Below are 223622 nucleotides of genomic sequence, written 5' to 3' on the forward strand. Positions count from 1 at the left end.
GCCACGCAAAAGGCCCGCGCACTGCGGGCCTTTTTTATTCTGCACAGGGTTTCCGCTGCAGGAGCGACAGCCAAGGTGGCTTTTGTAGGATGGGTGGAGCGCAGCGATACCCATGCTGTCGGCGCGCGATGTTTGATGGGTATCGCTTCGCTCCACACCTCCTACGAGGCGCTACAACGGCGTTCTAGGCAACAGGAAGCCGTACCGAGCCGGAAACATCGCGACAAATTCCCGCCTTCAGTTTCCCCTTTCGCCGCCGATAGCCTCTGACGCACGAAGATGCGTCCCGACAATTGCGCCTCGCCTCTGCACACTCGTTCTTGCCAGCCACGGGCCGTCGATCCCGTGGCGACGCCTGCCTGGAGTTTTCGACATGTACGATTGGCTAGTGGTACAGCTGGGACGCCTGAACGTCAGCCTGAAACTGGTGGTGGGCTTCGGCATCCTCCTCTTCCTCACCCTGCTGGTGCTGCTCAGCGGCCTGCACAGCCTGGATAACCAGGCCGAGCGCGGCGAGCAGATGGCGACCATCACCGAACTCAACGACCTCAGCCAACAGGCCAACCTCGCGCGCCTGCAGTTCGAGCTGGGCGGCGATCGCAGCCAGGCCGAGCGCGTCGAAGAGCACAGCACGAAGCTGCTGGAGCTGATCGAGCAGCGCCTGAAAGACAGCGATATCGACGCCAGGCAGCTGGCAGCAGCGCGCCAGGCCGTCGGCGAGTACCGCGAAGCCTTCAGCGCGCTGACCCGCGCCGTCGACCAGCGCACACAGGCCCGCGGCACCCTGGTGGGCAGCGCGCAGAGCGCCCTGCAGGCCTTCGAGGCGCTGGACAAGCAACTCTTCGAGCTGCTCGCCGAACAACCCGGCGACGCCCCGTTGCTGCATGGCGCACAGGCCGTCGGCCAGCTGCACCAGCAACTGCTGGTGGTGCGCTATCAGGTACGTGGCTATGTCTTCGAACAATCCGCCAGCGCCGAACAGGCCGCGTTCGCCGCCTTCGACAAGCTGCGCGACACCGGCACAGCCCTGCAGAGCCAACTGCCAGCCATCGCCGCCGACGGCCTGGGTACCGCGCTCAAGGACCTGCAGAACTACCGCAGCGGCATCGAGCATTTCCGCGAAGGGGTGAACGCCACCCAGCAGGCCCGCAAGGCGCTGAGCGGCGCCAGCGATGCATTGCTCGCCGCAGCCGACCGCCTCTACGACGACACCCTGGCGCGCAACGACGCCGAGACCGCTGCCGCCAAGACCCGGCAGATCCTCATCGCCGTGCTCGCCCTGGCCTTTGGCTTCCTCTCCGGCTGGGCCATCAACCGCCAGATCGTCCGCCCGCTGCACGAGGCCCTGGAGCTGGCCGAGCGCATTGCCCAGGGCGACCTCTCCCAGGGGCTGTCGCGCGACCTCAACCTGCAGCGCAGCGACGAGCTGGGCCAGTTGCAGCGGGTGATGCTGCGCATGCGCGAGAGCCTGGCGCAGCTGCTCGGCCACATCGGCGGCAGCGTCAGCCAGCTGGCCACCGCCGCCGACGAACTCTCCGCGGTCACCGAGCAGACCCGCGCCGGGGTGAACAGCCAGCGCGTGGAAACCGAGCAGGTTGCCAGCGCCATCCATGAAATGGCCGCCACCGTGCAGGAAGTCGCGCGCAACGCCGAACAGGCTTCCGCCGCCGCCCAGCAAGCCGACCAGCAGGCCCGCGAGGGCGACCGGGTGGTGCAGGACGCAGTCAACCAGATCGACCGCCTGGCCACCGAGGTGGATCGCTCCGCCGAGGCCATGGAACTGCTGCGCAAGGAGAGCGAGAAGATCGGCAGCGTGCTGGACGTGATCAAGTCGGTGGCCGAGCAGACCAACCTGCTGGCGCTCAACGCCGCCATCGAGGCCGCCCGCGCCGGCGAGGCCGGGCGTGGATTTGCCGTGGTCGCCGATGAGGTGCGCGGCCTGGCCCAGCGCACGCAGTCTTCCACCGCCGAGATCGAGGGCCTGATCGCCGGCCTGCAGCGCGGCGCCCAGGAAGCAGTGACGCGCATGGACGACAGCCGCCGCCTGACCGGCAGCTCGGTGGAACTGACCCGCCGTGCCGGCGAGGCGCTGGGCGTGATCGCCCGCACCGTGGCCGACATCCAGGGCATGAACCTGCAGATCGCCTCCGCCGCCGAGGAGCAGAGCAGCGTTGCCGAGGAGATCAACCGCAGCGTGGTGCAGGTGCGCGAGATCGCCGACCAGTCCGCCGCCGCCAGCGAGCAGACAGCCAGCTCCAGCACCGAGCTGGCGCGCCTGGGCAACGAGCTGCAACTGCAGGTGGGCCGCTTCCGCCTGTGAGGCGCCAGTCGGTCGGTGCGCCCGCGCCGACCGACAACGGCAGGACAGTTGTCATGCGCATGGCGTAGGATCGGTCACTCGCCAACTAGGGAGAGTGACCATGCGCCCGCTGACCATCGATATCGACGAACTGGCCTTCGCGCTCGATACCCAGGGTATCGATCACTACCTCGATCTGTTCAGTGGCCAGGTGCTGCTGATCCCCGAAGAAGACCCGGACCCGGAGCTGGCCGAGTTGCTGCACCGCGAGCCGGAGCGCCTGCTGCCCATCGAGCCGCTGAGCAGTGGCCAGTCGCTGGAGCTGATGCGCGACTTCCTCCGCGAAGTGCCCGAACCCCACGCCTATTCCGCCCTGGCCAACGCCATCGAGGGGCGCAAACCGTTCAAGGCCTTCCGCCACGTGCTGATGGGTTACCCGGAGCTGCTACAGGCCTGGTACGTCTACCAGGGCGAGCGCCTGCGCGAATGCGCGCTGGACTGGCTCGCCGACAACCAGATCCAGCCGGCGGGGCGCAGCTCCGGCGCTTACCTGTAGAGCCGCCTCGAACACCGGCACAACCCGTAGGGCGCATAACGGCTCGGCGTTATCCGCCGCCAACACGGCGGATAACACGTCCCGAGTTATGCGCCCTACGAGGCAACCAGTTCCACACCAACAAAAACGCCGCCCCGAAGGGCGGCGTTCTCGTTTCCAGCCGGTAAGGATCAGCCTTTCGGCGCCTCGCTGGAGATCGGCCTGGCTTGCGCCGCCGTGGCCTGCCAGCCGCCGCCGAGGGCCTTGTACAGGTTGACCTCGCTGGTCAGTTGGTTGAGGCGGTCGGTGATCAGCTGCTGCTGGGCACTGAACAGCGAGCGCTGCGCGTCGAGCACGGTGAGGTAGTTGTCCACACCGGTGCGGTAGCGCTTGTCGGCCAGGCGGTAGTACTCGCTGGTGGCGTCCACCAGCGAGCGCTGCGCCTGCAGTTGCTCGTTGAAGGTGCCGCGCGCGGCGAGGCCGTCGGCGACCTCGGAGAAGGCCGTCTGAATGGCTTTCTCGTACTGCGCCACGTTGATGTCCTTCTGCACCTTGGCCAGGTCCAGGCTCGCCTGCAGGCTGCCGGCGTTGAAGATCGGCAAGGTGATCGAGGGCTTGAACAGCCAGCTGCCGGAGCCGCCGTCGAACAGGCCGGACAGGTCCGGGCTGAGGCTGCCGGCGTTGGCGGTGAGGCTGATGTTCGGGAAGAACGCCGCCCGCGCCGCGCCGATGTTGGCGTTGGCCGCCTTGAGCTGGTGCTCCGCCTGGAGGATGTCCGGGCGGCGCTGCAGCAGGTCGGAAGGCAGGCCCGCCGGCACGGTGGCCAGCAGCTCGTCGGACAACTGGCGGCCCTGGGGCAGGTCGCCCGGCAGACCAGAACCCAGCAGCAGGACCAGCGCGTTCTGGTCCTGCGCGACCAGACGGGTGTACTGCGCCAGGGTCGCCCGCGCGCTTTCCACCGAGGTCTGCGACTGGCGCAGGTCCAGGGCCGAGGCGACGCCCACTTCGTAGCTGCGCTTGGTCAGGTCGTAGCTCTTCTGGTAGGTGGCCAGGGTGTTGCGGGTCAGCTCCAGCTGGGCCTGGTCGGCGCGCAGCGTCAGGTAGGCGTTGGCGACGTTGGCCACCAGGCTGGTCTGGGTGCTGCGACGGGCCTCTTCGCTGGCGAAGTAGGTTTCCAGCGCCTGGTCACGCAGGGCGCGCAGGCGGCCGAACAGGTCGAGCTCCCAGGAAGTCACGCCCAGGGTGGCGCCGTACTGGCTGCTAATCATCGAGCTGCCGGTGGTCGACAGGTCGGCCGGCAGGCGCTGGCGCGAGCCGGTGATGCCGGCGTCCACCGCCGGGAACAGATCGGCCCGCTGGATGCGGTACTGCGCCCGGTAGGCTTCGATGTTCAGCGCGGCGACGCGCAGGTCACGGTTGTTTTCCAGCGACACTTCGACCAGTCGCTGCAGTTGCGGGTCCTTGAAGAACTCGCGCCAGCCGATGTCGGCGCCGGCGGTAGCCGGCTGCCCCGCATCGTAGGCATCGCCCTGCGGATAAGCCGCGGCCACGGGCGCCTCGGGGCGCTCGTAGTCGGGGATCAGCGAGCAGCCGGACAACACGCCGGCTGCTATGGCGAGGGACAGTAAGGACTTTCTCATATCAATGCCCCTTCTCGGTGGATTCCTGTTCCTTGGACGCGGCGTCCTTGAACAGGGTACTGACCACCACGTAGAACAACGGCACCCAGAAGATCGCAAGGACGGTCGCGGTGACCATGCCGCCGATCACGCCGGTACCGATCGCATGCTGGCTGCCGGAGCCGGCGCCAGTGGAAATCGCCAGCGGCACCACGCCGAGAATGAACGCCAGGGAGGTCATGACGATCGGGCGCAGACGCATCCGGCAGGCCTCGATGGCCGCCTCGACGATGCCCTTGCCCTGCTCGTGCAGTTCCTTGGCGAATTCGACGATCAGGATCGCGTTCTTCGCCGACAGGCCGATGGTCGTCAACAGACCCACCTGGAAGAACACGTCGTTGGACAGGCCGCGCATGGACGTCGCCAGCAGTGCACCGATGACGCCCAGCGGCACCACCAGCATCACCGAGAACGGAATCGACCAGCTCTCGTACAGCGCCGCCAGGCAGAGGAACACCACGATCAGCGACAGGGCATAGAGCGCGGGAGCCTGCGAGCCGGACAGGCGTTCCTCGTAGGACAGACCGGTCCAGGCATAGCCGACGCCCTTGGGCAGTTGCTTGACGATGTCCTCGACCGCCGCCATGGCCTCACCGGTGGAACGGCCCGGGGCAGGTTCACCGAGGACTTCCATGGCCGGCACGCCGTTGTAGCGCGCCAGCTTCGGCGAGCCATAGCTCCACTCGCCGGTGGCGAAGGCGCTGAACGGCACCATCTCGCCGGAGCTGTTGCGCACGTACCACTTGTCCAGGTCTTCCGGGCTCATCCGCGCGTTCGGGCGGCCTTGCAGGTAGACCTTCTTCACCCGACCACGGTCGATGAAGTCGTTGACGTAGTTCGAACCCCAGGCGATGGAGATGGTGCTGTTGATGTCCGCCAGGGAGACGCCCAGCGCACTGGCCTTCTCGTCGTCGATCAGCAGCTTGTACTGCGGCTCGTCGTTCAGGCCGTTGGGACGCACGCGCTGCAGTACCGGGTTCTGTGCGGCAAGACCAAGGAACTGGTTGCGCGCCTGCATCAGCACTTCGTGGCCGACGCCGGCCTGGTCCTGGAGGAAGATGTCGAAGCCCACGGCGTTACCCAGTTCGAGTACTGCCGGCGGGGCGAAGGCGAACACCATCGCGTCCTTGAAGCTGAAGAAGTGCTGCTGCGCGCGCTGGGCCAGCGCGAACACGCTGTTCTCCGCGCCCGGACGCTCTTCCCAGGGCTTGAGCATGATGAACGCCATGCCCGAGCTCTGTCCACGGCCGGCGAAGTTGAAGCCGGTCACGGTGAATACCGAGTTCACCGAGCTGCTTTCCTTGTCCAGCAGGTACTCGCGCATGGAGTCCACCACCACCTGGGTGCGCTCGGCGGACGAACCGGCCGGGGTCTGCACCTGGGCGAACAGCACGCCCTGGTCCTCGTCGGGGAGGAACGCAGTGGGGATGCGGGTGAACAGGAAGACCATGCCGCCGAGGATCAGCACGTACATCAGCAGGTACGGCACGCGGTGCTTGAGGATCGAGGTGACGCCGCGCTCGTAGCCGTGGGTGGTGGAGAGGAACGCACGGTTGAACCAGCCGAAGAAGCCGCGCTTGTGCTCGCCGTGGTCGCCCTTCTCGATGGGCTTGAGCATGGTGGCGCAGAGCGCCGGGGTCAGCACCAGGGCCACCAGCACCGACAGGGCCATGGCCGAGACGATGGTGATGGAGAACTGGCGGTAGATCACCCCGGTGGAGCCGCCGAAGAACGCCATCGGCAGGAATACCGCCGAGAGCACCAGGGCGATACCCACCAGCGCACCCTGGATCTGGCCCATGGACTTGCGCGCCGCCTCGCGGGGCGACAGGCCTTCCTCGGCCATCACCCGCTCGACGTTTTCCACCACCACGATGGCGTCGTCCACCAACAGGCCGATCGCCAGCACCATGCCGAACATGGTCAGGGTGTTGATCGAGAAGCCGAAGGCGGCGAGTACGCCGAAGGTGCCCAGCAGGACCACCGGCACGGCGATCGTCGGGATCAGCGTGGCGCGGAAGTTCTGCAGGAACAGGTACATCACCAGGAACACCAGCAGGATCGCTTCGCCCAGGGTCTTCACCACCTCATGGATCGAGGCGGAAACCACCGGGGTGGTATCGTACGGGTAGACGATCTTCATGCCCTGCGGGAAGAACGGCTCCAGCGTGGCCAGGGTGGCGCGGATCGACTTGGCGGTGTCCAGCGCGTTGGCGCCGGTGGCCAGCTTGATTGCGATACCCGAGGCCGGCTTGCCGTTGAACTGGGCATTGATGCTGTAGTCCTGGCCGCCCAGGGCGACATCGGCGACGTCCTTCAGGCGGACCTGGGAGCCGTCGGCGTTGACCTTGAGCAGGATGTCCTTGAACTGCTCGGCGCTCTGCAGGCGGGTCTTGCCGATGATGGTGGCGTTGAGCTGCTGCCCCTTCACCGCAGGCAGGCCGCCCAGCTGGCCGGAGGAGATCTGCACGTTCTGCGCCTGGATCGCCGTCTTCACGTCGCCCGGGGTCATCTGGAAGCTGTTGAGCTTCGCCGGGTCCAGCCAGATGCGCATGGCGTACTGCGAACCGAACACCTGGAAGTCGCCCACGCCAGCGGTCCGCGACAGCGGGTCCTGGATGTTGGAGACGATGTAGTTCGACAGGTCTTCCTTGGTCATGCTGCCGTCTTCGGAGACGACGCCGACCACCATCAGGAAGTTCTTCACCGCCTTGGTCACGCGGATGCCCTGCTGCTGCACTTCCTGCGGCAGGAGCGGCGTGGCCAGCTGCAGCTTGTTCTGCACCTGAACCTGGGCGATGTCAGGGCTGGTGCCCTGGTCGAAGGTCACGGTGATGGTCATGCTGCCGTCGGAGTTGGACTCCGAGGAGATGTAGCGCAGATGGTCGAGACCATTCATCTGCTGCTCGATGACCTGCACCACGGTGTCCTGCACCGTCTCGGCGGAGGCGCCCGGGTAGCTCACCTGGATGGCGATGGCCGGCGGTGCAATGGCCGGGTACTGGTTCACCGGCAACTTGAGGATCGACAGACCGCCCGCCAGCATGATCACCAGGGCGATCACCCAGGCGAAGATGGGCCGGTCAATGAAAAACTTCGACATTACGAATCCCCTTGATTAACCCTGCTTGGCCGGTTGAGCGGCGGCGGGCTTGTCGGCGGCACCGGCGGTGGGCGCCACGTTCTTCGCGGGTACGGCCTTGGCCTGGGCGCCCGGCTGGACGTACTGCAGGCCTTCGGTGATCAGGCGGTCGCCGGCCTTCAGGCCATCGCTGACCAGCCAGTAGGCACCGACGGTGCGGTCGGCCTTGATGGTGCGCAGCTCGACCTTGTCCTCGGCATTGAGCACCAGCGCAGTCGCCATGCCACGGAAGTCACGGGTCACGCCTTGCTGCGGCGCCAGGATGGCCTGCTTCTTGATGCCCTCTTCCAGCTGCGCATGGACGAACATGCCCGGCAACAGCTCCTTGTTCGGGTTGGGGAAGATGGCGCGCACGGTCACCGAGCCGGTGCCCTGGTCAACCGAGACCTCGGAGAACTCCAGCTTGCCCTCGACGGGGTATTCGGAGCCGTCTTCCAGGTACAGCTTGACCTTGGCGGCGTTGTCGCCGGCCTTCTCCAGCTGCCCGGCGGCCAGCTCGCGGCGCAGGCGGATCAGCGAAGTGGAGGATTGGGTGACGTCGACGTAGATCGGGTCCAGCTGCTGCACGGTGGCCAGCGCGGTGCTCTGGCCGTTCTGCACCAGGGCGCCTTCGGTCACGCTGGAGCGGCCGATACGGCCGGAGATCGGCGAGTAGACCTTGGTGTAGCGCACGTTGATCTGGGCGCTGTCGACGGTGGCCTTGGCCTGCAGGTAGGCGGCCTGGGCGTCGGCGTACTGCTGCTTGCTCACCGCCTCGTCCTTGACCAGTTCCTTGTAGCGCTCGGCCTGCTGCTGGGTGGACACCAGGTTGGCCTGGGCGCTCTGCAGCGTCGCCTGATAGGTGGCCGGGTCGATCTGGTACAGCTGCTGGCCTTCCTTGACGTCGCTACCTTCCTTGAACAGGCGCTTGAGGATGATGCCGTTCACCTGCGGGCGAACTTCGGCAATGCGATACGCGGTAGTACGGCCCGGCAGTTCGGTGCTCAGGGTGACTTCCTGCGGCTGCAGGGTCACTACACCGACCTCGGGGATCTGCTTCTCCTGCGGGGCCTGGGCTTTGTCGCAGCCGGCAAGAGTGGCCATGGCGACGAGCAGGGCCGGGACCAGGGCGCGCATGGCTGGCTTTCGTTGCATATCGTTGTCCTCGTGAGCAAAGCATCCGGTTTGGCTGTGGGCTTGCCGGTCCGGAAAAGCTGGCAAAAATACTTACATTCAGCTGTGTTTGTAAACGTCCGAAAGCCCTGAGGGAAACCTACTGAAACGTTTTAGCCTTTGGCTGATAACGCAGTAGGTTTCCCGCAAGGCAGTCGCGGCGATGAACAAAGTTGATAACATCAACTAAAATACGAAAAAATGGTTGAGCCGATCAACCTGATTTACACAAGACTTACCGTGACCGAGCCGATGACCCACAACGTGAATCCCGACCTGCCACAGACTCTGATGAAGGTCCTCGACCACTTGCGCGAGAGCCTCCAGGACCAACTGTGCGCGGAGGGCATCGACCTCACGCCACCGGACATCCGCCTGCTCGAGCTGATCGGCGCCGATGCCGGCCAGAGCCTGCAGAGCCTCGGCCGCAAGATGTGCCGCGACAAGGCACTGGTGACCCGCAAGATCCGTGAGATGGAGACGCTGGGTCTGGTGCGTCGCGAGCGCAACCCGGGTGACCAGCGCAGCTTCCAGCTGTTCCTGACCGAGGCCGGGAGCCGTGTCGACGAGCGTACCCAGGCCATCCTTGCACGTACCCATGACAGTCTGTTCGCACCGCTGGACGACGAGGAGCAACGCACCCTCACCCAGCTCCTGCGGCAGTGCCTGCAGGGTCACGCGGACTGACAGCACAAACGAAAACGCCGGCATTCGCCGGCGTTTTCGCAATTCTGCGTCTTACTGACGCACCCCTTCTACCGACAGGGTCAGCTCGACTTCCTGGGAAGCCGGGCCAAGATCGCGCTGGATGTTGAAGTCCTTCAGCTTGAGGGTGGTGGTGCCGAGGAAGCCGGCACGGTAGCCGCCCCACGGGTCATCGCCCTGGCCGATCAGTTCAGCCTTGATGGTGACCGGCTTGGTCACGCCGTTCAGGGTCAGGTTGCCGGTGATCTCGGCATTCTTGCCATCGGCCTTCACGCCGGTGGATTCGAAGGTCGCGGTCGGGTTCTTCGAGACGTTCAGGAAGTCCGCGCTGCGCAGGTGCTTGTCACGCTCGGCGTGATTGGAGTTCACGCTGTTGGTGTTGATGGTCACCTTGACCTTGTCGGCGGACGGGTTCTTCTCGTCGAAGGTGAAGGCACCGTCGAAGTCGTCGAAGCGGCCGTACAGCCAGCTGTAACCCAGGTGCTTGATGCGGAACTCGATGAAGGCGTGCTGGCCTTCCTTGTCGATCTTGTAGTCCGCGGCCATGGCCTGGCCAGCGGAGAACAGGGCGGTACCCAGCGCCAGAGCGGCGAACGTCTTCTTCAGCATTGAAGCAATCTCCCTTTGAGGTGAGGTGTTATTTCGCGGCACGACCGAGCATGCGGACCAGCGTCTCATCACGGTCGAAGAAATGGTGTTTGAACGCCGCCAGGGCGTGCAGCACGGCCAGTACAACCAGGGTCCAGGCCAGGTACAGGTGAATGGCGCCGGCGATGTCGGCCTGGTCGGTGATGCCGCTCAGGGTGGCGGGCACGTCGAACCAGCCGAACACGCTGATGGGTTTGCCTTCGGCGGTGGAGATCAGGTAGCCGGCGATGATCACCGCGAACAGCAGCGCGTAGAGCGCCAGGTGGCCGAGCCTGGTGGCCAGGCGGGTCATCTGGCCATGGTTGGCCGGGGTCGGTGGCGCCGGGCTGATGAAGCGCCAGAGCACGCGCACGATCAGGGCGATAGCCAGGAGGATGCCGATGCTTTTGTGGATTTCCGGAGCGCGGTGGTACCAGGTGTCGTAGTAGTCCAGCTCGCGCATCCACAGGCCCAGGCCGAACAGGCCGAAGACCACCAGCGCACTGCCCCAGTGCAGGAACAGGCTGACCAGTCCGTAGCGAGCGGGGGAATTACGCCATTGCATCGATCGACATCCTTGAAAACGGGAATTCAAGACTAGCGGTTAATCCATCGAAGAAAAGCAGAAAAATCTGCTTTGAAACATCGACTGACAAGATAGGTCCGAGTCTGAAACGCCCGTCCCAGAGCCAGAAACGACAATGCCGGCTTTCGCCGGCATTGTCGGGGTGGAGCAGGTTCGGTCAGAACGGCAGCCAGGACATGATGCCCTTCTTCTCGCCCTTGGCATCGGCCGGCTTGTCGCTGGCGGCCGGCTTGTTGTCAGCCACCAGGGACGCGCCTTCGAGCACCGGCGTCTTGCCGGCGTAGAGGTCGCGGACCTGGCTGGCGGCACGCTTGCCGCTGCGCAGGGCGCCTTCGATGGTGCCCGGGTAGAGCGCATCGGTGTGCTCGCCGGCGAAGGCCACGCGGGACACCGGGGTCTCCCACACACGCCAGAAGCGGCTGATCTGGCCCGGACCGAAGGCCAGGTAGGAACCGCCGGTGCCGGCGTCGGTGCTGTAGCGACGCATTTCGTAGCCGTCGTAGGCGCCGCGCATCTTCGGGTAGTACTTGTTCATGCGGATCAGCACCTGCTCGGAGAGCTGGCGGTCGCCGAAGGCCTGCATCACGCGGGCGTTGTCGCCGGACAGGTTGATCAGCACGTTGGCGCCGCCCTTGGTCGCGGGCTCGACCCAGATCATGCCCAGGCCCTGGTCGCTGTAGATCTCGCCGGACAGGCGCGACTTGTCGTCCCACACCGGGCGCTTGAACTTCATCAGGATCTGGTCACGCCAGCCGTAGTTGGTGCCCTTGAGGGCCGCCAGCTGCTTTTCGTTCAGGCCCGGGGTCAGGGTGATGTTGCCCAGGGCGCGCAGCGGCACGGCCAGCACCAGGTAGTCGGCGGTGTAGCCGGTGGCGCCGACCTTGACGGTCACGCCGTCCTTGTCCTGGCTGATCGAGGTGACCTTGGCGTTGGTCTTGATGGTCTTGATCTGCTTGACGAAGGCCTGGGCCAGCACCTGGCTGCCGCCGGGCAGACGCGACGCGCGCAGGTCACGGTCGTCGACGCCGCGGTACACACGGCCCTGCTGGGCGAGGTAGAGCAGCGACAGGCGCGACGGTTCGTCGTAGTGCGAACGGATGCGCTGGTTGACCAGCAGGCGCGCGGTCGGCGACAGGTTCAGCTTGTCCAGCCAGCGCGCGGCGGTGAGCTGGTCGAGGGCGAACAGGGTCTTGTTCGCCAGCGGGTTGAGCGGGTCGTCGATGGAGGCGGACAGCTCGTTCAGGGACTTCTCGAAGCGCTCGAGGTCCGCGGCGACGGCCGGCATCTTGGCCTTCAGGTCGGCGCTGGTGTAGTAGACGCCGTCGATCAGGTAGCTCGGGGTACGGACGAATTCCGGCGCCGGCACCGAATTCACCTTCAGGGTTTCCAGGTAGCCGTTGAGGGTCGGCTGGACCTTCTTGTTGCCGATCCACTCGCTGGTGGCCAGGCCCGAACGACCGCCCACCTGCGGCTTGGCTTCCAGCAGGGTGACCTGCCAGCCCGCCTGCTGCAGCTCGTAGGCTGCGGAAAGACCAGCAAGACCGCCGCCGACCACGATGGCGGTCGGTTGTTTGTCCTTGCCCAGCGCCACTACGCTGAACACCCCCAGAGCAAGCAACGCGGCAGCGCGCAGCCATCCCATTTTCATCGCCAGACTTCCCCGAATCGGTGCAAAGGCGCGAAGCATACGTGAGCGCCCGAATGCCGAATAGCCGTGTTGGTCGGCTGCCCACCGCATGTGTCGTAGGACGTGTCCTTGTTCATCTCAGGAGCATTGAATAGGCTTGCCCGATCCGGGCGAGTCGACCGTCTGACGAGCCATTATTTAAAGGAGCAGACCATGGGCCTGAACGCCGAGTGGATGCAGCGCGATCTCGAGGTGCTGTGGCACCCCTGCACCCAGATGAAAGACCACGAGCGCCTGCCGGTGATCCCGATCCGCCGCGGCGAGGGCATCTGGCTGGAGGACTTCGAAGGCAAGCGCTACATGGACGCGGTCAGCTCCTGGTGGGTCAATGTCTTTGGCCATGCCAACCCGCGCATCAACCAGCGCATCAAGGACCAGGTGGACCAGCTGGAGCACGTGATCCTCGCCGGTTTCAGCCACCAGCCTGTGATCGAGTTGTCCGAGCGCCTGCTGCGCCTGGCGCCGGCCGGTTTCTCCCGGGTGTTCTACGCCGACAGCGGCTCGGCCGGCATCGAAGTGGCGCTGAAGATGAGCTACCACTACTGGCACAACCTCGGCCAGCCGGAAAAGAAGCGCTTCATCACCCTGACCAACAGCTACCACGGCGAAACCGTGGCGGCGATGTCGGTGGGCGACGTCGCGCTGTTCACCGAGACCTACAAGTCGCTGCTGATGGACACCATCAAGGTGCCGACCCCCGACTGCTACCTGCGCCCCGAAGGCGTGAGCTGGGAAGAACACTCGCGGACGATGTTCGCCGCCATGGAGCAGGCGCTGGAGCAGCACCATAAAGAAGTCGCGGCGGTGATCGTCGAGCCGCTGGTGCAGGGCGCCGGCGGCATGCGCATGTACCACCCGGTCTACCTCAAGCTGCTTCGCGAGGCCTGCGACCGCTACGGCGTACACCTGATCCACGACGAGATCGCCGTGGGCTTCGGCCGCACCGGCACGATGTTCGCCTGCGAGCAGGCCGGCATCACCCCGGACTTCCTCGTGCTGTCCAAGGCGCTGACCGGCGGCTACCTGGCGATGAGCGCGGTGCTCACCACCGACAAGGTCTACCAGGCCTTCTACGACGACTACGCCACCCTGCGCGCCTTCCTCCACTCGCACACCTACACCGGCAACCCGCTGGCCTGCGCCGCCGCCCTGGCGACCCTGGACATCTTCGAGCAGGACAACGTCATCGAGGCCAACAAGGCCCTGGCGGCAAAAATGGCCAGCGCCACCGCGCACCTGGCCGACCATCCACACGTCTCGGAAATCCGCCAGACCGGCATGATCCTCGCCATCGAGATGGTCCAGGACAAGGCCAGCAAGACGCCCTACCCGTGGCAGGAGCGCCGCGGCCTGAAGGTCTTCCAGCATGGCCTGGAGCGCGGTGCGCTGCTGCGTCCGCTGGGCAGCGTGGTGTACTTCCTGCCGCCGTACATCATCACCCCCGAGCAGATCGACTTCCTCGCCGAGGTCGCCAGCGAAGGCATCGACATCGCCACCCGCGACAGCGTGAGCGTGGCGGTCAGCGAACGCTTCCCCGAGCATCGCGATCCGGGCTGAAAGCGGCGGCAGGCTTCAGGCCATAGGCTGCAGGCGATACACTAGCCAGCCTGTAGCCCTTAGCCTGCCGCCTGTAGCCCAAAAAATGCGCCTCTCCCGCTTCTTCATCGACGCCCCGCTCTCCCTCGGCCAGCACGAGCTGCCCGAAGCCCAGGCCCACTACATCGGCCGCGTGCTCCGGCACACGGCCGGCGACGCCGTGCAGCTGTTCGACGGCTCCGGCCACGAATACCTGGGCGAACTGATCGAGGTCGGCAAGAAGAACGTCCGCGTGGAACTGCGCGAAGCCTTCGACGGCCAGGCCGAATCGCCGCTGCACATCCATCTGGGCCAGGGCCTGTCCCGCGGCGAGCGCATGGACTGGGCGATCCAGAAAGCCACCGAACTGGGCGCCAGCGAGATCACCCCGATCGTCAGCGAACGCTGCGAAGTGCGCCTGAAGGACGAACGCGCCGACAAGCGCATGGCCCACTGGCGCCAGGTGGCGATCAGCGCCTGCGAGCAATGCGGCCGCTCAGTGCTGCCGGTGCTCAACGCGCCGGTCACCCTCGGCGAATGGCTGGAGAGCTGCCAAGCACAGCTCAAGCTGGTGCTGCACCCGGTCGCCGAACCACTGACCAGTCATGACAAGCCATCCAGCCTGGCTTTCCTGATCGGCCCGGAAGGCGGCTTGAGCGATGCGGAAGTGGAACAGGCCAAGGGCGCCGGATTCCATGCCGCGCGACTGGGGCCGCGCGTGCTGCGTACCGAGACCGCTCCGGTGGTGGCATTGAGCGTGGCGCAGCAGCTTTGGGGTGATTTCTAACCGCTTCGGCGACTCAGACGCCCCGTAACGCCAACCCCGCCAGCACCAGCAGTACCACCCCGCATAGCGCATGGCTGACCCGGTGCCAGCGCGGCGAAGCGTTGCGCCGCAGCCAGTCCACCAGTGCCGCGCAGAGGAAGCAGCAGAGCACCGAGGCGGTCATGAAGCCGGCGAAGAACACCAGCGAATCGGCCAGCGACGGCACGCCGTTCACCAGCCCGGCCATGGCGCCGCCCAGCGCGCCCCAGTAGACGATGTTCTTCGGATTCGACAGCGACAGCATGGCCCCGGACGCAAAAGCCCCGGCATTGTGCTCACCGCTGTCGCCCTCCTCCATCACGCCAACCTGGCGAGCATCCATCAGGCTCTGCACACCCAGCCAGGCCAGATAGGCAGCGCTGGCCAGGGTCAGGGGCAGGCGCAAGGTCTCGTGGCCCAGCAGCAGCGCCAGCCCGGTGAGGCCGATCAGCGCCCACACCGCGTCGCCGATCAGCGAGCCGAACTGCACCAGCAGCGCCGGGCGGAAGCCGCCTTTCAGGCCGCGGCGCAGGGTTTCGGCGAGGACCGCGCCGGGGGACAGGCAGAAGACGATGCCGAACAGCAGCGCGGCGAAGAACAGGGTCATGGATCAGCTCTCGAACAGGTGGGCAATGGCGCGATTCTGCCTGGGCGGCTGCGGCCGGACTTGAACCGGATTGCTCAGCGCAGGGCGCGCTGGAAATTGCCCGGTGACACGCCATAGGCCGCACGGAAGTGCCGGTTCAGGTGGCTCTGGTCGGCGAAGCCGAGTTCCTGAGCCACTTCCGTGGCCGGCCGCCCCGCGCGCAGCAAGGCCTGGGCGCGCCGGGTGCGCAGTTGCATGGCCCACTGCCGGGGGCTCAGGCCGACCTGTTTCTGGAAGCTGCGCAGCAGGTGGAAGCGCGACAGACCGAGGTAGGCAGCCATTTCGTCGAGGCTGGGTTGTCGCGCCAGATCGGCGGCCAGCCAGTCCTGCAGGTCGGCAATCCGCCCACCGCCATCCAGACTCTCGTGCGGCAGGCGCACGCCCATGGCGCGGGCGATCTTCGCCAGCAGCAGCGTCAGGCGCTCTTCGCCGTGCTGGCGAACGAAGGCATCCTCGCCCAGCACGCGCTCGACGGCGTCGGCCATGGCAGCGGCCAGTGCGGGAAGGCGGTCGGTGGGGCGTTCGAACTCCAGGCGCTGCAGACCCAGAATCGCGGCCAGTTGGTCCGGTGCAACGTAGAGGCTGACGAATTGCCAGGGCTGCTCCTGGTCGACGCCGCCGCCCTGGATCTGTCCGGGGTTGTAGGTGGTGATGGCGCCGGGGCCGGCGTCGAAGGTGCGGCCATCCAGCCATACGCGCTCTTCGCCGCGCAGGTTGGCGCTGATGACGAATTCGTCGTGGCTGTGGCGCTCGAAACTGTGGCCGCCGAGGGTGGCGCCGGCGACCTCGAAGCCGGGGTTGTCCCCCAGCTGGGCAAGGCGCAGGCCACCGGTCATGGCGGGCTCAGATCAGTCCGGAGTCGGCCAGCTTCTGCTCCAGCGCGGCCAGGTCGGGGATGCGCGCCTGGGCGTCGCCCAGGTCAACCGCGTCCAACTCCAGCGGCGCCAGCGGCACGTCGGCGCGCTTGAGGTCGCTGCCAACCTTCATCGAACGTGGGATGCCCTGCACCAGCAGGGCGAAGAATTTCACGTTGGGTCGCCCGCCCAGGGCGTTGACCACGATCACCCGCGCGCCGGGGCTGACTTCGGCCTGGCCGTCGGAGGCCGCCTCGAAGGACAGCAGCGGCAGGCGCAGGTCGCGCCAGGCCACCTGGCCCAGGTACCAGGACGGCAGGCCGTCCACCGGGTGCGGGGCACGGTAGGTGATCAGCTCGGCCACCGCCACGTTGGGCAGCAGCAGGTTGCGGTCGGCCAGTGGCACCAGCAGCGCGGTCAGGCTGCCGGGGGCGGCGCTGGCCGCGGCACCCTTGGCAACAGCACCATTGGCAACGCCGGCATTGGCGACGGGAAGATCACTCATCGGTCCGATCTCACTGCGTGACTACGCCGACGCATTGCTCGGCGAGGTGATTGACCAGCGCCGCCGCGAGTTCGCGCGGGTCGCCGGAAAGGGTGCTGTAGCCGCCTTCGCGCAGGCTGTCGGGCATGCTCGAACAGGCGCAGCTGTCGGCGCGCTGGGTCCAGATCGGCGCGCCCTGGCGGCGCACGTAGGCCGCGGCGGCGCTGCCGTCGCTGCACATGCCGCTGAACACGATCACGCCACAACGATCGCCGTACTGTTGGGCGAGGTTGAGCATCATCTGGTCGATGGACGGGCTGTAGGGCTCCGGCCAGCTGCGATCTTCCACGCGCATGCGCGCCGAGCCGTCGAAGCCCAGTTCGCGGGAGATCGGCACCACCACGACTTCGCCGCAGCGCACCGGGTCGCCGTCGCGCACGGTGTTGACGTGCCACTGGCTGTGGCGGCCGACCGCTTGCGGCAGGTTGGCCTCGAAGGATGCGTCGATGTGCTGGGCGTACAGGAAGCCCACCGGCAGGCCGCCGGGCAGCGCATCGAGGAAAGTCTTCACCGCTGCCGGGCCGCCCAGCGAGGCGGCCAGCAGCCAGGCCTGCGCCGCCGGTTCACCGGCCTTGAGCGGGGAGGCCGCGAGGTCATCGGGCAGCGTCACGCGGGTCGGGCGCTGCGCTTCGTCGAGCAGCGCAGCCAGGCTGCGGCCGACGCCGGCGCTGGGGTCGCCCACCAGCTTGCGCAGCTTGGAGACCAGCCGGCGCTCCCAGCGCGGGTAATGTTCGGAATGCCGCTCCGGTGCGTGGCCTTCGCCGAACAGTACGGGCACCCGCGACTGCTCCAGCAGGTTGTCCACCAACGGCGAATCTTCCTGCTGCGCCAGGTCCACCAGCCACAGGTCGGTCTCGCAGGCTTCCAGCTGCTCGCTTTCAAGGCGCGCCGGGTCGGCGTTGAGCACCACCTGGTAGCCATGGCCGGCCAGGGCCTGCGCCAGCACGTGGCGCTGCAAGGAGGTATCGGCAATCACCGCAATCCGCGGCGTGCTCTGCTCAGACATGGGCCTTCACCAGCTTGTGGATGTTCTCCAGCAGCTCGGATTCCTGGTACGGCTTGCCCAGGTACTGGTTGACGCCGATGGCCAGGGCACGGTCGCGGTGCTTCTCGCCGGTACGGGAGGTAATCATGATGATCGGCAGGTCCTTCAGCTGTTCATCGTGGCGCACCAGGGTGGCCACCTCGAAGCCGTCCATGCGCGGCATCTCGATGTCCAGCAGCATGATGTCGGGCTTGTGTTCCTGCAGCTGGGCGATGGCGTCCACCCCGTCCTTGGCGGTGAGCACGTTCATGCCGTTGCGCTCGAGCAGGCGGCTGGTGACCTTGCGCACGGTGACCGAGTCGTCCACCACCATGACCAGTGTCGGGCGCTGGTGCTCGATCTCCGCGGCGGCCGGGCCGGCCAGCTGGCGGCGCGGGGCGTGCTGGACATGCTGCGCATGGAGCACACGGATGGTCGCCAGCAGGTCGAGAATCACCACCACGCGACCGTCACCGAGGATGGTCGCACCGGAGATGCCGCTGACGCCGGCGAACTGCGCACCGAGGCTCTTCACCACGATCTCGCGCGAGCCCGCCAGGGCATCCACCTGCACTGCCACTGCGTGGTCAGCCGAGCGCACGAGGATCACCGGCAACGGCAGCGACTGCCCGACCAGCTTGGGATGCTGGCCGTTGTTCAGCAGGTCGCCCAGGTATTTCAGTTCATAGCTCTGGCCGGCGTACTCGAAGCTCGGCGCGGCGCCGGTCTCGTCGGCGGCAGCCTGCTCGTAGAGGGCTTCGAGCTCGTACGGGGAGACCCGCACGATACCTTCGATGGTGTTCAGCGGCAGGGCGTAGAGGTCTTCGCCGGAGAGCACCATCAGCGCGCGGTTCACCGACACGGTGAACGGCAGGCGAATGTCGAAGCGGGTGCCTTCGCCGACGCTGGAGTGGATGCTCATGGAGCCGCCGAGCTGCTTCACCTCGGAGTTCACCACGTCCATGCCCACGCCACGGCCGGAAATCTGCGTGACCTTCTCGGCGGTACTGAAGCCGGCCTCGAGGATGAACTGCAGCACCTCGTGGTCGTTCAGCTCGCTGTCGTCGGTCATCAGGCCGCGTTCGATGGCTTTGCGGCGCACCGCGTCCAGGCGGATGCCGGCGCCGTCGTCGGCGAGGGTCAGGAGGATGTCGCCACCCTCGCGGCCCAGGGTCAGGCGGATGGTGCCCTGCTCGGCCTTGCCGGCGATGCGGCGCGCCTCGCCGGACTCGATGCCGTGGTCGACCGCGTTGCGCAGCATGTGCTCCAGCGGCGCGACGATGCGTTCGAGCACGGTACGGTCCATCTCGCCTTCGGCGTTGCTGACCACGAACTCGACCTGCTTGCCCAGCTCGCTCGCCACCTGACGGACGATCCGGCGCAGGCGTGGCACCAGGCGGTCGAAGGGCACCATGCGGGTGCGCATCAGGCCTTCCTGCAGCTCGGTGTTGACCCGCGCCTGTTGCAGCAGCAGGGTCTCGGCGTCGCGGTTCTTGGCGGCCAGGGTTTCCTTGAGGTCGAACAGGTCGGAAGCGGACTCGAACAGTGCACGCGACAGCTGCTGCAGCTGCGAGTAGCGGTCCATTTCCAGCGGGTCGAATTCTTCGTAGCCGGCGCGCTCGGCGTCGGCCTGGTGGCGCGAAAGGATCTGCGCCTGGGTTTCGGTATCGAGGCGGCGCAGCTGGTCGCGAACCCGCTCGATGGTGGCGTCCATCTCGCCCAGGGTCGAACCGACGTCGCTCACCTGCTGCTCGACGCGACCACGGAAGATCGAGGTCTCACCGGCGAGGTTGACCAGGCCTTCGAGCAGTTGCGCGGGCACCTTCACCAGTTCCTGCGGCGCGCGACGCGCAGCGGCTTCCTGGGCGGCTTCCTGGGCACGGCGGACGAAGGGCAGCACCACCGGCGCATCGCTGCGCTGCGGTACGGCCGCGGCCATGATGGCTTCCGGCAGTGCCGGCAGGTTCAGCGGGGCCGGCGGTTCGGCAATCGGCTCCTCGGCGAGGTCTTCCTGCTGGCCTTCGACGCTCTCGACTTCACCCAGGTGCAGGCGCAGCTGGTCGACTTCGGCCTGCAGGCCCTCGAAGCCGGACTGCGCATCCATCAACAGGCTTTCCGGCCAGGGCGCGCCCTGCTGCTGGGCTTCGCCCAGGTGCTGTTCGAGGTCGTGGGCCAGGTCGCCCAGGCTGGTCTGGCCAGCCAGGCGCGCACCGCCCTTGAGGGTGTGGAGAATGCGCAGCAGCTCGTCGAGCGCGCCGTTCTCGCGCTCGGCGTCCCAGCGACCCAGCGCCTGTTCCATGGCTTCGAGCAGGTCGTCGGCCTCTTCCAGGAAGATATCCAGGATGTCGGCTTCCGGGCCTTCCGGCGCGGCATGGGCGGAGCTGATCGCGTGCAGGCTGACGCTACTGGGGATGCTCAGTTGTTCTTCGGGGTTGGCACGAAATCGGTGGATCGCGTCGATCAGCGATTCACCTCCCGGAATCCGGCGATGCTGCTGGACCGCCTCGAGCATCTCGGCGAGACGGTCGTGGCAGCGCTGCAGCAGCTCGAAGAGTGTCGGGCTGGCGCGCAGGCGTCCGCCGCAGAGGCCTTCGTAGAGGAATTCCAGTTCGTGGGAGAGATCGCCGATGGGGCGGATCTCGGCCATCCGCGCGCCGCCCTTGAGGGTGTGCAGGTCGCGTTGCAGCGCTTCCAGCTCGACGCTGTTGTCGGGGTTTTCCATCCAGCGGTGCAGGGCACCGGAGGAGCTTTCGAGGATGTCGAAACCTTCCTCGAGGAAGATTTCCACCAGTTCCTGGTCGCGGTCTTCGTCCAGCTCGTACTCGCTGTCCTGGACGCCAGAGGCTTCAGGAGCAACTGCGGCCGGCTGCGCTTCGGCAACTTCAGCCTCGGCGGCTTCGAGGAAGGCCTGCAGGTCGAGATCCTGCGCCGTGACTTCCAGCTCCGGCTCGGCGCCCGCGTCGGCAGCAATGCTTTCCGGCTCGATGGCTTCGAGCTCGATGCTGTCGAGCTCGATGTTTTCCAGATCACTGGCTTCAGGATCAGCCGTTTCGATGCCTTCAGCAGCTTCGGCTTCCGGCGCCACCTCGGCGGGCAGCTCCAGCTCGATGGCGTCTTCGATGACCGGCGGCAGTTCGAGGGTTTCGTCCTGCTCGGCCACGGCGTCCTGCTGCACAGCCAGGGCCTGCGGCTGGTTCAGGCCGGCGGCCGGGTTCTGGCGGAAGGTGCGGATGGTCTGCACCAGGTCGGCCGGGTCGGTCAGCGCCTGGCCGGCCTGCAACTGGTCGAGCTGGGTCGCCAGACGGTCGTGGCAGGTACGCAGCAGGTCACCCAGCGGCTGGCTGTGCTGGAAGCGATGGTCCAGCAGGCCTTCGTAGAGCGATTCGAGTTCGTGGGACAGGTCACCGATCTCGCGGATTTCCGCCATGCGCGCGCCACCCTTGAGGGTGTGCAGGTCGCGCTGCAGGGTCGAGAGCGCAGCAAGGCCTTCGGGCGAGGCCAGCCACTGGTCCAGCGCCTGGCCGGCGTTATCCAGGATATCGACCGCCTCTTCGAGGAAGATCGCCACCATTTCCTCGTCCAGCGCCCGCGGCGGTTGCTGCGGGGCGGGATGGGCATGCGGGGTCTCGGCGGTGATGACGTCATCGTCGTCATCATCGGCGGCGCCGCGCGGGGCGCCGTCATTGTCGTTGCGCGCCGACCAGCCCAGGCCGTCGGGCAGGTTGTCGTCGTCCACCGGGCGGCCGCCCAGGAGGAACTCCTCGTCCTCGGCCGGGAAGTCCTCGGCGGTGAGGCTTTCCAGGTCGACGAACTCGATGTCCGAATCGTCCTGCTGGTCGTTCGCAGGCTCTTGCGCTGCGACGACCGGAGCGTCCAGCAAGCGATGCAGCGCTTCGACCTGTTCCGGGCGGGCGCTGACCTGCAGGGCCGCAGCCACCTGGTCCATCATGCCGATCAGCGCCTCGTGGGCAGTTTCGGCGGCGGAGAAGAAGGCATCGCCGGTTTCCAGGCGCCCCTGGCGCACGGCGCCGTAGACCGCCAGCAGCGCATCGGCGAGTTCCGCCATCTGCGGCAGCTCGGCCATCTGCGCGCCACGGCTGAGGGTTTCCAGCTCGTCGTAGAGGGCGCCCAGTTCGTGGCGCTCCTGCGGGTGTTCACGCCAGCGGCGCAGCAGGTCCTCGGCGTCGAGCAGGATGTCCATGCCCTCGGCGAGGAACATGCCGATCATCTGCGGGTCGTTGCCGCTGCCCTCGCCGCTTTCACCGCGACGCTTGGCCTCGGCGGCCTCCAGGCGTTCCTGATGGATCTGCGCGATGCGCGCCAGCAGCTCCGGGCTGCCCTCGATGGGCGCCAGCGGGCGGCCTTCGACGAGCTGGTCGAGACCGACGCGGAACAGGCCTTCAGCGGCGTGCAGCAGCTCGGCCTCGCGCAGGTCCACCTGCAACAGGTTGGTCTTGAATTCCTTGACCAGCCGCTCCAGCGGCGTGGCGATTTCGGCGATCGGCAGGATGCCGGCCATGTGTGCGCTGCCCTTGAGCGTGTGCAGGGCGCGCTGCAGGTCGTCGGTCACCGGCTGCGGCAGCTGTTGCGCGCAATCGGCGAGGAAGCCGACCAGGGTTTCCAGATGGGCTTCGGCTTCGTTGCGGAAGATCTCCAGCAACTGCGGGTCGAGGCTTTCGTCGAGGCCCTCGTTGGCCGCTTGCGCAGCGATTTCCTCGACATCCGCCAGCTCGGGGGTGATGTCCTCGACCTGCGGCGCCGACTCCGGCAGCCCGCCACTCGGCGGCGGCACCGGCTGTCCTTTGGCCAGGGCGTGGGCGGTGGCGGCAAGACGGTCGACATCGTCGCGCTGGCGCTGGGCGCTGGCGGCGTACTCATCGATCAGTTCAGGCATCAGCGCGACGACATCCTGGACCACCAGTTGCACTGCCGGCGAGTCGGTGATGCTGCGATCCAGCACGCGATTGAGCAGGTTCTCGATGGACCAGGCCAGTTCGCCAATCACCAGGGCGCGGACCATCCGGCCACTGCCCTTGAGGGTGTGGAAGGCTCGGCGAATCTCGGTCAGCGACTCGCGGCCGTCGGCGCTCCCCAGCCAGGTCGGCAGGTGTTCGCCAATGGTTTCCAGCACTTCACCGGCTTCCTCGATGAAGACTTCGCGCAGCTCTTCGTCGATCGGTTCTTCGTCGGCGGGCGGCGGCAGCAGGCTGGGCGGCACGTCCTGGGCGGGCGGGTTGATCGCCTGGACCGGGGCAGCCATGACTTCAGCCAGGGACAGCGGCTTGGTCGGTGCCTCGGCGACCGGCTCGGGCTCGGCCGGCGGGCTGGGCAGCTCGACTTCCGGCAGGTCCAGGTCGGCGATGTTCTCGTCGCTCCAGGCTTCGGCCTGGAAGGCGGGCGTTTCGGCTTCGGCCAGCGACTCCAGCGGTTCGAGCTGCAGCGGCGCGTCGAGGCTGAGGTCGACGCCGGCGTCCAGCGCGGTCGGCTCGCTCAGCTCGCCCAGAGTCCAGTTGTCATCGCTGACCAGCGCGACTTGCGCGGTGGACGGCTCATCAGTGGCCGGTTGGGCGTCGAAGCTCAGGTCGTCCAGGGATTCCAGGGTCGCCAGCGGCGCGGGTTCGAGCGCTTCCAGGCTGGCGAAGTTTTCGTCCAGATCCAGGGAAGGCGCAGGCGACTCGGCAGCCGGCTGGGTCAGGTCGACGCTGAACCAGTCTTCCTCGGCGGGCTTCTCGCCAGCCGGGGTGAGCGCTTCCATGTCCCAGCTCAGCTCGTCCACCGGGGCCGGAGCGGCCTCCAGCGACGGCAGGCTGGCGAAGTCTTCGACCAGCTCCGGGGTTGCCGGGGTTTCGCTCGGCGCGGTGGACAGGCCCAGGGCTTCCCAGGACTGCTCGGCAACGACGGCCTCCGCCGGAGCCGGCTCGTCGAAGCGCGGCGCCTCGGCCAGCGCAGCGGTGTCGTCCAGGCTCCAGCTCAGTTCATCGGCCAGCGGCTGCGCGGGAGCTTCTTCCAGCGTTTCGAGGCTGAACTCGATGCTGTCGGCCTTGTGGCTGTCGTCCAGCGACCAGCCTTCGTCGGCCAGGGTGGTGTCGGTGATCGGTGCAGCCGGCTCCAGTTCGATGTCCCAGCTGAGGCTTTCCGGCTCCAGCGAGGCGGTCGGCGCGCTCGGTTCGGTAGAGGCGGCCAGCGGCTCGACCTCGTCCAGGGTCCAGGCGCCCAGCTCAGCGACGGGCTCGGCGGCAGGCAGGCCGGAGTCCAGTTCCAGGGGCTCGAAGGTGAAGCTGGAATCGGCTTCGCCGGCAGCTTGGGCTTGCGGCTCGAGAGGGACGTCGAAGTCGGCCAGCAGCGCGGGCTCTTCCACGGCAGCAGGTTCGACGACCGGCTCCAGGGATTCGAACGTGAAGCTCTCTGCGTTTTCGACGGCGGGTTGTGGCGCGTCGAAGTCCGCCAGGTCGAGGGTCGGTTCTTCTACCGGGGCCGGCTGCTCAACAGGGGCCAGTTCTTCCGAAGGAGCGACCTCTTCCAGAGAAGCAAGGGGGGCAGGCTGTTCGAACGACGGCTCTTCGAGCGGGGCGGCCTCGAAGCCGGACGGCTCGAAGCTGTCGGCGATTTCCACCGGCGCGGCCAGTTCCGGGACTTCCTCCACGGGCACCGCTTCGGTCGGCTCGGCCAGCGGCTGGGCGGCCAGCACGTCGATCTCGTCGAGTGGATTGTCCAGCGGAGCAGGCGCGAAGGCGCTCGGCTCGGCGTCGAGGATCGACGGACGCGGCTTGAGCGAGTAGCCCAGGCTGTCCAGGCTCTCCTCGGCCACGTCGAGGATCATGTCGCCCTGGGTGTTGTGGTCTTCCGACAGGCGCTCGAGGTAGTACTCGACGCTGGTGATGGCGTCGGCCAGGGTGTCCAGGCTGTGCCAGTCCGGCACGGCCTGGCGCACCAGCAGTTGTTCCTGGATGTAGCGATTGCAGTTTTCCAGCAATTTCGCCGCACGCTCCTGGGAGATCATCGCCAGTCCACCGCGAACCTGCGTCAGCAGTTCCGGCACGCGGGCCAGGTGCTCGTGGTTCCACTGCGAGGCGATGAACTCGATGATCGCGTCCTTGGCCAGTTCCAGGCCGTTGCGCGCTTCCTTGATCACCACCTGGTGGATCTGCTCGACATCGGTGGTCGGCAGGACGTTCTCTTCGCGGCCCGGCTCTTCGCTCGGGCCGACCATGCCGGCCAGGGTGGCCTCGACATACAGCAGCGCACCGGCGACATCCATCAGGGTGGCGTCGTTGGGCTGGCGCTGGCCGTGGGCGAGCGCGCTGACCACATCGATCTGGTCGAGGATGACCTTGCGCGGCTGGCCGAAGCCCAGCACGGCGAGGGTGTCGGCGATCTGCTTGAGCGGCGCCAGCAGGCTGCCCAGCTCGTTCACGCCGCTGCGGTCGCTGCGCACGAAGAGGTCGAGGCTGTCCTTGACCCGCACCAGCTCTTCGCACAGCGCGCCAACGACGGAGCGCATGGCGTCGCGGTCGGGGCCGGCGAGACGGGCACGCTCCTCGTCCACCAGGGCTGCGCCCGGCAGGGCGTCGTCCAGGCGGTACTCGTCCTTCACCGCACGCACGCGCGGCGACTGGTCCGAGGCCTTGGCCACGTAGAACAGCAGGTTCTTGATCAGCTCGTCGGGCGCCGGCTGGTTCATGGCGTCGGCGCCCTGGTCGACCAGACGTTTGAACTCGCGGTCGACCTGGCGCAGCAGGTTACGCACCGAGGTGCCGTTGGCGATGCTGCCGTTGGCCAGGCCTTCGATCATCGCCGAGGCGATCACCCACAGACGGCCCAGCGGGGCGTCCTTGCACAGGGATTCGAGGCGGGCGAAGACGCGCGCCAGGTAGCCCAGGTTGGTCGGCAGGTCCTGGTTGCGGATAACGCCGACCAGGGCGACCTGCAGCATCTGCCGCAGCTTGCGCAGCAGCGCCGGCAGTTCGGCGGTGCGCAGGCGCGCCAGGGCGTCCACCGGCAATACCGGGGATTCGCGGGACAGGTCGGGGGAGAACAGGCTGGTTTCCGACAGCAGCTTCTCGCCACGGGCGGTGCGCAGGTCGTTGAGCAGCGGCAGCACCACCAGCGGCAGGTCGCGGCGGGCGCTCTGGATGCGTTCCAGGTAGGCCGGCAGCTGCAGGATGGCCTGCATCAGCACTTCCAGCGCTTCGCTCTGGCTGGAAGTCGTGCCGTCGATCAGCGCCTGGGTCAGGTACTCCATTTCTTCGGCGAGCAGGGCTGCGCCGTAGAACTCCACCATCTGCAGAGTGCCACGCACCTGGTGGATATAGGCCAGGCAAAAGCCCATCCGCGTCGGGTCCTGGGGATTCTCGACGTAGGATTCGAGGGCCTGCCGCGCCTGCTTGAGCGTTTCGGCAATCTCGCCTTTTACCCATTCCAGGGCGACATAATCGTGCCGATCACCCATAGCCACTCCACTCATGTGTCTGTGTCATCCCTTCCGGGTAAAGGCCAGAACGCGCTCATCGGCGACCGGTTCGAGCAGCGGGTGGTGCCAATCGGCGACCTCGCCCACTCCGATCACCAGCAGTCCCCCAGGCGCCAGCCGCTCGGCCAGGCGATTGAGGATTTCCCGCCGCCGCCAGCGGCGGAAATAGATCAGCAGGTTCTGGCAAAAAATCACGTCCATGCCGGACATTGGCGCCTTGGCCAGTTCCAGCACATTCAGCCGCGCGCAACAGACGCGCCCGGCGAGATCGGGTATCACTGCGTATCGACCGTCATCCTGCGCGCTGAAGTAGCGCGTGGCCAGTTCCGGGTCGATATCCGCAAGCTTGCGTGCCGCATACGTGGCCTCGCGCGCCCGGTTGAGGGCATTGAGGCTGATGTCGGTGCCGGTCACGCCATACAGCGGCGCAAGACCTGCGTCTTCCAGTACCTTGGCGGCCACCATGGCGAGGGAGTAAGGCTCCTCGCCGCTGGAACAGCCGACGCTCCACAAGGCCAGCGGCCGGCTCGGGCCGACCTGTTCGAGGCGCTGGAGCAGAAAGCTTTCCAGCACGTCGAAGGATGCCTTGTGGCGAAAGAAACGGGTTTCCTGAACGGTGAGGCGGTCCAGCAGGTTCGACCACTCGACGGCGCCGCGCGGGCCATCGGTGACCTGGCGGTAATAGGTGCCGTAGTCGGCAATGCCCAGTTCGCGCATCCGCGCGCCCAGGCTGGTCTGCAGGAAGGCCCGGCGCTGCTCGTTGACGACAACGCCGGTGCGGTCTTCCAACAGTGCCTGCCAGTCGCGGAAGTCCGCTGCCGACATGTCGGCCAACGGCTGCAACGACCAGACGCCACTTGCCTGCATGTCGCGCCCCTCGCTCAAGATCGTCGTGCGCTACCCGGCTAAGAGCAGCGCACCTCCTCTGCTCAGGCCTGTTCGGCGGTGTCCGGCAGTTTGAAGCCGGATACGGAGTGGCGCATCTCGCCGGCCATCTTGGCCAGGTTACCAATGCTGCGCGCGGTAGCGGTGGTACCGGCAGAGGTCTGCGAGGTGATCTCCTGGATCACGTTCATGGTGTTGGAAATGTGGCCGGCGGAGGAGGCCTGCTGACGGGCGGCGTTGGAGATGTTCTGGATCAACGCTGCCAGGGTCTTGGATACCTTCTCGATCTCTTCCAGGGACACACCGGCGTCCTGCGCCAGACGGGCACCACGGACCACCTCGGAGGTGGTCTGTTCCATCGAGATCACCGCTTCGTTGGTGTCGGTCTGAATGGTCTTCACCAGCGCCTCGATCTGCTTGGTCGCAGCGGAGGAACGTTCCGCCAGGCGCTGTACTTCGTCCGCTACCACGGCGAAGCCGCGGCCCGCGTCGCCCGCCATGGACGCCTGGATCGCGGCGTTCAGTGCGAGGATGTTGGTCTGGTCGGCAATGTCGTTGATCAGGCTTACGATGTCACCGATCTCCTGGGACGATTCACCGAGGCGCTTGATCCGCTTCGAGGTGTCCTGGATCTGCTCACGGATGTTGTCCATGCCGGTGATGGTGTTGTGCACCACTTCGTTGCCCTTGTTGGCGATGGCTACGGAACGTTCCGCTACCGCCGAGGACTCGGAGGCGTTCGCCGATACCTGGTCAATGGACACGGCCATTTCGTTGATCGCGGCGGAGGCGCCGGCGATTTCCTGGGCCTGGTGCTCGGAAGCCTCGGCCAAGTGCATGGCGGTGGCCTGGGTTTCCTGGGCGGCGGCGGCCACCTGCACGGCTGTCAGGTTGATGGTTTCCACCAGCTCGCGGAGCTGGTCGATGGAGTAGTTGATGGAGTCCGCGATCGCACCGGTGAAGTCCTCGGTTACCGTCGCGGCCACCGTCAGGTCACCGTCGGCGAGGTCGGCGATTTCGTCGAGCAGTCGCAGAATCGCCGCCTGGTTACGTTCGTTCTTCTCGGCGGTCTCGGCCAGTCGGCGGTTGGTTTCACGCACCATCACCAGGCCGATGAGGATGATCGCGCCCAGGGCGATGATACCCAGCGCGGCGCTGGCGACCTGGTTGAACACACGGCCTTCGGCCAGGTTCTCGAAGCCGGCGGCGAGGCTGGAAGCCTTGTCCAGCAGGGTCTGCGAGCCACCGAAGATGGTGTTGGCGGCTTCACGAACCTGGAACAGTTCCGGGGAGGTCTCGAGGATCTCGTCCACCGAGCCGGAAACGAATTCGAACAGCTCGGCGATCTCGTTGAGGCGGTCCACCGCTTCGGCGTTGGTCACCTTGGAGATGCTCATCGCCGCATTGCCTTCCTTCATGCCCTTGAGTACGCGGCCGAAGAGGCTGGCGTCACGGCCGAAGCTGTCGGCAGCCTGCACGGAGTTCTCGTCACCGGCGAGCACCTTGTTCACCGAGCCGAGGATACGTTCGGCCAGCAGCGACTGGCGCTGGGCTACCGCGACCTGGTCGGCCGGGGCGCCGTTTTCCAGCAGGATGTCGACGACCTCTTCGTATTCCACCTGCAGCTGCGGGATGGTTTCGGCGAGGGTCGCGGCTACCTGGTGCAGGGACAGTACGGTCTGTTCGCTGGCGAGGATGGAGTCGGCGTTCTTGCGCAGGGTGTCCCAGTCCTTCTGCACATCCGCCATCTGCGGTTGTACCGAATCCGGGCTCGGCGGCAGGCCGGTGCTCTCGTCACCCTTGGAGAGGATGTTCCAGCGCTTCTCGAAGTCGTTGCGCGCTTCTTTCAGCAGCTTGAACGCCTCCGCCTTGCCCGCCGCGGCTTCCGTGGCGTTCTTGGCGATACGCTGGGACAGCACGCGCAGTTCACCGGCATGGCCGATGTACTGCTTGTCGTGGTTCGCCTGGGTGTTGAGGTAAGCGAAGTTGGCGAACAGCAAGACGATCGCCACGATCAGGACCACGAAGAGTCCGAGGATCAGCGAGCTGCTACGCGCACCCGAAAAAAGACTGCCTGCCTTTATATTTTTCATATTCGGCCCCCGCCTGGACCCACCACGATTACGAATTCCATGTCACAACAAGGGCCGGCAATGCCGGCCCAACCGGTCAAACTCTAGCTGGCGACGTCCAGGAACCCCGGGTGCTGAGCCAGCGCATGCGGGCTGAACACGAGCCAGGGTTGCTCCCGATGGAAGACGCCATGGATAAAGGGCTGCAGGACCGCTTCGAGGGGCGGCAGCTGCTCGGAGAAGGTGTCCACCGGGAAGTGCTGCATGCCGAACACCTCATCGACGATGAGGCCGGCGAAGACTTCCTGGTATTCCACGACGAGCACACGCCGTTGCTTGCGCAGAGGCGAAAGCTCCGCGCCGAGGAAACCGCACAGGTCCATGATCGGCAACAGGCGGCCGCGCACGTTGGCGACCCCCTTCACCCAGTCACGGACACCGGGCAGCAGTGTGTAGCGCGGCTCATGAAGAACCTCGCCGACCTCCCCCATGGGCGCCACGAACAGGCGCCCAGCCATGCGAAAGCCGATGCCGTTCCAGCTCTGCACCACCTCGCGCTGCGCGGGCAGACCCGCGGCCAGCTGACGACAGCGCTGATCGATCTGGACGAGAACCTCGAAAGGACTCTGGACTTCCGCCATGCCGGCCCTGGCCTTCTCTAATAATTATGTTCAGGTGTGCAGGTACGGCTGTATCAGCCGGCCAGCACCGAATTGATGGTCTTGAGCAGTGTTTCTTCGTCCACCGGTTTGGTCAGGTAGTCGCGAGCGCCCTGGCGCTTGCCCCAGACCTTGTCGGTCTCCTGATCCTTGGTGGTGACGATGATCACCGGAATCGCGCTGGTTTCCGGGTCCTTGGACAGCTGACGGGTCGCCTGGAAGCCGTTCAGGCCGGGCATGACGATGTCCATCAGGACGACGTCGGGCTTTTCCTGGCGAGCCAGGGCCACGCCATCGGCGCCATTTTCGGCCTTGAGTACCTGGTGCGAGTGCTTTTCCAGCATCGCGGTCAGCTTGTACATCTCGGTCGGCGAGTCATCAACAATCAGAATTCGAGCCATTGTGGTCCCCATACGGAATAGGCGTCACCGGCGCTTGCGCCGGACTTCAGGAAGCGTGCTCCACCGGGGTGAAGTCGGGCACATGGGTCTTGATCGCGCCGAGCAGTTCTTCCTTGCTGAAAGGCTTGGTGAGGTACTGATCGGAACCGACGATGCGACCCTTGGCCTTGTCGAACAGGCCGTCCTTGGAGGACAGCATGATCACCGGCGTGGATTTGAATGCACTGTTGTTCTTGATCAGGGCGCAGGTCTGATAGCCATCCAGGCGCGGCATCATGATGTCGACGAAGATGATGCTCGGATGGGTATCGGCGATCTTGGCCAGCGCGTCGAAGCCGTCGATGGCTGTAATGACATCGCAGCCGACTTTCTTCAGCAGGGTTTCAGCCGTGCGACGAATCGTCTTGGAATCGTCGATCACCATTACTTTCAAACCGTCGGAATGCTGTTCCATGTTCGCCCTTACCATCTCGGTGAGTCGTTTTTCCGCTTTTTATTTCAGTGCGCAAGCGCCCTGCCACCGTCGGGCTGCGACCCAATCGTGGGAACCTTTTACCACAATCGTCAGAATCTTTACCACGCCCAGCAAATTCAGGCCATAAGACCCCGAACGCGCAGGCTTTTTCCTTGACCGAGCGCACATCCAGCGCCACCCTGAGCGTCCATTTTCAGCCTTTGCGGCGCTGCCTCGAGTCGCAGCCCCAAGCCGACGAATTCCCCCAGGAGGACATCCCATGAGCGTACGCCTCGGGATCGTGATGGACCCCATCGCGCAGATCAGTTTCAAGAAGGACAGCTCGCTGGCCATGTTGCTGGCCGCCCAGGCCCGTGGCTGGCAGCTCTTCTATATGGAACAGCAGGATCTTTACCAGAAAGAGAACGTCGCCCGCGGTCGCATGCGTCCGCTCAAGGTGTTCTACGACCCAGCCCACTGGTTCGAACTGGAAGACGAAGTCGACCAGCCGCTGTCGGACCTGGACGTGATCCTGATGCGCAAGGATCCGCCCTTCGACAACGAGTTCGTCTACTCCACCTACCTGCTGGAACAGGCCGAAACCGCCGGCACGCTCATCGTCAACAAGCCGCAGAGCCTGCGTGACTGCAACGAGAAGTACTTCGCCACGCTGTTCCCGCAGTGCGCGCCGCCGACAGTGGTGAGTCGCCGGTCCGACATTCTCCGCGAATTCGCCGCGGAGCATCGTGACATCATTCTCAAACCCCTGGATGGCATGGGCGGATCGATGATCTTCCGCCACCGCGAAGGCGACCCGAACCTCTCGGTGATCCTCGAGACCCTGACCCGCCACGGCCAGGAGCAGGTCATGGCGCAGCGCTACCTGCCGGCCATCAAGGATGGCGACAAGCGCATCCTGATGATCGACGGCGAGCCGGTGGAATACTGCCTGGCGCGCATTCCCGCCCAGGGCGAGACCCGTGGCAACCTCGCCGCCGGCGGCCGTGGCGTGGCCCAGCCGCTGACCGAACGCGACCGCTGGATCGCCGCCCAGGTCGGCCCGGAACTGCGCAAGCGCGGCCTGCTGTTCGTCGGCCTGGACGTGATCGGCGAGAACCTCACCGAGATCAACGTCACCAGCCCGACCTGCATCCGCGAGATCGATGCGGCCTACGACACGCGCATCGGTGAGAGACTGATGGCAGTCATCGACGAAAAGCTCAAGGCGCGCAGTGCGTCATAGACTTTTATAAGCCTCGTCGGCAGACTTCCGCCCCACCCTGGCCCGTGCGATCCGCAATGAACGCTGCAACCCATCAAGACTTCCCCGTGTCCTCCGGCGTACGTCCGGCGGACCGTCTGGGTTTCACCCTGTTCGTTGCGGCCATCCTGCACGTGGCCGTGCTGCTGGGCGTGGGCTTCACCATGCCCTCGCCCAGCCAGCTGAGCAAGACGCTGGAAATCACCCTGGCCAGCTTCAAGAGCGACAAGGCGCCCGAGAAGGCCGACTACCTCGCCCAGATGAACCAGCAGGGCAGCGGCACCCTGGAACACAAGGCGATCCCCAAGACCACCGAGCAGGCGCCGTTCCAGGACACCGAAGTCAAGAAGGTCTCTCCGCCGGCCACCCCGCGCCAGGCCAAGAGCCCCGAAGCACCCAAGGCCGCCGTCGCCACCCGCACCCCGCGCCCGGACAAGGTGCAGACCAAGCAGCAGACGCCCAAGGCCGAGACCGTCGCCAAGCCTGCTCCGCAGTTCGACTCCGCCCAGCTCTCGGCGGAAATCTCCAGCCTCGAAGCCGACCTCGCCCGCGACCAGCAGGCCTACGCCAAGCGTCCGCGCATCCACCGCCTGAGCGCCGCCTCGACCATGCGCGACAAGGGCGCCTGGTACAAGGAAGAGTGGCGCAAGAAGATCGAACGCATCGGCAACCTCAACTACCCCGACGAAGCCCGTCGCCAACGCATCTACGGCAGTCTGCGGCTGCTGGTGTCGATCAACCGCGACGGCTCGCTGTATGAGGTGCAGGTCCTGGAATCCTCCGGACAGCCGACGCTCGACCAGGCCGCCCAGCGCATCGTGCGCCTGGCCGCACCTTTCGCGCCCTTCTCCGGCGACCTGAACGACATCGACCGCCTGGAAATCATCCGCACCTGGCGCTTCGAGCGCGGCGACCGCCTGTCCAGCAACTGAGCCAGCGCGCCCGAAGCGTCTGCTGACGCTTTCAAGTCTTGTCCCTTTGGCCCCCAGGCCTGAAACTAGCCGGCATGAAAAGCACAGCCGCCAGCTACCTCAAGCACCACTTCCTGATCGCCATGCCACACATGGCGGACTCCAATTTCGCCCAGACGGTGACCTACCTCGTGGAACACAACGAGCAGGGCGCCATGGGCCTGATCATCAATCGCCCCAGTGGCCTGAGCCTCGCCGACGTGCTCGAACAACTGCGCCCGGACGAACTGCCGCCGGTGCGCTGCCAGGGCGTGACCATCTATAGCGGCGGCCCGGTGCAGACTGACCGCGGCTTCGTCCTGCACCCCACCGGGCGCAGCTACCAGGCCACCCTGGAGCTGGGCGAGTTGTCGCTGTCCACCTCCCAGGACGTGCTGTTCGCCATCGCCGACGGCAGCGGCCCGGCGCAACACCTGATCACCCTCGGCTATGCAGGCTGGGAGGCCGGCCAACTGGAAGCCGAACTCGCCGACAACGCCTGGCTGACCTGCCCCGCGGACCCGGCGGTGCTCTTCGAGGTGCCGGCCGAGCAGCGCCTGTCGGCGGCCGCCGAGCGCCTGGGGGTCAACCTCAGCCTGCTCACCGCCCAGGCCGGGCACGCCTGATGACCAGCAAACCCCTGCGCCTGCTCCTGGGTTTCGACTACGGCACCAAGCAGATCGGCGTCGCCGTCGGCCAGGCCATCACCGGCCAGGCCCGCGAACTGTGCGTGCTCAAGGCACAGAACGGCGTGCCGGACTGGAACCGCGTCGAAGCCCTGATCAAGGAATGGCAGCCCGACGCCATCGTCGTCGGCCTGCCGCTGAACATGGACGGCACCCCCAGCGACATGAGCGAGCGCGCCGAGAAATTCGCCCGCCGCCTGCACGGCCGCTACAACCTGCCGGTACACACCCACGACGAACGCCTGACCACCTACGCCGCCAAGGGCGAGCGCCTGGCCCAGGGCCAGCGCGACGGATACCGCGAGCGCCCGGTGGACGCCCTGGCCGCCGCCCTGCTGCTGGAGGGCTGGCTGGCCGACAACGCCCCCGCCTGACCCGAGGCCGGCTCCCTTGACCTGAAGCAGCGCCAGGGGAGCGAAAGCCACTAAGCTTGCCGGACCACTCCTTCCCGGAACGGTCCGCCCCGATGGCCGCCCGCGCCGGGTGGCCTCGCCAACCGAACCGGAGACGTCATGACCCTGCCCAGCCCCGCCGAACTCATCCCCCGCATGGCTACCGACCTGCGCAACTACCTCGCGCAGCGCGGGATCGACTCGCCGCGCTTCGTCGGCATCCACACTGGCGGCATCTGGGTCGCCCAGGAACTGCTCAAGGCACTGGGCAGCGACGAGATCCTCGGCATCCTCGACGTCTCCTTCTACCGCGACGATTTCAGCCGCAGCGGCCTGCACCCGCAGGTCCGTCCGTCGGAACTGCCCTTCGAGATCGACGGCCAGCACCTGGTGCTGGTGGACGACGTGCTGATGAGCGGCCGGACCATCCGCGCCGCGCTCAACGAGCTGTTCGACTACGGCCGCCCGGCCAGCGTGACCCTGGTCAGCCTGGTGGACCTGAACAAGCGCGAGCTGCCCATTCGCCCGGATATCGTCGGCGAAACCCTGTCCCTGGCACCCAACGAGCGGGTAAAATTGCGCGGTCCCGCACCACTCGTCCTCGAGCGCACGCTTCTCAGCACCGCGCTGTAACTCCGCGCGCCCGGACCTCCACCCCCAACTTTCAGGGCCTGCCACATGCCGACCGACGCCAAGCGCCCGCTGCAGCTCAACGACCTGGGCCAGCTGCGCCACTTCCTCTCGCTCGACGGGTTGTCCCGCGAACTGCTGACTGAAATCCTCGACACCGCCGATTCCTTCCTCGAAGTCGGCGCCCGCGCGGTGAAGAAAGTCCCGCTGCTGCGCGGCAAGACCGTGTGCAACGTGTTCTTCGAGAACTCCACGCGCACCCGCACCACCTTCGAACTGGCCGCCCAGCGCCTGTCCGCCGACGTCATCTCGCTGAACGTGTCGACCTCCTCGACCAGCAAGGGCGAGACGCTCACCGACACCCTGCGCAACCTCGAGGCCATGGCCGCCGACATGTTCGTCGTGCGCCACAGCGACTCGGGCGCCGCGCACTTCATCGCCGAGCACGTCAGCCCCAACGTCGCCGTGATCAACGGCGGCGACGGCCGCCACGGCCACCCGACCCAGGGCATGCTCGACATGCTCACCATCCGTCGCCACAAGGGCAGCTTCGAGAACCTCTCGGTGGCCATCGTCGGCGACATCCTGCACTCGCGGGTGGCGCGCTCCGACATGCTGGCGCTGAAGACCCTCGGCTGCCCGGACATCCGCGTCATCGCCCCGCGCACCCTGCTGCCGGTGGGCCTGGAAGACCAGTACGGGGTGAAGGTGTTCACCGACGCCAACGAAGGCCTGAAGGACGTCGACGTGGTGATCATGCTGCGCCTGCAGCGCGAGCGCATGGCCGGCGGCCTGCTGCCCAGCGAAGGCGAGTTCTTCAAGCTCTACGGCCTGACCCAGAAGCGCCTGAAGCTGGCCAAGCCCGACGCCATCGTCATGCACCCCGGCCCGATCAACCGCGGCGTGGAGATCGATTCCGCCGTGGCTGACGGCGAACAGTCGGTGATCCTCAACCAGGTCACCTACGGCATCGCCATCCGCATGGCCGTGCTGTCCATGGCCATGAGCGGCCAGAACGCCCAACGCCAGCTGGAACAGGAGGACGCGCAATGACCGTCAGCATTCGTGGCGCCCACCTGATCGACCCGGCCAGCGGCCTGGACAAGGTCTGCGACCTGCACATCGAGGCCGGCCGCATCGTCGCCATCGGCGACGCCCCCGAAGGCTTCCACGCCGCCCAGGAAATCGACGCCGCCGGCCTGACCGCCGCGCCCGGCCTGGTGGACCTGAGCGTCGCCCTGCGCGAGCCGGGCTACAGCCGCAAGGGCAGCATCGAAAGCGAAACCCGCGCCGCCGCTGCCGGTGGCGTCACCAGCCTGTGTTTCCCGCCGCAGACCAAGCCGGTGCTGGACACCTCCGCCGTCGCCGAGCTGATCCTCGACCGCGCCCGCGAAGCCGGCAACGCCAAGGTCTTCCCCATCGGTGCGCTGACCAAAGGGCTCGCCGGTGAGCAACTGTCCGAGCTGGTCGCCCTGCGCGACGCCGGCTGTGTGGCCTTCACCAACGGCCTGGCGCCGATGGCGAGCAACCGCGTGCTGCTGCGTTCGCTGGAATACGCGGCGACCTTCGACCTGACCGTGGTGTTCACCTCCCAGGACGCCGAACTGGCGGCCGACGGCATCGCCCACGAAGGCCCGACCGCCAGCTTCCGCGGCCTGGCCGGCATCCCGGAAACCGCCGAGACCGTGGCCCTGGCCCGCAACCTGCTGCTGGTGGAGCAGTCCGGCGTGCGTGCGCACTTCAGCCAGCTGACCAGCGCCCGTGGCGTCGAGATGATCGCCCAGGCCCAGGCCCGTGGCCTGCCGGTCACCGCCGATGTGGCGCTGTACCAGCTGATCCTCACCGACGAGGCACTGGCGGACTTCTCCAGCCTGTACCACGTGCAACCGCCGCTGCGCTCGCGCAAGGACCGCGACGCCCTGCGCGAAGCGGTGAAGAGCGGCGTGATCCAGGCCATCGCCAGCCACCACCAGCCCCACGAGGCGGACGCCAAGAACGCACCGTTCGCCGCGACCGACCCGGGCATCAGCAGTGTCGAACTGCTGCTGCCGCTGGCCATGACCCTGGTGCAGGACGGCCTGCTCGACCTGCCGACCCTGCTCGCGCGCCTCTCCAGCGGCCCGGCCGCCGCCCTGCGCCTGCCGGCCGGCAAGCTGGCCATCGGCGCGGCAGCGGACGTGGTGCTGTTCGAAGCCGACGGCCAGACCCTGGCCGGCGAGACCTGGCACTCCCGTGGCCAGAACTGCCCGTTCCTCGGCCACTGCCTGCCGGGCGTGGTGCGCTGCACCCTGGTGGACGGACATATCGTCCACGCGGTGTAACGCTCCGCCGTCCCATGCAAAAGCCCGCCGATTGGCGGGCTTTTTCTTTTCATACGGCGAATCCCGTGCAGGAGCGCGCCATGCGCGCTATCGCGGGCATGGCGCGCTCCTACAGGGTGCTGCAAGTGATGGGTATCGCTGCGCTCCACACCATCCTACAAATGCGTCTCGTGCTTCAGATCATCGCCAAAGCCTTGGCCAGATCGGCGCGCAGGTCTTCTACATCCTCTACCCCCACCGACAGGCGAATCAGCGAATCGCCGATCCCCAGCGCCGCGCGGTTCTCCGGCGGGATGCTGGCGTGGGTCATGATCGCCGGGTGCTCGATCAGGCTTTCCACGCCGCCCAGGCTTTCCGCCAGGGCGAACAGCTGGACGTTCTCCAGGAAGCGCCGCGAGCCGGCGAGGTCGGTGTCCAGGTCCAGCGAGATCATCCCGCCGAAGCCCTTCATCTGCGTACGCGCCAGTTCATGCTGCGGGTGTGACGGCAGGCCGGGGTAATAGACGCGCTTCACCTGAGGTTGCTGTTCCAGCCATTTCGCCAGGTCCAGTGCATTGGCGCAGTGGCGCTCCATGCGCAGGGCCAGGGTCTTCACTCCGCGCAGGGTGAGGAAGGCGTCGAACGGGCCGGCGATGGCGCCCACCGAGTTCTGCAGGAAGCCCAGGCGTTCGGCGAGGTCGGGGTTGTCGCCGACGATGGCGATGCCGCCGATGACGTCGGAGTGGCCATTGAGGTACTTGGTGGTGGAGTGCACGACGATGTCGAAGCCCAGGTCCAGCGGACGCTGCACGTAAGGGCTGGCGAAAGTGTTGTCAGCCACGCAGAGGATGCCGCGCTCGCGGCAGGTGCGGGCGATGGCGGCCAGGTCGGTCAGGCGCAGCAGCGGGTTGCTCGGGGTTTCCACCCAGACCATGCGCGTCTTGTCGGTCAGCGCCGCTTCCAGGGCGCCGGGCTGGGCCAGGTCGGCGAAGTGGAAGTCGTGCCCGGCGCTGCGCCGGCGCACCCGCTCGAACAGGCGGAAGGTGCCGCCGTAGAGGTCGTTGCCGGAGACGATGTGCGAGCCGGCGTCGAGCAGTTCCAGCACCGCCGAGATCGCCGCCAGTCCCGAGGCGAAGGCGAACGCCTTGCTGCCGCCCTCCAGGTCCGCCACGCAGCGCTCCAGCGCCCAGCGCGTGGGGTTGTGCGAGCGGCCGTAGTCGAGCCCCTTGTGCACGCCGGGGCTTTCCTGGCGGTAGGTCGAGTTGGCGTAGATCGGCGGCATGATCGCCCCGGTGGACGGGTCCGGCTCCTGCCCGGCGTGGATCACGCGGGTGGCGAAACCGAGGCGGTCGTCGTGCTGGCTCATGCGAGGGTCCTCCGCAAATGGTTGAGCAGGTCGAATCTTGTGATCAGGCCGTGGAAGCCCGAGGCGTCGGCGATGATGGCCACCAGGCCGCGGCCGAGCACGGCTTCCAGTTCGCCGAGGCTGGCACCGGGGGCCAGGGTTTCCGGAGCGTCGCTCATGGCGCTGGAGACTTCGCAACGGTAGTGCGCCGGGTCGTCATGCACGCCCATGAGGATGTCGGACTCGTCGATCACGCCGACCAGGCGCTTGCCGTCGAGCACGGGGAGCTGGGAGATGTCCGCCAGGCGCATGCGCTGGAAGGCGGTGAGCAGGGTGTCGCCGGGGCCGACACTGACCACCCGCCCTTCTTCGAAACGCCGCGCGATGATGTCGCGCAGGTCGCCGTAGCGCTTGCGCTGCAGCAGGCCCTGGTCGGTCATCCACTGGTCGTTGTAGATCTTCGACAGGTAGCGCGTGCCGGTGTCGCAGACCAGGCTGACCACGCGCTTGGGTTCCTTCTGCTCGCGGCAGAAGCGCAGCGCGGCGGCCAGCAGCGTGCCGGTGGACGAACCGGCGGCGATGCCTTCGTTGCGCAGCAGCTCGCGGGCGGTGGCGAAGCTTTCCTCGTCACTGATCGAGTAGGCATGGCGCACGCTGGAGAGGTCGGCAATCGACGGCACGAAGTCTTCGCCGATGCCCTCGACCGCCCAGGAGCCGGGCGTGCCGATGGCACCGGAGCGCGAGTACTCGGCCATGATCGAGCCCACCGGGTCGGCCAGGACCATTTCCAGCTCGGGCTGGACCTTCTGGAAGAAGCGCGTGAGCCCGGTCAGCGTGCCGGCGGAGCCGACACCGACCACCACGGCGTCGAGGTCATGGCCGGTCTGCGCCCAGATTTCCGGGCCGGTGCCGGTCTCGTGGGCCAGCGGGTTGGCGGGGTTGTTGAACTGGTCGGCGAAGAAGGCGTCGGGCAGGTCTTTCGCCAGCCGCGCGGCGACGTCCTGGTAATACTCGGGATGGCCCTTGCCGACGTCGGAGCGGGTGATGTGCACCTCGGCGCCCATGGCGCGCAGGTGCAGGACCTTCTCGGTGGACATCTTGTCCGGCACCACCAGCACTACCCGGTAGCCCTTGGCGCGGCCGACCAGTGCCAGGCCCAGGCCGGTGTTGCCGGCGGTGGCTTCGACGATCACGCCACCGGGCCTGAGCCGGCCGTCACGCTCGGCGGCCTCGATCATGGCGACGCCGATGCGATCCTTGATGGAGCCGCCGGGGTTCTGCGATTCAAGCTTGAGGAACAGGGTGCAGGGTCCGGTATCGAAGCGCGTCACGCGGACCATGGGGGTATTGCCGATCAGGTCGAGTACGGCAGGGCGGGATTCGTTGCTCATGGCAGCCACTCCTTCTGCGGCGCCACGGGGATCGCCCGGCGGCGCCTGCTACTGTCCTCCTGACCTTAGGCGGGAGGCACAGGTCGCGCCAGGTGGCGCGACGAAAGACGGCGAGGCAGAAGGTGTGCGAAAGGTGCGGCATTACCTGAAGGATTGCTCCGGATCAGATTCGCTGCGGCCCGTTGCGCTCGGAAATCTGGCTGTTCAGCGTCCAGAAGTCATACAGCACGCCGATGAAGAACAGCCCGCCGGTGAACAGGTAGAGGATGCCTGTGAGCCACTTGCCCATGTACATGCGGTGCACGCCGAACACGCCGAGGAAAGTCAGCAGGATCCAGGCGACGTTATAGTCCACGCCGCCGGAGCGGTAACGCTGGTCCGCCGCGTCATCCATGGAGGGAATGAGGAACAGGTCGATGATCCAGCCGATGAAGAACAGGCCGAGGGTGAAGAACCAGATGGTGCCGGTGATCGGCCGGCCGTAGTAGAAGCGGTGCGAGCCGGTGAAGCCGAAGATCCACAGCAGGTAGCCGATGACCTTGCTGTGGGTGTCAGGGTTGGCGGACATGCCTTTCTCCCGTTGCGTTACAAGGTCATCAGCATAAACGAAAAGCCCGCACGGGGCGGGCTTCTCAAGGAGCAGGATCAGCGGAAACGGCGGTTGGGATCGTCTTCGCTCATCTCCAGGGTCAGGCCCTGGGTCATGGTGGTCAGGTGGTCGGCGTCGGTCTCCGAACCCAGCTTGATCATCAGGCGCAGGTCGTTCGCCGAGTCGGCGTAGGCCAGCGCATCTTCGTAGGTGATCTCGCCCTGGGTGTAGAGCTGGTACAGCGCCTGGTCGAAGGTCTGCATGCCCTGCTCGGTGGAGCGCTTCATCAGCGGCTTGAGCTCGTGGACCTCGCCCTTGCGGATCAGGTCGGCGGCCAGCGGGGTGTTCAGCAGGACCTCGATCACCGCGCGGCGGCCCTTGCCGTCCGGGGTGGGCACCAGTTGCTGGGCGACGATGGCCTTGAGGTTGAGCGACAGGTCCATCCACACCTGGCCATGCCGGTCGGCCGGGAAGAAGTGAATGATCCGCTCCAGCGCCTGGTTGGCGTTGTTGGCGTGCAGGGTCGCCAGGCACAGGTGGCCGGTTTCGGCGAAGGCCACGGCGTGGTCCATGGTCTCGCGCGAGCGCACCTCGCCGATCATGATCACGTCCGGCGCCTGGCGCAGGGTGTTCTTCAGGGCCACCTCGAAGGTATCGGTATCCAGACCCACTTCACGCTGGGTGACGATGCAGCCCTGGTGCTGGTGGATGTACTCGATGGGGTCTTCGATGGAGATGATGTGGCCGGTGGAGTTCTTGTTGCGGTAGCCGATCATCGCCGCCAGCGAGGTGGACTTACCGGTACCGGTGGCACCGACGAAGATCACCAGGCCGCGCTTGGTCATCGCCAGCTTCTTGAGGATTTCCGGCAGCTTCAGGTCGTCGATGGTCGGGATGTTGGTCTCGATGCGGCGCAGCACCATACCCACCAGGTTGCGCTGGTAGAAGGCGCTGACACGGAAGCGGCCGACGCCACGGGCACTGATCGCGAAGTTGCACTCGTGGTTCTCGGCGAAGTCGCGGCGCTGCTGCTCGTTCATCACCGACAGCACGGTCTCGCGGGTCTGCTCCGGCGACAGGGCGGTCTTGGTGACCGGCAGTACCTTGCCGTTGACCTTCATCGAAGGCGGCACGCCCGCCGTGATGAACAGGTCGGAGGCTCCCTTTTCCACCATCAGGCGCAACAGCTTCTCGAATTCCATGATCTTTCTCGCCGAGTTCACGCTGACTACGACAGGGCTGTCGGATCACGAAGCGGGTGCGTGTGGCGCGCTCCGTGCGCCGGGCCGCAAGGGCCCGGTGGGATTTAGAAGTTTTCCGGGATCTTGGCTTTTTCTTTCGCCGCGTCGCGGGTCACCAAGCCCTTGGCGACCAGGCCCTTGAGGCACATGTCGAGGGTCTGCATGCCGATCGCGCCGCCGGTCTGGATGGCGGAGTACATCTGCGCGACCTTGTCCTCGCGGATCAGGTTCCGGATCGCCGGGGTGCCAATCATGATCTCGTGGGCCGCAACACGACCGCCGCCGATCTTCTTCAGCAGGGTCTGGGAAATCACCGCCTGCAGGGATTCGGAGAGCATGGAGCGGACCATGGATTTCTCCTCGGCGGGGAACACGTCGACGATACGGTCGATGGTCTTGGCCGCGGAGGTGGTGTGCAGGGTGCCGAAGACCAGGTGGCCGGTTTCCGCGGCGGTCAGCGCCAGGCGGATGGTCTCCAGGTCGCGCATCTCACCCACCAGGATGATGTCCGGGTCTTCACGCAGTGCCGAGCGCAGGGCCTCGTTGAAGCCCAGGGTGTCACGGTGCACTTCGCGCTGGTTGACCAGGCACTTCTTCGATTCGTGGACGAATTCGATCGGGTCTTCGACGGTGAGGATGTGGCTGTACTTGGTGTTGTTCAGGTAGTCGAGCATCGCCGCCAGCGAGGTGGACTTGCCCGAACCGGTCGGGCCGGTCACCAGGACCAGGCCGCGCGGCACGTCGGAGACGCGCTTGAACACTTCGCCCATCCCCAGGTCTTCCATGGTCAGTACCTTGGAGGGAATGGTCCGGAACACGGCGCCGGCGCCGCGGTTCTGGTTGAAGGCGTTGACCCGGAAGCGGGCGACGCCCGGCACTTCGAAGGAGAAGTCGGTTTCCAGGAACTCTTCGTAATCCTTGCGCTGCTTGTCGTTCATGATGTCGTAGATCAGCGCGTGAACCTGCTTGTGCTCCAGCGGCGGCAGGTTGATGCGGCGAACATCGCCGTCGACGCGGATCATCGGCGGCAGGCCGGCCGAGAGGTGCAGGTCCGAAGCGCCCTGCTTGGCGCTGAAGGCGAGCAGCTCGGTAATATCCATGGGACTCCCCAATCAAGAGCAAGCAGGTAGAATGCCGCAGAACACGCAGCAGCCGGGCGGAAAAGCGACGGTAATGTCCACGATAGCAGAGAATATTGCAAAGGTTCGCGTACGAATCCGTGAGGCGGAACAAGCGAAAAATCGCACGCCTGACTCGGTGCAGTTGCTTGCCGTGAGCAAGACCAAACCCGCCGCCGCGATCCGCGAAGCGTTTGCCTGCGGCCTGGCCGATTTCGGCGAGAACTACCTGCAGGAAGCGCTGCTCAAGCAGGCCGAACTGGCCGACCTGCCGCTGACCTGGCATTTCATCGGCCCCATCCAGTCGAACAAGACCCGGCCGATCGCCGAGCACTTCGACTGGGTGCATTCGGTGGACCGCCTGAAGGTCGCCCAGCGCCTCTCCGAGCAGCGCCCGGCGAACCTGCCGCCGCTGAACGTGCTGTTGCAGGTGAATGTCAGCGGCGAGGACAGCAAGTCCGGCTGCTCCCCTGCCGAGCTGCCCGCCCTCGCCCAGGCGGTTGCGCAACTGCCCCACCTGAAACTGCGCGGCCTGATGGCCATCCCCGAACCCACCGAGGACATTGCCGCGCAGCACGCCGCGTTCGCCCGCCTGCGCGAGCTGATGCAAGCCCTGAATCTCGGCCTGGACACCCTGTCCATGGGCATGAGCCACGACCTCGAAGCCGCCATCGGTGAAGGCGCCACCTGGGTGCGGATCGGTACCGCCCTGTTCGGCGCCCGCGACTACGGCGCCTCCCACTGAATAAAGGAAGCGACTCCATGAGCAGCACCCGCATTGCCTTCATCGGCGCCGGCAACATGGCCGCCAGTCTCATCGGTGGCCTGCGCGCCAAGGGCGTCGCCGCGAGCGACATCCGCGCCAGCGATCCGGGCGCCGAGCAGCGCGCGAAGATCGCCGCCGAGCACGGCATCGAAGTGGTCGGCGACAACGCCAGCGCCGTGGCCGGTGCCGATGTGGTGGTCCTGGCGGTCAAGCCGCAGGTCATGAAGGACGTCTGCCTGGCGCTGGCGCCGTCGCTGAGCGAGAACGCACTGATCGTCTCCATCGCCGCCGGCATCCCCTGCGCCAGCCTCGAACGCTGGCTGGGCGAGGTGAACGGCCAACCGCGCGCCATCGTCCGCTGCATGCCCAACACCCCGGCGCTGGTCGGCCTGGGTGCCAGCGGCCTGTACCCCAACGCCAGCGTCAGCGCCGCCCAGCGCGAGCAGGCGGAGCAACTGCTGAGCGCCGTGGGCATCGCCCTGTGGCTCGACGAGGAGCGCCAGATCGACGCGGTCACCGCCGTCTCCGGCAGCGGCCCTGCCTACTTCTTCCTGCTGATGGAAGCCATGACCACCGCCGGTGAGAAGCTCGGCCTGTCCCGCGAAGTCGCCGGCCAACTGGCCCGCCAGACCGCCTTGGGCGCCGCACAGATGGCCACCACCAGCGATGTCGACCCGGCCGAACTGCGCCGTCGTGTGACCTCGCCCAAGGGCACCACCGAAGCGGCCATCAGCACCTTCCAGGCCAACGGTTTCGAGGCGCTGGTGGAGAAGGCAGTCGGCGCCGCCGATCACCGCTCCGCCGAGCTGGCCGAACAACTGGGCCGCTGATTGCGATGACGCACCCCGCCCGGCGACCAGGGAAGGTCGCACTGCCCCTCGCTGTCTGCTTCCTGCTGGCCGGCACCGCCGCTCAGGCCGCGCAATGCCCGGTTGCCGCGCCCATCGACGAGGCCCCGCGAGCTGCCTATCAGGCCATGCAGCAAGCCATGGCAAGCGGTTTCACCGACGACGCCGACAACACCGTCACGCCAGCGCTCAGCCAGGCCATCGAGCATTACAAACAGACGCTGGCCGACGCCTTCGACGCTCACCTGGCCTGCGCCCAGGCCGCGCCGGACCTCGACGCCCTGCAGGCCGATCTGCGCCAGCGCCTGCTGCCCGCACCGAAGCCGGCCAGCGAAGACGAAGTGGCGCTGCCCGACCAGAACGAGATCGTCGTCAGCCTGAGCGACAGCCCAACCCCGCTGCTGCTGGTCAGTGGCGGCTTCGCCATTCCCTGCGGCAGCGACAACGTCCTGCGTGGTTACCGCCGCGAAGGCGATGCCTGGGTGCGTGCACTGGACTGGCAGAGCGGCCCCTACAAAGACATCTCCGGCGCCTACGGCGACCTGTACCTGTACGAGCGCCTGTCCAGCGGCGACATTGCACTGATGCACGGCACGCCCTGGTGCACTTCGCGCTGGAGCCACCTGGCAGTGGAAGTGATACGCCCGGCCACGGCCGACCAGGCCCAGCGCACCCTGCTGCACAACGAGCACGACTACGTCCGCGATGAACACGAAGTGAAACTCAAGGCCCGCCCCGACGGCTTCGAGTGGCGCGCCGAGGTCGGCAGCCTGGACGGCGACCTGCTGACCCGACCGGGCATCTTCCGCTTCCGCCAGGACGGTGAAGCCTTCCAGCGCATCCAGCCCGCCGCGTCCAATGGCCGCGGTTTTGTGGATGAATGGTTGCGGGTGGACGCCACTCTTGCCCGTGCCTGGACGGACCCGGCCGGAGCCGATACTGCGCTGACCGCGCGCGAAGAACTCATCGAGCTGAACAAGCGCACCGGCGTCACCCTGGCCTACACCGCCGTGCGCGGCTGCAAGAAAGACCCGGCGCGCTTCCAGGTGGACATCGAGCTGGACAGCCCGCAGCCCCTGGCCGAAGGCAACCAGCGCTATGTCAGCATCCGCCAGGAATCCAATGGTTTCGCCCTGCTGGGCCTGAGCCGAACCGCCGACCCCGACTGCAACGGCCGCGATCTGATGGCCAGGCGGGGTTGAATTTGCACGTGACGAAACACACTTACACGCGACCGGCGACGATGAATTCCCTACAGTATGGCGTTACAGCGCCGTCGTTGACCGACCGCCCGATTCGCCCGGCCCTGCGCGCCGGCGCCCAACGCTCACCAAGGACCGCCCAATGACCGGACTTTCCACAGCCGCCATCTATGTGATCCAGACACTTGGCAGCCTGTACCTGCTGATCGTGCTGCTGCGCTTCATCCTGCAACTGGTCCGCGCCGACTTCTACAACCCGCTCAGTCAGTTCATCGTGCGCGCCACCAAGCCGCTGCTGAACCCGCTGCGCCGCGTCATCCCCGGCTTCGGCGGCATCGACTTCGCCTCGCTGGTGCTGGCGATCCTGGTCCAGCTGGTGCTGATGGTCATCACCCTGACCCTGATGGGCTACGGCGTCGGCGGCTACATCCTGCAGCTGCTGGTGTGGTCGATCATCGCGGTGACCTCGCTGTTCCTGAAGATCTTCTTCTTCGCCCTGATCATCAGCGTGATCCTCTCCTGGGTCGCTCCGGGCAGCTACAACCCCGGCGCCCAGCTGGTGAACCAGATCTGCGAGCCCTTCCTGGCACCCTTCCGCAAGCTGCTGCCGAACCTCGGCGGGCTGGATATCTCGCCGATATTCGCGTTCATCGCGCTGAAGCTGATCGACATGCTGGTGATCGGCAACCTGGCCGCGATGACCGGGATGCCGCAGATCCTTTCGCCCTTCATGTAAGCAGGCATGCCGTTCTATCACTGGGACGGCGAGGACCTGATCCTCGACTGCCACCTGCAGCCCAAGGCGAGCCGCGACGAGTTCGCCGGGCTGCACGGTGAGCGCCTGAAGATCCGCCTCACCGCGCCACCAGTCGAAGGCAAGGCCAACGCCCACCTGCTGGCCTTCCTCGGCAAGGCCTTCGGCGTACCGAAAAGCGCGGTGAAGCTGGAAAGCGGCGAACTGAACCGCCAGAAGCGCGTGCGCATTCCCCGTCCGACGAAACTTCCGGCAGAACTCGGGATAGCCGCTCAGTAACCTTGGCCGACCTTACGCGTAGGAATGTGCTGTAGGCCAATTGCTATTCCTACGCCCCGACGCATAATCCACGCCATCCATTCCCCGCGCAGGACGCGCCAGCCCAAGGAACGCCCGGATGAGCATGGAACGTCTCAGTCAGCAGATCGATGCCTACGTCACCTGGAAGCGCGAGCTGGTCCGCGAGATCACCCGCTATCGCAGCTGGCTGGAGCGCGCCCGGCTGAATACCCCGGAAATCGAGAACCGTCTCGAACGCACCCTGCGCCTGCTGCGCGTCGACCACATCACCCTGGCCTTCGTCGGCGAGTACTCGCGCGGCAAGACCGAGCTGATCAACAGCCTGTTCTTCGCCGGGTTCGGCCGCCGCATGCTGCCGTCCCAGGCCGGGCGCACCACCATGTGCCCCACCGAGCTGTTCTTCGACCCACGTTCCGAGCGCCCGTACATCCGCCTGCTGCCCATCGAGACCCGCGTCGCCGATGCCAGCGTCGCGCAGTTCAAGCGCATCCCGCGGCACTGGGTGAACATCCCGCTGGATACCTCCGACCCGGCGAACATGGCCGAGGCCTTCGCCCAGGTCGCCAAGACCAAGCCGCTGCCGGTGGAACAGGCGATCCAGCTGGGCTTCCACCCGGACATGCTCGAAGCCACCGACAAGCCCGGCATCGTGCTGGTGCCGGCGTGGCGCCACGCGCTGGTCAACTTCGACCATCCGCTGCTGCGCCAGGGCCTGCGCATCCTCGACACCCCCGGCCTCAACGCCCTGGGCAGTGAGCCGGAGCTGACCCTGTCGATGCTGCCCAGCGCGCAATCGATCCTCTTCCTGCTGGCCGCCGATACCGGCGTCAGCGCTTCCGACATGGCGATCTGGCAGGACCACGTGCGCCAGCTCGGCGAGGACGGCCATACCACCCTTTATGCGGTGCTGAACAAGATCGACGTACTCTGGGACGACCTGGCCGGCGAGGCCTTCGTGCAGAACGCCATCCGCCACATCCAGGACACCACCGCGCGCCAGCTGGGCATCGCCCGCGAGGACGTGCTGCCGCTGTCGGCCAAGCAGGCGCTGCTGGCCAAGGTACGCGGCGACCGCGAACTGCTCGCGCGCAGCCAGATGGAGTCCCTGGAGGACCTGCTCTGCGAGCGCATCGTCGCGCAGAAGGAACGTCTGCTGGAAACCGCCGTGGTCGGCCAGGTGCTGGCGCTGGTCAACAACAGCCAGCACAGCCTGCGCGTGCGCCTGGACAAGGTGAAGGAGCAGCAGGCGCTGCTCAACGACCAGCAGCAGGACAGCGGCCAGCTGCTGTTCGAGCTGACCGCGCGGACCAAGGACGACCACAACCTGCACCACAAGCGCCTGCTCAGCCTGAAGACCAACCAGCGCCTGCTGCGCCACCAGGGCGAGCAGCTGCGCGAGGCAGTACGCGCCGAGCGCCTGGAACAGCACCTGAAGAAGGTCCACGACAAGCTGCGCGGCAGCTGGACCACGGTCGGTATCCACCAGGCCATCCTGCAGTTCTTCCGTACCGTGGAAGGCGACCTGGTCGCCCTCGGCCACGAAGCCGAAACCGCCAACCGCATGGTCGCGGCCATCTACCAGCGGCACAACGAGGAAAACCCGCTCAACGCCCTGGACGCCCCGCAGTTCCGCGTCCAGCGCTACCTGCGCGACCTGGCCAAGCTGCAGGAGAAGGCCGACCGCTTCCGCCTGCACCTCAAGACCCTGCTCACCGAGCAGCGCCTGCTGACCCGGCGCTTCTTCGCCACCGTCGCCCAGGAAGTCATCGGCCTGCACCAGCGCCTGCGCGAGGAAGCCGAGCAATGGGCCGCCGACGCCCTGATGCCGCTGATGCAGTACAGCCTGGAACACAAGCAGATGCTGGAAACCCACATGCTGCGCCTCAAGGCCCTGGCCCAGGAAACCCAGCAGGCGCGGCAGCGCTCGCTGCTGCTGGGGCGCTATACCGAGGAGCTGGAACAGCAGCTCACCGAGGCCACCGACATCCTCCGCCAACTGCGCCGCCCGGCGCCGCTGCAACGCCAGGCCAAGGTCGTCACCCTGCCCACCTCGCAGCGCGCCTGAACCCCGCGCAGCTCAATCGGAGGGTGCTGTCTTTTCGCTGTAATACTGACGCCGATTCAACAAAGCCGTTAGGAATCGGCTGAATAGGCAGCATCCAACCCATCTGCTCCCATGCAGGCTCCTTTTCAGACAAGGAAGCCTGCCATGCTCAGTTCACTCAGCGATCTCTACGAGGGTCTGAAGGACGAATACCGGCGCTGGCGCTATGGGCCGCCGCCCCCGCAGAACTCCCGGCAACAGCCGCCAGCCTCTCGCCCTGCTGCGCCCCCGCCGGTCCCTGTTCCACCAACGGCAGCACCAGCTCCTGCGCCGGCTGCCCAGACTCCATCGCCGCTGAAGAACTGGAGCTACCCCTTCAAGGTACAAACCGGAGGCCAGGAAGCCCCCATCTCCCAGCTCACCCACATGTCGAAAGCGCTGGCGGGCTTCTATCCGCTGGGCATCAACGGCATGTGGCATGGCGGCGTGCACTTTGATGCAGGCACCGCCAGCGCGCTCGATCAGAGCCACGTCAGTTGCCTGGCCGATGGCGAGGTGGTGGCCTACCGGATACCCACCGTCACCCCGAAGACCACCTACCACAAAGGCCACGACGACACCGTCTCCCTGCCCTTCGCCAGCGGCTTCGTACTGGTCCGCCACCGCTTGCAAGCCCCCGCGATCGAAGGCGCGACAAAGCCGCCACCCAGCCTGGTTTTCTACAGCCTCTACATGCACCTGGAGGACTGGGCGAGTTACCAGGCCGACGCGGCGAAGGCCCGTCCGGTGTTCTGGGCCGCCAGTTCCTATCGGGTAAAGAACGATGTGGCTGACCCCGGCCCCATCGGCCTCACCGTGCACGACAAGCCCAGTCCAAAGGGAGCCATCGTGAGCGTCCTGCCACGCGGCACCCGCGTGACCATCGGTGGCTCCGCCCCCTCGCACGGCTACGTGAAACTGGTGAGTGCGGAAGGCATCGAACTACCAGCGCTCGGCCCGCAACACGGAACGGCCCGCGGCTATGTCCGCCTTGATGCACTGGACACGGCCACAGGGGCCTACCGCGTCAAGGACAACGCCCTGGGCCAGAAACCTGGCGACCAGCTCAATATCCACGCCACGGCAGCGGCCACCAGCAAAGTCACCGGCACACTGGCACGCGGCACCGAACTGGTCGTCAGTGGTGACGGCGCCTACCGCAAGCTGGAAGCCGTGATCCCCCAGGGCCTGGAAGGCGACGGACACACCGAAGTGCCTGAACTGCCCGCCTACGGTGGTGACTATGGGCACCAGGCCCCGGAGGGTTATGTACGCTTTGCCGCACTGGCCCCCCTCATCGCGCCACTGCAACGGGACTCGGTCGCCCTTCCGGACCCGCCGATCCCGATCAAGGCCGGCCAGTTGATAGGGCACATCGGCGTCTACCACGACATGAAGAAATCCGAGGAGCGCAAACTCCACCTGGAAGTCTTTACCGCCCAGGACATGGTCAAGTTCCTCGCCGACAGCCGCGACTGGGCACGGCAACTGCCGGAGAGCGAGCGAACCTGGCTCAAACTGGCCAAGGGCACTCGCGTCATCAGCCACCAGGACAGCTACAAGAAGGCCACACCACCCACTCTGCAGGATGCCGGCAAAGACAGTGCCGACGACCTGCTGATTCCCAGAAGCCTGCTGGATGGCCTGCGCGCCGAATGGAAAATCCAGCTCCCCGCCGCAGGTGAACAAAAGGCCCGCAACTGGTATCGCCTGGATGGCCTGCTCAACGACGACACCGGCAACCTCATCGACGGCTGGGTCTGCGAGGAAGTGGGCGTCACCCCGTGGGTCAGTCCCTGGGCCTGGGAAGGCTACGACATCATCGTCAACGTCAATCCCCTCGAAGAGGGCATGGCCTACTTCAAGCAACTGCACTCCGACCTTGGGCTCCAGGCCATGGCCGACCGCTGGGACAAAGGCCCCCTGCAGACGCGCCTGTACGACATCATCGGCACCGGCCCCGACAACAAGCTGACGGCCGCCAAGATAAAAAGAGCCCTGGAAATCCCCGCCCGCGCGCAGTCCATCGCGCAACTGGTCATCCAGTATGAAAGCGAATGGCGCTACACCGCGAAAAGAATGGAGCCGCTGGACAAACTGCTGGGCCACACCCGCACCGAGCCGATACTGAACTGGATTGCGGAGAAGGGGCGCAGGAAGGCGCTGGGTTTCTGGGATGACGTGTGGGGGAAGGTGGGATTGCCGGAGGCGGCCAAGGTTTATCACTTGCACCCAACTGGGTTTGTTTGTTGGTTGAAAAGAGTCTGCCCAAAAGACTGCACGACAGAGACTTATGAACTTGACACAACGAAAGGAACATATAGGGTCACAAAAGAATCATTCGAATACATATTGAAAACTGAAGGCTTCAGAGAAAAACCATATGTCCCTGGCGGCGCTAGCGGGGTAACAATTGGGTATGGGTATGATCTCGGCCAGCAAAAAACCGAGCAGGTTCGTATTGACTTATCTGGAATATACTCTGACACCGAAATTGATCAACTTGTAGCAGTTATTGGAAAACAAGGAGATAACGCAAGATCTGTAGTAGGTTCGCTTTCGGGTATAACCATAAGCAAACCAAGAGCTTTGGAACTTGCTCTAAAAATGAAAAAGCGATATGCACAACTCGTTGTAGAGGCATATCCCCAGTCGATTAATTTGCATCCGCACTGCCAAGGGGCTCTACTGTCACTGGTAATTAACAGAGGCAACTCGCTTGATAAGCCTGACTTGGAGTCGCGACTAGAAATGGCACAAATAGCTGACGATCTGAATATTGAAAAATACGAATTGATACCTTCTAGGCTAAGGTCGATGAAAAGGCTATGGATTGGAAAGCCTGGGATGGGTGGATTGATTACACGTCGGGAGGCTGAGGCAAAATTATTTGAGAGGGGTTTAAAATGCGATTGTTAGCAGCAACGCTTTTCTCTTTTTTATTTCCAGCAACGCGCTATCCAAGGAGGCATGCGAACCTAAGTCAACTGTATCTAGCGACATCTTTTCATGCCTAGATGAGTACTACAAGAAAATAGATAAAGAGCTCAATACTCAATACTCAATACTCAATACTCAATACTCAATACTCAATACTCAATACTCAATATAAGAGAGCACAGACCGACTTGGACATCAAGGGTCTGACCGATGTAGAGAAGGAATGGATAAAATTTAGGGACTTGAACTGTGACTATATTTATAGATCATATTCCCCCGGGGCGGAAAGCGGGATGGAAAAGATGAGTTGCCTTATCTCTCTGAGCTCGGCCAGAGAGAGCGAGATCGCATACATGAGATCAGGAGTCTTGAATGACGGATTTAATACTGCCCTATACATTTCCGAGGAAATCTCCGAAGAAGTTAGAGGGTATTTTATTGACCAAGTAAAACGTAGGTATAACCTCCCAGATAACGGAGTGTATTTTGAAAAAATTGCCGCCTATCTGAATCACTTCATGGTGAAAATTTCGAGCTCTGCATGACAAGGATGAAATTTCAAAATCATATTAGATAAAATATCATACTTAACCAACACCTTGGAAAAGCACTTCACCAACAGAATGAAAAATATAATTATAAGAACCGCCATGAAGTATATAAAATCAAGCAGCAATAATAAAAACTGCGAAAAATCGAGCAAGACACTCAGCACCAAGAAAAGCACAACTAGACTTGATGGCAAGAAATACATCTTGCCAACTAACACGATACCCCCAAGAGCCCTATAAAATTATTCCCACCCATAAATTGAAATGCCCCCTTCTTCGTGGACTACCCCCCCAACCCTTGCCGCTACGGGCGGCGCTCTTTAGACTGGCCGTCCTTTTTTATTCATGAGCTGGGTCGATGCCAACAGTCTTCCCCGAAGATTCCGTCGGTCTGGTCACCCCCCAGACGCTGCAGTTCGACGAACCGCTGCCCCTGGCCTGCGGCAAGACCCTGCCCGAATACCAGCTGGTGATCGAGACCTACGGCGAGCTGAACGCCACGGCGAGCAACGCCGTGCTGATCTGCCACGCCCTTTCCGGCCATCACCACGCCGCCGGCTACCACAGCGAGGATGAGCGCAAGCCGGGCTGGTGGGACAGCTGCATCGGTCCGGGCAAGCCCATCGACACCCGCAAGTTCTTCGTCGTCGCGCTGAACAACCTGGGCGGCTGCAACGGCTCCACCGGGCCGACCAGCCTCAACCCTGCCACCGGCAAGACCTACGGCGCAGACTTCCCGGTGGTCACAGTGGAAGACTGGGTCAACAGCCAGGCACGCCTGGCCGACCGCCTCGGCATCCACAGCTGGGCCGCCATCGTCGGAGGCAGCCTGGGCGGCATGCAGGCGCTGCAGTGGACCATCAGCTACCCCGAGCGCGTGCGCCATTGCCTGTGCATCGCCAGCGCACCCAAACTGTCGGCGCAGAACATCGCCTTCAACGAAGTCGCCCGCCAGGCCATCCTCTCGGACCCGGAGTTCTTCGGCGGCCACTTCCAGGAACACGACGTGATTCCCAAGCGCGGCCTGCGCCTGGCGCGGATGGTCGGGCACATCACCTACCTCTCCGATGACGCCATGGGCGCCAAGTTCGGCCGCGACATGAAGTCGGAGAAGCTCAACTACGACCTGCACAGCGTCGAGTTCCAGGTGGAAAGCTACCTGCGCTACCAGGGCGAGGAGTTCTCCACCCGCTTCGACGCCAACACCTACCTGCTGATGACCAAGGCGCTGGACTACTTCGACCCGGCCGCCGCCAACGGCGACGACCTGGCGCGCACCCTCGCGGGGGTGAAGGCGGACTTCTGCCTGATGTCCTTCACCACCGACTGGCGCTTTTCCCCGGCACGCTCGCGGGAAATCGTCGACGCGCTGCTGGCGGCGAAGAAGAACGTCAGCTACCTGGAAATCGACGCACCGCAAGGCCACGACGCCTTCCTGATGCCGATTCCGCGCTACCTGCAAGCCTTCAGCGGTTACATGCACCGCATCAGCGTATAAGGACCACCATGCGCGCCGACCTGGAAATCATCCAAGACTGGATCCCCGCCGGCAGCCGCGTGCTCGACCTGGGCTGCGGCGATGGCGAGCTGCTCGCCTGGCTGCGCGACCACAAGCAGGTCGGCGGCTACGGCCTGGAGATCGACTCCGACAAGATCGCCAAATGCATCGAACGCGGTGTCAATGTCATCGAACAGGACCTGGACAAGGGCCTGGGCAACTTTGCCAGCGACAGCTTCGACGTGGTGGTGATGACCCAGTCGCTGCAGGCCCTGCGCTACCCGGACAAGGTGCTGGCGGAGATGCTGCGCGTGGGCAAGACCTGCATCATCACCTTCCCCAACTTCGGTCACTGGCGCTGCCGCTGGTACCTCGCGCGCAATGGCCGCATGCCGGTGTCGGAGTTCCTTCCGTACACTTGGTACAACACGCCGAACATCCACTTCTGCACCTTCCGCGACTTCGAGGCGCTCTGCCACGAGCAGCACGCGAAGGTGCTCGACCGTCTGGCGGTAGACCACGAGCACCAGCATGGCTGGGCCTCGCGAATCTGGCCTAATCTGTTGGGTGAGATCGGCATCTACCGGATCAGCGGCGCTGGCGTGCAAGACCACCGCATCGCCGTCTGATCGCGGCTATCTGATAGAGCCCGGGAGAAACATCATGCGCCGCCTGCTTACCTTCCTCGCCTGCCTGGTCCTCGCCGTGCCCGCCTTCGCCGAACAGGTGAAGCGCCTGGGTGATCTGCAGGTGCACTACAGCGTGTTCAATTCCAGCTTCCTCCAGCCCAATGTCGCGCAAGCGGTGGGCGTGGTACGCAGCAAGGCCCAGGGCGTAGTCAACATCGTGCCGCTGGACGCCAGCGGCAAGCCGGCCAACGTCACCGTCGCCGGCTCCGCGAAGAACCTGATGGGACAGACCGTCCCCCTGACCTTCAAGCGTGTGGTCGAGGAAGGCGCCGTCTACAACCTGGCGCAGTTCCCCATCGAAGGCCGCGAAACCCTGACCTTCTCCATCCAGGTCCAGTCCGGAAACGAAGCCCCGCAAAGCTTCGATTTCATGCAGGAAATCTTCCCAGACGAATGATCAAGCTCGAACAACTGGTGCTGGCCAGTCACAACGCCGGCAAGCTCAAGGAACTCCAGGCCATGCTCGGAGCCCACGTGAAGGTGCGCTCCATCGGCGAGTTCAGCGACGTGGAACCGGAAGAGACCGGCCTCTCGTTCGTCGAGAACGCCATCCTCAAGGCCCGCAATGCCGCGCGCATCTCCGGCCTGCCGGCGCTGGCCGACGACTCGGGCCTGGCGGTGGACTTCCTTGGCGGTGCGCCGGGCATCTATTCCGCGCGCTACGCCAACGGCAAGGGTGACGCGGCGAACAACGCCAAGCTGCTGGATGCCCTGAAGAACGTGCCCGACGAGCAACGCGGCGCCCAGTTCGTCAGCGTGCTGGCCCTGGTCCGCCACGCCGACGACCCGCTGCCGATCCTCTGCGAAGGTCTCTGGCACGGCAGCATCCTGCGCGAAGCCCGCGGCGAACACGGCTTCGGCTACGACCCGCTGTTCTGGGTGCCGGAAGCCGAGTGCTCCAGCGCCGAGCTGGCGCCCGAGCGCAAGAATCAGATCAGCCACCGCGCCCGCGCGATGGCCCTGCTGAAGCAGCGGTTGGGACTATGACCAAGGCTTCAGGCGACAGGCTTCAGGCCACAGGCAAAAGCCCCCACCTGCAGCCTGCGGCCTGCAGCCTGCAGCTTCCGCCGCTCTCGGCGTACGTGCATATCCCCTGGTGCGTGCGCAAATGCCCCTACTGCGACTTCAACTCCCACGCTGCTGGCCCAGAGCTGCCCGAGGACGCCTACGTCGAGGCGCTGCTGGCTGACCTGACGGCAGATCAGGGCTATGTGTACGGCCGCAAGCTGACCTCGATCTTCTTCGGCGGCGGCACGCCCAGCCTGTTCTCGGCCAAGGCGCTGGGCCGCATCCTCGCAGGCCTGGAGCGACAGGTCGGGTTCGAGAGCGACATCGAGATCACCCTGGAGGCCAACCCCGGCACCTTCGAGCAGGCCAAGTTCGCCGACTACCGGGCGCTGGGCATCAACCGCCTGTCCATCGGCATCCAGAGCTTCCAGGCCGAGAAACTCAAGGCACTGGGCCGCATCCACGATGGTGACGAAGCAGTACGCGCCGCCGAAATGGCCCGCCGCGCCGGCTTCGACAACTTCAACCTGGACCTGATGCACGGCCTGCCGGAGCAGAGCGTCGCCGACGCCCTGGCCGACCTGCAGCAGGCCGTCGACCTGGCGCCGACGCACCTGTCCTGGTACCAGCTGACCATGGAGCCGAACACGGTGTTCTGGAGCCAGCCGCCGGAGCTGCCCGAGGATGACCAGCTGTGGGAAATCCAGGAAGCCGGCCAGGCGCTGCTCGCCCAGGCGGGCTACGCCCAGTACGAAACCTCGGCCTATGCCCGTGACGGCAAGCGCGCGCGGCACAACCTGAACTACTGGACCTTCGGCGACTTCCTCGGCATCGGCGCCGGCGCCCACGCCAAGCTGAGCACGCCGCAAGGCCGCATCCTGCGCACCTGGAAGACCCGCCTGCCGAAGGACTACCTGAACCCGGAGAAACCCTTCCAGGCCGGCGAGCGCGACCTGGAAGCGGACGACCTGCCCTTCGAATTCATGATGAATGCCCTGCGCCTCACCGACGGCGTACCGGCGGCGACCTTTGCCAAGCGCACCGGCCTACCGCTGACCGCCATCGAGGAAGCCTGCCGCCAGGCACGCCAGGACGGCCTGCTGGTGAACGACCCGCAGCGCCTGGCTCCGACCGAACGCGGCCAGCTGTTCCTCAACGATCTGCTACAGCGCTTCCTGCCTTGAGAATGCGTCGGGCGACGCTGCCGTCGCCCGCCGTGTACACTCCCCGGCGACTCTGAATCCCAAGGAGCCCCAATGGACTTCGCGCTCGACCTGATTGCCAACGTCTCCCGCTGGTGCCGCGGCCACCTGTCCGACATCGCCCTGGCGATCATGGCGACCGTGCTGGTGCTGTTCGGCCCGGCGATCAACGCCTGGGTACAGCAACGCATCGGCAGCCTGAACTTCGTCTTCCGCACCCTGCTGTTCGTGCTGATCTGCGCCGTCGGCTATGGCCTGGCGATGGTCTTCGTCACCCCGTGGCTGGCCAAGGGCCTGGGTTATTTCAACAACTACACCCTGGCCCCCGTCCTGCTGCTAGTGTTCTTCGTGATTGGCATGATCGCCGACCGCAGTTGACCTGCGTTCCTCCGGCGGTTGGCCACCCATCCGCCGGAGGACACATGAAGCCGATCAAGCATCTCTACCTGCACTTCTCCGATGGCCAGCGCCTGGCGCTGCGCTTCCCGCAACAGAGCGACGACCCCGCCGAAGTGGCCCGCGGCATCCGCAAGCAGATGGAGTCGCCGGTAATCAGCATCGAGGTGGACGGCGACCTGCTGATCATCCCGCGCACCAGCATCAAGTACCTGCAGATCAGCCCGGCGCCAATGCGCATGCCGGAGACCACCGTGCTGGGGGCGGAGTTGATCGAGTAGAAGGCCTGCGTCTGCGCAGGAGCGGATTCATCCGCGATCGGGTCGGTACGGTGCCAACTGACAGCACCGCCTTTCAGGCGGTTCGCGGGCATGGCCCGCGACTCGCTGAACCAGCAGCGACATTCCACACTGCACAAACACAAAGGCCGCCTCGCGGCGGCCTCTGCTGGACTCAGTTACCCTCGCGGCGCAACGCCTGCGGAGTGAAGTCGCGCGGCCCCAGCGGGACCTTGAAGTCGTACATCGGCTCGTTGTTGTCCAGGCCGTCGACGAAGTAGCGCGCCCCTTCGAAGTCGTACAGCGCTTCCAGGGTGCTGAGCACCATGGGCACGTCGTAGTAGTTGATCGGGTGCACTTCCTGGGCGCGGATCAGCTTGCCGTCGGCGTTGTAGATGTCCGAGGCGAGGATCTGCCAGCTGTCTTCATCCAGGTAGAAGCGGCGCTTGGCGAACGGATGGCCCATGCCCTTGCGCAGGGTCGCCTCGACCACCCAGACGCGGTGCGGCTCGTAGCGCAGCAGCTCGGGGTTGAGGGTCTTGGTCCTGAGGATGTCGGCGTAGGGGATGCCCTTCTGGTGCACCGCGTAGCTGTTGTACGGCACCAGCATCTCGCGCTTGCCCAGCAGCTGCCACTCGTAGTGGTCCGGCGCGCCGTTGTAGACGTCCACGGTGTCGGCGGTGGCCAGGCCGTTGGTGTCGGGCTGCAGGGTGTCGTAGGCCAGGCTCGGCAGGCGGCGCACGCGACGCTCGCCGCTGTTGAAGCGCCAGGCCTTGCGGATCGACAGCACCTGGTCGATGGTCTCCTGCACCACCAGCGCAGAGCCGGCGAGCTTGGCCGGGGCGACGATGTTGTACTTGTAGTAGAACAGCGTGTTGTTCAGGTCCTGCGGGGTCATGCCCTCGCGACCGTAGTTGAAGTACACGTAGCGGTCGAGCTTGAGCAGGTTGTAGCTGCCGCTGGCGAGCACGGCGGCCTGGTTGGTCACCATGTGAATCTGCTCGCCACGGTAGCGCATGATGTGGTTCCAGATGGCTTCCAGGCCGGTCTTCGGCATCGGGAACGGCACACCGGCGGCGGCGCCCTGCACGCCGTTGCCGTCGGCGATCAGTTCGGCGTTCTCGGCATTGAAGCGGGTGGCGTCATAGATGCGCTGGGGCAAGGATGCACTGCGGCGGCTGGGGAAGACGCGCAGGTAGTAGTCCGGGTTCTCCTGCAGCAGCGCCTGGGTGCCGGGAGTGAGCAGCGCCTGGTACTGCGCCAGGTTCTTGCTGTCGATCTTGTACTGCACGGCATCGGTGGCGTACGGATCGAGGTGGTGGGTGCCGGGCTGGTAGCCCGCCGGGGCGCTGGTGATGCCACCGGTCCACGCGGGGATGGTGCCACTGGCATTGCCGGCCATTTCCGCCCCCATCGGCGTCAGGTCGCGACCCAGTCGAGCGGCCTCGGTGGCATCGACTTTCGCCTGCGCCGGCAGGACCCACACCCCCGCCATCAGCAGTACAGCAAGTTTCTTCAACACAGCAGACTCCTTTGCGACGGACTCCTGTCCATCACTCTTATTTTCGTCCGCGGCGGATGCCGCTTTTTATTCAGGAGGTGAGGGTGGCCTTTGCGGCCTGCCGGGTGGTCCCGGTCTATAGGCTGTTCATCCGTGAAAAAGGCCTGCTGCGCAGGCCTTTTTCCGCTGAATCAGTCGACACGCTCGAACTTCAGGTCCCAGACGCCATGCCCGAGTCGCTCCCCGCGACGTTCGAACTTGGTGACCGGACGCTCTTCCGGGCGCGGCACATAGGTATTGTCCGCCGAAAGGTTGCGATAGCCGGGTGCGGCATTCATCACTTCCAGCATGTGCTCGGCATATTGTTCCCAGTCAGTGGCCATGTGCAGCACGCCGCCGACCTTCAGCTTCTGCCGTACCAGCTCGGCCCAGGCCGGCTGCACGATACGACGCTTGTGGTGGCGCGACTTGTGCCACGGGTCCGGGAAGAACAACAGCAGACGGTCGAGGCTGGCATCGGCCACGCAATCGCGCAGCACTTCGATGGCGTCGCAGCTGTAGACGCGGATGTTGCTCAGTTCCTGGGTCAACATGCCGTTGAGCAGTGCGCCGACGCCCGGACGGTGCACCTCCACGCCGATGAAGTCCTGCTCCGGCGCGGCAGCGGCCATCTCCAGGGTGGCGTGGCCCATACCGAAGCCGATCTCGAAGGTACGCGGCGCCTGGCGCCCGAACACCTGGTCGAAGTCCCGCGCGCCGTCGGCCAGTTCCAGGCCGTACTTCGGCCAACCCTGGTCGAGGCCGCGTTGCTGGCCTTCGGTCATGCGCCCGGCGCGCATCACGAAGCTCTTGATGGCGCGCATCGGACGGTTGTCGGCGTCGGGCTGGTTCTCGGGCTGATTCTCGGGAATGTCACTCATGACTCGGACCTTGCGGGTAAATGCACGCGCGGGCCGGCTGCCTTCGGCATACCGGCCCGCGCGTCGGAATGGAAATACTTAGTTGATCAGGCCCGTCATCGGCGACGACGCGCTCGCGTACAGCTTGCGCGGCATGCGGCCGGCCAGGTAGGCCAGGCGGCCGGCGACGATGGCGTGCTTCATGGCCTCGGCCATCATCACCGGGTTCTGCGCGTGGGCGATGGCGGTGTTCATCAGCACGGCTTCGCAACCCAGTTCCATGGCGATGGTGGCGTCGGAGGCGGTGCCCACGCCGGCATCCACCAGCACCGGAACGGTGGCTTCTTCGAGGATGATGCGCAGGTTGTAGGGGTTGCAGATGCCCAGGCCAGAGCCGATCAGGCCGGCCAGCGGCATCACCGCGATGCAGCCGATCTCGGCCAGTTGGCGGGCAATGATCGGGTCGTCGCTGGTGTACACCATGACGTCGAAGCCGTCCTTGACCAGCACTTCGGCGGCCTTGAGGGTTTCGACGACGTTGGGGAAGAGGGTCTTCTGGTCGGCCAGGACTTCCAGCTTGACCAGGTTGTGGCCATCGAGCAGCTCGCGGGCCAGGCGGCAGGTACGTACGGCCTCGACGGCGTCGTAGCAGCCGGCGGTGTTCGGCAGGATGGTGTAGCGATCCGGCGGGATCACGTCCAGCAGGTTCGGTTCGCCCGGGTTCTGGCCGATGTTGGTGCGGCGCACGGCAACCGTGACGATCTCGGCGCCCGAGGCCTCGATGGCGACACGGGTCTCCTCGAGGTCCTTGTATTTTCCGGTGCCGACCAGCAGGCGGGAATTGTAGGTACGGCCAGCCAGGGTGAAGGGCTTGTCGACCGGCAGGTTGGAGTTGGTTTGGCTCATCGGATCACTCCTGAAGGAAAGGCGGGCGGGGCCTGAAAGTCTGGGAGGCGGCTGCTAGCCGCCGCCGATGGCATGCACCACTTCCACCTGGTCGCCTTCGCTCAGGGCGGTGGCGGCGTGCTGGCTGCGCGGCACGATGTCCTGGTTGAGCTCGACCGCGACACGCTTGCCGGTGAGGTCGAGACGCTCGAGCAGGTTGGCGACGCTGTGGCCGTCGGGCAGCTCGAAGGGTTCGCCGTTCAACTGAATACGCATGGGCGGGACGGTCGTTGCTGGAGGGGGTCGCATTCTAGCCCGATCGCGCCGGATGACCAAGGTTCCGGAGTGCCGCACTCGGGCTTTTCTGACGCTCGGGTCAACCCAGCCGGAAGGCCGCCACCAGCAGCAGCGCCCAGCCGATCAGGAAGAACAGCCCGCCGATCGGGGTGATGATGCCCACGCCGAGGCCGGCCAGGGTCAGCAGGTAGAGGCTGCCGGAAAACAGCAGGATGCCGACGGTGAAGGCCCAGCCGGCAAGGCTGACCAGGGTGCCGCCGATATGCGCCGAGAGCAGCGCCACGCCGAACAGCGCCAGGGCATGCAGCATCTGGTAATGCACGCCGGTCTGGAACACCGCCAGGTACTCCGGGGTGAGCTTGCTCTTCAGGCCGTGGGCAGCGAAGGCGCCGAGGGCGACACCGGTGAAACCGAAGAAGGCGGCGAGTATCAGGAAAGTACGCAGCATCGGAAAGCTCCAGACAGGTGAGTGCCGCTATAATGGCCCGCTCATCCGCCCAGTCAAAGCCTCGCATGCGCAACGTCCTCCGCCGCCTGTTCAAGATCGCGCTCTGGTTCGTCGCCATCAGCGTGGCGCTGGTCATCATCCTGCGCTGGGTACCGCCGCCGGGCACCATGGTCATGATCGAGCGCAAGGTCGAGTCCTGGTTCAACGGCCAGCCCATCGACCTGCAGCGCAGCTGGCGCTCCTGGGACGAGCTGCCGGACAGCCTCAAGCTCTCGGTGATCGCCAGCGAAGACCAGAAGTTCGCCGAACACCACGGCTTCGACGTGCCGGCGATCCAGAAGGCCCTGGCGCACAACGAGCAGGGCGGCAGGGTCCGCGGCGGCAGCACCATCAGCCAGCAGGTGGCGAAGAACGTCTTCCTCTGGACCGGCCGCAGTTGGGTACGCAAGGGCTTCGAGGCATGGTTCACCCTGCTGATCGAGACCTTCTGGTCCAAGCAGCGGATTCTCGAGGTCTACCTCAACAGCGTGGAGTGGGACGCCGGCGTATTCGGCGCCCAGGCCGCTGCCCAGCACCACTTCGGCGTCGACGCCAAGCGCCTGTCGCAACAGCAGGCCAGCCTGCTGGCGGCCGTGCTGCCCAACCCGCGCAAGTGGAGCGCCGGCAAGCCCGGCCCCTACGTGCGCCAGCGCGCCTCCTGGATCCGCCAGCAGATGTGGCAGCTGGGTGGCAGCGATTATCTCGGGCGCCTTTAAGGCGCCTCGCTGGTCTTGAGGGTATTGCGCGGCACCACCCGCACCCACTGCAGGGTGCCGTCGCGATGCAGCAGGGTCATGCCCTTCTCTGGATAGACCCAGGCCTCGCCGCCATCCACCTGCAGGCGCAGTCGCGGATCGCCCAGGCTCACCGCCAGGCGACCGACCGCCAGGTCTTCCTGCGGCGCCAGCGCCAGCTCGGAGACCGGCTTGTTGCCCAACTGGCCCATCAGCTCGGCGCTCAGCGGCTGGTCCTTGCTGGTCGGCTGCATGCCGGTGGCCTTGGCCAGGCTGGCATGCTCGGCGTCGCTCAGGGCCAGCTCCGCCTCGACGTGCCAGGGCCCCTCTTCCGTCACCAGCTTGCCGCGGTAATGCAGTTGCGGGCCGTCCTGGCTGGCAGTCAGCCACAGCTCGCCGGGCTGCTGGCCCTGCAGATCGTTCAGGGTCAGCTTGTCGTCGGCCAGCGGCTCGAAGACCTTTTCCTTCCAGTCGTTGAACCACTGCGGCGGCTTGGGCGGCGCCGACGTGCGGGCGACCCAGGAACCGAGGCCGAAGGCCAGCAGGGCGATGACCAGGAAGAACATCCCGTGGACGGGACGCAGGCGCGGCATGGGACTCTCCAGACGCTGAAGGCGGGCAGAAAAAAACCGCACCAGGGTGCGGTTCGCGACTCGCAGGGCGCGTCGAAGCCGGTCAGGCTTCGATGCGACCCTTGAGCTTGTTCATCGCGTTCTTTTCCAGCTGACGGATCCGCTCGGCGGACACGTTGTACTTGGCCGCAAGGTCGTGCAGGGTCGCCTTCTCCTCGGCCAGCCAACGCTGGTAGAGGATGTCGCGGCTGCGGTCGTCCAGGCCTTCCAGCGCCTCGTGCAGGCTGGCGGTGGAGCTGTCGCTCCAGTCCGCTTCCTCCAGCTGGCGCGCCGGGTCGTAACGATGGTCTTCCAGATAATGCGCCGGGGACTGGTAGGCGCTCTCGTCGTCGGCATCCGCCGCCGGGTCGAAGGCCATGTCCTGCCCGGTGAGACGGCTTTCCATCTCGCGGACTTCGCGGGCCTCGACACCGAGGGTTTCCGCGACGCGGTGCACTTCGTCATTGCTCAGCCAGGCCAGCTTCTTCTTCTGGCTGCGCAGGTTGAAGAACAGCTTGCGCTGCGCCTTGGTGGTCGCGACTTTCACGATCCGCCAGTTGCGCAGGATGAACTCATGGATTTCCGCCTTGATCCAGTGGACGGCGAACGACACCAGGCGCACACCCATTTCCGGGTTGAAGCGCTTCACGGCCTTCATCAGGCCGACGTTGCCTTCCTGGATCAGATCGGCCTGGGCCAGGCCGTACCCGGAATAACTCCGGGCGATATGCACGACGAAGCGCAGGTGCGCCAGAACCATTTGCCGTGCCGCTTCCAGATCTTGCTGGTAGAAGAGGCGTTCGGCCAGTTCGCGCTCCTGCTCCGGCGTCAGCAGCGGAATGCTGTTCACCGAGTGCACATAGGCTTCCAGGTTCGCACCGGGAGCCAGGGCATATACAGGTTGCAGAGAAGTGGTCATGCGAATCCTCCGATTCACGAAACTCGCGCAGTGTAGCACTGCGAAATCTGACTGCAAGCGGGTGTAAAAGTTCCTTTACACCCGCTTAACCCCTGCAAAATCAGGGGGTTTCAGCGCGGTGCCAGCTCGCGCAGGTGGCGCGCCACGGCCAGCCAGGCACCGATCCAGCCCAGCAGCACGGCACCAATAGTGAGCGACAGGCCGTCGTCGACCGGTACGCCCGCCAGCCCGAAATCACTGCCGTACAGCCCGGCCAGGTTGACCACGGAGCTGTTCAGCCAGTCCAGGCCGAAGGCCAGCAGGGCCCAGGACAGGATGCCCGCGCCCAGGCCGTACAACGCGCCCATATAGAGGAAGGGGCGACGCACGTAACCGTCCGTCCCGCCGACCAGCTTGATGACTTCGATTTCGTTACGGCGGTTTTCGATGTGCAGGCGGATGGTGTTGCCGATCACCAGCAACAGGGTCAGCACCAGCAGGAGGGTCAGGCCGAAGACGAAGCGGTCGCCCAGCTTGAGGATCGCCGACAGCCGCTCGACCCAGACCAGGTCCAGCTGCGCCTGTTGTACACCCGGCAGCTCCGACAACCTTTGACGCAAGGCATCCAGCTGGGCCTTGTCGATCTGCTTGGGCGTCACCGAGATGACCGCCGGCAGCGGGTTGTCAGGCAATTCCTTCAGCGCCTCGCCGAGACCGGACTGTTCCTGCAGCTCTTTCAGCGCATCGTCGCGACTGATCAGCTGCGCCTCGATCACATCGGGCATTTTCTCGATCTGTTCGCGCAGGTCCTGGCCCTGGGCCTCGCTGGCCTTCAGGTCGAGGAACAGGGAAATCTGTGCGGCGCGCTGCCAGGAGCCACCGAGGCGCTCGACGTTGTTCAGCAGCAGCGACAGGCCCATGGGCAGGCTCAGGGTGATGCCCATCACCAGGCAGGTGAAGAAGCTGCCGAAGGGGTGGCTGACCAGGCGGTGCAGACTGTCCATCAGGCTGGCGCGGTGGTTTTCCGCGTAGGCCGAGAGGGACGCGCTGTGGTCCTGGTGTTCGTTGTCTTCCGGGCGCTCGCGGGTGTTGCGCGTCGGGGTGCCTTCTTCGTCGCCGCGGGGCAGGTCATTGGCGCTCATCAGGCGTTCTCCTCACGATCAGCGATGATCCGGCCACGCTGCAGGGTGATCATCCGGTGGCGCATGCGCGCGATCAGTGCCAGGTCATGGCTGGCGATCAGCACGGTGGTGCCCAGGCGGTTGATGTCTTCGAACACGGACATGATTTCCGAGGCCAGGCGCGGGTCGAGGTTGCCGGTGGGTTCGTCGGCGAGCAGCAGGGCCGGACGGTGCACCACCGCGCGGGCGATGCCGACGCGCTGCTGCTGCCCGGTGGAGAGGTCGGACGGACGGTCCTCGGCCTTCTCCTTGAGGTTCACCCGGTCCAGCGCCGCTTCGACGCGGTAGGCGATGTCCGCCTTGGGCAGGCCGAGGATCTGCATCGGCAGGGCGACGTTCTCGAACACGCTGCGGTCATCGAGCAGCTGGTGGTTCTGGAATACCACGCCGATCTGCCGGCGCAGGAAGGGAATCTGCGCGGTGGAGATGCGCGAGACGTCCTGCCCGCCGAGCAGCAGCTTGCCGGAAGTGGGTCGCTCCATCGCCAGGATCAGGCGCAGCAGGGTGCTCTTGCCCGCACCGGAGTGGCCGGTGACGAACATGATCTCGCCGCGCGGCACGCGGAACGAAATCTCGTGCAGGCCGACGTGGCCGTTGGGATAGCGTTTGCCAACCTGCTCGAAACGGATCATGCGATTTCCCGGGTCTCGAAGAGTGCACGGACGAAAGCATCGGCTTCGAAGGTTCGAAGATCGTCGATCCCTTCGCCGACACCGATGTAGCGGATCGGCAGGCCGAACTGCTTGGCCAGGGCGAAGATCACCCCACCCTTGGCGGTGCCGTCCAGTTTGGTCAGGGCCAGGCCGGTGAGTTCCACGGCGTTGTTGAACTGCTTGGCCTGGTTGATGGCGTTCTGCCCGGTGCCGGCATCCAGCACCAGCAGGACTTCGTGGGGAGCCGTCTCGTCCAGCTTGCCGATCACGCGGCGCACCTTCTTCAGCTCTTCCATCAGGTTGTCCTTGGTGTGCAGGCGGCCGGCCGTGTCGGCGATCAGCACGTCCACGCCGCGGGCCTTGGCAGCCTGCACGGCGTCGAAGATCACCGAGGCGGAATCCGCGCCGGTGTGCTGGGCGATCACGGCGATATTGTTGCGCTCGCCCCAGACCTGCAGCTGCTCGACAGCGGCGGCGCGGAAGGTGTCGCCGGCGGCCAGCATGACTTTCTTGCCATCGAGCTGCAGCTTCTTCGCCAGCTTGCCGATGGTGGTGGTCTTGCCGACGCCGTTCACGCCGACCACGAGGATCACGTAGGGCTGCTTGTCGCGGGGGATGGTCAGCGGCTGCTCGACGGGGCGCAGCAGGCCGGCCAGCTCTTCCTGCAGGGCCTTGTACAGCGCTTCGCTGTCGGCCAGTTCCTTGCGCGCGACGCGCTTGGTCAGGTTCTGCACGATGGTGGTGGTGGCCTCGACGCCGACGTCGGCGGTCAGCAGGCGGGTCTCGATCTCGTCGAGCAGGTCGTCGTCGATGGCCTTCTTGCCCAGGAACAGGCTGGCCATGCCTTCGCCGAGGCTGGCGCTGGTCTTCGACAGGCCCTGCTTGAGGCGGGCGAAGAAGCCAATCTTGGCCGGTTCGCTGGCAGCAGGCCTGGCCTGCGGCTCGGATTCGGGCTGCGGAGCAGGCTCGGGTTCCGGCTGGGCGACCACGACGGGCGCTTCGGCAACGGGTTCGGGCTGAACGGGAGCGGCGACCGGCGCGGACTCTACCGGCTGCGCAACCACTGGCGCCTCGACCGGCTGGGCGACGGGCTGCGGCATTTCGGCAACGACTGGCGCAATGGGTTGCGGCTCAGATTGCGGCACGGGCACCGGCTCAGCTTGCAAGGCAGGCTGCGCCAGCGGCTCGACCGGCACGCTGGCGGGCACTACGTCGATCACGGGTTCGGGCGTCGGCTGGGCGTGCGCGACCACCGGCTCGGCCTGGACGGCGGGAGCCTGCTCGGGAGCGGGAGCCGGTTCAGCGGCAACAGGCTGTTCAGCCTGGGACTCGGCTTGCTCGGCGGGTTGTTCCTCGGCCTGGGGCTTCTTGCGCCACCAGCCGAACAGACCCTTCTTCTCCCCGGCTGGCGGGGCCTTCTTGTCGTCGTTGGAACCAAACATGTAGGGATCGAATCTCTAGGGGGCGCCACACAGGCAGGCAACAAAGAGCCAGGCAGAAAAAAGCCTCGAAACAGCTTTGAGTAGCCCTGAACGTGGCCGCCCGGAAAACGGATGGGTATCCTAGCATCTCCTCGCCCGCCGGGGTTAAGAGGCTGGCCGCCAGCCTGCATAGACCCCGCGGACAGCCCGAAAGGTTCAGTCCACGATGAAAACCCTTGCACGCCGCCATGCCGGCCTGCTGCTTGGCTCCCTGTTGCTGCCGCTGATGGCCAGCGCCGCGGAACCACAGCCCACCCACGAATACACCCTGGACAACGGCCTGAAGGTCGTCGTCCGCGAGGACCACCGCGCCCCCGTGGTGGTCTCCCAGCTCTGGTACAAGGTCGGCTCCAGCTACGAGACGCCCGGCCTCACCGGACTCTCCCACGCCCTGGAACACATGATGTTCAAGGGCAGCCGCAAACTCGGCCCCGGCCAGGCGTCGCTGGTGCTGCGCGACCTCGGCGCGGAAGAGAACGCCTTCACCACCGACGACTACACCGCCTATTACCAGGTGCTGGCCCGCGACCGCCTGCCGGTGGCGCTGGAGCTGGAAGCCGACCGCATGGCGCACCTCGCCCTGCCGGCCGACCAGTTCAAGAGCGAGATCGAGGTGATCAAGGAAGAACGCCGCCTGCGCACCGAGGACAAGCCCAGCGCGCTGGCCTTCGAGCGCTTCAAGGCCGCCGCCTACCCCGCCAGCGGCTATCGCACGCCGACCATCGGCTGGATGGCCGACCTGCAGCGCATGACCATCGACGACCTGCGTCACTGGTACCAGGCCTGGTACGCGCCGAACAACGCCACCCTGGTGGTGGTTGGCGACGTCAGCGGCGACGAGGTGAAGGCCCTGGCCGAGAAGTACTTCGGCGAGATTCCCAAGCGCGAGCTGCCCGCCGCGCGCAAACCGCTGGAACTGGCCGAGCCGGGCGAGCGCCGCCTCAAACTGCATGTGCGCACCCAACTGCCCAGCCTGATCATGGGCTTCAACGTGCCGACCCTGGGCAGCAGCGATGATTCCAAACAGATCAACGCCCTGCGCCTGATTTCGGCGATCCTCGACGGCGGCTACAGCGCGCGCCTTTCCGCGCGCCTGGAGCGCGGCGAGGAAATCGTCGCCGGCGCCTCGGCCTCCTACGACGCCTTCTCCCGTGGCGATGGCCTGTTCTTCCTTTCCGCCACGCCCAACGTGCAGACCGGCAAGACCCTCGACCAGGTCGAGTCCGCGCTGTGGAAGCAGCTGGAAGAGCTGAAGAACAACCCGCCGAGCAAGGAAGAGCTGGAGCGCGTGCGCGCCCAGGTCATCGCCGGGCTGGTCTACGAGCGCGACTCCATCGCCGGGCAAGCCAGCACCATCGGCGAGCTGGAAAGCGTCGGCCTCGGCTGGCGCCTGGCGGACAAGGACCTGGAAGCCATCCAGGCGGTCACCGCCGAAGACATCCAGCAAGCCGCCCGCACCTATTTCACCCGCTCCCGCCTGACCCTCGCCCAGGTCCTGCCGGAAGTCGCCACCGACAAGGAGCCGAGCCATGAGTGAACGCAATGGCCTGCGCTACGGCCTGGTCGGGCTGATCGTCATCGCGCTGATCGCCGGACTGGTGCTGTTCGTTTCCCGCCCCGCCGCCGAAACGGCGACAGCGGCGCCCGCCCCCACGCCAGTACCTGCACAGTCGACTGCCGCCGAAGCGGCCGCGCCCACCGGCCTGCAATCGCTGGCCGAAGCCGCCGGCAAGGCGCCCAGCCACCGCAAGCTGAACATCCAGCAATGGCAGACCGCCGAAGGCGCCCGCGTGCTCTTCGTCGAAGCCCATGAGCTGCCGATGTTCGACCTGCGCCTGACCTTCGCCGCCGGCAGCAGCCAGGATGGCGATGCCTACGGCCTGGCCATGCTGACCAACGCCATGCTCAACGAAGGCGTGCCCGGCAAGGACACCAGCGCCATCGCCGCCGGCTTCGACGACCTGGGCGCCAATTTCGGCAACGGTTCCTACCGCGACATGGCAGTGGCCAGCCTGCGCAGCCTGAGCGAGCCGACCAAGCGCGACGCCGCCCTGGCGCTGTTCGACCAGGTGATCGGCCAGCCGACCTTCCCCGAGGACGCCCTGGCGCGCATCAAGAACCAGGTCATGGCCGGCTTCGAGTACCAGAAGCAGAACCCCGGCAAGCTGGCGGGCCTGGAACTGTTCAAGCGACTCTATGGCGACCATCCCTACGCCCACTCCAGCGACGGCAACGAAAAGTCGGTGCCGAAGATCAGCGTCGCCCAGCTGCGCGCCTTCCACCAGAAGGCCTACGCCGCCGGCAACGTGGTCATCGCACTGGTCGGCGACCTGACCCGCGAGCAGGCCGAAGCCATCGCCGGCAGCGTCTCCAGGTCCCTGCCCAAGGGCCCCGCCCTGCCGGCGCCGGGCGAGCCGCAGATGCCCAAGGCCGGCGTCACCCACATCGAGTTCCCGTCCAAGCAGACCCAGCTGATGCTGGCGCAGCTGGGCATCACCCGTAACGACCCGGACTACGCCGCACTCTACCTGGGCAACCAGATCCTCGGCGGCGGCGGCTTCGGCACCCGCCTGATGGACCAGGTGCGCGAGAAGCGCGGGCTGACCTATGGCGTGTACTCCGGCTTCACCGGCATGCAGTCGCGCGGGCCGTTCACCATCGGCCTGCAGACCCGCGCCGAGATGAGCGAAGGCACCCTCAAGCTGGTCCAGGACATCGTCCGCGACTACCTCGACAAGGGCCCGACGCAGAAGGAACTCGACGACGCCAAGCGCGAGCTGGCCGGCAGCTTCCCGCTGTCCACCGCGAGCAACGCCGACATCGTCGGCCAGCTGGGCGCCATCGGCTTCTACAACCTGCCGCTGGATTACCTGGAAACCTTCCTCAGCCAGGTCCAAGGCCTGAGCGTGGAACAGGTGAAGCAGGCCATGCGCCGTCACCTCGACCCGGATGCCTTCGTCATCGTCACCGCCGGCCCCACCGTGCCGCAGCAACCGCTGCCGCCGCCCACCGACAAGCCCGCCGCACAACCTGCCGGCGTACCGGAGCACTGATGAGCAAACGACCCGGCGGCGCCCCGCGCGCCGCACAGAAGCCCCACGGCGGCCAGGGCCAGCTGCGCATCATCGGCGGCGAATGGCGCAGCCGGCGCTTCGCCTTCCCCGACGGCCCGGGCCTGCGTCCGACGCCCGACCGGGTGCGCGAAACCCTGTTCAACTGGCTCGCGCCCTACGTCCCCGGCGCCCGCGTGCTCGACCCCTTCGCCGGCAGCGGCGCGCTGTTCCTCGAAGCGCTGTCCCGCGGCGCCAGCGCGGGCCTCGCGCTGGACACCAACGGCGAAGCGGTGGCCGCCCTGCGCGGCACCCTCGACACCTTGAAGTGCGCCACCGGCCAACTGGTGATGACCGATGCCCTGCGCTACCTGGACAACCAGGCGGCGCAGCCTTTCGACCTGGTCTTCCTCGACCCGCCGTTCCACCAGGACCTGCTGCAGAACGCCTGCCGCCTGCTGGAAGAGCGCGGCTGGCTGGCCAGGGACGCCTGGGTCTACACCGAAAGCGAAGCCGTGCCCTCCAGCCTCGGCCTGCCGGGCAACTGGCGGCTGCACCGGGAGAAGAAGGCGGGCTCGGTGCATTACGCGCTGTGGCAGCGGGAAGCTTGACGGATGCCGGACGTCCTCCGCGAACACCTGCTGGCGCTGGAAGAGCGCTGTTTCGAACAGTCCGCCAGCGACTGGGCCGGCGACATTGCACTGCCCGCCGAGCTGGAACGCTTCTACCGTGAGGTCGGTCCTTACGACTGCACCCTGGACACCGCCGGCAACCCGTTCTTCATTCCCTCGCTGGCGAAGCTGTGGAAACAGCAGGCCGGCTACCGCTGGCACGGCCTGACCGGCGAGCGGCTGGCAGGATGGAGCGAGGACTGGATCGTGGTAGCGGACCAGGGCGCCGATCCCTTCATCTTCGAGAGCTCCAGCGGCCGCATCCTCTTCGACCAGCACGGAGGTCCCTGGGACCCCGCACCGATGTTCGATGACCTCTGGCAGATGACCGCCTGCCTTGCCACTTTCGCCCGAGTGTGGCGCGGCGCAGGCGATGACATCTTCGCCGAGGATTACAGCGTCAACCCGCTGTACCGCCGCGAGCTGATCGACGAGCTGACGCCGCTGCTCGGCGACGCCCGCCGCGCGCAGGACCTGGCTGACGAGTTCGGCTGGTAGCGAGCCTTACTGGCTCGCCGGCTCCGCCGCATCGACTGCCTCTGCTGCGTCGGCCGCGCTGGCTTCCACGACCTCCGGCTCAGGCGAGGCGTTATCCACAGCGCGATTGGCATGCCGGCGATCCGGCGCGCCGGAGCAATCGGCAGTGCCGGACAGCTCGCCATCCAGCGCGGCGTGGCTCCAGCTTTCCAGGCGGGTATACCAGGCCGCGTCCTCGGCCGTCTTCAGCCAGGCGATGGCTTCCGCGTCCTGCTGCTGTGCGGCCTTTTCCAGCCAGAGCCGCGCCTGCAACTTGTTCATCCCCGCGCCGGCGCCGTTCCAATAGGCCTCGCCGACCTTGAACTGGGCGCGGGCGCTGCCCCGAGTCGCCGCCTTGCAGAACCACTGGAAGGCCTTTTCGCGGCTGGCGGCGTAGCGGTCCAGCAGGGCGGCTTCTTCGTCGCTGGCGGCGTCGTAGACTCCCTGCGAATCGTCCAGGTAGAACCAGCCCAGGTTGGTCTCCGCGTCTTCGCTGCCGGCCTTGGCCGCGCGCTCGAACCAGGTGCCGGCCTTGATCCGGTCCTTGTCGACGCCTTCGCCGCTCCAGTAGAGAACGCCCATCTCGTTCTGTGCGCCGGCATCGCCCTGCTCAGCCGCCCTGGCGAACCAGCGCGCGGCTTCGGCCTTGTCCTGCGGACCACCGTCGCCGTCGCGATAGAGCATGGCCAGCTGGATCTGCGCGCGGGCCAAGCCGGCCTCGGCAGCCTTGCCCCACCATTTGCGCGCACCGGCGTAGTTCTGGTGCTGATAGAAGTAGGCACCGAGATTGAACAGGGCCTGCGGCTCGCCCGTCTTCGTGGCCTGGTGCAGGCGGGTGAATTCCGCGAACAGCTCTTCGGCACGTGGATCACTCTGCTCGGTGCTGGACACCTCATCGCTGAAATCTGAAGAAGCGCCATCGGACCATGCCAGGGACGGCAAGGCCAGAGAGAGCGCAGACAGAAACAGCCAACGGCTGAACATAGGGGACAATCCTCATGTCGATTGAATCGGTCGGCCGTCCAGGGCCGACTCCTTGATAATGAAGGCTCAGCAGCCCTCAGATGGACTTGCCGACATCGACGGTGCTGGTGCGCACCAGTTCCACGCCGTCGACCACCATCTTCCATTGGCTACCGTCCTGATAGGGTGGTTTCGAGACCTTGAAGTGCGTATCGAAGGGACCGAAGCCCACGGTGAAGCCGTCGGCTTCGTAGCTCTTGATCGGTGCCTCGATGGACCTCGACGTGCTGCCCGCCACCCGTTTGTAGGCGACGCGGCCATCCGCCGTCACCAGCAGGCTCATCTGCGGCGCGGTCCACAGGCCGACGTAGGAGCGGTGCTCCTGCGGCACCGGTTCGCCGCACGCGGCCAGCCACACCAGCAGGCTCAACGCCGCGATTTTCTTCCACATTACATCCCCTCCTTTGCGTGGGTTTTCCTGACGACGGAGGCATGAGGCATCCATCGCACGGCCGACTTGGCGTTACTATCACGATTCGTCGGCCCCATTCGATCCGTGATGACTATACCCTCCCCGTTCAAACCCGCCTGGTGGCTACCCGGCCCGCACCTGCAAACCCTGTATGGCTCGCTCGCACGCAAGGCGCCCAGCCTCGAGCGCACGCGCGAGCGCCTGTGGCTGGAGGATGGCGACTTCATCGACCTCGACTGGCACGGCCCGCACGAGGCGGATGCGCCGCTGGTGCTGGCGCTGCACGGGCTGACTGGCTCGTCGTCCTCGCACTACATCCTCGGCGTGCAGCAGCAGCTGGCGGCGCAAGGATGGGCCAGCGTCGCGCTGAACTGGCGCGGCTGCTCGGGCGAGTCGAACCTGCTGCCGCGCGGCTATCACTCGGGCGTCAGCGAAGACCTCGCCTCGGTGGTCGCCCACGTCCGCGCCAAGCGGCCGATGGCGCCGCTCTACGCAGTGGGCTATTCGCTGGGCGGCAACGTATTGCTCAAGTACCTGGGCGAAGCCTCGGACAGCTGCCCGCTGAAAGGCGCGGTAGCGGTGTCGGTACCCTTCCGCCTGGACCAGTGCGCCGACCGCATCGGCATCGGTTTCTCCAGGGTCTACCAGGCGCACTTCATGCGCGAGCTGGTGGCCTACGTGCAGACCAAGCGCCAGGCCTTCGCCGCCGGCGGCCACGCGGAAAACCTCGCCGCGCTGGAACGCCTCGGGCCGCTGGACGGCATGCGCACCTTCTGGGACTTCGACGACCGGGTGACTGCGCCCCTGCACGGTTTCGCCGACGTGCACGATTACTACCGGCGCGCCTCCAGCCGCTATTACCTGGGCGGTATCCGCGTGCCGACGCTGATCATCCAGTCCAGCGACGATCCGTTCATCCACGCCCACAGCGTGCCGCAGCTGGACGAGCTGTCGGCTTCGACGCAGATGGAGTTGCTGCCCCATGGCGGCCATGTCGGCTTCATCGGCGGCTCGCCCGGGCGCCCGGACTATTACCTGGAGCGGCGCATCCCGCAGTGGCTGCGCGAACGGCGGGAAGCCTGACTGCGCTGGGTCAGCCCCTGGACGCGGGAATGAGGCAGACTGAAGGTGCACCAGGAAGGAAACGCCAGAAAGGAGCGCCGCCATGCACGACACGCCGCTGACGATTCTGCACAACGAACCGCTGAGCGATGCTCAGTGCGTCGGCATCGCCACGCTGTACCGCGCGGTGGGCTGGGGCTCGCCCGGCACCACGGCGGAACTGCGCGATCTCTACGAGTTTTCCAGCTACTTCCTGCTGGCCATGGACGGTGATCAGGTACTCGGCCTGCTGCGCGCGGAAAGCGAAACGGCGCAGACTACCTGGCTGGCGGAAATCGCCGTGCTGCCGGGCTTCCAGTCCCGCGGGATCGGCCTTGCGCTGATGGCGCGCTTCCTCGCCGACCACCCGAACCGCACGCTCTACACCGATGCCACCGAGGGCGTGGAGGAGTTCTTCCTGCGCCATGGCATCGCCCTGCGCCGGCCACGGGTGCCGGGGCCCCGCCAGGTGGATGCCTGACCGAGCAGCCGGCGGATAACGCTGGCGCGTTATGCGCCCTACGTAACGGTTGAGCGTAAGGCGGATAACCGTTCACGGTTATCCGCCGTCTGAAGATCAGTCTTCCAGCGGCACGTACAAGCGGTCGAACACCGCCGCCACGGCTTCGCGGAACGCCGGGGCGATGTGTCCGCTTTCCAGCGCCAGCACCTGATAGATGCCCCGGCGCATCAGAACCTCGCTGAGGTCATTGGCCACTTCACGGGTGGTGCACAGGTAACGCACCCAGGAGGTGAGGATGATCCAGGCGTTGAGGGTCAGGGCCTCGAGCTGGGGTTCGTCCATCTGCAGGATGCCGGCGTCGACGAAGCCCCGGTAGATCGCCTTGGCGTTGTCCATCGCGCGGCGGGCGAAGGCGCGGTAGCCGGCGGCCAGTTCCGGATCGGAATCCAGCAGGTGTTCCAGGTCGCGGTGCAGGAAGCGGTAGTGCCACATCGCGGCGAGCAGCGCTTCCAGATAGAAGGTCTTGTCCTCCACCGTCAGCGCGCGCCCCTCGGGCAGGTGCAGGAACTGGTCGACGTGGCTTTCGTACTCGGCGAACAGCTGGGCGATGATCACCTGCTTGTTGCGGTAGTGGTAGTACAGGTTGCCCGGCGAGATACCCAGGTGCGCGGCGATGTGATTGGTGGTGACGCTGCGCTCGCCCTGGGCATTGAACAGCTCAAGGCTGGCCTGGGCGATGCGGTCACGGGTGTTGATGCGTGGTGCCATTGCCAAAACTCGTCGAAGCGGATTGCGCGGACGCAAAGGTACACCGATTGCTACCACCTGACACAACTGTCGGGCTTGCCCAACTTTTCGTTGGCTGGGCCCGGCGGCGCGGAACCGGCATGCTGATTGACACTCTAGAGCAATTGCTCTAAAAAACCAGCGACAGCATAAAAACGCGAGGCATCCGGGATTCCTGTGCGAATCATCCGAGAGCCTCCCCACCACGCTTGCGCCAGGAGCCCGTCATGGTTGCCGATATCGCCTACCTGCAGCAGACCCAGCAGCAGATCAGTCAGCTGGAAACCCTTCTCGAACGCCAGCGCCAGGCGTACCGCGCCAACCCGATGCCCGACGCCGGCCAGCGCATCCAGTGGCTGAAAAGCCTCGCCAACCTGCTGGTGACCGAGCAGAAGGCGATCATCGATGCGATCAGCAGTGACTTCAGCAACCGCTCCGCCGACGAGACCCTGCTCGCCGAAGTGATGCCCAGCCTGCACGGCGTGCACTACGCGACCAAGCGCGTGAAGAAGTGGATGAAACCGTCGCGCCGCAGCGTCGGCATGCAGTTCATGCCGGCCTCGGCCAAGGTCATCTACCAGCCGCTGGGTGTGGTCGGCGTGATCGTGCCATGGAACTACCCGCTGTTCCTCGCCATCGGCCCGCTGACCGGAGCGCTGGCCGCCGGCAACCGGGTGATGATCAAGATGAGCGAATCCACCCCGGAATCTGCCCGCGTGCTGAAAGAGCTGCTGGGCAAGGTATTCCCCGAAGACCTGGTCGCCGTGGTGCAAGGTGAAGTGGATGTGGGCGTGGCCTTCTCCAAGCTGCCTTTCGACCACCTGCTGTTCACCGGCGCCACCAGCGTTGGCAAGCACGTGATGCGCGCCGCGGCCGAGAACCTCACCCCGGTCACCCTGGAGCTGGGCGGCAAGTCGCCGGCCATCGTTTCCACCAGCGTGCCGATGAAGGACGCCGCCGAGCGCATCGCCTTCGGCAAGTCGCTCAACGCCGGCCAGACCTGCGTGGCGCCGGACTATGTGCTGGTGCCGCAGAACCGCGTCGAAGAGTTCGTCGAGAGCTACCGCCAGGTGGTCCAGGGCTTCTTCCCGAAACTGGAGAACAACCCCGACTACACCGCGATCATCAACGAGCGCCAGCTGTCGCGCCTGAACAGCTACCTCGCCGACGCCCAGGCCCGCGGCGCCACCGTCGTGCCGCTGTTCCCGCAGGCCCAGGGCCGCCGCCTGCCCCAGGCGCTGGTGCTGAACGTGACCGACGAGATGAAGATCATGCAGGAAGAGATCTTCGGCCCGCTGCTGCCGGTGATCCCCTACCAGAACCTCGACCAGGCGCTCAGCTACATCAACGAGCGCGACCGCCCGCTGGCGCTGTACTACTTCGGCTATGACAAGCGCGAGCAGGACCACGTACTGGCCCAGACCCATTCGGGCGGCGTGTGCCTGAACGATACCCTGCTGCACGTTGCCCAGGACGACATGCCCTTCGGCGGCGTCGGCCCGTCCGGCATGGGCCACTACCACGGCCACGAAGGCTTCCTGACCTTCTCCAAGGCCAAGGGCGTGTTCAGCAAGCCGCGCTTCAACGCCGCGCGGGTGATCTACCCGCCCTACGGCAAGGCGCTGCAGAAGCTGGTCTACAAGCTGTTCATCCGCTGACCAGCCCTTTCCACCACAGGTGCCCTCTACACAGGTGACAGAACAAGAATGACAGACACCTCCCTGAGCGCGCCGGGACTCTCCCGGCGCGGCGTGCTCAAGATCGGCCTGCTGGGCGGGGCCTTCCTCGCCACGGCGGGCGTCACCGCCAGCCTGAGCGGCTGTTCGGCCAGCACCCCGGCCAACGGGTTCGCCGTGCTGCGCGATTCCGACATGCCCTTCCTGCGTGCGCTGATCCCGGTGATGCTGGCCGGCGCCGTGCCCGCCGAGCGCATGGCCGAGGCCGTCAAGGGCACCATCGAGAGCCTGGACAACAGCCTCAACCACCTCTCTCCGGAGATGCTCAAGCTCACCGTGCAGCTGTTCGACGTGCTCGCCCTGCCGGTCACCCGCGGGCCGCTCACCGGCATCTGGGGCAGCTGGGACAACGCCAGCGCGGACGACGTGAAGAACTTCCTGCAGCGCTGGCAGAACAGCTTCATCTCCCTGCTGAAGATGGGCCACAGCTCGCTGCTGCAACTGGTGATGATGGCCTGGTACGGCCGCACGGAATCCTGGGGCCACTGCGGCTATCCCGGACCGCCGAAGATCTGATGTCACCAGAACAACAAGAATTCGCCTGAGAGATTTCCGATGCCCGTACCCGATCTGTTCGCCGAGGGCCTGGCCCGCGGCTGGAAAGTCCACAACGGCTCGCGCCTGGACAAGGACCTGACCCTGGAAGCCGATGTCGTCATCGTCGGCACCGGCGCCGGTGGCGGCACCACTGCCGAAGCCCTGAGCGCCGCCGGCTACAAGGTGCTGCTGGTGGAAGAAGGTCCGCTCAAGACCAGCACCGATTTCAAGATGCAGGAGTCCGACGCCTACCCCAGCCTCTACCAGGAAGGCATCGGCCGCATGAGTAAGGATGGCGCCATCACCATCCTGCAGGGCCGCGCCGTGGGTGGCACCACCCTGGTCAACTGGACCTCCAGCTTCCGCACGCCGGAGCCGACCCTGGAACACTGGGCCAAGGAACATGGCGTGAAGGGCCACAGCGTCGCCGAGATGGCGCCCTGGTTCGAGAAGATGGAGCAGCGCCTGGGCGTCGCGCCCTGGATCATGCCGCCCAATGCCAACAACGACGTGATCCGCAACGGCTGCGAGAAGCTCGGCCTGCACTGGAAGGTCATCCCGCGCAACGTCCGTGGCTGCTGGAACATCGGTTACTGCGGGATGGGCTGCCCGACCAACGCCAAGCAGTCGATGCTGGTAACCACCATCCCGGCGACCCTGGAAAAGGGCGGCGAGTTGCTGTTCCTCGCCCGCGCCGACCGCCTGCTGCACGACGGCAACAAGGTCAGTGGCCTGGAATGCTCGGCCATGGACGAGCGCTGCGTCGCCCCCACCGGCCGCAAGATCACCATCAAGGCGCGTCACTACGTGCTCTCCGGCGGCGGCATCAATACCCCGGCGATCCTCCTGCGCTCCAAGGCGCCGGACCCGAATGGCCGCGTCGGCCAGCGCACCTTCCTGCACACGGTGAACTTCAGCGCCGCCCTGTTCGACGAGGTCATCAACCCCTTCTACGGCGCGCCGCAGTCGATCTATTCCGATCACTTCCAGTGGGACGATGGCGCTACCGGGCGCATGTCCTACAAGCTCGAAGTCCCGCCACTGCAACCGGCGCTCAGCGCCACCCTGCTCGGCCGCTTCGGCGAGGACAACGCGCTGCGCATGGAGCAGCTGCCGCACACCAACGTGATCCTGGCGCTGATGCGCGACGGCTTCCATCCGGACAGCGCGGTGGGCTCGGTCAGCCTGCGCGGCGACGACACCCCGGTGCTCGACTACCAGATGACCGACTACACCTGGGACGGCATCCGCCGCGCCTTCCACACCATGGCCGACATCCAGTTCGCCGCCGGCGCCAAGGCTGTGCTGCCGCTGCATGCCGATGCCGACTATGTGAAGAGCGCCAAGGAAGCCCACGCGCTGATCGACGGCCTGAGCCTGGAGCTCTACCGCACCCGTCTGGGCAGCGCCCACGTGATGGGCGGTTGCGCCATGGGCGAGGATTCGAAGCAGTCGGTGTGCGACAGCCTCGGCCGCCACCATCAGCTGGAGAACCTGTCGATCCACGACGGCTCGCTGTTCCCCACCAGCATCGGCGCCAACCCGCAGCTCTCGGTCTACGGCCTCACCGCACAACTCGCGGACGCCCTGGCCAAGCGCCTGGGCAAGGCCTGACGCGCAACCCGAGCGCCCATGCCGACACCTGCGCTTCCGGAGGGCGCATTACGCGCCAGCGTCATCCGCCGCAGGTTGGCCGGCGGATAACCCGTTCCGGGTTATCCGCCCTACGAAACAGAGCAGCATCAGGCAAGACAGCACGCGCAGGCTCTGGCACGGGGCCTGCGCGTGACTCACCGGTCTCTCGCCGGTTATCTCAGGTAGTCCGTTCACAGAAGCACTACCAAGGTCGCTTGGCCCCACGGACATGCTGCGTTACCATCCGCCCGCTATTGCACCAGCCTGCCAACAAGAGCCGACCAGGACGCCGCGATGAATCGAGTGTTGTACCCGGGTACCTTCGACCCCATCACCAAAGGCCATGCCGATCTGGTCGAACGCGCCTCGCGACTGTTCGACCAGGTGATCATTGCCGTCGCCGCCAGCCCCAAGAAGAATCCCCTGTTCCCGCTGGAACAGCGCGTAGAGCTGGCCCGCCAGGTCACCTCGCACTTGCCCAACGTGGAAGTCGTCGGTTTCTCGACGCTGCTCGCCCATTTCGCCAAGGAACAGAACGCCAACATCCTGCTGCGCGGCCTGCGCGCGGTGTCGGACTTCGAGTACGAGTTCCAGCTGGCCAACATGAACCGCCAACTCGCACCCGACCTGGAAAGCATGTTCCTCACGCCGTCGGAGAAGTACTCCTTCATCTCCTCCACCCTGGTGCGCGAGATCGCGGCACTGGGCGGCGACATCACCAAGTTCGTGCATCCCGCGGTGGCCAGCGCCCTGGCCGAGCGCTTCAAGCGCTGACCGCGCAACCGCCAAGGACGGCGGTTTCCGTCTGCTGACTCCCCTTCGCGTGCACTAAACGCGCCGATACGGCACAATTTCACTATTGTTGCTACCGATCGCCATGGCTGCCGTCATGGTTGGAGTTGTTCGATGTCCCTGAAAATCACTGACGATTGCATCAACTGCGACGTCTGCGAACCCGAGTGCCCCAATGCCGCGATCTCCCAGGGCGAGGAGATCTACGTCATCGACCCGAACCTGTGCACCGAGTGCGTCGGCCACTATGACGAACCGCAGTGCCAGCAGGTCTGCCCGGTCGACTGCATCCCCCTCGACGAAAGCAACGTCGAGAGCAAGGATCAGCTGATGGAAAAGTACAAGAAGCTCACCGGCAAAGCCTGACTTCGCGCGTTTCGACACTTTTTCATTGAGTTCTCACAAACCCGGGGCGTTGTGGATTGTCTATCCTCCACCTTCGCCCCGTTTGGTTTTCCAGCCGGCCCTGCCGGCGGTTCGTGAGATGCCATGTCCCTGTTGAACTCCCGCTCCCGCGCCTCCCTGCTTGGCTTATGCAGCCTCCTGCTGCTGAGCTTCGCCCTGCACGCCGCGGAACATCCCGCCCAGGCCAGCGTCGCCAGCGCACACCCATCGGCCACCGTGGCCGGCCTGGAGACCCTCGCCGACGGCGGTAACGCCTTCGACGCCGCCGTGGCCATCGCCGCCGCGCTGGCGGTGGTCGAACCCTACGGCTCGGGTCTGGGCGGCGGCGGTTTCTTCCTGCTGCGCAAGGCCGGCAGTCCGCCGACCTACCACTTCATCGATGCCCGCGAGCGCGCCCCGCTGGCCGCCCACGCGCGGATGTACGAGCGCAACGGCAAGGTCGACCCGCAACTGTCGCTCAACGGCCCGCTGGCCGCCGGCATCCCCGGCCTGCCCGCCGCCCTGGCGGACATCAGCAGCCGCTACGGCCGCAAGACCCTGGCGAACAACCTCGTGCCGGCGATCCGCCTGGCCACCGATGGCGTGTCCATCGACCGCGTCTACATCGACCGTGCCTCCTGGCGGCTCGACGCGATGCGCAAGGACCGCGAAACCGCGCGCATCTTCCTCGACCAGGGCAACCTGCCCGAGGAATACAGCCTGATGCGCCAGCCGCAGCTGGCCAATACCCTGGAGAAGCTGGCGCGCTACGGCCGCATCGGTTTCTACGAAGGCGAAACCGCCGAGAAACTGGTCGAAGGTGTGCGCGCCGCCGGCGGTGTGTGGAGCCTGGAAGACCTTGCCAGCTACCGTACCGTCGAACGCCAGGCGCTGCACTACCCGCTGGCCGACGGCCGCGAACTGATCAGCGCCCCACCGCCCTCCGCCGGCGGCGTCGCCCTGGCGCAAAGCCTGGGCATGCTGCAGCAATTGCCGTGGCAGAAGGCCGAACCGGTGCAGCGCGTGCATTACGTGGTGGAAGCCCTGCGCCGCGCCTACCGTGACCGCGGCCTGCTGGGCGACCCGGACCGCGTCGCCAACCCGGTCAACCAACTGCTCGCGCCGGACTACCTGAAGCGCCTGGCCGCCGGTATCGACCCGCAGCGCGCCACGCCCAGCTCCTCCCTGCCGCCAGCACCCGCCTGGCGCGAAGGCGACCACACCACCCACTTCGTGGTGATGGATGCCGACGGCAATGCCGTGGCCGCCACGCTCTCGGTCAACCTGCCGTTCGGCGCAGCCTTCACCGTGCCGGGTACCGGCGTGTTGCTCAATGACGAGATGGACGACTTCGCCACCGACGTCAGCGGCGCCAATGCCTACCAGTTGGCTGGCAGCCAGGCCAACGCGGTGGCCGCCGGCAAGCGCCCACTGTCGAGCATGAGCCCGAGCTTCATCGAAAGTCCCACCGAGCTGGCCGCCTTCGGCACGCCCGGCGGCAGCCGGATTCCCAGCATGGTGCTGCTGGCGATGCTGGACTACCTGGACGGCAAACCGGTGCAGCGCTGGGTGTCCTCGCCGCGCTACCACCACCAGTTCCTGCCCGACGTGATCGAGCATGAACCGCGCGCCTTCACCGCCGCCGAAATGACCGACCTGCAACGCCGTGGCTACACCCTCAAGGATGTCGGCCGCGCCTACGGCAACCAGCAGGTGCTGCTGTGGAACAAGAAGTCCGGCGAAGTGCAGTCCGCCAGCGACCCGCGCGGCATTGGTCTTGCGACCGAGCTGGCGGCGCCGCTGCGCTGATCAGGGCAGGATAAGAGCCGGAGCGTCTTCTTCGCGGGCATCGAACAGGCCATGTTCGGTGCCCAGTTGCAGCACGTTGCGCAGGCTCTGGATGATCCGGCTGACGTAGCCCAGATCGTTCATCAGCGAGCTCATTTGCAGGCCGTCCAGCTCCTGTCGGCGCACCGCCGCGAACAGGCGCTGGCGGAACGCCGCGTCGAACTCCGCAGCGCTCTCGTCAAGCAATTGCAGGCGCGCTACCAGAGCCTCTTCCGGCAGGTCGCCACCGAGCAGCGATCCCAACGCACGCACTTCCCGCAACATGCCGATCAGATGCCGGCGCAGTTCGACGTAGGTATCGCGCAGCGCCGAAGGCTCGCCGTGCAGTGCCTGGCCGAGGTTCTTCTGCAGGTGCTTGGCGTCCTTCACCGCGTCCACCAGCTGCAGCGCCACCACCTGGCAGGACAGCCAGAAGCGCTGGTGCTCCTCGTCCAGCGGCACTTCCAGGCGGCTCATGAAGCTCAGCAGGTCGCCATACACACCCTTGATATGGCGCTGGTAAAGCACCTCCGCGGCCAGCGCATGGCGATCCGGCGCAGCCTGCAGCTGGCTTTCATTAACCCGCGGCTGGTTGAGCATCTCCACCGGCAGGTACAGCGCGTGGCAGATCACCTCGATGCTCAGGCGCCCCAGGTGGCGCAACTCCTGCAGCACCGCGCTGGCGGCTGCATCGGCGGAATCCAGCGCGCGCTCATTGAGGTAGCGCGCATGGGTGCGTTCGATGGTGGGCAGTGCCGGCGCCATGTCGGTGATCAGCACCGCCGGCTCCTCGACCTCCGGCAGCCAGCGCACCAGCGCATTGGCCAATGCGCCCTGGATCGGCCAGAACAGCACCACGCCCATGCCGTTGAACAGGGTGTGGAACAGCGCCAGCTGGATCATCGGGTTGTCCGCCAGCCCCACCGGCGTCACCAGCCAGTGCACCAGCCAGGTCAGTGGCGCGAGCAGGAGGAACGCCAGCACCCCGGTCACCACGTTGAACAGCACGTGCGCCAGCGCCAATCGCTGCCCGCTGCGGTTGCCGCCCAGGGAGCCGACGAAGGCCGTGGTGACGCTGCTGCCAACGTTGGAGCCGATGGCGATCGCCAGGCTCTGGCCCAGCTCAAGCTGGCCACCGGCGAGGGCGGCAAGCGTCAGCATCAGGGTCGCGTGACTGGACTGCAGCACCACGGTGATGAGGATGCCGAAAGTGACGAACAGCAGCGCGCCGAGCATGCCCTCCGAGCGCAGTTCGCTCATGTCCATGGCGTCGCCGAAGCTGCCGAAGCCATCCTTGATCTGGTCGATGCCCAGGAAGATGAAGGCGATACCCAGCAGGATGCGCCCGGCGGCCTTGCTCTTGGCGCCGTTGAAGCCCATCAGCACGCCGAACACCAGCAAGGGCAGCGCCAGGGGACTCAGGCTGAGGTTCTGCCCGGCCAGCGCCAGCAACCAGATGCCGCTGGTGGCGCCGAGGTTGGCGCCAAAAAGAATGGCGATGCCACCGGCCAGCTGGATCAGCCCGGTGCTGATGAAGGCGATGGTGAGCAGGGAAACCAGGGTGGAGGATTGCAGCAGGAAGGTACCGAACAGCCCGAACAGCAGGCTCTTGCCGCGAGTCGCGGTGCTCTTCTCCAACCAGCGCTCAAGCTGGCTGCCGGCGAGGTCACGCAGGCCTTCTTCAAGGCACTGCATGCCGAACAGGAACAGCGCCAGGCCCGCCCCCAACTGCAGCAGACCAGCGCTGGACCAGAAGGTGTAGCCCAGGATGACGGCGACCAGCAGCAGAAGCAGCGGACGCAGGTGCTTCTTCAGGCCACTCAGCTTCATGGGCTACCTACGGGACTTACCCGGCAAGCCGGGCTGGCGAGGCGGACACGCCGCCCCGGAGCAGGACGACGGATCAGTCCTTCTTGTAGCCGCTGGTGGTGCAGCCCAGGCAGCGCACGAAGGCGGCCTTGCCCGGATCGACGACCAGCGCCTTGCCCGCTTCGCCGATGTTGCCGCCGGCCGCGCTGAACGGCAGGGTCACCACGAAGGCCGCAGCGCCCACTACGGTCGCGCCGATCAGCAGCGGACGCGCGATCAGCAGGTCGCCAATCATGGAGTAGAACGGCGGGGCGGAGACGACGTAGGTCGGGTCGCCGCTGACATTGCTCACTTCTTCCTGAGCAACGGCCGGCAACACCGAGAATGCACAGACCAGGGCCATTGCAGTGGCGGCGGTGCGGAACACGTTCATGGAGGGAAGTCCTTTTTTGTGTAGTTGGGCAGGCAGACTGCCATAACTATAACAGCGCTCCGTGACTTGTCGCGTGACAGCCTTCAATCGCCGAAGAATGCGTATTCAGGCTTCTTCGGCACGAAAGGCCGGTAGAAGGCCAGCATGCGGCGCAGGTCGGCGGGTTCGTCGCCGGTGGGCCAGAACGGCTCGCCGATGACGATGCGCCGGCCGGGGTAATCCAGCGCCGCCAGCACGATGGGCACGCCCGCGCCACGGGCGATGTGATAGAAGCCCATTTTCCAGCGCTCGACCTTCTTGCGCGTGCCCTCCGGGGAGAGGATCAGCATCATCTCGCGGTTGTCTGCGAAGGCCTGGATCGCCTGGTCCACGGTGTTCAGCTTGAGGTGGCGCTGGATCGGGATGCCGCCCCAGCGGCGCATCAGGCCGCCGAAGGGTGTGCGGAAGATAGTGTGCTTGCCGAACCAGCGGGCGTTCAGGCGCAGCACGAACTTGACCGCCAGGAACAGGATGAAGTCCCAGTTGGACGTGTGGTGTGCGCCGATCACCACGAACTTGTCGAGTTTGGGCAGCGCACCTTCGATACGCCAGCCGGCCAGGCGCAGCATGCTGTGGCCGAGTGCTTCGGCGAACGGGTTGCGGGGCAGATAGTTGCCGGACATGAATCACCTGAAGGCCCCTCGTCGGGGGCCTTTGTTGTTATGGCGGAGGGAGGATCGGGCAGATCGGGGCGGCAGCTTAACGGCCGCCCCAGGGCCTCAGCGTTGGCAGCGCGGACAGTAGACGCTGGCGCGCTGGCCGAGACGCACTTCGCGCAGGGTCGAACCGCAGACCTTGCACGGCTCGCCTCCGCGCCCGTAGGCGAAGAGCTCCTGCTGGAAGTAGCCGGGCTGGCCATCGCCGCCGACGAAATCGCGCAGCGTGGTGCCGCCGCGCTCGATGGCAATGGCGAGGATGCGCTTGATTTCCTGGGCGAGCTTCACGTAACGCGCTCGCGAAATGGTTCCGGCCTCGCGGCGTGGGTCGATGCCGGCGGCGAACAGCGCCTCGGTGGCGTAGATGTTGCCCACGCCGACCACCACCGCGTTGTCCATGATGAAGGGCTTCACCGCCATGCTGCGGTTGCGCGACAGCTGGAACAGGCGCTCCCCCTCGAAGGCATCGGTCAGCGGTTCCGGGCCCAGGTTGCGCAGCAGTTCGTGCTCCAGCGGCGTCAGGCTCCAGAGCAAAGCACCGAAGCGACGCGGGTCGGTGTAGCGCAGCGCCATGCCCGATTCCAGCTCGATGTCCACATGCTCGTGGCGCGCTGCCGGCGTGCCGCATTCCACCAGGCGCAGGTTGCCGGACATGCCCAGGTGGCTGATCAGCGTGCCCACCTCGGCATTGAGCAACAGGTACTTGGCGCGCCGCTCCACCTTCACGATGCGCTGTCCGGACAGGCGAACGTCCAGGTCCTCGGGGATCGGCCAGCGCAGGCGGCGCTCGCGGACGATCACGCGGCTGACGCGCTGGCCTTCGAGGTGGGGCGCGATGCCCCGGCGGGTGGTTTCGACTTCAGGTAATTCGGGCATGGATGACGATATCTGAGGGACTTTTACGTAGGAGCGAGCTTGCTCGCGAACCGCCCGGCAAGTAAATGCCGGGCGTACGCCTACCGGATGAAACGCAGGTCAGTCCAGCGCGCGCGCCAGCTGGATCAAGTCTGCGCGCCACGGTGCCGCCTTGGGCAGAGCCAGGAAGGACTCGTTGAGCAGACTCTCCCGCGCTTCATAGGTGAAGGGCTCGCCGCGCACGTCCAGCACTTCTCCGCCAGCGCCTTCCAGCACGCCCTGGGCCGCGGCGGTATCCCACTGGCTGGTCGGCGCCAGGCGCGGGTAGCAGTCCGCCGAGCCTTCGGCGAGCAGGCAGAACTTCAGCGAGCTGCCGATGCTGGCCAGGTTCAGGTTGCCGAAGCGCTGCGCCAGGCCGGCCAGCAGCTTTTCCTGCTGCGGGCTGGAGTGGCGCTTGCTGGCCACCACGGTGAAGACGTCGTCCGGCTCGGTGCGCACTTCGATGGCTTCGGGCTCGTCGCCGCGGTCCTCGCACCAGGCGCCCAGGCCAGCACCGCCGTAGTAGCAGCGGCCGCTGGCCGGTATGCCGACAACGCCGAAGACCACCCGGCCGTGCTCGATCAGCGCGACGTTGACGGTGAATTCGTCACTGCCGGAGATGAACTCCTTGGTGCCGTCCAGAGGGTCCACCAGCCACCAGCGATTCCACTGGGCGCGCTGCTCGAAGGGGATGTTGCAATCTTCCTCGGACAGCACCGGCACATCCGGCGCCAGCGCGCGCAGGCCGTCGGCCAGTACGCGGTGGGCAGCCAGGTCGGCGGCGGTCACTGGCGACTCGTCGGCCTTGCTCTGGACATCCAGGTCGCCCTGCCAGAACGGCAGGATCACATCGCCAGCCTTGTGCACCAGGTCGATCACGGCAGGCAGAAAAGCATTCATCACGGCTGGAATTCCCCTCGTTGGGTCAGCAGGTCACGTACCAGGTAGAGCGCGGCCAGCGCCCGTCCTTCACTGAACTGGGCATTCTGGGCGAGGCTGGAAAGCTCGCGCAGGCTGATCTTGTCCACGCCCATCGGCTCGGGCTCGTCGCCGGGCAGCGTTTCCTCGTAGAGGTCGCGGGCCAGCACCACCTGGATGCGCTGACTCATGTAGCCGGGGGACAGCGACAGTTCGGTGATGTATTCGAGCTGGCGGGCGCCATAGCCGGCCTCCTCCTTCAGCTCGCGGTTGGCGGCGTCGAGGATGTCCTCGCCCGGCTCCACCAGGCCCTTGGGCAGCGACAGCTGGTACTCGTCGACCCCGGCGCAGTATTCCTCGACCAGCACGGCGTGTTCGGCATCGAGCATGGCGATCACCATCACTGCACCGTAGCCCTGTCCCTTGCCCACCAGGCGCTCGTAGGTACGCTCGACGCCATTGGAGAAGCGCAGCTGCAGCTCCTCGACGGCGAACAGCCGGCTTCTGGCAACGATCTCTCGGGCGAGGACCGTGGGTTTCTGACGCATGGGGCGACTCCTGGGGGTGGCCGGGTCGGCTATGATAACCCGCCTTTTCCGATTCTCCGTGTCAGATATCGCGCCGATTCCGTCCACCGGCGGCGCAATTGCGACACCCTTTTGCGAAAGCCCAGCATGCCACGCCTGCCCTGGAACCAGATCGACACCGTCCTGCTCGACATGGACGGCACCCTGCTCGATCTGCATTTCGATAATCACTTCTGGCTCGAACACCTGCCGCAACGCTACGCCGAGCACCACGGCATCAGCCGTGCCGAGGCCGACGCCGAGCTGCTGCCGCTGTTCCGCGACAACGCAGGCCTGCTCAACTGGTACTGCCTGGACTTCTGGAGCCGCGAGCTCAAGCTGTCGATCCTCGACCTCAAGCACGAGGTCGCCGACCTCATTGCCCTGCGCCCGGACGCTGACCTATTCCTCGCCGAACTGCGTCGCCACGGCAAGCGCGCGGTGCTGATCACCAATGCCCACCGCGATTCGCTGTCGCTGAAGCTGCAGCGGGTGGAGCTGTCGCCCTGGTTCGACCGGCTGATCAGCTCCCACGACTACGGCTTCCCCAAGGAAGACCAGCAGTTCTGGCAGGCGCTGCAGGCGGACGTCGGTTTCGATCCGGCGCGCAGCCTGTTCATCGACGACAGCCTGCCGATCCTGCGCGCGGCGCGAACCTTCGGCGTCGCCCAGTTGCTGGCGGTGCGCCAGCCGGACAGCCGCCAGGGGCCGAAGGACACCGAGGAATTCGCCGCCCAGGAAGACTACCGGACGCTGCTCGAAGGGTTGTGAATCGCCGGGCTGCAGAAACAGCGAGCCCGGCGCTGGGCCGGGCTCTCTGGCTTTACTCCGGAATCCGCAGCACCTGGCCGGGATAGATCTTGTCCGGATGGCTGAGCATCGGCTTGTTCGCCTCGAATATCTTCATATAGGCGTTGGCGTTGCCGTACTCGGCCTTGGCGATGGCGCTCAGGGTATCGCCCTTCTTCACGGTGACGAAGCGCGCCTCGGCAGCAGGAGCCGCAGAAGCGGCGACGGTGATGTGGTCTTCCACACCGGAAACCCCCGCGACGTTGCCCAGGGTGAGGAGGATCTTTTCCTTCTCTTCCTGGCTGGCCACTTCACCGGTGGCGATTACCTTGTCGCCCTCGACGCTGACCTGGATGTTCGGGTTGCCCAGGCCAACCTTGGCAATGTGGTCCTTGAGCGATTCGGCGGCTTGCGCCTCCTGGCCCACAATGCTTTCCCACAGCTTCTCGCCGGCTTCCTTCACGAACGCAAAAATGCCCATTTCCAACCTCCCTACGGTTACAGTGACAGGCGGCCGGCATTGGGCAGACCGCGCGCCCCTGGAGTCTAGACGGCGACTTCCGCAGCGCCTGACGGAAAAGTCCTAATCCATCCCCGACCCGACAGAACGCCCCCGGAGCCTTCCCGCCGATGGACATCAAGCAGCTGAAATTCCTCTGCGCCCTGGACGAGACCCGGCACTTCGGCCAGGCGGCGGCGCGCTGCCATGTCACCCAGCCGACCCTGTCCATGCGCGTGCGCAGCCTGGAGGAAGAGCTGGGCCTGGAACTGGTGCGCCGTGGGCAGCGTTTCGAGGGTTTCACCGAGGCCGGCGAACGCGTACTGGCCTGGGCCCGCAGCCTGCTGGCGGCCCACGACGGGCTCTACGCCGAAGCGGCCGCGTGCCGGGGCCAACTGGTCGGCACCCTGCGCCTGGGCCTGGTGCCATTGGCGGGGTTCGACCCCATGCGGCTGATCGAGCTGTTCGCCCAGCGCCACCCGGAACTGCGCTTCCAACTGTTCGCCCTGAGCTCGGAAAATATCCTCGAAGGCCTCGGCCGCAACCAGCTGGACCTCGGCCTGTCGTACCTGGATCGCCTCGACCGCGAACACTTCGAAAGCCTCGAACTGGCCGCCACGCGCATGGGTTTGCTGCACGACCGCCGGCACTTCCAGATCGACAGCCCGACCCTGAGCTGGGATGCCCTGGCGGAGCTGCCGCTGGGCCTGCTTTCGGCCGGCATGCACTTCCGCCAGTCCATTGACCACGGCTTCCGCAGCCGCGGCCTGACCCCCCAGGCACGCCTGGAGACCGACGCCGTGCACCAATTGGTGCAGGCCGTGGAGCGCGGGCTGTGTTGCGCGATCATGCCGTTGGGCAGCGGGCTGGATACCCAGGGCGAGCACTTCGTCCTCACCCCGATAGAGGACGCGCGCACGCTGTCGCCGCTGGGCCTGATCCTGCGCCGCAGCGAGCCGCGCTCGGCGCTGGCCGAAGCCTGCTTCCGCGAAGCCGCGGCTCTGCTGGGCGGTTCCGAAAGCGACCGATAAACGCCATCTATCACTACATCGACAGCAGCCATTAGACGCTGCCCCGGCATAGGCATAGGCTGGTCGCATTACTAGAACCACAGGGCTCAGCCCATGCCTTGCCTGATCACCCGCCCGGCCAGCGCCGCGGTCCGGGATGCCGTCGTGCCTGCCGACGGCTACAGCTATGCCGAACTCACCCCGGAGGGCGACACCGGTCGCGCCGTGCTGGCCGGGGAAGTCGCCCTGGCGATTGCCTACAACGGGCTCAGCCAGGCCGTCATGATGGTCTCGCCGAACGACCTGGAAGACTTCGCCTACGGTTTCAGCCTCGGCGCCGGCCTCATCGACTCCATCGACGACATCTATGACGTGCGCCTGACGCCCCATGGCGACGCCATCGCGGCCGAGCTGCAAGTCAGCAACCGTGCCTTCTGGGCCCTCAAGGACCAGCGCCGGCAACTGGCCGGCAATACCGGCTGCGGCCTGTGCGGCGTCGAGGCGCTGGACCAGGCGCTGCCCGGCCTGCCGGTGCTGCCCTCGGCACCGCTGCCACCCGCCGCGCACTTCGAACACCTGCGTGAGCGGGTCAACGCCGTCCAGGAGATCGGCCGCCGCAGCGGCGCCCTGCACGCCGCACTGTTCGTCGATGCCGCCGGCGAGATTCGCCTGTGCCGCGAGGACATCGGCCGCCACAACGCCCTCGACAAGCTGATCGGCGCGCTCAAGCGCCAGCGCCTGGACCTGGCCGGCGGTTTCGCCGTGGTCACCAGCCGCTGCAGCCTGGAACTTATCCACAAGGCCGTGCGAGCCGGGTTGTCGACCCTGGTCAGCCTCTCCGCACCGACCGCACTAACCGTGCAGTGGGCCCGCGAGCACAACCTGAACCTGATCCACCTGCCGCACCGCAGCGCGCCGCGCATCTACAGCCCGGCTCCGCCAGCCGCCTGAACGCCCGCATTCGAAGATAAAGAGACCCCATGAGCCTGCAGCAAGAGAATCCCCGCTACCAACCCTACAAGGGCGCAGCCGCCGGCTGGGGCGCGCTCATCAGCGTCACGCGCTTCTGGCTGGACAGCAAGCAGCCGTTCAAGAACCTGCGTGCACTGCTCAAGACCAACCAGAACGGCGGCTTCGACTGCCCCGGTTGCGCCTGGGGCGACTCGCCGGAAGACGGCCGGGTGAAATTCTGCGAGAACGGCGCCAAGGCGGTGAACTGGGAAGCCACCAAACGCCGCGTCGACCCGGCCTTCTTCGCCCGCCACAGCGTCAGCTCGCTGCGCGAGCAGAGCGACTACTGGCTCGAGTACCAGGGCCGCCTGACCGACCCGATGCGCTACGACCCGGCCACCGACCGCTACCAGCCGATCACCTGGGACGATGCCTTCGCCCTGATCGCCAGGCACCTGAATGCGCTGGAAAGCCCTGACCAGGCCGAGTTCTACACCTCTGGCCGGGCGAGCAACGAGGCCGCGTACCTTTATCAGCTGTTCGTCCGCGCTTTCGGCACCAACAACTTCCCCGACTGCTCGAACATGTGCCACGAGGCCAGCGGCGTCGCCCTGGGCCAGAGCGTCGGTGTCGGCAAGGGCAGCGTGACCTTCGACGACTTCGAGCATGCCGACGCGATCTTCGTCTTCGGCCAGAACCCCGGCACCAACCACCCGCGCATGCTCGAACCGCTGCGCGAGGCGGTAAAACGCGGCGCCCAGGTCGTCGCCTTCAACCCGCTGAAGGAGCGCGGCCTGGAACGCTTCCAGCATCCGCAACACGCGCTGGAAATGCTCACCAACGGCTCCGAGCCGCTGAACACCGCGTTCTTCCGCCCGGCCCTGGGCGGCGACATGGCCGCCGTGCGCGGCATGGCCAAGTTCCTCCTGCAATGGGAACGCGAAGCCCAGGCCAAGGGCGAGCCGGCGGTGTTCGACCATGAATTCATCGCCGAGCACACCCAGGGCGTCGACGCCTACCTAGCCGCCGTGGACGACACCAGCTGGGATCACATCGTCCAGCAGTCGGGCCTGAGCCTCGAGGAGATCGAGCAGGCCGCGATCATGTACCGCCGCGCCGAACGCGTGATCGTCTGCTGGGCCATGGGCATCACCCAGCACCACCACTCGGTGCCGACCATCCAGGAACTGGTCAGCCTGCAACTGCTGCGCGGCAACGTCGGCCGCCCCGGCGCCGGCCTGTGCCCGGTGCGCGGCCACAGCAACGTGCAGGGCGACCGCACCATGGGCATCAACGACCGCCCGCCGGCCGCGTTGCTCGACGCCATCGAGCGCCGCTTCCAGTTCAAGGTGCCGCGCGAGAACGGCCACAACACCGTCGAGGCGATCAACGCCATGCTCGATGGACAGTCGAAGGTGTTCATCGGCCTGGGCGGCAACTTCGCCCAGGCGACCCCGGACAGCCCGCGCACCCACAGCGCCCTGCAGAGCTGCGCGCTGACCGTGCAGATCAGCACCAAGCTCAACCGCAGCCACCTCACCGTGGGCGGCGACGCGCTGATCCTGCCGTGCCTGGGCCGCACCGACATCGACCGTCAGGCCGACGGCCCGCAGGCGGTGACCGTGGAAGATTCCTTCAGCATGATCCACGCGTCCTTTGGCCAGCTGGAGCCGTCGTCGAAGCAGATGCGTTCCGAGCCCGCCATCATCGCCGGCATCGCCAAGGCCACCCTGGGCAACCACCCGGTGGACTGGGACGCGATGATCGCCAACTACGACCGCATCCGCGACCTGATCGCCGATACCATTCCCGGCTTCAGCGACTTCAATCGCCGCGTGGCCAATCCCGGCGGCTTCCACCTGGGCAACTCGGCCGGTTCGCGGCGCTGGAACACCGCCAGCGGCAAGGCCAACTTCCACCACCATCCGCTGCCGGCCGACCTGGTCCACGCGAAGATCCGCGAGACCGGCCAGGAGCCGCACCTGATCCTGCAGACGCTGCGTTCCCACGACCAGTACAACACCACCATCTATGGCCTGGACGACCGCTACCGCGGCGTGCGCGGTCATCGCGAGGTGGTGTTCGCCAACGAGGCCGACATCCGCCGCCTGGGCTTCGAGCCCGGCGAGAAGGTAGACATGGTGTCGCTCTGGTCCGATGGCGTGGATCGCCGCGTCAGCGGTTTCACCCTCCTGGCCTACGACATCCCCGCCGGCCAGGCCGCGGCCTATTACCCGGAAACCAATCCGCTGGTGCCGCTGGACAGCCACGGCGTGGGCAGCCACACGCCGACCTCGAAGTTCGTCGCCATCCGCTTCGAGAAGGCGCGGCCGAGCCTGCGGATCGTTTGACGACCTGACGCTTCGATACTCCTTGCAGGAGCGCCCCATGGGCGCGATCGCGGGCATGGCCCGCTCCTACAAGGGGACTTCGTGCGCGCAGCAGAAGGCCATCCTGCGAAAAATCCGCTGGATTTGCGTCACATCAGAAAGGGATGAAAGGTAAACTCGGAAGGGCCAGGGCATTTCCCGTGAAAAGCCATCATTTCAATGGCAATTTGTGAGAAAAACACCTCACAAATGGAACCCTGGAATAACACTCAGACCGCCCGAAATCGAAAAAGTTCTGACCATAAATCAAATACTTGCAATATTTGATGAAAGTCGTGTTACTCGTCGGAACCCCCTTGTCAGAGCCTTCGCACGACCCGAGGATCGCTTCCAACATCCCCACAGAGAGATCCTCTCTATGAAGTACTCCTCGATGCTCCTGTTGTCTCTTGCGCTGGTCGGTGGCACCGCCTACGCGGACGGCGACACCCGTGCCGGCGTCGGTGGCGCCCTGGGCGGGGTATTGGGTTCGGTCATCGGCCAGTCGGTCGGTGGCAGCACCGGCGCCGCCATTGGTAGTGGTCTGGGCGGTGCGGCCGGTGGCGCGGTCGGTGCCCGCCACGGCAACAAGACAGAAGCCGCTATCGGTGGCGGCCTGGGCGCTGCCGGCGGCCAGGTGATCGGCAACAAGATGGGTGGTACCACCGGCGGCCTGATCGGCGCGGCCCTGGGTGGCGGCGCCGGCGGCGCACTGGGCAACCACTACGCCGACAACAACCGCGACGACGATGATGACGATTACCGTCACGGCTACCGTCGTGCCCGTTACGACGACCATCGCCACTATGATCGCCGCTGGCACGACAACGGTCGCCATCGTGGCTGGTACAAGCACAAGCACCACCGTCGCGACTGGGATTGACCCGCGGTAGCTCTAACCGCGATCAGTCCACGGAAACGACGACTGACAGCCGGGCCTGATTGCCCGGCTGTTTTGTGTGCGGGACAATTCTCCCGATAATTCCTACTTTCAGGTTCGCAACATGCGTAAGACTCTTTCTGTTCTGGCACTGGCTCTGCTGGCCAGCCACGCCGTGGCCGATGACACCAAGACCGCCATTGGCGGCGGTATCGGTGGCGCCCTCGGCAACGTGGTCGGCGGCGCCCTGGGCGGCTCCACCGGTGCGGCCATCGGTGCTGGCGTAGGCGGTGCGGCTGGCGGCGCGATGGGCGCGAAGAACGGCAACAAGACCGAGGCGGCCATCGGCGGCGGCCTGGGCGCAGCCGGCGGCTCGGTCATCGGCAACAAGGTCGGTGGCTCCACCGGCGGCGCCATCGGCGCGGGCCTGGGTGGTGCAGCCGGCGGCGCACTGGGCAACCACCTGGCCGACGATAACGACGATGACCACCACAGTGGCAGCAAGAGCCATCACAAGGGCAAAGGCCACTACAAGCACAAACACAAGCATCACGACGACTGACGGATGCCATTGTGAAAAAGCCCGCCTATTGGCGGGCTTTTTCGTTCAGGCCTTCAGCTTCAGGCGCAGGCTGGCAAACAGGACAACAGCGCGCCCAGCTCGGCCGGCGGACGTCGCTCGACGCGCCGGTACTCACCACCATCCGGGGTACGCGTGAGCCAACCGCCGTCCACCAGCGCCCTTCGCAGCAGGAGGTGGTCGCCCAGACATTCCTGGGCGCGCAGCCGTTCGTTGAGCTCCTTCTCGCTCCAGCGCTGCCGTGCCGGCAGTCGCGACCACAGCACCCAGAGGCAGGCCTCGCGGTGGCTGTGCTTCTTCGGCCAGCGCTGCAGGCAGCCGGCGTCATCGAAGTAGCGCCGCCATTGCTCGACGCGGCGAAAATCCACCACGGCTTCAGGCTCGGCTTCGCGGGCCAGTCGCGTCTGCGCCTGATGACTGGCGCGCAACGCCTGGTAGTTGCGGAAGCCCACCGCGCGGGCGAGCAGGTTGAGCAGTTCGACATGACCGGGGCGCTCGGGCGATTCGTCGAGCTGGCGCGCCAGCGATTTCGCCAGCGCGGAGATGTCGGGGGCGTGATAGGGCAAGCGTTGCCTGGACACAGTGCAATCCTCGTTGCGTGCCAAGACCTCGCGCGGGAGGTTATCGGGGGTCGCCATTCCGATGCGGCACTGGGGAAAGTGTGTCGGATCGTCAAACATGCGGGGAACCGCGCGGCAGGTTTAGCGCTCTCCATACGGAGGCGGCGACGCCTGGGTGAACTGCCGACCGGCCGCCAGCATAGGCCGGACGCGCCGCCCGGGACAAGCCCCGTGTCATCCCGCGAGCCTGGTATAGGCTTGCCGGGGAGGGATCACTGCCGACAAGGAGTTACTCGTGAAAGCTCTTGCTGCCGCCGGACTGCTGCTGACGCTCTGCGCCGCGCAGCCCGCGTACGCCGGGGACTGGCAGGTCTGCCAGCTGGAAGTGGAAATCACCGGAGCGCTCAAGCTGCCCGTGCGCGGGCTGGAAGGCCGGGTCGCTTCGGCCAAGCCGCGCTCGGCGGGCACCCAGTGCCCGAGCCCGGGCGAGGTCATCGCCTTCGAACCGGAAAGCGCCGACTGGCAGAGCCGCATCCCGCGCCAGCACTGGCCTGCGGCCGGGCAACGGGTGTGGATGCGCTACCAGTACCTGGACGGCATCTGCAAGGGCGACGGCAACAGCCGGCCCTGCCGCATCGAGCATTATCCGATGGGCTGGTGAGACGTCCGCCCCTAGAGGTCAGCCTCGAACCAGCACTTCCATCGCCTCGCGCAGCGGCGCCGGAATCGACACCGGCCGGTTGCTCGCCCGATCCACGAACACATGCACGAACTTGCCCGCCGCGCAGGCCAGTTCATCGCCCTCGCGGAAGATCGCCAGTTCGTACTGCACCGAGCTGTTGCCCAGCTTGCCGACCCGCAGGCCGACCTCGATGCGCTCGGGGAAGGCCACCGGCGCGAAGTAGTCGCAGCTCGAACTGACCACGAAGCCCACCACGTCGCCGTCGTGGATATCCAGGCCGCCGCGCTCGATCAGGTAGGTATTCACCGCCGTGTCGAAGAAGCCGTAGTAGGTCACGTTGTTCACGTGGCCGTAGATGTCGTTGTCGTGCCAGCGCGTGGTGATCGGCTGGAAGTGCGCGTAGTCGGCGCGGCTGGGGTGCTGTTCGCTCATCGGGTTCTCAGAAGGCGGCTCGGTAGATGGCCAGCGCGTCGCTCTCGCTGACTTCGCGGGGATTATTCACCAGCAGGCGCTGCTGCAACATCGCATCGGCGGCCAGGCGCGGCAGGCTGTCCTCCGGCACGCCGGCATCGCGCAGGCGCGACGGCAGGCCGCTGCGCGGGCTGAGGTCGGCCAGCTCGGCAATGAACTGCTCGGTGCGGTCGGCATCGCTGCGCAGGCGCTCGCCCAGCAGCAGCGGCGCCAGCTCGGCATAGAGCGGGCCGGCGTTGGGCGCATTGAAGCGGATCACCTCGGGCAGGACCAGCGCATTGCTCAGGCCGTGCGGAATATGGAAGTGCCCGCCCAGCGGGTAGGCCAGCGCGTGCACGGCGGCTACCGGGGCGTTGGCGAAGGCCTGCCCGGCCAGGCACGCGCCCAGCAGCATGGCCTGGCGCGCCTCGCGGTTGCGGCCGTTGTGCACCGCTTCGTCGAGGTTCAGCGCCAGCAGGCGCAGGGCCTCGCGGGCCAGCAGGTCGGACAGCGGGTTCTTCTTCAGCTTGCTGGTGTACGCCTCGATGGCGTGAACCATGGCGTCGATGCCGGTGGCGGCGGTGACCGCTGACGGCAGGCCGAGGGTGAGGTCGGCGTCGAGCACGGCCAGGTCCGGCAGCAGGTAGGGGCTGACGACGCCCATCTTGGTGGTCTCGCCGGTGGTGACGATGGCGATCGGCGTCACTTCCGAGCCGGTGCCGGCGGTGGTCGGCACCTGGATCAGCGGCAGGCGCGGGCCACGGGCGTTGCCGACGCCGAAGACATCCTTAAGGCCTTGTGTCGCCAGCGGGTGCGCCAGCAACGCCACCAGCTTGGCAACGTCCATCGAGCTGCCGCCGCCGAAGCCGACCACCAGCTGCGCGGCCATCCGGCGCGCCTGGTCAGAGGCTTCCAGCACGATGCTTTCCGGTGGGTCGGCCAGCACCTGGTCGAAGACTTCCACTGCCACGCCGGCTGCGGCGAAGCCTGGCAGCACGCCGTCGAGCATGTTCAGGCGGGTGATGCCGGGGTCGGTGACGATGAGCACGCGCTGGGCGCCGCGCTCGCGGCAGAGTTCACCCAGGCGGGCGGCGGAGCCACTTTCGCAGAGGATCTGCGCGGTGGTGGCGAAGCTGAAAGGCTGCATGACGGTCCCCGGTCTTGTCGTTGTAGTGCGGAAAATCCGTAGGCCACCGTTCGGCGGCCAGCCGGGGGAGCATAGCAATGGGACGCAGCCTCATGAAACCTTGTACCGCCAGGCGAAACAGTTATTCACCGAGTGAATGGTTTTGCCATGGATCACCGGGCCCTGCAGGAGCGAGCATCCCACTGACTCTTGGCGGGGCAGAAACAAAAAGGCCGGCATTGCGCCGGCCTTTTCTTCATCGAGGACAGGTCAGACAGCGACCGGTGCCTTGATGTGCGGGTGAGCTTCGTAGCCGACCAGCTCGAAGTCCTCGAAGCGGAAGTCGAACAGGTCCTTCACCTCGGGGTTGATCTTCATGGTGGGCAACGGCAGCGGCTGGCGGGTCAGCTGCAGGTCGGTCTGCTCCAGGTGGTTGGCGTACAGGTGGCAGTCGCCGCCGGTCCAGATGAATTCGCCGGGCTGCAGCCCGGCGACCTGCGCGACCATCAGGGTCAGCAGCGCGTAGCTGGCAATGTTGAAGGGCACGCCGAGGAAGATGTCGGCCGAACGCTGGTACAGCTGGCAGCTGAGCTTGCCGTCGGCCACATAGAACTGGAACAGCGCGTGGCACGGCGGCAGGGCCATTTCGTCGATCAGCGCGGGGTTCCACGCGGAGACGATCAGGCGGCGCGAATCCGGGTTGTTCTTCAGCATCTGCATCAGGTTGGCGATCTGGTCAATGTGGCGACCGTCCGGCGCCGGCCAGGAGCGCCACTGGTAGCCGTAGACCGGGCCCAGGTCGCCGTTCTCGTCGGCCCACTCGTCCCAGATCGAAACGCCGTTTTCCTTCAGGTAGGCGATGTTGGTCGAACCTTTGAGGAACCACAGCAGCTCATGGATGATCGATTTGAGGTGGCACTTCTTGGTGGTCACCAGCGGGAAGCCTTCGGCGAGGTCGAAACGCATCTGGTGGCCGAACACGCTGTAGGTGCCGGTGCCGGTGCGGTCGCTCTTGAAGGTGCCGTGTTCGCGCACGTGGCGCATGAGGTCGAGGTACTGTTTCATCGCTGCGGTTTCACCCAAAAGCCGGTCGGTGAGGCTCTGCGGCGCGGCTCCGGGGTGGGCCGCCGGCAGGAGCAATCGCCCGGCAGAATCTGAACAAGCGGCAATACTAAGGGCCTGGGCAAGGTATCGCCACCCTGGCCGACCAATACCCGATTCAAGCGGCGACAGACCGCGCTCCCCAACCGTTCGCCTGTTGCAAGAGAGGTCGTCATGTCCGAGGCACAGCTGCCCGCCTTCCCCCTTTCTCGTCGCCGCCTGCTGGCGGTGGCCTGCGCCAGCGCCGCCCTCGGCGGTGTGCTGCTCAGCCCCGCCGCGCGCACCTGGGCCGCGCTGACGCCTCAGGCCGAGAAGGAGCTGGAAAGCTTCATGACCCTGTCCCAGCGCCTCACCGGGCGCAGCAACCTCGACCCGCGCATCGGCCAGCGCCTGTTCCAGGCCCTGGCGCAGCGCGACACCGCGCTCAAGCAGAGCCTGGCCGAGCTGCTCGAGCGCCTGGGCGACGCCCCGGACAGCTGGAACGAGCGCCAGCAGTGGCTGGCCCGGCAGATCCTCGGCGGCTGGTACCTGGGGCAGGTCGGCGATGACACCAGCGCCACGGTCGTCACCTACGAGCAGGCGCTGATGTTCCGCGCGGTGGACGACGTGCTGGTGATCCGCAGCTACTGCCCGAACAAGCCGGGCTTCTGGGCGGCGCAGCCTACCGAGCGGGGGGCATGAGCATGGCCGAGACGCAACGCGCGGATTTCGTGGTGGTCGGCTCCGGAGTGGCCGGCGCCCTGGTCGCCCATCAGCTGGCGCTGGCCGGCAAGGACGTACTGATCCTGGAAGCCGGCCCGCGCATGGGCCGCTGGGAGATCGTCGAGCGCTTCCGCAACCAGGCGGACAAATCCGACAACCAGGCGCCCTACCCGTCCAGCGCGCACGCGCCGCATCCGCAGTTCAAGCCGGACAACCACTACCTCATCCAGAAGGGCGAACACCCCTACGACGTGCAGTACATCCGCGCCGTGGGCGGCACCACCTGGCACTGGGCGGCGTCCGCCTGGCGCTTCCTGCCCAACGACTTCAAGCTGCTCAGCCTCTACGGCGTGGGCCGCGACTGGCCCATCGAGTACGCCGAGCTGGAGCCCTGGTACCAACGCGCCGAGGAGGAGCTGGGCGTCTGGGGCCCCGGCGATGAAGAGCTCGACTCGCCCCGCAGCCAACCCTACCCGATGCCGCCGCTGCCATTGTCGTGGAACGAGCAGCGCATCAAGACCCTGCTCAACGCCAACGGCTACCGTGTGGTCACCGAGCCGGTGGCGCGCAACAGCCGCCCCTACGATGGCCGGCCGACCTGCTGCGGCAACAACAACTGCATGCCGATCTGCCCCATCGGCGCCATGTACAACGGCATCGTCCACGTCGAGAAGGCCGAGGCCGCTGGCGCGCGGCTGATCGACAACGCCGTGGTGTTCAAGCTGGAGAAAGGCGACGGCGGCCAGATAGTCGCAGCGCTGTACAAGGACCCGCAGGGCAACGAAATGCGGGTCGAAGCCGACACCTTCATCCTCGCCGCCAACGGCATCGAAACACCCAAGCTGATGCTGATGTCCGCGGTTGGCAACAGTTCGGATATGGTCGGCCGCAACCTCATGGACCACCCCGGCACCGCCGTGCAGTTCTACGCCGACGAGAAGCTCTGGCCTGGCCGTGGGCCGCAGGAGATGACCTCCATGGTGGGCTTCCGCGACGGCGCCTTCCGCAGCGAGTACGCGTCGAAGAAGATCCACCTGTCCAACCTCTCGCGCACCGACCAGGTGGCCGCCGAACTGATCCGCCACGGGCCGCTGCTGCTGGGCCATGACCTGGAGGCGAAGATCCGCGACCGCGCCGCGCGTTTCGTGCGCTTCGACAGCTTCCACGAAATCCTCCCACATCCGCAGAACCGCATCGTGCCCAGCGCCACCGAGCGCGACGCGGCGGGCATCCCAAAGCCCGAGTTCACCTATGCGATGGACGACTACGTGCGCAAGAGCGCGGTGCACACCCGCGAGGTGTACGCCCACGCGGCCAAGCTGCTGGGCGGCGAGGAGGTCAGGTACGACGACAGCTTCGCCAACAACAACCACATCACCGGCACCGTGCTGATGGGCGCGGACCCGAAGGACTCGGTAGTGGATGCCCAGTGCCGCAGCCACGACCACCCCAACCTGTTCATCGCCAGCAGCGGCGTGATGCCCACCGTCGGCTCGGTGAACTGCACCCTGACCATCGCCGCCCTGGCCCTGCGCCTGGCCGAACACCTGAAGCGGGAGGCCAAGGCATGAAACCTCTCCTGCTGCTCGCCCTGCTGGCCGCACCGCTGGCCACCCATGCCGCCAAGGCCCTCGACCCGGCGCCGGCGGAGTTGCTGCAACGTGGCGAATACCTCGCCCGCGCCGGCGACTGCGCGGCCTGCCACACCGCGCCGGGCGGCAAGCCCTTCGCCGGCGGCCTGCCGCTGGCCACGCCACTGGGTGCGGTGTACTCCACCAACATCACCCCCGACCCGAAGACCGGCATCGGCAGCTACAGCTACGACGACTTCGCCCGTGCCGTGCGCGAAGGCGTGGCCAAGGGCGGCACGCGGCTCTATCCGGCGATGCCCTACACCGCCTATTCGAAGATCACCGACGAGGACATGAAGGCGCTCTACGCCTGGTTCCTCGAAGGCGGCGTACAGGCGGTCGCGCAGCCCAACCAGGATTCCGACATCACCTGGCCGCTGGACATGCGTTGGCCGCTGGCGATCTGGAACCTGCTGTTCCACGACGATGCGGTCTACCAGAACAACCCGAAGCAGAGCCCGGCCTGGAACCGTGGCGCCTATCTGGTCCAGGGCCTGGCCCACTGCGGCACCTGCCACACGCCGCGCGGCTTGGCGTTCCAGGAGAAGGCCACGGACGAGCGCGGCACCGGCTTCCTCGCCGGCGCCGCACTGGGCGGCTGGTATGCCTTCAACATCACCCCCGACACCCACAGCGGCATCGGCGGCTGGAGCGACGCGGAGATCGTGCAGTACCTCAAGACCGGTCGCGTACCGGGCAAGGCGCAGGCCGCCGGCCCCATGGCTGAGGCGGTGGAGCACAGCTTCCAGTACATGACCGACGCCGACCTGCAGGCCATCGCCAGCTACCTGCGCAGCGTCCCGGAGGTCAGCGATGGCGAACGCAAGGCGCGCTTCGCCTGGGGCCAACCGGCGGACGATCTGGTCACCCTGCGCGGCCAGGAATTCGCTGCGCAAAAGCACGATGACGGCGCGCGCCTCTACCTGGGCAACTGCGCCAGCTGCCATTCCTGGAGCGGCGAGGGGGTGAAGGACGGCTACTACCCGATGCTGCTGAAAAACAGCGCGGTGGGTGCCCTGCAGCCGGACAACCTGGTGCAGGTGGTGCTCGGCGGCGTGCATCGCAAGGTGGGCAACGACGACGTGTTCATGCCCGGCTTTGCCGGCACGCTGAACGACGAGCAGATCGCCACCCTGGTGAACTACCTGACCGCGCAGTTCGGCAATCCCGACGTGAAGGTCGATAGCGCAAGGGTCGCCGAGATTCGTCAGCCCTGACCCCCGACGTAGTGGCGGGCCGCCAGCCACCAGAAATGAGGCCCGCCCGCGTTGACAGCTCCCACCGGCTCGCGGAAGCTCCTGTACCCACGGAGTTGCCGCGGAACAACGGATGTCCATGCGCCACAAGACCAAGAAGCCTCGCACCGTCTCTGCCCCCGCTCCCGCCGCCGCGCAGCCCGAAGGATTGCGTCGCGCCTGGCTCGCCGTCGTCGTCGGGGCACTGCTCCTGGCTACCATCGGGGCGTGGATCTGGGCCGAACAGGACAACGGCGTCCAACTGCCCAGCGGCCACCCAGCGATTCCGGCCAGCACGGCGAAGCCCGCTGCGCCGACACCGGCGGTACAAACCGCGACGCTGGTGGATGAAGCCACCTGCAGCGGCTGCCACCAGTCGCAGATCAAGGACTGGCAGGGCTCCCATCACCAGCAGGCGATGAAACCGGCCACCGAAGGCAACGTCCTGGGCGACTTCGCCAATGTCACCTTCAAGGGCGAGACCGAGACCAGCCGCTTCTTCCGCAAGGACGGCGAGTACTGGGTCAACACCCCCGGCGCCGACGGCAAGCCGGCGGATTTCAAGGTCGCCTACACCTTCGGATTCGAACCGCTGCAGCAGTATCTGCTGGCGTATCCGGGTGGCCGCCTGCAGGCCCTCGGCGTCGCCTGGGATAGCCGCAAGCACCAGTGGTTCCAGCTGATGCCAGGCCAGCGCATCGACTTCAAGGACGAGCTGCACTGGACCCGCCCCGCGCAGAACGCCAACTTCATGTGCGTCGAGTGCCACACCACCGGTTTCAAGCGCAATTACGATGCGAAGACCGACAGCTTCGCCAGCCACTGGAACAGCCTTGGCGTCGGCTGCCAGGCCTGCCACGGCCCGGCGTCCAAGCACCTGGAATGGGCACAGAAGCCCGACGGCAACGCCGCCAGGGGCTTCGATGTGCCGCTGCAGAACGCCAGCCAGAGCACCATCGTCGAGACCTGCGCACGCTGCCACGCCCGCCGCGCGCCACTGGGCGACGGCTACCAGAACAACCACCGTTTCATGGACGACTACCTGCCCAGCACCCTGACCCGCGAGCTCTACGAGATCGACGGCAAGATCAAGGACGAGGTCTTCGAGTGGGGCTCCTTCACCCAGAGCAAGATGTTCGCCAAAGGCGTGCAGTGCACCGACTGCCACAACCCCCACAGCGGCGAGCTGAAAGCGCCGGGCAACGGCGTCTGCCTGCAGTGCCACAACACCGCCGGCAAGGCAGTGCGTCCGCAGATCGACGGCAAGGGCCTGCAGGCGAAGAACTACGACTCCCCCGAGCACACCCACCACCAGCCCGGCACCCCTGGCGCGCAGTGCACGTCCTGCCACATGCCGGGGCGCTACTACATGGTCAACGACTACCGCCACGACCATGGCTTCACCTTGCCCAACCCAGCGCATGCGCGGCACATCGGCGCACCGGATGCCTGCCTGGCCTGCCACAAGGACACCCCGGCGAAGAAGATCAGCGACCAGTTCCGCCAGTGGTACGCCAGCGAACTGCCGGCCAAGGCCAACGCCTCCAGCAATCCCGTCCCGCGCTATGACGACACCCTGTGGAAAGCCCGAAATGGCATGCCCGGTGCCTCCCGCGCCCTGCATCTGCTGCTGGCCGACGCCAGCCTGCCGGCGATCCGTCGCGCCACGCTGATCGCCGAGCTGCCCAGCTATCCCAGCCAGCGTTCGCTGGAACTGGCCGCGCTGGCCCTGAAGGATGCCGACCCGCAGGTACGTACCGCCGCCATCAACGTGCTCCTGCCGCTCGCCAACGGCCCGCAGCAGGCCATGGTGCTGCCGACCCTGCTGGCGCCGCTGCTGTCCGATCCGATCCGCGCCGTCCGCATCGCCGCCGCCTGGCAACTGGCGCAGCTGCCACCACAGGCCCGCTCCGGTCTCGACGCCGCGCTGGACAAAGGCCTGGGCGAATACGAGGCGGTGCAGAACGACCTGAGCGAACGCGCCGAGGCGAACCTCAACCTCGCCATGCTCTACCAGCGCACCAACCGGCCGGAAAAGGTGGAGCCCGCCCTGCGCGCCGCCATTGCCCGCAACCCGGCATTCCTGCCGGCCACGGTCACCCTGATCCAGTGGCTGGAGGCCAACGGGCGCCAGGCGGACGCTCGCCAGCTGCTCGACGAAGCCCTGCGCCAGAACCCGGCATCCGGGCTGCTGCACCACGTCAACGGCCTCGCCCTGATCCGCCAGGGGCAACGCCCGCAGGCCCTGAAAGAGCTGCGCGAAGCAGTACGCCTGGCCCCGGACGACGACCAGCTCCGCTATGTCCTGGCCATTGCCCTGCATGACAGCGGGGATGCCGACGGCGCCAGCCACGAGCTGGAGATCCTGCTGCAGAAACACCCGGCCAACCGCGCGGCACGCCTGGTGCTGCTCGACTACCTGCGTGAGTCCGGGCAGTTCCAGAAGGTGCAGCAACTTACGGCAGAGCTGGAGCAGCAGAACCCGGACGACCCCTCGCTCAAGCGCGAGTGATCGTCCGGCGACAGATAGCGCTGAAGACAGGCAGCTCCGACGACAGACATTTCCGACGATAGGATGGAACCGCGGAATATTCCGATGCTCTGAGTGGCGCGCAATCACTCAAGGAACCATCATGCGTCGCCGTTCTGTCCCTGCTGTCGTAGCCCTCACCCTGCTCCCCCTCACCTGTGCCATGGCCGAAGATCGCGACTTCTGGCGCTCGGTCCTGACCTCCGGCGCCACCACCGCCTCGAGCTACCTGACCAGCCGTGACGACCACAAGCTGATCGGCCCGGCCCAGGACGACGCCGCCAGCTTCATCGCCACCGATGGCGCTATCCGTGGCCCCTACCTGGAAGCCACGCTGCAGCAGATGCGCAGCGCCGACCCTGCCCTGGCGCAAGCCAGCGATGCCGAGCTGGCCTCGGCAATCCTCGCCGCCCAGCGCTGATCGAAACGGCCTGCGCGAGCGACCGCTCGCGCAGGCCGTCACCGGAAAGTTGGAACTCCCGCCAGTCGCCGCGCCTCTCACCAGTACACGGACCTTGCGGAGGTGTACCCGATGCGTACCGCGAAACTGGCCACGGCCTTTGCCCTGATCGCCCTGCCCGTTGCCTCGGCCATGGCCGACGGCGACTTCTGGCGCGACGTCATCTCGTCCGGCGCCACCACGGCGTCGACCTACCTGACCTTCAAGCACGACAAGCTGATCGTCGCCGCCCAGGACGATGCGAGCGCCTTCGTCGCCAGTGACGGCGCCATCCGCGGCCCCTACCTGGAAGCCGCCCTCACCCGCCTGCGCAGCGACGACGCCGCGCTGCAGGACCACAGCGATATGGAACTGGCCAACGCCATCCTCGTCCGCCGCGATGACGCACCCGCCCAGTGACACCCACCGGCGTGGCCCATGGCGCTCGCCGCGGGCCACGCCAAGTGGTGCGGGCTGTGTTCTACTGACACTCCGCCTACGACACGGAGTGTCCCATGAACGATCCCATCCAGCCGTTGAAGATCACCCTGATCCTGCTGATCGTCAGTGAAGGTTTCTGGCTGCTCAGCCGCCTGCTCAGCGTGGTCGGCCTCGAGATCTACTCGCTGCTGCCCTCGGCCGTCTACAACCTGATCGGCATGCTCAGCAACGTACTGATGATCCTGCTGTTCGTGTTCCTGATCCGCCTGATCGGCCGCTTGCAGCTCAAGCCCTGAGTCCCGCCGCAGGCACCAGCGCCCCTCTCGAAAACGCGCCTGCCGCGAGCGCCACGTTGCGCCGTCGAACGGCACGCAGCGGATTCAACCTGTAGGAGCGGGCCACGCCCGCGATCGCGCACATGGCGCGCTCCTACAGGGAAGCTCGGCGCAAGGGTTTTCGCGCGGAAATACCCGACAGCCTCGCAGTTCCTGAAAGCCACGCCACCGATGCGGTAATGCCGCTGCGGGATGCTTGGGAAGCCCCCTACACTGCCGCGGCGTTGCGGTCCTACGAGCCCACTGCTTAGCGTTTCGCCCTGCCACAGCGTCATCGTGGCCAGGCGTAGAAACCTGACTTCTAGTTACTGTCGCAATAGCAGGGGCAATCCGGCACCACTTCGGTGCCGGGTTCGCTTTGCTGTCTATGGCGGGCCGTGCGAGGCGGACTTCGGTCCGGCCGGTCTTTGGTAACTAGAGCCGGTTTTCTACCCTTGCACGGTCCGCCTCCCTCCTTCGGCAGTTTCGGGCGGCGGCTTCTTGATTCAGCAAGGAGCTCCAGCATGAACCTTTCGATTTCCCCGGCCGATGACGGCCTGATCCCGACTTCCTTCATCCGCTATAACCGCCAGCTACGTGCCCTGCTGATCGAGCAGCAGGCGTGGTTCGTCGCGCGGGACCTCGGCAAGCTGCTCAGCTACAAGATCACCGGGCCCTTCCTCAAGCGCCTGGACGGCGACCAGCACCGCCATGAGCGCCTCGCTGGCTACTCCCAGCCGGAACTGCTGATCAGTGAAAGCGGCCTCTATGCCCTGCTGCTGGTCTACTGCTACCACCCGGAGAACCGCAGCCTGCGCCAGTGGCTGACCAACGAAGTGGTGCCCACCCTGCGTGACCAGTTCAACCACGACGCCCGCCTGCCGCGCCGCCGGATGCAGCAGTTGCTCGGCGAGGCGCTGCCGGTGATGGACTGGCAGGGCAACCTCTGGCTGCGTTGGCGCGACGCCATTGGCCTGATGGAAAGCCACCTGCGTACCTGACCCGCTTTGTAGGATGGGTGGAGCGTAGCGATACCCATGCTGTCGGCGCACGGAAGCTGATGGGTATCGCTGCGCTCCACACCATCCTACGTCGTGCCCTCGGCAGGCTCTGGTAGGGCGCATAACGCGCCAGCGTTATCCGCCGTGGCGCTTCCGGCGGATTACCCGTTCCGGGTTATCCGCCCTACGGCTCTGGGATTCGCTTCGACCTGCCCCGTCGCGTAGGAGCGAGGGGGACGCCTTCGTTATTGCTCGCGAACCCGCCCAGCGCCTGCGCCGCCGGGAACTCCATTCGCGAGCAAGCTCGCTTCTGGGAAAAGCCCAATGAAAAAGCCGCCCGAAGGCGGCTTTTTCAGTTCAGCGCACGTTCACTTCGGCGCACTGATCACTCGCGGTAGTCATCCACCGGCACGCAGGCGCAGAACAGGTTGCGGTCGCCGTAGACGTTGTCCACGCGGTTCACCGCCGGCCAGTACTTGAAGGCGCGGGTGTGCTCGGTCGGGGTCACCGCTTCGGCGATCTGGTAGGGGCGGTCCCACAGCCCGGTGACGTCCGCCAGGGTGTGCGGCGCGCGCTTGAGCGGGTTGTCCTCGGCCGGCCATTCGCCGGTCTCGACCTTGGCGATTTCCGCACGGATCGACAGCATCGCCTCGATGAAGCGGTCCAGCTCGTGCTTGGACTCGCTTTCGGTGGGCTCCACCATCAGCGTGCCGGGCACCGGGAAGGACATGGTCGGCGCGTGGAAGCCGTAGTCCATCAGGCGCTTGGCCACGTCTTCCTCGCTGATCCCGGTCTGCGCCTTGAGCGGGCGCAGGTCGAGGATGCACTCGTGGGCGACGCGCTCGTTGCGGCCACGGTAGAGCACCGGGAAGGCGCCATCGAGCTGCTGGGCCAGGTAGTTGGCATTGAGGATCGCCACTTCGGTGGCGTCGGCCAGCTGCGGGCCCATCATGGCGATGTACATCCAGCTGATCGGCAGGATGCTCGCGCTGCCCCAGGGCGCGGCGCTCACCGCGCCGTTCAGCGGGTTCGGGCCTTCGATGCGGATCACCGGGTGGTTGGCGACGAAGGGCGCGAGGTGCTTCTTCACGCCGATCGGCCCCATGCCCGGGCCGCCACCGCCGTGGGGAATGCAGAAGGTCTTGTGCAGGTTCATGTGCGACACGTCGGCGCCGATGTCCGCCGGGCGCGCCAGGCCGACCTGGGCGTTGAGGTTGGCGCCGTCCATGTAGACCTGGCCGCCGTGGCTGTGGATGACCTCGCAGATTTCGCGGATGCCTTCCTCGTACACGCCGTGGGTCGACGGGTAGGTGATCATCAGGCAGGACAGCTGCTCGCCGGCTTCGGCCGCCTTGCGCTTGAGGTCCTCCAGGTCGACGTTGCCGCCCTTGTCGCACTCGACGATGACCACGCGCATGCTCGCCATGATCGCCGAGGCCGGGTTGGTGCCGTGGGCCGAGGACGGGATCAGGCAGATGTTGCGGTGCGCATCGCCACGGCTCTCGTGGTACTTGCGGATCGCCAGCAGGCCGGCGTACTCGCCCTGGGCGCCGGAGTTGGGCTGCATGCAGATGGCGTCGAAGCCGGTGATCGCGCACAGCCAGCTTTCCAGCTCCTCGATCATCAGCCGGTAGCCCTCGGCCTGCTCGCGCGGCACGAAGGGATGCAGGCTGGCGAATTCCGGCCAGGTGATCGGGATCATCTCGCTGGTGGCGTTGAGCTTCATGGTGCAGGAGCCCAGCGGGATCATCGACTGGTTCAGCGCCAGGTCCTTGCCCTCGAGCTGGCGCAGGTAGCGCAGCATCTCGGTTTCGCTGTGGTGGCGATTGAACACCGGATGGCTCAGGTAGTCGCTGCTGCGCTGCAGGGCGGCGGGGATGCCGTCGGCAACCTTGCCGGCATCGAGCTGGGCGACGTCCAGGCCATGGCCGGCACCCAGCAGGATGTCGAACAGGCTGGCGAGGGTAGCGGCGCTGGTGGTCTCGTCCAGGCTCACGCCCAGGCGGTCTTCGCCAACGATACGCAGGTTCACGCGGGCGGCGCGGGCGCGCTCGAGGATGGCCTGCTGCTGGGCGCCGACATCCAGGGTCAGGGTGTCGAAGAAGTGCTGGTTAACCCGCTTCAGGCCCTTGGCGGCGAGGCCGGCGGCCAGCATGGAGGTCAGGCGGTGTACGCGCTGGGCGATGCGCTTGAGGCCCTGCGGGCCGTGGTACACGGCGTACAGGCTGGCGATGTTGGCCAGCAGCACCTGCGAGGTGCAGACGTTGGAGTTGGCCTTCTCGCGGCGGATGTGCTGCTCGCGGGTCTGCAGCGCCATGCGCAGCGCGGTGTTACCACGGGCGTCCTTGGACACACCGATGATGCGGCCAGGCATGGCGCGCTTGTAATCGTCGCGGCAGGCGAAGAACGCCGCGTGCGGGCCGCCGTAGCCCATGGGCACGCCGAAGCGCTGGGCGCTGCCCAGGACCACGTCGGCGCCCAGCTCGCCCGGCGGGGTGAGCAGCAGCAGCGCGAGCAGGTCGCTGGCGACGCAGGCGATGGCCTGTTGGGCGTGCAGCGCGTCGATCACCGCGCGCAGGTCACGGATTTCGCCACGGGTGTCCGGATATTGCAGCAGCGCGCCGAACACGGTGTGCTGGCCGAGGTTGTCCACCTCGTCGACCACCACGTCGAAGCCGAAGGCTTCGGCACGGGTCTGCACCACGGAGATGGTCTGCGGGTGGCAATGCACGTCGACGAAGAACAGGTTGCTCTTGGCCTTGGCCACGCGCTTGGCCAGGGCCATCGCTTCGGCGGCGGCGGTGGCCTCGTCGAGCAGCGAGGCGCTGGCGAGGTCCAGGCCGGTGAGGTCGATGGTCATCTGCTGGAAGTTCAGCAGGGATTCGAGACGACCCTGGGCGATCTCCGGCTGGTACGGGGTGTAGGCGGTGTACCAGCCCGGGTTCTCCAGCACGTTGCGCAGGATCACTGTCGGGGTCAGGGTGCCGTAGTAGCCGGTACCGATCAGGCTGGTCCACAGCTCGTTCTTGCCCGCATACCCCTTCAGCTTGGCCAGCGCGCCCTGTTCGTCGAGGGCGGTCGGCAGGTCCAGCGGCCGGTTCAGGCGAATCGCCGGCGGCACCGTCTGCACGATCAGGTCGTCGCGGTTGCCGAGCCCGAGGGTGTCGAGCATGGCTTGCTGCTCGGCGGCGTCGGGGCCCAGGTGGCGGGCGAGGAAGGCATCAGGCTGGTGCAGCTGGGAAAGCGAAGGGGTGTTCGACATGGCCACGGTCTCGAAAGGTCGGTCCGTAAAAAAGAACAGGCCCCGACGAGTCGAGGCCTGTGTTTACAGCAGTGTCTTACGCGTCGGCGTCGCTGGCAGCGCGGTAGCCGGCGGCGTCGAGGAGCTTGTCCAGCTCGGCCGGGTTGCTCGGCTTGAGCTTGAAGAACCAGGAACCGTACGGGTCGTTGTTCACTTCTTCGGGGGTGTCGGCCAGCACGTCGTTGACGGCGATGACTTCGCCGCCCACCGGGGCGTAGATGTCCGAAGCGGCTTTCACCGACTCGACGACACCGGCTTCCTGGCCGGCGGCGAGGGTCTTGCCCACTTCCGGCAGTTCGACGAAGACCACGTCGCCCAGGGCTTCCTGGGCATGGTCGGAGATGCCCACGGTCACGGTACCGTCGGCTTCCAGGCGCGCCCACTCGTGGCTGGCGGCGTAACGCAGGTCGGCGGGGATATTGCTCATCTTGTTGTTCCTCGAGGACTGGGCGACGGGCGGCGATGCCGCCCTCTTCTAAGTTAGATCATGCAATTTAGATCAGGGCTTTGCCATGACGCACGAAATTCGGCTGAACGACGCGAACCGGGTACCACTTGCCACGGATTTCCACTTCGGCGCGGTCACCGGTGGCCGCCGGCACGCGGGCCAGGGCGATGGACTTGCCGAGCGTGGGGGAGAAACTTCCGCTGGTGATCTCGCCGTCGCCGACGCCGGCAACGCGAACCACCTGGTGGGCGCGCAGCACGCCGCGCTCCTCCAGCACCAGGCCGACCAGCTTGGGCGCATCACCGGCAGCCTTCTGCGCTTCCAGGGCTTTGCGGCCGATGAAGTCGCGGTCTTCGGGTTCCCAGGCAATGGTCCAGCCCATGTTGGCGGCCAGCGGGGTGACGTCTTCGTCCATGTCCTGGCCGTAGAGGTTCATCCCGGCTTCCAGGCGCAGGGTATCGCGTGCGCCCAGGCCCGCCGGGGAGATACCGGCGCCGACCAGGTCGTTGAGGAAGCCTTGCGCCTCAACGGCCGGCAGCATGATTTCCAGGCCGTCTTCGCCGGTATAGCCGGTGCGGGCGATGAACCAGTCACCGTCGGCCTTGCCCTGGAAGGGCTTGAGTTCGCGGATCAGCGCGGCGCGCGAGGGGGTGACCAGTTCGGCGGTCTTGTCGCGGGCGTTGGGGCCCTGCACGGCGAGCATCGCGAGGTCCGCGCGCTCGGTCAGGGTGACGTCGAAGCCTTCGGTGTGGGCCTGCATCCAGGCCATGTCCTTGTCGCGGGTGGAGGCGTTGACCACCACGCGATAGCCGTACACGCCGAGGTAGACGATCAGGTCGTCGACCACCCCGCCGCGTTCGTTGAGCATGCCGCTGTACAGCGCCTTGCCCGGAACCTGCAGTCGTTCGACGTCGTTGGCCAGGAGTCGCTGCAGGTATTCCTTGGCCTGCGGACCGGTGACGTCGACCACGGTCATGTGGGAAACGTCGAACACGCCGCAATCGCGACGTACCTGGTGGTGCTCTTCGACTTGCGAACCGTAGTGCAACGGCATGTCCCAACCGCCGAAATCGACGATCTTGGCGCCGAGGGCGACGTGCAAATCATAGAGCGGCGTGCGCTGTCCCATGGGTGTTCTCCTTCCGGGCGAGGCGGGTGCGGAGCGCGAGTACGGCCCGCACGAAACGCGCGCATTGTAGTCGCATGGCAGGACTCTGGACAGCTTGTCCGACGGCCGATTCTCAGGGCCGCGAAGAACCGCTCTGGCGCGCGGAGCGACGGATCAGGCCGATCACCGGGAACAGGCCCACCAGCACCAGCGTCAGCGCAGGCAGCGCCGCGCGCGCCCACTCGCCCTCGCTGGTCATCTCGAAAACGCGCACGGCCAGGGTGTCCCAGCCGAACGGGCGCATGAGCAAGGTCGCCGGCATCTCCTTGAGGACGTCGACGAACACCAGCAGCGCAGCGCTCAGCGCACCCGGCAGCAGCAGCGGCAGATAGACGCGCAGGAACAGGCCGGCGCCGCCGACACCCAGGCTGCGGGACGCTTCCGGTAACGACGGGCGAATCCTGGCGAGCGCGCCTTCCAGCGGGTTGTAGGCAACCGCCATGAAACGGATCAGGTAGGCCACCAGCAACGCCCCGAGACTGCCCAGCAGCAGCGGCTTGCCGGCGCCGCCCAGGGCGCCGGAGAGCGGGATCACCGCGTGATTGTCCAGCCAGCTGAAGGCCAGCATGATCGCCACCGCCAGCACCGAGCCGGGCAGCGCATAGCCGAGGTTGGAAATACCCACCGCCGAGCGCACCGCCGGCGTCGGCGACAGGCGCCGGGCGAAAGCCAGCAGCAGCGCCACGGCCACCGTCAGTACCGCCGCGAAGCCGCCCAGGTAGAGGCTGTGCAGGATCAGGCCCCAGTAGCGCTCATCGAGGTCGAAGCGACCCTTCTGCCAGACCCAGACCACCAGCTGCAGCACCGGGATGACGAAGGCGCAGGCGAACACCAGCAGGCACCAGGCGCTGGCGGCGAAGGCCTTCCAGCCGTGCAGCCGGTACAGCGCCGCGCCGCGCGGACGCTCGTTGGGCACGCTGCTGCGGCCACGGCTGTAGCGCTCGCCGAGCAGCACCAGCATGACGAACAGCAACAGCAGGCTGGCCAGCTGGGTGGCGCTGGAGAGACTGTAGAAGCCGTACCAGGTCTTGTAGACAGCCGTGGTGAAGGTATCGAAGTTGAACACCGACACAGTGCCGAAATCCGCCAGGGTCTCCATGATCGCCAGCGCCAGCCCGGCGCCGATGGCCGGCCGGGCCATCGGCAGGGCGACGCGCCAGAAGGCCGCCAGCGGCGACAACCCGAGCACCCGCGCCGCTTCCATGAGCCCGCGTCCCTGGGCGAGGAAGGCGGTTCGCGCGAGCAGGTAGACATACGGATAGAAGACCAGCACCAGCACCGTGATCACGCCGCCGGTGGAGCGTACGCGGGGCAGCCGCAGGCCGCTGCCGAACCACTCGCGCAGCAGCGTCTGCACGGGGCCGGAGAAGTCCAGCAGACCGACGAAGACAAACGCCAGCACATAGGCAGGCACCGCGAAGGGCAACATCAGCGCCCAGTCCAGCCAGCGCCGGCCGGGGAATTCGCAGAGGCTGGTGAGCCAGGCCAGGCTGACGCCCAGCACGGTCACGCCAACGCCCACGCCGGCCACCAGCACCAGGGTATTGCCCAGCAGGCGCGTCATCTGGGTTTCCCACAGGTGCGACCAGATTTCGCGGTCGATCTGGGCCCAGCTCAGCAGCAGGACGCTGATGGGCAGCAGGACCAGGGCGGCTACGGCGAAAGTGATGGGGTACCAGCGGTTGGCGCGCATGCGTTGGGTGTTTCCAGAACATCAGGGGGTCGTGGGAAGTGCCGCCGGGCTGCCGTCGGAAATTTCCCTCATTGAAATCGAATTCGCCCGATCCTCACCTGGCAGGGATAAAGCGCAAGGTACAGCGGTCGAATCGGCCACTCTGCCACCGCCGTCCCCAAGGAAAAAGTCCCATGTCGTCACTCTGCCGCCTGTCCGGCCTGCTGCTGTTGCCGCTCTGCAGCCTGGCCCTGGCCGACGAACCCACCCCTGTCGAATCCTGCCTGGCCATGGCCATCGGCAAGGTCGCCGCGGACCCGCAGCTGCAGGAGCGCTGGCAGCAGACCTGGATCGAGCCAGGCTCGATCCGCGAGGAAGCCTATGAAGGCTCGGTCGACGGTCAGACGGCGAGCAAGCGGCTGGTCGCGCAACTGCGTCGGGGCGAGCAGTCCGACGGCGAATTCATCTGCCTGCTGAGCGGCGAGGGCAAGGCACTCTCCGTCAGCCATTCGGACGATGCCGGCGCCCGTTGAGGCGCCGGATTCCGGTCAGTTCCAGCCGGCGCGATCCATCAGCTTGATCGCTTCGGCCTGACGCTTGCCGGCGATTTCCACCGGGATGCTGTCGGCCTTGAACTCACCCCAGGCCGCCACTTCCTGCGACGGCGCCACTTTCGGGTTGGCCGGGAATTCCTGGTTGATGCCGGCGAACAGCGACTGGGCGTCCGGCCCGGTCATCCACTCCACCAGCTTCTTCGCGGCTTCCGGGTGCGGCGCGTGCTTGGTCAGGCCGATGCCCGACAGGTTGACGTGCACGCCACGGTCGCCCTGGTTCGGCCAGAACAGCTTCACCGGCAGCTGCGGATTGTCCTTGTGCATACGGCCGTAGTAGTAGGTGTTGACGATGCCGACGTCGCACTGGCCGGCGGCGATGGCCTGCAGCAGCGCGTTGTCGTCGGAGAACACGTCGGTCGCCAGGTTGTTCACCCAGCCCTTGAGGATTTCCTCGGTCTTTTCGGCGCCATGGGTCTCGATCAGGGTCGCGGTCAACGACTGGTTGTAGACCTTCTTCGCGGTGCGCAGGCACAGGCGGCCTTCCCACTTCGCATCGGCCAGCTCTTCGTAGGTCGACAGTTCCTCGGGCTTCACCCGCTGGGTCGAATAGGCGATGGTCCGTGCGCGCAGCGACAGGCCGGTCCAGCTGTCGGTGCCGGAGCGATACTGCGGCGGGATGTTGGCATCCAGGGTCGGCGAATCGAAAGGCTGCAGGATGCCCATCTTCTCGGCCTGCCAGAGGTTCCCGGCATCCACGGTGAGCAGCAGGTCGGCCGGGGTGTTGGCGCCTTCGGCCTTGATCCGCGCCATCAGCGGCGCTTCCTTGTCGGTGATGAACTTGATCTTCACCCCGGTCTTCTCGGTGTAGGCGTCGAACACCGGCTTGATCAGCTCGTCGATGCGCGAGGAGTAGACCACCACTTCGTCGGCGGCCTGGGCGGTGCTACCGAGGGCGGCCAGCAGGAGGGTGGCGAGAAGACCTTTGCGCGCGAGCATGGGCGTGTCCTTTACGGGAAAGATATCCCTCAAATGATAAGGAACCTCATTTGCTAACGAGCCGCGCGTTTGTGTCGGGGTGTTTCGATGGGGTGCGGTTTGGGGTCGCGGGCGCCCTGATCACACCCGCGCCAGATTCGGCAAGTCCCCCGACAGCCCCAGCGCCTGGCGCACGAACACGCCCTTGGCCTCATGGTGCTTGTCCACCAGGCGCAGCCCGGCGTTGCGCAACCAGCGCACCGCCAGCGGGTCGGCCTGGAACAGGCGCTGGAAGCCTTCCATCGCCGCCATCATCGCCAGGTTGTGCGGCATACGGCGACGTTCGTAGCGGCTCAGCACACGTTCCTCGGCAATGTTCTCGCCACGGGCGTGGGCATGCTCGATCACCTCGGCGAGCACCGCGGCATCCAGGAAGCCCAGGTTCACGCCCTGCCCGGCCAGCGGGTGGATGGTGTGCGCGGCGTCGCCGATCAGCACCAGCCCCGGCTCCACGTAGCGCTTGGCGTGGCGCTGGCGCAGCGGGATGCACAGGCGGCGGTCGGCATGCTCGATGGCGCCCAGGCGCTGCTCGAAGGCGAGGCCCAGAGCCTTGCAGAAGCCTTCGTCGTCCAGCGCCATGAGCTTTTCCGCCTGCTCCGGGGTGGTCGACCAGACGATCGAGCACCAGTGTGCGTCGCCTTCCTTCGCCAGCGGCAGGAAGGCCAGCGGGCCGTCGTCGGTGAAACGCTGCCAGGCGGTGGCCTGGTGCGGCTTCTCACAGCGCACGCTGGTGACGATGGCGTGGTGCAGGTAATCCCACTCGCGGGTGGCGCAGCCGGCCAGGCGGCGTACCGCGGAGTTGGCGCCGTCGGCGGCAACCACCAGGGGTGTACGGATTTCGCGGCCGTCGGAAAGGCTCAGCAGCCAGTCGTCGCCGGAGTGGCGCAGCTGCTCCAGGCGCGCATTGGGCAGCAGGCCGAGGGCGGAGTCATGCAGACGCTCCAGCAGGGCGTCCTGTACCACGCGGTTTTCGACGATGTGGCCGAGCATCTCGGCATGCACGCTGGCGGCGCTGAAGTGGATCTGCCCGGTCCCCGAGCCGTCCCACACCTGCATCTCGCAGTAGGGCTCGGCGCGCCGTGCGGCGATGCCGTCCCAGGCATGCAGGCGCTGGAGGATGCGCCGGCTGGCCTCGGACAGCGCACTGACGCGCGGTTCGAAGGGCGCTTCGCGGTCGAACGGCTTGACGCTCAGCGGCGAGCCGTCGAGCAGCAGGATATCCAGCCCGCTGCCTTCCAGGGCCAGGGCCAGCGCGCTGCCGACCATTCCCGCCCCGACGATAACCAGATCCGCGTGCATGTGCGTTCCTTCTTCAGCGGCCCGCGCAGCACCTGCGCGGGCATCGAAATTCAAGCGGCCTGCCGCGCGCGCGGCTTGAGCCGGACGTACAGGGTCTTCTGCACCCGCGCCACCAGGGTGCCTTCGCCGTCACGCACTTCGGCGTGCAGGCGCGGCAGGTATTTCTCGCCCGTGGCGGTCTGCTCGCGGATGTCGTCGAGCAGGTGCTGGTCGATACGGAAATCGGCATACACCGGCCCTTTGCCGGGGCTGACGAATTCGATGTTGGCCGCCTTGTCCCAGACGATGTAGTCGCGCCCCAGGTTCTCCATCAGCATCAGCATGAAGAACGGGTCGGTCATGCTGTACAGGCTGCCGCCGAACTGCGTGCCGACGTAATTGCGGTTGAACAGGTTCAGGCCCATCTTCACGCGGATCTCGCGGAAATCCGCGCTGATGTGGCGCACTCGCACTCCGGCGCCGAGGTAAGGCGGGTAGAGGTTCAGGCCAATGCGCAGCAGGCGGGCGCGGTGCGGACTCTTGCGTGCTTGCATCGACTCAGACCGGTCGGGCGCCCAGGCCCATGGCCTGGCGGGCGAACCAGCGCTTGGCCGGTGGCAGCAGGTCGAGGCCGAGCAGGCCGATGTTGCGGCCGGTGGCCAGCAACGGCTGGGCATTGGAGAACAGGCGGGTGACGCGGTCGGAGAAACCGACAGTCATCTGCTGGTCCAGGCGCTGGCCATCCAGGTAGCGCTGCAGCACGGCGAAATCGCCCGGCGCGGCCTCTTCCTGCAACAGGCAATCGCTCAGGGCCTTGGCATCGCGCAGCGACAGGTTGAAGCCCTGCCCGGCAATCGGGTGCAGGCTGTGGGCGGCATTGCCCAGCACGACGAGGTGCGGGCGAATCTGCTCGTCGGCCTCGGTCAGGCTCAGCGGGTAGCCATAGCGCACGCCAACCTGGCGCAAGGTGCCCAGGCGATAGCCAAAGGCGTCCTGCAGTTCGGCCAGGAAGGCCGCGTCGGACAGCTCGCGCAGGCGCTCGGCGTCACGGCCGTTACGGGTCCAGACCAGCGCGCAGCGGTTTTCCGGTAGCGGCAGCAGGGCCAGCGGGCCGTTTTCGGTGAAGCGTTCGAAGGCCTGCCCGCGATGGGCCTCGGACGGGCTGATGTTGGCGATCAGCGCGGTCTGCCCGTAGGACGAGGAGCGCACGTTGATGCCCAGCTGCTCGCGCAGCCCGGAGCGGCCGCCGTCGGCCAGCACGGCGAGGTCGCAGTCGAGCTGCGAGTCGTCGTCCAGGGTCAGGCGGTAGCCGTCGCCCAGTGCATCCATCCGGCGCACTTCGGCCGGGCAGCGCCAGCTCACCACTTCCGGATCGAGCGCATGCCACAGGCACTGGCCGAGCCAGGCGTTCTCCACCACGTAGCCGAGAGCGGGAACGCCCTCTTCCACCGCCGTCAGGCGCGCGGCGCCGAAGCGGCCGCGGTCGGAGACGTGGATCTGGGTGATGGGTTCGGCGCGCTGCGATATCTGTTGCCAGAGCCCCAGGCGCTCGTAGATCTGCCGGCTGCCGAAGGACAGCGCCGAGGAACGCGCGTCATAGCTGGGCTGGTAGGCATCGCCGGGGGCGAAGGGCTCGATCAGCACGATCTGCCAGCCACGCGCGCGGGCGCCGGCCTGGAGGATCAGTGCAAGGCTTGCGCCGACGAGTCCGCCACCGATGATGGCCAGTTGCGTACGTTGCATGTCAGGCGGCCTGGGCCTTGGCCTCGGCCATCAGCGCTTCGATCTCGGCGACGGTTTTCGGCACGCCATTGGTCAGCACTTCGCAGCCGGTCTTGGTCACGACCACATCGTCCTCGATGCGCACGCCGATGCCGCGCCACTTCTTCGGCACGTCGGTGTTGTCCGGGGAGATGTAGATGCCCGGCTCGACGGTCATCGCCATGCCCGGTTCGAGCACGCGCCATTCGCCGCCGACGCGGTACTCGCCGACATCGTGCACGTCCATGCCCAGCCAGTGGCCGGCACGGTGCATGTAGAAGGCCTTGTAGGCTTCGCGCTCGATCAGCTCGTCGACGTCGCCCTTGAGCAGGCCCAGCTCCACCAGGCCAGCGGTGATGACCCGCACGGTGGCCTCGTGGGCTTCGTTCCAGTGGCGGCCCGGAGCGATGTAGCCGAAGGCCGCCATGTTGGCATCCAGCACCAGCTGGTAGATGGCCTTCTGCTCGGGGCTGAAGGTGCCGCTGGCGGGGAAGGTGCGGGTGATGTCGCTGGCGTAGCAGTCGATCTCGCAGCCGGCGTCAATCAGGATCAGGTCGCCGTCCTTGATCTGCGCGTCGTTCTCCCGGTAGTGCAGGATGCAGGCGTTGCGGCCGGTGGCGACGATGGAGCCGTAGGCCGGCATCTTCGCGCCGCCCAGGCGGAAGGCGTATTCCAGCTCGGCTTCCAGGTGGAACTCGTAGAGGCCCGGACGGCAGGCCTGCATGGCGCGGATGTGCGCACCGGCGGAGACTTCCGCGGCATAGCGCATCACCTTCACCTCGCCGGCGCTCTTGTACAGGCGCTGGTCGTGCAGCAGGTGGTCGAGGGCGACGAACTCGTTCGGCGGCTGCGCACCCTGGCGCGCCTTGGAGCGGATCACGTTGATCCAGTCCATCAGCCGGCGGTCGAATTCCTGGTTGGCGCCCAGCGCGTAGTACACGCGGTCGCGGCCCTCGATCAGGCCGGGAAGGATGTCGTCGATATCGCCGATGGGGAAGGCGTCGTCGGCGCCAAAGGTGCCGATGGCACCGTCCTGGCCGGCGCGCAGGCCGTCCCAGAGTTCACGCTCCGGATCGCGCTCGCGGCAGAACAGCACGTACTCGCCATGCTCGCGGCCGGGGATCAGCGCCATCACCGCTTCCGGCTCGGGGAAGCCGGTGAGGTACTGGAAATCGCTGTCCTGGCGGTAGACGTGCTCGACGTCGCGGTTGCGGATGTACATCGGCGCCGCCGGGAGAATGGCGATGCTGTTGGGTTCCATCTGCGCCATCAGCGCCTTGCGACGACGGGCGTATTCCGACTTGGCGATACGGATCATGCGCGACCTCAATGCAGGGAGGGTTTCTCGGCCGGTGCCGGCACCTTGCCGAATTCGGAGAACAGCAGCAGCGGGGCGACGCGCAGGTACTCCTGCACTTCCATGTAGTCGGCCTCGCCGTCTTCGGATTCTTCCAGCTGGCCGCCGACCTGGGCGATGGCGGCGATGTCCTGCAGCACTTCGTCGGCTTCGTCGGACAGGCTGGGGGAACGCAGCGCCAGGCCGAAGCCGGCGAGGAAGCCCTGGCACCACTGGCCCAGGGCCACGGCGCGCTCGGCCAGCGGCGCATCGTCATTGGGCAGCATCAGCACCACGGCCATCTCGCCCTGGCTGAAATCCTGCTGGACCATGCCCAGCAGGCCGCCCAAGGCCGCGCCCAGGCGCTCGCCCGGCTCGCCGCCGAGCAGTTCACCGGCGGCCTGCAGCCATTCGCCCTGGTCGAAACCAGACCCGGCGCAGACGCGGCCGAGCAGGTGGCCGTGCAGTTCGGCGGGGGAAATGGGCAGGGCGGCCTCGGCGAGCAGGGCGGCGAAGGCGGTATAGGCGGAGCTGGAAGTGGACATGATCGAACCCGGGTGACGGCTAGGCGCCATCAGGCGCCGCGCATAGAATATGGTCCGTTATCCTAGCACCGGCGCACACCGCAAGACCATGTGACGACGCGCCGGGCAGCCGTGCGTTGACCCACCCCCACGGCAGTCCTATATAGTTCTCGATTACTTAAGCAACTCCCAAGCGAGAGCCCATGGAAGACGCCGACCTGCACGCGCTGATCGCCAAGTTCGACCTGCTGCTCCAGCGCCTGGAACAGCTAAAGGCCGAGAACCGGCTGCTGCGGGCGAACGAGAAAAGCTGGCGGGAAGAACGCGCCCATCTGATCGAGAAGAACGATTTGGCTCGGCAGAAGGTCGAAGCGATGATTTTGCGTCTTAAAGCCCTGGAGCAGGACTCATGAGCCAGTCGAATACCCTGAACGTCCAAATCCTCGACAAGGAGTACTGCATCGCGTGCCCTGCGGACGAGCGCGTCAACCTGGAAAGCGCCGCGCGCTATCTGGACAGCAAGATGCGCGAGATCCGTTCCAGCGGCAAAGTGATAGGTGCCGACCGTGTCGCGGTGATGGCGGCCCTGAACATCACCCACGACCTGCTGCACAAGCAGGAGCGCGTCGAGCACGACAGCGGCTCCACCCGTGAGCGCGTGCGCGAACTGCTCGAGCGCGTGGATCGCGCCCTGACCACAGACACCCCTACCACCGATAAAGACCAGGGTGAAGTCTGACCAGGGAAATTTCCTTGGGGTATAATCGCCTCGCTCCCTGGTGTGTTTGCCAGTCGGTGATGTCCCTGAGCCGATAATTGCAACAACGGGGGTTGCCAGTTGGGCTGGTGTGCATGTCCGCACGACGGAAAGCCTTAAAGCCTACTGCAACCACCACCTTGAACTCTCGGGTTCAAGGGCTAACCCGACAGCGGCATGTCCGGGGAGCTTTACCCTTCCATGATTCACTCCGATGGTCTTTCCCGCCCTGTCCTGCGCCGCCAGCTGCGCCAGGCCAGACGCGCGCTCACTCCCCTTCAGCAACGCCTCGCCGCCCAGGCCCTGTATCGCCAGCTCGCGCAGCATCCGCTGTTCCGCCGGGCGAAGCACATTGCCCTGTACTTGCCGGCTGACGGCGAAATCGACCCGCGCCCGTTGATGAAGGCTGCGCAGAAGCGCGGCAAGGCGACCTACCTGCCGGTGCTCTCCGACTGGCCGCGCACGCACATGACCTTTCAGCAGGTAGGCATCGGCGAGCGCTGGGTACGCAACCGCTTCAACATCGCCGAACCGCAGGCCGACCGCGGGCGCCAGCGCCCCGCCTGGGCGCTGGACCTGCTGCTGCTACCGCTGGTCGGTTTTGACCCGCAGGGCGGCCGCCTGGGGATGGGCAAGGGCTTTTACGACCGGACCCTGGCCTACCTGGGCATGCGCAAAAATTGGCAGAAACCGACGCTATTGGGCCTGGCGCACGAGTGCCAGAAGGTCGACAAGCTGGAGCTGGCGAGCTGGGATGTGCCACTGATGGGCATAGTGACGGACGGCGGCTGGTATGGCCGTCTCGCGACGGCATCGCGTTCCTTGCGATAACCGTGGCGGCAGCAATCCCCTGGATCAGGGCTGCTGGGTGACCTGCACCGGGGCGTTGCCCTGGCGTTGTTCCCACAGGCTCTGGGTGTAACCGGTAGTGACGACACCCAGACCGAAAAGTATTACCAACACCCACAAAAGATCAGGCTTGCGTTTCATCGATTGCCTCCCCCTTCCAGGCAAACTGTCAACGATGGCCGGCGGTGGTTTTTTTATCCGTCCGGCAGGCCAAGCTAAAAACGGCGGCATTCTCCGACAATGAAAAGCTTCTCGCAATTCTGACGCCAACCGATCGTCGGAGGAGCAGTCGCCCCCAAAACTTCCGGCACTTTCAGGCAATGTTCATGCCGGTATTCCTACATCTTCTTCCTACAATTTGTTTCCGGCGAGCCGGCAGCTTGTCGCAGGGAAACGCCTGCCCACCTACCCTTAGCCAAATCAGAAAAGATCATTACCCGCCACGCACAAGGAGACCCTCGCGGATGGCACGCGCTTACTGGCTGATGAAATCCGAGCCCGACGAACTCTCGATCCACGACCTGCAGCGCCTGAAAACCGCGCGCTGGGACGGCGTGCGCAATTACCAGGCACGCAACTTCATGCGCAGCATGCAGCCGGGCGACCTGTTCTTCTTCTACCACTCCAGTTGCCCCGAGCCGGGCATCGCCGGCATCGCGCAGATCGACGGCGAGCCCTACCCCGACCCGACCGCGCTCGACCCGAAAAGCCACTATCACGACCCCAAGGCCAGCGACGAGAAGAACCCCTGGACGGCCCGCGACGTGAGCTTCGTCGAGGCCTTTCGCTCGGTGCTGCCGCTGGGCACGCTCAAGGCGCAGGCTGGATTGGAAGAATTGCCCCTGGTGCAAAAGGGCAGCCGCCTGTCGGTGATGCCGGTCACTGCCGAACAGTGGGCGATCGTCGTCGGCCTGGCGCACAAGTAGAGGCACTGTGCTATTAGGTTACTGAAGCCCCCGGAATTCGCCGCATGCACCGCCTTCAGTCCTCACTAGCTTCCTACCTCGGGCTTGGCGGTCTGCTCTGCGTGCTCCTGCTTGCCAGTGCCTGGCTGGGTGAAGAACTGGCGAGCAGCGAGCGGCAGCGCGTACAGGAGCGCCTGACCTACCAGGGGCGCAGCCTCGCGCACCAGCTGGAAGCCAACCTCCACGAGCAGGTCCAGGGCCTGGACCTGCTCGCCCAGCTGTGGACCCACCACGGCCGCATGCCCCGCGCGGAATGGGAGCTGGACGCGCGCTTCTACGTGCGCAGCTTCCCCGGCTACCAGTCGATCCAGTGGGCCGACCCGGAGCTGCGTATCCGCTGGCTGGAGCCCCTGCAGGGCAACGAGGCGGCGCTGAACTTCCGGCTTTCCCCGCAGCACCCCAACTACGCGACGGCGATGTCCGCCCGCGACAGCGGCAAGCCACGCCTGAGCGACAGCGTGGAGCTGGTCCAGGGCGGGCGCGGCTTCGTGCTCTACACCCCGGTTTACCTGCGCGATGCCAACAACCAGCTGCAGTTCGACGGCTTCATGCAGGGCGTCTTCCGCGTCGGCCCGCTGATGGACAACCTGCTCAGGCAAGCGGACAACCACCTGTTCAGCGTGCGCCTGCTCGAGCACGGCCGGCCACTCTACGTGCGCGACCAGCCCGCCGGCGATGCCGAACAGACCCTGCAGGTGCCGCTACGACTGCTCAACAACCGCAGCTTCGAGCTGGAGCTCAGCCCCACTCCGGCTCTCGTGCAATCACTGTCCACGCCGTTGCCGATGGTGGTGTTCGGCAGCGGCGTGGCCATCAGCCTGCTGCTGGTGGCGGCGCTGTTCCTCGCCCGCGAGAACGCCCGCCGAGCCACCGCGCTGAGCGCCAGCAACCAGTTGCTCAGCCAGGAAGCGGAGCAACGCCAGTCGGTGGAAGCACATCTGCGCGACAGCCGCGAACGGCTACAACTGGCGCTGGACCTCACCGACTCCAGCCGTGACGCGCTGTTCATCTTCGACCTGCAACAGCGCGAGCTGCTGCACATGAACCGCGCCACCTACAACGGCCTGGGCTACAGCGCCGAGGAGTTCCGCCACCTGCTGCGCGATGACCCGGAGCGGCTGATCCCCGGCTTCCACGCCTGGCTCCAGCTGGTGCAGCAGGCGCATCGGTTGAACCTGTCGATGATCTTCCAGCGCGAGATGCAGCGCCGCGACGGCAGCCTGCAGCCGGCGGAGATCAACACCCAGCTGATCCACCAGGGCGACCGCGACTACCTGATCGCCGTGGCCCGCGACAACAGCGAGCGCCTGCAACTGGAAGCGCAGCTGCACAAGCTCTCGCAGCAGGACGGCCTCACCGGCCTGTTCAACCGCCGCTATTTCGACCGCCAGCTGCAGAGCGAATGGCGCCGCCTGCGCCGCGCCGACGCGCCGCTGGCGGTACTGATGCTCGACGTCGACCATTTCAAGCGCTTCAACGACTGCCTCGGCCACCTGGCCGGCGACGATGCGCTACGGCGCCTCGCCAGCTGCCTGCAGGAGTGCCTGCAACGCGAAGGCGATGTGGCTTGCCGGTATGGTGGCGAAGAGTTCGTCATCATCCTCACCGACACCGGGCTGGAAGGCGCCAGTCATGTCGCCGCGCGCGTCCACCAGCGCGTGGCCCAGATGGGCATCGCGCACCCGTCCGCTGAGCTGGGACGACTGACCGTGAGTATCGGCCTGGCCATCGCCACGCCGGGGCAGGACGCCGAGCCGGATCAGTTGATCGCCCAGGCTGACCAGGCGCTCTACGCGGCCAAGCACAAGGGCCGCAACCAGACGTGCGTGTGGCCGGTGGATATGGCCGAGCGCACGCTTTCCTGACCCCTCAGGCCCGGCATGGACTCTCCACTGTAGGAGCGTGTCAGGCCATCTGCCCGATGGTCCGACGGAAGCGCCAGAGCGCGCCGAAGAAGAAAGCCGCACCGATCCCGACGATGGCCAGCAATTGCGGCCAGACGATCGACAGGTCCGCGCCGCGATAGAGGATCGCCTGGGCCAGGCTGACGAAGTGCGTGGTCGGCGCTGCCAGCATGATGTTCTGCACCAGCTCCGGCATGCTCTCGCGCGGCGTGGTGCCGCCGGAAAGAATCTGCAGCGGCATCAGGGTGAGGATCACCAGCAACCCAAGTTGCGGCATCGAGCGGGCCACGGTGCCGATGAAGATGCCCATGGAGGTGGTGGCGAACAGGTGCAGCGCCGCGCCCAGCAGGAACAGCCCCACCGAACCGCTGATCGGAACGTCCAGCCAGCCGCGCACCACCAGTTGCAGCGAGATCGCCGCCGCCACCAGCACCACGGTGCCCATGGACCAGACCTTGGCCATCATGATCTCGAACGCGGTCAGCGGCATCACCAGCAGGTGTTCCACCGTGCCGTGCTCGCGCTCGCGGATCAGCGCGGCGCCGGTGAGGATGATCGACAGCATGGTGATCTGGTTGATCACCTCCATCACCGCGCCGAACCAGGCCTGGGTCAGGTTCGGGTTGAATTCCATACGCACCGCCAGCTCCGCCGGCATAGCCGCCTCGGCGCGGTAACGGCTGACGAATTCACTGACCTCGGTGCCGACGATGTTCTGGATGTAGCCGGCGCCGGAGAAGGCCTGGCCGGTCTGCGTAGCATCGACGTTGACCTGGATCGCCGGCTGCCGCCCGGCCAGCACGTCGCGCTGGAAGTCCGGCGGGATGTCCAGGGTGAAGGTGTACAGGCCGACGTCCATGCCGCGGTCCATCTGCGCGTGGCCGATCATTTCCGGCACTTGGAAATACGGCGGCTGGAAGGCGTTGACGATGCGCGAGGAGAGCTGCGACTGGTCCTCGTCGACGATGGCGATCGGCGCGTGGTGCAGGGTTTCCGGCACGCCGGTGGCCGAGCTGTAGACGCCCAGGGTGAAGGCCCAGGCAATCAGGATCAGCATTGCGTAGTCGCGGCCCAGGCTGCGGAATTCCTTGATGCCGAGGTTGAAGATGTTCGCCAGCTTGTTCATCTCAGACCTCCTGCTTCTTCAGGCAGGCCACGCTGAGCAGCGTCAGCACCACCACAATCGCCAGCAACGGCAGGTAGTAGACCCACAGGTCGGCAAAACCCAGCGCCTTGGAGAAGGCGCCTCGGCTGACGATCAGGAAGTGCGAGGTCGGGTAGAGCTGGCCGATCACCGCTGCCGCACCTTCGAGCGACGACACCGGATGGATCAGCCCGGAGAACTGGATCGCCGGGATCATGGTGGCGATCGCGGTACCGAACACCGCAGCGATCTGGCTCTTCATGAAGGTCGAGAGCAACAGGCCCAGGCCGGTGCTGGTCACCACGTAGAGGAACGCGCCCACCAGCAGGGCCAGGAAACTGCCCTTGAGCGGCACCTGGAACAGCAGCACGGCCATGGCCAGCATCAGCACGAAGTTGATCATGCCCATGCCGATGTAGGGCAGCTGCTTGCCGAGCAGGAACTCCAGGCGCGTGACCGGGGTGACGTAGAGGTTGGTGATCGAGCCCAGCTCCTTCTCGCGCACCACGCCCAGGGCGGTAAGCATCGCCGGAATCATGATCAGCAGCAGCGGGATCACCGCCGGCACCATGGCCTTGAGGCTCTCCACGTCCGGGTTGTAGCGGAAGCGCACCTCGGTGCTCGCCGCCGCGCTGGCGGCGCTGCTGCCACTCTGCCGCGCGAGGTCGGCCAGGTAGCTGGCGTGCAGCCCCTGCACATAGCCGAGCACGGTGTTGGCGCGGGTCGGCATGGCGCCGTCGATCCACACGCCTATGGCCGGGTCGGCGCCGCGCTTCAAGTCACGGCCGAAATTCGGTGGGATCTCCACGGCCAGGCTGATGTCACCGCTGCGCAGGCGCCGCTCCAGCTCCTCGGGGTTCTGGATCGGCGCCTTCTCGATGAAGTAGCGCGAGCCGGAAATGTTCAGCGCATAGGCCTGGCTGGTGGTGGTCTGGTCGCGGTCGAGCACCGCGTAGGTGAGGTCCTCGACGTCCATGTTGATGCCGTAGCCGATGATGAACATCAGCAGCGCGGTGCCCACCAGCGCCAGGGTCAGGCGGATCGGGTCGCGGCGCAGTTCCATGGCCTCGCGGCGTGCATAGCTGAACAGGCGCAACCAGCTGAAGCGGTCGCTGCCCTTGTAGCGGGCGGACTCGGCGGGCTGCTCGGGAGCCGGCGTGGCGTCGGCCACCGGGGCGCTGCCGGCGGCCTCTTCCAGGTAGGCGATGAAGGTGGCTTCCAGGGTCGGCAGGCCACGCTTGTCGATCAAGCCCTGCGGTGTATCGCTGTCGAGCACCTTGCCTGCATGCATCAGCGAGATGCGGTCGCAGCGCTCGGCCTCGTTCATGAAGTGGGTGGAGATGAAGATGGTCACGCCGTCGTTGCGCGACAGCTCCACCATCAGCTCCCAGAAACCGTCGCGGGCCACCGGGTCGACGCCCGAGGTGGGCTCGTCGAGGATCAGGATTTCCGGTTTGTGGATCACCGCCACGGCCAGCGACAAGCGCTGGCGGATGCCCAGCGGCAGGCTGTCGGGCAGCTCGCCCTTGACCTTGCCCAGGTCGAAGCGCTGGAGCATCTCCTCGACGCGCGGGCCGATCTGCTCATGCGGGATGTGAAACAGCTTGGCGTGCAGTTCGAGGTTCTGCAGCACCGTCAGCTCGGCGTACAGCGAGAAGGCCTGGGACATGTAGCCGACGCGCCGACGGGTCTCCATGTCATTGGCGTTCACCGGCTGGCCGAACAGCGCGCAGGTACCCTCGCTGGCGGGCAGCAGGCCGGTGAGCATCTTCATGGTGGTGGACTTGCCGCAGCCGTTGGAGCCGAGGAAGCCGAAGATTTCCCCGCGCTCGATGCGGAAGCTGACGCGGTCCACCGCGACGAAATCGCCGAAGCGGCAGGTCAGCCCTTCGGCCTCGATGGCGATCTGCGGCGCGCCGTCAGGCTGCGGCCGCGGTGGAATCACCAGCTTGTGGTGACCGGCGCGCTTGCTCTCGGGCAACAACGCGATGAAGGCTTCTTCGAGATTCTGCGTACCGGTGTGCGCGCGCAATTCGGCGGGCGTGCCAGTGGCGAGCACCTTGCCGTCGTCCATCGCCACCAGGTGGTCGAAGCGCTCGGCCTCCTCCATGTAGGCGGTAGCCACCAGTACGCTCATGCCTTCGCGGCCAGCACGGATGCGCGCGATCAGCTCCCAGAACTGGTTGCGCGACAGCGGGTCGACGCCGGTGGTGGGCTCGTCGAGGATCAGCAGGTCAGGGTCGTGGATCAACGCGCAGCACAGCCCGAGCTTCTGCTTCATGCCGCCGGAGAGCTTGCCCGCCGGGCGCTCGGCGAAGGGCGCAAGGCCGGTGCTGTGCAGCAGGTCGGCGATGCGCCGCTCGCGCTCGGCCTTGTCGTGGCCGAACAGGCGGCCGAAGAAATCGACGTTCTCGAACACCGAGAGCGTCGGATAGAGGTTCTTGCCCAGGCCCTGCGGCATGTAGGCGATGCGCGGGCACACGGCGCGGCGGTGGCGCGCATCGCGCATGTCGCCGCCGAGCACCTGGATTTCGCCGTCCTGCATCTTCCGCGCACCGGCCAGCAGCGCCAGCAGGCTGGACTTGCCGACGCCGTCCGGGCCGATCAGGCCGACCATGCGGTTGGCCGGGATTTCCAGGGTGACGTCGTCCACTGCGCGGGTCTCGCCGTAGCGCAGCGAGACGCCAGCCAGACGGGCCACGCAGTCGGCGGCGTTCATTGCGGGACCTTGATCTGCAGCTCAGCCGGCCACTGCACCTGCGGGTCGAGACGCAGGTAGGCCATGCCCGGCACGCCGGTCTTCACGTAGGTGATGTACTTCTCCAGCAGGCCCGGATCGAGGCGCGCCTTGACCCGGAACATCAGCTTTTCGCGCTCGTTGGCGGTCTCCACGGTCTTGGGCGTGAACTGCGCGACGCTGGCGACGTAGGACACCTTGGCCGGGATCACGTACTCGGGCACGGCGTCGATCACCAGGTGCACTTCCTGGCCCAGAGCGACCTTGCCGGCCTGGCCCGAGGGCAGGAAGAAGGTCATGTAGACGTCGGCCAGGTCGACCATGTTGAGCAGCTTACCGCCGGCCGCCAGCACTTCGCCCGGCTGCGCCACGCGATACTGCACGCGGCCGTTGCGCGGGGCCTTGAGCAGGCTGTCGTCGATATCTGCCTGCAGGCGCTCGACGCTCGCGGTGGCAGCCTCTATGGCCGACTGCGCCTCGATCACCTGGGAGCGCGCGGCGGAGATGCCGGCCTGCGCCGAGACCACCTGCGAGCGAGCCGCGGCCAGCGCCGCCTGGGCGCTTTGCTGGGTGGCGCGGTCGTCGTCCAGTTGCTGTTGCGGCAGGGCGTTGCGCTTGACCAGCTGTTCGGTGCGGGTGAAGCGCTTCTGCGCGGCGGTGAGCTCCGCCTGGCGTTGCGCGACTATGGCTTCGGCGGTGGATTTCTCGCTGGTGCGCTGGGCCACCAGGGATTGTGCGGTGAGCTGGGCGTTCTGCGCCCGCCGCACTTCCGCCTGGGCCTGGGCGAGCTGGGCCTGGAGCACCTGGGTGTCCATCTTCGCCACCACGTCGCCGGCCTTCACGAAGTCGCCTTCGTCCACCAGGATTTCCGCCACGCGGCCGGGCAGCTTGGTGGCCACGTCGACTTCGGTGGCCTCGATGCGCCCATTGCCACTGGCGAAACCTTCGGGCAGCCCCGTCGGCTTGAACGTCTGCCAGGCCAGCGCGGCGAGCACGGCCACCACGAGCACCGCGAGACCGCGGGTGCGCCAGCTTTTTGCCTTTCCTGTCATCCGATTTCCCCTTTGTCCAGGCGCTCGAATTCGAGCGGATCATGAGGGGATGTTCGGCGACCAGCGGCAAACGGGGTTTGATTCAGGTCAGGCGTGCGCCGGAAATTTCCTACGCGCCTTGTGAGGCGGGGCTTTCAGCCCGGCATTGCGGCGAGCAGCCGCAGCCGGGTGTCGCTTGGCCTGCATGAGGCGCACTCATGCAGGCGCAGCCCGGAGGAGATCAGGGCTGGACGATCAGGTTGTTGAACAGCAGGTCGTCCACCAGCGGCTTGCCCTCCTCCTGCTGGAGGGCGGTCTGCACCTGCTTGAGGGCTTCCTGGCGCAGTTTCTCCTTGCCGTCGACGCTGCCGAGGGAGTCGTCGGTCTGCTGGGCGAACAGCATAACCAACTGGTTGCGGATCAGCGGCTCGTGGTGTTCGACCTTCTCGGAGGCCTCCTTGCCGGTGACCTTCAGCGCGATGTCGGCCTTGAAGTACTTCAGGCGCGGACCGCTGCCATAGTTGCCCACCAGCGCCGGGGTGAGGTCGATGAATACGGGCTTGTTGGCGTCTTCCGGCTTGGCTTCCTCGGATTCGGAAGCCATGACGAAGGTACTGAAGGAAAAGGCCAGCAACAGGGCGAGGAAAGCTCTCAAGGCGGTGTCTCCGGATTCGATGGGCAAAGGATAGCCACACTCGCGCCGCCGCCCAAGCTATATCGGGGCATAAGCCCAGGCCATGGTGATTTGCCCCCTGTGCCCGCGCTCCTACACTGGCCCTCTACTCACAAAGAAGAACCTCCAACGGAGTACGTCCTCATGAAAGCCGTGCTGTGCAAAGCCTTCGGCCCCGCCGAAACCCTGGTGCTGGAAGACATCGCCAGCCCCGAGCCGAAGAAGAACGAAGTCCTGCTGCAGGTCCATGCCGCCGGGGTGAACTTCCCCGACACCCTGATCATCGAGGGCAAGTACCAGTTCAAGCCGCCCTTCCCGTTCTCCCCGGGTGGCGAGGCGGCCGGCGTGGTCGGCGCGGTCGGTGAGAAAGTCAGCCATGTGAAACCCGGCGACCGCGTGATGGCGCTGACCGGCTGGGGCAGCTTCGCCGAGGAAGTGGCGGTGCCCGGCTACAGCGTGATGCCGATCCCCGACGGCATGGACTTCGCCAGCGCCGCCGCCTTCGGCATGACCTACGGCACCTCCATGCACGCGCTCAAACAGCGCGCCAACCTGCAGCCGGGCGAGACCCTGCTGGTGCTCGGCGCCTCCGGCGGCGTGGGCCTGGCCGCCGTTGAGATCGGCAAGGCCATGGGCGCCAAGGTCATCGCCGCCGCCAGCAGCGAAGCCAAGCTCGAAGTGGCCAAGGCCGCCGGCGCCGACGTGCTGATCAACTACAGCGAAGGCAGCCTGAAGGACAAGCTCAAGGAACTCACCGGCGGCCAGGGCGTGGACGTGATCTACGACCCGGTGGGCGGCGACCTGTTCGAGGAAGCCTTCCGCTCCATCGCCTGGAACGGCCGCATGCTGGTGGTCGGCTTCGCCAGCGGCACCATCCCGTCGCTGCCAGCCAACCTCACCCTGCTCAAGGGCGCCTCGCTGGTTGGCGTGTTCTGGGGCTCCTTCGCCCAGCGCCAGCCGCAGGACAACGCGGCGAACTTCCAGCAGCTGTTCGCCTGGTTCGCCGAAGGCAAGATCAAGCCGCTGGTGTCCCAGACCTACCCGCTGGAACAGGCGGCCGACGCGATCAACCACCTGGGCCAGCGCAAGGCGGTCGGCAAGGTGGTGGTGACTGTTCGCTGATTGCTTGCCGCGACATGAAAAAGCCCCGCTGATGCGGGGCTTTTTCATTCCGGCGCAGACCTGCAGGTACGCGCCATGCGCGCGATCGCGGGCATGGCCCACTCCTACAAGGGGATACCGGCGTTGAGCTGTTCGCGAGCGCCATAGGGCGGATAACCCGGAGCGGGTTATCCGCCCTACCAGAGTCTGCCGGGAGGCACGCCATCCTACGCAAGAACGCCCTGCGCGCGATCGCAGGCATGGCTTGCTCCTACAGTGCGACTTCTGCGATCAGGAATACAACGCCTTGAACTGCTCGCGCAGCACATTCTTCTGCACCTTGCCCATCACGTTGCGCGGCAGCGCGTCGACCACCATCACCCGCTTGGGCTGCTTGAAGCGCGCCAGCTTGCCGTCCAGCGCGGCAAGCACCTGCGCCTCGCTTGGCGCCTGGCCCTTGCTGGCCACCAGCACGGCGGTCACACCCTCGCCGAAGTCCGGGTGCGGCACGCCGATCACCGCCGATTCGGCCACGCCGGGCAAGGTGTCGAGGATTTCCTCCAGCTCCTTGGGGTACACGTTGAAGCCGCCGCTGATGATCATGTCCTTGTTGCGGCCGACGATCTGCACGTAGCCGCGGTCATCGATGAAGCCGATGTCGCCGGTCATGAAGAAGCCGTCCGCGCGCAGTTCCTCGGCGGTCTTCTCCGGCATCCGCCAGTAGCCCTGGAACACGTTCGGCCCGCGCACTTCGATCATCCCCGGCTCGCCCTGGGGCAGCAGGCTCGGCTCGGCCTGGCCCGGATCGGTGATGCGCAGCTCGACGCCCGGCAGCGGGAAGCCGACTGTGCCGGCGATGCGCTGGCCGTCCAGCGGGTTGGAGGTGTTCATGCCGGTCTCGGTCATGCCGTAGCGCTCAAGGATGGCCATGCCGGTGCGCTCGGAGAACGCCTTGTGGGTCTCGGCGGTGAGCGGCGCAGAGCCGGAGATGAACAGGCGCATGTGCGCCACCGCCTCGCGGGTCAGGCCGGGCTGGTCGAGCAGGCGCGTGTAGAAGGTCGGCACGCCCATCAGCAGGTTCACCTGGGGCAGCAGCTTGAGCATCTGCGCCGCGTCGAACTTGCTCAGGAAAAGCATCGAGCCGCCGGCCATCAGCAGGGTGTTACAGGCCACGAACAGGCCATGGATATGGAAGATCGGCAGCGCATGGAGCAGCCAGTCCTCGCTGGTGATGTTCCAGTAGTCCACCAGCGCGCGGGCGTTGGAGACCAGGTTGCCGTGGCTGATCATCGCACCCTTGGAACGCCCGGTGGTGCCGGAGGTGTAGAGGATCGCGGCGAGATCGGAAGCAGCACGCTCGACGTCGACGAACCGCCCCGGCTTGCCATGCACCTTGGCCATCAGCGAGCCGTCGCCGGCATCGCCGAGGGTTTCCACGTGGGCCACGCCGCTGACTTTCGCCAGCTCCCGGGCCTGGGCCTCGAAGGCCGGCGCACAGACGAACAGCGAGGGCTCGGCATCATCGAGGAAGTAGCGCAGCTCCTCGCCGGTGTAGCCGCTGTTGAGCGGCAGGTAGACCGCGCCGACGCGCAGCACGGCGAGGTACAGCATCACCGTCTCGGGGCTCTTGTCGACCTGCACGGCGACGCGGTCGCCCGGCTGTACGCCGAGTTCCACCAGCGCGTGGGCGAACTGCGAGGTGCTGCGCAGCATGTCGGCGTAGCTGTAGCCGCCGCCATCCGGGGTACGGATGAACGGCTTGGAAAGGTCGCTGGGCAGGTGTTTGCCGACTTCGGCGAAAAGGCTCTGGTTCATGGTGAGGTCCTAGCGTTTTGTTTTCGCCGACAGGGTGGCCAGTTTGCGCACCTCGGGTGAGGCGGTGACCGCGCCCTGGTTGGCGTAGGCTTCGTGGTTCTTTTCGATCTGGCGCAGTTCGTAGCGGTAATTGACCATCAGCCCGGCGGCCTGGCGCAGGCCGCTGGCGGAGAGGTCGCCGCGCCAGTTCAGACGTTCCAGGCGCGCGCCGTTGCCCAGGTGGAAGCGCGCCACCGGGTCCAGCGGGAAACCCGCGCCGTTGCGGGCATGCAGGAAGTATTCGGCGGCCAGCGCCAGCATCGGTTGCTCCGTGCGTGGCGGCGGCGCGGCGTCGGGCTTGAGTGCCTTGAGCAGCTCGGCGGCTGTCGCGCCCAGCTGCGGGTCCTCCCCCAGGCTGTCGAGCCAGCGGCGGAAGCCGGGCACCGGCGACAGGGTGACGAACTGGCGCAGGCCGGGAATCTCCCGCGCCAGCTCCTCCACCACCTGCTTGATCAGGAAGTTGCCGAAGGAGATGCCGCGCAGGCCGTCCTGGCAGTTGCTGATGGAATAGAACACCGCGGTATCGGGCTCGTCTGCCGACGCATCAGCCGGCTTGCCCTCCGGACTCTTTGTTTCCAGGATCTCTGCAATCGCACCCGGCATGGCGCGGGTCAGCGCCACCTCGACGAAGATCAGCGGCTCATCGGCCAGGGCCGGGTGGAAGAAGGCGAAGCAGCGGCGGTCGGCCGGCTGCAGGCGGCTGCGCAGGTCGTCCCAGTCCTTGATGGCGTGGACGGCCTCGTACCTGATGATCTTTTCCAGGATCGACGCCGGGGTCGACCAGTCAATGCGCCGCAGTACCAGGAAGCCGCGGTTGAACCAGGACGCCAGCAGGTGCTGCAGGTCGTGGTCCACGGCTGCCAGCTCCGGATTGGCTTTGAGCTCCTGCAACAGCAGGCGGCGCATGGCGATCAGCTCGGCGGTGCCGCCGGGTGCCTGGTTGAGGCGGCGGAACAGCTCCTGGCGCGGCGGTTCGCTGGCTTCGAACAATGCCGTGGTGTTGGCCGACGACGGCTCGTCGAGGTAGCGCTGGCAGGCTTGCGCCAGCGCATCGTGGGGTGGTGCGAAATCCTTCAGCAGGGTGTCGAAGAAGGCCTTCTGCTGGTCATGCGGACAATCCCGGTAGGCGCACAGGACCTGCTGCGCCAGGGCCACGCCCGAGGCTTCGCCGTGGCTGGAGATCAGCTTGTGGCAAGCCTGCGCCAGCGCCTGGGCATTGCCCGGCGCCGGCTCGCGCGACTCGAGCAATTGCCGGCCGCGCTCGGTGATGCTTTGCAGCAGTTCCTGGAAGAAGCTGATATTCATGCGTCCCCCTCAGCTTGTGGATAACGGAGTTACACCCCCGCCAGCATGGGCGGCGGGCAGCGCTGATACCAGCGCGAGGCCTGCTCGTAGGCGTGGGCCAGTTGCAGCACGGCCATGTCGGCCTGGTGCCTGCCGATGATCTGGATACCCATGGGCAGGCCCTGCTCATTGAAGCCCACCGGCACGTTGGCCGCCGGGCAACCGGACAGGGTGGCCGGGATCACCACTTCCATCCAGCGGTGGTAGGTGTCCATGGCCTTGCCGGCGATTTCCTTTGGCCAGTCCCAGGTCTTGTCGAACGGGAAGACCTGGGCGCTGGGCAGCAACAGGTAGTCGTAGCGCTCGAACAGTCGGCTGATCGCACGGTACCAGTCGCTGCGTGCGGCGGAGGCGCGGAACACGTCCATGGCGGAGAGCTTCAGGCCGTTCTCCACTTCCCAGATCGCCTCGGGCTTGAGCAGCTCGCGCTTGGCCGGGTCGGTGTAGGCCGCGCCGAGGGAGCCGGCGACCATCCAGTGGCGCAGGGTACGCCAGGTGTCCCAGAGGCGCTCGGGCGAGAAGCCCATGGCGGTCTCCTCGACGTGGCAGCCGATGGCTTCGAAGTCGGCGAAGGACTGGCGGCACAGCTCCAGCACGCCCTTCTCCATGGGCAGGTGGCCGCCCAGGTCGCCCAACCAGCCCAGGCGCGCGCCCTTGAAGTCGCGTTCCAGCCGGCCGGCGAACTGCTCGCCGCTCTCGGCGATGGACAGCGGCGCACGGGCATCGCCGCCGGCCTGTACCGACAGCAGCAGCGCCACGTCGCGGACGCTGCGGCCCATGGGGCCTTCGTAGCCCATCTGGTCGATGAACAGGTCGGCGCTGTCGTCGAAGGGCACGCGGCCCTGGGAGGGACGGAAACCGATGATGTTGTTGAAGGCCGCCGGGTTGCGCAGCGAGCCCATCATGTCGCTGCCGTCGGCCACCGGGACCATCTGCAGCGCCAGGGCCGCCGCTGCGCCACCGCTGCTGCCGCCGGCGGTGCGCTCGGGCGCGTAGGCGCAGCCGGTGGCACCGAAGATCGGGTTGTAGCTGTGGGAGCCGAGGCCGAATTCGGGGGTGTTGGTCTTGCCGATGATGATCGCGCCGGCCGCCTTGATGCGCTCGACCATGATGCCGTCGCGCTCGGGCAGGTAGTCGCGGAACAGCGGCGAGCCTAGGGTAGTGCGGATGCCCTGGGTCAGCGACAGGTCCTTCACCGCATGGGGCAGGCCGTGCATCCAGCCACGGTATTCGCCACGGGCCAGGTCGGCGTCGCGCTGGTCGGCTTCGGCCAGCAAGAGATCGTCCGGCTGCTGGCTGACGATGGCGTTGACCGCCGGGTTGTAGCGCTCGATCTGCTCGAGGTGCGCCTGCATCACTTCACGGCAGGAAACTTCGCGCAGGCGGATGCGCTGGGCCAGTTCGTGGGCCTGGAGCTGGACGAGTTCGTTTTGCTTGTTGTTCTGGCTCATGGAACGAGGCCTTTTTCATCAGGATTTCCCGCAACGGGAAGGTTCGGTCGGGTTCAACGACCCCATCAGCGGATGGGGCTTGTAGCGAATATCGTGTTCGCCGGGCCGCACGCTGCCGGCACGTCCACGAAGGTGGACGCGAGCAGCGTCGGTCGGCGGCTTTCCCGGTCGGGGATCAGCGCATCAGGTTGGTCCAGATACGGTCGGCCAGGCGGATCGCGCCTTCGCCACAGGTCTTGCTGAACACCACCTTGGTGCCCTCGGGGATGTGCAGTTCCGGCGCATCCTTCAGGCTGGCATCGAGGAAGGGTTCAACGCCCTTGATCGGGCTCTGGTGCTTGAGGAAGTTCTGGGTCATCGCCGAGTTCTCCGGCTGGCTCAGGAAGGCGATGAACTTCTTCGCGTTCTCCGGGTGCTTGGCGCCGGCCGGGATCACCAGGTTGTCCACCCAGGCCATCACGCCCTCTTTCGGGTAGAGGTACTTCAGGCTGGACTTCATCTCACGCGCGCGCATCGACGAGCCGCCCCAGAACATCGACATGTCGACTTCGCCCGAGGCCAGGTTCTCGCGGATCGAACCGGCCTTGGAGCTGTAGGTCTTCACGAAGGGCTTCTGGGTCTTCAGCAGGGTCAGCACCTGTTGCATCTGCTTGGGGTCCTCGCTGCACAGCGGGATGCCCAGGTAGAGGCTGGCGGTGTCGATCACCTCGCTCGCCGAGTCGAACATGTTGATCCTGCCCTGCAGCTCCGCCGGCGGGGTGAACAGCACCGAGTAGCTGTCGGCCGGGCCGCTGTACTTGGCGCTGTCCAGCACCACGCTGGTGGTGCCCCAGATGAAGGGCACGGCGTAGGCGCCTTCCGGGTCCCAGGTGGGCTTCTTCAGGTTGTCCTCGACGTTGGCGTAGTAAGGCTGGCTGGCCGGGTCGAAGCGCTCCAGCAGCTTCTCCTGGATCAGGATCGGCACGAACTGGTGCGAGGGAATGGCCACGTCGTAGCCGGTGCCGCCCTGCTTGAGCTTGGCCAGCAGCGTTTCGTTGGAGTCGTAGGAATCCACGGTCACCTTGATGCCGGTTTCCTTCTCGAACTTCTCGAGGATCTGCGGGGTGAAATAGCCACTCCAGCTCACCACGTTCAGTTGTTCGGCGGCGTTCGCGCTTGCCACCAGGCCCATGGCCAGCGAGGCCCCTACAGCAGCGATCAGTTTGCTCATCTTCTACTCCGGTATGTGGGCTCAGGCCTTCTTCTTGCCGAGCAGGTAGGACAGGGTTACGAACAGCACGGAAACGCCGAGGATCAGGGTCGACACCGCGTTCACATCAGGCGTCACGCCCATGCGCAGCAGGCCGAAGATGAAGATCGGCAAGGTGGTGGTGCCGGCCTGGGAGACCATCATCGAGATCACGAAGTTATCCAGCGAGACGATGAAGGCCAGCATCAGCCCGGAGAAAATCCCCGGCATCAGCAGCGGCAGGGTCACCTTGCGGAAGGTCCGCCAGGGGCCGGCGTAGAGGTCGGCGGCGGCCTGCTCCAGAGACAGGTCCATGTCGTTCAGGCGGGCACGGATCGGCAGGTAGGCGAACGGGATGCAGAACACCGTGTGGGCGATGATCAGGTTGCCGTAGCCCAGCGACAGGCCGAGGGTGGAGAACAGCGCCAGGGTGGCGACGCCGACGACGATTTCGGGCAGCACCAGCGGCAGCATGATCGCCCCCATGGACAGCCGCAGGCCCTTGAACTTGGCCCCGCGCGAGGTGCCCAGCGCGGCCAGGGTGGCGATCACCGTGGCAATCACGCTGGCGCAGACCGCGATCAGCAGGCTGTTGCCGGCGGCCTGGCGCAGCGCCTGGTTGGCGAAGGCGCTGCGGTACCAGTCGAGGCTGAAGCCGGTCCACACGGTGGCGGACTGGTTGGCGTTGAACGAGAGCACCACCAGCACCACGATGGGCGCGTAGAGGTACAGGTAGAACAGGAAGCTCAGCGCGCCGAAGCCACGAAAATCCTGCACACCCAGACGGCGTTTGGTCAGCAGCGAGAGCATCATTCACCTCCCCGGGCGATGCGCAGGCGCTCGGCGCGCATCGCGTAGAACATCAGCACCAGCATCACGGCTCCCATCAGCACCAGCGACAGCGCCGCGCCGAAGGGCCAGTTCCGCGAGTCGCTGAACTGCCGGAAGATCAGGTTGCCAAGCATCATCTTGGTGCCGCCGCCGAGCAGTTCGGGGGCGATCATCGCGCCCAGGCACGGCACGAAGGTGAGGATGGCGCCGGCCAGGATGCCCGGACGGGCAATCGGCAGGACCACCTTGCGCAGGGTACGGATGCGTCCGGCATAGAGGTCCTGGGCCGCTTCGAGCAGGCGCATGTCCATCTTTTCCAGGGTGGCGTAGATCGGCAGCACGACGAAGGGCGCGTAGGTGTAGACCAGGCCCAGCAGCACGGCGCCGTCGGTGTAGAGCAGGTTCAGCGGCTGGTGGATGATGCCGAGGCTCATCAGCGTGCCGTTGACCACGCCAGTGCCGCGCAGCAGCAGGATCCAGGCGTAGGTGCGGATCAGCAGGTTGGCCCAGAACGGCACGGTGATCAGGAAGATCAGCAGGCCGCGACGGTGCGCCGGCTGCATCGCCAGCCACACCGCCACCGGGAAGCCCACCAGCAGGGTGATGACGGTGGTCGCCGCAGCAATGCCGATGGAGCGCAGGGCGATCATCACGTAGGAGTCGGCAAAGGCCAGGCTGTCGTCGAGTTGGCGCTCGAACAGCAGCGAGACATAGGCGTCGATGCTGAAGTGCGGGTTCACCCCACCGTAGGGGTTGGCCTGCATCAGCGAGTAACCGACCACGATGAAGATCGGCACGATCAGGAACAGCCCGATGGAAACCAGCGCGGGCGACACGCCGAGGAAGCTGCGCAGCGCCTGGCGCCGCTCCAGCGAATTGCCAGCGGTTGTGGATAACCGGTTCATGCTCACCTCCGCTCAGTCCACCAGGACGCTGGCGCTGCCTTTTTCGAACAGCAGCCCGGCGCGTTGCCCGGCTGCCAGACGCCCGCGTTGCCCGGCGCTGTTGGGCGCACGGACTGTCAGGCGGGTGCCGTCGGCAAGGCTGACCTGGTACTGCAGGTCAGTGCCCAGGTAGATCTGCTGGACGACGGTGCAGGGCGTGGCGGACGGGGTGTCCTCGGCCACCAGCTGCAGGCGCTCGGGGCGGATAGACAGGGTGACTTCGGCGCCGACCTTCAGGCCTTCGCGGGCCGGAGCCTCGATCAGCTGGTCACCGGGGATGCGGTACTGCGCGCAATCACCGGCGAAGTTCTCGACCCGCGCCGGGAGGAAGTTGGTCTCGCCGATGAAGTCGGCGACGAAGCGGTTGCGCGGGTTTTCGTAGATGTCGTCCGGGCGGCCGACCTGCTGCACCTCGCCCTCGGAGAGCACGGCGATGCGGTCGGACATGGTCAGGGCCTCTTCCTGGTCATGGGTGACGAAGATGAAGGTGATGCCGGTCTTGGACTGGATCGCCTTGAGCTCTTCGCGCATGGCCTGGCGCAGCTTGAGGTCGAGTGCGGACAACGGCTCGTCGAGCAGCAGCACCTTGGGGTGCGGCGCCAGCGCGCGGGCCAGGGCGACGCGCTGTTGCTGACCGCCGGAGAGCTGGGTCGGTTTGCGCTGGGCGAAGCGCTCCATCTGCACCAGGGCAAGCATCTCGCGGACGCGCTCGGCGACCTGCGCCTTGCTCATGCGCTGGCCCATCGGGTGGGATTCCAGGCCGAAGGCGAGGTTCTCGGCGATGGTCATGTGCGGGAACAGCGCGTAGTGCTGGAACACGGTGTTCACCGGGCGCTCGAAGGGCGGCCGGTCGGCGATGTTCTCGCCGTAGAGCTGGATTTCCCCGGAGGTGGGGAATTCGAAGCCGGCGATCATCCGCAGCAGGGTGGTCTTGCCGCAGCCCGAGGGGCCGAGCAGGGTGAAGAATTCGTTGTCGCGGATGTCCAGGTCGACGCATTTCAGAGCGACGGGACCGCTCGCCGGGTCGCCGTAGACCTTGCGCACGGAGCGGATGGAGACCGCCGCCGTCTGCAGGCTGTGCAGGGCACTCATGGTGAAACCTCCGTACCTTCCCTTCCGCCACCAGCAGGCGGTCGGGGGATCTTGTAGTTGTTCTGGCAGGACTAGAGACGCTGGGGTGCAGCGCTGGTCTTGGGTCAGGCCCAAGTTGTGATGTTGTTGAGGCGGATATTCGAAGAAAGGTGGTTGAGCGGAAAGCTCAATTTTCTTACATTCGATATTAAATAATTTAACAGCTAAAAAGCTGATACCCCCGAGGCCTCGCCATGTCCATCCAGCGTCTTCCGCCGCTCAATGCCGTCCGCGCCTTCGAGGCCGCCGCCCGGCTGGGCAGCTATGTCGCCGCCTCGAAAGACCTGCATGTGACGCAGCCGGCCATCGGCCGTCACGTGAAGCTGCTGGAAGACTGGCTCGGCGTGCAGCTGTTCGAGCGCACCCCGCGCGGGGTGAGCCTGACGTCAGCCGGGCAGCGCTACTACGCGAAGATATCCACCGCCCTGCAGCAGATCGCCGACGCCGGCCACGAGCTGGCCCCCGGCGGCACCGCGCGCTGGCTGAAGATCCTGGTGGTGCCGGCCTTTGCCAAGCGCTGGCTGATGCCGCGCCTGGAAACCCTGCGCCAGCAGCGCCCCGGCCTGAAGGTAGCGGTGGAACCCAACCCGACTTTCACTGAAGTGGACGGCAAAAGCGCCGATCTGGGGATCGTCTACGGGCTTCCTGGCGTCTATCCGCAGTGCCACAGCACCCTGGTGCGACCGGCGGTTTTCCCGGTGTGCTCGCCCTCCTACCTCGAAGAGCACGGCCCGCTGAGCAGCGTGCACGAACTGGCGCAGCACAAGCTGATCCACGTCGACGATGGCGAATGGTGGAACCTCTGGCTGTCCACCATCGGGCTGGACCTGCGGGTGAACTCCGACGTGCTCTACGTCAGCAACGACCACGCGCTGTCCATGGCCGAGGCCGGCCACGGCATCGCCCTGGCCAACCTGGTGCTGGTGAAGCACCAGCTGGCCGCCGGCACGCTGGTGCGGCCGCTACCCGAGGAGGTGCCGCTGGAGAGCTACCAGCTGCTGCTGCCCACCGGCGCGGTGAGCGCCGATGTGGCCTGGTTCGAGGATTGGATTCGCGCGGCGTTGCAGGAAGAATTCTCGCCACATGCCACCCACGAGACTGAGTCGACTGAATAGCTAGGCGGAGTGCCGAAGACAGTGCGACTAGCACGGCGAGTCGCTCCAACGACGCTGGACAGTTGAATCAGCCTCGTGGGGCGTAGGCGAAGACGTCCGCACGCATCTGGTGCGGGTCCATGCCCGCCGCCACCAGCGCATCCAGGGTGCCGTAGACCATCGCCGGCGAGCCGCTGGCGTAGACACGCAGGCCAGACAGCTCGGCGAAGTCCTCGCACACAGCCTCATGCAGCAGGCCGCAGCGCCCCTGCCAGCCGCACAGGTCGCTGACGATCCTGTGCAGGTGCAGGTTGGGTACGCTTTCCCACTGCTCCCAGTGCGGCAGCTCGTAGAAGTCTTCCGGGCGCCGCACGCCCCAGTACAGGTGTACCGGGTGGGCGAAACCAGTCGCGCGGCAGAATTCGATCAGGCTGTGCATCTGCGCCATGCCGGTGCCGGCGGCGATCAGCACCAGCGGGCCGTCCGGCAGATCGGCCAGGTGCGCGTCGCCGAAGGGCATCTGCACGCGGGCAAAGCGGTCGCGCTGCAACTGGGTCAGCAGGTCGATAGCGCTGTTCTCGCGGGCCAGGATGTGCAGCTCCAGGTCACGCCCTTCCTGCGGCGCGGAGGCCAGGGAGAAGGCCGCCGGGTCGCTGCCTTCGCGCTCGATCAGCACGTACTGCCCGGCGTGGTAGCGCGGCGGCTTGCCGGCCGGGGCACGCAGGCGCACGCGCCAGACGTCGCCGCCCACCGGCTCGCAGAGGCTCAGCTGGCAGGACAGCTTGCGCACCGGCAGTTCGCCGGGGGCCAGCACACCGTCCCAGTGCAGCACGCAGTCTTCCAGCGGCTCGGCCAGGCAGGTGAAGAGCTCGCCGTGGTCGCGCACCTCGCCGTCCTGGCGTACGCGGCCTTCCACCAGCAGCGCCGCGCAGATATGGCAGTTGCCGTTGCGGCAACTCTGCGGGCACTCGTAGCCCAGGCGCCGCGCACCGTCGAGGATACGTTCCCCGGGCCGCAGCTCAAGCTGGGCGCCGGAGGGTTGCAAGGTCACTTTCAAGCGCTGTTCTCGTTCTTATACAGATTGGAGCTGCTGTCGCCGGTTGCGCCGTAGGATGGCGTGGAGCGAAGCGATACCCATCATTCCCGACAGCATGGGTATCGCCTGGGCTCCACCCATCCTACGCCTCAGTGTTTCCCACAAACCGCAGTGAACCGGATTGCGCGGGAGTCAATCGATGCCCAAGCTCGCCCAGATTTCGTCGACGCGGCGGGTCACCGCCGGGTCCTTCTCGATCACCCGACCCCATTCGCGGCTGGTCTCGCCCGGCCACTTGTGGGTGGCATCCAGGCCCATCTTCGAGCCCAGGCCGGAGATCGGCGAGGCAAAGTCCAGGTAGTCGATCGGGGTGTTGTCGATCATCACCGTGTCACGCTTGGGGTCCATGCGCGTGGTGATGGCCCAGATCACGTCGTTCCAGTCGCGGGCGTTGATGTCGTCGTCGGTGACGATAACGAACTTGGTGTACATGAACTGTCGCAGGAACGACCAGACACCCAGCATCACGCGCTTGGCGTGGCCGGGGTACTGCTTCTTCATGGTCACCACCGCCATGCGGTAGGAGCAGCCTTCGGGCGGCAGGTAGAAGTCGGTGATCTCGGGGAACTGCTTCTGCAGGATCGGCACGAAGACTTCGTTCAGCGCCACGCCGAGGATCGCCGGCTCATCCGGCGGGCGGCCGGTGTAGGTGCTGTGGTAGATCGGTTTCTGCCGGCGGGTGATGCGCTCGACGGTGAACACCGGGAAGCGGTCCACCTCGTTGTAGTAGCCGGTGTGGTCGCCGTACGGGCCTTCATCGGCCATCTCGCCGGGATGGATCACCCCTTCGAGGACGATCTCGGCGCTGGCCGGCACCTGCAGGTCGTTGCCGATGCACTTGACCAGCTCGGTCTTGTGGCCGCGCAGCAGGCCGGCGAAGGCATATTCGGAGAGGTTGTCCGGCACCGGAGTGACGGCGCCGAGGATGGTCGCCGGGTCCGCACCGAGGGCCACAGCCACCGGATAGGGCTGGCCGGGGTGCTTCTGGCACCACTCGCGGAAGTCCAGCGCACCACCGCGGTGGCTGAGCCAGCGCATGATGACCTTGTTGCGGCCGATCACCTGCTGACGGTAGATGCCCAGGTTCTGCCGTTCCTTGTTCGGCCCGCGGGTGACCGTCAGGCCCCAGGTGATCAGCGGCGCGACGTCGCCGGGCCAGCAGGTCTGCACCGGCAACTTCGACAGGTCGACGTCGTCGCCCTCCTCGATCACTTCCTGGCACGGCGCGTCCCGCAGGACCTTGGGCGCCATGTTGATGACCTTCTTGAAGATCGGCAGCTTGGACCAGGCGTCCTTCAGCCCCTTGGGCGGCTCGGGCTCCTTGAGGAAGGCCAGCAGCCTGCCGATCTCGCGCAGTTCGGAGACGTCCTCGGCGCCCATGCCCAGGGCCACGCGCTCGGGCGTGCCGAACAGGTTACCGAGTACGGGGATGTCATAGCCGGTGGGCTTTTCGAACAGCAGGGCCGGGCCCTTGGCGCGCAGGGTGCGGTCGCACACCTCGGTCATTTCCAGCACCGGGGATACCGGCGCCTGGATGCGCTTGAGCTGTCCGCGCTGCTCCAGGGCAGCGATGAACTCGCGCAGGTCGCGATACTGCATGAGGATCTCGATGGCGGCAGGATGATGCGACAGTCTACCGCCTATCAGCGCCTTGCAGAAACACGAAGGCCGGGTTTCCCCGGCCTCGTTGGTCTCGCAGAGCGCTTACTTGCTGCGCTTCATGGAGTCGAAGAACTCGTCGTTGGTCTTCGTCTGGCGCAGCTTGTCGAGGAGGAATTCCACGGCGGCGATCTCGTCCATCGGGTGGAGGATCTTGCGCAGGATCCACATGCGCTGCAGCTCTTCCTCACCGGTGAGCAGCTCTTCGCGACGGGTGCCGGAGCGATTGATGTTGATCGCCGGGAACACGCGTTTTTCCGAGATGCGACGGTCGAGGATGAGTTCCGAGTTACCGGTACCCTTGAATTCCTCGTAGATCACTTCGTCCATCTTCGAGCCGGTTTCGATCAGCGCGGTGGCGAGGATGGTCAGCGAACCGCCTTCCTCGATGTTGCGCGCGGCGCCGAAGAAGCGCTTGGGCTTTTCCAGGGCATGGGCGTCGACACCACCGGTGAGCACCTTGCCGGAGCTGGGGATCACGGTGTTGTAGGCACGAGCCAGACGGGTGATGGAGTCCAGCAGGATGATCACGTCCTTCTTGTGCTCGACCAGGCGCTTGGCCTTCTCGATCACCATCTCGGCAACCTGCACGTGGCGGGTCGGCGGTTCGTCGAAGGTGGAGGCGACCACTTCGCCGCGCACGGTGCGCTGCATCTCGGTCACTTCTTCCGGGCGCTCGTCGATCAGCAGGACGATCAGGTGGCACTCGGGGTTGTTGCGGGTGATGTTCGAGGCGATGTTCTGCAGCATGATGGTCTTGCCCGCTTTCGGCGGGGCGACGATCAGGCCGCGCTGGCCCTTGCCGATCGGCGAACAGAGGTCGATCACACGGCCGGTGAGGTCCTCGGTGGAGCCGTTGCCGGCTTCCATGGTCAGGCGCTTGGTCGGGAACAGCGGCGTCAGGTTCTCGAAGAGAATCTTGTTCTTCGCGTTCTCCGGACGATCGAAGTTGATCGAGTCGACTTTCAGCAGGGCGAAGTAACGCTCGCCTTCCTTCGGCGGCCGAATCTTGCCGATGATGGTATCGCCCGTGCGCAGGTTGAAGCGACGGATCTGGCTGGGCGAGACGTAGATGTCATCCGGGCCGGCCAGGTACGAGGAATCGGCGGAGCGCAGGAAGCCGAAGCCATCCTGGAGAATCTCCAGCACGCCGTCACCGGAGATTTCCTCACCGCTTTTCGCATGCTTCTTCAGCAGCGCGAAGATGATGTCCTGTTTGCGCGAACGGGCCATGTTTTCCAGGCCCATGGCATCGGACATTTCCAGCAATTCGGCAATCGGCTTTTGCTTGAGTTCGGTCAGATTCATAGAAGGGACGTAAATACGCTGAAAGGGGAAAAGGGAACAAGCGTGATGCTTGAAGAGCCGCGCCGTAGATGACGGACAGGATCGCTTGGAATTCGAATGGGAAGTGCGTCGGCGACGGCTTGCAGGGGACAACGAAATAATCGTTGTGCGCCCGAATTTAACACCCGAGTTTCGGAGCGTCTAGGGGCAATAACGAAAAAACCCCGCACATTGGCGGGGTTTTTCGGGCTTCTTCGACTTAGATGTTGCTGTCGAGGAAGGCAGCCAGCTGCGACTTGGACAGTGCGCCGACCTTGGTCGCTTCGACGTTGCCGCCCTTGAACAGCATCAGGGTCGGAATGCCACGCACGCCGTACTTCGGCGGGGTGTCCTGGTTCTCGTCGATGTTCAGCTTGCAGACTTTCAGCTTGCCCTGATAGTCCTTGGCGATCTCGTCGAGTACCGGGGCGATCATCTTGCACGGGCCGCACCATTCGGCCCAGTAGTCGACCAGCACGGGACTATCGGACTTCAGTACGTCCTGCTCGAAGCTGGCATCGGTAACATTGACGATATGTTCGCTCATGTATTCTCTCCGTCAATCGGATGCGAAAAAGTGTCCGCCATCATATCCCGCCTCGGCCCACACCGAAAGGCGCAGCCGATTGAGTGTATCTATCGCTGCCGCGGTGACTTCTGATCGGTGACAACCCCTTCATTGGCACTACCTGCCTAAAATGGCAGGATGTCTCCCGTATTTATCCGGACCCGCCCCTATGCCCCATACCCCTGCCAAGACCTTTCCGATGATCGCGGCCATTGACCTTGGCTCGAACAGTTTCCACATGGTCCTGGCGAAGGCCGATCACGGCGAGATCCGCATCCTCGAGCGATTGGGCGAGAAGGTCCAGCTGGCCGCGGGCATCGGCGAGGACCGCATGCTCACCGCGGAAGCCATGCAGCGCGGCTACGACTGCCTGAAGCAGTTCGCCCAGTTCATCAATGGCATGCCGCCGGGTTCGGTTCGAGTGGTGGGCACCAACGCCCTGCGCGAAGCGCGCAACCGTGCCGAATTCATCCGCGAAGCCGACCAGATCCTCGGCCACCCGGTAGAAGTCATCTCCGGCCGTGAAGAAGCGCGCCTGATCTATCTGGGCGTGTCCCACACCCTGCCGGACAACCCCGGCAAGCGCCTGGTGGTCGACATCGGCGGCGGCAGCACCGAGTTCATCATAGGCCAGCAGTTCGAATCGCAACTGCGCGAGAGCCTGCAGATGGGCTGCGTGAGCTTCACCCAGCGCTACTTCAAGGACGGCAAGATCACCCCGGCGCGCTACGCCCAGGCCTACACCTCGGCCCGCCTGGAGCTGATGAGCATCGAGAACAGCCTGCGCCGCCTGGGTTGGGACGAGGCCGTCGGCGCCTCCGGCACCATCCGTGCGATCTGCCTGGCGATCCAGGCCGGCGGCCACGGCAACGGCGAGATCAACCCCGAAGGCCTGGCCTGGCTCAAGCGCAAGATGTTCAAGCTGGGCGAGGTCGAGAAGCTCGACATCGACGGCATCAAGCCGGACCGCCGACCGATCTTCCCGGCCGGCATGGCGATCCTCGAGGCGCTGTTCGACGCCCTCGAGCTGACCCGCATGACCCACTCCGAAGGCGCCCTGCGCGAAGGCGTGCTCTACGACCTGCTGGGCCGCCACCACCACGAGGACGTCCGCGAGCGCACCATCGGCGCACTCATGGAGCGCTACCACGTCGATCCGGAACAGGCCGCGCGCGTCGAGGCCAAGGCGCTAGAATCCCTGGACCAGGTTTCCAAGGCCTGGGACCTGAACGACGAGGGCCACCGCGAGCTGCTGATGTGGGCCGCGCGCGTCCACGAGTTGGGCCTGGACATCGCCCACTACCACTACCACAAGCACGGTGCCTACCTGCTGGAGCACTCGGACCTGGCCGGCTTCTCGCGCCTGGACCAGCTGACCCTGGCCCTGCTGGTGCGCGGCCACCGCCGCAACATCCCGGTGGACAAGTTCAACGAGCTGGGCGACGAGGGCGACAAGCTGATCCGCCTGTGCATCGTGCTGCGCTTCGCCATCCTCTTCCACCACATCCGTGGCACACAGGAAATGCCAGCCGTGGCCCTGAAGGCTTCCGGCAAGTCGCTGGACGTGCGCTTCCCGGACGGCTGGCTGGCCGCCAACCCGCTGACCCAGGCGGACTTCGAGCAGGAAGCCGAATGGCTCAAGCGCGTGGGCTATTCGCTCAGCGTGAGCTGATCTCCCCCGCGACAGACGAAGGCCCCGGCGCTTGCGCGCCGGGGCCTTTGCATTTCCAGGCATGACCTGCAGGAGCGGGCCATGCCCGCGAAATCCCGTGCGGCGGAATCCGCTCTCCACGTTGACGATCGAGCGCGGCCCGCTCCTACAGTTTGAGTTCGGTGCCAGACGTAGGGCGGATAGCGCTTGCGCGTCATGCGCTCTACCAGAACCTCCGCTGCTCCTGCGAAAGCTCAGCCATGAAAAAGCCCTGCCAAGGCAGGGCTTCTTTATGCAACGACGGCGGATCAGCGAACGCTGATCACCGGCGTGCACAGGCGCTCCAGCAGGGTCGCCTGGGCGTTGCGGGCGTTCTGGTTGCCGCTGGGGCTCTGGCGCACGTAGCTGCCGTCGGACTGCAGCACCCAGGCCTGGGTGTTGTCGCTCAGGTAGGACTCCAGCTCCTTCTTCACGCGCAGCACGAGCTTCTTGCCTTCCACCGGGAAGCAGGTCTCCACGCGCATGTCGAGGTTGCGCTCCATCCAGTCGGCGCTGGAGAGATAGAGCTTCTCCTCGCCGCCGTTGAGGAAGTAGTAGATCCGGCTGTGCTCCAGGAAGCGGCCGATGATCGAGCGCACCTGGATGTTGTGCGACACGCCCGGCACTCCCGGACGCAGGCAACACATGCCGCGCACCACCAGGTCGATCTTCACGCCGGCCTGGCTGGCCTTGTACAGCGCGCGGATGACCTTGGCGTCGGTCAGCGAGTTGACCTTGGCCATGATGTGCGCCGGCTTGCCTTCGGCAGCCTGGGCGGCCTCGCGGTTGATCATCTCCAGCAGGTTCTTCTTCAGGGTGAAGGGCGCGTGCAGGAGCTTCTTCATGCGCAGGGTCTTGCCCATGCCGATCAGCTGGTTGAACAGCTTGTGCAGGTCCTCGCAGAGCGCCACGTCGGCGGTCAGCAGGCTGTAGTCGGTGTACAGGCGGGCATTGCCGGCGTGGTAGTTGCCGGTGCCCAGGTGCGCGTAACGGCGCAGCTCGCCGTCCTCGCGACGCAGGATGAGCATCATCTTGGCGTGGGTCTTGAAGCCGACCACGCCGTAGATCACCACCGCGCCGGCCTGCTGCAGGCGGCTGGCCAGTTGCAGGTTGGATTCTTCGTCGAAGCGCGCCCGCAGCTCGATCACCACGGTGACTTCCTTGCCGTTACGCGCGGCTTCCACCAGTGCGTCGACGATCTCCGAGTTGGCCCCGGAGCGGTACAGCGTCTGCTTGATCGCCAGCACGCTGGGGTCCTTGGCGGCCTGGCGCAACAGGTCGACCACCGGGGTGAAGGACTCGAACGGGTGCATCAGCAGCACGTCGAGCTTGCCCAGCACGTTGAACAGGTTTTCCTTCTTCTGCAGCAGCTTGGGGATCGCCGGGGTGAACGGCGGGGACTGCAGCTCCGGATGACTGGCCAGACCGGTGACGCTGAACAGGCGGGTCAGGTTGACCGGCCCGCTGACGCGGTACAGCTCGGTCTCGGACAGGCCGAACTGCTTGAGCAGGTAGTTGGACAGCGGCACCGGGCAGGTATCCACCACCTCCAGACGCACCGCATCGCCGTAGCGGCGCGAGAACAGCTCGCCACGCAGTGCGCGGGCCAGGTCCTCGACGTCCTCGGCATCCACCGAGAGGTCGGCGTTACGGGTCAGGCGGAACTGGTAGCAGCCCTTCACCTTCATGCCGTGGAACAGGTCGTCGGCGTGGGCGTGGATCATCGACGAGAGGAACACGTAGTTGTCGCCAGGGCCGGCGACTTCTTCGGGCAGGCGGATGATCCGCGGCAGCGAGCGCGGCGCCGGGATGATCGCAAGGCCGGAGTCGCGGCCGAAGGCGTCCAGGCCTTCGAGCTCGACCATGAAGTTCAGGCTCTTGTTCACCAGCAGCGGGAACGGGTGGGTCGGGTCGAGGCCGATCGGGGTGACGATGGGCGCGATCTCGTCGCGGAAGAAGCGACGGACCCAGGCCTTGATCTTCGGCGTCCAGTAGCGGCGGCGGATGAAGCGGATGTCGTGCTTGGCCAGCTCCGGCAACAGGATGTCGTTGAGGATGCTGTACTGGCGGGCGACCTGCTCGTGCACCTGCTCGCTGATGCGCGCCAGCGCCTGGTGCGGCAACAGGCCGTCGGCGCCGGCCTGTTCACGGGCGAAGGTGATCTGCTTCTTCAGGCCGGCAACACGGATCTCGAAGAATTCGTCGAGGTTGCTGGAGAAGATCAACAGGAACTTCAGGCGTTCCAGCAGCGGGTAGGACTCGTCCAGCGCCTGTTCCAGCACGCGGATGTTGAACTGCAGCTGCGAGAGCTCGCGATGAATATAGAGGGCACTGTCGTCCACGTTGATCGCTGGCACCGCCGGCTCGGCGGGTGGCGGCGTCGCCTCGGCGACCTCCTCCACGACGACTTCGGTGATTTCAGCGGTGGTGTCAGCTTCGATAACTTCGGTTTCGCTAATGCCTTCGGTATTCATCGCTCGTCTCATCGACGGGGGTCAGCCCGCACTTTTGATTTTTTTCAATTGTTGCGCCGCGCGCTTGGCGAAGTAGGTCAGGATGCCATCTGCGCCCGCGCGTTTGAAGGCCAGCAGCGATTCGAGGATCACCGCATCGCTGAGCCAGCCGTTGTTGATCGCGGCCATGTGCATCGCGTACTCGCCGCTGACCTGGTAGACAAAGGTCGGCGCGCGGAATTCGTCCTTGGCCCGGCGAACGATGTCGAGATACGGCATGCCCGGCTTGACCATGATCATGTCGGCACCCTCGGCGAGGTCAGCGTAGATCTCGTGCAGCGCTTCGTCGCTGTTGGCCGGGTCCATCTGGTAGGTGGCCTTGTTGCCCTTGCCCAGGTTGGCGGCGGAGCCGACGGCGTCGCGGAACGGGCCGTAGTAGGCGCTGGCGTACTTGGCCGAGTAGGCCATGATGCGGGTGTTGATGTGGCCGGTGGATTCCAGGGCCTCGCGGATCGCGCCGATACGGCCGTCCATCATGTCCGAGGGAGCCACGACCTGGGCGCCGGCCTCGGCGTGGGAAAGCGCCTGCTTGACCAGCACATCAACGGAAATGTCGTTCAGGACGTAGCCATCCTCGTCGAGGATGCCGTCCTGGCCGTGGCTGGTGAACGGGTCCAGCGCCACGTCGGTGATGATGCCCAGCTCCGGGAAGCGCTCGCGCAGGGCGCGGGTGGCGCGCTGGGCGATGCCGTCGGGATTGAAGGCTTCGGCGCCATCGAGGGATTTCTTCTCCAGCGGGGTTACCGGGAACAGCGCCAGCGCGGGGATGCCCAGCTCTACCAGCTCTTCGGCTTCCTTGAGCAGCAGGTCGATGGACATGCGCTCCACACCCGGCATCGAGGGCACCGCTTCACGCTGGTTCTTGCCGTCGAGGACGAACACCGGAAGGATCAGGTCGTTGGTGGTCAGGACGTTTTCGCGCACCAGACGGCGGGAAAATTCGTCACGACGGTTGCGACGCAGACGAGTGAAGGGGAAGGCACGATCGGCGGGAATGAAGCTCACGGCGTACTCCAGGGCCTGATACAGCAGGCACAGTCTGACAGTTATAGCCCTGAATTATGACCGATTGGTAACAACCGGTAACAGTGACCCTTGGTCGCGGCATCCTGCCGCAGCGGCAAGCCGCCGCTCTGCACCGGCACAGGCTTGTTCCAGGTCAGTTGTGCGGAGTGGGGTGCCTTCCCTGCGGACGACAACCGAGTTAGGCTTCGCGTTCATTTCGCTGCGTTGCCTCGATAATGCTCCAACAATTCCTGCAGGATTTCGGCTACTTCGCGCTGTTTCTCGGCACGTTCTTCGAGGGTGAGACCATTCTGGTCCTGGCCGGCTTCCTGGCATTCCGCGGCTACATGCAGCTGGAGTACGTCATCGCGGTGGCTTTCTTCGGCAGTTACGCCGGTGACCAGCTCTGGTATTTCCTCGGCCGCCGCCACGGTCGCAAGCTGCTTGCGCGCAAACCGCGCTGGCAGAAGATGGGCGACAAGGCCCTGGAACACGTACGCAAGCATCCCGACCTGTGGGTGCTGAGCTTCCGCTTCGTCTACGGCCTGCGCACCGTGATGCCGGTGGCCATCGGCCTGTCCGGCTACCCGCCGGCACGCTACCTGCTGCTCAACGGCATCGGCGCCATAGTCTGGGCCACTGTGCTGGGCAGCGCTGCCTTCTACTTCGGCAGCGTGCTGGAAGGCGTACTGGGCAACATCAAGAAGTACGAACTCATGGTCCTCGGTGGCCTCGTGGTGATCGGCCTGCTGTTCTGGCTGCGTCGCCGCTTCAAGGCCAGCAAGACCGACTGAGCACCCCGGCCGATCAGGCCACCTGCGGCAGGCGCTCGGCGCGCCGCAGGCCCAGCAGACCGATCAGGCTGAGCAGCGAGTAGACCGCCAGCGCCCAGGGCGCCCACTGCGGCAGCTCGATCCCTCCCCATAGCACCATGGCCGCCACTGCCGGCACGTTCAGCGCCAATCGCAGCAGTTCCAGGCGCAGCGCCCAGCTACGGTTCTCCAGCCAGCAGCCGATGGCGTAGAGCCCGAAAGCCATCCAGCTCCAGCCAATCACCAGCGGCAGTACCTGCCAGTGCTCGCCGACACCCAGCAACCAGGTGCCGACCACCACGTAGATGGCAAACTGCAGCCCGGCGTACCACTGCCGGCCACGCGTCAGCGGCACCTCGAACTTGCGGAAGGACGCCAGGTCCGGCTTGGCCATGGGGTAGCGCTGGGCAACGTCCGCGGGACGCCAGCCGGTACGCATGAACCAGATGCGCAGCTTGTCCCAGGTACTGCCGGCGCGGCGCGCATCGTTCCACAGGTGCGCGTAGACCTGCAGGTTGGCCCAGAGCGGGTTCCAGCTGGCCAGCGGCACGGTCACGCCAAATACCACCGGCTCCTCGTCCAGCTCCTCCTGGAAGGTGCCGAACAGGCGGTCCCAGACGATGAACACGCCGCCGTAGTTGCGATCCATGTAGACCGGGTTCTGCGCGTGGTGCACGCGGTGGTTGGACGGGGTGATGAAGATCCACTCGAACCAGCCCAGCTTGGGGATGTGCCGGGTGTGCACCCAGAACTGGTAGAGCAGGTTCAGCGCGCCGACCGTGAGGAACACCAGCGGCGGCACGCCGGCGATGGCCATGGGCAGGTAGAAGATCCAGCCGAAGATGAAGCCGGTACTGGTCTGCCGCAGCGCGGTGGAGAGGTTGTAGTCCTCGCTCTGGTGGTGCACCGAGTGGGCAGCCCAGAGCACGTTGCGCTCGTGGCCCAGGCGGTGGTTCCAGTAGTAGCAGAAGTCGTAGAAGACGAAGGCGAACACCCAGACCCAGAGGTTCTGCGTGGACATCTCGAAAAGCGCCAGGTGCTGCCAGGCGATGGCGTAGGTGAGCACCGCCAGGCCCTTGGTCAGCAGGCCGCTGGTGGTGGACAGCACACCGGCGCTGAGGCTGTTCAGCGCATCGCTCAGACGGTAGGTGCGCATGCCACGCCAGCGGTCGGCGAGCAACTCGATGGCAATCAGGAGGAAAAAGAAGGGTACGGCGAAGAGGATGTAGTTCATGGCGTGGCCGAGTCGTTATGCTTATGGGAAGGCCCAGATTCGTTGATCCTAGCCTCTACCTCCGCGCCGGCCCCGACCGCCGGCGCCAAGCCGGGCGGCATATCGCGACATGCCCGGCATCCTCGAACAGGAGCAGTCCATGCAGAAGAAAGTTGCCGTCATCCTCTCCGGCTGCGGCGTCTACGACGGCGCCGAGATCCACGAAAGCGTGATCACCCTGCTGCGTCTTTCCCAGCGCGGCGCCAAGGTGCAGTGCTTCGCCCCGAACATCGCCCAGCACCATGTGCTGAACCACCTCACCGGCGAGGAAATGGCCGAGAGCCGCAACGTGCTGGTGGAATCCGCGCGCATCGCCCGTGGCGAGGTGAAGGACGTGCGCGAAGCCAAGGTGGAAGATTTCGACGCACTGATCGTGCCCGGCGGCTTCGGCGCGGCGAAGAACCTCAGCGACTTCGCCTTCAAGGGCGACCAATGCGAAGTACAGCCGGACGTACTGGCCCTGGCCAAGGCCTTCGCCGCGGCGAAAAAGCCGGTTGGCCTGCTCTGCATCGCCCCGGCCCTGGCCGCGCGCATCTATGGCGCCGGCGTGGAATGCACCATCGGCACCGACGAAGGCACCGCCCAGGCGCTGACCAGCATGGGCGCCAAGCACATCGACTGCGCCGTGGAAGACATCGTAGAGGACAAGGACCACAAGCTGGTCACCACCCCGGCCTACATGCTCGCGCAATCCATCGCCGAAGCCGCCAGCGGCATCAACAAGGCGGTCGACCGGGTGCTGGAGCTGGCCTGAGCGGTACGCTGAACGCAAAACGCCCGGCAATGCCGGGCGTTTTCGTTTTGTGCCAGATCAGCCCTTGCGGCTCTCCGCCTCGCGCAGCAGGCGCGTCAGCAGCCGGTCCAGGCCGTTGGCGAAGGCCTGGCGGTCCTTGTCGCCGTAGGGCGCCTGCCCTCCCCCCACCTGCCCCTGTTCGCGCAGGTCGGTGAACAGGTTGCGCACGGCCAGGCGCTCGCCCATGTTCTTCTCGTCGAACTCGCGGCCACGCGGGTCCAGCGCATCGACGCCCTTCTTCACCAGCCGGTCGGCCAGCGGCACGTCGCTGCAGATCACCAGGTCGCCGGGCTCGGCCTGCTCCACCAGGTAATCGTCGGCGGCGTCCATCCCGCTGGGCACCACTATCAGGCTGACGCAGGCGAACGGCGGCTTGGCCACGGGCTGGCCGGCGACCATCACCACCTCGAGCTTGCGCTTGAGGGCGAACTTGGCCACCAGCTCCTTGGCCGCGCGCGGGCAGGCGTCGGCATCGATCCAGATACGCATATTCGGAAAACCAATCTCCAGAAAGCACGACGGCCAGTATCGCACTGGCCGTCGTGTATCGCTCAGCTATCGCCTCAGGACGAGGCGATCTCGGCGGCCTTGCGGCGCTCGGAGAAGTAGCTGCGTCCGTAGAGCACGGCCACCGCCACCAGTGCCACGGCCTGGGCCGACAGCGAGTAGGCGTCGGCCTTGATGCCGAGCCAGTCGAAGTCGAAGAAGGGCACCGGGCGGGTACCGATCACGCCGGCTTCCTGCAGGGCGACCACGCCGTGGCCGGCGAAGACCACCGACAGGGCGCACAGCAGCGCAGCGTTGACGGTGAAGAACAGCTTCAGCGGCAGCTTCGCCGAGCCACGCAGGATCACGAAGGCGATGGCGATCAGGATCACCACGGCGGTGCCCGCACCAGCGATCACTGCGTTGTGACCGGCCGGGCCGGCCTGCAGCCAGAGGGTCTCGTAGAACAGGATGACCTCGAACAGCTCGCGGTAGACCGAGAAGAACGCCAGCACCGCGAAGCCGAAGCGGCCACCGCCGCCCACCAGGCTGCTGCGGATGTAGTCCTGCCAGGCGGCGGCGTGGCGGCGGTCGTGCATCCACACGCCGAGCCAGAGCACCATCACGCAGGCGAACAGCGAGGTGAAGCCTTCCATCAGCTCGCGCTGGGCACCGCCGATGTCGATGACGTAGGCGGCGACTGCCCAGGTAGCGAAGCCGGCAACGAAGGCCAGGCCCCAGCCGATGTGGACGCCGCGCACGGCCTTCTCCTGCCCGGTGTTGCGCAGGAAGGCGAGGATCGCGGCCAGCACCAGGATCGCTTCCACGCCTTCGCGCAGGAGGATCAGCAGGGCCGAGACGAAGCTGATAGAGGTGCTTAGCGAGTCGCCGCTCAGGGCCTTGGCGGCGTCCGCCAGCTTGGCCTTGGCCAGTGCCAGCTGCTGAGCCACTTCGGCTTCCGGCAGGCCGTCACGCAGCGCCTGACGGTAGGCCATCAGCTGCTTCTCGGTGGCCTTGCGCAGGTCGGCGTCGACGTTGTCCAGCGAGCTTTCCACCAGCTCGAAGCCTTCCAGGTAGGCCGCCACGGACAGGTCGTAAGCCTGATCGTGATCGCCGGAGCGGTACACGGCGAAGCTCTTGTCCAGGGTCGCGGAGGTGTAGTCGATCTGCTGCGCCGGACCACGGTGCTCCAGCGGCGGGTGGGCACGCAGGGCACGGAAGCTCTCGGCCGCCGCCTCGCCATCGCGCTCGGCGACATCGGCCGGGGTCTGGGTCGAGAGGGTCGCCAGCGGGTAGGCGTGGGCCGGATCGGCCTTGGCCTGACCGGCACTGAGGCCGGCGATATAGGACGCCAGGTCCCAGCGCTGACGCTCGTCGAGCTGGTCGGCGAAGGCCGGCATGTCGGTGCCGGAAACACCCAGGCCGATGACGTTGCGCAGGTCATACAGACTCAGCTGGTCGAGGCGCGCGCGGTCGGTCAGGTTGGCCGGCGGCGGCTCCAGGCCGATGCCCGCCGGTCCGTCGCCCTTGCCAGCGTCACCGTGGCAGATCGAGCACTGCTGGGTGTAGATCTCGGCGGCGCGGGTCGGGTCCGGGGTGATCGAAGGGGTCTGCACCACCTGGTAGATATCGGCGACGCGCGCCTCCAGATGACGGGCCTGCTGGGCGACCTGCTTGCCGGGGAGGCGCTGCTCGATGGCCTGCTTGAGGCTGGCGGCGTCCTTTTCCAGGTCGGCGCGTTCGGGGGCGGCCGGCAGGGTGACGATCAGCGCCTGCAGATTGCCGACGAACTCCAGCTGCTCCTTGTATTCGCTCTCGTCCACGACCTTGCCGTCGGTGACGGTGGCCGGGTAGTCGGCAGCGAGATAGCTGAGCAGGTGAAGGGCTTGGGAGGGGTCGACAGCCGTGTCGGCGTGAGCTCCAAGGCTGAAGAGACCGACCAGCGGCAACAGCCAGACGAAAAGTTTGGAGGGGCGCATACGGAAAGGTAAATGAGAATGAAAGAGGTTAAATTGTCACCTCAGGTTTCCGTCTATGCAAGGACAAATGTCCCGCAGAGTTGCGTCCGAAGCGCTCATGAGGGCGCTCCGGAGCCAGGAAATCCCCCTCAGGCCGGTGCGCGGCGGACGGTGGCGAGCAGTGCGGCGGCGCCCACGAAGAGGGTCGCGAAAGTCCGATTCATCACCCGCTGCTGGCGTTGCGAGCGCAGGGCGCGCAGTACGCGCGCGGCCAGGCCGGTGTAGCCGGCCATGACGATCAGGTCCACGGTGATCATGGTGGCGCCCATGATCACGTACTGGATCGCCATCGGACGGTGCGGGTCGACGAACTGCGGCAGCACCGCGAGCATGAAGATCACCGCCTTGGGGTTGCTGGCGTTGACCAGGAAGCCGCGCAGCACCAGGGTCAGCGGCCGGCCGATAGGGCGCTCGCCGCTCGCTGCCATCACCTGCGGGGCAGCGGTCCACTGGCGGTACGCGAGGTAGACCAGGTACACCACGCCGAACCACTTGATCGCACTGAACGCCACTGCCGAGGCCGAGAGCAGCGCGCCGACGCCTGCAGCGACGATCGCGATCTGCAGCGCCAGGCCGATCTGCAAGCCCAGGGCATTCCAGTAACCACGCCAGAAGCCGTATTGCAGCCCGCAGGACATCGAGGCAATGGCCCCGGCGCCGGGCGACAGGCTGATCACCCAGCAGGCGATGAAGAAGGCGAACCAGGTACTGGCGAGCATTGCTGACCTCACGGCGCCAGGCAGGCGCAATAATTTGTTACGGGGAGCCAGTGTGCCTCAGTCGCGCCGACTCGCCCAGCCTGGCCGACGAAGGTCGGATGACCGTCGCCGGAGCGCCAAACAGAAAGCCCGGCACTGGGCCGGGCTTTTTCGTTTCACGACAGACCGATCAGCTCGGGATGTCCTTGCGCAGCTTCACCGGCTCCTCGCCGCGCTTGCGCGCCAGGGCGCCGCGCAGGCGGATGTTGATCGCCTCCACTGCCAGCGAGAAGGCCATGGCGAAGTACACGTAGCCCTTGGGCACATGGATCTCGAAGGCTTCGGCGATCAGCACGGTGCCGACCACGATGAGGAACGACAGCGCGAGCATCTTCAGCGACGGGTGCTTCTCGATGAAGGCGCTGATGGTGCCGGCCGACAGCATCATCACGCCGACCGAGATGACGATGGCCGCGACCATCACCGGTACGTGCTGCACCAGGCCCACGGCGGTGATCACCGAGTCCAGCGAGAAGACGATGTCGATGATCGCGATCTGGATGATGATGCCCATGAAGCCGCGGGACTTGCCGCCTTGCTGGCCGCCCTCTTCCGCACCTTCGAGGCTGTGGAAGATTTCCATGGTGCTCTTGAACAGCAGGAACAGGCCACCGAAGAACAGGATCAGGTCGCGCCCGGAGATGCCGTGGTCGAACACCGTGAACAGGTCGGCCGTCAGGCGCATCACCCAGGTGATCGACAGCAGCAGCAGGATACGCGTGCCCATCGCCAGCGCCAGGCCGAAGAAACGCGCCTTGGGTTGCTGGGCGGGCGGCAGGCGGCCAACCAGGATCGAGATGAAGATGATGTTGTCGATGCCCAGTACGATTTCCAGGGCAGTCAGGGTCAGAAAGGCAACCCAGATCTCAGGGCTAGTGAGCCATTCCATAGTGGGGATGTCCGTTGGGGGTCAAGGGGTCAGGGGGTGGTGGGGAAATTCGGGCCGCGCCAGCGGCGGATGGCCTTCTGGAAGAACAGGTTGTTCGGCACTTGCAGCAGCGCGCCAGGGGTGCCGTCCTCGGCGACTTCCTCCAGGGTGGTGTAGAGCAGGTTGATTGCGATCACCCGGCCCTTCACGCCGGGCTTGTCGGCGGACTCGATGACGTCCACGCGATCGCCCAGGCGGAACGGGCCCATGGTGAAGATCATCAGCGCGCAGAACAGGTTGGAGAGCACGCTCCAGATGGCGAAGAAGGCCACCGCCGCAACGGCGGCGAAGCCGGTCAGCGCAGCCCAGAGCACATCGGCGGAAACGCCCAGGCGCTCCAGCACCAGCATTACCGCCGAGCCCATGATCAGCCAGCGCAGGCCGCCGCGCAGCGGCAGCAGCAGCTCCGGCGGCATCGGGTAGCGTTCACCCAGGCGACTGACGGCGCGCGTCACCACGCGCTGCACCAGCCACGCCAGCAGCAGGACGAGGATGATCTGCCCGCCGCGCAGCAGCGGTTCGCTCCACGCCACCAGCAGGTTCACATCGTCCATCACTCGCTGGCCTCGAGCTGGCGCTGCAGCTCTTCGAGGGTTTCCAGGGCCATCAGCCAGGACTCTTCCAGCTCGCTCTCGCGACCCTTCAGGGTCGCCTGGCGGGCCAGCAGATCGCGCAGTTCATCCTTGCGCGAAGACTCGTAGAGCGCGCTGTCGCCCAGGCGCTGCTCCAGCTCGGCGAGTTGCTCATGGACCTTGCCCAGCTCCTTCTCCAGCTTGTCCGCCTCGCGCTTGTGCGGGGCGAGCTGCTGGCGCAGGGCCGCGGCGGCCTGGCGCTGGGCGCGCTTGTCAGTCTTGTCGCCAGCGGGAGCGGCGGGCGACGACGGCGCCTGCCGCGCGCGGAAATCCACCAGCCAGCGGGCGTAGTCTTCGAGATCGCCATCGAACTCCTGGATGCGCCCGTCGGCCACCAGCAGGAACTCGTCGGTGGTGCTCTTGAGCAGGTGCCGATCGTGCGACACCACCACCACGGCGCCGGAGAATTCCTGCAGCGCCAGGGTCAGCGCCAGGCGCATTTCCAGGTCGAGGTGGTTGGTCGGTTCGTCGAGCAGCAGCAGGTTGGGCTTCTGCCAGGCGATCAGAGCCAGGGCCAGGCGTGCCTTCTCGCCACCGGAGAAATTCAGCACCGGCTCGTCACAACGCTCGCCACGGAAGTCGAAGCCCCCGAGGAAGTCACGCAGGGTCTGCTCGCGCTCGGCCGGCGCGATGCGCGCCAGGTGCAGCAGCGGGCTGGCCTTGGGGTCCAGCGAGTCGAGCTGGTGCTGGGCGAAGTAGCCGATGGCGAGGTTCTCGCCACGGGCAAGCTCACCGGACAGCAGCGACAGGTCGCCGGACAGGGTCTTGATCAGGGTCGACTTGCCCGCGCCGTTGGGGCCGAGAAGGCCGATGCGTGCGCCGGGCACCAGTTGCAGCTTGACCTTTTCCAACACGGTCTTGTCGCCGTAACCCAGGCGAGCTTCGGAGAGATTCAACAGCGGGCTGGAAATCTTGTCGGACTCGCGGAAGGCAAAGTCGAACGGCGAATCGACGTGGGCCGGCGCCAGTTCCTCCAAGCGCTCCAGCGCCTTGATCCGGCTCTGCGCCTGGCGGGCCTTGGTGGCCTGGGCGCGGAAGCGGGCAATGTACTTTTCCATGTGGGCGCGTTGCGCCTGCTGCTTCTCGTACGCCTGTTGCTGCTGGGCGAGGCGTTCGGCGCGGGTACGCTCGAAGGCCGAGTAGCCGCCACGGTACAGGGTCAGCTTGCGCTGTTCGAGGTGGGCAATGTTGTCCACCACGGCGTCGAGGAAGTCGCGGTCGTGGGAGATCAGCAGGAGCGTGCCCGGATAGCCCTTGAGCCACTCTTCCAGCCAGAGAATGGCGTCGAGGTCGAGGTGGTTGGTGGGCTCGTCGAGCAGCAGCAGTTCGGACGGGCACATCAGCGCCTGCGCCAGGTTCAGGCGCATCCGCCAGCCACCGGAGAAGTCGCCGACACGGCGGTCCATCTGCTCGGAGGTAAAGCCCAGGCCGGCCAGCAGCTTGCGCGCGCGGGCGTCGGCGGTGTATCCGTCGGCGCTGTCCAGCTCGCTGTGCAAGCGCGCCAGGGCAGTGCCATCGTGGGCGTCTTCCGCCGCGGCGAGGTCCGCCTGGATCTTGCGCAGGTGCACGTCGCCGTCGAGCACGTAGTCGACGGCGAGGCGGTCGAGGGTATCGACCTCCTGGCGCATGTGCGCGATGCGCCAGTCCGCGGGCAGGTAGCAGTCGCCGGCGTCCTGGCCGAGCTGGCCGCGCAGCAGGGCGAACAGGCTCGACTTGCCGGCGCCGTTGGCGCCGATCAGGCCGACTTTCTGTCCGGCGTGCAGGGTGAGTTCGGCACCTTCCAGCAAGCGCTGGGGGCCACGCTGTAGCGTAAGATTTTGTAGTCGAATCATGGCGGCGGAGTTTATCAGCTTCGCCTGGCAATCGCTGTGGGTGCTCTATGTCTGATGATGTCTGGTCGTATGCACTGAAACTCTACGCCCGCCCTGGGGTTGAGGCGGCTTGCCTGGCCCTGCAGGAAGGCGGCGCGGACGTCTGTCTGCTGCTCGCTGCGGCGTGGCTGGGCAGCACTGGAGTGGCCTTCGAAGCGTCGCGAATGAGCGAGCTGGAAAGCACGGCGCAGGGATGGCGCGAAGAGGTGGTTGTGCCGTTGCGCTCGCTGCGTCAGCGCTGGCGGGAATCGGCGAAGCAGGATGCTCAGCTGGAGCCATTGCGCGAGCGAATCAAGCAGCTCGAACTGGAAGCGGAACAGGTGCTGCTGGGGAGGCTGGAGATGGTGGCGCAGGGTTGGCCACGGGGTGAAGCGGAGGATCTGGCGCGCTGGCTGGAAGCCGCGGCAGGCAAAGCGGGCGGCTTGCGCCGCGATGCGCGGGAAACCCTGCGCACCGCGGCGAGCCTCTCCTGAGCCTTAGGAAGCGCTGGAGGAGTTGCTGCTGGCCGGAGCAGCCGGTGCCGGAGTGGCGCTGGCAACCGGGGTAGCGGCCGGAGTGCTCGGCTGGGCAGCCGGTGCGCTCGGGGCAGCCGGAGCGGCCGGTTTGGCAGCGACGGCAGGCTTGGCCGCAGCCGGTTTGGCTGCAGGCTTGGCGGCCGGTTTTGCGGCCGGCTTGGCTGCGGCTTTCACGGCCGGTTTGGCAGCCGGTTTAGCGGCGGGTTTGGCAGCCGGCTTAGCAGCGGCAGCGGGCTTCGCGGCAGGCTTGGCAGCCGGTTTGGCGGCAGCGGCAGGCTTGGCAGCAGCAGGCTTGGCGGCCGGCTTCGCGGCGGGTTTGGCAGCGGCTTTCGCAGCAGGCTTCGCAGCCGGTTTAGCGGCGGGCTTGGCGGCAGCGGCAGCAGGCTTGGCAGCGGGTTTGGCCGCCGGCTTGGCGGCGGCTTTCGCAGCAGGCTTCGCAGCCGGTTTAGCGGCGGGCTTGACAGCGGCGGGCTTGGCGGCAGCAGTCTTGGCGGCCGGCTTGGCTGCAGGTTTTGCTGCGGGCTTGGCGGCCGGTTTGGCGGCAGCCTTGGCAGCCGGTTTGGCGGCGGGTTTGGCGGCCGGCTTGGCAGCAGCTTTCGCGACAGCAGGCTTGGCAGCGGCAACCTTGGCGGCCGGCTTCGCAGCAGGCTTGGCGGCAGCTTTCACGGCGGGCTTGGCAGCCGGTTTGGCAGCGGGTTTAGCGGCCGGTCTGGCGGCAGCCTTGGCGACCGGTTTGGCAGCGGCGGCAGCCGGCTTGCGGGTAGCGAGGGATTTGCCAGCGGCTTCCTTCACCTTGGTCACGCCCTGGGCGAGCTTGAGGCTCTCCTGCACATCGCGCTTGAGGTTGGCGATGTAGGCACGGGTTTCAGTCTGGCGGGTCTTCAGAACATCCAGCACGCCATCGAGCTCAGCGATGCTCGACTTGGCCTTGGCCTGCGCCTTCGCCTTGCCGGCCTTGGTCGCGTCCTGCAGCTTGGTGCGTGCGTTGTGCAGCTTCTCCTGAGCCTTGCCGCGTTGTTTCTCGAGCTTGGCGAGCAGCTTTTCGGAATCGACGAGCGCCTGCTTGCAGGCACCTTCGAGGTGTTCGATCAGACTGTTGGACAACTGGTGCAGCAGGTGCAGAGGGGTAGTGACGGGTTTCTTGTTGGCCGACATGACGTGCCTCCTGGCGGACGTGGTTGCGCCCATACTAGCCCCGCTGATGGCCTCTCGCCAATGTCCCTATGGTGCTGCAGGCCGCAGCAGGCATTGGCTTCAGGGGTTTTCAGCAGTGCGCGAAGGCGCGTTTTTTCACTCCCTCAATGACGCTGGCCCACGCACTTGGTTCCGTTGGCGCAATCGGCCAGGCAGCGCAAACGCCCGTGGCGCGGGCGTTTGAGGGTGAAAAATAAATTTTCAGAGCTGGCCGAAAACGCCCGTCGCAGAGCCTTTCGCGCAACACGCAGCAGTACCGAGGAAGGCGGACTGGCAGTCGTTCGAGGCGCGTCGGCACGACGCGAGAATCACCGTCGCAGCACTGTGGAAATGCTCTTGCGAGCACCCGCTCGCAGTCACCGTTGCGGCCCATTTTCAGCAGCGATTCATCCCGCGAAAAAGACGGCGAGAGCACCGCTGCAAGCTGCCGAACGGCGCGAGTTTTTCAGCGTTGCGCGCTCAGAGTGCGAGGCTCGAAACAGCGCGGACAGAGTCACACTCCTGCGTGACCTGAAGCTCCGTCCCCGATCGGCATGAACGCCACGAACCCGCCACAAACGAAAACGGCGCGAGTGCTTCAAGCGCTCGCGCCGTTGTCGGAGGTCCCTTCGCTCAGGCCGTAACGGCTTTCTGCTCGTGGGAGTTGTGCAGCACTTCGATCAGGCAGTCTTCCAGTTCGAAGCGTTCGTGCAGTTGCTGGCGCAGGTTTTTCAGTTCGCTGGTCAGGCAGGTGCCTTCACGGCAATCGCCGTTGTCGCAGCGGTCGTTGAAGTTGAGCGCGTTGGCGGTGATGGTTTCCAGCCGCGGGTAGATCTGCTTGGCCAGTTCCAGGCCGCGCGTATCGCCGAAGGCCTGCGCCTCGTTCATCAGTTGTTCGTAGACTTCGAAGTGTCCCGCCGACACGTAGTCGAGCAGGAGCTGGCAGAAGCTCTGGAGGTTTTCGGCGTTGGTTTTCGGCGCCTGGACACCGTCCAGGGAATCGAATGCCCGGACCAACTCATGTCGATCCCGCAACCAGCGGTCGATCAGCTGGTGTACGCCTCCCCAACGTTCCTGGGCATTACGGCAGCTCTCGAGCATGTTGTCCTCACTTCCCTTTCGCCGTCCCGGCTAGGTCCGCCCCGGGACAATATTCTGTCGATTCTCGACGTCCGCGATGTATGAAGCTTGTTCGGCGGCGGCTTTCCGACGGAGTGGAAAACCAGAGTATGCCCGCCCGTTATCGCCTTCAAGACACCGGCAACGGGAAAATTCATACGAGCGTTTAATCGACAGACCGCGACGCCTCTGGCCTGCGCCGAAGAGGCGCAGGCCATGGCAAATTGAGATGCGACGCTCAGCCGCGGCGGCGGAAGAACTGCACGATGGCGAACAGGGCGAAGCCGATGAAGGCCAGCAGGCTCCACTCCGCAATGCTCATGCCGAGCAGCGTCCAGGTGACTTCGGCGCAGTCGGCCGAACCGTGGAACATGGTGTAGAGGATCTGCGTGTAGGGCATGCTCTCGAGCATGAAATCCAGCGGCGGCAGGCAGGACGGCAGCTGGTCCGGCGGCAGGGTCTGCAGCCAGAGCTGACGGCCCGCGGTGCCGGCACCGCCCAGGGCACTGAGCAGGATCAGCAGCGAGTACACACGCGGGGCACGGCCGTGCAGCGCGGCGATCAGCGAGAACAGACCGCAGCCGGCGAAGAAGATGCGCTGCAGGATGCACAGCGGGCAGGGCTCCAGCCCGACCACGTACTGCAGGTAGAAGCCGGTACCGAGCAAGGCGACACAGGCGAGGAAGGCAAGGAAGAACAGGGAACGAGGGCTGGCCAGGTTCATGGCGGCTCCGCTGAAAAGCGCTGTTGCACGAAAGGCCGCTACGGTAGTGGAAACACGGCGATCAGTTCAAGGCGAGTGTCTAGACTGGCCGTGGCACTCATCCGGGAATTCCTGCCATGCGTCGTCATTTCCTACTTTGCTCGCTGCTTTCCCTGACATCAGCACCGGCCATTGCCGCCATCGATCTCAGCCATATCCGGGTCCCAGATGGTTTTCACATCAGCCTGCTCACCGACCAGGTGCCGGGCGCCCGCGCCATGGCCTGGGGCGACAAGGGTACGCTGTTCGTGGGCAGCCGGTCCGGCGACAAGGTCTATGCGGTGACGCCCGACGGTAAGGCCAGAAGCATCGGCGAGGGTTTGCAGATGCCCGTGGGCGTGACCTTCCACAAGGGCGACCTGTATGTGTCGTCGATCAACCGCATCGTCGTGCTGCGTGACATCGAAGCGCACCTCGACGCGCCTCCCAAGGCCGAGGAACTGCCGGCACAATTTCCGAAGGAGACGGCGCACGGTTGGAAATTCATCGCCTTCGGTCCGGACGACAAGCTCTACGTACCAGTCGGCGCCCCCTGCAACATCTGCCGCCCGGACCGCGAGCAGTACGCCAACCTGCAGCGCATGAACGCCGACGGCAGCGCGCGGGAAATAGTCGCCTACGGCATCCGCAACACGGTCGGCTTCACCTGGCATCCCCAGACGAAGCAGCTGTGGTTCACCGACAACGGACGCGACATGCTCGGAGACGACAAGCCCGATGACGAACTGAACAAGGTCAGCACGACGGGCGAGGACTTCGGCTATCCCGACTGCCACCAGGGCGACATCGCCGATCCCGAAGAGGGCAGGAAACCCTGCTCCGCCTTCACTCCGCCAGTGGCCAGGCTGGGCCCGCACGTGGCCGCACTGGGGCTGCGTTTCTATACCGGCGAGCAGTTCCCCGCCGAGTACCGCAACAACCTGTTCATCGCCGAGCACGGCTCCTGGAATCGCACGCAGAAGATCGGCTACCGCGTGGCGCGGATCGAGCTCAACGAGGACGGCACGCTGAAGCGCCAGAGCGTGTTCGCCGAAGGCTGGCTCGACAAGGATGGCGGGGTCAACGGCAGGCCGGCAGACGTGCTGGTTGCGCCGGACGGCTCGCTGCTGGTCAGCGATGACCAGAACGGCGCGATCTACCGCATCCGCTACGGCAAACCCTGAACATGAAAACGGCGCCCTTGGGCGCCGTTTTCACTTCCAGCAACGCGATCAGGCGCGCACGGCCACCGGCAACGAAACCGGCGGCGCCAGAAGGCCAAGACCTTCCTGGAACAGCTGGTTGCTGCGCTCCACCTCACCCAGCTGCGCCAGCAGGCGCGCCAGTTCGGCGCAGGTTTCCGCGCTGCGCTGGCGGGCCAGGCTGGCTTCCAGGTACTCGCGCGCCTTGCCCCACAGCTTGTTCTGCAGGCTCAGGCGGCCGAGGGTCAGCAGCAGCTCCGGGTCGTCGCCATGCTGCTTCAGCCAGCCTTCGGCGGTCTTCAGCTGGTGCGCACCATCACGGCCACGGGCGCGGCCATAGAGGTGTACCAGGCGACTGTCGTAGCCTTCCTTGAGCGCCTTGCGCAGCACGTCCTCGGCCTCTTCCGGCGCGCCCAGGCGCAGCAGCTGTTCGGCGTAGGCGGCCACCAGCGGCGGCTGCGCGCGAAGGTTGGAGGGCACGTTCTGCCAGCGCTGGGTCAGCGGCTGCAGGCTGCTTTCGCCCTGGCCGAGGCCCTGCTCGCCCGCCTCGCCCAGCGCGGCCATCCAGGTGCGGCGCTCCAGGTCCGCCAGCTCGGCGTTCTGCAGCACACGCTCCTTGCGAAGCTCGGGCAGCAGCACGCACAGCGCCTGCCAGTCGTGGAGGCTGACGTAGAGCTGCTGGAGCAGGCGCAGCACGGTCGGATGACGCGGGTGATCCTGATGCAGCTTGTCCAGCACCACGCGGGCGCGGGTGAAGTCGCCGCGGTTGATCAGCAGCTGGGCACGGGTCAGCCCCACCGCCAGCTCGGTGCCGGGCTCGCGCTCCTGGGCGCGGTCCAGCAGTTCGTCGCACTCTTCGGTCTTGCCCAGCTCATTGGCCGCGCGGGCGGCGCCCAGGTAATGCGGCAGCGGGCGATCGCTCAGCTCGGCGGCGCGACGCAGGTGACGCAGCGCCTGCGCCCAGTGGCCTTCGGCAAGATCACGCTGGCCGTGTTCCTCGGCCAGTTGCGAGCGACGGCGACGGTTGAAGCGCGACCAGGGATTCACCACGCGCCCGGACACGCCCAGCAGGCGCAACACCAGGCGCACGACGAGGTAGATCACCCAGAGCACCACCAGCAGCGCGAGGAAGGTCCACAGGCTGGATTCGTAACGGAAGCTCTTGTAGGCGATCAGCACGTAGCCGGACTGCTCGGCGATGGCCAGCCCGACCAGGGTGGCCGCCAGGACCACGGCGAGGATCAGGACATAGACGCGGCTCATGGCTGGGTCCCCGCGTCCGGCGCCACCGCCTCCTGCTGCTGCACCGCATTCTCGCGGCGCGACAGGTAGGCCTGCAGCGAACTCAGGGCCGGGCCGAGGTCCGGCGTCTGCACGGTGACGGCCTGACCGCTGAGCTCATCCAGTCGCGCAACCAGCGCGCGGCTGTCGGCGAGGTCGGCGTTGAAGAAGTCGCCGACTATCTGTTTGGCCTGCTTGAGCGCCTGCTCGTAGACGTCCTGCTTGCCGTTCAGGGCGGCCCACTGCGCCTGTTCCAGGGCAAGGCTCAGGGCGAGGCGGACGCGGTCGAGCTGCTGCCCGGAGAGCAGCGGGCGGATATCCTGCCCGGCATTGAAGTCGATACGCACGTATTGCGAGACGCGGTCCCACCACTCGCTCCAGCGGTCGTTGCCGTCGCTCCAGGCGGTGTTCGGCCCAATGCCGGTCTCGGACGACTTGAAAGCGGGGTTCAGCGGTTGCAGTTGCGCAGCCTGGTCGCGCAGCGCGCCCAACTGCAGGAACAGCCCGGTGCGGTCCGGACGCGGTAGCGCGCGCAGCGCTTCGAGGCTCTTGGCCAGTTGCGCCCGCGCGGCGAAGGCGCCCGGATCATTGTTCACACGAAGGATGTCGTCGGCGCCCTGGACCAGTTCGGTGGCGCTGTCGATGTCCTGCAGTGCGGAGAGACGCAGCGCTGCCAGACGCAACAGATGCTCGGACTCAGCCAGGCGCCACTGCTGGCGACTCTGCCCCAGGACCTGCTTGACCTGCTTGGCCAGCTGCTGCTGGTCGCCCTGCAGCTCCACCACGAGGCGGCGGCGGGCTTCGAGCTCGTCGGGGTTGGGCAGGGTATCCAGGCGCTTGTTCAGCTCCGCGTTGGCGTTCTGTACGCCCTGCGCCTGGGCGCGGGCATCTTCCAGTTGCGCGGCACGCTGCTGCTCGGCGCCCTTGAGCTGCTGGACCTGCCAGACACCCCAGCCACCGGCTGCGAGGCCGGCGGCGCCGACCAGCAGGGCCAGAAGGGCGATGCCCGTGCCGCCCTTGCGCGGGGCCGGCGCGATGGCCGGACTGGACGATGTTGGTGAAGTCTCTTGGGGAGTGACGGCTTCGCTCACAGATCCATCCTTCGCTCGGAAATTGTTCTAGTCGGCGCTTCTCAACGCTTCCATTAATGCCGCCGGGCTTGCGCCCCGGCAATCGATTACTTGCAGCGCCCCCATCTCCCGCGCCTGCTCAGCCACCCGCGGGCTGGGCACGAACAACGGCATGGCACTGACTTGCGGCCAATCCGCCGCCGCCAGCTGGCGCAGGTGCTCAAGCCCCTGCCCACTACTGACCGCGATGGCGTTCAAACGCTCCCCCTGGATTCGCCGCAGCAGTTCGCCCGGAGGGTAAGCCGGCATTTCGCGCCGGTAGAGTTCCAGATAGTCGACCACCACGCCTTGGCCGCGCAGGCGCTCGGCGAGGAATTCTCGGCCACTCTCGCCGCGCATGATCAGCACCTTCGGATCATGCACCTGCAGGGCCTGCTCGAACTCCGGCAGGGCCAGCAGGGCTTCGCTGTCGTCGCCGTCCTGCGGGCAGACCACATCCAGACCGTAGTCTTCGAGGATAGCCGCCGTGGCGGCGCCGACGGTGAACCAGCGCTGGGTCAGCGGCGGCTGCGGCCAGTAGCGGTCGAGCCGCTCCAGGCCCAGGCGCGCCGCGGGCTTGCTGACCACGATAACCGCGCAGTAGCGGTCCAGGTCAAGGATCAGGCTGCGCTCGACGGGTGTCTCTTCGCGTGGCGTGATCGCCAGCAAGGGCAGGCAGTCGCCGTGGATGCCGTGTTCGGCGAGGGTAGCGGCGAGCGCCGCGCAATCCTCTTCGGGACGGGTCAGCAGCAGCCGCCAGCGGCTCACGGGTGACCGGCCTCGCCGTAGACTGCGTCGAGGATTTCCTGGGCGCCCTGGCCCAGCAGGTCTTCCGCGACCTTCACGCCGAGGGTTTCGGCGTCGGCGAAGGGCGCGCGAGCTTCGGCGCGCAGCAGTTCGGTGCCGTCGGGCTGGCCAACCAGGCCCCGCAGCCACAGCTGGTCGCCTTCGAGGATCGCGTAGCAGGCGATGGGCACCTGGCAGCCGCCATTGAGGCGCTTGTTCAGCGCGCGCTCGGCGGTGACGCGCAGGGCAGTCTCGCGGTGATGCAGCGATTGCAGCAGGGCGTGGATTTCCGCGTCGGCGGTACGGCACTCGATACCCACTGCGCCCTGGCCGCCGGCCGGCAGGCTGGCCTCGACGCTGATCGAGGAACGGATGCGGTCTTCGAAACCGAGGCGGATCAGGCCGGCGGCAGCGAGGATGATCGCGTCGTACTCACCGGCGTCGAGTTTGGCCAGGCGGGTGTTGACGTTGCCGCGCAGGAAGCGGATCTGCAGGTCCGGGCGGCTGGCCAGCAGCTGGGCCTGGCGGCGCAGGCTGGAGGTGCCGACCACGCTACCGGCGGGCAGGTCATCGAGGCTTGCGTAGGTATTGGAGACGAAGGCGTCGCGCGGGTCTTCACGTTCGCAGATGCAGTACAGGCCCAGGCCTTCGGGGAAGTCCATCGGCACGTCCTTCATGGAGTGCACGGCGATGTCCGCTTCGTTGTCCAGCAGGGCGGTTTCCAGTTCCTTGACGAACAGGCCCTTGCCGCCGATTTTCGCCAGCGGCGCGTCCAGCAGCTTGTCGCCGCGGCTGGTCATCGGCAGGAGGGTCACGGTCAGGCCGGGGTGGGCCTGTTCCAGGCGGGCCTTGACGTATTCGGCCTGCCAGAGTGCCAGGGCGCTCTGGCGCGTGGCGATACGGATTTCGCGAGACATGGGCATTTCCAGGCAAAGGAAGCGTGCAAGAAAGTGCCCGCATGATAACAGCTCACGCAAACGAAAAGCCCGGGGGCCGCCCCCCGGGCTTCAGGCGCTGCGGCACTGTGTCGCTACAGGTTATGCATGAGTCGCCGGACACCAGCGACATGGCGGCGGCTGACGGTCAGCGCGTCGCCGTTGAGTCCTTTCAGGTACAGCTGGAAGTGCCCCAGCGGGGTGCGCTGCAGGCGCTCGATACGCTCGCGGGAGACCAGCGCGTTGCGGTGGATGCGCACGAAGCGGTCACCGAACTCGTCCTCCAGCGCCTTCAGCGGTTCGTCCAGCAGCACTTCGCCGCCCGCGTGGCGCAGGGTCACGTACTTGTGGTCGGCGATGAAGAAGATCACGTCTTCCAGTGGAATCAGCTCGATCCCCTTGCGGGTCCGCGCGCTGATGTGGCTGCGCGGGCCGGGGCCACCGGCGGCCGGGGGCTTGGTCAGCGCCGCGAGCTGCACGCGGTTGGGCCGCGAGGCTTTCTTCAGGGCGTCGGCCAGGTCCTCGCTGCGGACCGGCTTGACCAGGTAGCCGACCGCACTGACCTGGAACGCCTCCAGGGCGAATTCATCATGGGCGGTACAGAAGATCACCGCCGGCGGGGCTTCGCGCTCGCACAGCTTGGCGGCCACCTGAAGCCCGTCCAGGCCGGGCATGCGGATATCCAGCAGGACGATATCCGGCTTCAGGCTGTCGATCAGCGTCAGCGCTTCTTCGCCGTTGCTGGCGGATGGCTCGAGGACGCGATAGCCGTCCAGTTGCCCCACCAGCCGGGCCAGGCGCTCTCGCGCCAGGGGTTCGTCATCGACGATCAGGACATTCATAAGCTCAGGCTTCCTGCATGAGACGCGCACATGGATAGCGTAGACAGGTGAAGTGCCGTCCGTCACGGCGCTCGACGGTGAGACTAGCTTTTGGCCCGAAAAGTGCCGCAAGTCGCGCTGCAATATTCTGCAGGGCCTGCTTGGTCCCCTTCGTGGGCAGCGTCTCGGTCGATTCGTCGTACGGGTTGCTCACGCAGAGCTGGAACACACCGTCACGGTAGTCCGCCTCAACTTTCACCAGACCGCCTTCGATGCGCGGCTGGATGCCATAAATCAATGAGTTCTCGAGCAACGGCTGCAGTGTCAGCTGGGGAATCGGCACGCCGTCGGGCACGCCGCTCACCTGCCAGTCCATCTGCAACCGGTCGCCAAGACGGAACTGCTCAATGGAAAGATAGCGTCTGGCCAGCTCAAGTTCCTCTCCCCAGGAAATTAATGTTCCAGGTTTGGCCAGGCTGGCGCGAAAAAGGTCCGAAAGATTCAGCACCGCCAGCTCGGCCTTGCCCGGATCAATCTCGATCAGGCTGGCGATGCTGTTGAGGCTGTTGAACAGGAAGTGCGGACGGATCCTCGCCTGCAGCGATTCGATCCGCGCCCGCAACTCAGCCTGCTGCTGCCGTCGCCATTGGCTCTGGAGATAGAAATAGCGTAGCAACAGCGTGGACATGATGAGCGCAATCAATGCATGGCGCAGATAGAGATTGACCTCGCCGGTGCGGCTCATGGGGCCGCCAAGGGAGAAATAATCCGCCACCCAGGTGCAGCCCAGCGTCAGCAGGACCACCAGCGCACAACTGAGCAGGCCGGAGAACCACGCCGGCCAGCGCGCCATGAACGGCCTTAGCTGGCACAACAGGCCGGCCGAGAGCAACACGATCCACTGCACGAACAGCGAGGACAGGGCCAGGCGCACCCAGTTGAAGCTGGGTGTCATCGGCTCGGCGAGCACCAGTACGAGCACCAGCAACTCGGCGAGCAGCACCAGGCTGAACAGCGCTTCGGGCTGGCAGAGTTCGGGAATGAAGTAGTCTTCGTTGGGCGCCGGCTTGTCGCCGGTCTTCGTCAGTCTGGGCATCGACGCAGTTTCCGTAAGCGCCTGCACGGCGGCAAGCGCCGCGTGCGACCAAAAGCCAGGAATTGTCGGGCAGCGCAAAGATCGGCACGGGGCCCGCGACGATTCACCGCCACTCCCCCGCCGCAACCCGCCAAAGCGCCGCCGGTTTTGTCCTTCAGCCTGCTATTATCGTCGCACTTTGCCCTTCATGCAGGCCGCGCGCCGCGCCTGCCCGTTTCAGCGAGAGAGATCCATGAGCGTAGAGAAGACCAACCAGTCCTGGGGCGGCCGTTTCAGCGAGCCCGTCGATGCCTTTGTCGCCCGCTTCACCGCTTCCGTCGACTTCGACAAGCGCCTCTATCGCCACGACATCATGGGCTCCATGGCCCACGCCACCATGCTGGCCAAGGTCGGCGTGCTGAGCGACGCCGAGCGCGACACCATCATCGACGGCCTCAAGCAGATCCAGAGCGAGATCGAAGCCGGCACCTTCGACTGGCGCGTCGACCTGGAAGACGTGCACATGAACATCGAGGCGCGTCTGACCGACCGCATCGGCGTCACCGGCAAGAAACTGCACACCGGCCGTTCGCGCAACGACCAGGTCGCCACCGACATCCGCCTGTGGCTGCGTGACGAGATCGACCTGATCCTCGCCGAGATCACCCGCCTGCAGCAGGGCCTGCTGGGCCTGGCGGAAGCCGAGGCCGACACCATCATGCCCGGCTTCACCCACCTGCAGACCGCGCAGCCGGTGACCTTCGGCCACCACCTGCTGGCCTGGTTCGAAATGCTCAGCCGCGACTACGAGCGCCTGGTGGACTGCCGCAAGCGCGCCAACCGCATGCCCCTGGGCAGCGCCGCGCTGGCAGGCACCACTTACCCAATCGACCGGACCATCACCTGCGAACTGCTGGGATTCGAAGCGATCTCCGGCAACTCGCTGGACGGCGTGTCCGACCGTGACTTCGCCATCGAATTCTGCGCCGCCGCCTCGATCGCGATGATGCACCTGTCGCGCTACTCCGAAGAGCTGGTGCTCTGGACCAGCGCCCAGTTCCAGTTCATCGACCTGCCCGACCGCTTCTGCACCGGCTCCTCGATCATGCCGCAGAAGAAGAACCCGGACGTCCCGGAGCTGGTGCGTGGCAAGTCCGGCCGCGTGTTCGGCCACCTCGCCGGCCTGCTGACCCTGATGAAGGGCCAGCCGCTGGCCTACAACAAGGACAACCAGGAAGACAAGGAACCGCTGTTCGACGCCGCCGACACCCTGCGCGACAGCCTGCGCGCCTTCGCCGACATGGTTCCGGCGATCAAGCCCAAGCGCGAGATCATGCGCGAAGCGGCCCGCCGCGGCTTCTCCACCGCCACTGACCTCGCCGACTACCTGGTGCGCCGTGGCCTGCCGTTCCGTGATTGCCACGAGATCGTCGGCCACGCCGTGAAGTACGGCGTAGACAGCGGCAAGGACCTGGCCGAGATGAGCCTGGACGAGCTGCGTCAGTTCAGCGACCAGATCGACGACGACGTGTTCGCCGTGCTGACCCTGGAAGGCTCGGTGAACGCCCGCGACCACATCGGCGGCACCGCGCCGAACCAGGTCCGCGCTGCCGTCGCTCGCGGCCGGGAACTGCTGGCCACGCGCTGAGCACAGCGCGTTCATGCACTACTGGAACCAGGAAAACTTCGAAGGACTGGAGCGGCTCGCCGATGAACTGGCGAGCCTGCCCGGCCTGCAGGCGCTCGCGGATTACGCCCGCGCCCGCAGTCGAGGCGTGCGTCGGCAGGCGTTTGCCGCCCTCGAAGGGTTCCTGCGCAACGCCCCTGCCCCCGACACTCTGCCAGCCCGCGAACTGAGCCTGCAGATACTCACGCTGCACAGCCAGACCCGCGAAGCCCACCAGTTCCTCGCCCAGCCGCTGCTCGCGCGCTTCCTGGTCCCGACTCTGCAAGCCTGGATCGCCAGCGCACCGACGGCGCACGCGCCGCTGCGCTGGCTGGGGCTGCTGCAGAACGATGGCGATCTCTTGCGCCGGGCGCTGGCGGTGGGTCCGGACGATGTCGCTGTCCGCTACCGATTGATCGATTTCGCCCTGGGCGCCGCGGACTACGCGATGCACCATCTGGACGAGGGCTTCTTCATCGGTGAGCCGGCCAGTGCGCGCGAAGCGCTGGAGCGGGTGGCGCAACTCATCGCCGAGGCGCCGGACGCCAGCCCGTTCGCCCGACCCGCCAAGGAAGCCGTGCAGCTATCGGCGATGCTGGATGACTGGCAGGCCTACTCGGCACAGCCCGAAGGCGACTTCGCCACCTGGTGCGCCGAGCGGCAACGCCCCTACGCCTGGGCGAAGAAGTACTACTACACCTCGTCCTGAGCGCTCAGGTCCGCCCCAGATAGCCCAGCTGCGCCGGCGTCAGTTGCAGCATGCGCGCGGCCTTGTGGTCCTTGAGCCTAGGCAGCTCCTCTTCCGGCAGACGCGCCGCACTGGCGGCAAGATTGACGATCAACGCCTCACGACTGAACACGCCATTGTCGATGGCGTAGGCGGCGGCGATCAGGTTGCGCAGCTCCAGGGGCAGGCGCCAGCGGGTGCGCAAGGCAGAGCCGAAGCTCGCACCATGCTCCTTCAGGGCCTTGTCCACGTCCGCCTTGCCCAGTTCACCACCCGCGCTGTGCCAGTCCTGCAGGCTGCGCAGCAGTGCCAGATCGCCCAGGCAGTGCAATAACCCGGCGGTAAAGCAGCGATCGGCATCGGCGCCGAGGGACTCGGCCAGTGCGAAGGCGGCGTCGGCGGTATGCCGGGAAAGCTCCCAGAAGCGCTCGGCTCGCTCCTTGAGCAGCGGGTCATCGAGCGTCGCGGCGCGCTGCAGCGCCACGGCCAGCATCAGGTTCAGCGCCTGCGCCACGCCCAGGCGCGACAGCGCCTGCATCAGCGTCTGGCAGGGCATGCCGACGTGCCGCGCGGCACTGTTGGCGGCGGAGATCAGGCAGGCGGTGATCTGTGGATCGTGGCCGAACTCCTGTTCGAGCATCTCCAGGTTGATGTCGCTGGCCTCCATGCAGCGATTCACCGCTGCACCGACCTCGCCCATCAGCGGCGCACCTTCAGTGGCGTCGCGCTCGGTCTGCAGGAAGCGCTCCAGCGACAGGCTCTGCTCCAGGGTCGGCAGCTCGCAGACGACGTTTTCCCCCGGCGCCAGCAGCAGCGAACGCAGGCGTTCGCGCAGGTTCTCGGCATTGAAGGGCTTGACCAGATAGGCCGTAGGCGCCAGCGGCAAGGCAGCGCGCACGCTGGCGGCATCGGCCTTGGAGCTGATCAGGATGAAGGGCTGGGCAACCGGCCCGCGGCGGCGCATGCGCACGTGGCGCAGCAGTTCCAGGCCGTCGCTGCCGGGCAGCTCGCGCTCGGCCAGGATCAGGGCGAAGGGATGCCGGCGACAGGCCTCGATGGCCGTATCACCGTCCTCGCAGAACTCGACGGTCGCGTCGCAGCGCACGCTCAGCACCAGCTGGCCGAGCAGCTCGCGGCTCCAGGGGTCGCTGGCAGCGACCAGCACGCCGGGAGAAACGCTCATGGATCGCACCTCGTTCGGGACAGATGCCGTCGCGGGCGGAAACAACCGATCCTGAGCCTTCCCTGCCGCGTGCCCGGTCCTTCGGATGCCGCCGGCCAACGGCCTTCGGATACTGCGCAGCGTAGTCCAAAGCCCACGAGCTTTCCCATGCGCGCCATCAACTTCGGCGGACAATTCACACAAACAAACACAGAAAGAGCACCCATAAAAAAGGCCCGCTTGCGCGGGCCTTCTTTTGAACCGTTAGAGCGGGAAGGCTCAGGCCAGTTCGTCGAAGCACTCGGCCAGGATGGCCAGGCCTTTTTCCAGCTGCGCGTCAGGGATGGTGACGGGCATCAGGAAGCGGATCACGTTGTAGTAGGTACCGCAGGAGAGCAGGATCAGACCTTTCTCACGGGCACGAACCACGATCTTGCTGACCAGTTCAGCGGCCGGCTTGTTGTGATCACCGCCTTCGAACAGCTCGATGGCGATCATCGAACCCAGGCCGCGAACGTCGCCGATGACCTTGTGCTTGGCCTGGATGTCGCGCAGACCAGCCTTCAGGCTCTCGCCAACGGCTTGCGAACGCTCCAGCAGCTTCTCTTCGTCGAACACTTTCAGCACGGCCAGGGCCGCGGCGCAAGCGATCGGGCTACCGGCGTAGGTGCCGCCCAGGCCGCCGGGAGCGATGGCGTCCATGATTTCGGCTTTGCCGGAAACACCGGAGATCGGGAAACCACCGCCAACGGACTTGGCGAAGGTGGTCAGGTCCGGAACGATGCCCAGTTGCTCGGTGGCGAAGAAGGTGCCGGTACGCCCAGCGCCAGTCTGTACTTCGTCAGCGATCAGCAGGATGCCGTGCTCGTCGCACAGGGCGCGCAGGCGCTGCATGAAGGCCTTGGAGTTGACGTAGAAGCCACCTTCGCCCTGAACCGGCTCGATGATGATGGCAGCAATGTCACGCGGCTGGGCGTCGTTCTTGAAGATGCGCTCGATGCTGGCGATCGACTCGTCTTCGCTCACGCCGTGCAGTTCGCACGGAGCCAGGGCGCGGAAGATGCCGCCCGGCATCAGGCCCATGCCAGCGGAGTACGGAACGACCTTGCCGGTCAGGCCCAGGGTCATCATGGTACGGCCGTGGTAGGCGCCGGTGAAGGCGATCACGCCAGCGCGGCCGGTGGCGGCACGGGCGATCTTGACGGCGTTTTCAACGGCTTCGGAGCCGGAGGTGACCAGCAGGGTCTTCTTCGGGAAGTTGCCCGGAACGCGCTTGGCGATCTCTTCGGCCAGCTCGATGTAGGGCTCGTACGCCAGCACCTGGAAGCAGGTGTGGGTCAGCTTGGTCAGTTGCTCCTGAACGGCGGCAACCACTTTCGGATGCAGGTGACCGGTGTTCAGAACGGCAATGCCGCCGGCGAAGTCGATGTACTCACGACCTTCGACGTCCCACACGGTGGAGTTCTCGGCGCGCTCGGCGACGACCGGGTGGATCTGGCCTACACCGCGCGGTACGGCGGCCTGACGACGTTGCAGCAGGGATTCGTTGGTTTTGCTCATAGCTTCCTCAGTGGCCGCTCATCGGGCGACCGGATCAAAGGATGAAAGCGGGGAGAAGCCACACACGACAGCATACGATGATCGACTGTCGTGGCACTTGCGGCCCGCCGGACGGGTTGTCCGGTGCTACCACCGGAAAACGCCGACGCGAAGGTGGCTGTCAGCTCTTGCCTGCCACCCCGCGCCCACGGAAAAAACGGATCAGATACCGCCGAGGCAGAGGTATTTGACTTCGAGGTAGTCCTCGATGCCGTACTTCGAACCTTCGCGGCCCAGGCCGGAGGCCTTGATGCCACCGAACGGCGCCACTTCGTTGGAGATCAGGCCGGTGTTGATACCCACCATGCCGTATTCCAGCTGCTCGGCGACGCGGAACACGCGGGCCAGGTCGCGGGCGTAGAAGTAGGAAGCCAGGCCGAACTCGGTGTCGTTGGACATGGCGATGACTTCGGCCTCGTCCTTGAAGCGGAACACCGGCGCCAGCGGGCCGAAGGTCTCGTCCTTGGACACCAGGGCGGACTTGGGTACGTCGACCAGGATGGTCGGCTCGAAGAAGGTGCCACCCAGGGCGTGCGGCTTGCCACCGGTGAGGACCTTGGCGCCCTTGGACACGGCGTCGGCGATGTGCTCTTCGACCTTGGCGACAGCCTTGGAATCGATCAGCGGGCCGGTGGTGATGCCCTGCTCCAGGCCGTTGCCGATGTTCAGCTTGGCCACGGCGACCTTCAGCTTCTCGACGAAGGCATCGTACACGCCGTCCTGTACGTACAGGCGGTTGGCGCAGACGCAGGTCTGGCCGTTATTGCGGTACTTGGAGATCAGCGCGCCTTCGACGGCGGCGTCCAGGTCGGCATCGTCGAACACGATGAACGGAGCGTTGCCGCCCAGTTCCAGGGACACTTTCTTGATGTCCTTGGCGCATTCGGCCATCAGCTGGCGACCGATCTCGGTGGAGCCGGTGAAGGTCAGCTTGCGCACGATCGGGTTGCTGGTCAGCTCACCGCCGACTTCGCCGGCGCTGCCGGTAACGACGCTGAACACGCCCTTCGGAATGCCGGCGCGCTCGGCCAGCTCGGCCAGGGCCAGGGCAGAGTACGGGGTCTGCGAAGCAGGCTTGAGCACCATGGTGCAGCCAGCGGCCAGGGCCGGGCCGGCTTTACGGGTGATCATCGCGGACGGGAAGTTCCACGGGGTGATGGCCGCGGTGACGCCGATCGGCTGCTTGATCACGATGATGCGCTTGTCGGGCTGGTGGCCCGGAATGGTGTCGCCGTAGATGCGCTTGGCTTCTTCGCCGAACCACTCGAGGAAGGAGGCGGCGTAGGCGATCTCGCCCTTGGCTTCGGCCAGCGGCTTGCCCTGCTCGATGGTCATCAGGCGGGCCAGGTCGTCCTGGTTGGCGATCATCAGGTCGAACCACTTGCGCAGCTTGTTGGCGCGCTCTTTCGCGGTCAGCGCACGCCAGGCCGGCAGGGCCTTGTCGGCAGCTTCGATGGCACGACGGGTTTCGTCGGCGCCCATCTTCGGCACGGTGCCGATGATCTCATTGGTAGCCGGGTTGTTCACGTTGATGGTCTTGCCGTTGTCGGCGTCGACCCAGGAACCGTCAATGTAAGCCTGTTGGCGGAACAGCTTGGCATCATTGAGTTGCATGACCTGTCTCCTTTCGAGGAAAGCCTGTGGACGGCGGGTCTACCTCGAGTCCCCGCCTGCCTTGTTGTCTGGATGGGAGAGACCGCAGTCTCTGCCGTTCATTCACCCCGGCCGATCAGTATCGACGCTGGAGGCGAATGGTGCCTCAGCTTGGAGGCGACGCCAGGCGAACGGCTCTTAGTTCGCTCGGCATGCGGACACGGAAAAACGCAGGCCGGGGTCATTGCCCGGTCTGGTTGAACTCGTTCACGCACAGATTCCCGGGCTCGGCCCAGGAGTACGACTGCCCTACAACCTTCCGGTACGCTGATCGACGGAAGCCGCACGGAGACCTGTCACAAGGGACATGCGGTGGGTGCAACGGAAGACTGTCATCCCGCAGGCTGATGGCCGGCTGGTGTGATGCCAATGCTCCGGTCTCCTGTTGTTGTGATGGGGAGGCGTTTGAAATCTCAAACGAATCCTAGGGCCCCCGACTGCAAAGGGCAATAGCTCGTTCGACAAAACCAACGAAGGTATCCGCTTGCCGAGGGTTTTCGGAGGTTTTCTACCGACAAGCGGCTGTTTTCGTTCGATATCATGAACGAGCGTACCCGCATTGGACGCCTGCACGGGAGATGCGTATGATTGCCGCCTGCCGCGCCAGCCGCGGCATACGCACCAGTAGCTCAGCTGGATAGAGTACTGCCCTCCGAAGGCAGGGGTCGTGGGTTCGAATCCCGCCTGGTGCGCCATATCCCTTTGTTTCGAACTGCTTCAGGCAGTCTGCGAAACCGCCTGAAAAGCCCGCCCTGAGCGGGCTTTCCTGTTTCTGGTGGCCGGCGCCGCGCAGGCCAGGCTTTCAGGCCGGGAAGACCCTCGACGCCCGACGATTCCTCTTCGCCACCAGAGGCTGTATAAGCCTTGCGCCATCGCGCGCGAAAAGGACAAACCGCCCATGCTCCGGCTTCTGCTGCCCGCCCTGCTCCTGGCCCTTGCCGGGTGCGCCACCAAACCGCCGGCGAACCCCGAGAACCTCTGCGAGATCTTCCGCGAAAAGCCGAAATGGCACGAGGCGGCGCTGCAGGTGCAGAAGCGTTGGGGCGGGACCGTCCAGGTGCCGATGGCGATGATGTACCAGGAATCCTCCTTCCGGCACGACGCCCTGCCTCCGCGTTACTACTTCCTCGGTTTCATCCCCTGGGGCCGGGTCAGTTCCGCCTATGGCTACGCCCAGGCCAAGGACGAGACGTGGGCGGACTACAAGAAGGAAGCCGGCGGCTGGGGCGCCGACCGCGACGATTTCGCCGACGCGCTGGATTTCATGGGCTGGTACATGAACAAGACCTACAGCGTGAATCGCGTCTCCAAGTGGGACGCCTACGGCCAGTACCTGAACTATCACGAGGGCTGGGGCGGTTATCGCCAGCGCAGCTACGACGCCAAGCCGTGGCTGAAGACGGTGTCGCAGAAGGTCCAGGCGCGCGCCTACCTGTACGGCGCCCAGTACAAGAGCTGCGAGCAGGAACTGTCGGGCGGAGGCTGGTTCTAGTCGCTCGCCCCTCGGTTACCCCAACGCGACGCAGACGCGAAAGGCCCGCTCAGGCGGGCTTTTTCATGTCCGCCACAAAAGTTGCGCGACGTCACACAAAGCGCGGCGCTCGTCTGTTCCGGCAGACCTCCGTAGCTTCCATAGCCTCTCTCGGATCAATGAGTTAGCCGGCAATCCCGGCACCTTGAGATCATTCTCATGGCTATTTAGAACGCATTGCTTTCAATTTTCCTCGAGCGTAGGTTTTCAAGCCGTAGTACTGGAGAACTCACGAAGAGGTAGTCATGAACATTCTTCTGAAGAACGCCCAGGTATTCGACGGCAAGCACCCAAGCCTGCGCAAAAGCGACATTCTCGTCGGCGGGTCAAAGATCCTTTCCCTCCATGAAGCCCACCAACCCGCCCCTCAGGACACCCTCACCATCGACCTGAAGGGCAAGTTCCTGATGCCCGGACTGATCGACGCCCATGTCCATATCACCGCCAGCCAGGTGGACCTGAACCAGGAGACCGAATTACCTGGCTACATCTATGCACGCAGCTTCAGCTTCCTCGCCAGCATGCTCGATCGCGGCTTCACCTCCGTGCGCGACGCCGGGGGCGCTGACGCGGGCATCAAGCGCGCCATCGAAGACCAGGTGATTCGCGGGCCGCGACTGTTCATGAGTTGTCGGGCCCTGAGCCAGACCGGCGGGCACGGCGACTTCCGCCATCCGTCCAGCCCGATGATCACCTGTGCCTGCAGCCTGCGTACTGGTTCCACCATCTCGGTCATCGCCGACGGCCTCAGTGCCGTGCGCAAGGCCGTGCGCGAGCAGTTCCGCATGGGCGCCTCGCAGATCAAGGTCATGGCTGGCGGCGGCATCGCCTCACCGAATGATCGGATCGAGAACCTGCAGTATTCCGAAGCCGAACTATCGGTGATCGTCGACGAGGCCGAGCGCTACAACAGCTACGTCATGGCCCATGCCTACTCACCGGCCGCCATCATCCGCTGCGTGCGCTGCGGGGTCCGCTCCATCGAACACGGCAATCTGCTCAATGCCGAGGCTGCCCAGGTCATGCACGAGCACGACGCGTTTCTGGTGCCGACGCTGTCGATCTACAACGCCTTCATCCTGAACGCTGGCAATCCGGCTGCGGGCATCCCCGACTCGGTGCTGATCAAGCTGAAAGACGTGCAGAGCCAGGCGCTGGAGTCCGTGCGCGTGGCTCGTCGCTACGGCGTGAAGATCGGCCTGGGCACCGACCTGCTGGGCGAGTTCCACAACTGCCAGACCGATGAATTCAAACTCCGGGCCCAGGTCGATACCCCCTACGACGTCCTGCAATCGGCGACGCGGGTGAACGCCGAACTGCTTAACCTGCAGGACCAGCTCGGCGTGGTCGCACCGGGCGCCCTGGCGGACCTGATCGTACTGGACCAGGACCCGCTGCAGGATCTCTCCGTCTTCGATGCCGCGGGCACTCATGTGCAGATGGTCATCAAGAACGGCGAAATCCTGAAGAACCAGTTGCACTGACCGGCAGCTCAATCCGCCTCGATAGCGAGCCCCCGCCATGTTTCGTAACTACCTGGTGAGCCTGAGTGGCATTGCCATCATCATCAATCCGTTGACGATGTTTTCCATCTTCACGTCCTACACGCAGGGCATGCCCGCTGACGATATAAGCCGTACCGGAAAGAAAACCACGCTGGCAGTCGCCATTACACTGCTGATCTGCATCTGGTTCGGTATGGAGCTGTTTCGTCTGCTCGGGATCACCCTCGCCTCACTGCAGGTTGCGGGCGGGCTATCGCTATTGATCTCCTGCCTGCAGGGGCTCAACGATCCATCGGACAGCGCACGGTGCCCGAGCAGCAATATCGCCGTCGTGCCGCTGTGCATTCCCGTCATCGCCGGGCCGGCTGCCATCTCGGTGGTCATCAGGCTTACCGGCGAGACCGCCAGCCCTATCTCGGTCAGCCTGGCTGCCTTGACCGTCACAGCGGTGCTGGGTAGCTTGTTCCACTTCAGTGTCCCGGTATCGAAGTGGCTGGGCGAACAGGCCATGAGCGCGATCAAGCAGATTTCCTACCTGGTCCTGGCCTGCATCGGCGCAACGCTCTTCATCACCGGCGTGCAAACCATGATCGGCAAATAGCGGCGCCAAGAGAGTCTGCATCAAGAGAACCTGCATGAAGGAAAGAGAACTCACTCAACTCACCGAGTTACTGAGAACCAACCATGCACTCTGGCAGAAGTATCTTGAGCCGATCATCAACAACGTCGGCATCACCTTCGTTGATCGCCTCATTCTCGATAATCTTCGCGAAGATGGGTTCGCCACCAAGAACGACCTGGCGAACCAGCTGGGCATGCCCCACCAGAACCTGACGCGATCACTGGCGCGCCTGGAGCAGAGCGGCCTCATCGTCATCCAGAAGAGGACCGGCCCGGACCTGCGGCAGATCTACCTGTCACTGACGCGGCAGGGCAAGCTGATCAACGACAAGATCAACGGCGACATCAACCTCGCCTGGCAGCAGGTTTGCCGCAACATTCCCGAGCAGGAACTGCTGAGCTTCATGTCGATTCTCTACCGGATGAACAGCAACCTGCTCGACCTCTGACGCCTGGGCGGCCCCGTCTGGCATAGGCCCGCCCTCGAGCGGGTCTTTCGCTATCCGACCGGGCGCTTCAGTGCCCCATGATCCGCCGGTACTCGTCGCGGTATTCCTCGTACGGCAGGTTGCGCCGTTGCAGCTCCATCAGCTGCTGCTCCTGGCTCAGTGGGCGGGAGACGTGGGCGACGGTTTCCGCCGCGGTGGGCGAGACCGGCGGTGGCACCGCCTCGGGCGGCTGCGCTGGCGTGGTGGCAGGCAGTGGCGCCGGCAGGCTGCGGGACGGTCGCGCAACCAGCAGGGCGCTGGTGATCTCGTCGACTATCTGTTCGGACACCGCACTGACTTCGGAGGAGCCCATCGAGGTGAACAGGTCGCCGTCGGCTTCGCTTTCATAGCGGCGCGAAGCGAGCAACTGGCCGGTCAGGCCGTCGTGGTAGCGCACGGTGGAGGTGATCCACTCCTCGTCGCCACTGCCGGGACGGTTGTTGGCGTTGTGGCCGGCGCCGACCTCGATCACCACCAAGGTGGACAGGGTATCGGTGGCCCTCGGTTCGCCGTCCTGCTCGGTGAGCTGGTAATCGGCCGATCCCGCCTCGTCGCGCAGCGCTTCGCGCCAGCTGGCCTTCAGCGCGCCCCAGCGCGGGTTGGCCGCCACCGTGGCGTCGGGCTGGAAGTTCACCACCATCACGTGGCGGGTGTCGCGGTAGAGGGAAATGGGCGCGGTGCGGTCATCCCGGCGGACGTCCGAGGAACATCCACAGAGCAGGGAAACGGCCAGGGCGAGCGTGACGTTGCGCATGGTGCATTCTCTTTATTGTCTGGCCAGCATTCTGCCAGCCAATCATGACGCCCGGATATCGTCCGAAGGTCAGCCCGCTACCAATCCTCTTCATCGTCGAGGCCCGGCTGGTATTCCTCCACTTCCTCGTCATCCTCCTCATGATCGCCGGGCGGGTCCTCGAAGAACGCCGCGTCCTCCTCCAGCAGGCCGTCGAGGTCGTCGTCGAGGTCCAGCAGGTGGTCGTGTTCGGGCTCGTGGAGGTCGAGGTCTTCGTCAGTCATGGCCGGTCTTTCGTGGGGGGAAACAGGGAAGGGAATCACAGTATAAGTCGCCCCGCGGGAGGATGACGCTCCCGTGACGGCGGACGGCGCTTTCCGGCCTTGCCGGATCGCGATTCGTCCACGATTCTCTATGGACCACGGGCATCGCGCCGTGCGACGACGAACAGGGGGTAGGAATGAAGACTGTGGCTCAGCTGTTGAACGCCAAGGCGGACCAGCAGGTTTACACCATCGCCCCGGATGCGCTGGTGATCGATGCACTGCGCCTGATGGCGGAGAAGAACCTCGGCGGCCTGCCGGTGGTGGAGGCCAACCAGCTGGTCGGCTTCTTCAGTGAGCGCGACTACGCCCGGCGCCTGGCGCTCAAGGGGCGCAACTCGGAAGACACGCCGATCAGCGCGGTGATGACCGCACCGGTAATCACCGTGGACACCCACCTGAACGTCGACAAGTGCATGGGCATCATGACCGAGCGCCACCTGCGCCACCTGCCGGTGGTGGAGAACGGCGAGCTGCTGGGGCTGCTGTCCATCGGCGACCTGGTGAAGGCCGCCATCGCCGAACAGGCCGAGCTGATCCAGCAACTGGAACAGTACATCCGCGGCGAGTGATCGCCCCGGCGGTCGCTCAGCGCGCGGCCGCCGTTTCCACCTTGCCGCTGTGCATGTCGACGAGGCTCAGGCAGCCGTCTGAGTAGCCGCTGCCCGTGTCGATGTAGTGGGTGTTGCCCAGTGGGCGCACGGCGTTCTGCGCGGTGTGGCCGACGTACAGGCGCTCCAGCCCGGCAATGACCGTGGCGTCTTCCTTCTCGATCCGCGTGCGTGCCCACATCGCGAGGCCGACGGCGTTGCGCCGGGCGGTTTCACCCAGCTCGCCGGCCAGCGCGGCGACGCCGCTGTCCCAGTCGGGGAAGGCCGGTGAGACCGGTGCCTCGGCATGCACGATGCCGACGCGACGACCTTCCCCCAGTTCGACTTCGATCACCAGCGGCAATTGCTGCAGGCGCCGGGCAATGCGCTCGCGGGTCACCGGCGTGAGCTTGTAGAGCCAGGTGCCGCCATTGCGGAAGTGCAGGTCGCGGTCATCGCCGGCCAGGACCACGTCGATCACCAGTTGCTCGTGATTGCCGCGCACCGAGGCGAACCAGGGCTTGGCCAGCCAGTCGAGCACCTGCGGCGAATAGGGCCCACGATCCACCAGGTCGCCGGCGGCGAACAGGCGGTCGGCGGCCGGATCGAATCCGACCTGGTCGAGCAGGCGCTGCAGCAGTTCGAAATGGCCATGCACATCCCCCACCACGAAATCGCGGCCACGCAGATTGCGCGGGAAGCGTTGCAGGGGCTGCTCCGGCAAGAGCGTATTCATTACCAACTCCAGGGCTTTCAAGCGACCAGCTTACCAGCTGCACATTGCGTTCCAGCGGCACTGCGACGAAAGCCGCGCCGCTCTGTCCGGCGACTGCTGCCTTGCTGCTGCCCAGGCAGCGACAGCCCAGCATGGACTGCTTCTGCAGCAGCACAGCGTGCGCAGGCTTTCATGAAAATCCTTTTATATCAGCAACTTAAAACTGACCCGGAAATCGGTACGGATGTTGCGATGTCCCCGGCAAGCCTTCCGGCCTTCATCACGCGTGAGCCAGCACAAGAGCAACGCAACAACCGCTTCATGCCTTGCGGCGACGACCGAGCACCAAAGAGCCAGCCGTCCTTTCGCCGCCCCCTGGGGACACCATGTTCAAACGCAGCACCCTTTCCCTTGCCATCCTGGCGAGCCTGGCCAGCGTCGTCGCCCATGGCGCCGACAGCGAGTCGCCGAAAACCGAAGAAACCAGCGCCGCACCGACCCTCGGCAAGGTGGTGGTCACCGCGCAGAAGCGCGAGGAGTCGGTACAGGAAGTGCCGGCACCGATCACCGTGCTCAGCGGCGAGAAGATCCGCGACGCCTCCCTGCAATCGGCCAGCGAGGTCACCCGCTACACCCCCAACGCCTCCGCCGGTACCACCGACGGGCACGGTCGCCCGCGCTGGTGGATTCGCGGCCTGGGCACCGGCGACCAGGGCGCCAACACGGTCAGCCCGATCGGCATCTACGTCGACGACGTGTACATCGCCAACATCAGCGCCACCGGCTTCCCGTTGTTCGACCAGGAGCGCGTGGAAGTGCTGCGCGGCCCGCAGGGCACCCTGTGGGGCAAGAACACCACGGGCGGCGCGATCAACTTCATCTCGCGCAAGCCGACCTTCAGCCCCGAGGGCTACTTCAAGGTCGACCTGGGCAACTACGCCAACCGCATCGTAGAAGGCGCGGTGAGCGACGCGCTGGTGGACGACAAGCTGGCCGGCCGCCTGTCCTTCCACCACCAGGGCCGCGACGGCTATACCGAGAACGAGAACGACGGCAACGACCAGGGCGCGCTGGAAGACGACGCCGTACGCCTGCAACTGGCCGCGCGGGTGAACGACAACCTCGACGCCAACCTCAACGTCCACGCCCGCCATTACCACGACACCGCCAGCTACAACACCGTGAGCTACGGCACCCGCCCGGACGGCACCAACCAGTTCGGCTATTCCATCGACCCGAAACTGGGCAAGGCCAACTTCAACGCCAAGTACCAGGCCGAGATCGACCAGGCCGGCAGCAACCTCAACATGGTCTGGCAACTGGGCGACCTCGAACTGACCTCCATTACCGCCTTCGAGCACTTCACCCGCGACGGCTGGACCGACAGCGACAACACCCCGCTGGAACTGCAGCGCAGCTACAGCTATGCCGACAGCCAGCAGTGGTCGCAGGAGCTGCGCCTGGCCTCGCCGCGCAGCGACCGGCTGAACTGGGTACTGGGCTTCCACTACTTCAACGAAGACCTGGAATCGAAGAACGCCAACGCGGCGCTGCCCAACGCCTATATCCCCAGCTACTACAACAACGTCAGCTACGACCAGAAGACCGAGAGCTACGCCATCTTCGGCAGCACCACCTACAACTTCACCGACGACTTCAGCGTCACCGCCGGCCTGCGCTGGACCCGCGAGACCAAGGACATCGACCTCGAGCGCCTGGTCAACCGGGGCGCCGCCAGCTTCGGCGACGGCCACTGGTGGCAGCCGGGCAACGTCGACTCGCCGCTGATCGTCAACGCCACCCAGGACGAGAGCAACACCTGGAGCGACTACAGCTGGGACCTGACGCCCGAATACCGGATTTCCGATAACGCCCGCGCCTACTTCCGCTACGCTCGCGGCTTCCGCTCCGGCGGCTACAACGCCGGCGTCACCAGCCAGGCCACGGTGGCCAAGGTCGATCCGGAATACCTCACTTCCTACGAGCTGGGCCTGAAGTCGGAATGGTTCGACGGCCGCCTGAACGCCAACGCCAGCGTCTTCTACTACGACTACGAGGACATCCAGCTCAACATCGTCACCGCGGTGAACAACCAGACCGTCTCGCGCCTGGCCAACGGCGCCCAGGGCGAGGCCTACGGCGCCGAGTTCGAACTCGAAGCCATCCCCGTGCAGAACCTGCACCTGAACCTAGGCCTGGGCCTGCTGCACACCGAGTTCACCGACTACACCTCGGGCAACGACGACTATTCCGGCAACCACTTCGTCCGCGCGCCCAGCGTCTCGGCGGTGATCGGCGCCGACTACCGCATCCCGCTCAACGTCGGCGGCGCGGTGGTGCTGGGCACCGACTGGAACACCCGCAGCCGCCAGTACTTCTTCACCAACGACCAGAGCGCCAACATGCGCACCGGCGGCTACACCCTGGGCAACGCGCGGGTGACCTACGAGCTGCCGGGCGAGACCACGCGCATCACCGCCTACGTGAACAACCTCACCGACAAGGAATACCGCAACCACACCCTGCCCACGGGCTACCAGACCGCCGCCGTCATGTACGGCGACCCGCGCACCTTCGGCGTCTCGGTCACCACCGACTTCTGAGCGAGGTAATCCTCATGAACCTTCTGCATCGCGCGCTGCGCCGGCTGCTGCCGGCCGCCGCCGTGCTGCTCGCAGGCCACGCCCTGGCCGCCGAGCAGCCAACCACCCTGCGCATCGCCACGGTGGCCTACGCCAATGCCGGGCAAATCACCTTCAACGGTCCGTCCTACGTGATCGACCGCGACAAATGGCTGGAACAGCAACTGGCCCAGCGCGGCATCAAGCTGGAGTGGGTGCCCGCCGCCACCGGCTCGGTGGGCACCTTCGTCAACGAGGAGTTCGCCAACAGGCGCATCGACTTCGCCTTCTACGGCGACCTGCCGTCGATCATCGCCAACGCCTCGGGCGTGCAGACCCAGCTGATCGTCCCCGGCGGCATCGGCAACAACGTCTACCTGGTGGTGCCGCCAGGCTCCACGGCGAAATCCATCGGCGACCTCAAGGGCAAGCGCATCGCCCTGCACCGCGGTCGGCCGTGGGAGTTGTCGTTCGCCAAGCTGCTGGAAGCCAACCACCTGGGCTTCGACGACTTCCGCATCTTCAACCTCAACCCGCAGGCTGGCGCCGCCGCGCTGAGTGCCGGGCGGGTGGATGCCTTCTTCACCCTGAGCGATGCCTTCCTGCTGGAAGACAAACAGGTCGGCCGCATCATCTGGTCGAGCAAGGAGGCCCCGGCGGACTGGAAGATGCGCGCCGAGGTCTGGGGCGCGAAGGACTTCGTGAAAGACCATCCCGACCTCACCCAGCTGGTGGTGGACGCCTATCTGAAAGCCGCGTGGTGGGTCTCCCAGGACGCCAACCAGGCCGAGTACCAGCAAGCCCAGACCCGCTCCGGCGTGCCGCTGAGCGTGCTGCAGCGCGAGGTCTCCGGCGAGCCCTGGTCAGCGCACTTCTCCCCGCTCTACGACGACGCCCTGCGTCAGCACTACACCGACGGCATTGCCTACAGCCTGAAGGCGAAGCTGATCCGCAACGAGGTGAAGGTGGAAGACCTGCTGGAGCCGAAGTTCGTCGAGCAGGGCTTGAAGAATCTGCAGCTGGATAGCTTCTGGCAGCGCAGCGCCGGCCCCTCCGTCGCCGCCAAGCCTTGATCTGAGCGTAGGAGCGGACTCTGTCCGCGATAGCTTGCCGGCGGCTGGGAGCGGGCCTGTTGCACATCGCGGACGGAGTCCGCTCCTACACGACGACGCGCGGTTTCGAGCCGAAACCGCGCGGGATGCCGACATTGAATGCTATCATTCAGAGATAGCATTCAACGATGCCGAACCGCCACCGCAAGACCCTCGCCATGATCTTCCGCACGCCAACCAGCGCAGGGATCGTGTTTGCCGACATCGAAGCCCTGATCCTGTATCTGGGCGGAGTCGTGGAGGAGCGAGAGGGCTCGCGAGTGAAGCTGGCTCTGCAAGGACAGACCTGGCGCTGCCACCGTCCGCATCCGGGCAAGGAAGCCAAGCGTTACCAAGTCGAGGAAGCCCGCGAGTTCCTGCGCCGGGCCGGAGTGGAAACATGAGCCGCATGACCTACAAGGGTTACACCGCCCGCATCGAGTTCGACGACCGCGACGACCTTTTCGTGGGTCGCCTGCTGGGTGTGCACGACATCATCAGCTTCCACGCCGACAGCGTCGGTGGTCTGCATGCGGCCTTGCAGGAAGCGGTCGAGGACTATCTCGCCGACTGCGCCGGGCGCGGCGTGGAGCCGGAGAAGCCGGCATCCGGGAAGATCATGCTGCGCATCCGGCCGGAGGTTCACGCGGCCGCCGCCATCGCAGCGAAGGCCTCCGGCAAGAGCCTGAATCAATGGGCGGAGAATGTGTTCGAGCGTGCGGCGCGGAAGAACACAAGGAGCCCGTAGGAGCCTGATCCGCGCCCACAAAAAAGCCCTCGCAAGAGGGCTTTTTCATGCCGGGCAGAAATCAGGCCGCCGCGCCCAGCAGCTTCTGGCCCTGTTCCCAGAGGCCGGTCATCTTCCACTGCTGCTCCAGCACGCCGGGGCCGAACTCCTGGGAGCCACCGAGGCTTTCGGCGAGGCCCTGGAAGTAGGCGCCTTCCTCCAGCAGCAGGATCAGCTTGGACGCCTTGATCAGGTCGTCGCCCCAGAAGGTCGCGCCGCCGTTGGCTTCGAGGATGGCCGGGGTGTGCGGGTTCTCGGCGAGCCTGTCGAGGATGAACAGCGGTTCGGGCTGGCGGCGGTCGATGTAGATCGGCAGCTCGCGGGCCAGGGTCACGCGCTGGGAGGCGGCATAACGGATCGGCAGCACGCGGTGCGCACTGGCCCAGCCGCCGAGGTAGGCGGTATGCACATGGATCACCACGTTCACTTCCGGGCGCGCCTGGAAGATTGCCGCGTAGCGCTTGCCGTTGCCGCCTGCACCACGGCCGCTGAGCGGGGTCGCGCCGGGGATGCTTTCGTCGAGGATCACTTCGCCGTCGTAGGTAGCCACCACCGCGCGGATTTCCTGGTCATCAGCCCAGGGGTTCGGCGCGTGGACGGCGATCACCTTGTCGCTGTCAGGCACCCGCACGTAGGCCTGGTAGGTGTTGGTGGCGGTGAGGGTGCGGCTCTCCTTGAGCACGCGGAAGGCCTTGGCGAAGTCGCGGCGGACCTGTTCGAGCTGGCTGGCGAGTTGCGGGTCGAGGGTGGACATGAAGTGCCTCCTGGCAGTCGGGGATGGATGAACCGCGTGGCGGTGTTCCACTGACTGAGCAGGACTTGTGCCACTAAAAAATATCAATACAAATCAATTAGTTGAATGAACAGAAAGCCAACAAACGGGCACCAACCCTGGCGAAACGGGCGAAATTGCTGCCCGCCCAGCATCCCCTGCTGACCCACTGCTGCTGTACAGACAAACGCCCTGCTGCCACAGCAGCACGCCCGCCTGAAAGCCCCGCCTCGCCTGGCCTGCAGGCTTTGGGCACAGCCCTTGCTCAAGACCCTGTACGAGCAGCACGACGCTGCCCCCGCCAAGCAAAGGAGCATGGTCATGAGCACCGAATTCTTCTGGCGACTGCCGCTGGGCAGCGACGGTCCCTATCTCGCCTCGGACAAGAACAACCGCGGCAGCCACATCGAGCGCCCCGGCAACATCGCCCCGGGTCGCCTGCCCAACGGCGAGCCGGACGGCTTCACCTACATCGACTACATCGCCCAGGTGGCCAAGGCCGCCGAGATCGCCGGCTTCGAGGGCGCGCTGCTGCCCACCGGGCCGGAGCCGTGGATCGCCGCTGCCGCCCTGGCCCGCGAGACCCGCCGGATCAAGTTCCTGATCGCCTTCCAGGCCGCCTGGACCCTGCCGGCCTACGCGGCGCAGCAGGCGGCAATCCTCCAGCACCTGTCCCGCGACCGCCTGGAGTGGAACATCATCACCGGCGGCAACCCCGCCAGCCAGCGCGCCAACGGCGACTTCCTCGACCACGACAAGCGCTACCAGCGCACCGGCGAGTTCCTCGACATCATCGACGGCCTGTGGAAAAACGAGCAGTTCTCCTACCAGGGCGACATCTACCAGCTGGAGAACGGCTCGCTGCCGATCGCGCTGCGCAACGTGCGCAAGCCCGGCGTGTATTTCTCCGGCTTCTCCGATCCGGCGCTGGACGTTGCGGCGAAGCACGCCGACGTCTACCTCAACTGGGCCGAACCCATCGACAAGCTCAAGCCGCATCTGGAGCGGGTGCGTGAGCTGGCCGACAAGCAGGGCCGCGAGATCCGCTTCGGCATCCGCATCGACCTGTTCGCCCGCGAGACCGAAGAGGCCGCCTGGAGCGAACTGCGCCGCCAGTACGAGCGCATCGACGCGCGCACCAGCGCCTTCATCAAGAACTTCGCCACCGGCTCGGATTCCGTCGGCGCCGCGCGGCAGACCGCCTACCACCAGAACGTCGAACGCTTCGACGACCTGATCCTCGGCCCCAACCTCTGGGCCGGCTTCGGCAAGGCCAAGCCGGGGCCGACCATCGGCCTGGTGGGCAGCCACGAGAACGTCGCCGAACGCCTCGCCGAATACCGCGACGCCGGCTTCTCCACCTTCATTCTCGCCGGCAACCCGCACCTGGAAGAAGCCCTGCGCATCGGCCAGGAAGTCCTGCCGCTGGTGCAGGGCAAACGCGCCGACGTCCACGAACTCAAGGCCCGCGCCTGAGCCACAAGGAGCTGAACATGTCCCGTCCCCTAGATACCCTCTGGTACACCCGCTGCCCGGTGCCCACCGGCCTCGGCATCGCCGTGCAGAAAGGCTGGCTGGAAGAATCCCTCGCCGAGCAGGGCACGCAGATCAAGTCGCTGCGCGAGTCCGCCGACCAGGCAGTGCGCGAGTCGCACTTCGACCACACCCTGCAGAACTCGGTGCGCCACGGCGGCAACATCCCGGCCATCTGGGCCCGCGCCAGCGGCCGCGAAACCCGCGTGATCGGCCTGTCCTGGGCCGACGAGGCGCAGCTGATCCTGACCACCGCCGAGAGCGGCATCCGCAGCGTGCGCGACCTCAAGGGCCGGCGCTTCGGCCTGCCGGACTGGAGCGGCGCGCAGATCGACTTCACCCGCGCCCAGGCCATTCGCGGCCTGGAAAACGCCCTGCGCCTGGAAGGCCTGGAAGTGCGCGACCTGGAGCTGGTGGACTTCGGCCTGAAGGGCACCTTCAGCGACGAGGCGCCGGGCAACATCGTCGGCATCACCGGCCACGGCGGCAGCCGTCGGCGCAGCCAGAACCCGGAACTGGTCGGGCTGTTACGGGGCGAGGTCGATGCGATCTTCCTCAAGGGCGCCCACGCCGTACAGCTGGCGCAGCAGTTCGGCCTGCACACGGTGATCGACACCGGCGCCCACCCGGAACCGCTGATCCGCGCCAACAACGGCACGCCGCGCACCCTGAGCGTCGACCTCAACCTGCTGGAGCAGCACCCCGACGCCGCCACCGCGATCCTCGCCTCGGTACTGCGGGCCGAGGACTGGGCGCACCAGTACCCGGACGACACCCGCCGCTACCTGGCGCGGGAAACCAACAGCAGCGAATTCTGGGTCGCCACCGCCTACGGCGAGGACGCCCACCTGCGCCTGCGCACCAACCTCGACGAAGGCTCGATCCTCGCCCTGCAGGACTTCACCGACTTCCTGCAGCGCTGGAACTTCATCCCGGCGCGCTTCGACGTGCGCGAGTGGATCGACCCGCGCCCGCTGGAAGCCCTGCGCAGTCGCCTCGCACAAAAGACCGGCTGAGCAACGTCACGAGGGCGATTCCCTCTGTTTCCCGACCCGGCCCCCGCGCGACGATGCGGGGGCTTTCATCCCCCCCGACGGACACCCATGAGCACACCGCTGGAAACCCTCTGGTACACCCACAGCCCCGTACCCACGGGCCTCGGCATCGCCGTCGAATCCGGGCGCCTGGCCCAGGCCTTCCGCCCGTTCGGCACGCGCATCCAGTCGCTGCGCGAGTCGTCCGAACGCGAGGTGCGAGAAGCGCACTTCGACCATCACCTGCCCTACTCCGTGCGCCACGGCGGCAACATTCCGGCCATCTGGGCCCGCGCCAGCGGCGCACGCACGCGGGTGGTCGGGCTGTCGTGGAGCGACGAGGTGCAGCTCATCGTCAGCGCCCCGGACAGCGGCGTGCGCAGCATCCGCGACCTGCGCCACCGACGCTTCGGCCTGCCGAAGTGGGCCAACGTGCAGATCGACTTCACTCGCGCCCAGTCCCTGCGCGGTCTGGAAAACGCCCTGCGGCTGGAAGGCCTGGAAGTGCGCGACGTCGAGCTGGTGGACTACCCCTACGGCGGCACCTTCAGCGACGATCCGGTGCGCCATGTGTTCGGCGCCCAGGTCGCGCTCAAGGGCAACCGCGTGGTGCAGCGCAACAACGAGCTGATCGGCCTGTTGCGCGGCGACATCGACGCCATCTTCCTCAAGGGCGCCCACGGCCTGCAGCTGGCCCACGAGTTCGGCCTGCACGTGGTCATGGACGTCGGCTCGCACCCCGAGCCGCTGGTGCGCTCGAACATCGGCACGCCGCGCACCCTGACCGTCGACCAGCAACTGCTGGACGAACACTTCGATGCCGCCGTGCTGGTGCTCGACACCGTGCTGCGCGCCGAGCAATGGGCCTGGGCGCACCCCGAAGAAACCCGTCGCTTCCTCGCCCGCGAGCTGAACACCAGCGAGTTCTGGGTCGCCAGCGCCTATGGCGAAGACGCCCACCTGCGCCTGCAGACCAACCTGGCAGAGCGCTCGGTCAATGCCCTGCGCGACCTCACCGCCTTCCTGCAGCGCTGGGCATTCATCGGTAAAGACTTCAGCGTCGACGACTGGATCGACCCGCGCCCGCTGGAAGCCCTGCTGGGGAAGATCGATGTCGCCATCTAGCCCGGCGCGGCCCGCCGCCTTCCTGCTCAACTTCATGCTGCTGGCGGCGTTCAGCGGCGCCACCATCGGCATGGCGAAGATCGTCACCACGCTGTACGCCATCAGCATCGGCGCCAATGCCATGCAGATCGGCATCATCTCGGCCATGGAAGCGCTCGGCATGGTGATCCTCACCTTGCCCGCCGGCTTCGTCATCGCCCGCTTCGGCGCGCGCCGCGTGTACTTTCTCGCCAGCCTCGGGCCGATGCTGCTGAACCTGGCCATCCCGCTGTTCGGCGGGTGGCTGTGGCTGGCCTGTGCGCGGCTGCTGATCGGCCTGTGCATCCCGTTCCGCATCGTCGCCATGAACAGCGCCTTCCTGCGCCAGCTCAAGCGCATCGGCAACGACAAGGCCGGCTGGTACCGCGGCTCGCTGACTTTGGGGATGGGCCTGCTCGGCCCGCTGCTGGGCAACTGGCTGAGCGGCGCGGCGAGCTTCACCTGGGGCTTTGCCGCCATCGGCCTGTGCTTCGGCCTGATGGCTTTCTACAGCCTGGGTTTCTGGGAAGGCGAGGCACCCGCCGAGGACCTGCCCGTGGCCGCCGCCACCGGCGGGCTGCTGCAACAGGTCAGCGCCATGCTGGCCAATGTCGAGATCGCCGAGAGCTGCCTGATTGAGCTGCTCAGCGCCGCCACCAGCGCGCTGTTCGGCACCTTCATCCTGCTGCTGGCGATGGACGTCGCCGGCCTGTCGCAAGGCCAGGCGGTGAGCCTGGTGATGATCCAGGGCCTGGCCTCGGTGCTCGGGCTGTTCGGCTTCGGCTACCTGATCGAACGCAGCGGCCGCCGACTGGCCTACGTCGGCAGCCTCAGCGCAGCGCTGGCCGCACTGTTGCTGCTCGGCGTCGCCCGCGATTACTGGCTGCTCGCGCTGGGCGGCGTGCTGCTCAGCGCGGCGGCGGCACTCATCCACCTGGTGAACATGGCCCAGCTGGGCGAGCACGCCATGGACAAGAGCAAGATTTCCGGCCTGTTCAACCTCGCGTCCATGTCCGGCAGTTTTTCCGGCGCGCTGCTGGGTGGGGCGATCAGCCACTTCGTCGGGCTGGGCAACCTGTTCCTCTGCTGGATTCCCCTGGTGCTGCTGGCCGCGCTGTTCTGCTGGCAACGCAAGCAGCGCCGCCAGAGCGCCGGGCCATTGCTCGGGCAGGAGGGCTGAGACATGCGCCGAACATTCGATCGCCTGAGCTGGTTCGCCTCGCCGCTGCTCCTGCTGCTGGCCTGGTTCGCCGTCGCCCGCGCCGGCTGGTTTCCGCCGCAACTGCTGGTGCCGCCGGCGGAAGTCTGGGCCAGCTTCCAGGACCTGCTGGCCAGCGGCGAGCTGCACGAGCACGTGGTCAACAGCCTGTCGCGTCTGGCGATCGGTTTCTCCATCGGCGCCGTCGGCGGGCTGCTGCTGGGCACCGCCATGGCGCTGTCGAAGACCGTGGAGGCCTACTGCGCGCCGCTGTTCCACACCCTGCGCCAGGTACCGTCGATCGCGCTGATCCCGATGTTCATCCTGTTCTTCGGCGTGGAAGAGACCTTCAAGATCCTGATCGTCACCAAGGCCGCTTTCTTCCCCGTGGCGCTGGCCGCCAGCGAAGGCGTGAAGGGCATTCCGCGCGGCTACTTCGAGGTCGCCAGCGTGTACCGCCTGCCGCTGTGGAGCCTGCTGCGCGACGTTGCCTTCCCCGCCGCCGCGCCGCCCATTGTCACCGGCCTGCGCATCAGCCTGAGCCGCGCCTGGATGGTGCTGGTGGCCGCCGAACTGCTCGCCGCCGACAGCGGCCTGGGGCAGATGATCGAGCTGAGCCGGCAGATGCTGCGCATCGACATCGTGATGGTCGGCGTAGTGGTCACCGGGGCCATCGGCTTCGTCCTCGACTTCGCCTTCCGCCTGCTGGAGAAGCGCTTGCTGCGCTGGAGACCGACGCCATGATCCGCATTCTCAAGAGCCTTCGCGGGCTGGTCCTGCCGGCGCTGCTGATCGCCGCCTGGCACTGGCAGTCACAGCAGGGCGCCAGCGCGGCCTATGCCTTCGTACCGCTGGAGCGCATCGGCGCCGGCTTCGTCGAGCTGATCAGGACCGGCGAGCTGTGGCTGAGCGTCGCCGCCAGCCTGCAACGCACCTGCCTCGGCCTGCTGCTGGGCGTGCTTGCCGGCTTCGCACTGGGCGCCGGCATGGCGCTGTCGCGGCCGCTCGAGCGGCTGTTCGCACCCCTCTACCACACCATCCGCCAGGTGCCGATCCTCGGCCTGATCCCGCTGATCGCCCTGTGGTTCGGCAGCGGCGAGCCGTCCAAGGTGCTGATCGTCAGCCTCGCCGCCTTCTACCCGATGACGCTGAACGCCTTCGAAGGCTTCCGCGACGTGGAGAAGCGTTACCGCGAAGTCGGCCGTCTGTATGCCTTCGGCCCCTGGCAGCAGTTCCGCGAAGTGCTGCTGCCCGGCGCGCTGCCCAGCCTGAGCAACGGCGTCCTGCACGCGCTGGCCTTCGCCTGGGTCAGCTCGGTGGGTTGCGAGCTGTTCCTCTCCACCGGCATGGGCCTGGGCAACCTGATGATGAACGCCGAGACCGGCTCGCGCATGGAGATCGTGGTGATCGGCGTGCTCAGCATCGGCCTGCTCGGCTACGCCATGAACCAGCTGTTCGCCCGCGCCGCGCGCCACCTGCTGCGCTGGCGCAACCTGCGCTAGCTCTTTCCAGATTCGGCCTATTCGTTATGAGTACCCAGACCATGAACGCGATCCTCGATCCCGCCCTCCTTCCTGCCCAGCAGGCGCAACCCGGCGCGCTGGCCATCCAGGGCCTGAGCAAGGCCTATTCCATCGACGGCCGCAGCCTGCCGGTGCTGGAGAACATCGACCTGGCGGTGCGCCCCGGCGAGTTCGTCAGCATCGTCGGCGCCAGCGGCTGCGGCAAATCCTCGCTGCTGCGCCTGATTGTCGGCCTGGAGAACGACTACAGCGGGCGCATCCTCCTCGACGGCCAGGCCGTGACCGGCACCGGCCTGGAGCGCGGCATCGTGTTCCAGGACCACCGCCTGTTCCCGTGGAAGACGGTGGAAGAGAACGTCGCCCTGGCGCTGAAGCAGCAGAAACTCAGCCGCGCCGAGAAGCGCGAACGGGTGGCCGAGCACCTGGAGCTGGTAGGCCTGACCGGCTTCGAGCAGGCCTATCCGCACCAGCTCTCCGGCGGCATGGCGCAGCGCGCCGCCATCGCCCGCGCGCTGATCACCCGGCCCAAGGTGCTGCTGCTGGACGAGCCCTTCGGCGCCCTCGACGCTCTCACCCGCGTGCGCCTGCAGCATGAGTTGCAGCGCATCTGGGTGCAGCAGCGCAGCACCATGATCATGGTCACCCACGACGTGGAAGAGGCGCTGTACCTGGGCGACCGGGTGATCGTCATGGACGCGCGGCCGGGGCGGATTCGCCATGAGGTGCGGGTGGATCTGCCGCATCCGCGTGAGCGTGGGCATGCGTTGCTGGCGAAGTTGAAGGAAGAGCTTCTGGCGGAGCTGATGCAAGGGTGATCCGCCCTACGGAATCACCGGGCGCCAAGGGAGGATGGCGTGGAGCGCAGCGATACCCATCATTCCTGCGCAGCAACAGCATGGGTATCGCAAGCTCCACCCATTCTACGTCCGTGTTTCACCGGCAACTTCCGCGCTCGCAGTTGTATAACGCCTGGGGCGTTCCCCGCCCTACGGAATCACCGAGCGCCAAGGGAGCGTCAACGTAGGATGGCGTGGAGCGCAGCGATACCCATCATTCCTGCGTCCCAACAGCATGGGTATCGCAAGCTCCACCCATCCTACGTCCGTGTTTCGCCGGCAACTTCCGCGCTCGCCGTTGTATAACGCCTGGGGCGTTCCCCGCCCTACGGAATCGCCGGGCGCCAAGGGAGCGTCAATGCAGGATGGCGTGGAGCGCAGCGATACCCATCATTCCTGCGCCGCAACAGCATGGGTATCGCAGGCTCCACTCATCCTACGTCCGTGTTTCGCCGGCAACTTCAGCGCTGGCAGCGGAAAGTGCTGCGGGAAAATCCGGGTGATACCCCGCGCCGATCTCCTCCAGCACGCCCGCCTTGCGCAGCTTGCCGAGCACCCGCGCATTGGCCTCGCACAGGCGCACCTCGATGCCGCGTCGCTGCAACTGCTCGATCACTTCCTGCAGGGTCTGCAGGCCGGTGATGTCCATGAACGGCACATGGCGCAGGCGGATGATCAGCACCTTCGGGTCGGTGTGGGTCTTGGCCAGGGCGCGCTCGAAGGTTTCCGCCGCACCGAAGAACAGCGGCCCCTCGATGCTGTACACCAGCACGCCGGGCGGCAGCTCGCCGAGGCCGCGGCCGCGCAGTTCCACTTCCAGTTCGGGGCCGTCGTCGGCGTGTACTTCCACCGAGGACGCCATGCGCCGCAGGAAGTGCAGCATGGCGAGGATCACGCCGATGTTCACCGCGATCACCAGGTCGCTGAACACGGTGAGCAGGAAGGTCACCAGCAGGATGGCCACATCCGCGCGCGGCGCGCGCTTGAGCATGAACAGGAAGTGCCGCGCCTCGCTCATGTTCCAGGCCACCACGAAGAGGATCGCCGCCAGCGCGCAGAGCGGGATGTTCGAGGCCAGCGGCGCGAGGAATAGCAGGATCAGCACCAGGGTCGCCGCGTGGGTGACGCCGGCCAGCGGGCTGTTGCCGCCGTTGCGGATGTTGGTCGCAGTACGCGCGATGGCCCCGGTGGCGGCAATGCCGCCGAACAGCGGGGTGACCAGGTTGGCGATGCCCTGGCCGATCAGTTCCTGGTTGGAGTCGTGGCGGGTGCCGGCCATGCCGTCGGCGACCACCGCCGAGAGCAGCGACTCGATGGCGCCGAGCATGGCGATGGCGAAGGCCGGGCCGATCAGTTCGAGCACCCGCGGCAGGGTCACTTCCGGCAGGCTGAAGCTCGGCAGGCCCTGGGGAATACCACCGAAGGCGCTGCCGATGGTGGCGACGCCCTCGAAGTGGAACAGCGACTGGATGGCCGTCACCACCACCATCGCCACCAGCGGGCCGGGCACCCGGCGCAGCGCGGCGATGCGAGGGGTGAACAGCACCAGCGCCAGGCTCAGCAGCGCCAGCACAGTTGTCGCCAGGTGCAGTTGCGGCAACGCCTGGATCAGGTGCCAGAGCTTCTGGTGGAAGTGCTCGCCGGTCACCGCCGGCAGGCCGAAGAAGTCCTTCCACTGGCCGACCCAGATGATCACCCCGATGCCGGCGGTGAAGCCGACGATCACCGGCGCGGGGATGAAGCGGATGATGCTGCCCAGGCGGCTGACGCCCAGCAGCACGAGGATCGCGCCGGCCATCAGCGTGGCGATCTGCAGGCCATCCACGCCGTACTTGGCGGTGACGCCGGCGAGGATGACGATGAAGGCACCGGTGGGGCCGGCGATCTGCACGCGACTGCCGCCCAGCAGCGAGACCAGCACGCCGGCGAAGATCGCCGTGTAGATGCCCTGCTCCGGCTTCACCCCGCTGGCGATGGCGAAGGCCATGGCCAGCGGCAGCGCGACCACCCCGACTATGACCCCGGCCACCAGGTTGCGCGTCCAGTGCTCACGGCCGAAGAGTCCGGCCTTCCAGGCTTCTCGCAGGGCGATCATCGCAGTCTCCGACGGGATATCGATGGTGGATGCTAACAGGCCGCACGCCAAAACGGCCCGGCGCAGTTCATGGCTGTGGCGCGCTGTCGCAGGCGAAGCAAGGTGAACAGAATATTGCACAACCCTGGTGGCGAGCAGGGTCCAGCGGGGTTCGCAGGCGCCATTTCATGGGCATTCATGACGTAAATCAACCGGATCGATTTGCCAGCGAAGCGAAAAATGGGCACAATATGTTCATTATGTTGAACATCAAGGCTCTACCTCTCCCCACTTCCCGCCTGGTTTCGCGCGAGCGTCACTGGACCGGCGACCTCTAGCTCCTCCCTTCGGCAACCACCTTCTGGTGGCGCCAAGCGCGGTGAACACTCACAGGTGATTCCCGCCCGAGTCGGCACCACCGAACCCGAACCGAAACCGCCGCAAGGATGCTCTTAGCGAGACTGCGCGCGGCTGCCCGTGGGAGGGCTTTACCATGCGTTCCTGGATCTATCTGCTAGCCGCCATCGGCTTCGAAGTCGTTGGCACCACCTCGATGAAATTCACCCACACGCTGTTCCCGGTTGCCGGGCTGCTGCTGATGTACGTGATGATCGGCCTGTCGTACTACTTCCTGTCGCTGGCCATCAAGCGCGTGCCGGTCGGCGTGGCCTACGCCCTGTGGGAAGGCATCGGCATCGTGCTGATCACCCTGGTCAGCGCCTTCTTCCTCGGCGAGCATCTGAGCCTGGACAAGGCCCTGGGCCTGGCCGTGATGATCGCCGGCATCCTGCTGGTGAAATCCGGTACCCGTACCGGCCGTCATGAAGAGCGCCGTGAACTGAATGGGGAGGCCGTGACATGCTGAACCATGACCTGATTCTGATGGCCTGGCTGGGCCTGGCCATCGTCCTGGAAGTGATCGCCAACCTGCTGCTCAAGTACTCCGACGGCTTCCGCAAGCGCCTGATCGGCGCAGCCTCGATCCTCTGCGTGCTGGGCGCGTTCACCGCGCTCGCCCAGGCGGTACGCGGCATCGAACTGTCGGTGGCCTACGCCATCTGGGGCGGATTCGGCATCCTCGCCACCGTCGCCATGGGCTGGGCGCTGTTCGGTCAGCGTCTGGTCTGGCGCGGCTGGGTCGGCCTGGCGATGCTCGTGCTGGGCATGGGCCTGCTGAAGCTGGCCTGATCACTGAGAGAAACGAAAAAGGCGGAGCTTAGCTCCGCCTTTTTCATGCCTGGGAATTGGCTGCCGTGCGGTTCGCGAGCAAGCTCCGCGCTAACCCGTAGGGCGCATAACCTGGAACAGGTTATCCGCCGCCACCCACACGGCGGATAACGCTGGCGCGTTATGCGCCCTACGAAAGGCGGCGGGCGCTTCAGGCCAGCAGGCTGACCACCGCGAAGCGACTCAGGTTGGCCTGGGCCACCACCGTCTGCGCCGCCGCGCTGTAGTGCGTGGCGCTGCGCCCCATGCGGTCGAGCATGGAAGCGGCGAAGGTGTGCGCCCACTCGCGTTCGTCCTCGCTGGCGTGGCGGTCGAGGAAGTCGCGGATGTCGTCCTGGCGATGACGCAGCTGGTCGCGCAGGCCGCCAATGCGATCCAGCGCCGACACCACCGAGTCGAGCAACTGACGCTGCTCACGGAAGGCATCGGTCTTGATCTCGGTGGGGAACGCCAGCAGCCCCTCTTCCTGGCTTTTCAGCCGGGTGCTCTTGCCCTTGGCGAACAGCTTGCCCTCGCCCTGCACCGCCAACTGGCCCTTGAGCTGTTGCCAGTCGGCCTCGGGGGCGGAGAACTTCAGCACGCCATCGCTATCGAGTTCGGCGCGAATGCCGGCCTGGCCGAGCGTGGCGTTGAAGCGGCGCAGCACCTGCTCGGTGCTCATGCCATCGTCCAGCACCACCGCCGCCGGTTCCGCGAGCTGGCGCCCAGCGCTGAACAGCAGGGTTTCCTTGCCCGAGCGCTGGATGTCCTGCACCGACTCCAGGCCTTCGAGGCTGAAGCGGCTGCGCACCGGCTCGTTGAGGCGCAGGCGGAAATTGGCGTCGAGGCTGCCGTCCGAACGCTGGGCGCGCTGCTCCAGCAGTTCGTTGACCTGCCGCGTGGCCTGGCGCACGCCTTCGCGGTCCTGGGACTGCGGCGCGCTGAGTTCGCGGCTGAGGTTGAGCTTGAGACCGCCGAGGCGGTCCTGCAGGTCGCCCAGGTAGCTGTCGGCCGACTGCATGGAGGACAACTGCTGGTTGAGCTGCAGGTTGAAGCTGCCGCTCTTCTGCGCGCCCCGCGCCATCTGCGCGGCGTTTTCACTTTTCTCTTCGTTCTTGCGCAGGGTGTTCTGCCGCTCGCCGGTGGAGGGCAGGATGACGTCGCGGCGGGCGCTGGGATCGAAGACGGCGGCGGCCGGCAGTTGCTTGATGACCTTCATGGTGACCTCTGCACCGGATGTGCTTCCGCCCGGCACTGGGGCCGGGCGGAGGCGGGATAAAAAGTAGGGGAACCGGGCGCTGCGCCGCCGATTGGCGTCCAGACCTCCTTGCGGCGCGGCCCGGCTCCCCTACGAAGAAACTTACAGGCGGCTGAACAGCGACAGGTCGTTGAGCTTCAGGTAGGTCTTCTGCGTGGCCTGCAGCGCCAGCTGGTAGGTGTTCAGGTCGATGCTCGCGCCGGCGTAGTCCAGCTGCGACAGCTCGCCGTTGATCTTCTGGTTCACCAGCGACACCTCCTCGTTGCTCGAGTTGAGCATGGTCAGGGTGTTCTGCCGCCCGCCCAGCTCGGTGATGGCGCCGAGCACACCGTCATGGGCGCTGTCGAGGCCGTCGATGGTCGCGGCGATCTGCGCCTGCACCGTCGGGTCGGTGGTATCCAGGGCCGGGTCCTTGAGCATCTTCACCGTGGCGTGGAGCTGGTTGAGGAAGTCCATGCTGCTGCCGAACATACCCAGCGCGGTGACGTTCTCTTCCACCTGGACGCCGTTGGCCACGGCCGCCTGGCGCGACTTGTCGTTGCCGGTGGAGACGTAGGTGTCGGTCAGCGGTTCGTAGGTCACCGCCGCGGTGTCGCTCAGGGTGCCGGAGAACAGGTAGCGGCCCTCTTCGTCACGCACGTTGACGAAGCTGACGATGGTCTTCTCGATGCTCTCCAGCTCGCCCGCCATGGCGTTCAGGTCCTTGGGCGTGTTCGAGCCGTTGGCCGCCCAGAGCAGCAGGTCGCGCACGTTGAGCATGGAGTCCGAGGTGGCCTGCAGGTTGGCCTCCTGGGTGGAGAGGTTGCCCGAGACGTTGCTGATGTTGGTGCGGTACTGCGCCAGGCTCGCTTCCTCGCGCTGGATGCGCAGCATGCGCACGCTGGCGATGGGGTCGTCGGAGGGCTGGAGGATGCGCTGGCCGGTGGACATCTGCTGCATCAGCTTGCCCAGGGAAGCCGAGTTGCTGTTCATCGAACCGCTCATCAGCGCGGTGATCTGTGCGTTGGTAATGCGCATGGTGCTGTCCTTCGCAATGGCCCTTAGAAAGCCGCGAGCATCGAGTCGAACAGCTCCTTGGCGGTGCTGATGACTTTCATGTTGGCCTGGTAGGCCTGCTGGTAGGTGATCAGGTTGACCGCCTCTTCATCCAGGCTCACTGCACTGACGCTGTCGCGCTGGGCCTGGGCCTGGGTGGCCACGGTGGTGGCGGTCTTCTGGTCGGCCTGGTTCTGCCGGCTGGCGCTGGCGACCTTGCCGAGCAGGCCGGCGAAGGCGTCGTTGAGGGTGACCTGGCTGCCGCCGACGGTGATGCTCTGGCCCTTGAGTTCCAGCAGGTCCAGCAGGTTCCTGTTGTTGCCGCTCTCGCCGGCGGTGTCCGACAGCGCCAGCTCCTCGGGCTTGAGGCCGTTCACGCTGAGCATCGCCGTGGTGCTGCCGGCGTTGTAGCTGAGCAGCGCCTGGCCGGGGTTGCCATTGAGGTCGAAGCCATTGGCCAGGGTGTCGTTGACCAGTTGGGCGAACTGCCCGGCCATTTCGTGCAGGGCAGTCTGGTTCGGTCGCAGGGTGTCGTACTCGGTGTCGTACAGCGCGCCCAGCGAACCGCCCATGCCGTCCTGGGTCAGCGGGAAGCTGGTACCGGCGAAGGTCAGGGCGATTTCCTGCTCGCCCGAGGAAGTGCGGCTGATCGCCAGTTGCCCGGCGGAGTTGCCGGCCACCAGCGGCTGGCCGTTGGCGAGGGAAACCGTGAGCGAGCCGTCGGCCACTTCGTTGACGCGGATCGAGGCGTACCTGGAGAGGTCCTGCACCAGGCTCTCGCGGTGGTCGCGCAGCGCGGTGGTGTCGCCGCCGGAGGAGCCGACTTCGACGATCTGCTTGTTCAGCGCGGCGAGGTTGGCGGTCAGCCCGTTGATCTCGCCGACCATGGAGCCGCGCTGCTCCTGCAGGGCGCGCAGCTGGCTGTCGATGTTGCCGGACAGGCCATTGAAGCGCTGGGCGAGGTTCCTGGTCTCGTTGACGATCTGCTGGCGCAGGGCGACCGAGCCGGGCGTGGCGGTGGCCTCGCTGAGCGCGGCGAAGAAGTTGTCCAGGCCGACGCTGATGCTCGAGCCTTCGCCGCCCATCAGGCCTTCCAGCGCGGACAGGTACTGCTGGCCGCTGTCGTAGTAGCTCTGCTCGGTGGTGGCGCGCCACAGCTGCTGGTTCTGGAAGTCGTTGGCCATCCGGCGGATGCTGGTCACCGTCACGCCGCCGCCGACGTTCAGGCCACCCTCGCCGGCCAGCGACGCGAGCACCGGGCTCAGCCGGCTGAAACCGGGGGTGTTGGCGTTGGCGACGTTCTGGCCGGAGGTGGCCAGGGCGATCTGCGCCGCGCGCAGGCCGCTGTAGCCGATCTGGCTCAACATACTCAAGAGGCATTCTCCTTCGACTCGAGGCGGATCGGCTGGGCAAACGCCGCCGAGGCCGGTCGGGAAACAAATTCGGGCTGTTGTCCCTGATAGGCGACGTAATCACTGTGGCGCTTAAATCCTTCCTGCGGCGCGTGCTTCAAGCCTCTCTCCGGCGACAGGCCGCTGCCGGGGATGCGCGCCGGCGCCTGGGCCTCACGCACGCGACGGAGCACGCCGAGGGTGTAGTCGCGGGTCTCCTCAAAGGGGATGCTGCGCACCCAGTCGGCCATGCCGATCTGTCCGCTGCGCGGATCGCCGTTGTTCTTCAGCCACTCATCGACCTTGCCGGGGCCGGCGTTGTACGCGGCCAGGGCGAGCACGTGCTGGCCGTCGTACCGGTCGAGCATCTTGCCCAGGTAGGCGCTGCCCAGGGCCTTGTTGTAGGCCGGGTCGCTGGTCAGGCGCTGCTCGTCGTAGGGCAAGCCCAGCTCGCCGGCAACTTCGCGGGCGGTGTCGGGCATCAGCTGCATCAGGCCACGCGCGCCCTTGGGCGAGACGGCGGCGGCGTTGCCGCCGGACTCCTGGCCGATCACGCTGTCCACCAGGGTACGGAAGCCCGCCGTGCCCTGCTGCCAGGCGTGGGCGAGACGATCCACGCCACGCTGCCAGGTGTCCACCAGCGGGTTGCGGCTGGACACCGACGGTCGGCGCAGCGCTTCGCCGCTGTCGGCGAGCGCCACCGGCTCGGTGGTGTCGGCAGGCTCGGCAGAGAGCTGGCGCACCAGCAGGTCGGCGATGCCGGTCTGCTTGCGCGAGGCCAGGTGCTCGGCCAGCGCTTCGTCGTAGAAGTCGCGCATCGTATCGAGGTCGCGGCTGCGCAGCGGGCTGCCGGCGGAGAGCACGTCGCCGGCCTTGCGCATCTGCTTGAGGATCTGCTGCAGGAACATCGCCTCGAACTGTTCGGAGGCCGCCTGCAACTGCTCGCGGCGGACCTGCTCGGGCGACTCGCCGGGCTGGCCGCTGGGGACGATGGGACGGTTGAGCGAGGTGATGCTCATGGGGCTGATGCTCTTTCGACGAGGTCGCGACGGCGCCGCATTTTGCGCAGGGCTAGGCGCGAATCGTGTGGTTTGGTCATTCCAAATGAACGATGAGTAACGACGCTCTGCGCAAAATGCGGCCCGTCCCTCCGGGTTGCGCGGCAAATCACGCCATGCGTCGTTGCGGGGCTAGCCAAGGGAGCGACCATTGCCGTCGCCCCGCGTCTAGCCTGGCGTGATTTGACGCGGCAACGCGACTCTCGGCGAAAGAGCATCAACCCCATTTAGATGACCACCAGCTCGGCATTCAGCGCACCGGCCTGCTCCAGCGCCTGGAGGATGCTCATCACGTCATCCGGCGTTGCGCCCAGGCTGTTCACCGTGTTGATGATGCTTTCCAGGCTGGTGCCCTCGGGCCACTTGAACATCGGTTTCTTGTCCTGGCTGACCGAGACGTCCGACTGCGGGGTGACCGCCGTGGTGCCGTTGGAGAACGGACCCGGCTGGCTGACCTGGGGGTTCTCGCTGATGGTCACGGTGAGCGAGCCGTGGGCGACCGCGGCGGCTTTGACGCGCACGCCCTGGCCGACCACCACGGTGCCGGTGCGGCTGTTGAACACCACCTTGGGCCGGGTGCGGCCTTCCTGCACTTCCATGCCTTCGAGCATGGCCATGAAGCTGGTGCGCTGGGCCAGGCTGACCGGGGCGCGGACGGACACCTTGGTGCCGTCCAGCGCGGTGGCGGTGCCGGAGCCGAAGCGCTCGTTGACTGCATTCATCACCTGGGTGGCGGTCTGGAAACTCGGCTTGCGCACATTGAGCATCACGTCCGGGCGCTGGGCGAAATCGCTGGGAATCATCCGTTCGATGGTCGCGCCGTTGGGAATCAGGCCGCTGTTGGCGCTGTTGATCGACACGCTGGAGCCGCTCTGGCCCTGCGCATGCAGGCCGCCGACCACCAGGTTGCCCTGGGCCAGCGCGTAGACTTCGCCGTCCACGCCCTGCAGCGGCGTCATCAGCAGCAGGCCGCCGCGCAGGCTCTTGGCGTCGCCCAGCGAGGACACGGTGACGTCGATGGTCTGCCCGGCGCTGTAGGACGGCGGCACGCTGGCGGTGACGCTCACCGCGGCGACGTTCTTCAGCTTCGGGTCGACGTTCGGCGGCAGGTTCACGCCGAACTGCTTGAGCATGTTGGCCACCGACTGGTTGGTGAATTTCACCTGGTTCTTGTCGCCAGTGCCGTCCAGGCCGACGACGAGGCCGTAGCCGATCAGCTGGTTCTCGCGCACACCTTCGATGTCCACCAGGTCGAGCAGCGGGATGGCCAGCGCCCCGGCCTGCCAGAACAAACAGGCGCTCGCCAGCAGGCGGGCAAGGGTTCTACACATAAGCGTTCTACGCATGGAAGGCTCGCCTGCTTACATCGGGAACAGCGGATGGGTGAAGAAGCGCGTCAGCCAGCCGGCCGAATTGCTGTCGTTGAGCACGCCGCGCCCGGCGTAGGAAATCTTGGCGTTGGCGACGTTCTGCGAGGACACCTGGTTGGAACGGTTGATGTCGTCGATACGCACCAGCCCCGTGAGGCGGATGAACTCGTCGCCCTGGTTCAGGCGCAGGGATTTTTCACCCTTCACCAACAGCACGCCGCCGGGCAGCACCTTGTGCACGGTCACCGCAATGGAGCCGGAGAGGGTGTTCTGCTGCGAGCTTTTCGCCGAGCCGGTGAAATCGCGGTTGGCCGTGGCAGATGTTTCCAGGCCGCCGTACTCTTTGGTCAGGATGGTCGGCACTGGCACATCCAGGCTGGACTGCTTGCCGAAGCTGGTGCCCGCGCTCTTGCTCGACTGGGTGGACTCGCTGAGCACCACGGTGACGATGTCGCCGACGCCGATCGCGCGCTTGTCGCGCAGCAGCGAACCGCCGTAGCCGGAACGGAACAGCCCGCCGCTGGTGGTCGGCGGCTGGCTGTAGTCCAGCTCCGGGGGCTGGTAGGTCGAGGAATCCTCGTCCGGCAGCATCTCGTCGAAGCTCTGGCATCCGGCGAGCAGCGCCAGGGCGAGCAGCAGGGCAAGGCGCGTCATGGTCAGACCGTCTGGTTGAGGAACTGCTGCATGCCCGACGCGGCGTCGAGCACCTTGGCGTTGGCCTCGTAGGCGCGCTGGATGGCGATCATGTTCACCATCGCTTCCACCACCTGCACGTTGGAGCCTTCCAGCACGCCCTGCTTGAGGTTGCCCAGGCCTTCCTCGCCCGGCGTGCCTTCCTGCGGCTCGCCGCTGGCGGCGGTTTCCTTGTAGAGATTGCCGCCGAGGGCTTCCAGGCCCGCCGGGTTGGTGAAGCTGACCAGGGTGATCTGGCCCAGCTCGGTGGGCAGGGTCTCGCCCGGCAGCACGGCGGTGACGATGCCGTCGCTGCCGACGGTGAAGCGGCTGGCGCCAGCCGGTACTTCGATGTTCGGTGTCAGCGGCAGGCCCTGGGCGTTGACCACGATGCCTTCATTGTTCAGCTGCAGCTGGCCGTTCTCGGTGTAGTAGGTGTCGCCGTTGGGCGCCTCGACCTGGAAGAAGCCGCTGCCGACGATGGCCAGGTCCATGGGCTGGCCGGTGGTCTGCATGCTGCCTTCGGTAAACACCTTCTGCGTGCCGACGACGCGCACGCCGCTGCCCAGCTGGATGCCCGAGGGCACGGTGTTGACCTGGTCAGCCTGGGCGCCGGGTTGCAGCTGCACCTGGTAGAACAGGTCCTCGAAGACCGCGCGGTCGCTCTTGAAGCCGACGGTGTTCACGTTGGCCAGGTTGTTGGCCACGGTGGACATCGCGGTGTCCTGGGCTGCCAGGCCGGTCTTGCTGACCCAAAGTGCCGAACTCATGTTGTGCTCCTGTCTGCGCGCCGCGGGTTAGCCGCCACGGATCATGCGGTCGCCGGCCTCGGCAAGATCCGAGGCGGCCTTCATCATCTTCACCTGGGCCTCAAACCGCCGGTTCAGGCTCATGGTCCCCACCAGCTGGTCGATGGCCGAGACGTTGCTTTGCTCCAGGTGTCCGGAGACCAGCCGCACGTCCTCGCTGGCGGCGACGTTCTGGCCGTCCTTGCTCACCAGCAGGCCCTGGGCGTTCTTTACCAGGGAGGCAGCCGGGGCGTCCACCAGCTTGAGGCGGTCGACGTCGGTCATCATGAAGTCGCCGCGCGGCATCACCGAGAGGGTGCCGTCGCTGCCGATGGCGATGGCGTCGTACTCGGGCAGGGTGATCGGCCCGCCTTCGCCGAGCACGGCGCGGCCGTTGATCATCAGCTGGCGGTCAGCGTCGATCTCGAGGTTACCCTGGCGCGTGTACGCCTCGCCGTTGCCGCTCTGCACGGCGAACAGGCCCTGGCCCTGGATGGCGACATCGAGGTCGCGCCCGGTAGCCATCAGGGTGCCGGCGCTCATGTCCACACCGCTGCTCTCGATGCGCGCGAGGTGGCGGCTGTCATAGCCGGCGCCACTCACATCGACGGCGGTGGCGTGCTCCAGGTCGGCGCGAAAACCGGGGGTGTTGACGTTGGCGAGGTTGTTCGCGCGCACATCCAGCGCCGCCATGCTGCGGCTGGCGGCGGTCATTGCGGTGTAGCCGAGGCGATCCATGACGAGTCCTTAGATGGCCGAGAACAGGACCTGGGTGAGTTCCTTGTCGGTGGTCATCACCTTGGTGTTCGCCTGGTAGTTGCGCTGGCCTTCCATGAGGCCCACCAGTTGCTGGGTGATGTCGACGTTGGAACCTTCCAGGTTGCCCGCCGACAGCGAGCCGAACTGGCCGATGCCGGGCACGCCGATCAGCGGGGCGCCGGAGGCGGAGGTCTCGGTCCAGGCGGTGCCGCTCTGGTTCTGCAGGCCGCCGCTGTTGATGAAGTTGGCCAGGGCGACCTGGCCCTGCAGCATGCGCTGGCCGTTGCTGTAGTTGACGTAGACCTTGCCGTCGTTCTCCACCGCGATGCCGGTCTGCTCGCCGGCGGCGTAGCCGGTGGTGCGGTTGGTGGTGACGACGAAGTCCGAGCCGTACTGGCTGGTGCCGGTGTAGTCCAGCGAGATGTTCATCGGGTCGACGCCGGGCAGGGTGAAGCCCACCGGCACCGAAGCGATCGGCGAGGACAGCGAGCCGTCCGGGGCGAAGGTCAGCGACTGGGTGGCGCCGACAGCGTTGCCATCCACCGCGTAATGCGCATCCCAGGTGTTGGTGCCGGTCAGCACGAAGTACTGGGTCAGGGTGTGCTCCTTGCCCTGGGAGTCGTAGACCTTGCTGGTGTAGGTGGAGTTGTAGGTCTCCACCTTCTGCGGGTCGAACGGCGAGACGGTCGGTACTGTCTCGTTGGAGTCGAGGTTGGCGACGAACTCCAGCTTGTCGGTGGCCTTGGCCGGCAGGTTGGCGGTCTTCACCTGCAGGTCGGAGACGGTGCCCACCAGCAGGTTGCCGGCGGCGTCGGTCGGGTAGCCCTGCAGGCGCTGGCCGGTGGCGTTGATCAGGTAGTTGGCGTTGTCCTGGCTGAACACGCCGGCGCGGGTGTACTGGGTGTCGCCGTTGCCGCTCTTGACCACGAAGAAGCCGCCGCCGGAGATGGCGAGGTCGAGCGCGCGGTTGGTCGACACCAGCGAACCGCCCTGGCTGATGCTCTGGGTGGTGCCGGCGACTTCCACGCCCATGCCCTTGCCGTCGGCGTAGACGCTGCCGAACTCGGTGCGCGAGGACTTGAAGCCCACGGTGCCGGAGTTGGCGATGTTGTTGCTGATGGTGTCCAGTTGCTGGGTGACGGCGTTCAGGCCGGTCAGGGCGATGTTGAAGCTCATGGCGTTATCTCATCCTAAGAGGGGGGAAGCAGGCGCTCAGGCGGCCTGGCCCTGACTGAATTCGACGATCTTGTAGAAGGGCACCGAACCTGCACCCTCGACTTCCAGCACCGGGCCATCGGCGCTGACGCGGACGTTGTGCACCAGGCCGGACACCTCGATGCCCGGCGTCTCGCCGCTCTCGGTCTTCACCGCCAGGCTGTACTTGCCGGGCTTCAGGCCAAGCGCCTGCGGGTCCACGCTGAAGGGCACGGCACCGGCTTCCTGCGGGCCGAGGGTGATGTCGGTGCGCACGCCGTTGGCATCGGTGAGCTGCAGCACGGTGGTGGCCGAGGCGTGCTCCAGGGTGATCTGTCCGCTGACCTCGTCGCCGTCCAGCTGCAGGCTGTCGGCGCTGACCTTCACTTCCTGGCCGACGAGACCTGCGGCAGTGAGGGTCTGCAGGTTGTCCATCAGCACCAGGTTGTTCTGCTGCAGGGTGGTCATGTTCTGCATGCTCTTGACCTGCGCCATGGCCGAGTACTGGTTGATGAATTCGGTGCTGTCCACCGGCTTGGTCGGGTCCTGGTATTGCACCTGGGCGACCAGCAGGGTGATGAAGCTGTTCTCCATGTCGGTCAGCTCGCCGAGGTTGACCGCCTGTTTGGGCGTGTCGGTCGAGGTGCCGTTGGTGGTGGTGCCGGTGTCGTTGTTGACCGTGCTCATCAGGCGTCTCCCAGTTTCAGCAGGCTGGACTGCATGCTCTTCACACGGTTGAGCACTTCCACGCCGGTCTCGAAGCTGCGGGTGGCGGACATCATGTCGGTCATCTCTTCGATCTCGTTGACGTCGGGGTAGTAGACGTAGCCGGTGGCGTCGGCCAGCGGGCTGCCCGGCTCGTAGCGGCGCTGCGGCGAGCGGCCGGAAGTCACCACGTCGAGCACCTGCACGTGGGCGCCACCCATGCCGGCGCCACGGGTGAGCTGGTCGTTCTCGTAGACGGCGGCGAACATCGGCTTGCGCGCCTGGTACACGGCGTCCGGGCTGTTGGCCGCGGAATCGGCGTTGGCCAGGTTGCTCGCCACGGTGTTCAGGCGCACGGTCTGCGCGTTCATCGACGAGCCGGCGATGCGGTAGATGGAATCGAATGCCATGGCGTCAGCGTCCTTCGATGGCCTGCTTGAGGCCGCGGAATTTCATGGTCAGGAAGGTCAGGCTGGTCTGGAAATCCATCGCGTTGCGCGAGAACTCCGCCTGCTCGGTGGACAGCTCCACGCTGTTGCCGTCCTGGGAAGGCTGGTTGGGGATGCGGTACTTCAGGTCAGGGCGCGCGGCGCTGGTGCTCGCCAGCAGCACGCTGGAGCTGTCCTGGCGCTGCATCTCGGCGGCGAAGTCGATGTCCCGCGCCTTGAAGCCGGGGGTGTCTTCGTTGGCCAGGTTGGAGGCCAGGATTTCGCTGCGCTGCATGTGCAGCGAGAGGGCTCTCTCGTGGATACCCAGGGTCTCGTCAAACCGTATACTCATTCGCGCAACCCGCTCTCGTCGTTCGGCCATCTTTCGGTGTGCGCAGCGACAGAGCACAAAGCATGCCCACCCCGGAATATCGCTTCATGTCGTTGATTTACAAGGATTTCTGCGCGACGCGAAACAGCGCGTGCAACGCGGCTTTTCCGCTTTCGACGCGCCGCGCGGCGGGATGCGGAAAGGCTCTTTCCGCCTGCTTCCTCCTGCTGCTTCCCGCCCTGGCACAAGCCCAGGATGCGCGCGCGCAACTCGACGCCGCCGCGCAGCAGCAGGTCGCTGCCGAGCTGAAGGAAGCCGCGCGCAAGGCCGGCTGGAAAGGCATGACTTTCACCGTGAACAACAACCTGCCCAACAGCCTGGGCAAGCTCACCGCCTGCCCCGGCGGCCCGCAGCTGCGTGCGCTCGAAGCGCCTGCCGCGGTCAGCGCGCGACGGCGTTTCGAAGCCTCCTGCAAAGGGCAGTCCGGCTGGCCGGTGACCTTCATCAGCCAGCCCACGGTGTACCTGCCGACCGTGGTCGCCAGCGGCGAGATCGCGCGCGGCCAGACGCTGGACGCGGCGCAACTCAAGCTCGCGCCGGTGGAGCTCGGCAAGAGCTCGCGGGGTTACTTCACCGATATCGCCGAGGTGGCCGGCAAGACGGCCCGCCGCCGCATTCGCGCCGACCAGCCGCTGACGCCGGCACTGCTCGATGGAGCAATGCTGGTGCGGCGCGGCCAGCAGGTGAAGATCGTCGCCAGCCAGGACGGCATCCAGGCCAGCGCCGTCGGCGAGGCGCTGGCCAACGGCAAGCAGGACGAAGTGATCCGCGTGAAGAACCTGCGCAGCCAGAAGATCATCGAGGCGAAGGTGACGGCGTCAGGCGAGGTGAGCAGCATCTTCTGATGCTGCACCCGCTCACTGCCGCCCCCCCCCTGTAGGACGGTCGCGGGCAAGGCCCGCTCCTACAGTGATGCGCTGCGGTCACCGCGGCCCAGCGAGCCCGGCAGCGCGACGATGGCTTCGGGCGCAGCAGCCGGCGCGGCAAACGTGGTCACCTCCACCAGCCGCCGCGCGTGGATGCTCGGCGCCGGCAGCACCGGCGCATCCAGCGGCGCCTCGCGGAAGCAACGCAGGTGGTTGGCGACCATGTCGTAGCCGGACAGGTGGCTGAAGGCGATCCCGCCGGAGAAGCGCGGGTTGACGTCCATCAGCAGCGCCTCGCCGTCCTCCACCAGGAACTCCATGTTGATGCAGCCGTTCACCTCCAGCACACGGGCGACCTGTCCGGCCATCTCGAGCAGTTGCGGATCGGCCAGCATGCGCACGGTCAGGCCCGCGCCAGTCGGCGTGCGCACCAGCTCCTGGCGCGCCATGGCCGCCCAGTCGCCGCTGCTCCGCTGGCGCACCACGTCCACCACGCAGACCTCGCCCGGCAGCAGTGGCTGCACGATGTAGTCGCGGTCCGAGAAACGCTTGCGCACGTAGTGCAGGAAATCCGCGTCGCGCACCTGCATCAGCCCTTCGCAGTTACGCCCGTCGCGCGGCTTGGCAATCAGCGGCAGGTCCAGCCCCGGTACGGGCAGGTCTTCCAGGCGCCAGGTGGGAATGGTGCGGATCAGCGCATCGTTGCGGAAGGCCTGGTGCACCAGCCACTTGTCGCGGGCGACGCGAATGGTCTCCAGCGGCTGCATGCACAGCGTGATGCCGCGTTCGGCGAACGCTTCGTGGTGCAGCGCAAAGGCATCCACCTCTGGGTCGATCAGCGGCACCACATGGGTCACCTGCTCGGCTTCGCAGATCCTGAGGATGCGCTCCACATACTCGGTAACATTTCTCGCCGCCGGAACCCGATGGAAGGTATCCAGCAAGGCGGAGGTAGTGCACCAGTCGCGGGGTTGGGTATTGGTCCCCACCACCCGCGCGCCCCAGTGCTCGCGCAGCGATGAGATCACCGATTCGGCGGAGTAGGAGCCGATGGCGGTGACCAGGCAGGTAAACCGGAAACCACCCGCCGGGCCGTTCAAGACGCAGCCCCGCCGGTGATTTGCGGAAAGAGAGTGTTCATTGCTTCATGGCCCCGTGAAGATTCGACTGCTTACGCCCAAACACTCCGTTGCCGTACGACATTCCCGAAGGAATAGAGCAAGCGTAGCCGCGAACCGGCGCTCCGGAGTGGTTACCCCGGAGCGCCTGGGGGATTTCCGACGGGGGTCAGGTCCACCAGTAGCGGACAAAATGGAAGAACACCGGCGCGGCGAAACACACCGAGTCCAGGCGGTCGAGCATGCCGCCGTGGCCTTCGATCATGTGGCCCCAGTCCTTCACCCCACGGTCGCGCTTGATCGCCGACATCACCAGCCCGCCGAAGAAACCGAGGATGTTGATCATCAGGGCGATCAGCAGCGCCTGCCAGAAGCTGAAGGGCGTGATCCACCACAGTGCGCCGCCGATCAGCGTGGCCAGCGTCACGCCGCCGATGAAGCCTTCCAGGGTCTTGGATGGCGACAGGTTCGGCGCGATCTTGCGCTTGCCCATGAGCTTGCCGCAGACGTACTGCAACACGTCGGACAGCTGCACGACGATGACCAGGAAGGCGATCAGCAGCAGGTTGCGCCCTTCGTAGCCGGCGATCTCCAGGGTCAGCAGCGCCGGCACGTGGGAGATGCAGAACACCGCCAGCATCAGCGCCCACTGCACCTTCGAGGCGCGCTCGAGGAAGTGCTTGGAGTCACCGCCCAGCGAGGCGAGGATCGGCAGCAGCAGGAACACATAGACCGGGATGAAGATGGAGAACAGCCCGTACCAGCCGATGCCGATCAGCAGGTACTGCATCGGCAGCACGAAGTAGAAGGCCGCAACCAGCGCCGGATAGTCGCTGCGCCGGGTCGGCATCAGGGTGAGGAATTCGCGCAGGGCGTAGAACGACACCCCGTAGAACAGCAGGATCACCGCCCAGTGGCCGAGGGCGAAGGCGCAGCCGATCACCGCGACCATCACCCACCAGGCGTTGATCCGCGCGTTGAGGTTGTCGATCACCGCGTGCGGTCCGGGCGGCGCTTTCCAGCGCAGCACCGCGCCGACCAGCGAGGCGAGGACGAGGATGGCGCCGATACCACCGAAGAGCAGCCAGGTCTGGTTCATCTCAGCGACCCTCCGGCGCGGCGAGCTTGAGCAACGCTTCGCGGGCGCGTTCGAGGAAGGCGTCCTTGGCCTCGCCCTCCTCCACCGCCAGCGGTGCGCCGAAGCTCAGGGTGCACAGCAGCGGCAAGGGCAGCGCGCGCCCCTTGGGCATCACGCGGTTGAGGTTGTCCAGCCACACCGGCACCAGCTCCACCTGCGGATGGGCCCTAGACAGGTGGTAGATGCCGCTCTTGAAGGGCAGCAGGCGCACATCCTCGTCGAGGTTGCGGGTGCCTTCGGGGAAGAGGATCAGCGAGTCGCCGTCGGCCAGGGCGCGCTCCACCGGCTCCAGCGGGTTGCCGCCCTCGGCGCCGCGCGTGCGATCGATCAGCACGCCGTGGAACACGCGGTTGATGATGAAGCCACGCAGGCCGCCCTTGCCCCAGTAGTCCATGCCTGCCACCGGCCGCGTGCGCGAGCGCAGCTCCGGCGGCAGCGAGGCCCAGAGCAGGACGAAATCGCCATGGCTGCTGTGGTTGGCGTAGTAGATGCGCTGTGCCGGGATCGGCGTGGTGCCGATCCACAGGCTGCGCAGGCCGGTCACCGCACGGGCGCCGGCGATGATGGCGTAGGCGCAGAGTCGTTCCAGCATTGCGGGTACGTTCCTCAGGATTGGAAAGTCAGGGTGATCAGGCACAGCAGCGCAATGAGCCACTGGGCGGCGCAGAGCTGCACCTGCCGGCGCAACAGGGCGAGCGCGCCACGGCTGCGCTCGCTCCAGGGACGGCCGGTCTTGTCCGCCGACACACCGACGTAGGTCGCCAGGGCGTCGTCCAGCTGCCGGGTTTTCTCCGCCAGCGCCTCTCCGGCGTTGGCCATGGCTTCGAACAGGTCGGCGTCCAGTGCCACACGCATGGCATAGAACTTCTGCACCAGCCCGAGCAGCACCAGCAACGCCATGCTCAGGCTGAACGCCAGGGTGGCGCTGGCCATCAGCACGCCGTAGAAACCCAGGGCCAGCGCCAGCACGGTAAGCGCCGAGGACAGGCCATTGAGACTGCTGCCACGGCGCAGCAGGCTGGCCACCAGGATCAGGGCTGGATCAACCGACATGACTCACCTCCTGTGACAGGTTCGGCTGGCCGGCGATCTGCGCCAGCACCGCCAGTTGTTCGGCCTTGAGCACCACCTGCGGACGCGCGTGGCGAACCTGCGCCAGCGCATCCTCGAGCGTGGCCGCACGGCCGGAAATCAGCAGCCAGGCCGCCACCAGCGTGGCGCTGCGCGAGTAGCCCAGCGCGCAACAGACCAGCACCGGGCCTTCGGCGTGCATTCGCTGGATCAGCTCCGCGCCTTGCCGGCACTGCGCGACGCTGGGCGCTACCAGGTCGAGCAGCGGCAGGCACTCGTAGCGTCGGCTCAGCGCAGTGCAGGGCAGCTCGGCGCACAGGTCGAGGATCGCCAGGCTCGGCAGATGCCGGGGCTGGTACCAGTCCGGCAAGCGCCCGAGCCAGAGCCCCGGCAGCACTTCATCCGGCTGCGGATGGCGGCGCGTCCACCAGCGCGCGTTGAGCCACGCGCCCAGCCAGTAGGGCGCCAGCAGCCAGGAGACCGCCACCGAATGGCGACCGTCCAGGCGCTTCTGGAAGCCCACCGTGCCGATCGCCAGGTAGCACAACGCGACCAGCGCCAGGGATACCGCCGGCCAGCACAGCCAGAGCCACAGGCCGCCGCCGGCCAGCGCCAGCCCCAGACAGAGCAACGCGCCGACGCCGTAGAGGGCCGCCAGCCGGCGCCGCTGCGGGTCGCCGCTGAGGCTCCACGCCTGCAGCGGCGAGCGAACCTCTCGTGGCCACAGCCAGACGCAGAAGAAGCCCAGCAGCGCACCGGTCGGCACATCGATGAAATGGTGTTGCCAGGTGGTCAGCACCGACAGCCCGATCAGCGCGAACCAACCGTGCAGCAACCAGCGCCATGCGCCGCTGGCGTAACGACCGTAGGCGACCCAGAGGATCACCAGCAGGGCGATATGCAGTGAAGGCGCCTGGTTGAAGGGCTTGTCGAACCCCATCAACAGGTCGAACAGCGCACCGAAGACGCCCTCCAGCATCGGTCGCTCGAAGCTGAAGCGCAGCGGGAACAGCAGAAAACAGGTCACCGCGACAACCTGCGCGGTGAGCAGGCGCAGGGCATGGCAGTCCAGCCCGCGGCGGGTACGCGGCAGCAGGAAGGACAGCCCGTACAGCAGGTCGATCGACCAGTACGGGATGATCGTCCAGGGCCACAGCGGCGTGCCGCGCTCCCAGTCGAACACCAGCACGCCGACCGATTCGCGCTGCCCCGCCACCCAGTTGGCGAAGCCATAGCTGAGGAAGAAGAACGGCCCAAGGAACAGCAGCCAGATCACCGCCCTCCGCAGGACACCGGGGTCGCGCGCCGGCATCGACGCCATCAGCTGCGCTCCCGGCGGGCCAGGGAGACGGTGAAGATGCCGTCCTCGTCGATGCGCTGGGCCAGCTTGCGGAAGCCGGCGGCGGCCACCAGCTGATCCATCTCCCCTTGCGTACGGCGGCGCATCACCCAGGCCTGCCCGGCGCGGTGGCTGGTGAGGGCACGGGCGATCAGCTCCAGCTGCGGGTGCCAGGGCTGGCCGGTGTAGATCAGGTAGCCGCCCTCTTCCACTGCCTCGCCCAGCCCGGCCAGCGAACCGCTGACCATGGTGTTGTCGGCGAACAATTCATAGAGACCGGAGACCACCGCCAGCGTCGGTTTCGGCTCGACGGCGGCAAGGTCGGCGCCATCGAAGGCGTCGCCCTGCACGAAGCGGGCGCGCTCCTTCAGGCCCAGGCGCTCGATCAGCGCCGAGCCCTCGCGCACGTTCAGCTCGCTGTAGTCGCGCAGCAGCACACTTTCGGGCAGCGCCTCGAGGCCCTGCAGTGCTTCGAGGATGTAGCGCCCGTGGCCGGCGGCGATGTCGAGGATGCGTACCTCGCGGCCCTGCTCGCGCAGGCTGGCCATGGCCAGGCGCAGCAGCTCCTCGATGTTCACCTTGCGCTGGCGGATGCCGCGCCAGCCGGCGGACTCCAGGTAGGTGCGATCGATCATCCGGCCCACCGGCCCCGCCCCGGCGGGCTGGTTGCGGTAGACGTAGTCCAGGGTGCTGCCGGAGTCGAAGCCGGTCTGGAAGCCGAGGTTGATACCGTCGGACAGCAGTCGGCCGAGGCGCATGTTGGCGCGGGTCGCACGCCAGTAGAGATCGCGGATCGACCAGGCGGGCAGCGGCGTCGCCAGTGCTTCCGCTTCGGCGCAGGTGTAGCCGAAGCGGTCGGCGTCGCGCAGGTCGGCGCGCTCGAGCTGGCGGGCGAAGCACTCGAGGATGAAGCGCCGCGCGCGGGTGGTCGCCTGCTCGCGGTTCAGCTCGCCAAGGGTGTCGTGGAAGAAGCCGGGCAGGATGTGCAGTTCCTTGCGCGCCGTGCCGAGGTTGTCGAAGAAGCGCTGCTGCGGCTTGCGGTGCACCACGAAGTCGGAACCGGAGATCAGCACTTGCGTCGGCACCTGGATCGCCTGCGCATCGGCCACCACACGGTCGGCCGCTTCGTACAGGCCCAGCAGTACGTTTACCGAGATGGCCTTGGCGATCAGCGGGTCGCTGTCATAGGAGGCGATGCGCTCGGGGTCGTGGGTGAGGAATTTCGCCTTCACATAGCTGTTGACGAAGAAGTTGCCGCGCCACCAGCGCGCCAGCTTCAGGCCCGGCCGGGCGAAAGGTACGTAGAGCTTGACCTTGAACGCCGGCGAGGCGAGCACCAGGCTGCGGATCGGCGGCGCGTAGTCGTGCACCCAGGTCGAGGCGACCACCGCGCCGACACTCTGCGCCACCACCGCCATGTCGCTGATGGCGATGCCGTAGGTCGAGGCGATGTGCTCGACGAAGGTCTGCACGTCACGCACGCTGGTGCCGAAACTCGGGCTGTCGCCACGCGCGCCGGGCGACTGGCCGTGGCCGCGGGCATCCCAGGCGAAGACGTCGAAGCCGGGCAGGTCGAGTTCGTCGGCCAGGTGGCCGATGCGCCCGGAATGCTCATGGCCGCGATGGAACAGCAACACCGCGCGGCGCGGCGCGTCGCTGCCGGCAGCGGCCGGCCAGTGGCGGTAGAACAGCTCGACGCCGTCATGGGTAACGAAGTGGTGATTCGAAGACTCGCGCATAACTTCCTCTGTTCGATGGCTTGCGGGACTGTCCGGTCCCCGTCCTGACAGGCTGGCCTCGACTCAGGCCTGCGATTCCTTCTGCTCGGCCAGCCCCTGGCGCACCCGGTTGACGATAGTCAGCACCAGCAGCAGTGCCAGCAGCACCAGCAGCGGGTTCAGCCAGACCAGCGGCAACTGCCCGGCGGCCACGGCCGCGCCGAAAACGCCGAAGCACAGTGCGCGGTCGCTCTTGCCCATGGGCCCGTCGTAGCGCCGCGAAGCACCCACCATCACCCCGAGCACGCCGGCGTACTCGCTGATCACCGCGAGCAGGACCACCAGCACCACCAGCGCCGGGCTCACGCCCGGCAGCAGGGCGAATGGCAGGTACAGCGCGCTGTCGGCAATCACGTCGGTGAGTTCGTTGAGGTAGGCGCCCAGCTTCGACTGCTGGCCGAACTCGCGGGCGAGCATGCCGTCCATGGCGTTGAGCGCCATGCGCAGGAACATCCACAGGGGGATCAGCAGGAATATCCAGGCGTGGCCGGCCAGCAGCGCGACCGTGAGCGCCACCAGCAGCGAAATGCCGCAGGCAGCCAGCGTCACCTGGTTGGCGGTGACGCCGCGCTCGTACAGGCGGGTGACCAGGGGGCGGAGCAGGTTCTGGAAACGGGACTTGAGCTGGTAGACGGAGATCATGAGGTTCCTTTCTCACAGTTCGCAACGAGGGATTCGGTCGAACGATCCACAGCCTTGTGGACCCGAGGAGCTTAGCTGCACCCCGGCACCTGGGCTGTCAGATATGTCTCAACAACATAGATGACCGATCCTGAGCCAAAGGACACATGCTGTAGGCCATCGATACCCGTGCGGCGCTGGCCGGTATCGTCGGAATCCCCGCGCCAAATTTTTTTCATCCGCCCTTAATCCTCCCCTGCGAGCTGTCGCCTTACCTCTTCAGCAGGCACAACGCCGGCTTCATTCAGCTCATACAGGAAGTCCACCATGGCCTTGTCGATTCAAACCAACTACTCCTCCCTGATCACCCAGACCAGCCTGAGCAAGACCAACGGCCAGCTGGCTACTTCGCAGCAGCGCCTGGGCACCGGCCTGCGCATCAACTCCGCCGCCGACGACGCCGCCGGCCTGCAGATCGCCACCCGCCTGAATGCCCAGACCCGCGGCATGAACATGGCCATGCGCAACACCAGCGATGCCGTCTCCATGCTGCAGACCGGCGAAGGCGCCTTCAGCGAAGCTACCGACATCCTGCAGCGCATGAAGGACCTGGCCACCCAGTCCGCCAACGGCACCAACTCCGACAAGGACCTGGACGCCCTGAAGTCCGAGTTCGACGAGCTGGGCAAAGAGCTGACCAACATCGTCACCAACACCAAGTACGCTGGCGACAGCCTGTTCGGTACCGGTGGCAAGCTGGCGGCCGACATCAAGTTCCAGATCGGCTCCGACTCCGCAGAAGTGATGACCGTTGCCGCTGCCGACACCGACATCGCCGCCACCGTCACCTCGCTGGGCACCACCGTCCAGGCTCTGGACCCGAAAGCCGGCGCCGCTGCCGCCATCGACGGTCTGAACGACGCCCTGGACCAGGTCGGCAAGACCCGCGCTGCCTTCGGTGCCGCGATCAACCGTCTGGGCCACACCTCCAACAACCTGGCCAACATGAAGGACAACACCGACATGGCCAAGGGCCGCATCATGGACGCCGATTTCGCCAGCGAAACCGCCAACATGACCAAGAGCTCCATGCTGATGCAGTCCGGCATCTCCATGCTCAAGCAAGCTGGCCAGATGCCCAGCATGATCATGGGCCTGCTGGGCTAAGCCCCGGCCAGCGCGAGGCGCCCCCCGCCACGCGCGCCCTGATCCGCCATCGCCCCGCCCCGGCGGGGCGTTGTGCTGTCTGCGGGTACGCTGACAGACGGCGTTGCGACCACCGGTCGCGGCGCAGCCCCTCTGCGCCAGTGGTTTCGAGGCTTGTGTGAAAATTGCAAGCACGAGTGTGCAAAATTCAGAACTTGCACCAACATTTTTCTGACGTCAAAATAATGCCTCTGCCTCCATGGACAAATGGAGTTTCCCCGCGACCGTCAAGGGAGCGGCTCGCAAGGGCAAGATGAACACACTCACTTCCACGCCAGCGGACAGTCGGCCGATCGCCTGCCTGACCCTCCGTACCGGGCGTTCCGATTGCGTCGCGCAGTTCTATCCCGCGCTCTATCAACTCGACCTCGACCGTGACGGCCAGGTGGAGCGCATCGACCTGGGCTTTTCCGGCAGCCGCGTGCTCGAACGCCTGCTGCAGAGCCCGGGCGACGTGGTGGCGCGCGATGAACTGCTGACCCATGCGTGGTCCGACCGGGTGGTCGGCCAGGGCAGCCTGAACCAGCAGATCTACACCCTGCGCCAGGTGCTGGCGGACGAGAAGCAGCGGCAGATCATCCAGACGCTGCCGCGTCGTGGCTACATGTTCAACCCGCAGTACCTGATCGGCCAGGCCAGCGAGCCGGACGCAGAAATCACCGACGCCACCCCGGAAGTCATTCCGCTGGAAGAGCTCGTTCCCGTCCCCGGGCTGCGACCGCCGAATCTGCGGCGCCTGAAACTCGCCGCCGCCAGCCTCTGCATCCTCGGCCTGCTGGTCCTCTCCGGTGCCTTCTACTACACCCAGGTTCGCAGCCCGGTCCTCACCGCCGAACAGAACCTCGGCTCCCTGCAGATCACCTACATCGAAGACAACGAACAGGACCTGCAGCGGCTGATCAGCAACACCCGCCCCCTGGCCCATCAACTGGCCGACCTGGCCAGCCGCCCCATCGGCCTCATGCTGCACATGACCTCGGGCTTCTACGAACTGGTCTGCGTGCAACCCGAAGGCAATTCCAACTGGCTGCTGATCCATGAAAGCCAGGTCGCCCGGATTCCCCAGGAGCAGCTGCGCAAGTGCCTGAACTGAACCTACGCCGCCAGGTCGGCGCGGCCCGCCGCTGCCTGGTGATCTCGCTGTTCGGCGTGATCTGCCTGACCCTGGCGCTGGGCATGCTGTGGAAGCACGCCCACAACACCTCGGCCATCGACGGCCGCTACGCCTCCTCCGGGCAGGTGGTGCTGGGCAACGGCAAGGTGCTGGAGATCGCCCAGACCACCATGTTCCACGAGGGGCGCTTCTACTCGATGATCCAGCAGGACGCCAACATCCTCGAAGTCTCGGGCCTGGTCGGCAACGACCTGGGCGGGCGCTTCCAGTTGCAGGTGGAGGAGAACAGCATCAGCAACCTGCAGGCCGACAGTGGCCTGGACAGCGAGCTGATCTTCAACCTGCTCTACGGCCGCCAGCGCGGCGCCCGCATCACCCTCGAACCCCTGGGCGGCTGCCTTTATGGCATTGAAACCCGCCAGGTGTTCTGTCCGCGCCAACTGCGCAATCGCTGAGTCTTCTCAGAGCTTCAATGTCGGCTCCGCCGCCCTGGAGGGAGCCGTTGCTTCGAGCGCCGCTGAAGCCGGCGCCTTCACCTCCGTCTCCTGCTGCGGCTGCGGCTGCGGCTGCGGCTCGATGAGCTTCGCGCCTGACTCCGAGTAGTGCACCTGGGCATAGCTCTCGCCGAAGATCTCGCGGTACAGGCTCTCCGCGCGCTGGGTCAGCAGGAGGATTTCGATGCGCCGGTTGGCGCCGTTCTCCGGGTCCTCCGGGCGCAGCGGCATGACGTCGGCCTGGGCCGCCACCTGCAACACATGCGCGGCCGGCAGGCCGCTGTCGACCATCACGTTGCGCGCGCGCAGGGCGCGGTCGCCGGAGAGGTTCCAGTTGTTGTAGCCATCCGGCCGACGGTACTGCACGGCATCGGTGTGGCCACTGAGGATCAGCTTGTTCTGCACCTTGGCCAGCACGCCGGACAGCGCGCCGAGCAGGGTCTGGAAATGCGGGTCGAGGGTGGCCTGGCCGCGGGCGAACATGAAGCGCTGCTGGTCGTCCTTGATCAGGATACGCAGCCCCTGCGGCACCACCGTCACTTCGATGTTGGCCAACGCGTCGACCTTGCCGGACACCTCGCGGATCAGTTCGGCCAACTCGCGCAGGTCCTCGTTGCTGTCGTACTGACGACCTTCGCCGTCCTGCTGCACGCTGGAATCCTTCGCCTGCTCGCCGGCCTTGTCCTGTTTGCCGGCGTCGAGCGCAAGCTGCGGCGCGGGCTTCTCCGGCGTCTTGATCGGCTGCGGCATGCCGTCCAGCTCGACGGGCGTGCGGCTGGCGCCGTCGAACACGCCGGCACCGCCATCGACCACCGGGTTGGCATCCTGGTCGCCCACCGCCACCGGTTGCGGTTCGGTCTGCGGGTGGACGATCCACAGCACCATGAACAGCGCCATCATCGCCAGGGTGAAGTCGGCGAAGGCTACTTTCCAGGCACCGCCGTGTTCGTCATCGTGGCCCTTCTTGCTGCGGCGCTTGATGATGACTTCGCTGTGCTTGTCGGCACGTTTCTTCATGCTGCGTCCCGCTCTTCCTCATAGCGGGTGACCCAGGTCTCCAGCTGCTTGAAGGCCGGCTTCACGTCCTGCTCGATCAGCTTGCGACCGGCGTCCACCGCCAGCAGCGTGGGCTTGCCGGCAACGTGGGCGACCAGCGTGGTCCGCACGCATTCCAGCGCCGACAGCTCGGTCTTCACGCGCTGCGACATGGCGTTGGACAGCGGGTCCATCAGGCAGTAGCAGACGAAGATGCCGAAGAAGGTACCCACCAGCGCGGCGGCCACGTGGGCGCCGATCTCGGCCACCGAGCCACCGATGTTGCCCATGGTGATGATGATGCCGAGGATCGCCGCGAGGATGCCGAAACCGGGCATCGCCTCGCCGACCTTGTGCAGCGACTTGGACGGCTGCAGCAGGGCGTGCTCCATGGCGTCCAGTTCCTGTTCGAGGAAGCCTTCGAGCTCGTGGGCGCTGATCTTGCCCATGGCCATCAGGCGGAAGTTGTCGGCGATGAACGCCATCAGGTTCTTTTCCTGGAGGATCAGCGGGTAGCGGGCGAACAGGTCGCTCTGGTCCGGCTCCTCGATGTGTGCGTCGAGCACCTTCAGGCCACCGACGTCGACCATCTCCAGCAGCTCGTAGAGAAGCATCAGCAGTTGACGCTGGAACTCTTCGCCACGGCGTTTGAAGACGAATACGCCCTTGATCTGCGAGCACATCTCCAGCAGCACTTCGCGCGGGTTGGCGACGACCAGGGTGCCCAGGCCCGCGCCGAGGATGATGAGCATCTCCGCCGGCTGCCAGAGTGCGCGCATGTCGCCATGGGCCATGGCGTAGCCGCCGAGCACGGCGGCGATGATGATCAGGGCGCCGATGATTTTCTGCATGGTTATGGGTTCTTCAGAGAGGGTCGGGGTCGTTGAGGAAACGGCTGCACTTGCCGATCGCCTGCTTCATCAGCTGGCAGATGCGCGCATCGGTCAGCTCCAGCACCAGGGCGATTTCCTTGAGGT

The 223622-nt window shown here is 66.1% G+C and carries 211 protein-coding genes, 1 tRNA gene, 1 other RNA gene and 1 pseudogene (1 of these 214 cut by a window edge); 95 read left to right on the plus strand and 119 right to left on the minus strand.

The features are described 5' to 3' along the window. Window positions 1-373: 373 nt before the first annotated feature. The 3 genes and pseudogenes from IB273_RS32030 to IB273_RS27175 all read left to right on the plus strand — a co-directional run. A pseudogene (locus tag IB273_RS32030) lies at window positions 374-1462 on the plus strand (methyl-accepting chemotaxis protein); the annotation flags it as partial. A 153-nt stretch (window positions 1463-1615) separates the two neighbouring features. Beyond that, a complete protein-coding gene (locus IB273_RS32035; protein ID WP_412548101.1) occupies window positions 1616-2320 on the plus strand; it encodes a methyl-accepting chemotaxis protein in 705 nt (234 codons plus the stop codon). Window positions 2321-2420: 100 nt separating this feature from the next. Then, window positions 2421-2855 carry a UPF0158 family protein gene (locus IB273_RS27175; RefSeq protein WP_081519619.1) on the plus strand — a complete coding sequence of 145 codons (435 nt, stop codon included), beginning with the start codon at window positions 2421-2423 and terminating at the stop codon, window positions 2853-2855. Window positions 2856-3025: 170 nt separating this feature from the next. Here IB273_RS27175 and IB273_RS27180 read toward each other — a convergent pair whose 3' ends face one another. Genes IB273_RS27180 through mexA form a run of 3 tightly spaced genes read right to left on the minus strand, consistent with a single transcriptional unit; the run spans window position 3026 to window position 8789 of the window. Next, on the minus strand, window positions 3026-4474 hold the full coding sequence (locus IB273_RS27180; RefSeq protein ID WP_081519618.1) for an AdeC/AdeK/OprM family multidrug efflux complex outer membrane factor: 1449 nt from the start codon (window positions 4472-4474) through the stop codon (window positions 3026-3028). Window position 4475: 1 nt separating this feature from the next. Continuing rightward, on the minus strand, window positions 4476-7616 hold the full coding sequence (locus IB273_RS27185) for an efflux RND transporter permease subunit (protein WP_081519617.1): 3141 nt from the start codon (window positions 7614-7616) through the stop codon (window positions 4476-4478). A 15-nt stretch (window positions 7617-7631) separates the two neighbouring features. Next, the gene (gene mexA, locus IB273_RS27190) at window positions 7632-8789 is read right to left on the minus strand and encodes a multidrug efflux RND transporter periplasmic adaptor subunit MexA (protein WP_138213095.1); all 1158 of its coding nucleotides are present in this window, start codon (window positions 8787-8789) and stop codon (window positions 7632-7634) included. A 270-nt stretch (window positions 8790-9059) separates the two neighbouring features. On the opposite strand from mexA, the gene IB273_RS27195 reads away from it, so the two are divergent. Further along, complete coding sequence (locus IB273_RS27195; RefSeq protein ID WP_151189772.1) at window positions 9060-9494, plus strand: MarR family winged helix-turn-helix transcriptional regulator; 435 nt, start codon at window positions 9060-9062, stop codon at window positions 9492-9494. Window positions 9495-9545: 51 nt separating this feature from the next. On the opposite strand, the gene IB273_RS27200 is transcribed toward IB273_RS27195, so the two are convergent. From IB273_RS27200 to IB273_RS27210, 3 genes are all read right to left on the minus strand, one after another. Next, a complete protein-coding gene (locus IB273_RS27200) occupies window positions 9546-10121 on the minus strand; it encodes a YceI family protein (protein ID WP_081519614.1) in 576 nt (191 codons plus the stop codon). A gap of 28 nt (window positions 10122-10149) precedes the next feature. Next, entirely contained in the window at window positions 10150-10704 is a 555-nt protein-coding gene (locus IB273_RS27205) for a cytochrome b (RefSeq protein ID WP_151189066.1), read from the minus strand. A gap of 178 nt (window positions 10705-10882) precedes the next feature. Further along, window positions 10883-12373, minus strand: coding sequence for a flavin monoamine oxidase family protein (locus IB273_RS27210; protein ID WP_192225475.1), 1491 nt, complete (start codon window positions 12371-12373; stop codon window positions 10883-10885). Window positions 12374-12565: 192 nt separating this feature from the next. On the opposite strand from IB273_RS27210, the gene IB273_RS27215 reads away from it, so the two are divergent. Together IB273_RS27215 and IB273_RS27220 are read left to right on the plus strand one after the other, a co-directional pair. Next, window positions 12566-13969: an adenosylmethionine--8-amino-7-oxononanoate transaminase gene (locus IB273_RS27215; RefSeq protein WP_138213099.1), complete on the plus strand. Its 1404-nt coding sequence runs from the start codon at window positions 12566-12568 to the stop codon at window positions 13967-13969. Window positions 13970-14054: 85 nt separating this feature from the next. Further along, a complete protein-coding gene (locus IB273_RS27220) occupies window positions 14055-14774 on the plus strand; it encodes a 16S rRNA (uracil(1498)-N(3))-methyltransferase (RefSeq protein WP_192225476.1) in 720 nt (239 codons plus the stop codon). Window positions 14775-14787: 13 nt separating this feature from the next. Here the strand turns inward: IB273_RS27220 and IB273_RS27225 are convergent, their stop codons facing one another. The 10 genes from IB273_RS27225 to pilG all read right to left on the minus strand — a co-directional run bounded on the left by IB273_RS27225 (window position 14788) and on the right by pilG (window position 30801). After that, the gene (locus IB273_RS27225; protein ID WP_138213103.1) at window positions 14788-15399 is read right to left on the minus strand and encodes a LysE family transporter; all 612 of its coding nucleotides are present in this window, start codon (window positions 15397-15399) and stop codon (window positions 14788-14790) included. Window positions 15400-15473: 74 nt separating this feature from the next. Then, on the minus strand, window positions 15474-16274 hold the full coding sequence (locus IB273_RS27230) for an AraC family transcriptional regulator (protein ID WP_192225477.1): 801 nt from the start codon (window positions 16272-16274) through the stop codon (window positions 15474-15476). Between the two features lie 7 nt (window positions 16275-16281). After that, a complete protein-coding gene (locus tag IB273_RS27235; RefSeq protein ID WP_225610312.1) occupies window positions 16282-16797 on the minus strand; it encodes a chemotaxis protein CheW in 516 nt (171 codons plus the stop codon). Between the two features lie 10 nt (window positions 16798-16807). Beyond that, window positions 16808-17842, minus strand: coding sequence for a chemotaxis protein CheB (locus tag IB273_RS27240; protein WP_192225478.1), 1035 nt, complete (start codon window positions 17840-17842; stop codon window positions 16808-16810). Then, entirely contained in the window at window positions 17835-26309 is an 8475-nt protein-coding gene (locus tag IB273_RS27245) for an Hpt domain-containing protein (RefSeq protein WP_192225479.1), read from the minus strand. Before IB273_RS27245 ends, IB273_RS27240 begins: the two co-directional genes overlap by 8 nt. 24 nt (window positions 26310-26333) lie before the next feature. Next, complete coding sequence (locus IB273_RS27250) at window positions 26334-27197, minus strand: protein-glutamate O-methyltransferase (protein WP_151189771.1); 864 nt, start codon at window positions 27195-27197, stop codon at window positions 26334-26336. Between the two features lie 62 nt (window positions 27198-27259). Continuing rightward, window positions 27260-29308 (minus strand): methyl-accepting chemotaxis protein, encoded by a 2049-nt coding sequence (locus IB273_RS27255; protein WP_045212954.1) that lies wholly within the window; start codon window positions 29306-29308, stop codon window positions 27260-27262. 83 nt (window positions 29309-29391) lie between these two features. Next, a complete protein-coding gene (locus IB273_RS27260; protein WP_081519603.1) occupies window positions 29392-29928 on the minus strand; it encodes a chemotaxis protein CheW in 537 nt (178 codons plus the stop codon). A gap of 53 nt (window positions 29929-29981) precedes the next feature. Further along, a complete protein-coding gene (pilH, locus tag IB273_RS27265) occupies window positions 29982-30347 on the minus strand; it encodes a twitching motility response regulator PilH (RefSeq protein WP_024766237.1) in 366 nt (121 codons plus the stop codon). 46 nt (window positions 30348-30393) lie between these two features. Next, a complete protein-coding gene (pilG, locus tag IB273_RS27270) occupies window positions 30394-30801 on the minus strand; it encodes a twitching motility response regulator PilG (protein ID WP_015475142.1) in 408 nt (135 codons plus the stop codon). 280 nt (window positions 30802-31081) lie between these two features. On the opposite strand from pilG, the gene gshB reads away from it, so the two are divergent. The 7 genes from gshB (at window position 31082) to IB273_RS27305 (ending at window position 37041) form a co-directional block, all read left to right on the plus strand. Continuing rightward, the gene (gene gshB, locus IB273_RS27275) at window positions 31082-32044 is read left to right on the plus strand and encodes a glutathione synthase (protein ID WP_081519602.1); all 963 of its coding nucleotides are present in this window, start codon (window positions 31082-31084) and stop codon (window positions 32042-32044) included. A gap of 56 nt (window positions 32045-32100) precedes the next feature. Continuing rightward, entirely contained in the window at window positions 32101-32994 is an 894-nt protein-coding gene (locus IB273_RS27280; protein WP_081519601.1) for an energy transducer TonB, read from the plus strand. Between the two features lie 74 nt (window positions 32995-33068). After that, window positions 33069-33638, plus strand: coding sequence for a YqgE/AlgH family protein (locus IB273_RS27285; RefSeq protein ID WP_081519600.1), 570 nt, complete (start codon window positions 33069-33071; stop codon window positions 33636-33638). Continuing rightward, entirely contained in the window at window positions 33635-34072 is a 438-nt protein-coding gene (ruvX, locus tag IB273_RS27290; RefSeq protein WP_138213113.1) for a Holliday junction resolvase RuvX, read from the plus strand. The genes IB273_RS27285 and ruvX overlap by 4 nt, the downstream gene beginning before the upstream one ends. 138 nt (window positions 34073-34210) lie before the next feature. After that, entirely contained in the window at window positions 34211-34723 is a 513-nt protein-coding gene (gene pyrR / locus IB273_RS27295; protein WP_081519598.1) for a bifunctional pyr operon transcriptional regulator/uracil phosphoribosyltransferase PyrR, read from the plus strand. 45 nt (window positions 34724-34768) lie between these two features. After that, window positions 34769-35773 (plus strand): aspartate carbamoyltransferase catalytic subunit, encoded by a 1005-nt coding sequence (locus IB273_RS27300; RefSeq protein ID WP_192225480.1) that lies wholly within the window; start codon window positions 34769-34771, stop codon window positions 35771-35773. Continuing rightward, complete coding sequence (locus tag IB273_RS27305) at window positions 35770-37041, plus strand: dihydroorotase (protein ID WP_081519596.1); 1272 nt, start codon at window positions 35770-35772, stop codon at window positions 37039-37041. Before IB273_RS27300 ends, IB273_RS27305 begins: the two co-directional genes overlap by 4 nt. A gap of 175 nt (window positions 37042-37216) precedes the next feature. Here the strand turns inward: IB273_RS27305 and IB273_RS27310 are convergent, their stop codons facing one another. The 5 genes from IB273_RS27310 to pilT form a co-directional block, all read right to left on the minus strand. Continuing rightward, the gene (locus IB273_RS27310; RefSeq protein WP_151189059.1) at window positions 37217-38386 is read right to left on the minus strand and encodes a trans-sulfuration enzyme family protein; all 1170 of its coding nucleotides are present in this window, start codon (window positions 38384-38386) and stop codon (window positions 37217-37219) included. After that, complete coding sequence (locus IB273_RS27315; RefSeq protein ID WP_192225481.1) at window positions 38383-39756, minus strand: pyridoxal-phosphate dependent enzyme; 1374 nt, start codon at window positions 39754-39756, stop codon at window positions 38383-38385. The genes IB273_RS27310 and IB273_RS27315 overlap by 4 nt, the downstream gene beginning before the upstream one ends. A 163-nt stretch (window positions 39757-39919) precedes the next feature. Beyond that, complete coding sequence (locus IB273_RS27320) at window positions 39920-40324, minus strand: NINE protein (protein ID WP_017520120.1); 405 nt, start codon at window positions 40322-40324, stop codon at window positions 39920-39922. 77 nt (window positions 40325-40401) lie between these two features. Further along, on the minus strand, window positions 40402-41547 hold the full coding sequence (gene pilU / locus IB273_RS27325; protein WP_081519592.1) for a type IV pilus ATPase PilU: 1146 nt from the start codon (window positions 41545-41547) through the stop codon (window positions 40402-40404). 104 nt (window positions 41548-41651) lie between these two features. After that, entirely contained in the window at window positions 41652-42686 is a 1035-nt protein-coding gene (gene pilT / locus IB273_RS27330) for a type IV pilus twitching motility protein PilT (RefSeq protein WP_017520118.1), read from the minus strand. A 73-nt stretch (window positions 42687-42759) separates the two neighbouring features. On the opposite strand from pilT, the gene IB273_RS27335 reads away from it, so the two are divergent. The 15 genes from IB273_RS27335 (at window position 42760) to IB273_RS27405 (ending at window position 57222) form a co-directional block, all read left to right on the plus strand. Further along, window positions 42760-43449 (plus strand): YggS family pyridoxal phosphate-dependent enzyme, encoded by a 690-nt coding sequence (locus IB273_RS27335; RefSeq protein ID WP_081519687.1) that lies wholly within the window; start codon window positions 42760-42762, stop codon window positions 43447-43449. Window positions 43450-43466: 17 nt separating this feature from the next. Continuing rightward, window positions 43467-44300 (plus strand): pyrroline-5-carboxylate reductase, encoded by an 834-nt coding sequence (gene proC, locus IB273_RS27340; protein WP_151189056.1) that lies wholly within the window; start codon window positions 43467-43469, stop codon window positions 44298-44300. A 5-nt stretch (window positions 44301-44305) separates the two neighbouring features. Then, window positions 44306-45520, plus strand: a complete 1215-nt coding sequence (locus IB273_RS27345; RefSeq protein WP_192225482.1) for a hypothetical protein — start codon at window positions 44306-44308, stop codon at window positions 45518-45520. A 142-nt stretch (window positions 45521-45662) separates the two neighbouring features. Then, the gene (locus tag IB273_RS27350) at window positions 45663-46256 is read left to right on the plus strand and encodes a YggT family protein (RefSeq protein ID WP_081519589.1); all 594 of its coding nucleotides are present in this window, start codon (window positions 45663-45665) and stop codon (window positions 46254-46256) included. Between the two features lie 6 nt (window positions 46257-46262). Then, window positions 46263-46553 carry a DUF167 domain-containing protein gene (locus tag IB273_RS27355; RefSeq protein ID WP_081519588.1) on the plus strand — a complete coding sequence of 97 codons (291 nt, stop codon included), beginning with the start codon at window positions 46263-46265 and terminating at the stop codon, window positions 46551-46553. A 118-nt stretch (window positions 46554-46671) separates the two neighbouring features. Next, the gene (locus IB273_RS27360; protein WP_081519587.1) at window positions 46672-48639 is read left to right on the plus strand and encodes a dynamin-like GTPase family protein; all 1968 of its coding nucleotides are present in this window, start codon (window positions 46672-46674) and stop codon (window positions 48637-48639) included. Between the two features lie 144 nt (window positions 48640-48783). Further along, the gene (locus IB273_RS27365) at window positions 48784-51576 is read left to right on the plus strand and encodes a pesticin C-terminus-like muramidase (RefSeq protein ID WP_192225483.1); all 2793 of its coding nucleotides are present in this window, start codon (window positions 48784-48786) and stop codon (window positions 51574-51576) included. A gap of 152 nt (window positions 51577-51728) precedes the next feature. Further along, complete coding sequence (locus tag IB273_RS27370) at window positions 51729-52142, plus strand: lysozyme inhibitor LprI family protein (protein WP_412548102.1); 414 nt, start codon at window positions 51729-51731, stop codon at window positions 52140-52142. Between the two features lie 364 nt (window positions 52143-52506). Continuing rightward, complete coding sequence (gene metX / locus IB273_RS27375) at window positions 52507-53646, plus strand: homoserine O-succinyltransferase MetX (protein WP_192225484.1); 1140 nt, start codon at window positions 52507-52509, stop codon at window positions 53644-53646. Between the two features lie 8 nt (window positions 53647-53654). Next, a complete protein-coding gene (gene metW / locus IB273_RS27380; RefSeq protein WP_081519585.1) occupies window positions 53655-54275 on the plus strand; it encodes a methionine biosynthesis protein MetW in 621 nt (206 codons plus the stop codon). A gap of 34 nt (window positions 54276-54309) precedes the next feature. Continuing rightward, a complete protein-coding gene (locus IB273_RS27385; RefSeq protein ID WP_081519584.1) occupies window positions 54310-54732 on the plus strand; it encodes a DUF4426 domain-containing protein in 423 nt (140 codons plus the stop codon). Beyond that, a complete protein-coding gene (gene rdgB / locus IB273_RS27390; protein WP_192225485.1) occupies window positions 54729-55322 on the plus strand; it encodes an RdgB/HAM1 family non-canonical purine NTP pyrophosphatase in 594 nt (197 codons plus the stop codon). Before IB273_RS27385 ends, rdgB begins: the two co-directional genes overlap by 4 nt. Next, window positions 55319-56527, plus strand: a complete 1209-nt coding sequence (gene hemW / locus IB273_RS27395) for a radical SAM family heme chaperone HemW (protein ID WP_225610314.1) — start codon at window positions 55319-55321, stop codon at window positions 56525-56527. The genes rdgB and hemW overlap by 4 nt, the downstream gene beginning before the upstream one ends. Before the next feature lie 72 nt (window positions 56528-56599). Beyond that, entirely contained in the window at window positions 56600-56923 is a 324-nt protein-coding gene (locus tag IB273_RS27400; protein ID WP_017520106.1) for a DUF3392 domain-containing protein, read from the plus strand. Between the two features lie 44 nt (window positions 56924-56967). After that, window positions 56968-57222: a hypothetical protein gene (locus IB273_RS27405; protein ID WP_017520105.1), complete on the plus strand. Its 255-nt coding sequence runs from the start codon at window positions 56968-56970 to the stop codon at window positions 57220-57222. Window positions 57223-57394: 172 nt separating this feature from the next. Here IB273_RS27405 and IB273_RS27410 read toward each other — a convergent pair whose 3' ends face one another. The 5 genes from IB273_RS27410 to IB273_RS27430 form a co-directional block, all read right to left on the minus strand. Next, entirely contained in the window at window positions 57395-58741 is a 1347-nt protein-coding gene (locus IB273_RS27410) for a DUF1329 domain-containing protein (RefSeq protein ID WP_192225486.1), read from the minus strand. A 170-nt stretch (window positions 58742-58911) separates the two neighbouring features. Then, window positions 58912-59583: a tRNA (guanosine(46)-N7)-methyltransferase TrmB gene (gene trmB / locus IB273_RS27415; protein ID WP_218035533.1), complete on the minus strand. Its 672-nt coding sequence runs from the start codon at window positions 59581-59583 to the stop codon at window positions 58912-58914. A gap of 135 nt (window positions 59584-59718) precedes the next feature. Further along, window positions 59719-60525: a thiazole synthase gene (locus IB273_RS27420; RefSeq protein WP_045213012.1), complete on the minus strand. Its 807-nt coding sequence runs from the start codon at window positions 60523-60525 to the stop codon at window positions 59719-59721. A 54-nt stretch (window positions 60526-60579) separates the two neighbouring features. Continuing rightward, the gene (thiS, locus tag IB273_RS27425) at window positions 60580-60780 is read right to left on the minus strand and encodes a sulfur carrier protein ThiS (RefSeq protein WP_017520101.1); all 201 of its coding nucleotides are present in this window, start codon (window positions 60778-60780) and stop codon (window positions 60580-60582) included. 100 nt (window positions 60781-60880) lie between these two features. After that, complete coding sequence (locus IB273_RS27430; protein WP_192225487.1) at window positions 60881-61249, minus strand: DUF423 domain-containing protein; 369 nt, start codon at window positions 61247-61249, stop codon at window positions 60881-60883. Between the two features lie 32 nt (window positions 61250-61281). On the opposite strand from IB273_RS27430, the gene mtgA reads away from it, so the two are divergent. Further along, entirely contained in the window at window positions 61282-62004 is a 723-nt protein-coding gene (gene mtgA / locus IB273_RS27435; protein WP_192225488.1) for a monofunctional biosynthetic peptidoglycan transglycosylase, read from the plus strand. Here mtgA and IB273_RS27440 read toward each other — a convergent pair. The 5 genes from IB273_RS27440 to ftsY all read right to left on the minus strand — a co-directional run bounded on the left by IB273_RS27440 (window position 62001) and on the right by ftsY (window position 66807). Then, the gene (locus IB273_RS27440) at window positions 62001-62615 is read right to left on the minus strand and encodes a hypothetical protein (protein ID WP_081519576.1); all 615 of its coding nucleotides are present in this window, start codon (window positions 62613-62615) and stop codon (window positions 62001-62003) included. The two genes, mtgA and IB273_RS27440, sit on opposite strands and share 4 nt — an antisense overlap. An 82-nt stretch (window positions 62616-62697) precedes the next feature. Beyond that, window positions 62698-63552, minus strand: a complete 855-nt coding sequence (rpoH, locus tag IB273_RS27445; RefSeq protein ID WP_045213023.1) for an RNA polymerase sigma factor RpoH — start codon at window positions 63550-63552, stop codon at window positions 62698-62700. A 110-nt stretch (window positions 63553-63662) separates the two neighbouring features. After that, on the minus strand, window positions 63663-64673 hold the full coding sequence (gene ftsX, locus IB273_RS27450; protein ID WP_081519575.1) for a permease-like cell division protein FtsX: 1011 nt from the start codon (window positions 64671-64673) through the stop codon (window positions 63663-63665). Continuing rightward, on the minus strand, window positions 64673-65344 hold the full coding sequence (ftsE, locus tag IB273_RS27455) for a cell division ATP-binding protein FtsE (protein WP_017520095.1): 672 nt from the start codon (window positions 65342-65344) through the stop codon (window positions 64673-64675). Before ftsE ends, ftsX begins: the two co-directional genes overlap by 1 nt. Continuing rightward, window positions 65341-66807 (minus strand): signal recognition particle-docking protein FtsY, encoded by a 1467-nt coding sequence (ftsY, locus tag IB273_RS27460; RefSeq protein WP_225610315.1) that lies wholly within the window; start codon window positions 66805-66807, stop codon window positions 65341-65343. Before ftsY ends, ftsE begins: the two co-directional genes overlap by 4 nt. Window positions 66808-67012: 205 nt before the next feature. Here ftsY and IB273_RS27465 point away from each other — a divergent pair, with 205 nt between their 5' ends. From IB273_RS27465 to IB273_RS27480, 4 genes are read left to right on the plus strand one after another with little or no spacing between them, the layout of a single operon-like run. Beyond that, window positions 67013-68383 carry a M16 family metallopeptidase gene (locus tag IB273_RS27465; RefSeq protein WP_192225489.1) on the plus strand — a complete coding sequence of 457 codons (1371 nt, stop codon included), beginning with the start codon at window positions 67013-67015 and terminating at the stop codon, window positions 68381-68383. Further along, the gene (locus tag IB273_RS27470; protein ID WP_192225490.1) at window positions 68376-69899 is read left to right on the plus strand and encodes a M16 family metallopeptidase; all 1524 of its coding nucleotides are present in this window, start codon (window positions 68376-68378) and stop codon (window positions 69897-69899) included. The genes IB273_RS27465 and IB273_RS27470 overlap by 8 nt, the downstream gene beginning before the upstream one ends. After that, window positions 69899-70507 carry a 16S rRNA (guanine(966)-N(2))-methyltransferase RsmD gene (gene rsmD, locus IB273_RS27475; protein ID WP_192225491.1) on the plus strand — a complete coding sequence of 203 codons (609 nt, stop codon included), beginning with the start codon at window positions 69899-69901 and terminating at the stop codon, window positions 70505-70507. Before IB273_RS27470 ends, rsmD begins: the two co-directional genes overlap by 1 nt. Before the next feature lie 3 nt (window positions 70508-70510). Continuing rightward, a complete protein-coding gene (locus IB273_RS27480; protein ID WP_192225492.1) occupies window positions 70511-71065 on the plus strand; it encodes a hypothetical protein in 555 nt (184 codons plus the stop codon). 6 nt (window positions 71066-71071) lie between these two features. Here IB273_RS27480 and IB273_RS27485 read toward each other — a convergent pair whose 3' ends face one another. After that, window positions 71072-72067, minus strand: coding sequence for a tetratricopeptide repeat protein (locus IB273_RS27485; RefSeq protein WP_192225493.1), 996 nt, complete (start codon window positions 72065-72067; stop codon window positions 71072-71074). A gap of 76 nt (window positions 72068-72143) precedes the next feature. Next, a complete protein-coding gene (locus IB273_RS27490; RefSeq protein WP_081519568.1) occupies window positions 72144-72497 on the minus strand; it encodes a hypothetical protein in 354 nt (117 codons plus the stop codon). A gap of 108 nt (window positions 72498-72605) precedes the next feature. Here IB273_RS27490 and IB273_RS27495 point away from each other — a divergent pair, with 108 nt between their 5' ends. Beyond that, window positions 72606-73601: a hydrolase gene (locus tag IB273_RS27495; protein WP_177429494.1), complete on the plus strand. Its 996-nt coding sequence runs from the start codon at window positions 72606-72608 to the stop codon at window positions 73599-73601. Window positions 73602-73683: 82 nt separating this feature from the next. Further along, a complete protein-coding gene (locus IB273_RS27500) occupies window positions 73684-74100 on the plus strand; it encodes a GNAT family N-acetyltransferase (RefSeq protein WP_081519567.1) in 417 nt (138 codons plus the stop codon). 96 nt (window positions 74101-74196) lie between these two features. Here the strand turns inward: IB273_RS27500 and IB273_RS27505 are convergent, their stop codons facing one another. Continuing rightward, window positions 74197-74850 (minus strand): TetR/AcrR family transcriptional regulator, encoded by a 654-nt coding sequence (locus IB273_RS27505; protein WP_151189042.1) that lies wholly within the window; start codon window positions 74848-74850, stop codon window positions 74197-74199. Between the two features lie 245 nt (window positions 74851-75095). On the opposite strand from IB273_RS27505, the gene IB273_RS27510 reads away from it, so the two are divergent. From IB273_RS27510 to ggt, 6 genes are all read left to right on the plus strand, one after another. Continuing rightward, window positions 75096-76526, plus strand: a complete 1431-nt coding sequence (locus IB273_RS27510; protein WP_192225494.1) for a coniferyl aldehyde dehydrogenase — start codon at window positions 75096-75098, stop codon at window positions 76524-76526. A 48-nt stretch (window positions 76527-76574) separates the two neighbouring features. Next, window positions 76575-77120, plus strand: a complete 546-nt coding sequence (locus tag IB273_RS27515) for a twin-arginine translocation pathway signal protein (protein WP_192225495.1) — start codon at window positions 76575-76577, stop codon at window positions 77118-77120. A gap of 39 nt (window positions 77121-77159) precedes the next feature. Further along, a complete protein-coding gene (locus tag IB273_RS27520) occupies window positions 77160-78755 on the plus strand; it encodes a GMC family oxidoreductase (RefSeq protein ID WP_192225496.1) in 1596 nt (531 codons plus the stop codon). Between the two features lie 315 nt (window positions 78756-79070). Continuing rightward, window positions 79071-79550: a pantetheine-phosphate adenylyltransferase gene (gene coaD, locus IB273_RS27525; protein ID WP_024767001.1), complete on the plus strand. Its 480-nt coding sequence runs from the start codon at window positions 79071-79073 to the stop codon at window positions 79548-79550. 132 nt (window positions 79551-79682) lie between these two features. Then, window positions 79683-79934 carry a YfhL family 4Fe-4S dicluster ferredoxin gene (locus IB273_RS27530; RefSeq protein WP_017521427.1) on the plus strand — a complete coding sequence of 84 codons (252 nt, stop codon included), beginning with the start codon at window positions 79683-79685 and terminating at the stop codon, window positions 79932-79934. Between the two features lie 123 nt (window positions 79935-80057). After that, window positions 80058-81761, plus strand: a complete 1704-nt coding sequence (ggt, locus tag IB273_RS27535; protein WP_192225497.1) for a gamma-glutamyltransferase — start codon at window positions 80058-80060, stop codon at window positions 81759-81761. Here the strand turns inward: ggt and IB273_RS27540 are convergent, their stop codons facing one another. The 6 genes from IB273_RS27540 to nudE form a co-directional block, all read right to left on the minus strand. Continuing rightward, a complete protein-coding gene (locus tag IB273_RS27540) occupies window positions 81762-83609 on the minus strand; it encodes a Na/Pi cotransporter family protein (RefSeq protein ID WP_192225498.1) in 1848 nt (615 codons plus the stop codon). A 73-nt stretch (window positions 83610-83682) separates the two neighbouring features. Continuing rightward, window positions 83683-84021 carry a multidrug transporter gene (locus IB273_RS27545; protein WP_151189037.1) on the minus strand — a complete coding sequence of 113 codons (339 nt, stop codon included), beginning with the start codon at window positions 84019-84021 and terminating at the stop codon, window positions 83683-83685. Window positions 84022-84104: 83 nt separating this feature from the next. After that, entirely contained in the window at window positions 84105-84683 is a 579-nt protein-coding gene (locus IB273_RS27550; protein WP_192210416.1) for a lysophospholipid acyltransferase family protein, read from the minus strand. Between the two features lie 96 nt (window positions 84684-84779). Continuing rightward, entirely contained in the window at window positions 84780-85592 is an 813-nt protein-coding gene (gene mutM / locus IB273_RS27555) for a bifunctional DNA-formamidopyrimidine glycosylase/DNA-(apurinic or apyrimidinic site) lyase (protein WP_081519558.1), read from the minus strand. Between the two features lie 99 nt (window positions 85593-85691). Then, window positions 85692-86510 (minus strand): 3'(2'),5'-bisphosphate nucleotidase CysQ, encoded by an 819-nt coding sequence (gene cysQ / locus IB273_RS27560; RefSeq protein WP_192225499.1) that lies wholly within the window; start codon window positions 86508-86510, stop codon window positions 85692-85694. After that, window positions 86510-87076 (minus strand): ADP compounds hydrolase NudE, encoded by a 567-nt coding sequence (gene nudE, locus IB273_RS27565; RefSeq protein WP_081519556.1) that lies wholly within the window; start codon window positions 87074-87076, stop codon window positions 86510-86512. The genes cysQ and nudE overlap by 1 nt, the downstream gene beginning before the upstream one ends. A 126-nt stretch (window positions 87077-87202) precedes the next feature. On the opposite strand from nudE, the gene yrfG reads away from it, so the two are divergent. Further along, window positions 87203-87865, plus strand: a complete 663-nt coding sequence (yrfG, locus tag IB273_RS27570; protein WP_081519555.1) for a GMP/IMP nucleotidase — start codon at window positions 87203-87205, stop codon at window positions 87863-87865. Between the two features lie 52 nt (window positions 87866-87917). Here yrfG and lysM read toward each other — a convergent pair whose 3' ends face one another. Continuing rightward, window positions 87918-88364, minus strand: coding sequence for a peptidoglycan-binding protein LysM (gene lysM / locus IB273_RS27575; RefSeq protein WP_081519554.1), 447 nt, complete (start codon window positions 88362-88364; stop codon window positions 87918-87920). Window positions 88365-88513: 149 nt separating this feature from the next. Between lysM and IB273_RS27580 the strand changes: the two genes are divergently transcribed. The 5 genes from IB273_RS27580 (at window position 88514) to IB273_RS27600 (ending at window position 94154) form a co-directional block, all read left to right on the plus strand. After that, window positions 88514-89413 carry a LysR family transcriptional regulator gene (locus tag IB273_RS27580; RefSeq protein WP_081519553.1) on the plus strand — a complete coding sequence of 300 codons (900 nt, stop codon included), beginning with the start codon at window positions 88514-88516 and terminating at the stop codon, window positions 89411-89413. Between the two features lie 93 nt (window positions 89414-89506). Beyond that, window positions 89507-90343 (plus strand): formate dehydrogenase accessory sulfurtransferase FdhD, encoded by an 837-nt coding sequence (gene fdhD / locus IB273_RS27585; RefSeq protein WP_151189034.1) that lies wholly within the window; start codon window positions 89507-89509, stop codon window positions 90341-90343. Window positions 90344-90372: 29 nt separating this feature from the next. Further along, the gene (locus IB273_RS27590; RefSeq protein WP_192225500.1) at window positions 90373-92694 is read left to right on the plus strand and encodes an FdhF/YdeP family oxidoreductase; all 2322 of its coding nucleotides are present in this window, start codon (window positions 90373-90375) and stop codon (window positions 92692-92694) included. Between the two features lie 397 nt (window positions 92695-93091). After that, a complete protein-coding gene (locus IB273_RS27595; protein WP_081519550.1) occupies window positions 93092-93595 on the plus strand; it encodes a hypothetical protein in 504 nt (167 codons plus the stop codon). Between the two features lie 121 nt (window positions 93596-93716). Beyond that, window positions 93717-94154 (plus strand): glycine zipper domain-containing protein, encoded by a 438-nt coding sequence (locus IB273_RS27600; protein WP_081519549.1) that lies wholly within the window; start codon window positions 93717-93719, stop codon window positions 94152-94154. A gap of 59 nt (window positions 94155-94213) precedes the next feature. Here the strand turns inward: IB273_RS27600 and IB273_RS27605 are convergent, their stop codons facing one another. Then, the gene (locus IB273_RS27605) at window positions 94214-94753 is read right to left on the minus strand and encodes a DUF2087 domain-containing protein (protein ID WP_192225501.1); all 540 of its coding nucleotides are present in this window, start codon (window positions 94751-94753) and stop codon (window positions 94214-94216) included. 274 nt (window positions 94754-95027) lie between these two features. On the opposite strand from IB273_RS27605, the gene IB273_RS27610 reads away from it, so the two are divergent. Then, a complete protein-coding gene (locus IB273_RS27610) occupies window positions 95028-95393 on the plus strand; it encodes a hypothetical protein (RefSeq protein WP_192225502.1) in 366 nt (121 codons plus the stop codon). An 18-nt stretch (window positions 95394-95411) separates the two neighbouring features. Here IB273_RS27610 and IB273_RS27615 read toward each other — a convergent pair whose 3' ends face one another. The 3 genes from IB273_RS27615 to IB273_RS27625 all read right to left on the minus strand — a co-directional run bounded on the left by IB273_RS27615 (window position 95412) and on the right by IB273_RS27625 (window position 98055). Beyond that, on the minus strand, window positions 95412-95846 hold the full coding sequence (locus tag IB273_RS27615; RefSeq protein WP_045213088.1) for an acyl-CoA thioesterase: 435 nt from the start codon (window positions 95844-95846) through the stop codon (window positions 95412-95414). Window positions 95847-95853: 7 nt separating this feature from the next. Further along, window positions 95854-97011 carry an iron-containing alcohol dehydrogenase gene (locus IB273_RS27620; protein ID WP_151189029.1) on the minus strand — a complete coding sequence of 386 codons (1158 nt, stop codon included), beginning with the start codon at window positions 97009-97011 and terminating at the stop codon, window positions 95854-95856. A 249-nt stretch (window positions 97012-97260) separates the two neighbouring features. Continuing rightward, complete coding sequence (locus tag IB273_RS27625) at window positions 97261-98055, minus strand: thymidylate synthase (RefSeq protein WP_192225503.1); 795 nt, start codon at window positions 98053-98055, stop codon at window positions 97261-97263. Between the two features lie 210 nt (window positions 98056-98265). Here IB273_RS27625 and IB273_RS27630 point away from each other — a divergent pair, with 210 nt between their 5' ends. The 8 genes from IB273_RS27630 (at window position 98266) to IB273_RS27665 (ending at window position 106384) form a co-directional block, all read left to right on the plus strand. Continuing rightward, on the plus strand, window positions 98266-98772 hold the full coding sequence (locus tag IB273_RS27630; protein WP_081519544.1) for a sugar dehydrogenase complex small subunit: 507 nt from the start codon (window positions 98266-98268) through the stop codon (window positions 98770-98772). Between the two features lie 2 nt (window positions 98773-98774). Continuing rightward, window positions 98775-100364 (plus strand): GMC family oxidoreductase, encoded by a 1590-nt coding sequence (locus tag IB273_RS27635; protein WP_151189768.1) that lies wholly within the window; start codon window positions 98775-98777, stop codon window positions 100362-100364. After that, window positions 100361-101641 (plus strand): cytochrome c, encoded by a 1281-nt coding sequence (locus IB273_RS27640; protein ID WP_192225504.1) that lies wholly within the window; start codon window positions 100361-100363, stop codon window positions 101639-101641. Before IB273_RS27635 ends, IB273_RS27640 begins: the two co-directional genes overlap by 4 nt. 112 nt (window positions 101642-101753) lie before the next feature. Then, window positions 101754-104171, plus strand: a complete 2418-nt coding sequence (locus IB273_RS27645) for a tetratricopeptide repeat protein (protein ID WP_192225505.1) — start codon at window positions 101754-101756, stop codon at window positions 104169-104171. A gap of 121 nt (window positions 104172-104292) precedes the next feature. Then, window positions 104293-104610 (plus strand): DUF2388 domain-containing protein, encoded by a 318-nt coding sequence (locus IB273_RS27650; RefSeq protein ID WP_192225506.1) that lies wholly within the window; start codon window positions 104293-104295, stop codon window positions 104608-104610. 111 nt (window positions 104611-104721) lie between these two features. After that, the gene (locus IB273_RS27655) at window positions 104722-105048 is read left to right on the plus strand and encodes a DUF2388 domain-containing protein (RefSeq protein WP_151189024.1); all 327 of its coding nucleotides are present in this window, start codon (window positions 104722-104724) and stop codon (window positions 105046-105048) included. Window positions 105049-105143: 95 nt separating this feature from the next. Next, the gene (locus tag IB273_RS27660) at window positions 105144-105365 is read left to right on the plus strand and encodes a hypothetical protein (RefSeq protein WP_081519540.1); all 222 of its coding nucleotides are present in this window, start codon (window positions 105144-105146) and stop codon (window positions 105363-105365) included. A 542-nt stretch (window positions 105366-105907) separates the two neighbouring features. Continuing rightward, the gene (locus tag IB273_RS27665; protein WP_192225507.1) at window positions 105908-106384 is read left to right on the plus strand and encodes a Bro-N domain-containing protein; all 477 of its coding nucleotides are present in this window, start codon (window positions 105908-105910) and stop codon (window positions 106382-106384) included. Between the two features lie 385 nt (window positions 106385-106769). Here the strand turns inward: IB273_RS27665 and gcvP are convergent, their stop codons facing one another. The 4 genes from gcvP to IB273_RS27685 all read right to left on the minus strand — a co-directional run bounded on the left by gcvP (window position 106770) and on the right by IB273_RS27685 (window position 112994). Beyond that, a complete protein-coding gene (gene gcvP / locus IB273_RS27670) occupies window positions 106770-109646 on the minus strand; it encodes an aminomethyl-transferring glycine dehydrogenase (RefSeq protein WP_192225508.1) in 2877 nt (958 codons plus the stop codon). 76 nt (window positions 109647-109722) lie between these two features. Next, on the minus strand, window positions 109723-110112 hold the full coding sequence (gcvH, locus tag IB273_RS27675) for a glycine cleavage system protein GcvH (protein ID WP_045213109.1): 390 nt from the start codon (window positions 110110-110112) through the stop codon (window positions 109723-109725). 67 nt (window positions 110113-110179) lie between these two features. Then, entirely contained in the window at window positions 110180-111262 is a 1083-nt protein-coding gene (gene gcvT / locus IB273_RS27680) for a glycine cleavage system aminomethyltransferase GcvT (RefSeq protein ID WP_192225509.1), read from the minus strand. A gap of 112 nt (window positions 111263-111374) precedes the next feature. Beyond that, window positions 111375-112994 (minus strand): ABC transporter permease, encoded by a 1620-nt coding sequence (locus tag IB273_RS27685; RefSeq protein WP_192225510.1) that lies wholly within the window; start codon window positions 112992-112994, stop codon window positions 111375-111377. Window positions 112995-113167: 173 nt separating this feature from the next. Here IB273_RS27685 and IB273_RS27690 point away from each other — a divergent pair, with 173 nt between their 5' ends. Continuing rightward, window positions 113168-113506: a hypothetical protein gene (locus IB273_RS27690; RefSeq protein WP_081519536.1), complete on the plus strand. Its 339-nt coding sequence runs from the start codon at window positions 113168-113170 to the stop codon at window positions 113504-113506. Between the two features lie 15 nt (window positions 113507-113521). Here IB273_RS27690 and IB273_RS27695 read toward each other — a convergent pair whose 3' ends face one another. The 6 genes from IB273_RS27695 to IB273_RS27720 form a co-directional block, all read right to left on the minus strand. After that, window positions 113522-114523 (minus strand): Fe(3+) ABC transporter substrate-binding protein, encoded by a 1002-nt coding sequence (locus IB273_RS27695; protein WP_081519535.1) that lies wholly within the window; start codon window positions 114521-114523, stop codon window positions 113522-113524. A gap of 120 nt (window positions 114524-114643) precedes the next feature. After that, window positions 114644-115861, minus strand: coding sequence for a 2-octaprenyl-3-methyl-6-methoxy-1,4-benzoquinol hydroxylase (locus IB273_RS27700; RefSeq protein WP_151189021.1), 1218 nt, complete (start codon window positions 115859-115861; stop codon window positions 114644-114646). Between the two features lie 50 nt (window positions 115862-115911). Beyond that, complete coding sequence (locus tag IB273_RS27705) at window positions 115912-116394, minus strand: DUF4442 domain-containing protein (protein ID WP_081519533.1); 483 nt, start codon at window positions 116392-116394, stop codon at window positions 115912-115914. Window positions 116395-116398: 4 nt separating this feature from the next. After that, the gene (gene ubiH / locus IB273_RS27710; RefSeq protein WP_192225511.1) at window positions 116399-117583 is read right to left on the minus strand and encodes a 2-octaprenyl-6-methoxyphenyl hydroxylase; all 1185 of its coding nucleotides are present in this window, start codon (window positions 117581-117583) and stop codon (window positions 116399-116401) included. Between the two features lies 1 nt (window position 117584). Further along, complete coding sequence (pepP, locus tag IB273_RS27715; protein ID WP_192225512.1) at window positions 117585-118919, minus strand: Xaa-Pro aminopeptidase; 1335 nt, start codon at window positions 118917-118919, stop codon at window positions 117585-117587. Window positions 118920-118927: 8 nt separating this feature from the next. Further along, a complete protein-coding gene (locus IB273_RS27720; RefSeq protein ID WP_081519530.1) occupies window positions 118928-119482 on the minus strand; it encodes a UPF0149 family protein in 555 nt (184 codons plus the stop codon). A gap of 182 nt (window positions 119483-119664) precedes the next feature. Here IB273_RS27720 and IB273_RS27725 point away from each other — a divergent pair, with 182 nt between their 5' ends. The 4 genes from IB273_RS27725 to IB273_RS27740 all read left to right on the plus strand — a co-directional run bounded on the left by IB273_RS27725 (window position 119665) and on the right by IB273_RS27740 (window position 121049). Continuing rightward, window positions 119665-119874: a TIGR02449 family protein gene (locus IB273_RS27725; protein ID WP_017521390.1), complete on the plus strand. Its 210-nt coding sequence runs from the start codon at window positions 119665-119667 to the stop codon at window positions 119872-119874. Next, window positions 119871-120200: a cell division protein ZapA gene (locus IB273_RS27730; protein WP_045213134.1), complete on the plus strand. Its 330-nt coding sequence runs from the start codon at window positions 119871-119873 to the stop codon at window positions 120198-120200. Before IB273_RS27725 ends, IB273_RS27730 begins: the two co-directional genes overlap by 4 nt. A 31-nt stretch (window positions 120201-120231) precedes the next feature. After that, window positions 120232-120410, plus strand: a non-coding RNA gene (gene ssrS / locus IB273_RS27735) — 6S RNA. Window positions 120411-120419: 9 nt separating this feature from the next. After that, complete coding sequence (locus tag IB273_RS27740; RefSeq protein ID WP_151189019.1) at window positions 120420-121049, plus strand: 5-formyltetrahydrofolate cyclo-ligase; 630 nt, start codon at window positions 120420-120422, stop codon at window positions 121047-121049. Window positions 121050-121073: 24 nt separating this feature from the next. On the opposite strand, the gene IB273_RS31670 is transcribed toward IB273_RS27740, so the two are convergent. Further along, window positions 121074-121208: a hypothetical protein gene (locus IB273_RS31670; protein ID WP_128082560.1), complete on the minus strand. Its 135-nt coding sequence runs from the start codon at window positions 121206-121208 to the stop codon at window positions 121074-121076. Window positions 121209-121531: 323 nt separating this feature from the next. Between IB273_RS31670 and IB273_RS27745 the strand changes: the two genes are divergently transcribed. Both IB273_RS27745 and IB273_RS27750 read left to right on the plus strand, forming a co-directional pair. After that, on the plus strand, window positions 121532-121993 hold the full coding sequence (locus IB273_RS27745) for an EVE domain-containing protein (protein WP_138519763.1): 462 nt from the start codon (window positions 121532-121534) through the stop codon (window positions 121991-121993). A gap of 44 nt (window positions 121994-122037) precedes the next feature. Beyond that, entirely contained in the window at window positions 122038-123897 is a 1860-nt protein-coding gene (locus IB273_RS27750; RefSeq protein WP_081519526.1) for a diguanylate cyclase, read from the plus strand. Window positions 123898-123937: 40 nt separating this feature from the next. Here the strand turns inward: IB273_RS27750 and IB273_RS27755 are convergent, their stop codons facing one another. From IB273_RS27755 to IB273_RS27770, 4 genes are all read right to left on the minus strand, one after another. Then, on the minus strand, window positions 123938-125062 hold the full coding sequence (locus IB273_RS27755) for an ABC transporter permease (protein ID WP_081519525.1): 1125 nt from the start codon (window positions 125060-125062) through the stop codon (window positions 123938-123940). 1 nt (window position 125063) lies between these two features. After that, window positions 125064-127799 (minus strand): ribosome-associated ATPase/putative transporter RbbA, encoded by a 2736-nt coding sequence (gene rbbA / locus IB273_RS27760; RefSeq protein ID WP_192225513.1) that lies wholly within the window; start codon window positions 127797-127799, stop codon window positions 125064-125066. Next, a complete protein-coding gene (locus IB273_RS27765; RefSeq protein WP_192225514.1) occupies window positions 127796-128869 on the minus strand; it encodes an HlyD family secretion protein in 1074 nt (357 codons plus the stop codon). The genes rbbA and IB273_RS27765 overlap by 4 nt, the downstream gene beginning before the upstream one ends. A gap of 220 nt (window positions 128870-129089) precedes the next feature. After that, window positions 129090-129503 (minus strand): flagellar basal body-associated protein FliL, encoded by a 414-nt coding sequence (locus tag IB273_RS27770; protein ID WP_081519522.1) that lies wholly within the window; start codon window positions 129501-129503, stop codon window positions 129090-129092. Between the two features lie 162 nt (window positions 129504-129665). On the opposite strand from IB273_RS27770, the gene IB273_RS27775 reads away from it, so the two are divergent. Next, entirely contained in the window at window positions 129666-130643 is a 978-nt protein-coding gene (locus tag IB273_RS27775) for an NADPH:quinone oxidoreductase family protein (protein WP_081519521.1), read from the plus strand. Between the two features lie 270 nt (window positions 130644-130913). Here the strand turns inward: IB273_RS27775 and IB273_RS27780 are convergent, their stop codons facing one another. From IB273_RS27780 to IB273_RS27810, 7 genes are all read right to left on the minus strand, one after another. After that, window positions 130914-132437, minus strand: a complete 1524-nt coding sequence (locus tag IB273_RS27780; protein ID WP_192225515.1) for a malonate--CoA ligase — start codon at window positions 132435-132437, stop codon at window positions 130914-130916. A gap of 9 nt (window positions 132438-132446) precedes the next feature. After that, the gene (locus IB273_RS27785) at window positions 132447-133781 is read right to left on the minus strand and encodes a malonyl-CoA decarboxylase (RefSeq protein ID WP_192225516.1); all 1335 of its coding nucleotides are present in this window, start codon (window positions 133779-133781) and stop codon (window positions 132447-132449) included. Between the two features lie 29 nt (window positions 133782-133810). Further along, window positions 133811-135271 (minus strand): amidase, encoded by a 1461-nt coding sequence (locus IB273_RS27790; RefSeq protein ID WP_192225517.1) that lies wholly within the window; start codon window positions 135269-135271, stop codon window positions 133811-133813. 175 nt (window positions 135272-135446) lie between these two features. After that, window positions 135447-136481 (minus strand): extracellular solute-binding protein, encoded by a 1035-nt coding sequence (locus IB273_RS27795; RefSeq protein ID WP_192225518.1) that lies wholly within the window; start codon window positions 136479-136481, stop codon window positions 135447-135449. 21 nt (window positions 136482-136502) lie between these two features. Continuing rightward, window positions 136503-137309, minus strand: a complete 807-nt coding sequence (locus IB273_RS27800; protein WP_174824627.1) for an ABC transporter permease — start codon at window positions 137307-137309, stop codon at window positions 136503-136505. After that, window positions 137309-138235 (minus strand): ABC transporter permease, encoded by a 927-nt coding sequence (locus tag IB273_RS27805; RefSeq protein WP_081519515.1) that lies wholly within the window; start codon window positions 138233-138235, stop codon window positions 137309-137311. The genes IB273_RS27800 and IB273_RS27805 overlap by 1 nt, the downstream gene beginning before the upstream one ends. Before the next feature lie 12 nt (window positions 138236-138247). After that, window positions 138248-139366 (minus strand): ABC transporter ATP-binding protein, encoded by a 1119-nt coding sequence (locus tag IB273_RS27810; RefSeq protein ID WP_192225519.1) that lies wholly within the window; start codon window positions 139364-139366, stop codon window positions 138248-138250. 233 nt (window positions 139367-139599) lie between these two features. Here IB273_RS27810 and IB273_RS27815 point away from each other — a divergent pair, with 233 nt between their 5' ends. Next, the gene (locus tag IB273_RS27815; RefSeq protein ID WP_192225520.1) at window positions 139600-140520 is read left to right on the plus strand and encodes a LysR substrate-binding domain-containing protein; all 921 of its coding nucleotides are present in this window, start codon (window positions 139600-139602) and stop codon (window positions 140518-140520) included. Between the two features lie 67 nt (window positions 140521-140587). Here the strand turns inward: IB273_RS27815 and IB273_RS27820 are convergent, their stop codons facing one another. From IB273_RS27820 to trxA, 4 genes are all read right to left on the minus strand, one after another. Then, window positions 140588-141556, minus strand: a complete 969-nt coding sequence (locus tag IB273_RS27820; protein WP_192225521.1) for a CDP-6-deoxy-delta-3,4-glucoseen reductase — start codon at window positions 141554-141556, stop codon at window positions 140588-140590. Between the two features lie 171 nt (window positions 141557-141727). Next, window positions 141728-143194, minus strand: coding sequence for a 4-hydroxy-3-polyprenylbenzoate decarboxylase (gene ubiD, locus IB273_RS27825; RefSeq protein WP_151189009.1), 1467 nt, complete (start codon window positions 143192-143194; stop codon window positions 141728-141730). A 105-nt stretch (window positions 143195-143299) separates the two neighbouring features. Next, complete coding sequence (gene rho / locus IB273_RS27830) at window positions 143300-144562, minus strand: transcription termination factor Rho (protein WP_015475046.1); 1263 nt, start codon at window positions 144560-144562, stop codon at window positions 143300-143302. 238 nt (window positions 144563-144800) lie between these two features. Then, window positions 144801-145127 (minus strand): thioredoxin TrxA, encoded by a 327-nt coding sequence (gene trxA / locus IB273_RS27835; RefSeq protein ID WP_081519510.1) that lies wholly within the window; start codon window positions 145125-145127, stop codon window positions 144801-144803. 190 nt (window positions 145128-145317) lie between these two features. On the opposite strand from trxA, the gene ppx reads away from it, so the two are divergent. Continuing rightward, window positions 145318-146820 (plus strand): exopolyphosphatase, encoded by a 1503-nt coding sequence (gene ppx / locus IB273_RS27840; RefSeq protein ID WP_081519509.1) that lies wholly within the window; start codon window positions 145318-145320, stop codon window positions 146818-146820. 287 nt (window positions 146821-147107) lie between these two features. On the opposite strand, the gene ppk1 is transcribed toward ppx, so the two are convergent. Together ppk1 and hemB are read right to left on the minus strand one after the other, a co-directional pair. Next, window positions 147108-149312, minus strand: coding sequence for a polyphosphate kinase 1 (ppk1, locus tag IB273_RS27845; RefSeq protein WP_192225522.1), 2205 nt, complete (start codon window positions 149310-149312; stop codon window positions 147108-147110). A 21-nt stretch (window positions 149313-149333) separates the two neighbouring features. Further along, entirely contained in the window at window positions 149334-150356 is a 1023-nt protein-coding gene (hemB, locus tag IB273_RS27850; RefSeq protein ID WP_081519507.1) for a porphobilinogen synthase, read from the minus strand. A 233-nt stretch (window positions 150357-150589) separates the two neighbouring features. On the opposite strand from hemB, the gene IB273_RS27855 reads away from it, so the two are divergent. Further along, window positions 150590-151150: a DedA family protein gene (locus IB273_RS27855; RefSeq protein ID WP_026079304.1), complete on the plus strand. Its 561-nt coding sequence runs from the start codon at window positions 150590-150592 to the stop codon at window positions 151148-151150. A gap of 13 nt (window positions 151151-151163) precedes the next feature. On the opposite strand, the gene IB273_RS27860 is transcribed toward IB273_RS27855, so the two are convergent. After that, the gene (locus IB273_RS27860; protein WP_192225523.1) at window positions 151164-152402 is read right to left on the minus strand and encodes a sterol desaturase family protein; all 1239 of its coding nucleotides are present in this window, start codon (window positions 152400-152402) and stop codon (window positions 151164-151166) included. Between the two features lie 139 nt (window positions 152403-152541). Here IB273_RS27860 and elbB point away from each other — a divergent pair, with 139 nt between their 5' ends. Then, on the plus strand, window positions 152542-153195 hold the full coding sequence (gene elbB / locus IB273_RS27865; protein WP_081519505.1) for an isoprenoid biosynthesis glyoxalase ElbB: 654 nt from the start codon (window positions 152542-152544) through the stop codon (window positions 153193-153195). A 57-nt stretch (window positions 153196-153252) separates the two neighbouring features. Here elbB and IB273_RS27870 read toward each other — a convergent pair whose 3' ends face one another. From IB273_RS27870 to IB273_RS27895, 6 genes are all read right to left on the minus strand, one after another. Next, window positions 153253-153723, minus strand: a complete 471-nt coding sequence (locus IB273_RS27870) for a YaiI/YqxD family protein (RefSeq protein ID WP_081519504.1) — start codon at window positions 153721-153723, stop codon at window positions 153253-153255. A 74-nt stretch (window positions 153724-153797) separates the two neighbouring features. Further along, window positions 153798-155699: a cytochrome c/FTR1 family iron permease gene (locus IB273_RS27875; protein WP_151189005.1), complete on the minus strand. Its 1902-nt coding sequence runs from the start codon at window positions 155697-155699 to the stop codon at window positions 153798-153800. Window positions 155700-155827: 128 nt separating this feature from the next. Continuing rightward, entirely contained in the window at window positions 155828-156457 is a 630-nt protein-coding gene (locus tag IB273_RS27880; protein WP_054910211.1) for a LysE family transporter, read from the minus strand. A gap of 169 nt (window positions 156458-156626) precedes the next feature. Beyond that, window positions 156627-157385 carry a TerC family protein gene (locus IB273_RS27885; RefSeq protein WP_081519501.1) on the minus strand — a complete coding sequence of 253 codons (759 nt, stop codon included), beginning with the start codon at window positions 157383-157385 and terminating at the stop codon, window positions 156627-156629. Window positions 157386-157414: 29 nt separating this feature from the next. After that, window positions 157415-157978 carry a mechanosensitive ion channel family protein gene (locus IB273_RS27890; RefSeq protein ID WP_192225524.1) on the minus strand — a complete coding sequence of 188 codons (564 nt, stop codon included), beginning with the start codon at window positions 157976-157978 and terminating at the stop codon, window positions 157415-157417. Beyond that, window positions 157978-159888: an ATP-binding cassette domain-containing protein gene (locus tag IB273_RS27895; protein WP_081518723.1), complete on the minus strand. Its 1911-nt coding sequence runs from the start codon at window positions 159886-159888 to the stop codon at window positions 157978-157980. The genes IB273_RS27890 and IB273_RS27895 overlap by 1 nt, the downstream gene beginning before the upstream one ends. Window positions 159889-159935: 47 nt before the next feature. Between IB273_RS27895 and IB273_RS27900 the strand changes: the two genes are divergently transcribed. Continuing rightward, a complete protein-coding gene (locus tag IB273_RS27900; protein WP_192225525.1) occupies window positions 159936-160400 on the plus strand; it encodes a TIGR02444 family protein in 465 nt (154 codons plus the stop codon). Window positions 160401-160403: 3 nt separating this feature from the next. On the opposite strand, the gene IB273_RS27905 is transcribed toward IB273_RS27900, so the two are convergent. The 3 genes from IB273_RS27905 to IB273_RS27915 form a co-directional block, all read right to left on the minus strand. Further along, the gene (locus IB273_RS27905; protein ID WP_192225526.1) at window positions 160404-161597 is read right to left on the minus strand and encodes an AlgP family protein; all 1194 of its coding nucleotides are present in this window, start codon (window positions 161595-161597) and stop codon (window positions 160404-160406) included. 651 nt (window positions 161598-162248) lie between these two features. Next, on the minus strand, window positions 162249-162716 hold the full coding sequence (locus IB273_RS27910) for an Rsd/AlgQ family anti-sigma factor (protein ID WP_081518726.1): 468 nt from the start codon (window positions 162714-162716) through the stop codon (window positions 162249-162251). A 256-nt stretch (window positions 162717-162972) separates the two neighbouring features. After that, complete coding sequence (locus tag IB273_RS27915; protein WP_151189002.1) at window positions 162973-163458, minus strand: disulfide bond formation protein B; 486 nt, start codon at window positions 163456-163458, stop codon at window positions 162973-162975. 116 nt (window positions 163459-163574) lie between these two features. Between IB273_RS27915 and IB273_RS27920 the strand changes: the two genes are divergently transcribed. Next, window positions 163575-164660 carry a PQQ-dependent sugar dehydrogenase gene (locus IB273_RS27920; RefSeq protein WP_192225527.1) on the plus strand — a complete coding sequence of 362 codons (1086 nt, stop codon included), beginning with the start codon at window positions 163575-163577 and terminating at the stop codon, window positions 164658-164660. Window positions 164661-164708: 48 nt separating this feature from the next. Here the strand turns inward: IB273_RS27920 and IB273_RS27925 are convergent, their stop codons facing one another. The 6 genes from IB273_RS27925 to IB273_RS27950 form a co-directional block, all read right to left on the minus strand. Then, the gene (locus tag IB273_RS27925; protein ID WP_081518729.1) at window positions 164709-165941 is read right to left on the minus strand and encodes a heme biosynthesis HemY N-terminal domain-containing protein; all 1233 of its coding nucleotides are present in this window, start codon (window positions 165939-165941) and stop codon (window positions 164709-164711) included. After that, on the minus strand, window positions 165938-167050 hold the full coding sequence (locus IB273_RS27930; protein WP_192225528.1) for a uroporphyrinogen-III C-methyltransferase: 1113 nt from the start codon (window positions 167048-167050) through the stop codon (window positions 165938-165940). The genes IB273_RS27925 and IB273_RS27930 overlap by 4 nt, the downstream gene beginning before the upstream one ends. A gap of 27 nt (window positions 167051-167077) precedes the next feature. After that, on the minus strand, window positions 167078-167836 hold the full coding sequence (locus IB273_RS27935) for a uroporphyrinogen-III synthase (RefSeq protein ID WP_192210428.1): 759 nt from the start codon (window positions 167834-167836) through the stop codon (window positions 167078-167080). After that, window positions 167833-168771, minus strand: a complete 939-nt coding sequence (gene hemC / locus IB273_RS27940) for a hydroxymethylbilane synthase (RefSeq protein ID WP_192225529.1) — start codon at window positions 168769-168771, stop codon at window positions 167833-167835. The genes IB273_RS27935 and hemC overlap by 4 nt, the downstream gene beginning before the upstream one ends. A gap of 113 nt (window positions 168772-168884) precedes the next feature. Beyond that, entirely contained in the window at window positions 168885-169631 is a 747-nt protein-coding gene (gene algR / locus IB273_RS27945) for an alginate biosynthesis regulator AlgR (RefSeq protein WP_017521347.1), read from the minus strand. Window positions 169632-169635: 4 nt separating this feature from the next. Beyond that, window positions 169636-170706, minus strand: a complete 1071-nt coding sequence (locus IB273_RS27950; RefSeq protein ID WP_081518733.1) for a sensor histidine kinase — start codon at window positions 170704-170706, stop codon at window positions 169636-169638. Window positions 170707-170938: 232 nt separating this feature from the next. Here IB273_RS27950 and argH point away from each other — a divergent pair, with 232 nt between their 5' ends. Then, complete coding sequence (gene argH, locus IB273_RS27955) at window positions 170939-172333, plus strand: argininosuccinate lyase (protein ID WP_081518734.1); 1395 nt, start codon at window positions 170939-170941, stop codon at window positions 172331-172333. A 13-nt stretch (window positions 172334-172346) separates the two neighbouring features. Next, window positions 172347-173060: a hypothetical protein gene (locus IB273_RS27960; RefSeq protein WP_192225530.1), complete on the plus strand. Its 714-nt coding sequence runs from the start codon at window positions 172347-172349 to the stop codon at window positions 173058-173060. A gap of 4 nt (window positions 173061-173064) precedes the next feature. Here the strand turns inward: IB273_RS27960 and IB273_RS27965 are convergent, their stop codons facing one another. The 3 genes from IB273_RS27965 to gabD form a co-directional block, all read right to left on the minus strand. Beyond that, entirely contained in the window at window positions 173065-174261 is a 1197-nt protein-coding gene (locus IB273_RS27965) for an HDOD domain-containing protein (protein ID WP_192225531.1), read from the minus strand. 258 nt (window positions 174262-174519) lie between these two features. Beyond that, a complete protein-coding gene (gene gabT, locus IB273_RS27970; RefSeq protein ID WP_045213232.1) occupies window positions 174520-175800 on the minus strand; it encodes a 4-aminobutyrate--2-oxoglutarate transaminase in 1281 nt (426 codons plus the stop codon). Between the two features lie 201 nt (window positions 175801-176001). Then, window positions 176002-177453 (minus strand): NADP-dependent succinate-semialdehyde dehydrogenase, encoded by a 1452-nt coding sequence (gene gabD / locus IB273_RS27975; protein WP_081518737.1) that lies wholly within the window; start codon window positions 177451-177453, stop codon window positions 176002-176004. A gap of 657 nt (window positions 177454-178110) precedes the next feature. On the opposite strand from gabD, the gene IB273_RS27980 reads away from it, so the two are divergent. From IB273_RS27980 to IB273_RS28000, 5 genes are all read left to right on the plus strand, one after another. Then, window positions 178111-178187, plus strand: a tRNA-Arg gene (locus IB273_RS27980). 203 nt (window positions 178188-178390) lie between these two features. Then, on the plus strand, window positions 178391-178984 hold the full coding sequence (locus tag IB273_RS27985) for a hypothetical protein (protein ID WP_081518738.1): 594 nt from the start codon (window positions 178391-178393) through the stop codon (window positions 178982-178984). A 284-nt stretch (window positions 178985-179268) separates the two neighbouring features. Beyond that, window positions 179269-180507 (plus strand): metal-dependent hydrolase family protein, encoded by a 1239-nt coding sequence (locus IB273_RS27990; RefSeq protein WP_192225532.1) that lies wholly within the window; start codon window positions 179269-179271, stop codon window positions 180505-180507. A 37-nt stretch (window positions 180508-180544) separates the two neighbouring features. Further along, window positions 180545-181129, plus strand: coding sequence for a MarC family protein (locus IB273_RS27995; protein ID WP_192225533.1), 585 nt, complete (start codon window positions 180545-180547; stop codon window positions 181127-181129). Window positions 181130-181163: 34 nt separating this feature from the next. Then, window positions 181164-181598 carry a MarR family winged helix-turn-helix transcriptional regulator gene (locus IB273_RS28000; protein ID WP_192225534.1) on the plus strand — a complete coding sequence of 145 codons (435 nt, stop codon included), beginning with the start codon at window positions 181164-181166 and terminating at the stop codon, window positions 181596-181598. A gap of 67 nt (window positions 181599-181665) precedes the next feature. On the opposite strand, the gene IB273_RS28005 is transcribed toward IB273_RS28000, so the two are convergent. Together IB273_RS28005 and IB273_RS28010 are read right to left on the minus strand one after the other, a co-directional pair. Further along, window positions 181666-182391 carry a hypothetical protein gene (locus IB273_RS28005; protein WP_081518742.1) on the minus strand — a complete coding sequence of 242 codons (726 nt, stop codon included), beginning with the start codon at window positions 182389-182391 and terminating at the stop codon, window positions 181666-181668. 77 nt (window positions 182392-182468) lie between these two features. Continuing rightward, on the minus strand, window positions 182469-182654 hold the full coding sequence (locus tag IB273_RS28010; RefSeq protein WP_081518743.1) for a hypothetical protein: 186 nt from the start codon (window positions 182652-182654) through the stop codon (window positions 182469-182471). A 176-nt stretch (window positions 182655-182830) separates the two neighbouring features. On the opposite strand from IB273_RS28010, the gene IB273_RS28015 reads away from it, so the two are divergent. Continuing rightward, window positions 182831-183265, plus strand: a complete 435-nt coding sequence (locus IB273_RS28015; protein WP_081518744.1) for a CBS domain-containing protein — start codon at window positions 182831-182833, stop codon at window positions 183263-183265. A gap of 16 nt (window positions 183266-183281) precedes the next feature. Here the strand turns inward: IB273_RS28015 and IB273_RS28020 are convergent, their stop codons facing one another. Continuing rightward, window positions 183282-184019: a metallophosphoesterase gene (locus IB273_RS28020; protein WP_192225535.1), complete on the minus strand. Its 738-nt coding sequence runs from the start codon at window positions 184017-184019 to the stop codon at window positions 183282-183284. Window positions 184020-184384: 365 nt separating this feature from the next. Between IB273_RS28020 and IB273_RS28025 the strand changes: the two genes are divergently transcribed. From IB273_RS28025 to IB273_RS28040, 4 genes are all read left to right on the plus strand, one after another. Next, window positions 184385-186601: a TonB-dependent receptor gene (locus tag IB273_RS28025; protein ID WP_192225536.1), complete on the plus strand. Its 2217-nt coding sequence runs from the start codon at window positions 184385-184387 to the stop codon at window positions 186599-186601. 14 nt (window positions 186602-186615) lie between these two features. Further along, window positions 186616-187692, plus strand: a complete 1077-nt coding sequence (locus tag IB273_RS28030; RefSeq protein ID WP_192225537.1) for an ABC transporter substrate-binding protein — start codon at window positions 186616-186618, stop codon at window positions 187690-187692. Window positions 187693-187859: 167 nt separating this feature from the next. Further along, window positions 187860-188114, plus strand: a complete 255-nt coding sequence (locus tag IB273_RS28035) for a type II toxin-antitoxin system HicA family toxin (RefSeq protein WP_192225538.1) — start codon at window positions 187860-187862, stop codon at window positions 188112-188114. Further along, window positions 188111-188458 carry a type II toxin-antitoxin system HicB family antitoxin gene (locus tag IB273_RS28040; protein WP_192225539.1) on the plus strand — a complete coding sequence of 116 codons (348 nt, stop codon included), beginning with the start codon at window positions 188111-188113 and terminating at the stop codon, window positions 188456-188458. The genes IB273_RS28035 and IB273_RS28040 overlap by 4 nt, the downstream gene beginning before the upstream one ends. A gap of 61 nt (window positions 188459-188519) precedes the next feature. On the opposite strand, the gene IB273_RS28045 is transcribed toward IB273_RS28040, so the two are convergent. Further along, window positions 188520-189251, minus strand: a complete 732-nt coding sequence (locus tag IB273_RS28045) for a class II aldolase/adducin family protein (protein WP_081518748.1) — start codon at window positions 189249-189251, stop codon at window positions 188520-188522. A 339-nt stretch (window positions 189252-189590) separates the two neighbouring features. Between IB273_RS28045 and IB273_RS28050 the strand changes: the two genes are divergently transcribed. The 7 genes from IB273_RS28050 to IB273_RS28080 all read left to right on the plus strand — a co-directional run bounded on the left by IB273_RS28050 (window position 189591) and on the right by IB273_RS28080 (window position 196515). Beyond that, window positions 189591-190745, plus strand: coding sequence for an LLM class flavin-dependent oxidoreductase (locus IB273_RS28050; protein WP_192225540.1), 1155 nt, complete (start codon window positions 189591-189593; stop codon window positions 190743-190745). Between the two features lie 17 nt (window positions 190746-190762). Then, a complete protein-coding gene (locus IB273_RS28055; RefSeq protein WP_192225541.1) occupies window positions 190763-191818 on the plus strand; it encodes an ABC transporter substrate-binding protein in 1056 nt (351 codons plus the stop codon). Window positions 191819-191905: 87 nt separating this feature from the next. Then, window positions 191906-192961, plus strand: coding sequence for an ABC transporter substrate-binding protein (locus IB273_RS28060; protein WP_081518751.1), 1056 nt, complete (start codon window positions 191906-191908; stop codon window positions 192959-192961). Beyond that, on the plus strand, window positions 192948-194159 hold the full coding sequence (locus IB273_RS28065) for an MFS transporter (protein WP_081518752.1): 1212 nt from the start codon (window positions 192948-192950) through the stop codon (window positions 194157-194159). Before IB273_RS28060 ends, IB273_RS28065 begins: the two co-directional genes overlap by 14 nt. Before the next feature lie 3 nt (window positions 194160-194162). Beyond that, window positions 194163-194921 carry an ABC transporter permease gene (locus IB273_RS28070; protein ID WP_192210431.1) on the plus strand — a complete coding sequence of 253 codons (759 nt, stop codon included), beginning with the start codon at window positions 194163-194165 and terminating at the stop codon, window positions 194919-194921. After that, window positions 194918-195679, plus strand: a complete 762-nt coding sequence (locus IB273_RS28075; protein WP_192210432.1) for an ABC transporter permease — start codon at window positions 194918-194920, stop codon at window positions 195677-195679. The genes IB273_RS28070 and IB273_RS28075 overlap by 4 nt, the downstream gene beginning before the upstream one ends. Window positions 195680-195720: 41 nt before the next feature. Further along, window positions 195721-196515 carry an ABC transporter ATP-binding protein gene (locus tag IB273_RS28080; RefSeq protein ID WP_151188984.1) on the plus strand — a complete coding sequence of 265 codons (795 nt, stop codon included), beginning with the start codon at window positions 195721-195723 and terminating at the stop codon, window positions 196513-196515. Window positions 196516-196972: 457 nt separating this feature from the next. Here the strand turns inward: IB273_RS28080 and IB273_RS28085 are convergent, their stop codons facing one another. Then, window positions 196973-198631, minus strand: coding sequence for a SulP family inorganic anion transporter (locus tag IB273_RS28085; RefSeq protein ID WP_081518755.1), 1659 nt, complete (start codon window positions 198629-198631; stop codon window positions 196973-196975). A 472-nt stretch (window positions 198632-199103) separates the two neighbouring features. Between IB273_RS28085 and IB273_RS28090 the strand changes: the two genes are divergently transcribed. Both IB273_RS28090 and mdtI read left to right on the plus strand, forming a co-directional pair. Further along, window positions 199104-199475, plus strand: a complete 372-nt coding sequence (locus IB273_RS28090; protein ID WP_081518756.1) for a multidrug/spermidine efflux SMR transporter subunit MdtJ — start codon at window positions 199104-199106, stop codon at window positions 199473-199475. After that, complete coding sequence (gene mdtI / locus IB273_RS28095; RefSeq protein ID WP_192225542.1) at window positions 199469-199798, plus strand: multidrug/spermidine efflux SMR transporter subunit MdtI; 330 nt, start codon at window positions 199469-199471, stop codon at window positions 199796-199798. The genes IB273_RS28090 and mdtI overlap by 7 nt, the downstream gene beginning before the upstream one ends. A 190-nt stretch (window positions 199799-199988) precedes the next feature. Here mdtI and IB273_RS28100 read toward each other — a convergent pair whose 3' ends face one another. The 12 genes from IB273_RS28100 to flgB all read right to left on the minus strand — a co-directional run bounded on the left by IB273_RS28100 (window position 199989) and on the right by flgB (window position 210826). Further along, window positions 199989-201035 carry a hypothetical protein gene (locus IB273_RS28100; protein ID WP_192225543.1) on the minus strand — a complete coding sequence of 349 codons (1047 nt, stop codon included), beginning with the start codon at window positions 201033-201035 and terminating at the stop codon, window positions 199989-199991. A gap of 141 nt (window positions 201036-201176) precedes the next feature. After that, window positions 201177-202091 carry a flagellar hook-associated protein FlgL gene (gene flgL / locus IB273_RS28105; protein WP_192225544.1) on the minus strand — a complete coding sequence of 305 codons (915 nt, stop codon included), beginning with the start codon at window positions 202089-202091 and terminating at the stop codon, window positions 201177-201179. A 23-nt stretch (window positions 202092-202114) separates the two neighbouring features. Then, window positions 202115-203482, minus strand: coding sequence for a flagellar hook-associated protein FlgK (flgK, locus tag IB273_RS28110; RefSeq protein ID WP_081518759.1), 1368 nt, complete (start codon window positions 203480-203482; stop codon window positions 202115-202117). Next, window positions 203479-204519 (minus strand): lytic transglycosylase domain-containing protein, encoded by a 1041-nt coding sequence (locus IB273_RS28115; protein ID WP_192225545.1) that lies wholly within the window; start codon window positions 204517-204519, stop codon window positions 203479-203481. The genes flgK and IB273_RS28115 overlap by 4 nt, the downstream gene beginning before the upstream one ends. 266 nt (window positions 204520-204785) lie before the next feature. After that, window positions 204786-205889, minus strand: coding sequence for a flagellar basal body P-ring protein FlgI (locus tag IB273_RS28120; RefSeq protein ID WP_192225739.1), 1104 nt, complete (start codon window positions 205887-205889; stop codon window positions 204786-204788). 30 nt (window positions 205890-205919) lie between these two features. Then, a complete protein-coding gene (gene flgH, locus IB273_RS28125; protein WP_081518762.1) occupies window positions 205920-206582 on the minus strand; it encodes a flagellar basal body L-ring protein FlgH in 663 nt (220 codons plus the stop codon). Window positions 206583-206584: 2 nt separating this feature from the next. After that, window positions 206585-207370, minus strand: coding sequence for a flagellar basal-body rod protein FlgG (gene flgG / locus IB273_RS28130; protein ID WP_081518763.1), 786 nt, complete (start codon window positions 207368-207370; stop codon window positions 206585-206587). Between the two features lie 27 nt (window positions 207371-207397). Then, window positions 207398-208126 carry a flagellar basal body rod protein FlgF gene (locus IB273_RS28135; protein ID WP_081518764.1) on the minus strand — a complete coding sequence of 243 codons (729 nt, stop codon included), beginning with the start codon at window positions 208124-208126 and terminating at the stop codon, window positions 207398-207400. Between the two features lie 9 nt (window positions 208127-208135). Then, window positions 208136-209323 carry a flagellar hook protein FlgE gene (flgE, locus tag IB273_RS28140; protein ID WP_192210435.1) on the minus strand — a complete coding sequence of 396 codons (1188 nt, stop codon included), beginning with the start codon at window positions 209321-209323 and terminating at the stop codon, window positions 208136-208138. A gap of 36 nt (window positions 209324-209359) precedes the next feature. After that, on the minus strand, window positions 209360-210028 hold the full coding sequence (locus IB273_RS28145) for a flagellar hook capping FlgD N-terminal domain-containing protein (protein ID WP_192225546.1): 669 nt from the start codon (window positions 210026-210028) through the stop codon (window positions 209360-209362). After that, entirely contained in the window at window positions 210028-210456 is a 429-nt protein-coding gene (gene flgC / locus IB273_RS28150) for a flagellar basal body rod protein FlgC (protein WP_081518767.1), read from the minus strand. The genes IB273_RS28145 and flgC overlap by 1 nt, the downstream gene beginning before the upstream one ends. A gap of 4 nt (window positions 210457-210460) precedes the next feature. Continuing rightward, window positions 210461-210826: a flagellar basal body rod protein FlgB gene (gene flgB / locus IB273_RS28155; RefSeq protein WP_081518768.1), complete on the minus strand. Its 366-nt coding sequence runs from the start codon at window positions 210824-210826 to the stop codon at window positions 210461-210463. Between the two features lie 86 nt (window positions 210827-210912). Here flgB and flgA point away from each other — a divergent pair, with 86 nt between their 5' ends. Next, entirely contained in the window at window positions 210913-211710 is a 798-nt protein-coding gene (gene flgA, locus IB273_RS28160; protein WP_192225547.1) for a flagellar basal body P-ring formation chaperone FlgA, read from the plus strand. 59 nt (window positions 211711-211769) lie between these two features. Here the strand turns inward: flgA and IB273_RS28165 are convergent, their stop codons facing one another. From IB273_RS28165 to IB273_RS28195, 7 genes are all read right to left on the minus strand, one after another. Then, the gene (locus IB273_RS28165) at window positions 211770-212831 is read right to left on the minus strand and encodes an ATP-grasp domain-containing protein (protein ID WP_151188979.1); all 1062 of its coding nucleotides are present in this window, start codon (window positions 212829-212831) and stop codon (window positions 211770-211772) included. A 187-nt stretch (window positions 212832-213018) separates the two neighbouring features. Then, window positions 213019-213948 (minus strand): phosphatidate cytidylyltransferase, encoded by a 930-nt coding sequence (locus tag IB273_RS28170; RefSeq protein ID WP_081518771.1) that lies wholly within the window; start codon window positions 213946-213948, stop codon window positions 213019-213021. 1 nt (window position 213949) lies between these two features. Beyond that, window positions 213950-214579: a lysophospholipid acyltransferase family protein gene (locus IB273_RS28175; RefSeq protein ID WP_081518772.1), complete on the minus strand. Its 630-nt coding sequence runs from the start codon at window positions 214577-214579 to the stop codon at window positions 213950-213952. 14 nt (window positions 214580-214593) lie between these two features. After that, window positions 214594-215040: a hypothetical protein gene (locus IB273_RS28180; protein WP_192225548.1), complete on the minus strand. Its 447-nt coding sequence runs from the start codon at window positions 215038-215040 to the stop codon at window positions 214594-214596. Next, window positions 215030-216370 (minus strand): phosphatase PAP2/dual specificity phosphatase family protein, encoded by a 1341-nt coding sequence (locus IB273_RS28185; protein WP_151189767.1) that lies wholly within the window; start codon window positions 216368-216370, stop codon window positions 215030-215032. The genes IB273_RS28180 and IB273_RS28185 overlap by 11 nt, the downstream gene beginning before the upstream one ends. 8 nt (window positions 216371-216378) lie before the next feature. Then, window positions 216379-218136: a bifunctional alpha/beta hydrolase/class I SAM-dependent methyltransferase gene (locus IB273_RS28190; RefSeq protein WP_192225549.1), complete on the minus strand. Its 1758-nt coding sequence runs from the start codon at window positions 218134-218136 to the stop codon at window positions 216379-216381. 63 nt (window positions 218137-218199) lie between these two features. Beyond that, window positions 218200-218817, minus strand: coding sequence for a CDP-alcohol phosphatidyltransferase family protein (locus IB273_RS28195; RefSeq protein ID WP_081518775.1), 618 nt, complete (start codon window positions 218815-218817; stop codon window positions 218200-218202). A 306-nt stretch (window positions 218818-219123) separates the two neighbouring features. Here IB273_RS28195 and lafA point away from each other — a divergent pair, with 306 nt between their 5' ends. The 3 genes from lafA (at window position 219124) to IB273_RS28210 (ending at window position 221571) form a co-directional block, all read left to right on the plus strand. Further along, window positions 219124-219963, plus strand: coding sequence for a lateral flagellin LafA (lafA, locus tag IB273_RS28200; RefSeq protein WP_192225550.1), 840 nt, complete (start codon window positions 219124-219126; stop codon window positions 219961-219963). Window positions 219964-220255: 292 nt separating this feature from the next. Further along, complete coding sequence (locus IB273_RS28205; protein WP_225610317.1) at window positions 220256-221095, plus strand: winged helix-turn-helix domain-containing protein; 840 nt, start codon at window positions 220256-220258, stop codon at window positions 221093-221095. After that, window positions 221083-221571, plus strand: a complete 489-nt coding sequence (locus IB273_RS28210; RefSeq protein WP_139791590.1) for a hypothetical protein — start codon at window positions 221083-221085, stop codon at window positions 221569-221571. Before IB273_RS28205 ends, IB273_RS28210 begins: the two co-directional genes overlap by 13 nt. Before the next feature lie 6 nt (window positions 221572-221577). Here the strand turns inward: IB273_RS28210 and IB273_RS28215 are convergent, their stop codons facing one another. The 3 genes in view from IB273_RS28215 to IB273_RS28225 are tightly spaced (at most 13 nt apart) and all read right to left on the minus strand, a layout consistent with a single transcriptional unit that may run on beyond the window. Beyond that, complete coding sequence (locus IB273_RS28215) at window positions 221578-222627, minus strand: OmpA family protein (RefSeq protein ID WP_192225552.1); 1050 nt, start codon at window positions 222625-222627, stop codon at window positions 221578-221580. After that, window positions 222624-223496: a flagellar motor stator protein MotA gene (gene motA, locus IB273_RS28220; RefSeq protein WP_081518779.1), complete on the minus strand. Its 873-nt coding sequence runs from the start codon at window positions 223494-223496 to the stop codon at window positions 222624-222626. The genes IB273_RS28215 and motA overlap by 4 nt, the downstream gene beginning before the upstream one ends. A gap of 13 nt (window positions 223497-223509) precedes the next feature. Continuing rightward, window positions 223510-223622, minus strand: the 3' end of a protein-coding gene (locus IB273_RS28225; RefSeq protein WP_081518780.1) for a FliA/WhiG family RNA polymerase sigma factor. It continues 649 nt past the right edge of the window; the window shows 113 of its 762 coding nt (coding positions 650-762); its start codon lies beyond the right edge, outside the window; it ends in the stop codon at window positions 223510-223512.

This window comes from Pseudomonas sp. PDM19, from assembly GCF_014852215.1.
GTDB lineage: Bacteria > Pseudomonadota > Gammaproteobacteria > Pseudomonadales > Pseudomonadaceae > Pseudomonas.

What these genes read in the sequence shown, in the direction of transcription:
- IB273_RS32035 (WP_412548101.1), top strand. Translation starts at nt 1,616, where the DNA reads ATGGCCGCCACCGTGCAGGAAGTCGCGCGCAACGCCGAACAGGCTTCC.
- IB273_RS27175 (WP_081519619.1), top strand. Translation starts at nt 2,421, where the DNA reads ATGCGCCCGCTGACCATCGATATCGACGAACTGGCCTTCGCGCTCGAT.
- IB273_RS27180 (WP_081519618.1), bottom strand. Translation starts at nt 4,474, where the DNA reads ATGAGAAAGTCCTTACTGTCCCTCGCCATAGCAGCCGGCGTGTTGTCC.
- IB273_RS27185 (WP_081519617.1), bottom strand. Translation starts at nt 7,616, where the DNA reads ATGTCGAAGTTTTTCATTGACCGGCCCATCTTCGCCTGGGTGATCGCC.
- mexA (WP_138213095.1), bottom strand. Translation starts at nt 8,789, where the DNA reads ATGCAACGAAAGCCAGCCATGCGCGCCCTGGTCCCGGCCCTGCTCGTC.
- IB273_RS27195 (WP_151189772.1), top strand. Translation starts at nt 9,060, where the DNA reads ATGACCCACAACGTGAATCCCGACCTGCCACAGACTCTGATGAAGGTC.
- IB273_RS27200 (WP_081519614.1), bottom strand. Translation starts at nt 10,121, where the DNA reads ATGCTGAAGAAGACGTTCGCCGCTCTGGCGCTGGGTACCGCCCTGTTC.
- IB273_RS27205 (WP_151189066.1), bottom strand. Translation starts at nt 10,704, where the DNA reads ATGCAATGGCGTAATTCCCCCGCTCGCTACGGACTGGTCAGCCTGTTC.
- IB273_RS27210 (WP_192225475.1), bottom strand. Translation starts at nt 12,373, where the DNA reads ATGAAAATGGGATGGCTGCGCGCTGCCGCGTTGCTTGCTCTGGGGGTG.
- IB273_RS27215 (WP_138213099.1), top strand. Translation starts at nt 12,566, where the DNA reads ATGGGCCTGAACGCCGAGTGGATGCAGCGCGATCTCGAGGTGCTGTGG.
- IB273_RS27220 (WP_192225476.1), top strand. Translation starts at nt 14,055, where the DNA reads ATGCGCCTCTCCCGCTTCTTCATCGACGCCCCGCTCTCCCTCGGCCAG.
- IB273_RS27225 (WP_138213103.1), bottom strand. Translation starts at nt 15,399, where the DNA reads ATGACCCTGTTCTTCGCCGCGCTGCTGTTCGGCATCGTCTTCTGCCTG.
- IB273_RS27230 (WP_192225477.1), bottom strand. Translation starts at nt 16,274, where the DNA reads ATGACCGGTGGCCTGCGCCTTGCCCAGCTGGGGGACAACCCCGGCTTC.
- IB273_RS27235 (WP_225610312.1), bottom strand. Translation starts at nt 16,797, where the DNA reads ATGAGTGATCTTCCCGTCGCCAATGCCGGCGTTGCCAATGGTGCTGTT.
- IB273_RS27240 (WP_192225478.1), bottom strand. Translation starts at nt 17,842, where the DNA reads ATGTCTGAGCAGAGCACGCCGCGGATTGCGGTGATTGCCGATACCTCC.
- IB273_RS27245 (WP_192225479.1), bottom strand. Translation starts at nt 26,309, where the DNA reads ATGGGTGATCGGCACGATTATGTCGCCCTGGAATGGGTAAAAGGCGAG.
- IB273_RS27250 (WP_151189771.1), bottom strand. Translation starts at nt 27,197, where the DNA reads ATGCAGGCAAGTGGCGTCTGGTCGTTGCAGCCGTTGGCCGACATGTCG.
- IB273_RS27255 (WP_045212954.1), bottom strand. Translation starts at nt 29,308, where the DNA reads ATGAAAAATATAAAGGCAGGCAGTCTTTTTTCGGGTGCGCGTAGCAGC.
- IB273_RS27260 (WP_081519603.1), bottom strand. Translation starts at nt 29,928, where the DNA reads ATGGCGGAAGTCCAGAGTCCTTTCGAGGTTCTCGTCCAGATCGATCAG.
- pilH (WP_024766237.1), bottom strand. Translation starts at nt 30,347, where the DNA reads ATGGCTCGAATTCTGATTGTTGATGACTCGCCGACCGAGATGTACAAG.
- pilG (WP_015475142.1), bottom strand. Translation starts at nt 30,801, where the DNA reads ATGGAACAGCATTCCGACGGTTTGAAAGTAATGGTGATCGACGATTCC.
- gshB (WP_081519602.1), top strand. Translation starts at nt 31,082, where the DNA reads ATGAGCGTACGCCTCGGGATCGTGATGGACCCCATCGCGCAGATCAGT.
- IB273_RS27280 (WP_081519601.1), top strand. Translation starts at nt 32,101, where the DNA reads ATGAACGCTGCAACCCATCAAGACTTCCCCGTGTCCTCCGGCGTACGT.
- IB273_RS27285 (WP_081519600.1), top strand. Translation starts at nt 33,069, where the DNA reads ATGAAAAGCACAGCCGCCAGCTACCTCAAGCACCACTTCCTGATCGCC.
- pyrR (WP_081519598.1), top strand. Translation starts at nt 34,211, where the DNA reads ATGACCCTGCCCAGCCCCGCCGAACTCATCCCCCGCATGGCTACCGAC.
- IB273_RS27300 (WP_192225480.1), top strand. Translation starts at nt 34,769, where the DNA reads ATGCCGACCGACGCCAAGCGCCCGCTGCAGCTCAACGACCTGGGCCAG.
- IB273_RS27305 (WP_081519596.1), top strand. Translation starts at nt 35,770, where the DNA reads ATGACCGTCAGCATTCGTGGCGCCCACCTGATCGACCCGGCCAGCGGC.
- IB273_RS27310 (WP_151189059.1), bottom strand. Translation starts at nt 38,386, where the DNA reads ATGAGCCAGCACGACGACCGCCTCGGTTTCGCCACCCGCGTGATCCAC.
- IB273_RS27315 (WP_192225481.1), bottom strand. Translation starts at nt 39,756, where the DNA reads ATGAGCAACGAATCCCGCCCTGCCGTACTCGACCTGATCGGCAATACC.
- IB273_RS27320 (WP_017520120.1), bottom strand. Translation starts at nt 40,324, where the DNA reads ATGTCCGCCAACCCTGACACCCACAGCAAGGTCATCGGCTACCTGCTG.
- pilU (WP_081519592.1), bottom strand. Translation starts at nt 41,547, where the DNA reads ATGGAATTCGAGAAGCTGTTGCGCCTGATGGTGGAAAAGGGAGCCTCC.
- pilT (WP_017520118.1), bottom strand. Translation starts at nt 42,686, where the DNA reads ATGGATATTACCGAGCTGCTCGCCTTCAGCGCCAAGCAGGGCGCTTCG.
- IB273_RS27335 (WP_081519687.1), top strand. Translation starts at nt 42,760, where the DNA reads ATGTCCACGATAGCAGAGAATATTGCAAAGGTTCGCGTACGAATCCGT.
- proC (WP_151189056.1), top strand. Translation starts at nt 43,467, where the DNA reads ATGAGCAGCACCCGCATTGCCTTCATCGGCGCCGGCAACATGGCCGCC.
- IB273_RS27345 (WP_192225482.1), top strand. Translation starts at nt 44,306, where the DNA reads ATGACGCACCCCGCCCGGCGACCAGGGAAGGTCGCACTGCCCCTCGCT.
- IB273_RS27350 (WP_081519589.1), top strand. Translation starts at nt 45,663, where the DNA reads ATGACCGGACTTTCCACAGCCGCCATCTATGTGATCCAGACACTTGGC.
- IB273_RS27355 (WP_081519588.1), top strand. Translation starts at nt 46,263, where the DNA reads ATGCCGTTCTATCACTGGGACGGCGAGGACCTGATCCTCGACTGCCAC.
- IB273_RS27360 (WP_081519587.1), top strand. Translation starts at nt 46,672, where the DNA reads ATGAGCATGGAACGTCTCAGTCAGCAGATCGATGCCTACGTCACCTGG.
- IB273_RS27365 (WP_192225483.1), top strand. Translation starts at nt 48,784, where the DNA reads ATGCTCAGTTCACTCAGCGATCTCTACGAGGGTCTGAAGGACGAATAC.
- metX (WP_192225484.1), top strand. Translation starts at nt 52,507, where the DNA reads ATGCCAACAGTCTTCCCCGAAGATTCCGTCGGTCTGGTCACCCCCCAG.
- metW (WP_081519585.1), top strand. Translation starts at nt 53,655, where the DNA reads ATGCGCGCCGACCTGGAAATCATCCAAGACTGGATCCCCGCCGGCAGC.
- IB273_RS27385 (WP_081519584.1), top strand. Translation starts at nt 54,310, where the DNA reads ATGCGCCGCCTGCTTACCTTCCTCGCCTGCCTGGTCCTCGCCGTGCCC.
- rdgB (WP_192225485.1), top strand. Translation starts at nt 54,729, where the DNA reads ATGATCAAGCTCGAACAACTGGTGCTGGCCAGTCACAACGCCGGCAAG.
- hemW (WP_225610314.1), top strand. Translation starts at nt 55,319, where the DNA reads ATGACCAAGGCTTCAGGCGACAGGCTTCAGGCCACAGGCAAAAGCCCC.
- IB273_RS27400 (WP_017520106.1), top strand. Translation starts at nt 56,600, where the DNA reads ATGGACTTCGCGCTCGACCTGATTGCCAACGTCTCCCGCTGGTGCCGC.
- IB273_RS27405 (WP_017520105.1), top strand. Translation starts at nt 56,968, where the DNA reads ATGAAGCCGATCAAGCATCTCTACCTGCACTTCTCCGATGGCCAGCGC.
- trmB (WP_218035533.1), bottom strand. Translation starts at nt 59,583, where the DNA reads ATGCGCGCCATCAAGAGCTTCGTGATGCGCGCCGGGCGCATGACCGAA.
- IB273_RS27420 (WP_045213012.1), bottom strand. Translation starts at nt 60,525, where the DNA reads ATGAGCCAAACCAACTCCAACCTGCCGGTCGACAAGCCCTTCACCCTG.
- thiS (WP_017520101.1), bottom strand. Translation starts at nt 60,780, where the DNA reads ATGCGTATTCAGTTGAACGGCGAACCCTTCGAGCTGCCCGACGGCCAC.
- IB273_RS27430 (WP_192225487.1), bottom strand. Translation starts at nt 61,249, where the DNA reads ATGCTGCGTACTTTCCTGATACTCGCCGCCTTCTTCGGTTTCACCGGT.
- mtgA (WP_192225488.1), top strand. Translation starts at nt 61,282, where the DNA reads ATGGCCCGCTCATCCGCCCAGTCAAAGCCTCGCATGCGCAACGTCCTC.
- IB273_RS27440 (WP_081519576.1), bottom strand. Translation starts at nt 62,615, where the DNA reads ATGCCGCGCCTGCGTCCCGTCCACGGGATGTTCTTCCTGGTCATCGCC.
- rpoH (WP_045213023.1), bottom strand. Translation starts at nt 63,552, where the DNA reads ATGACCACTTCTCTGCAACCTGTATATGCCCTGGCTCCCGGTGCGAAC.
- ftsX (WP_081519575.1), bottom strand. Translation starts at nt 64,673, where the DNA reads ATGAGCGCCAATGACCTGCCCCGCGGCGACGAAGAAGGCACCCCGACG.
- ftsE (WP_017520095.1), bottom strand. Translation starts at nt 65,344, where the DNA reads ATGATCCGTTTCGAGCAGGTTGGCAAACGCTATCCCAACGGCCACGTC.
- ftsY (WP_225610315.1), bottom strand. Translation starts at nt 66,807, where the DNA reads ATGTTTGGTTCCAACGACGACAAGAAGGCCCCGCCAGCCGGGGAGAAG.
- IB273_RS27465 (WP_192225489.1), top strand. Translation starts at nt 67,013, where the DNA reads ATGAAAACCCTTGCACGCCGCCATGCCGGCCTGCTGCTTGGCTCCCTG.
- IB273_RS27470 (WP_192225490.1), top strand. Translation starts at nt 68,376, where the DNA reads ATGAGTGAACGCAATGGCCTGCGCTACGGCCTGGTCGGGCTGATCGTC.
- rsmD (WP_192225491.1), top strand. Translation starts at nt 69,899, where the DNA reads ATGAGCAAACGACCCGGCGGCGCCCCGCGCGCCGCACAGAAGCCCCAC.
- IB273_RS27480 (WP_192225492.1), top strand. Translation starts at nt 70,511, where the DNA reads ATGCCGGACGTCCTCCGCGAACACCTGCTGGCGCTGGAAGAGCGCTGT.
- IB273_RS27485 (WP_192225493.1), bottom strand. Translation starts at nt 72,067, where the DNA reads ATGTTCAGCCGTTGGCTGTTTCTGTCTGCGCTCTCTCTGGCCTTGCCG.
- IB273_RS27490 (WP_081519568.1), bottom strand. Translation starts at nt 72,497, where the DNA reads ATGTGGAAGAAAATCGCGGCGTTGAGCCTGCTGGTGTGGCTGGCCGCG.
- IB273_RS27495 (WP_177429494.1), top strand. Translation starts at nt 72,606, where the DNA reads ATGACTATACCCTCCCCGTTCAAACCCGCCTGGTGGCTACCCGGCCCG.
- IB273_RS27500 (WP_081519567.1), top strand. Translation starts at nt 73,684, where the DNA reads ATGCACGACACGCCGCTGACGATTCTGCACAACGAACCGCTGAGCGAT.
- IB273_RS27505 (WP_151189042.1), bottom strand. Translation starts at nt 74,850, where the DNA reads ATGGCACCACGCATCAACACCCGTGACCGCATCGCCCAGGCCAGCCTT.
- IB273_RS27510 (WP_192225494.1), top strand. Translation starts at nt 75,096, where the DNA reads ATGGTTGCCGATATCGCCTACCTGCAGCAGACCCAGCAGCAGATCAGT.
- IB273_RS27515 (WP_192225495.1), top strand. Translation starts at nt 76,575, where the DNA reads ATGACAGACACCTCCCTGAGCGCGCCGGGACTCTCCCGGCGCGGCGTG.
- IB273_RS27520 (WP_192225496.1), top strand. Translation starts at nt 77,160, where the DNA reads ATGCCCGTACCCGATCTGTTCGCCGAGGGCCTGGCCCGCGGCTGGAAA.
- coaD (WP_024767001.1), top strand. Translation starts at nt 79,071, where the DNA reads ATGAATCGAGTGTTGTACCCGGGTACCTTCGACCCCATCACCAAAGGC.
- IB273_RS27530 (WP_017521427.1), top strand. Translation starts at nt 79,683, where the DNA reads ATGTCCCTGAAAATCACTGACGATTGCATCAACTGCGACGTCTGCGAA.
- ggt (WP_192225497.1), top strand. Translation starts at nt 80,058, where the DNA reads ATGTCCCTGTTGAACTCCCGCTCCCGCGCCTCCCTGCTTGGCTTATGC.
- IB273_RS27540 (WP_192225498.1), bottom strand. Translation starts at nt 83,609, where the DNA reads ATGAAGCTGAGTGGCCTGAAGAAGCACCTGCGTCCGCTGCTTCTGCTG.
- IB273_RS27545 (WP_151189037.1), bottom strand. Translation starts at nt 84,021, where the DNA reads ATGAACGTGTTCCGCACCGCCGCCACTGCAATGGCCCTGGTCTGTGCA.
- IB273_RS27550 (WP_192210416.1), bottom strand. Translation starts at nt 84,683, where the DNA reads ATGTCCGGCAACTATCTGCCCCGCAACCCGTTCGCCGAAGCACTCGGC.
- mutM (WP_081519558.1), bottom strand. Translation starts at nt 85,592, where the DNA reads ATGCCCGAATTACCTGAAGTCGAAACCACCCGCCGGGGCATCGCGCCC.
- cysQ (WP_192225499.1), bottom strand. Translation starts at nt 86,510, where the DNA reads ATGAATGCTTTTCTGCCTGCCGTGATCGACCTGGTGCACAAGGCTGGC.
- nudE (WP_081519556.1), bottom strand. Translation starts at nt 87,076, where the DNA reads ATGCGTCAGAAACCCACGGTCCTCGCCCGAGAGATCGTTGCCAGAAGC.
- yrfG (WP_081519555.1), top strand. Translation starts at nt 87,203, where the DNA reads ATGCCACGCCTGCCCTGGAACCAGATCGACACCGTCCTGCTCGACATG.
- lysM (WP_081519554.1), bottom strand. Translation starts at nt 88,364, where the DNA reads ATGGGCATTTTTGCGTTCGTGAAGGAAGCCGGCGAGAAGCTGTGGGAA.
- IB273_RS27580 (WP_081519553.1), top strand. Translation starts at nt 88,514, where the DNA reads ATGGACATCAAGCAGCTGAAATTCCTCTGCGCCCTGGACGAGACCCGG.
- fdhD (WP_151189034.1), top strand. Translation starts at nt 89,507, where the DNA reads ATGCCTTGCCTGATCACCCGCCCGGCCAGCGCCGCGGTCCGGGATGCC.
- IB273_RS27590 (WP_192225500.1), top strand. Translation starts at nt 90,373, where the DNA reads ATGAGCCTGCAGCAAGAGAATCCCCGCTACCAACCCTACAAGGGCGCA.
- IB273_RS27595 (WP_081519550.1), top strand. Translation starts at nt 93,092, where the DNA reads ATGAAGTACTCCTCGATGCTCCTGTTGTCTCTTGCGCTGGTCGGTGGC.
- IB273_RS27600 (WP_081519549.1), top strand. Translation starts at nt 93,717, where the DNA reads ATGCGTAAGACTCTTTCTGTTCTGGCACTGGCTCTGCTGGCCAGCCAC.
- IB273_RS27615 (WP_045213088.1), bottom strand. Translation starts at nt 95,846, where the DNA reads ATGAGCGAACAGCACCCCAGCCGCGCCGACTACGCGCACTTCCAGCCG.
- IB273_RS27620 (WP_151189029.1), bottom strand. Translation starts at nt 97,011, where the DNA reads ATGCAGCCTTTCAGCTTCGCCACCACCGCGCAGATCCTCTGCGAAAGT.
- IB273_RS27625 (WP_192225503.1), bottom strand. Translation starts at nt 98,055, where the DNA reads ATGAAACAGTACCTCGACCTCATGCGCCACGTGCGCGAACACGGCACC.
- IB273_RS27630 (WP_081519544.1), top strand. Translation starts at nt 98,266, where the DNA reads ATGTCCGAGGCACAGCTGCCCGCCTTCCCCCTTTCTCGTCGCCGCCTG.
- IB273_RS27635 (WP_151189768.1), top strand. Translation starts at nt 98,775, where the DNA reads ATGGCCGAGACGCAACGCGCGGATTTCGTGGTGGTCGGCTCCGGAGTG.
- IB273_RS27640 (WP_192225504.1), top strand. Translation starts at nt 100,361, where the DNA reads ATGAAACCTCTCCTGCTGCTCGCCCTGCTGGCCGCACCGCTGGCCACC.
- IB273_RS27645 (WP_192225505.1), top strand. Translation starts at nt 101,754, where the DNA reads ATGTCCATGCGCCACAAGACCAAGAAGCCTCGCACCGTCTCTGCCCCC.
- IB273_RS27650 (WP_192225506.1), top strand. Translation starts at nt 104,293, where the DNA reads ATGCGTCGCCGTTCTGTCCCTGCTGTCGTAGCCCTCACCCTGCTCCCC.
- IB273_RS27655 (WP_151189024.1), top strand. Translation starts at nt 104,722, where the DNA reads ATGCGTACCGCGAAACTGGCCACGGCCTTTGCCCTGATCGCCCTGCCC.
- IB273_RS27660 (WP_081519540.1), top strand. Translation starts at nt 105,144, where the DNA reads ATGAACGATCCCATCCAGCCGTTGAAGATCACCCTGATCCTGCTGATC.
- IB273_RS27665 (WP_192225507.1), top strand. Translation starts at nt 105,908, where the DNA reads ATGAACCTTTCGATTTCCCCGGCCGATGACGGCCTGATCCCGACTTCC.
- gcvP (WP_192225508.1), bottom strand. Translation starts at nt 109,646, where the DNA reads ATGTCGAACACCCCTTCGCTTTCCCAGCTGCACCAGCCTGATGCCTTC.
- gcvH (WP_045213109.1), bottom strand. Translation starts at nt 110,112, where the DNA reads ATGAGCAATATCCCCGCCGACCTGCGTTACGCCGCCAGCCACGAGTGG.
- gcvT (WP_192225509.1), bottom strand. Translation starts at nt 111,262, where the DNA reads ATGGGACAGCGCACGCCGCTCTATGATTTGCACGTCGCCCTCGGCGCC.
- IB273_RS27685 (WP_192225510.1), bottom strand. Translation starts at nt 112,994, where the DNA reads ATGCGCGCCAACCGCTGGTACCCCATCACTTTCGCCGTAGCCGCCCTG.
- IB273_RS27690 (WP_081519536.1), top strand. Translation starts at nt 113,168, where the DNA reads ATGTCGTCACTCTGCCGCCTGTCCGGCCTGCTGCTGTTGCCGCTCTGC.
- IB273_RS27695 (WP_081519535.1), bottom strand. Translation starts at nt 114,523, where the DNA reads ATGCTCGCGCGCAAAGGTCTTCTCGCCACCCTCCTGCTGGCCGCCCTC.
- IB273_RS27700 (WP_151189021.1), bottom strand. Translation starts at nt 115,861, where the DNA reads ATGCACGCGGATCTGGTTATCGTCGGGGCGGGAATGGTCGGCAGCGCG.
- IB273_RS27705 (WP_081519533.1), bottom strand. Translation starts at nt 116,394, where the DNA reads ATGCAAGCACGCAAGAGTCCGCACCGCGCCCGCCTGCTGCGCATTGGC.
- ubiH (WP_192225511.1), bottom strand. Translation starts at nt 117,583, where the DNA reads ATGCAACGTACGCAACTGGCCATCATCGGTGGCGGACTCGTCGGCGCA.
- pepP (WP_192225512.1), bottom strand. Translation starts at nt 118,919, where the DNA reads ATGATCCGTATCGCCAAGTCGGAATACGCCCGTCGTCGCAAGGCGCTG.
- IB273_RS27720 (WP_081519530.1), bottom strand. Translation starts at nt 119,482, where the DNA reads ATGTCCACTTCCAGCTCCGCCTATACCGCCTTCGCCGCCCTGCTCGCC.
- IB273_RS27725 (WP_017521390.1), top strand. Translation starts at nt 119,665, where the DNA reads ATGGAAGACGCCGACCTGCACGCGCTGATCGCCAAGTTCGACCTGCTG.
- IB273_RS27730 (WP_045213134.1), top strand. Translation starts at nt 119,871, where the DNA reads ATGAGCCAGTCGAATACCCTGAACGTCCAAATCCTCGACAAGGAGTAC.
- IB273_RS27740 (WP_151189019.1), top strand. Translation starts at nt 120,420, where the DNA reads ATGATTCACTCCGATGGTCTTTCCCGCCCTGTCCTGCGCCGCCAGCTG.
- IB273_RS31670 (WP_128082560.1), bottom strand. Translation starts at nt 121,208, where the DNA reads ATGAAACGCAAGCCTGATCTTTTGTGGGTGTTGGTAATACTTTTCGGT.
- IB273_RS27745 (WP_138519763.1), top strand. Translation starts at nt 121,532, where the DNA reads ATGGCACGCGCTTACTGGCTGATGAAATCCGAGCCCGACGAACTCTCG.
- IB273_RS27750 (WP_081519526.1), top strand. Translation starts at nt 122,038, where the DNA reads ATGCACCGCCTTCAGTCCTCACTAGCTTCCTACCTCGGGCTTGGCGGT.
- IB273_RS27755 (WP_081519525.1), bottom strand. Translation starts at nt 125,062, where the DNA reads ATGAACAAGCTGGCGAACATCTTCAACCTCGGCATCAAGGAATTCCGC.
- rbbA (WP_192225513.1), bottom strand. Translation starts at nt 127,799, where the DNA reads ATGAACGCCGCCGACTGCGTGGCCCGTCTGGCTGGCGTCTCGCTGCGC.
- IB273_RS27765 (WP_192225514.1), bottom strand. Translation starts at nt 128,869, where the DNA reads ATGACAGGAAAGGCAAAAAGCTGGCGCACCCGCGGTCTCGCGGTGCTC.
- IB273_RS27775 (WP_081519521.1), top strand. Translation starts at nt 129,666, where the DNA reads ATGAAAGCCGTGCTGTGCAAAGCCTTCGGCCCCGCCGAAACCCTGGTG.
- IB273_RS27780 (WP_192225515.1), bottom strand. Translation starts at nt 132,437, where the DNA reads ATGAACCAGAGCCTTTTCGCCGAAGTCGGCAAACACCTGCCCAGCGAC.
- IB273_RS27785 (WP_192225516.1), bottom strand. Translation starts at nt 133,781, where the DNA reads ATGAATATCAGCTTCTTCCAGGAACTGCTGCAAAGCATCACCGAGCGC.
- IB273_RS27790 (WP_192225517.1), bottom strand. Translation starts at nt 135,271, where the DNA reads ATGAGCCAGAACAACAAGCAAAACGAACTCGTCCAGCTCCAGGCCCAC.
- IB273_RS27795 (WP_192225518.1), bottom strand. Translation starts at nt 136,481, where the DNA reads ATGAGCAAACTGATCGCTGCTGTAGGGGCCTCGCTGGCCATGGGCCTG.
- IB273_RS27800 (WP_174824627.1), bottom strand. Translation starts at nt 137,309, where the DNA reads ATGCTCTCGCTGCTGACCAAACGCCGTCTGGGTGTGCAGGATTTTCGT.
- IB273_RS27805 (WP_081519515.1), bottom strand. Translation starts at nt 138,235, where the DNA reads ATGAACCGGTTATCCACAACCGCTGGCAATTCGCTGGAGCGGCGCCAG.
- IB273_RS27810 (WP_192225519.1), bottom strand. Translation starts at nt 139,366, where the DNA reads ATGAGTGCCCTGCACAGCCTGCAGACGGCGGCGGTCTCCATCCGCTCC.
- IB273_RS27815 (WP_192225520.1), top strand. Translation starts at nt 139,600, where the DNA reads ATGTCCATCCAGCGTCTTCCGCCGCTCAATGCCGTCCGCGCCTTCGAG.
- ubiD (WP_151189009.1), bottom strand. Translation starts at nt 143,194, where the DNA reads ATGCAGTATCGCGACCTGCGCGAGTTCATCGCTGCCCTGGAGCAGCGC.
- rho (WP_015475046.1), bottom strand. Translation starts at nt 144,562, where the DNA reads ATGAATCTGACCGAACTCAAGCAAAAGCCGATTGCCGAATTGCTGGAA.
- trxA (WP_081519510.1), bottom strand. Translation starts at nt 145,127, where the DNA reads ATGAGCGAACATATCGTCAATGTTACCGATGCCAGCTTCGAGCAGGAC.
- ppx (WP_081519509.1), top strand. Translation starts at nt 145,318, where the DNA reads ATGCCCCATACCCCTGCCAAGACCTTTCCGATGATCGCGGCCATTGAC.
- ppk1 (WP_192225522.1), bottom strand. Translation starts at nt 149,312, where the DNA reads ATGAATACCGAAGGCATTAGCGAAACCGAAGTTATCGAAGCTGACACC.
- IB273_RS27860 (WP_192225523.1), bottom strand. Translation starts at nt 152,402, where the DNA reads ATGAACTACATCCTCTTCGCCGTACCCTTCTTTTTCCTCCTGATTGCC.
- elbB (WP_081519505.1), top strand. Translation starts at nt 152,542, where the DNA reads ATGCAGAAGAAAGTTGCCGTCATCCTCTCCGGCTGCGGCGTCTACGAC.
- IB273_RS27870 (WP_081519504.1), bottom strand. Translation starts at nt 153,723, where the DNA reads ATGCGTATCTGGATCGATGCCGACGCCTGCCCGCGCGCGGCCAAGGAG.
- IB273_RS27875 (WP_151189005.1), bottom strand. Translation starts at nt 155,699, where the DNA reads ATGCGCCCCTCCAAACTTTTCGTCTGGCTGTTGCCGCTGGTCGGTCTC.
- IB273_RS27880 (WP_054910211.1), bottom strand. Translation starts at nt 156,457, where the DNA reads ATGCTCGCCAGTACCTGGTTCGCCTTCTTCATCGCCTGCTGGGTGATC.
- IB273_RS27885 (WP_081519501.1), bottom strand. Translation starts at nt 157,385, where the DNA reads ATGGAATGGCTCACTAGCCCTGAGATCTGGGTTGCCTTTCTGACCCTG.
- IB273_RS27890 (WP_192225524.1), bottom strand. Translation starts at nt 157,978, where the DNA reads ATGGACGATGTGAACCTGCTGGTGGCGTGGAGCGAACCGCTGCTGCGC.
- IB273_RS27895 (WP_081518723.1), bottom strand. Translation starts at nt 159,888, where the DNA reads ATGATTCGACTACAAAATCTTACGCTACAGCGTGGCCCCCAGCGCTTG.
- IB273_RS27900 (WP_192225525.1), top strand. Translation starts at nt 159,936, where the DNA reads ATGTCTGATGATGTCTGGTCGTATGCACTGAAACTCTACGCCCGCCCT.
- IB273_RS27905 (WP_192225526.1), bottom strand. Translation starts at nt 161,597, where the DNA reads ATGTCGGCCAACAAGAAACCCGTCACTACCCCTCTGCACCTGCTGCAC.
- IB273_RS27910 (WP_081518726.1), bottom strand. Translation starts at nt 162,716, where the DNA reads ATGCTCGAGAGCTGCCGTAATGCCCAGGAACGTTGGGGAGGCGTACAC.
- IB273_RS27915 (WP_151189002.1), bottom strand. Translation starts at nt 163,458, where the DNA reads ATGAACCTGGCCAGCCCTCGTTCCCTGTTCTTCCTTGCCTTCCTCGCC.
- IB273_RS27920 (WP_192225527.1), top strand. Translation starts at nt 163,575, where the DNA reads ATGCGTCGTCATTTCCTACTTTGCTCGCTGCTTTCCCTGACATCAGCA.
- IB273_RS27925 (WP_081518729.1), bottom strand. Translation starts at nt 165,941, where the DNA reads ATGAGCCGCGTCTATGTCCTGATCCTCGCCGTGGTCCTGGCGGCCACC.
- hemC (WP_192225529.1), bottom strand. Translation starts at nt 168,771, where the DNA reads ATGTCTCGCGAAATCCGTATCGCCACGCGCCAGAGCGCCCTGGCACTC.
- algR (WP_017521347.1), bottom strand. Translation starts at nt 169,631, where the DNA reads ATGAATGTCCTGATCGTCGATGACGAACCCCTGGCGCGAGAGCGCCTG.
- IB273_RS27950 (WP_081518733.1), bottom strand. Translation starts at nt 170,706, where the DNA reads ATGCCCAGACTGACGAAGACCGGCGACAAGCCGGCGCCCAACGAAGAC.
- argH (WP_081518734.1), top strand. Translation starts at nt 170,939, where the DNA reads ATGAGCGTAGAGAAGACCAACCAGTCCTGGGGCGGCCGTTTCAGCGAG.
- IB273_RS27960 (WP_192225530.1), top strand. Translation starts at nt 172,347, where the DNA reads ATGCACTACTGGAACCAGGAAAACTTCGAAGGACTGGAGCGGCTCGCC.
- IB273_RS27965 (WP_192225531.1), bottom strand. Translation starts at nt 174,261, where the DNA reads ATGAGCGTTTCTCCCGGCGTGCTGGTCGCTGCCAGCGACCCCTGGAGC.
- gabT (WP_045213232.1), bottom strand. Translation starts at nt 175,800, where the DNA reads ATGAGCAAAACCAACGAATCCCTGCTGCAACGTCGTCAGGCCGCCGTA.
- gabD (WP_081518737.1), bottom strand. Translation starts at nt 177,453, where the DNA reads ATGCAACTCAATGATGCCAAGCTGTTCCGCCAACAGGCTTACATTGAC.
- IB273_RS27985 (WP_081518738.1), top strand. Translation starts at nt 178,391, where the DNA reads ATGCTCCGGCTTCTGCTGCCCGCCCTGCTCCTGGCCCTTGCCGGGTGC.
- IB273_RS27990 (WP_192225532.1), top strand. Translation starts at nt 179,269, where the DNA reads ATGAACATTCTTCTGAAGAACGCCCAGGTATTCGACGGCAAGCACCCA.
- IB273_RS27995 (WP_192225533.1), top strand. Translation starts at nt 180,545, where the DNA reads ATGTTTCGTAACTACCTGGTGAGCCTGAGTGGCATTGCCATCATCATC.
- IB273_RS28000 (WP_192225534.1), top strand. Translation starts at nt 181,164, where the DNA reads ATGAAGGAAAGAGAACTCACTCAACTCACCGAGTTACTGAGAACCAAC.
- IB273_RS28005 (WP_081518742.1), bottom strand. Translation starts at nt 182,391, where the DNA reads ATGCGCAACGTCACGCTCGCCCTGGCCGTTTCCCTGCTCTGTGGATGT.
- IB273_RS28010 (WP_081518743.1), bottom strand. Translation starts at nt 182,654, where the DNA reads ATGACTGACGAAGACCTCGACCTCCACGAGCCCGAACACGACCACCTG.
- IB273_RS28015 (WP_081518744.1), top strand. Translation starts at nt 182,831, where the DNA reads ATGAAGACTGTGGCTCAGCTGTTGAACGCCAAGGCGGACCAGCAGGTT.
- IB273_RS28020 (WP_192225535.1), bottom strand. Translation starts at nt 184,019, where the DNA reads ATGAATACGCTCTTGCCGGAGCAGCCCCTGCAACGCTTCCCGCGCAAT.
- IB273_RS28025 (WP_192225536.1), top strand. Translation starts at nt 184,385, where the DNA reads ATGTTCAAACGCAGCACCCTTTCCCTTGCCATCCTGGCGAGCCTGGCC.
- IB273_RS28030 (WP_192225537.1), top strand. Translation starts at nt 186,616, where the DNA reads ATGAACCTTCTGCATCGCGCGCTGCGCCGGCTGCTGCCGGCCGCCGCC.
- IB273_RS28035 (WP_192225538.1), top strand. Translation starts at nt 187,860, where the DNA reads ATGCCGAACCGCCACCGCAAGACCCTCGCCATGATCTTCCGCACGCCA.
- IB273_RS28040 (WP_192225539.1), top strand. Translation starts at nt 188,111, where the DNA reads ATGAGCCGCATGACCTACAAGGGTTACACCGCCCGCATCGAGTTCGAC.
- IB273_RS28045 (WP_081518748.1), bottom strand. Translation starts at nt 189,251, where the DNA reads ATGTCCACCCTCGACCCGCAACTCGCCAGCCAGCTCGAACAGGTCCGC.
- IB273_RS28050 (WP_192225540.1), top strand. Translation starts at nt 189,591, where the DNA reads ATGAGCACCGAATTCTTCTGGCGACTGCCGCTGGGCAGCGACGGTCCC.
- IB273_RS28055 (WP_192225541.1), top strand. Translation starts at nt 190,763, where the DNA reads ATGTCCCGTCCCCTAGATACCCTCTGGTACACCCGCTGCCCGGTGCCC.
- IB273_RS28060 (WP_081518751.1), top strand. Translation starts at nt 191,906, where the DNA reads ATGAGCACACCGCTGGAAACCCTCTGGTACACCCACAGCCCCGTACCC.
- IB273_RS28065 (WP_081518752.1), top strand. Translation starts at nt 192,948, where the DNA reads ATGTCGCCATCTAGCCCGGCGCGGCCCGCCGCCTTCCTGCTCAACTTC.
- IB273_RS28070 (WP_192210431.1), top strand. Translation starts at nt 194,163, where the DNA reads ATGCGCCGAACATTCGATCGCCTGAGCTGGTTCGCCTCGCCGCTGCTC.
- IB273_RS28075 (WP_192210432.1), top strand. Translation starts at nt 194,918, where the DNA reads ATGATCCGCATTCTCAAGAGCCTTCGCGGGCTGGTCCTGCCGGCGCTG.
- IB273_RS28080 (WP_151188984.1), top strand. Translation starts at nt 195,721, where the DNA reads ATGAACGCGATCCTCGATCCCGCCCTCCTTCCTGCCCAGCAGGCGCAA.
- IB273_RS28085 (WP_081518755.1), bottom strand. Translation starts at nt 198,631, where the DNA reads ATGATCGCCCTGCGAGAAGCCTGGAAGGCCGGACTCTTCGGCCGTGAG.
- IB273_RS28090 (WP_081518756.1), top strand. Translation starts at nt 199,104, where the DNA reads ATGCGTTCCTGGATCTATCTGCTAGCCGCCATCGGCTTCGAAGTCGTT.
- mdtI (WP_192225542.1), top strand. Translation starts at nt 199,469, where the DNA reads ATGCTGAACCATGACCTGATTCTGATGGCCTGGCTGGGCCTGGCCATC.
- IB273_RS28100 (WP_192225543.1), bottom strand. Translation starts at nt 201,035, where the DNA reads ATGAAGGTCATCAAGCAACTGCCGGCCGCCGCCGTCTTCGATCCCAGC.
- flgL (WP_192225544.1), bottom strand. Translation starts at nt 202,091, where the DNA reads ATGCGCATTACCAACGCACAGATCACCGCGCTGATGAGCGGTTCGATG.
- IB273_RS28115 (WP_192225545.1), bottom strand. Translation starts at nt 204,519, where the DNA reads ATGAGCATCACCTCGCTCAACCGTCCCATCGTCCCCAGCGGCCAGCCC.
- IB273_RS28120 (WP_192225739.1), bottom strand. Translation starts at nt 205,889, where the DNA reads ATGTGTAGAACCCTTGCCCGCCTGCTGGCGAGCGCCTGTTTGTTCTGG.
- flgH (WP_081518762.1), bottom strand. Translation starts at nt 206,582, where the DNA reads ATGACGCGCCTTGCCCTGCTGCTCGCCCTGGCGCTGCTCGCCGGATGC.
- flgG (WP_081518763.1), bottom strand. Translation starts at nt 207,370, where the DNA reads ATGAGTTCGGCACTTTGGGTCAGCAAGACCGGCCTGGCAGCCCAGGAC.
- IB273_RS28135 (WP_081518764.1), bottom strand. Translation starts at nt 208,126, where the DNA reads ATGGATCGCCTCGGCTACACCGCAATGACCGCCGCCAGCCGCAGCATG.
- flgE (WP_192210435.1), bottom strand. Translation starts at nt 209,323, where the DNA reads ATGAGCTTCAACATCGCCCTGACCGGCCTGAACGCCGTCACCCAGCAA.
- IB273_RS28145 (WP_192225546.1), bottom strand. Translation starts at nt 210,028, where the DNA reads ATGAGCACGGTCAACAACGACACCGGCACCACCACCAACGGCACCTCG.
- flgC (WP_081518767.1), bottom strand. Translation starts at nt 210,456, where the DNA reads ATGGCATTCGATTCCATCTACCGCATCGCCGGCTCGTCGATGAACGCG.
- flgB (WP_081518768.1), bottom strand. Translation starts at nt 210,826, where the DNA reads ATGAGTATACGGTTTGACGAGACCCTGGGTATCCACGAGAGAGCCCTC.
- flgA (WP_192225547.1), top strand. Translation starts at nt 210,913, where the DNA reads ATGTCGTTGATTTACAAGGATTTCTGCGCGACGCGAAACAGCGCGTGC.
- IB273_RS28170 (WP_081518771.1), bottom strand. Translation starts at nt 213,948, where the DNA reads ATGAACCAGACCTGGCTGCTCTTCGGTGGTATCGGCGCCATCCTCGTC.
- IB273_RS28175 (WP_081518772.1), bottom strand. Translation starts at nt 214,579, where the DNA reads ATGCTGGAACGACTCTGCGCCTACGCCATCATCGCCGGCGCCCGTGCG.
- IB273_RS28180 (WP_192225548.1), bottom strand. Translation starts at nt 215,040, where the DNA reads ATGTCGGTTGATCCAGCCCTGATCCTGGTGGCCAGCCTGCTGCGCCGT.
- IB273_RS28185 (WP_151189767.1), bottom strand. Translation starts at nt 216,370, where the DNA reads ATGCCGGCGCGCGACCCCGGTGTCCTGCGGAGGGCGGTGATCTGGCTG.
- IB273_RS28190 (WP_192225549.1), bottom strand. Translation starts at nt 218,136, where the DNA reads ATGCGCGAGTCTTCGAATCACCACTTCGTTACCCATGACGGCGTCGAG.
- IB273_RS28195 (WP_081518775.1), bottom strand. Translation starts at nt 218,817, where the DNA reads ATGATCTCCGTCTACCAGCTCAAGTCCCGTTTCCAGAACCTGCTCCGC.
- lafA (WP_192225550.1), top strand. Translation starts at nt 219,124, where the DNA reads ATGGCCTTGTCGATTCAAACCAACTACTCCTCCCTGATCACCCAGACC.
- IB273_RS28205 (WP_225610317.1), top strand. Translation starts at nt 220,256, where the DNA reads ATGAACACACTCACTTCCACGCCAGCGGACAGTCGGCCGATCGCCTGC.
- IB273_RS28215 (WP_192225552.1), bottom strand. Translation starts at nt 222,627, where the DNA reads ATGAAGAAACGTGCCGACAAGCACAGCGAAGTCATCATCAAGCGCCGC.
- motA (WP_081518779.1), bottom strand. Translation starts at nt 223,496, where the DNA reads ATGCAGAAAATCATCGGCGCCCTGATCATCATCGCCGCCGTGCTCGGC.